The organism is Streptosporangium sp. NPDC000509, from assembly GCF_042898365.1.
Lineage (GTDB): Bacteria > Actinomycetota > Actinomycetes > Streptosporangiales > Streptosporangiaceae > Streptosporangium.
Window position 1 is genome coordinate 1 of record NZ_JBIAYX010000015.1, and the last position, 229,931, is coordinate 229,931.

Annotated in this window: 197 protein-coding genes, 1 tRNA gene and 2 pseudogenes (1 of these 200 running past the window's edge); 97 read left to right on the forward strand and 103 right to left on the reverse strand. The window is 69.7% G+C overall.

The features are described 5' to 3' along the window. Positions 1-88: 88 nt before the first annotated feature. The 3 genes from ACFY3D_RS26165 to ACFY3D_RS26175 form a co-directional block, all read right to left on the reverse strand. Positions 89-3,730: a CARDB domain-containing protein gene (locus ACFY3D_RS26165; protein WP_389983703.1), complete on the reverse strand. Its 3,642-nt coding sequence runs from the start codon at positions 3,728-3,730 to the stop codon at positions 89-91. Between the two features lie 321 nt (positions 3,731-4,051). Continuing rightward, positions 4,052-4,432 carry a DUF3224 domain-containing protein gene (locus tag ACFY3D_RS26170; RefSeq protein ID WP_389983706.1) on the reverse strand — a complete coding sequence of 127 codons (381 nt, stop codon included), beginning with the start codon at positions 4,430-4,432 and terminating at the stop codon, positions 4,052-4,054. Positions 4,433-4,522: 90 nt separating this feature from the next. Further along, positions 4,523-6,253 (reverse strand): ABC transporter family substrate-binding protein, encoded by a 1,731-nt coding sequence (locus ACFY3D_RS26175; protein WP_389983709.1) that lies wholly within the window; start codon positions 6,251-6,253, stop codon positions 4,523-4,525. Positions 6,254-6,567: 314 nt separating this feature from the next. Here ACFY3D_RS26175 and ACFY3D_RS26180 point away from each other — a divergent pair, with 314 nt between their 5' ends. The 6 genes from ACFY3D_RS26180 (at position 6,568) to ACFY3D_RS26205 (ending at position 13,136) form a co-directional block, all read left to right on the forward strand. Continuing rightward, complete coding sequence (locus ACFY3D_RS26180; protein ID WP_389983712.1) at positions 6,568-7,878, forward strand: MFS transporter; 1,311 nt, start codon at positions 6,568-6,570, stop codon at positions 7,876-7,878. A 67-nt stretch (positions 7,879-7,945) separates the two neighbouring features. Continuing rightward, positions 7,946-8,683, forward strand: coding sequence for a peptidyl-tRNA hydrolase (locus ACFY3D_RS26185; protein ID WP_389983715.1), 738 nt, complete (start codon positions 7,946-7,948; stop codon positions 8,681-8,683). 394 nt (positions 8,684-9,077) lie between these two features. Next, positions 9,078-10,007 carry a hypothetical protein gene (locus ACFY3D_RS26190; RefSeq protein WP_389983718.1) on the forward strand — a complete coding sequence of 310 codons (930 nt, stop codon included), beginning with the start codon at positions 9,078-9,080 and terminating at the stop codon, positions 10,005-10,007. Positions 10,008-10,062: 55 nt separating this feature from the next. Beyond that, complete coding sequence (locus tag ACFY3D_RS26195) at positions 10,063-10,656, forward strand: Maf family protein (protein WP_389983721.1); 594 nt, start codon at positions 10,063-10,065, stop codon at positions 10,654-10,656. An 88-nt stretch (positions 10,657-10,744) separates the two neighbouring features. Further along, entirely contained in the window at positions 10,745-11,545 is an 801-nt protein-coding gene (locus ACFY3D_RS26200; RefSeq protein ID WP_389983724.1) for an EI24 domain-containing protein, read from the forward strand. 322 nt (positions 11,546-11,867) lie between these two features. Continuing rightward, entirely contained in the window at positions 11,868-13,136 is a 1,269-nt protein-coding gene (locus tag ACFY3D_RS26205) for a DUF4192 domain-containing protein (RefSeq protein ID WP_389983727.1), read from the forward strand. Here ACFY3D_RS26205 and ACFY3D_RS26210 read toward each other — a convergent pair. Then, positions 13,130-14,149 carry a glycosyltransferase gene (locus tag ACFY3D_RS26210; protein WP_350945881.1) on the reverse strand — a complete coding sequence of 340 codons (1,020 nt, stop codon included), beginning with the start codon at positions 14,147-14,149 and terminating at the stop codon, positions 13,130-13,132. The genes ACFY3D_RS26205 and ACFY3D_RS26210 overlap by 7 nt on opposite strands. Before the next feature lie 496 nt (positions 14,150-14,645). On the opposite strand from ACFY3D_RS26210, the gene ACFY3D_RS26215 reads away from it, so the two are divergent. The 6 genes from ACFY3D_RS26215 (at position 14,646) to ACFY3D_RS26240 (ending at position 21,452) form a co-directional block, all read left to right on the forward strand. Continuing rightward, entirely contained in the window at positions 14,646-15,758 is a 1,113-nt protein-coding gene (locus tag ACFY3D_RS26215) for an endonuclease/exonuclease/phosphatase family protein (RefSeq protein ID WP_389983730.1), read from the forward strand. A gap of 18 nt (positions 15,759-15,776) precedes the next feature. Further along, on the forward strand, positions 15,777-16,862 hold the full coding sequence (locus ACFY3D_RS26220) for a glycosyltransferase family A protein (RefSeq protein ID WP_362905267.1): 1,086 nt from the start codon (positions 15,777-15,779) through the stop codon (positions 16,860-16,862). A 47-nt stretch (positions 16,863-16,909) separates the two neighbouring features. Further along, positions 16,910-17,944 (forward strand): lysylphosphatidylglycerol synthase domain-containing protein, encoded by a 1,035-nt coding sequence (locus tag ACFY3D_RS26225; RefSeq protein WP_389983733.1) that lies wholly within the window; start codon positions 16,910-16,912, stop codon positions 17,942-17,944. Between the two features lie 99 nt (positions 17,945-18,043). Next, on the forward strand, positions 18,044-19,075 hold the full coding sequence (locus ACFY3D_RS26230) for a glycosyltransferase (protein ID WP_362905263.1): 1,032 nt from the start codon (positions 18,044-18,046) through the stop codon (positions 19,073-19,075). A 3-nt stretch (positions 19,076-19,078) separates the two neighbouring features. Next, the gene (locus ACFY3D_RS26235; protein WP_362905261.1) at positions 19,079-20,113 is read left to right on the forward strand and encodes a glycosyltransferase family 2 protein; all 1,035 of its coding nucleotides are present in this window, start codon (positions 19,079-19,081) and stop codon (positions 20,111-20,113) included. 190 nt (positions 20,114-20,303) lie between these two features. Beyond that, positions 20,304-21,452: an endonuclease/exonuclease/phosphatase family protein gene (locus tag ACFY3D_RS26240; protein WP_350945887.1), complete on the forward strand. Its 1,149-nt coding sequence runs from the start codon at positions 20,304-20,306 to the stop codon at positions 21,450-21,452. A 54-nt stretch (positions 21,453-21,506) separates the two neighbouring features. On the opposite strand, the gene ACFY3D_RS26245 is transcribed toward ACFY3D_RS26240, so the two are convergent. From ACFY3D_RS26245 to ACFY3D_RS26270, 6 genes are all read right to left on the reverse strand, one after another. Beyond that, positions 21,507-22,388: a BTAD domain-containing putative transcriptional regulator gene (locus tag ACFY3D_RS26245; protein ID WP_389983737.1), complete on the reverse strand. Its 882-nt coding sequence runs from the start codon at positions 22,386-22,388 to the stop codon at positions 21,507-21,509. Positions 22,389-22,450: 62 nt separating this feature from the next. Next, positions 22,451-23,365: a UbiA prenyltransferase family protein gene (locus tag ACFY3D_RS26250; protein ID WP_389983740.1), complete on the reverse strand. Its 915-nt coding sequence runs from the start codon at positions 23,363-23,365 to the stop codon at positions 22,451-22,453. Positions 23,366-23,431: 66 nt separating this feature from the next. Further along, entirely contained in the window at positions 23,432-24,472 is a 1,041-nt protein-coding gene (locus ACFY3D_RS26255; RefSeq protein ID WP_362905253.1) for an NAD-dependent epimerase/dehydratase family protein, read from the reverse strand. Beyond that, entirely contained in the window at positions 24,454-25,845 is a 1,392-nt protein-coding gene (locus ACFY3D_RS26260; protein WP_350945891.1) for an aspartate aminotransferase family protein, read from the reverse strand. Before ACFY3D_RS26260 ends, ACFY3D_RS26255 begins: the two co-directional genes overlap by 19 nt. A 556-nt stretch (positions 25,846-26,401) precedes the next feature. Next, the gene (locus ACFY3D_RS26265) at positions 26,402-28,513 is read right to left on the reverse strand and encodes a BTAD domain-containing putative transcriptional regulator (RefSeq protein ID WP_389983743.1); all 2,112 of its coding nucleotides are present in this window, start codon (positions 28,511-28,513) and stop codon (positions 26,402-26,404) included. Between the two features lie 630 nt (positions 28,514-29,143). Then, the gene (locus ACFY3D_RS26270; RefSeq protein WP_350945893.1) at positions 29,144-29,482 is read right to left on the reverse strand and encodes a hypothetical protein; all 339 of its coding nucleotides are present in this window, start codon (positions 29,480-29,482) and stop codon (positions 29,144-29,146) included. 145 nt (positions 29,483-29,627) lie between these two features. On the opposite strand from ACFY3D_RS26270, the gene ACFY3D_RS26275 reads away from it, so the two are divergent. Further along, the gene (locus ACFY3D_RS26275) at positions 29,628-30,263 is read left to right on the forward strand and encodes a DUF1707 and DUF4870 domain-containing protein (RefSeq protein ID WP_389983746.1); all 636 of its coding nucleotides are present in this window, start codon (positions 29,628-29,630) and stop codon (positions 30,261-30,263) included. A gap of 112 nt (positions 30,264-30,375) precedes the next feature. Here ACFY3D_RS26275 and ACFY3D_RS26280 read toward each other — a convergent pair whose 3' ends face one another. Both ACFY3D_RS26280 and ACFY3D_RS26285 read right to left on the reverse strand, forming a co-directional pair. Next, complete coding sequence (locus ACFY3D_RS26280; protein ID WP_389983749.1) at positions 30,376-31,902, reverse strand: ATP-dependent DNA ligase; 1,527 nt, start codon at positions 31,900-31,902, stop codon at positions 30,376-30,378. Between the two features lie 288 nt (positions 31,903-32,190). After that, positions 32,191-32,565, reverse strand: coding sequence for an FKBP-type peptidyl-prolyl cis-trans isomerase (locus tag ACFY3D_RS26285; protein ID WP_350925951.1), 375 nt, complete (start codon positions 32,563-32,565; stop codon positions 32,191-32,193). Between the two features lie 590 nt (positions 32,566-33,155). Here ACFY3D_RS26285 and ACFY3D_RS26290 point away from each other — a divergent pair. The 5 genes and pseudogenes from ACFY3D_RS26290 (at position 33,156) to ACFY3D_RS26310 (ending at position 37,726) form a co-directional block, all read left to right on the forward strand. Then, positions 33,156-34,454, forward strand: a complete 1,299-nt coding sequence (locus tag ACFY3D_RS26290; RefSeq protein WP_389983752.1) for an extracellular solute-binding protein — start codon at positions 33,156-33,158, stop codon at positions 34,452-34,454. A gap of 180 nt (positions 34,455-34,634) precedes the next feature. Next, the gene (locus ACFY3D_RS26295) at positions 34,635-35,600 is read left to right on the forward strand and encodes a carbohydrate ABC transporter permease (protein WP_389983755.1); all 966 of its coding nucleotides are present in this window, start codon (positions 34,635-34,637) and stop codon (positions 35,598-35,600) included. Continuing rightward, a complete protein-coding gene (locus tag ACFY3D_RS26300; protein ID WP_389983758.1) occupies positions 35,597-36,454 on the forward strand; it encodes a carbohydrate ABC transporter permease in 858 nt (285 codons plus the stop codon). Before ACFY3D_RS26295 ends, ACFY3D_RS26300 begins: the two co-directional genes overlap by 4 nt. Further along, positions 36,451-36,690, forward strand: a pseudogene (locus tag ACFY3D_RS26305) (family 1 glycosylhydrolase); the annotation flags it as partial. The gene ACFY3D_RS26300 and the pseudogene ACFY3D_RS26305, both read left to right, overlap by 4 nt. A gap of 40 nt (positions 36,691-36,730) precedes the next feature. Next, the gene (locus ACFY3D_RS26310) at positions 36,731-37,726 is read left to right on the forward strand and encodes a LacI family DNA-binding transcriptional regulator (RefSeq protein ID WP_389983761.1); all 996 of its coding nucleotides are present in this window, start codon (positions 36,731-36,733) and stop codon (positions 37,724-37,726) included. Positions 37,727-37,844: 118 nt separating this feature from the next. On the opposite strand, the gene ACFY3D_RS26315 is transcribed toward ACFY3D_RS26310, so the two are convergent. Together ACFY3D_RS26315 and ACFY3D_RS26320 are read right to left on the reverse strand one after the other, a co-directional pair. Next, positions 37,845-38,840 carry a LacI family DNA-binding transcriptional regulator gene (locus tag ACFY3D_RS26315; RefSeq protein WP_389983764.1) on the reverse strand — a complete coding sequence of 332 codons (996 nt, stop codon included), beginning with the start codon at positions 38,838-38,840 and terminating at the stop codon, positions 37,845-37,847. Continuing rightward, on the reverse strand, positions 38,837-40,216 hold the full coding sequence (locus ACFY3D_RS26320) for a GH1 family beta-glucosidase (protein WP_389983767.1): 1,380 nt from the start codon (positions 40,214-40,216) through the stop codon (positions 38,837-38,839). Before ACFY3D_RS26320 ends, ACFY3D_RS26315 begins: the two co-directional genes overlap by 4 nt. A 195-nt stretch (positions 40,217-40,411) precedes the next feature. On the opposite strand from ACFY3D_RS26320, the gene ACFY3D_RS26325 reads away from it, so the two are divergent. The 3 genes from ACFY3D_RS26325 (at position 40,412) to ACFY3D_RS26335 (ending at position 43,820) form a co-directional block, all read left to right on the forward strand. Then, positions 40,412-41,770, forward strand: a complete 1,359-nt coding sequence (locus ACFY3D_RS26325) for an ABC transporter substrate-binding protein (RefSeq protein ID WP_362905234.1) — start codon at positions 40,412-40,414, stop codon at positions 41,768-41,770. 69 nt (positions 41,771-41,839) lie between these two features. Continuing rightward, on the forward strand, positions 41,840-42,814 hold the full coding sequence (locus ACFY3D_RS26330) for a sugar ABC transporter permease (RefSeq protein ID WP_362905232.1): 975 nt from the start codon (positions 41,840-41,842) through the stop codon (positions 42,812-42,814). 55 nt (positions 42,815-42,869) lie between these two features. Beyond that, complete coding sequence (locus ACFY3D_RS26335) at positions 42,870-43,820, forward strand: carbohydrate ABC transporter permease (RefSeq protein WP_350945904.1); 951 nt, start codon at positions 42,870-42,872, stop codon at positions 43,818-43,820. Between the two features lie 88 nt (positions 43,821-43,908). Here the strand turns inward: ACFY3D_RS26335 and ACFY3D_RS26340 are convergent, their stop codons facing one another. Next, on the reverse strand, positions 43,909-44,781 hold the full coding sequence (locus ACFY3D_RS26340; protein WP_389983771.1) for a general stress protein: 873 nt from the start codon (positions 44,779-44,781) through the stop codon (positions 43,909-43,911). A gap of 127 nt (positions 44,782-44,908) precedes the next feature. Continuing rightward, a complete protein-coding gene (locus ACFY3D_RS26345) occupies positions 44,909-46,348 on the reverse strand; it encodes a GuaB1 family IMP dehydrogenase-related protein (protein WP_389983774.1) in 1,440 nt (479 codons plus the stop codon). A gap of 134 nt (positions 46,349-46,482) precedes the next feature. Between ACFY3D_RS26345 and ACFY3D_RS26350 the strand changes: the two genes are divergently transcribed. Further along, complete coding sequence (locus ACFY3D_RS26350) at positions 46,483-46,950, forward strand: GyrI-like domain-containing protein (RefSeq protein ID WP_350945907.1); 468 nt, start codon at positions 46,483-46,485, stop codon at positions 46,948-46,950. Between the two features lie 64 nt (positions 46,951-47,014). Here the strand turns inward: ACFY3D_RS26350 and ACFY3D_RS26355 are convergent, their stop codons facing one another. Beyond that, complete coding sequence (locus tag ACFY3D_RS26355; RefSeq protein WP_389983779.1) at positions 47,015-47,668, reverse strand: nitroreductase family protein; 654 nt, start codon at positions 47,666-47,668, stop codon at positions 47,015-47,017. Next, on the reverse strand, positions 47,668-48,801 hold the full coding sequence (locus ACFY3D_RS26360) for a CaiB/BaiF CoA transferase family protein (protein WP_389983782.1): 1,134 nt from the start codon (positions 48,799-48,801) through the stop codon (positions 47,668-47,670). The genes ACFY3D_RS26355 and ACFY3D_RS26360 overlap by 1 nt, the downstream gene beginning before the upstream one ends. A gap of 200 nt (positions 48,802-49,001) precedes the next feature. Here ACFY3D_RS26360 and ACFY3D_RS26365 point away from each other — a divergent pair, with 200 nt between their 5' ends. The 4 genes from ACFY3D_RS26365 (at position 49,002) to ACFY3D_RS26380 (ending at position 54,411) form a co-directional block, all read left to right on the forward strand. Further along, positions 49,002-50,684 carry a serine/threonine-protein kinase gene (locus ACFY3D_RS26365; protein WP_389983785.1) on the forward strand — a complete coding sequence of 561 codons (1,683 nt, stop codon included), beginning with the start codon at positions 49,002-49,004 and terminating at the stop codon, positions 50,682-50,684. 1 nt (position 50,685) lies between these two features. Next, positions 50,686-51,666: an NAD(P)-dependent oxidoreductase gene (locus tag ACFY3D_RS26370; RefSeq protein WP_389984245.1), complete on the forward strand. Its 981-nt coding sequence runs from the start codon at positions 50,686-50,688 to the stop codon at positions 51,664-51,666. Positions 51,667-51,784: 118 nt separating this feature from the next. Then, positions 51,785-53,134 (forward strand): FAD-binding oxidoreductase, encoded by a 1,350-nt coding sequence (locus tag ACFY3D_RS26375; protein WP_389984248.1) that lies wholly within the window; start codon positions 51,785-51,787, stop codon positions 53,132-53,134. Between the two features lie 17 nt (positions 53,135-53,151). Then, entirely contained in the window at positions 53,152-54,411 is a 1,260-nt protein-coding gene (locus tag ACFY3D_RS26380; RefSeq protein ID WP_389983787.1) for a class I SAM-dependent methyltransferase, read from the forward strand. A 103-nt stretch (positions 54,412-54,514) separates the two neighbouring features. On the opposite strand, the gene ACFY3D_RS26385 is transcribed toward ACFY3D_RS26380, so the two are convergent. Beyond that, the gene (locus ACFY3D_RS26385; protein WP_389983790.1) at positions 54,515-56,047 is read right to left on the reverse strand and encodes a long-chain fatty acid--CoA ligase; all 1,533 of its coding nucleotides are present in this window, start codon (positions 56,045-56,047) and stop codon (positions 54,515-54,517) included. 170 nt (positions 56,048-56,217) lie between these two features. On the opposite strand from ACFY3D_RS26385, the gene ACFY3D_RS26390 reads away from it, so the two are divergent. Next, positions 56,218-57,771 carry a GMC family oxidoreductase gene (locus ACFY3D_RS26390; RefSeq protein ID WP_389984251.1) on the forward strand — a complete coding sequence of 518 codons (1,554 nt, stop codon included), beginning with the start codon at positions 56,218-56,220 and terminating at the stop codon, positions 57,769-57,771. 356 nt (positions 57,772-58,127) lie between these two features. Then, complete coding sequence (locus ACFY3D_RS26395) at positions 58,128-59,303, forward strand: cytochrome P450 (protein WP_350946107.1); 1,176 nt, start codon at positions 58,128-58,130, stop codon at positions 59,301-59,303. Positions 59,304-59,352: 49 nt separating this feature from the next. Here ACFY3D_RS26395 and ACFY3D_RS26400 read toward each other — a convergent pair whose 3' ends face one another. Beyond that, on the reverse strand, positions 59,353-61,980 hold the full coding sequence (locus ACFY3D_RS26400; protein WP_389983794.1) for a hypothetical protein: 2,628 nt from the start codon (positions 61,978-61,980) through the stop codon (positions 59,353-59,355). A gap of 553 nt (positions 61,981-62,533) precedes the next feature. Here ACFY3D_RS26400 and leuS point away from each other — a divergent pair. Then, positions 62,534-65,002 (forward strand): leucine--tRNA ligase, encoded by a 2,469-nt coding sequence (leuS, locus tag ACFY3D_RS26405; RefSeq protein ID WP_389984254.1) that lies wholly within the window; start codon positions 62,534-62,536, stop codon positions 65,000-65,002. A gap of 478 nt (positions 65,003-65,480) precedes the next feature. Here leuS and lexA read toward each other — a convergent pair whose 3' ends face one another. Then, the gene (gene lexA / locus ACFY3D_RS26410; RefSeq protein WP_350945914.1) at positions 65,481-66,191 is read right to left on the reverse strand and encodes a transcriptional repressor LexA; all 711 of its coding nucleotides are present in this window, start codon (positions 66,189-66,191) and stop codon (positions 65,481-65,483) included. 890 nt (positions 66,192-67,081) lie between these two features. Between lexA and ACFY3D_RS26415 the strand changes: the two genes are divergently transcribed. The 4 genes from ACFY3D_RS26415 (at position 67,082) to ACFY3D_RS26430 (ending at position 72,032) form a co-directional block, all read left to right on the forward strand. Next, positions 67,082-67,354 (forward strand): LysM peptidoglycan-binding domain-containing protein, encoded by a 273-nt coding sequence (locus ACFY3D_RS26415; protein WP_350945915.1) that lies wholly within the window; start codon positions 67,082-67,084, stop codon positions 67,352-67,354. A 486-nt stretch (positions 67,355-67,840) separates the two neighbouring features. Then, positions 67,841-68,302: a transcriptional regulator NrdR gene (gene nrdR, locus ACFY3D_RS26420; RefSeq protein WP_350945916.1), complete on the forward strand. Its 462-nt coding sequence runs from the start codon at positions 67,841-67,843 to the stop codon at positions 68,300-68,302. Positions 68,303-68,386: 84 nt separating this feature from the next. Next, positions 68,387-71,209 (forward strand): vitamin B12-dependent ribonucleotide reductase, encoded by a 2,823-nt coding sequence (locus tag ACFY3D_RS26425; protein WP_389983797.1) that lies wholly within the window; start codon positions 68,387-68,389, stop codon positions 71,207-71,209. A 241-nt stretch (positions 71,210-71,450) separates the two neighbouring features. Further along, entirely contained in the window at positions 71,451-72,032 is a 582-nt protein-coding gene (locus ACFY3D_RS26430; protein WP_389984257.1) for a cadmium resistance transporter, read from the forward strand. A 126-nt stretch (positions 72,033-72,158) separates the two neighbouring features. Here the strand turns inward: ACFY3D_RS26430 and ACFY3D_RS26435 are convergent, their stop codons facing one another. From ACFY3D_RS26435 to ACFY3D_RS26470, 8 genes are all read right to left on the reverse strand, one after another. Next, on the reverse strand, positions 72,159-73,073 hold the full coding sequence (locus ACFY3D_RS26435; RefSeq protein WP_389983800.1) for an amidohydrolase family protein: 915 nt from the start codon (positions 73,071-73,073) through the stop codon (positions 72,159-72,161). Positions 73,074-73,140: 67 nt separating this feature from the next. Then, positions 73,141-74,415 carry a VWA domain-containing protein gene (locus ACFY3D_RS26440; RefSeq protein ID WP_389983803.1) on the reverse strand — a complete coding sequence of 425 codons (1,275 nt, stop codon included), beginning with the start codon at positions 74,413-74,415 and terminating at the stop codon, positions 73,141-73,143. After that, positions 74,408-75,445, reverse strand: coding sequence for an AAA family ATPase (locus ACFY3D_RS26445; RefSeq protein WP_389983806.1), 1,038 nt, complete (start codon positions 75,443-75,445; stop codon positions 74,408-74,410). The genes ACFY3D_RS26440 and ACFY3D_RS26445 overlap by 8 nt, the downstream gene beginning before the upstream one ends. Positions 75,446-75,465: 20 nt before the next feature. Continuing rightward, a complete protein-coding gene (locus ACFY3D_RS26450) occupies positions 75,466-75,768 on the reverse strand; it encodes an EthD family reductase (RefSeq protein WP_350945921.1) in 303 nt (100 codons plus the stop codon). Positions 75,769-75,808: 40 nt separating this feature from the next. Continuing rightward, the gene (locus tag ACFY3D_RS26455; protein WP_350945922.1) at positions 75,809-76,846 is read right to left on the reverse strand and encodes a molybdopterin cofactor-binding domain-containing protein; all 1,038 of its coding nucleotides are present in this window, start codon (positions 76,844-76,846) and stop codon (positions 75,809-75,811) included. 3 nt (positions 76,847-76,849) lie between these two features. Continuing rightward, entirely contained in the window at positions 76,850-78,235 is a 1,386-nt protein-coding gene (locus ACFY3D_RS26460) for a xanthine dehydrogenase family protein molybdopterin-binding subunit (protein ID WP_389983811.1), read from the reverse strand. Further along, a complete protein-coding gene (locus ACFY3D_RS26465; protein WP_389983814.1) occupies positions 78,232-78,768 on the reverse strand; it encodes a (2Fe-2S)-binding protein in 537 nt (178 codons plus the stop codon). Before ACFY3D_RS26465 ends, ACFY3D_RS26460 begins: the two co-directional genes overlap by 4 nt. 72 nt (positions 78,769-78,840) lie before the next feature. Continuing rightward, a complete protein-coding gene (locus ACFY3D_RS26470) occupies positions 78,841-79,644 on the reverse strand; it encodes an FAD binding domain-containing protein (RefSeq protein ID WP_389983817.1) in 804 nt (267 codons plus the stop codon). Between the two features lie 127 nt (positions 79,645-79,771). Here ACFY3D_RS26470 and ACFY3D_RS26475 point away from each other — a divergent pair, with 127 nt between their 5' ends. Next, positions 79,772-80,449, forward strand: a complete 678-nt coding sequence (locus ACFY3D_RS26475; RefSeq protein ID WP_362902411.1) for a GntR family transcriptional regulator — start codon at positions 79,772-79,774, stop codon at positions 80,447-80,449. A gap of 145 nt (positions 80,450-80,594) precedes the next feature. On the opposite strand, the gene ACFY3D_RS26480 is transcribed toward ACFY3D_RS26475, so the two are convergent. The 3 genes from ACFY3D_RS26480 to sigJ all read right to left on the reverse strand — a co-directional run bounded on the left by ACFY3D_RS26480 (position 80,595) and on the right by sigJ (position 82,409). Beyond that, positions 80,595-80,750: a hypothetical protein gene (locus ACFY3D_RS26480; RefSeq protein WP_362518772.1), complete on the reverse strand. Its 156-nt coding sequence runs from the start codon at positions 80,748-80,750 to the stop codon at positions 80,595-80,597. 304 nt (positions 80,751-81,054) lie between these two features. Continuing rightward, complete coding sequence (locus tag ACFY3D_RS26485) at positions 81,055-81,519, reverse strand: carboxymuconolactone decarboxylase family protein (RefSeq protein ID WP_389983820.1); 465 nt, start codon at positions 81,517-81,519, stop codon at positions 81,055-81,057. Continuing rightward, entirely contained in the window at positions 81,516-82,409 is an 894-nt protein-coding gene (sigJ, locus tag ACFY3D_RS26490; RefSeq protein WP_362902408.1) for an RNA polymerase sigma factor SigJ, read from the reverse strand. Before sigJ ends, ACFY3D_RS26485 begins: the two co-directional genes overlap by 4 nt. Before the next feature lie 74 nt (positions 82,410-82,483). Between sigJ and ACFY3D_RS26495 the strand changes: the two genes are divergently transcribed. The 3 genes from ACFY3D_RS26495 (at position 82,484) to sthA (ending at position 88,188) form a co-directional block, all read left to right on the forward strand. Beyond that, a complete protein-coding gene (locus ACFY3D_RS26495; RefSeq protein ID WP_389983823.1) occupies positions 82,484-86,026 on the forward strand; it encodes a protein kinase in 3,543 nt (1,180 codons plus the stop codon). 221 nt (positions 86,027-86,247) lie between these two features. Beyond that, on the forward strand, positions 86,248-86,493 hold the full coding sequence (locus ACFY3D_RS26500; protein ID WP_362518789.1) for a hypothetical protein: 246 nt from the start codon (positions 86,248-86,250) through the stop codon (positions 86,491-86,493). A 291-nt stretch (positions 86,494-86,784) separates the two neighbouring features. Further along, on the forward strand, positions 86,785-88,188 hold the full coding sequence (gene sthA, locus ACFY3D_RS26505) for a Si-specific NAD(P)(+) transhydrogenase (RefSeq protein WP_350945932.1): 1,404 nt from the start codon (positions 86,785-86,787) through the stop codon (positions 88,186-88,188). Positions 88,189-88,335: 147 nt separating this feature from the next. Here the strand turns inward: sthA and ACFY3D_RS26510 are convergent, their stop codons facing one another. Then, entirely contained in the window at positions 88,336-89,049 is a 714-nt protein-coding gene (locus ACFY3D_RS26510; RefSeq protein WP_389983826.1) for an NADPH-dependent F420 reductase, read from the reverse strand. Between the two features lie 41 nt (positions 89,050-89,090). Between ACFY3D_RS26510 and ACFY3D_RS26515 the strand changes: the two genes are divergently transcribed. Then, positions 89,091-89,438: a helix-turn-helix domain-containing protein gene (locus tag ACFY3D_RS26515; protein WP_350945934.1), complete on the forward strand. Its 348-nt coding sequence runs from the start codon at positions 89,091-89,093 to the stop codon at positions 89,436-89,438. Positions 89,439-89,559: 121 nt separating this feature from the next. On the opposite strand, the gene ACFY3D_RS26520 is transcribed toward ACFY3D_RS26515, so the two are convergent. After that, entirely contained in the window at positions 89,560-90,333 is a 774-nt protein-coding gene (locus tag ACFY3D_RS26520; RefSeq protein ID WP_389776790.1) for a DoxX family membrane protein, read from the reverse strand. 99 nt (positions 90,334-90,432) lie between these two features. Beyond that, positions 90,433-91,989: an MFS transporter gene (locus ACFY3D_RS26525; protein ID WP_389983829.1), complete on the reverse strand. Its 1,557-nt coding sequence runs from the start codon at positions 91,987-91,989 to the stop codon at positions 90,433-90,435. Between the two features lie 261 nt (positions 91,990-92,250). Between ACFY3D_RS26525 and ACFY3D_RS26530 the strand changes: the two genes are divergently transcribed. The 7 genes from ACFY3D_RS26530 (at position 92,251) to ACFY3D_RS26560 (ending at position 104,272) form a co-directional block, all read left to right on the forward strand. Further along, entirely contained in the window at positions 92,251-94,107 is a 1,857-nt protein-coding gene (locus ACFY3D_RS26530) for a hypothetical protein (RefSeq protein WP_389983831.1), read from the forward strand. Between the two features lie 503 nt (positions 94,108-94,610). Beyond that, positions 94,611-96,977: an AAA family ATPase gene (locus tag ACFY3D_RS26535; protein ID WP_389983834.1), complete on the forward strand. Its 2,367-nt coding sequence runs from the start codon at positions 94,611-94,613 to the stop codon at positions 96,975-96,977. Between the two features lie 116 nt (positions 96,978-97,093). After that, positions 97,094-98,077 (forward strand): ABC transporter permease, encoded by a 984-nt coding sequence (locus ACFY3D_RS26540; protein WP_389983837.1) that lies wholly within the window; start codon positions 97,094-97,096, stop codon positions 98,075-98,077. 7 nt (positions 98,078-98,084) lie between these two features. After that, a complete protein-coding gene (locus tag ACFY3D_RS26545; RefSeq protein ID WP_350945940.1) occupies positions 98,085-98,999 on the forward strand; it encodes an ABC transporter permease in 915 nt (304 codons plus the stop codon). Then, entirely contained in the window at positions 98,996-101,233 is a 2,238-nt protein-coding gene (locus tag ACFY3D_RS26550; protein ID WP_389983841.1) for a dipeptide ABC transporter ATP-binding protein, read from the forward strand. The genes ACFY3D_RS26545 and ACFY3D_RS26550 overlap by 4 nt, the downstream gene beginning before the upstream one ends. A 28-nt stretch (positions 101,234-101,261) precedes the next feature. Then, a complete protein-coding gene (locus ACFY3D_RS26555; protein WP_389983844.1) occupies positions 101,262-102,965 on the forward strand; it encodes an ABC transporter family substrate-binding protein in 1,704 nt (567 codons plus the stop codon). Positions 102,966-103,132: 167 nt separating this feature from the next. After that, entirely contained in the window at positions 103,133-104,272 is a 1,140-nt protein-coding gene (locus tag ACFY3D_RS26560) for a winged helix DNA-binding domain-containing protein (RefSeq protein ID WP_389983847.1), read from the forward strand. Positions 104,273-104,375: 103 nt separating this feature from the next. Here the strand turns inward: ACFY3D_RS26560 and ACFY3D_RS26565 are convergent, their stop codons facing one another. The 5 genes from ACFY3D_RS26565 to ACFY3D_RS26585 all read right to left on the reverse strand — a co-directional run bounded on the left by ACFY3D_RS26565 (position 104,376) and on the right by ACFY3D_RS26585 (position 108,774). Next, entirely contained in the window at positions 104,376-105,371 is a 996-nt protein-coding gene (locus ACFY3D_RS26565; protein ID WP_389983850.1) for a biotin-dependent carboxyltransferase family protein, read from the reverse strand. After that, positions 105,368-105,994, reverse strand: a complete 627-nt coding sequence (locus ACFY3D_RS26570) for an allophanate hydrolase subunit 1 (protein ID WP_389983853.1) — start codon at positions 105,992-105,994, stop codon at positions 105,368-105,370. Before ACFY3D_RS26570 ends, ACFY3D_RS26565 begins: the two co-directional genes overlap by 4 nt. Then, a complete protein-coding gene (locus ACFY3D_RS26575) occupies positions 105,991-106,746 on the reverse strand; it encodes a LamB/YcsF family protein (RefSeq protein ID WP_389983856.1) in 756 nt (251 codons plus the stop codon). Before ACFY3D_RS26575 ends, ACFY3D_RS26570 begins: the two co-directional genes overlap by 4 nt. A gap of 7 nt (positions 106,747-106,753) precedes the next feature. Further along, on the reverse strand, positions 106,754-108,265 hold the full coding sequence (locus ACFY3D_RS26580; RefSeq protein ID WP_362902455.1) for a hypothetical protein: 1,512 nt from the start codon (positions 108,263-108,265) through the stop codon (positions 106,754-106,756). A gap of 206 nt (positions 108,266-108,471) precedes the next feature. Next, positions 108,472-108,774 (reverse strand): hypothetical protein, encoded by a 303-nt coding sequence (locus ACFY3D_RS26585; protein WP_389983859.1) that lies wholly within the window; start codon positions 108,772-108,774, stop codon positions 108,472-108,474. 545 nt (positions 108,775-109,319) lie between these two features. Between ACFY3D_RS26585 and ACFY3D_RS26590 the strand changes: the two genes are divergently transcribed. The 3 genes from ACFY3D_RS26590 (at position 109,320) to ACFY3D_RS26600 (ending at position 114,398) form a co-directional block, all read left to right on the forward strand. Next, positions 109,320-111,413 carry a SpoIIE family protein phosphatase gene (locus ACFY3D_RS26590; protein ID WP_362902381.1) on the forward strand — a complete coding sequence of 698 codons (2,094 nt, stop codon included), beginning with the start codon at positions 109,320-109,322 and terminating at the stop codon, positions 111,411-111,413. Between the two features lie 310 nt (positions 111,414-111,723). Continuing rightward, complete coding sequence (locus ACFY3D_RS26595) at positions 111,724-113,322, forward strand: RNA polymerase sigma factor (protein ID WP_389983862.1); 1,599 nt, start codon at positions 111,724-111,726, stop codon at positions 113,320-113,322. 155 nt (positions 113,323-113,477) lie between these two features. After that, positions 113,478-114,398, forward strand: a complete 921-nt coding sequence (locus ACFY3D_RS26600; RefSeq protein WP_389983865.1) for a hypothetical protein — start codon at positions 113,478-113,480, stop codon at positions 114,396-114,398. 136 nt (positions 114,399-114,534) lie between these two features. Here ACFY3D_RS26600 and ACFY3D_RS26605 read toward each other — a convergent pair whose 3' ends face one another. After that, positions 114,535-115,275, reverse strand: coding sequence for a YaaA family protein (locus ACFY3D_RS26605; RefSeq protein WP_389983868.1), 741 nt, complete (start codon positions 115,273-115,275; stop codon positions 114,535-114,537). Positions 115,276-115,321: 46 nt separating this feature from the next. Between ACFY3D_RS26605 and ACFY3D_RS26610 the strand changes: the two genes are divergently transcribed. After that, positions 115,322-116,032 carry a GNAT family N-acetyltransferase gene (locus ACFY3D_RS26610; protein WP_389983871.1) on the forward strand — a complete coding sequence of 237 codons (711 nt, stop codon included), beginning with the start codon at positions 115,322-115,324 and terminating at the stop codon, positions 116,030-116,032. Positions 116,033-116,049: 17 nt separating this feature from the next. Here the strand turns inward: ACFY3D_RS26610 and ACFY3D_RS26615 are convergent, their stop codons facing one another. Further along, complete coding sequence (locus tag ACFY3D_RS26615; RefSeq protein ID WP_350945954.1) at positions 116,050-116,280, reverse strand: hypothetical protein; 231 nt, start codon at positions 116,278-116,280, stop codon at positions 116,050-116,052. Between the two features lie 240 nt (positions 116,281-116,520). Between ACFY3D_RS26615 and ACFY3D_RS26620 the strand changes: the two genes are divergently transcribed. Beyond that, the gene (locus tag ACFY3D_RS26620; RefSeq protein ID WP_350945955.1) at positions 116,521-118,593 is read left to right on the forward strand and encodes a DNA topoisomerase IV subunit B; all 2,073 of its coding nucleotides are present in this window, start codon (positions 116,521-116,523) and stop codon (positions 118,591-118,593) included. A gap of 268 nt (positions 118,594-118,861) precedes the next feature. On the opposite strand, the gene ACFY3D_RS26625 is transcribed toward ACFY3D_RS26620, so the two are convergent. Then, complete coding sequence (locus ACFY3D_RS26625) at positions 118,862-119,356, reverse strand: beta-class carbonic anhydrase (protein ID WP_389983875.1); 495 nt, start codon at positions 119,354-119,356, stop codon at positions 118,862-118,864. A gap of 167 nt (positions 119,357-119,523) precedes the next feature. Between ACFY3D_RS26625 and ACFY3D_RS26630 the strand changes: the two genes are divergently transcribed. Further along, a complete protein-coding gene (locus ACFY3D_RS26630; protein ID WP_389983878.1) occupies positions 119,524-119,841 on the forward strand; it encodes a hypothetical protein in 318 nt (105 codons plus the stop codon). A 164-nt stretch (positions 119,842-120,005) separates the two neighbouring features. Continuing rightward, positions 120,006-120,371: a VOC family protein gene (locus ACFY3D_RS26635; protein ID WP_362902367.1), complete on the forward strand. Its 366-nt coding sequence runs from the start codon at positions 120,006-120,008 to the stop codon at positions 120,369-120,371. Between the two features lie 188 nt (positions 120,372-120,559). Here the strand turns inward: ACFY3D_RS26635 and ACFY3D_RS26640 are convergent, their stop codons facing one another. Together ACFY3D_RS26640 and ACFY3D_RS26645 are read right to left on the reverse strand one after the other, a co-directional pair. Further along, on the reverse strand, positions 120,560-123,052 hold the full coding sequence (locus ACFY3D_RS26640; protein WP_389983881.1) for a DNA topoisomerase (ATP-hydrolyzing) subunit A: 2,493 nt from the start codon (positions 123,050-123,052) through the stop codon (positions 120,560-120,562). A 215-nt stretch (positions 123,053-123,267) separates the two neighbouring features. After that, positions 123,268-123,915 (reverse strand): GNAT family N-acetyltransferase, encoded by a 648-nt coding sequence (locus ACFY3D_RS26645; RefSeq protein WP_389983884.1) that lies wholly within the window; start codon positions 123,913-123,915, stop codon positions 123,268-123,270. 135 nt (positions 123,916-124,050) lie between these two features. Between ACFY3D_RS26645 and ACFY3D_RS26650 the strand changes: the two genes are divergently transcribed. Further along, the gene (locus ACFY3D_RS26650) at positions 124,051-126,120 is read left to right on the forward strand and encodes a RecQ family ATP-dependent DNA helicase (protein ID WP_389984260.1); all 2,070 of its coding nucleotides are present in this window, start codon (positions 124,051-124,053) and stop codon (positions 126,118-126,120) included. Between the two features lie 40 nt (positions 126,121-126,160). On the opposite strand, the gene ACFY3D_RS26655 is transcribed toward ACFY3D_RS26650, so the two are convergent. Together ACFY3D_RS26655 and ACFY3D_RS26660 are read right to left on the reverse strand one after the other, a co-directional pair. After that, positions 126,161-126,991, reverse strand: a complete 831-nt coding sequence (locus tag ACFY3D_RS26655) for a formate/nitrite transporter family protein (protein WP_389983887.1) — start codon at positions 126,989-126,991, stop codon at positions 126,161-126,163. 269 nt (positions 126,992-127,260) lie between these two features. After that, positions 127,261-128,154: a sugar kinase gene (locus tag ACFY3D_RS26660; RefSeq protein ID WP_350945962.1), complete on the reverse strand. Its 894-nt coding sequence runs from the start codon at positions 128,152-128,154 to the stop codon at positions 127,261-127,263. Positions 128,155-128,365: 211 nt separating this feature from the next. Here ACFY3D_RS26660 and ACFY3D_RS26665 point away from each other — a divergent pair, with 211 nt between their 5' ends. Beyond that, the gene (locus tag ACFY3D_RS26665; protein WP_389983890.1) at positions 128,366-130,984 is read left to right on the forward strand and encodes a GNAT family N-acetyltransferase; all 2,619 of its coding nucleotides are present in this window, start codon (positions 128,366-128,368) and stop codon (positions 130,982-130,984) included. 87 nt (positions 130,985-131,071) lie between these two features. Here ACFY3D_RS26665 and ACFY3D_RS26670 read toward each other — a convergent pair whose 3' ends face one another. Then, the gene (locus ACFY3D_RS26670; RefSeq protein WP_389983893.1) at positions 131,072-131,590 is read right to left on the reverse strand and encodes a hypothetical protein; all 519 of its coding nucleotides are present in this window, start codon (positions 131,588-131,590) and stop codon (positions 131,072-131,074) included. A 513-nt stretch (positions 131,591-132,103) separates the two neighbouring features. Between ACFY3D_RS26670 and ACFY3D_RS26675 the strand changes: the two genes are divergently transcribed. From ACFY3D_RS26675 to ACFY3D_RS26685, 3 genes are read left to right on the forward strand one after another with little or no spacing between them, the layout of a single operon-like run. Further along, on the forward strand, positions 132,104-132,694 hold the full coding sequence (locus ACFY3D_RS26675) for a DUF5998 family protein (protein ID WP_350945965.1): 591 nt from the start codon (positions 132,104-132,106) through the stop codon (positions 132,692-132,694). Continuing rightward, a complete protein-coding gene (locus ACFY3D_RS26680) occupies positions 132,691-133,806 on the forward strand; it encodes an alkaline phosphatase family protein (RefSeq protein ID WP_389983896.1) in 1,116 nt (371 codons plus the stop codon). The genes ACFY3D_RS26675 and ACFY3D_RS26680 overlap by 4 nt, the downstream gene beginning before the upstream one ends. A 48-nt stretch (positions 133,807-133,854) precedes the next feature. Continuing rightward, entirely contained in the window at positions 133,855-134,700 is an 846-nt protein-coding gene (locus tag ACFY3D_RS26685) for a sulfurtransferase (RefSeq protein WP_389983898.1), read from the forward strand. A gap of 3 nt (positions 134,701-134,703) precedes the next feature. On the opposite strand, the gene ACFY3D_RS26690 is transcribed toward ACFY3D_RS26685, so the two are convergent. The 4 genes from ACFY3D_RS26690 to ACFY3D_RS26705 form a co-directional block, all read right to left on the reverse strand. After that, positions 134,704-137,280, reverse strand: coding sequence for a CHAT domain-containing protein (locus ACFY3D_RS26690; protein WP_389983901.1), 2,577 nt, complete (start codon positions 137,278-137,280; stop codon positions 134,704-134,706). Continuing rightward, the gene (locus ACFY3D_RS26695) at positions 137,281-137,745 is read right to left on the reverse strand and encodes a hypothetical protein (protein ID WP_389983904.1); all 465 of its coding nucleotides are present in this window, start codon (positions 137,743-137,745) and stop codon (positions 137,281-137,283) included. It abuts the gene before it with no gap. Then, complete coding sequence (locus tag ACFY3D_RS26700; protein WP_350945974.1) at positions 137,742-138,308, reverse strand: sigma-70 family RNA polymerase sigma factor; 567 nt, start codon at positions 138,306-138,308, stop codon at positions 137,742-137,744. Before ACFY3D_RS26700 ends, ACFY3D_RS26695 begins: the two co-directional genes overlap by 4 nt. 61 nt (positions 138,309-138,369) lie before the next feature. Further along, positions 138,370-139,437, reverse strand: coding sequence for a S8 family serine peptidase (locus ACFY3D_RS26705; protein ID WP_389983908.1), 1,068 nt, complete (start codon positions 139,435-139,437; stop codon positions 138,370-138,372). 205 nt (positions 139,438-139,642) lie between these two features. Between ACFY3D_RS26705 and ACFY3D_RS26710 the strand changes: the two genes are divergently transcribed. Further along, positions 139,643-140,137, forward strand: coding sequence for a DUF3145 domain-containing protein (locus ACFY3D_RS26710; protein ID WP_344918407.1), 495 nt, complete (start codon positions 139,643-139,645; stop codon positions 140,135-140,137). Between the two features lie 162 nt (positions 140,138-140,299). Here ACFY3D_RS26710 and ACFY3D_RS26715 read toward each other — a convergent pair whose 3' ends face one another. The 9 genes from ACFY3D_RS26715 to ACFY3D_RS26755 form a co-directional block, all read right to left on the reverse strand. Next, entirely contained in the window at positions 140,300-141,748 is a 1,449-nt protein-coding gene (locus ACFY3D_RS26715) for an acyl-CoA carboxylase subunit beta (RefSeq protein WP_389983911.1), read from the reverse strand. A 12-nt stretch (positions 141,749-141,760) separates the two neighbouring features. Further along, a complete protein-coding gene (gene fabF / locus ACFY3D_RS26720) occupies positions 141,761-142,993 on the reverse strand; it encodes a beta-ketoacyl-ACP synthase II (protein WP_362902334.1) in 1,233 nt (410 codons plus the stop codon). Between the two features lie 56 nt (positions 142,994-143,049). Then, entirely contained in the window at positions 143,050-143,289 is a 240-nt protein-coding gene (locus tag ACFY3D_RS26725; RefSeq protein ID WP_389983914.1) for an acyl carrier protein, read from the reverse strand. A gap of 63 nt (positions 143,290-143,352) precedes the next feature. Next, positions 143,353-144,309, reverse strand: a complete 957-nt coding sequence (locus ACFY3D_RS26730; RefSeq protein ID WP_362516550.1) for a beta-ketoacyl-ACP synthase III — start codon at positions 144,307-144,309, stop codon at positions 143,353-143,355. Between the two features lie 7 nt (positions 144,310-144,316). Then, positions 144,317-145,228 (reverse strand): ACP S-malonyltransferase, encoded by a 912-nt coding sequence (locus ACFY3D_RS26735; protein WP_362902330.1) that lies wholly within the window; start codon positions 145,226-145,228, stop codon positions 144,317-144,319. Positions 145,229-145,345: 117 nt separating this feature from the next. Continuing rightward, positions 145,346-146,455: a helix-turn-helix domain-containing protein gene (locus ACFY3D_RS26740; RefSeq protein ID WP_350946112.1), complete on the reverse strand. Its 1,110-nt coding sequence runs from the start codon at positions 146,453-146,455 to the stop codon at positions 145,346-145,348. 356 nt (positions 146,456-146,811) lie between these two features. After that, positions 146,812-147,279 carry a DUF350 domain-containing protein gene (locus ACFY3D_RS26745; protein ID WP_389983917.1) on the reverse strand — a complete coding sequence of 156 codons (468 nt, stop codon included), beginning with the start codon at positions 147,277-147,279 and terminating at the stop codon, positions 146,812-146,814. Between the two features lie 37 nt (positions 147,280-147,316). Next, complete coding sequence (locus ACFY3D_RS26750; protein WP_350945982.1) at positions 147,317-148,477, reverse strand: glutathionylspermidine synthase family protein; 1,161 nt, start codon at positions 148,475-148,477, stop codon at positions 147,317-147,319. A 55-nt stretch (positions 148,478-148,532) separates the two neighbouring features. Beyond that, complete coding sequence (locus tag ACFY3D_RS26755; protein ID WP_350945983.1) at positions 148,533-148,961, reverse strand: hypothetical protein; 429 nt, start codon at positions 148,959-148,961, stop codon at positions 148,533-148,535. 159 nt (positions 148,962-149,120) lie between these two features. Here ACFY3D_RS26755 and ACFY3D_RS26760 point away from each other — a divergent pair, with 159 nt between their 5' ends. Further along, entirely contained in the window at positions 149,121-150,980 is a 1,860-nt protein-coding gene (locus tag ACFY3D_RS26760; RefSeq protein ID WP_389983921.1) for a serine/threonine-protein kinase, read from the forward strand. Positions 150,981-151,172: 192 nt separating this feature from the next. Here the strand turns inward: ACFY3D_RS26760 and ACFY3D_RS26765 are convergent, their stop codons facing one another. Both ACFY3D_RS26765 and aceE read right to left on the reverse strand, forming a co-directional pair. Then, on the reverse strand, positions 151,173-152,741 hold the full coding sequence (locus ACFY3D_RS26765; RefSeq protein WP_389983924.1) for an alpha/beta hydrolase: 1,569 nt from the start codon (positions 152,739-152,741) through the stop codon (positions 151,173-151,175). Positions 152,742-152,834: 93 nt separating this feature from the next. Next, positions 152,835-155,582 carry a pyruvate dehydrogenase (acetyl-transferring), homodimeric type gene (gene aceE / locus ACFY3D_RS26770; RefSeq protein ID WP_362902320.1) on the reverse strand — a complete coding sequence of 916 codons (2,748 nt, stop codon included), beginning with the start codon at positions 155,580-155,582 and terminating at the stop codon, positions 152,835-152,837. A gap of 848 nt (positions 155,583-156,430) precedes the next feature. Between aceE and ACFY3D_RS26775 the strand changes: the two genes are divergently transcribed. The 13 genes from ACFY3D_RS26775 (at position 156,431) to ACFY3D_RS26835 (ending at position 166,549) form a co-directional block, all read left to right on the forward strand. Then, positions 156,431-156,838, forward strand: a complete 408-nt coding sequence (locus tag ACFY3D_RS26775; RefSeq protein ID WP_389983927.1) for a secondary thiamine-phosphate synthase enzyme YjbQ — start codon at positions 156,431-156,433, stop codon at positions 156,836-156,838. A 123-nt stretch (positions 156,839-156,961) separates the two neighbouring features. Further along, complete coding sequence (locus tag ACFY3D_RS26780; RefSeq protein WP_329084203.1) at positions 156,962-157,390, forward strand: DUF3052 domain-containing protein; 429 nt, start codon at positions 156,962-156,964, stop codon at positions 157,388-157,390. Positions 157,391-157,473: 83 nt separating this feature from the next. After that, positions 157,474-157,932, forward strand: coding sequence for a peroxiredoxin (locus tag ACFY3D_RS26785; RefSeq protein WP_389983930.1), 459 nt, complete (start codon positions 157,474-157,476; stop codon positions 157,930-157,932). A 30-nt stretch (positions 157,933-157,962) separates the two neighbouring features. Then, positions 157,963-158,313 (forward strand): hypothetical protein, encoded by a 351-nt coding sequence (locus ACFY3D_RS26790; RefSeq protein WP_389983933.1) that lies wholly within the window; start codon positions 157,963-157,965, stop codon positions 158,311-158,313. 170 nt (positions 158,314-158,483) lie between these two features. Next, a complete protein-coding gene (locus ACFY3D_RS26795; RefSeq protein ID WP_389983936.1) occupies positions 158,484-159,551 on the forward strand; it encodes an ROK family protein in 1,068 nt (355 codons plus the stop codon). Positions 159,552-159,583: 32 nt separating this feature from the next. Further along, positions 159,584-159,658: transfer RNA gene (locus tag ACFY3D_RS26800), tRNA-Val, on the forward strand. Positions 159,659-160,103: 445 nt separating this feature from the next. Then, entirely contained in the window at positions 160,104-160,550 is a 447-nt protein-coding gene (locus tag ACFY3D_RS26805) for a hypothetical protein (RefSeq protein WP_389983939.1), read from the forward strand. A gap of 56 nt (positions 160,551-160,606) precedes the next feature. Further along, a complete protein-coding gene (locus ACFY3D_RS26810; RefSeq protein ID WP_389983942.1) occupies positions 160,607-162,676 on the forward strand; it encodes a hypothetical protein in 2,070 nt (689 codons plus the stop codon). Positions 162,677-162,888: 212 nt separating this feature from the next. Then, positions 162,889-163,530: a hypothetical protein gene (locus ACFY3D_RS26815; protein WP_389983945.1), complete on the forward strand. Its 642-nt coding sequence runs from the start codon at positions 162,889-162,891 to the stop codon at positions 163,528-163,530. A gap of 279 nt (positions 163,531-163,809) precedes the next feature. Further along, on the forward strand, positions 163,810-164,046 hold the full coding sequence (locus ACFY3D_RS26820) for a hypothetical protein (RefSeq protein WP_389983948.1): 237 nt from the start codon (positions 163,810-163,812) through the stop codon (positions 164,044-164,046). Beyond that, a complete protein-coding gene (locus tag ACFY3D_RS26825) occupies positions 164,037-165,161 on the forward strand; it encodes an ISAs1 family transposase (RefSeq protein WP_389983951.1) in 1,125 nt (374 codons plus the stop codon). The genes ACFY3D_RS26820 and ACFY3D_RS26825 overlap by 10 nt, the downstream gene beginning before the upstream one ends. A 174-nt stretch (positions 165,162-165,335) precedes the next feature. Continuing rightward, positions 165,336-165,962, forward strand: a complete 627-nt coding sequence (locus tag ACFY3D_RS26830; RefSeq protein ID WP_389983954.1) for a ClpP family protease — start codon at positions 165,336-165,338, stop codon at positions 165,960-165,962. Beyond that, entirely contained in the window at positions 165,959-166,549 is a 591-nt protein-coding gene (locus ACFY3D_RS26835; RefSeq protein ID WP_389983958.1) for a ClpP family protease, read from the forward strand. Before ACFY3D_RS26830 ends, ACFY3D_RS26835 begins: the two co-directional genes overlap by 4 nt. A gap of 129 nt (positions 166,550-166,678) precedes the next feature. Here ACFY3D_RS26835 and ACFY3D_RS26840 read toward each other — a convergent pair. Then, positions 166,679-166,933: pseudogene (locus tag ACFY3D_RS26840) on the reverse strand (helix-turn-helix domain-containing protein); the annotation flags it as partial. Between the two features lie 187 nt (positions 166,934-167,120). On the opposite strand from ACFY3D_RS26840, the gene ACFY3D_RS26845 reads away from it, so the two are divergent. Then, a complete protein-coding gene (locus ACFY3D_RS26845; protein WP_389983961.1) occupies positions 167,121-167,459 on the forward strand; it encodes a helix-turn-helix domain-containing protein in 339 nt (112 codons plus the stop codon). Between the two features lie 172 nt (positions 167,460-167,631). On the opposite strand, the gene ACFY3D_RS26850 is transcribed toward ACFY3D_RS26845, so the two are convergent. From ACFY3D_RS26850 to ACFY3D_RS26860, 3 genes are all read right to left on the reverse strand, one after another. Further along, on the reverse strand, positions 167,632-168,567 hold the full coding sequence (locus ACFY3D_RS26850; RefSeq protein ID WP_389983963.1) for a leucine-rich repeat domain-containing protein: 936 nt from the start codon (positions 168,565-168,567) through the stop codon (positions 167,632-167,634). Positions 168,568-168,906: 339 nt separating this feature from the next. Continuing rightward, a complete protein-coding gene (locus tag ACFY3D_RS26855) occupies positions 168,907-170,019 on the reverse strand; it encodes an ABC transporter substrate-binding protein (protein ID WP_389983965.1) in 1,113 nt (370 codons plus the stop codon). 309 nt (positions 170,020-170,328) lie between these two features. Further along, positions 170,329-171,576, reverse strand: coding sequence for a cellulose binding domain-containing protein (locus tag ACFY3D_RS26860; protein WP_389983967.1), 1,248 nt, complete (start codon positions 171,574-171,576; stop codon positions 170,329-170,331). Between the two features lie 804 nt (positions 171,577-172,380). Between ACFY3D_RS26860 and ACFY3D_RS26865 the strand changes: the two genes are divergently transcribed. The 3 genes from ACFY3D_RS26865 (at position 172,381) to ACFY3D_RS26875 (ending at position 174,284) form a co-directional block, all read left to right on the forward strand. Next, complete coding sequence (locus tag ACFY3D_RS26865) at positions 172,381-172,830, forward strand: SRPBCC domain-containing protein (RefSeq protein WP_389983970.1); 450 nt, start codon at positions 172,381-172,383, stop codon at positions 172,828-172,830. Then, positions 172,827-173,165 carry a metalloregulator ArsR/SmtB family transcription factor gene (locus ACFY3D_RS26870; protein ID WP_350946000.1) on the forward strand — a complete coding sequence of 113 codons (339 nt, stop codon included), beginning with the start codon at positions 172,827-172,829 and terminating at the stop codon, positions 173,163-173,165. The genes ACFY3D_RS26865 and ACFY3D_RS26870 overlap by 4 nt, the downstream gene beginning before the upstream one ends. Before the next feature lie 309 nt (positions 173,166-173,474). Further along, on the forward strand, positions 173,475-174,284 hold the full coding sequence (locus tag ACFY3D_RS26875; RefSeq protein ID WP_389983973.1) for an SDR family NAD(P)-dependent oxidoreductase: 810 nt from the start codon (positions 173,475-173,477) through the stop codon (positions 174,282-174,284). 497 nt (positions 174,285-174,781) lie between these two features. On the opposite strand, the gene ACFY3D_RS26880 is transcribed toward ACFY3D_RS26875, so the two are convergent. From ACFY3D_RS26880 to ACFY3D_RS26890, 3 genes are all read right to left on the reverse strand, one after another. Continuing rightward, entirely contained in the window at positions 174,782-175,276 is a 495-nt protein-coding gene (locus ACFY3D_RS26880) for a hypothetical protein (RefSeq protein WP_389983976.1), read from the reverse strand. Beyond that, positions 175,273-175,563: a sigma factor gene (locus ACFY3D_RS26885; RefSeq protein WP_389983979.1), complete on the reverse strand. Its 291-nt coding sequence runs from the start codon at positions 175,561-175,563 to the stop codon at positions 175,273-175,275. Before ACFY3D_RS26885 ends, ACFY3D_RS26880 begins: the two co-directional genes overlap by 4 nt. Before the next feature lie 303 nt (positions 175,564-175,866). Beyond that, positions 175,867-175,998 carry a hypothetical protein gene (locus ACFY3D_RS26890; RefSeq protein WP_350946004.1) on the reverse strand — a complete coding sequence of 44 codons (132 nt, stop codon included), beginning with the start codon at positions 175,996-175,998 and terminating at the stop codon, positions 175,867-175,869. Between the two features lie 437 nt (positions 175,999-176,435). Between ACFY3D_RS26890 and ACFY3D_RS26895 the strand changes: the two genes are divergently transcribed. Further along, positions 176,436-177,176, forward strand: coding sequence for an NPP1 family protein (locus ACFY3D_RS26895; RefSeq protein WP_389983982.1), 741 nt, complete (start codon positions 176,436-176,438; stop codon positions 177,174-177,176). 62 nt (positions 177,177-177,238) lie between these two features. Here the strand turns inward: ACFY3D_RS26895 and ACFY3D_RS26900 are convergent, their stop codons facing one another. Further along, positions 177,239-177,829 (reverse strand): TetR family transcriptional regulator, encoded by a 591-nt coding sequence (locus ACFY3D_RS26900; protein WP_389983985.1) that lies wholly within the window; start codon positions 177,827-177,829, stop codon positions 177,239-177,241. 3 nt (positions 177,830-177,832) lie between these two features. Then, the gene (locus ACFY3D_RS26905; RefSeq protein ID WP_389983988.1) at positions 177,833-178,756 is read right to left on the reverse strand and encodes an MBL fold metallo-hydrolase; all 924 of its coding nucleotides are present in this window, start codon (positions 178,754-178,756) and stop codon (positions 177,833-177,835) included. A gap of 54 nt (positions 178,757-178,810) precedes the next feature. Here ACFY3D_RS26905 and ACFY3D_RS26910 point away from each other — a divergent pair, with 54 nt between their 5' ends. Both ACFY3D_RS26910 and ACFY3D_RS26915 read left to right on the forward strand, forming a co-directional pair. Beyond that, positions 178,811-179,251 carry a helix-turn-helix transcriptional regulator gene (locus ACFY3D_RS26910; protein WP_350946006.1) on the forward strand — a complete coding sequence of 147 codons (441 nt, stop codon included), beginning with the start codon at positions 178,811-178,813 and terminating at the stop codon, positions 179,249-179,251. Between the two features lie 10 nt (positions 179,252-179,261). After that, a complete protein-coding gene (locus ACFY3D_RS26915) occupies positions 179,262-179,672 on the forward strand; it encodes a VOC family protein (RefSeq protein ID WP_389983991.1) in 411 nt (136 codons plus the stop codon). A 52-nt stretch (positions 179,673-179,724) separates the two neighbouring features. Here ACFY3D_RS26915 and ACFY3D_RS26920 read toward each other — a convergent pair whose 3' ends face one another. Next, the gene (locus tag ACFY3D_RS26920; protein WP_389983994.1) at positions 179,725-180,594 is read right to left on the reverse strand and encodes a dihydrodipicolinate synthase family protein; all 870 of its coding nucleotides are present in this window, start codon (positions 180,592-180,594) and stop codon (positions 179,725-179,727) included. A 70-nt stretch (positions 180,595-180,664) separates the two neighbouring features. On the opposite strand from ACFY3D_RS26920, the gene ACFY3D_RS26925 reads away from it, so the two are divergent. Then, entirely contained in the window at positions 180,665-181,753 is a 1,089-nt protein-coding gene (locus ACFY3D_RS26925) for a LysR family transcriptional regulator (RefSeq protein ID WP_389983997.1), read from the forward strand. A gap of 157 nt (positions 181,754-181,910) precedes the next feature. Here the strand turns inward: ACFY3D_RS26925 and ACFY3D_RS26930 are convergent, their stop codons facing one another. From ACFY3D_RS26930 to ACFY3D_RS26955, 6 genes are all read right to left on the reverse strand, one after another. Further along, positions 181,911-183,329: a M20/M25/M40 family metallo-hydrolase gene (locus tag ACFY3D_RS26930; protein WP_389984000.1), complete on the reverse strand. Its 1,419-nt coding sequence runs from the start codon at positions 183,327-183,329 to the stop codon at positions 181,911-181,913. A gap of 63 nt (positions 183,330-183,392) precedes the next feature. Beyond that, positions 183,393-184,091: a TolB family protein gene (locus tag ACFY3D_RS26935; protein WP_389984003.1), complete on the reverse strand. Its 699-nt coding sequence runs from the start codon at positions 184,089-184,091 to the stop codon at positions 183,393-183,395. A 74-nt stretch (positions 184,092-184,165) separates the two neighbouring features. Further along, positions 184,166-184,816 (reverse strand): LysE family translocator, encoded by a 651-nt coding sequence (locus ACFY3D_RS26940; protein ID WP_389984006.1) that lies wholly within the window; start codon positions 184,814-184,816, stop codon positions 184,166-184,168. A gap of 164 nt (positions 184,817-184,980) precedes the next feature. Continuing rightward, complete coding sequence (locus ACFY3D_RS26945; protein ID WP_389984009.1) at positions 184,981-185,187, reverse strand: DUF397 domain-containing protein; 207 nt, start codon at positions 185,185-185,187, stop codon at positions 184,981-184,983. Between the two features lie 63 nt (positions 185,188-185,250). Continuing rightward, the gene (locus tag ACFY3D_RS26950; RefSeq protein WP_389984012.1) at positions 185,251-185,451 is read right to left on the reverse strand and encodes a DUF397 domain-containing protein; all 201 of its coding nucleotides are present in this window, start codon (positions 185,449-185,451) and stop codon (positions 185,251-185,253) included. Then, the gene (locus ACFY3D_RS26955) at positions 185,442-186,269 is read right to left on the reverse strand and encodes a helix-turn-helix domain-containing protein (RefSeq protein ID WP_389984014.1); all 828 of its coding nucleotides are present in this window, start codon (positions 186,267-186,269) and stop codon (positions 185,442-185,444) included. Before ACFY3D_RS26955 ends, ACFY3D_RS26950 begins: the two co-directional genes overlap by 10 nt. Positions 186,270-186,760: 491 nt before the next feature. Between ACFY3D_RS26955 and ACFY3D_RS26960 the strand changes: the two genes are divergently transcribed. Further along, positions 186,761-187,237, forward strand: a complete 477-nt coding sequence (locus ACFY3D_RS26960) for a hypothetical protein (protein ID WP_389984017.1) — start codon at positions 186,761-186,763, stop codon at positions 187,235-187,237. Between the two features lie 10 nt (positions 187,238-187,247). Here the strand turns inward: ACFY3D_RS26960 and ACFY3D_RS26965 are convergent, their stop codons facing one another. Together ACFY3D_RS26965 and ACFY3D_RS26970 are read right to left on the reverse strand one after the other, a co-directional pair. Beyond that, the gene (locus tag ACFY3D_RS26965; RefSeq protein WP_389984020.1) at positions 187,248-189,206 is read right to left on the reverse strand and encodes a hypothetical protein; all 1,959 of its coding nucleotides are present in this window, start codon (positions 189,204-189,206) and stop codon (positions 187,248-187,250) included. 70 nt (positions 189,207-189,276) lie between these two features. Further along, on the reverse strand, positions 189,277-189,585 hold the full coding sequence (locus ACFY3D_RS26970; protein WP_389984023.1) for a hypothetical protein: 309 nt from the start codon (positions 189,583-189,585) through the stop codon (positions 189,277-189,279). Positions 189,586-189,793: 208 nt separating this feature from the next. Between ACFY3D_RS26970 and ACFY3D_RS26975 the strand changes: the two genes are divergently transcribed. The 3 genes from ACFY3D_RS26975 (at position 189,794) to ACFY3D_RS26985 (ending at position 192,691) form a co-directional block, all read left to right on the forward strand. Continuing rightward, positions 189,794-190,090, forward strand: a complete 297-nt coding sequence (locus tag ACFY3D_RS26975; RefSeq protein ID WP_389984026.1) for a hypothetical protein — start codon at positions 189,794-189,796, stop codon at positions 190,088-190,090. Between the two features lie 124 nt (positions 190,091-190,214). Further along, positions 190,215-192,290 carry a phosphocholine-specific phospholipase C gene (locus ACFY3D_RS26980; protein ID WP_389984029.1) on the forward strand — a complete coding sequence of 692 codons (2,076 nt, stop codon included), beginning with the start codon at positions 190,215-190,217 and terminating at the stop codon, positions 192,288-192,290. Positions 192,291-192,346: 56 nt separating this feature from the next. Beyond that, positions 192,347-192,691 carry an MmcQ/YjbR family DNA-binding protein gene (locus ACFY3D_RS26985; protein WP_350946020.1) on the forward strand — a complete coding sequence of 115 codons (345 nt, stop codon included), beginning with the start codon at positions 192,347-192,349 and terminating at the stop codon, positions 192,689-192,691. Positions 192,692-192,953: 262 nt separating this feature from the next. Here the strand turns inward: ACFY3D_RS26985 and ACFY3D_RS26990 are convergent, their stop codons facing one another. From ACFY3D_RS26990 to ACFY3D_RS27000, 3 genes are all read right to left on the reverse strand, one after another. Beyond that, complete coding sequence (locus ACFY3D_RS26990) at positions 192,954-193,343, reverse strand: hypothetical protein (RefSeq protein WP_389984032.1); 390 nt, start codon at positions 193,341-193,343, stop codon at positions 192,954-192,956. 519 nt (positions 193,344-193,862) lie between these two features. Then, complete coding sequence (locus ACFY3D_RS26995; RefSeq protein ID WP_389984035.1) at positions 193,863-195,113, reverse strand: amidohydrolase family protein; 1,251 nt, start codon at positions 195,111-195,113, stop codon at positions 193,863-193,865. Between the two features lie 166 nt (positions 195,114-195,279). After that, entirely contained in the window at positions 195,280-195,858 is a 579-nt protein-coding gene (locus ACFY3D_RS27000; protein WP_389984038.1) for a TetR/AcrR family transcriptional regulator, read from the reverse strand. A 173-nt stretch (positions 195,859-196,031) separates the two neighbouring features. On the opposite strand from ACFY3D_RS27000, the gene ACFY3D_RS27005 reads away from it, so the two are divergent. The 7 genes from ACFY3D_RS27005 (at position 196,032) to ACFY3D_RS27035 (ending at position 200,259) form a co-directional block, all read left to right on the forward strand. Continuing rightward, positions 196,032-196,931, forward strand: coding sequence for an alpha/beta hydrolase family protein (locus ACFY3D_RS27005; RefSeq protein WP_389984041.1), 900 nt, complete (start codon positions 196,032-196,034; stop codon positions 196,929-196,931). A 253-nt stretch (positions 196,932-197,184) separates the two neighbouring features. Next, positions 197,185-197,673: an NUDIX hydrolase gene (locus tag ACFY3D_RS27010; protein WP_389984044.1), complete on the forward strand. Its 489-nt coding sequence runs from the start codon at positions 197,185-197,187 to the stop codon at positions 197,671-197,673. Between the two features lie 343 nt (positions 197,674-198,016). Further along, complete coding sequence (locus ACFY3D_RS27015; protein WP_389984047.1) at positions 198,017-198,283, forward strand: hypothetical protein; 267 nt, start codon at positions 198,017-198,019, stop codon at positions 198,281-198,283. 352 nt (positions 198,284-198,635) lie between these two features. After that, positions 198,636-199,319, forward strand: a complete 684-nt coding sequence (locus ACFY3D_RS27020) for a maleylpyruvate isomerase family mycothiol-dependent enzyme (RefSeq protein ID WP_389984050.1) — start codon at positions 198,636-198,638, stop codon at positions 199,317-199,319. Positions 199,320-199,371: 52 nt separating this feature from the next. Then, a complete protein-coding gene (locus ACFY3D_RS27025; protein WP_389984053.1) occupies positions 199,372-199,494 on the forward strand; it encodes a hypothetical protein in 123 nt (40 codons plus the stop codon). A 224-nt stretch (positions 199,495-199,718) separates the two neighbouring features. After that, positions 199,719-199,949, forward strand: a complete 231-nt coding sequence (locus ACFY3D_RS27030) for a hypothetical protein (protein WP_389984055.1) — start codon at positions 199,719-199,721, stop codon at positions 199,947-199,949. Further along, entirely contained in the window at positions 199,939-200,259 is a 321-nt protein-coding gene (locus ACFY3D_RS27035) for a type II toxin-antitoxin system PemK/MazF family toxin (protein WP_350946029.1), read from the forward strand. Before ACFY3D_RS27030 ends, ACFY3D_RS27035 begins: the two co-directional genes overlap by 11 nt. 138 nt (positions 200,260-200,397) lie before the next feature. On the opposite strand, the gene ACFY3D_RS27040 is transcribed toward ACFY3D_RS27035, so the two are convergent. Continuing rightward, positions 200,398-201,888 (reverse strand): pyridoxal phosphate-dependent decarboxylase family protein, encoded by a 1,491-nt coding sequence (locus tag ACFY3D_RS27040; protein ID WP_389984059.1) that lies wholly within the window; start codon positions 201,886-201,888, stop codon positions 200,398-200,400. 343 nt (positions 201,889-202,231) lie between these two features. On the opposite strand from ACFY3D_RS27040, the gene ACFY3D_RS27045 reads away from it, so the two are divergent. Further along, positions 202,232-203,485, forward strand: a complete 1,254-nt coding sequence (locus ACFY3D_RS27045; protein WP_389984062.1) for a hypothetical protein — start codon at positions 202,232-202,234, stop codon at positions 203,483-203,485. Between the two features lie 190 nt (positions 203,486-203,675). Here the strand turns inward: ACFY3D_RS27045 and ACFY3D_RS27050 are convergent, their stop codons facing one another. The 4 genes from ACFY3D_RS27050 to ACFY3D_RS27065 are packed head-to-tail and all read right to left on the reverse strand — an operon-like array spanning position 203,676 to position 207,840. Further along, positions 203,676-204,677, reverse strand: a complete 1,002-nt coding sequence (locus tag ACFY3D_RS27050; protein WP_350946032.1) for a LacI family DNA-binding transcriptional regulator — start codon at positions 204,675-204,677, stop codon at positions 203,676-203,678. 42 nt (positions 204,678-204,719) lie between these two features. Then, complete coding sequence (locus ACFY3D_RS27055) at positions 204,720-205,586, reverse strand: carbohydrate ABC transporter permease (protein WP_389984065.1); 867 nt, start codon at positions 205,584-205,586, stop codon at positions 204,720-204,722. Then, complete coding sequence (locus ACFY3D_RS27060; protein ID WP_389984068.1) at positions 205,586-206,488, reverse strand: carbohydrate ABC transporter permease; 903 nt, start codon at positions 206,486-206,488, stop codon at positions 205,586-205,588. The genes ACFY3D_RS27055 and ACFY3D_RS27060 overlap by 1 nt, the downstream gene beginning before the upstream one ends. Beyond that, positions 206,485-207,840 carry an ABC transporter substrate-binding protein gene (locus tag ACFY3D_RS27065; RefSeq protein ID WP_389984071.1) on the reverse strand — a complete coding sequence of 452 codons (1,356 nt, stop codon included), beginning with the start codon at positions 207,838-207,840 and terminating at the stop codon, positions 206,485-206,487. Before ACFY3D_RS27065 ends, ACFY3D_RS27060 begins: the two co-directional genes overlap by 4 nt. Positions 207,841-208,110: 270 nt before the next feature. Here ACFY3D_RS27065 and ACFY3D_RS27070 point away from each other — a divergent pair, with 270 nt between their 5' ends. Both ACFY3D_RS27070 and ACFY3D_RS27075 read left to right on the forward strand, forming a co-directional pair. Further along, positions 208,111-210,267 carry a beta-galactosidase gene (locus tag ACFY3D_RS27070; RefSeq protein WP_389984074.1) on the forward strand — a complete coding sequence of 719 codons (2,157 nt, stop codon included), beginning with the start codon at positions 208,111-208,113 and terminating at the stop codon, positions 210,265-210,267. Positions 210,268-210,353: 86 nt separating this feature from the next. Next, positions 210,354-211,880 carry an arabinogalactan endo-beta-1,4-galactanase gene (locus ACFY3D_RS27075; RefSeq protein ID WP_389984077.1) on the forward strand — a complete coding sequence of 509 codons (1,527 nt, stop codon included), beginning with the start codon at positions 210,354-210,356 and terminating at the stop codon, positions 211,878-211,880. A gap of 127 nt (positions 211,881-212,007) precedes the next feature. Here ACFY3D_RS27075 and ACFY3D_RS27080 read toward each other — a convergent pair whose 3' ends face one another. The 12 genes from ACFY3D_RS27080 to ACFY3D_RS27135 all read right to left on the reverse strand — a co-directional run bounded on the left by ACFY3D_RS27080 (position 212,008) and on the right by ACFY3D_RS27135 (position 225,605). Further along, positions 212,008-213,354 (reverse strand): amidohydrolase family protein, encoded by a 1,347-nt coding sequence (locus ACFY3D_RS27080; RefSeq protein WP_389984080.1) that lies wholly within the window; start codon positions 213,352-213,354, stop codon positions 212,008-212,010. Continuing rightward, complete coding sequence (locus ACFY3D_RS27085) at positions 213,351-214,973, reverse strand: amidohydrolase (RefSeq protein ID WP_389984083.1); 1,623 nt, start codon at positions 214,971-214,973, stop codon at positions 213,351-213,353. Before ACFY3D_RS27085 ends, ACFY3D_RS27080 begins: the two co-directional genes overlap by 4 nt. Further along, positions 214,970-216,460 (reverse strand): LVIVD repeat-containing protein, encoded by a 1,491-nt coding sequence (locus ACFY3D_RS27090; protein ID WP_389984086.1) that lies wholly within the window; start codon positions 216,458-216,460, stop codon positions 214,970-214,972. Before ACFY3D_RS27090 ends, ACFY3D_RS27085 begins: the two co-directional genes overlap by 4 nt. A gap of 12 nt (positions 216,461-216,472) precedes the next feature. After that, on the reverse strand, positions 216,473-217,189 hold the full coding sequence (locus ACFY3D_RS27095; protein ID WP_389777034.1) for an ABC transporter ATP-binding protein: 717 nt from the start codon (positions 217,187-217,189) through the stop codon (positions 216,473-216,475). Continuing rightward, positions 217,186-217,959 (reverse strand): ABC transporter ATP-binding protein, encoded by a 774-nt coding sequence (locus ACFY3D_RS27100; RefSeq protein ID WP_362902211.1) that lies wholly within the window; start codon positions 217,957-217,959, stop codon positions 217,186-217,188. Before ACFY3D_RS27100 ends, ACFY3D_RS27095 begins: the two co-directional genes overlap by 4 nt. Further along, positions 217,956-218,963 carry a branched-chain amino acid ABC transporter permease gene (locus tag ACFY3D_RS27105; RefSeq protein ID WP_362902209.1) on the reverse strand — a complete coding sequence of 336 codons (1,008 nt, stop codon included), beginning with the start codon at positions 218,961-218,963 and terminating at the stop codon, positions 217,956-217,958. Before ACFY3D_RS27105 ends, ACFY3D_RS27100 begins: the two co-directional genes overlap by 4 nt. Further along, positions 218,960-219,856: a branched-chain amino acid ABC transporter permease gene (locus ACFY3D_RS27110; RefSeq protein WP_389984089.1), complete on the reverse strand. Its 897-nt coding sequence runs from the start codon at positions 219,854-219,856 to the stop codon at positions 218,960-218,962. Before ACFY3D_RS27110 ends, ACFY3D_RS27105 begins: the two co-directional genes overlap by 4 nt. A 78-nt stretch (positions 219,857-219,934) precedes the next feature. Further along, positions 219,935-221,131, reverse strand: a complete 1,197-nt coding sequence (locus tag ACFY3D_RS27115; RefSeq protein WP_389984093.1) for an ABC transporter substrate-binding protein — start codon at positions 221,129-221,131, stop codon at positions 219,935-219,937. A 477-nt stretch (positions 221,132-221,608) separates the two neighbouring features. After that, entirely contained in the window at positions 221,609-222,487 is an 879-nt protein-coding gene (locus ACFY3D_RS27120) for an NAD(P)-dependent oxidoreductase (protein WP_389984096.1), read from the reverse strand. Between the two features lie 14 nt (positions 222,488-222,501). Beyond that, complete coding sequence (locus ACFY3D_RS27125; protein ID WP_350946047.1) at positions 222,502-223,794, reverse strand: Xaa-Pro peptidase family protein; 1,293 nt, start codon at positions 223,792-223,794, stop codon at positions 222,502-222,504. Between the two features lie 13 nt (positions 223,795-223,807). Beyond that, positions 223,808-224,785: a transketolase family protein gene (locus ACFY3D_RS27130; RefSeq protein WP_389984099.1), complete on the reverse strand. Its 978-nt coding sequence runs from the start codon at positions 224,783-224,785 to the stop codon at positions 223,808-223,810. 19 nt (positions 224,786-224,804) lie between these two features. Next, positions 224,805-225,605 carry a transketolase gene (locus ACFY3D_RS27135; RefSeq protein ID WP_389984102.1) on the reverse strand — a complete coding sequence of 267 codons (801 nt, stop codon included), beginning with the start codon at positions 225,603-225,605 and terminating at the stop codon, positions 224,805-224,807. A gap of 202 nt (positions 225,606-225,807) precedes the next feature. Here ACFY3D_RS27135 and ACFY3D_RS27140 point away from each other — a divergent pair, with 202 nt between their 5' ends. Beyond that, positions 225,808-226,515 (forward strand): GntR family transcriptional regulator, encoded by a 708-nt coding sequence (locus tag ACFY3D_RS27140; protein ID WP_350946050.1) that lies wholly within the window; start codon positions 225,808-225,810, stop codon positions 226,513-226,515. A gap of 153 nt (positions 226,516-226,668) precedes the next feature. Here the strand turns inward: ACFY3D_RS27140 and ACFY3D_RS27145 are convergent, their stop codons facing one another. Together ACFY3D_RS27145 and ACFY3D_RS27150 are read right to left on the reverse strand one after the other, a co-directional pair. Beyond that, positions 226,669-227,535, reverse strand: a complete 867-nt coding sequence (locus tag ACFY3D_RS27145) for an NAD(+)/NADH kinase (RefSeq protein ID WP_350946051.1) — start codon at positions 227,533-227,535, stop codon at positions 226,669-226,671. Between the two features lie 217 nt (positions 227,536-227,752). Further along, positions 227,753-228,226 (reverse strand): hypothetical protein, encoded by a 474-nt coding sequence (locus tag ACFY3D_RS27150; protein WP_389984106.1) that lies wholly within the window; start codon positions 228,224-228,226, stop codon positions 227,753-227,755. 296 nt (positions 228,227-228,522) lie between these two features. Between ACFY3D_RS27150 and ACFY3D_RS27155 the strand changes: the two genes are divergently transcribed. Next, positions 228,523-229,317, forward strand: a complete 795-nt coding sequence (locus ACFY3D_RS27155) for a sulfotransferase family protein (protein ID WP_389984109.1) — start codon at positions 228,523-228,525, stop codon at positions 229,315-229,317. Further along, a protein-coding gene (locus ACFY3D_RS27160; protein ID WP_389984112.1) for a glycosyltransferase family 4 protein crosses the window boundary here: on the forward strand, positions 229,314-229,931 show its 5' portion. The gene runs 576 nt beyond the window's last position; only the first 618 of its 1,194 coding nucleotides appear in the window; its start codon is at positions 229,314-229,316; the stop codon falls past the right edge of the window. Before ACFY3D_RS27155 ends, ACFY3D_RS27160 begins: the two co-directional genes overlap by 4 nt.

Consider the following 229,931-nt stretch of genomic DNA (forward strand, 5'->3'; position numbering starts at 1 on the left):
GGACTCGAAGTCCGGTTGAGGAGAGTGCTCACTCACCAGCGGCTACCAGGCACCGAGTCTGCCAGCGAGGCCAACCCGGTAGGTCCCATTAGTTGCCGGTGATCACGAAGGTCGTCCCCGGCTGTCGCACGATGTCGCCGGTGGCCGAGTTGGTTATGGTCACGTTCGTCAGCGTCGCGTTACCGCGAGCGCCGCTCATGGCGAGGATGCCGGCCCCGTTGTTGGACCTGTCGATCCTCACATTGGTGATCGCGACGTTCGGCATGTTGCCACCGCCCGTCTTGAACTGGATGCCGTCGTAGGTCGAGTCGCGGATCTCGGTGTCGCGGATGGTGACACCGGTGATGTCACCGCCCTGCGGGAACAACGTGATCGCTCCGAACTCCTGGTCCTCGTTCCAGAAGGCGCCACCCGTGCGGTAGAGCCCGTTGTTGGCGATCAACGTGGTCCCCGAGAAGGGCAGGGGGCTGTGGTCGGTCGCCAGCATGATGCCCGGGTAGTTCATGGTGTCGTAGATCAGGTTGTTCTCGATCGAGTTGTTGTAACCGCCGTAGACCGCGATGCCGTTCGCCCGCCAGGGCAGCTGGATGGTGTTGTTGACGAAGTGGTTGTCGTGCGTGTTGTCGACGACCCGGTCCTTCACCGCCTGGTTGGCCCAGATCGCGAGGGCGTCGTCGCCGGTGTTGCGGAACGAGGAGTTGAACACCCGCGAGTTCCGTGTGCCGTTGGTGAAGTTGATGCCGTCGGCGTAGGTGTTGCGGATGCGCATGCCGCTGAACAGCAGGTTGTCGCCCGGCCCCCACAGGGCGGGGATGTTGTCGTAGTCGCGGCCGACCCAGGCGCCCACGTTGGCGTGCTCGATCCACACGTTTGTGATCTTGGTGTTCTCGCCGAACCGGCCGTTCAGGCCCACCCCGCCCTCGTCGTTGCCGTCTCCGCCGCGAATGCGGCCGGATCCGAAGATGGCGATGTCGGAGATCTGGGTGTTGCTGTCGATGTCGAAGCCGAAGTTGCCCTCGTGCGGGTGGTTGATGCCGCCCACCACGTCCTGCGGCTCGGTCAGGGTGTACAGCTGGGAGTGCCACATGCCCGCGCCGCGGATCGTGACGTTCTTGATGCCCACCTGGTTCCACTGCCCACGGTTCAGCGGGTCGTCGGTGAGGATCTTCTGCTCCTGCCGCCACTGTCCCGCCGGGATCCACACGCAGCCGATGACGCCGTTCTGGTCGTCGGTCACCGCCCGCTGGATGGCGGCCGTGTCGTCGAGCCCGTCGTTGGGCACCGCGCCGTAGTCGGTGATCGAGGTGCATTCGGCCGGTCGGCTCGTCGGAGGCGCCACCTGCTCCAGGTCGATCAGGTCGATGACGTAGAACGCGGCCGTGTCGGTCGCGTCACGCTGCAACCGGAATTTGGTGCCGGCCGGGTAGGTCTGCGAGAGCAGCGCGTGCGACTCGTCGAACAACCGCCGGGCGTCGGCCTGGGGGGTGTTCGACAGTGACTCGGGGCCGTCGGTGTTCCCGTACAGCCAGCTGTGGCGTGAGGAGAGGGTGAGCTTCCTGGAGAAGGTGCCGTTGACGTAGAGGCTGATGGTCGCCTCGATGCCGCCGCCGCCCGGCGCGTCGGGGATGGAGTTGCGGACCACGATCGAGTTGGAGGGGTTGGTGGAGGTGAACTCGACGAACTGACCCGTGCTGTTCAGCCGTACCGACTTGCGGCCCGAGGACTCGGTGGCGAAGTTGGTGTGCCCGAAGGTGCGCAGCGGGTCGGTCTCCAGCAGGGTGCCCTGGTAGTCGGCGGATTCGGCCTCGTACTCGACCCATGGGACGGCCGCACCGCGCCCGACCACGATCGACAGCGAGAACGTGTTGTTGTTCTCGTTGGTCTCGGCGACGGCGTTGGTCGCGTCGGCGGTCGCGGTGACGGTGGCGCCGCCGCCGGTGGCGGTCCAGCTTCCGTTCACGGCCACGTTGACCGTCGCGCCCGCGGCGATCGACGCGGTGTTGGTGTTGAGCGTGGTGCCTCCCACCGTCACCCGGGTGACCGTGGTCGCGCCCGTCGCGGTGGTTCCCCGGTTCTTCACCGCCACGGTGAACGTGACCGGCGCTCCGACGGCCGGGTTCGGCGGGTTGGAGGTGACGCCGAGAACCTGCAGGTCGGGCCCGGGAGCCTGCGAGACCACCAGCGGCGACGACGCGGTGAGGGTGTTGTTGTCCTCGTTCTGCTCGAAGACCGAGTTGTCCGGATCCACCCTGGCGTTGACCGTGTAACTCCCCTCGCCGCGGGTGCCGATGTTGTGGGTCACCGTGGCGGTGCCGTTGACGGGGAGGGCGGGGACGGCGACGGTCGCGACCGGAGTGCCGTTGAGGTTGAGGTTCACGCTGTCGGCGGGGGAGGGCGCGGTGCCCGCGTTCCTGACCGTGGCCGACAGGGTGATCGCGCTGGTCTCGTTCGGGGACGCCGGGGTCCACGAGAGGTTCGTGACCGTGAGGTCGGGGTTCGGCGCGGGGACGCCGAAGATCTGGAACTCGGCGACCTGTCCGCCGGGCGCGCCGCTGTTGGCGGTGAACCTCAGCTGGACGTCGGCGACGGTGGCGTTGAGGGGGATCGTCACCGAGTTGCCGGAGGCCGGGTTGAAGGTGTGGTTCTGCGCGGAGACCAGGCTGGTGTAGCCCGTGGCGTTCTGCTCGCGGCCCAGGATCTGGATGTTCTGCGTGCGGGTCCCCCACGCGGAGTCGGGGTTGAGCTTCAGCACCACCGAGCTGACGTTCGCGTTGGCGCCGAGCTTGGCGGTGAGCGTGTTCGGGAACGCGCCGGAGTCGGCCTCCCAGTAGGTGGCGAGGTTGTTGTCGTTCGCGTTCGCGGCGACGAACGAGTGCACGTGGCCGGACTCGGCCATCTCCTTGCCGATCGCCAGGTTGGATCCCGGGGGGCCGGTGCCCTCGCGGGTCACGGAGTTGCTGTTGGCCGACTGGTTGCCCGCCGCGTCCTTGGCCCGCACGAAGTACGTCACGGTCGCCGACGCCGGCTGGTTGTCGGTGTAGGTCAGTACGTTGCCGACACTGCCCCGCAGTTGGTTGTCGGCGTAGATGTCGTATCCGGTGACGCCCACGTTGTCGGTGGAGGCGTTCCAGGTCAGCCTGATCTGGCCGGTGGCCGGCTGGGTGAAGGCGAGGTTGCCGGGGGCCGTCGGGCGCTGGGTGTCGCCGCCGCCGGCGGTGCCGTAGATCTCGAATTCGGAGATCTGCGCTGCGGGCCAGCCGGTGTTCGCGGTGATGGCGACGCGCCAGTACCGGTGGGTCGCGGCACCGAAGTCGATCGTGACCGTGTTGCCGGTCGCCGGGTTGAACGTGTGGTTCGCCGAGGCCACGACCGTGCTGAAGGTGTTGCCGTCGGCGCCGCCCTGGATCGAGAGCGTCTGGGTACGGGTCTGCCAGGCGGCCGCGGGGGGCACCTTCAGCACGATCCGGTCGACGCTCGTGGCGGTGCCGAGGTCGATTCGCGCCCACTGCGGGAAGCTGTTGTTGGGACTCTCCCAGTAGGTGTCCGGGTTTCCGTCGTTGACGGCGGACACCGGGTAGCCGCCCGTGGAGCCGCTCGCCAGGGTCGCCTTGCCCGGCGACAGATTGGGTCCGGCCGCGGCGGAGGCCGGGACGACCGACCCCACGACGAGGAGTAAGCCGGTGACGACCATGGTCGCCACCCGTCGTAACGGTCTGTACAGCATTCTCATTCGCCTTCTTCTTCTCTCGTCGGGCACGGCGGGGCCGAGGCGTGAAGGTGGGACCTTCACCGCACACGTAATGGGGGGCAGGTGCACGACGCGGTGCATCCCTGGAGAGTTGCGATGAGTAGCAAGAAAACGAACAGAGCTTTGCAATATTCTTGCGCGGTGTTGGCCAAAGGTTACATACGTGCTACGGGCGCGTCAACGGCGGGGAAGCGGCTTTCTCGATTGGCTCGACGCGAGCTGTGACATGCCACCAAAACCGGCAAACCGGTGGTGAACGCCGGTCGCGCGCCGGGTGCGAAGCCGGCGCGCGAGAGGGCGTTCTCAGCCCAGCTCGTAGTCGAGGTGGAAGGAGTGGGCGCCGCCGTCGTTGACGATCTGGCCGCCGCCCCGGATGCCCAGCAGCTCGCCGGTGCCGGAGTCGGGAAGGATCGTCCAGCTCAGCCCCGCCTCCCCGGCCGTGTGGTGGAGCACGAAGGTGCCCTCACGGCCGTGCGCGGTGCCGGTGAAGCGTTCGAAGCCCGCGTAGGCCGCCGATGTCTCGACCCGGGGGATCGCGGTGATGATGTCGGCGGTGCTGGTGCCGACCAGGTCGCCGTCGAAGGTCTTGGTGAGGTGCACGCGGGTGAGCGTCGCCCCCTCGGCCTCGTCGTAGGTCTGCGGCTCCCAGCTGTCGATGGTGAAGGTTCCTGTGGCGCGAGGCATGTGTGCTCCCATGTGGGGTTCCGGATCTCGCGCCAATCCTGGCGACCGTACCTGACGTCTGATGTCAGGTACGGCTCCGCGTGGCATCCGCTATGAGAACTGCCATTTGTCCATGTTCCAGGTGATGGTCGACTGCGCGGGGTTGGGGACGACGTTCTGGAGCGTCTCGTCCCAGGCGCTGAGTCCCGGATGCTGGAAGAGCGGGATGGTGGCCAGGTCGCTCCAGAGCCTCTTCTCGATCTCACCGATGATCGGGTTCTGGGCCTCCAGGTCCACCGTCGAGTTCAGCTTCGCGATGAGGCGGTCCACCTGCTCGCTGGAGTAGCAGCCGTTGTTGCTCCCCTTGTTCTGGGCGTCGCACTTTCCCGGTGAGGTGAAGTTGGAGGCCCAGCCGCTGACCAGGGTGGAGCCCGACCAGGCGAACAGGGCCACGTCGTAGCCGTTGTTCGGCAGCACGTTGTCGAGGAAGTCCTCGGAACCCTTGTCGACGACCTTGAAACCGGCCTTGTCGCAGGCCTCGATGATGAGCTGGACCGCCGCGGTACGGCGCGGGTTCGGAGTCTGGTAACCGATGCTCACCTCAAGGCCCGTCTTGCCGGCCTTGCGTAGCAGCGCCCTGGCGCCCGCGATGTCCTGTCGCTCGTACAGGCCCGCGCTGCCGCTGGCCGCGACCACCGCCGCGCTGTTGGCCTGGAAGGGGGCCACGGTGCGGACCTCGAGGGGCTTGGCGGCGGGCGCGACGGGGCCGATCAGGGTGTTGACGATGAGCTGCCTGGGCACGCACCTGGCGAACGCCTCACGCAGCCTCCTGTCCCTGAACGGGCTGGAGTCGAAGTTGAAGTCCAGATGCTCGTAGGTGTACTTCTCGAAGACGCCGACCTTCACGCCCCGCAGCGACTGTAGTTGCCTGAGCACATCGGGCCCCGGCTGGGGCTCGACGATCTGGACCTCGCGGTTCTGCAGCGCCTGGGCCTGCTCGTCGAGGGTGATGAAGCGCTCGACGATCGTCGGGGTCGCGGCGGGGGTGCCCCACCACCTGTCGTTGGCGACGAGGGTGAGCCGCTGCCCGGCGTCCAGTCTGGAGAGCTTGTACGGCCCCGAGGACGGGATCAGCTCGGCGTCGGGCAGCCTGCCCTCGGAGACCCAGCCGTCGTTGAAGAACCTGATGCCCTTCTCCAGCTTCTGCGAGTCGGCCCCTCTGACCGCCGCGATGAACTCCTCCTCCGACAGGCCGTCCTGCTTGGCGACCACGTGGGCGGGCATCATCTCGGTCGCGCCGGGTCCTCCGGCCACCCAGTCCGCGAACGGCTTGTCGTAGACCAGGGTGAACTCCCTGCCGCCCTTCTCGCAGTCGGGGATCCGAGTGTCCCGAAGGCCGGTGGTGTCGGCGGAGGCGAAGCCCTTGACCTTGCCGGACCGGAAGGCCCACCACAGCATGACGTCGTCGCAGTCGATCGGGGTGCCGTCCGACCAGACCGCCTTGTCGTTGATGGTGTACTTGACGCTCAGCGGGTCGTCGGAGATCTTCTCGTACGTCCCGAAGTCCTTGTCGGGGGTGATCGCGCCCTTCTCGCCGTAGAACCAGAAGCCCGTCAGCACCCGCTGCAGCGGGGCGGCGTTGCGCGTGGCGTTCTCCCCGGTGGTGTTGTTGTTGTAGGAGTGGAACTCCTGCTCGTAGGCGTAGGTGATGGTCTCTCTCGGTGGCCCCGACTCCGAGGCCGTGGGATCGTCCGCCGTGCCGTCGTCAGCGCAGGCGCCCAGCAGAAGTGAGCCGGCCGCGAGCAGCGCGAGAAACCCTCCCGGCCTTCGTGCGTGGAACACGGCACCACCCCTTCGATCGCCCGGTCCCCGGCAAGGCCCCCGTGCCGGTCGAGCATCGTCACCTCTCGCGACCGGGCGAGACCCGGACGGGCATCGTGCCCGCTCCGCGACCATGCCGGGTGCGAAACCCTCAGGTCAGGAGAATAGGAAAAACGTAACCTTTGAGCGAATTCACCCAAAATGTGAGATGGAGATCTTGTGGGTTCGCGTCACCGGTGTATCCGTGAACGGGAAGGCTCTCTGGCCTGATTCTTGCGATTATTGGCACTCGGGCCACTCGTTGGGCGAGGTGCCGCCCCACGATTATGAAGCCCATGACAACGACACTTCGGGCGCCCAACCGCGGACTCCACCGCGCCTGGATCGTGGCGGGAGTCGCGTTCGTGGCCATCCTCGGCGCGGCGGGGTTCCGGGCTACGCCCGGGGTGCTGATCACACCGCTGCAGGAGGAGTTCGGCTGGTCCCGGGGCACGATCTCGCTGGCCGTCTCGGTCAACCTCATGCTCTACGGGCTGACCGCACCCTTCGCCGCCGCACTCATGGACCGCTTCGGCATGCGCAGGGTGGTGACGTACGCCCTGCTGCTGGTCGCCGCGGGCAGCGGGTTCACCATCCTGATGAACGCCCCCTGGCAACTCATCCTCTGCTGGGGCATCCTGGTCGGGCTCGGCACCGGCTCGATGGCCCTGGTCTTCGCCGCCACCCTCACCGAACGCTGGTTCGTTCGCCACCGCGGCCTCGTCACCGGCGTGCTGACAGCGGGCGGGGCCACCGGGCAACTCGTCTTCCTGCCCGTCCTCGCCCATCTGGCGGCGGACAGGGGGTGGCGGTCGGCGGCCGTCACGGTCGCCGTCGCCGCCCTCGCCGTGGTCCCCCTGGTCTGGTTCCTGCTGCGCGACCGGCCGGAGGAGGTGGGCACCACCGCCCTGGGCGCCGATCCCGCCGCACCCCCCGCCGTTCGGCCGGCACGGGTGGGAGGCGCCGCCTCACACGCACTCGGCGTGCTGTGGAGCGCGGCGCGTACGCGGCCCTTCTGGCTGCTCGCCGGAGGCTTCGCGATCTGCGGAATGAGCACCAACGGCCTGGTGGGCACCCACTTCATCCCCGCCGCCCACGACCACGGCATGGCCGAACCGGTGGCAGCGGGACTGCTCGCCCTGGTCGGGATCTTCGACGTGGTCGGGACCGTCGCGTCCGGCTGGCTGAGCGACAGGGTCGACTCGCGCATCCTCCTCGGCGCCTACTACGGGCTGCGCGGCCTGTCGCTGATGGCCCTGCCCAGCCTGTTCGGAGCCACCGCCGAGCCGAGCATGCTCGTCTTCATCATCTTCTACGGCCTCGACTGGGTGGCCACGGTCCCGCCCACGGTCGCCCTGTGCCGCCAGATCTACGGTCCGGAGGGGTCCGTGGTGTTCGGCTGGGTCTTCGCCTCCCACCAGGTCGGTGCCGCGATCGCGGCGGTCGCCGCGGGGGTCACCCGTGACCACTTCGGCGCCTACGACCTCGCCTGGTACGCCGCGGGCCTCCTCTGCCTCGCCGCCGCCGTCATGTCGATCGCCATCACCAGGAAGTCGTCCCTCGGCGGGGAGTCCACCGCGGGGAAGCAGGCATCCTTGAAGGCGTGAGAGAACGAGGCGGGCGAACCGCGGGAGACGGAACCGGATCGGACGCGCGGTGGCCGGGGAAGATCGCATGACCGACGCCGGGGACGACGTGACAAAGGCGACGGGCGGGATGGCCGGCAGGAACGGCGGGGACGGCGGAGACGCTGATCGGGACAGGAGGGTCCTCCCGCTCGTGGTGCGCATCGAACGCTCCGCGCCGCCCGAGCGGACCGACGCCCTGGAGGCGGCGGCACTGGCCGTGCTGGCGCTGCTCGACGACCCGCGCGCCCTCGACGGCGGCGAGTGGGCCGAGGCGGTACGCGTCTGGGACGGCAGCCGGTTCAGGAAGGTCGTCCGGCGGGCGCGCGGGGCGGAGTGGCGCAGGGTGCTCGACCTGCCCGGTGTCACCGTCACCTCGGGCACCGCCGAGGTCCGCGTCCACCCGCCGGTCCCACTGGACGGCTGGCCCAAGGACCTCTCCAGGCTCCAGGTCTCCGGTACCGAACTCACCGACTCCTCCGAGCCCGGACCACCGGGAGACGTGGTGCTCTGGCTCAACCCGGGGCTGACGATGTCGGCGGGCAAGGCCATGGCCCAGGCGGGACACGCCGCCCAGCTCGCCTGGCAGGCGAGCACGGACGACGCCAGGAGGGCCTGGCGGGAAAAAGGGCTGGCGGTCTCCGTGCGCACCGCCGATCCCGCCGCGTGGGCCGGGCTGGTCGCCTCGGGCCTGCCGGTGGTGAGAGACGCCGGATTCACCGAGATCGAGCCCGGCTCCCGTACGGTCGTCGCGGACGCCCCTTGGCTGCGCGAGGGCGGCCGGTGACTCCTTCGGGGAGTTCGATTCCCGGACGGCGGGTCGCCCGCGGCCGGTGAGGGGCCTGGGGCCGGCGCGCACGATCGGCAGGTCGGTGTGCGGCTCCCACCTCGCGGGAGGAGACCTCGGAGGTGAGCGCGGCCTCGCACTCCACGAACATTCCGAATTCGTCGCGGAGCGTTTCACACGGGGACGAGAAAGGTACTCGTTCCCGAAGTGTGATGGGGATCCCGCACGGGAAAACCGGATTTGTCGTACGCTCCCGATCGTGCTCGATGGGTTGGGTGGGACTCAGGGGACCCGGGAGACGGGTCCCGCGCCGACATACGTGACCGCCGAGGCGGCCACGTCGGAGATGCCGAAAATCGTGGCTGAGAGTCCCCCGAAGCTACCGGATTCCCCGGTGAAACGGTCCCGCATCGGCGACCTGCCGATGCGCGTGATCTACCGAATCCTGGCCGTGGGCGTCGCGGTGATCGTGGCCGCGGTCGCGACGGTGGTCGGCTTCGTCTCCTCGGGCTCCTCAGATCAACCGGGCGAGGGAAAGACGGGGCAGATCGCCGCGCCATCTGCCGCGCCACCCTCGCCCGGTTCAGTCTCGGCGGAGCCGTCCACCTCGGTGTCGGAGCAGGCGTCCACGCAGGCCTCCGCCGCGTCGGCTTCCCCCTCGGACACCACCTCCGCCACCCCATCCGCGTCGGCGTCCCCCTCGGGAGGCCCGAGTCCTTCCGAGACGGCCGCCCCCGCCTCGGTGTCCGACGGCTTCGAGCCGGCGCCCGACCGCAGCGCCGTCATCGCGGCCCTCACCGACCCCCGAGTGCCCGACCTTCCGCGCGACAAGCGGCTCGCCCGCCTCTCGGGCAAGGCGGCCAAGGGCAAGCGCCGCGTCCAGGACGAAAGATCGGGCGTGTCGCTGGTCCGCCTGGGCAAGCCCTGGAAGGTCTTCGGCGCGTCGCCGTTCGCCACCAAGCAGGTGCTGCCGAAGGCGAAGGGGGCCGGTCACCGGGCGATGGTCGTGAGCTGCCCGGTGCCGATCCTGGTGCAACGGGAGTCCAAGGACACCGCGCTGCTGGCCGCCCGGTGGACGCTCAACCACCACCCCAAGGGCGGCAAGATCACCTGGACCGCCTCGCAACCGATCAAGAACGGCTGGCTGCTCGCCTACCGGGTGAAGTACAAGCTGAAGGGCAAGGCGCGCTTCTCCATGGCCGCCGTCGCCGTGACCGAGATCTCCGGTGCCAAGCCCGCGATGCTTTTCGCCACGATTCCCGACACCCAGCGCAAGTACTGGCGCGCCATCAACACCGCGGTCTCCTCCCTTCGAGTGAAATAGCGCCACCCGGGTCCGTGGCGAGAGGACGGGGAGAGCCGCGCTAGGCTCGGTCGCCGTGACCCAGATCGTCCTCGCCTCCGCCTCTCCCGCCCGCCTCGCCCTGCTCCGCAGCGCCGGACTCGATCCCAAAGTGATCGTCAGCGGCGTGGACGAGGACGCCATCACCGCCGACAGCCCGAGCGAGCTCTGCCTCACGCTGGCCCGCGCGAAGGCGGCCGTGGTCGCCGGCGGTCTGAGCAGCGGGCTGGTCATCGGCTGCGACTCGATCCTCGAACTCGACGGCCGTGCCTACGGCAAGCCGTCCTCGCCCGAGGAGGCCGTGGCCCGCTGGCGCGACATGCGCGGCCGTGAGGGACGACTGCTCACCGGCCACTGCGTCATCAACGTCGCGGACGGGCGCGAGGCGGCGGAGGTGGGCGCGACGGTGGTGCGCTTCGGCACCGCCGGAGACGACGAGATCGCCGCCTATGTCGCCACCGGCGAGCCTCTCCACGTCGCGGGCGCCTTCACCCTGGACGGCCGCGGCGGCTGGTTCGTCGACGGCATCGACGGCGACCACGGCAACGTCCTGGGCATCTCCCTGCCCCTGCTCCGCCGCCTCCTGGGTACCCTCGGGGTCTCCGTTCCCGGCCTCTGGCAGCGTCCCTGACGCCGCGGCTTCTTTTCCCGGGATCTCTGCCGTTCGCGGTATTGCCGGCTGTCCTCCCAAGGGCAGCCGATCCCGATAATCTTCCGCCATGGGTCATTTCCGCTCCTTTCTGGACGGCATCGGGTTCTTCTTCCAGGGACTGCGCTGGGTCGCGCGAAACCCGCGCTGGTGGCTGTTCGGGTTGATCCCGGCGCTGATCGCGTTCGCCCTCTACGCGACCGGCCTCTACTTTCTCGGCACGAACGCGCTGGACCTCGCCGCGTGGGGCACGCCGTTCGCCGACGGATGGGGCGAGGCGGCGCGGACCGCACTGCGAGGGCTGGTCGGTCTGGCGATCTTCGTCGCCGGGTTGATCCTGTCGGTGGTGACCTTCACGGCGATCACCCTGATCCTGGGCGACCCCTTCTACGAGAAGCTCTCCGAGAAGGTGGAGGAGACCTACGGGGAGGTGCCGACCGGCCACGACCTTCCGCTGTGGAAGTCGATCCCCCGATCCATCAGGGACAGCGTGATCACCCTCGGATGGCTGTTGCTGTTCACGATCCCGCTCTTCTTCCTCGGGTTCGTGCCGGTGATCGGGCAGACGGTGGTGCCGGTTCTGGGCGCCCTGGTCTCCGGGTTCTTCCTCACGGTCGAGCTGACCACCCTGGCCCTCGAGCGCAGAGGACTGGTGCGCAAGAGCAGATTCGGCCTGCTCAGGGGGAACAAGGCCCACGCGCTCGGCTTCGGGGTCCTGCTCTTCCTGCTCTTCCTCGTCCCGTTCGTCGCGGTGGTCGCGATGCCCGCCGCGGTGGCCGGTGCGGCCATCATGGTCCGCACCCGTCTGGCACCGGCCGTCCTCCCTGAGGGAAGGACGGCCGGGGGCCCACGCGTCGACAGGGGTGTCTGAGAGGGCTGCCCCAGGAAGGGGGCACCGGGCCTTCGGCGCGTCCCCTTCAGGTGCCTGAGGATGCTCCCATGGTTCGTCAAGCGGCAGAAGTCAGATCTTCCTGTGCCGGCCGGGGAGATAGGAGCGCGTAGATCTCTCGGGCGATGTAGCGCTTCAGGCAGCGGATGATCTCTTTCTTGTCCTTGCCTTCTTTGGTGCGGCGTTGTAGGTGGTCGCGGGTGCGTGGGTCGGTGGCCGTCCGGCTGTGGACGGCCGCGGGCTCTGTCCACAGAACTCCGTTCGGGGCGCGAACGGCGGCACGGTTCCGGCGAGGCTTCCCGGCATGACATCAGACCACCCGGCCTCGCCCGAGTCCTCCTTCCCCCGGTTCCCGACCTCGTCGAACGACTCCTCGGCTTCGTTCGAAGCGCTCTCTCCCTCGTCTGCGCTCTCGTCCGAGCCCTCCTTGTCCTCCTTTCCCCAGTCCCCGCCCTCCCCGCTCGCCTCGGCGCCCCGGCTCCTGCTCGGTTCCACCGAAGACGTGCTGGGGGCCGTTCCCTACCTGCTGGGGTTCCACCCCACCGACAGCCTGGTCGTCATCGGACTCACGGGCAGTCCGCCCAGGATCAGGCTGCACCTCACCGTCCGCTGGGATCTGCCCCTGGGCTCCGGCGGTCTCGGCCAGATCGTCCCGCTCTTCGGAAAGGAGGGTGTCGCCCAGGTCATCCTGGTGGGCTACGGTCCCGGCCCGCTGGTGACCCCGGCCGTCGACGAGGCCGTGGCGCTGTTCCGCCGGAGCGATCTCGTCGTCGTCGACGCGCTCCGGGTGGAAGGCGGTCGCTACTGGTCGTACGAGTGCTCGCGGACCGACTGCTGCCCGGCCGACGGCGTGCCGTACGAGCGGCGGGCCGACGCGGTCGCGGCCGAGGCGGTCCTGCACGGGCTGGTCGCCCTGCCGGACAGGCAGACCCTGGAGCGCTCGCTCGACCCGGTCACCGGGCCCGCGCGGCAGGCGATGAGCGAGGCGACGGACCGTCTCACGGCAGAGCTTCGCGACAGGCTCGCCAGATGCCGCGACGCCGACGGGTTCGCGGCGGAGTTCGTCGCGGACGGCATGGCCAGGGTTCGCGAGGCGATCGTCACCTACGCCTCGGGAGGGCGGCTCGGCGAGGAGCAGGCGGCCAGGCTGGGGATCGACCTGGCGGTGATCAGGATCCGTGACGAGGCATGGGCGCTGGTCGGTGAGGAGAGTCACGAGGCGCACCTCAGGCTCTGGCACGACCTCACCCGGAGGCTCGAGCCGCGGTTCGTGCCTCCGGCGGCCTCGTTGCTCGGCCTGGTCGCCTGGCAGCGGGGAGACTCCGCGCTGGCGGGCATCGCCCTCACCCGGGCGCACGAGGCCAACCCCGGTTACTCGATGGCCCACCTGCTCGCGCACGCGATCCACCATCTTGTCCCACCGCACGCGCTCAACGGCCGGATGCCCAGCCCCGAGGAGCTCGACCGGGAGATGGGCACTCCCCGGATGGCCTGGTTGCTTCCGATGGCCGCGCTACTGGAGAAACCCGGCGGCCCCGCATCCGAGGGGGCCGCTACGGGGGCGCGTCACTGATGCTTCAGCTCACCGGTCTGGGGGACCCAGGGAACACTCGGCCGTCCCCCCACGAGACGCTGAAGCACACCGACCCCCGCTCCCGCCGCTCCCACGAAAGTGACCAGAAGATGGACGGCGCCGAAGTAGAGGCCGAAGAGGAGACCTCGGCGGGCGAACACCCGCCGGTAGGTGCTGCCGTCGAGGACCACGGCGGCGGCGACGAGGAGCGGCGACACGAGGGCGCCGACGGGACCGACCAGCAGTGGCAGCGAGATCGCCGGTACGGCGGCGACCAGCAGGACACCGCCGAACGCGCGCGGTACGGAGTCACCGGGCGTCTCGCCCCGGGTCCATTCCCGGGCGCTCACCCGTGCGCGCCGGAACACCTTCTTCAGGATCACCCGCAGCGTGGAGTCGTGGTCGGCCCGGCCGCGGACGGCGTCGGTGATGCGCACCCCGTAGTTCTTCCGCATCAGCCGGGAGCGGTAGTCCGCGGACACCGTGTCGCTCAGATGGGGGTTGAAGGGGCCGATCTCCTTGAACACCTCGGTCGGCACGGCGAGCACGGCGGCGTGCAGCTCAAGGGTCGGGCGGTCGGTCGGCATCCACCAGTGATACATCTGCAGCGCGCGATACTGCGCGGCGAGGCTGCTGGCCGCGAGCGGCTCGGGGTGGAGGATGCCGCCCAGGGCACCCAGCCCGGGCTCGGATCCGAGGATGTCCACCGCGTTCTCGACGCTGTCCGGGTCGAGTGCTATGTCGCCGTCCTGGAAGAGCAGGATCTCGCCGTGGGCGTGCTCCGCGCCAAGGTTGCGCGCGGTCGACGCCCCGCTGTTGACCTCGGTGCGCAGCACGGTGACGCCCATCGACCTGGCCACCTCCGCCGCGTCCTCGGTGCCGCAGTCGTCCACCACGATGACCTCGATGGGCGAGTAGGTCTGCTCCTTTATCGCACGTAGGCACAGGCGTAGCACGTGGGATCGGTTGAAGCTGGGGATGATGACCGAGACTAGCGGGCGTTCTCGATTCATGGGTCGCTCCATTGGCTGAAGGCCGCTCTTTCCGAACCGCGGGGTGTTGGCCGATGATCAGGGCGGGCTGCCCCGGTGGGTTCTCGGTCGACCGGCCGTGGCTCGTCGCCAGGCCCCGGACCGCCTTGCTTTCGGCTTGCTTCCGTTCCACGCTAGCCGCGACGGCTTGTCTCATTCTTGTCGTCCGGTTCGCCGCGTCGTACGGTTCCCTTTCCGCGGGGCCTGTGCCGTGGCCCGCGTGGTCCGCGGCGAGGTTGATTCTGCGGGCGCGGACGACAAGGAAGCGACAAGAACCGGTCAGTACGTTGAGGTACCGCTGGAAGTGATCGCGGATCTTCAATGGCTGTCGCCGGCCTGACCTACGTGCCGAGGTGGTGTGCTGATGGGCGACCGGGACATCTTGACCGAGGATCAGCCCACGGAGGTCCCCCCGGAGAAGCCGGTCGGCCGGTGGGCTCGCCTCGGTCGGTTCATCCGGCCGCGGCGACGGTGGTGCTTGGGCACCCGGCTGGTGGTGACCGCCACCACGGGATGGCTGCTGTTCGTGGTCGTGCATCTGCTGGTGAGCGGCCGCACCTCGCTGTGGGCCCCGCTCGACCTGATGCCGCCGTTCATGTTCGTGGCGGTGCCGGTTCTGGTGCTGGTGGTGGCGCCGCTGGCGCGCCCGGTCCGCTGGCGGGTCATCTCGGTGCTGGTGTTCACCCTGGTGCTCGGCGCGGGACGGAGCGGGATCAACGTGGCGACCCTCTGGTACACCCCACCGCCCGCACCGCCCGGGGCGATCACCGTGGTCACCTGGAACACCGAGTTCTGGGACCAGGATTGGCGCACCTCCGACGGAAACCGCTATTCACCCGACTTCTACGACTACCTGCGCGAGATGGACGCGGACGTCTACCTGCTCTCGGAGTATCTGTACGTCGACACCTCGGCGGGGGACATGATGACGTCGAAGTGGACCGCCGACATGGCACTCCGCATCGACAAACTGCCGGAGCTGCGGCGCGAGTTCCCCGGATACCAGGTCGCGACGTCCGGGGAGCTGATCACGCTCTCCCGGCTCCCCATCGTCGGGGAGCGCGGGCTCGACATCACCCGGTGGCTGCCCGACGACCAGAAGGCGGTGCCGGAGGTGATGCGGGACTGGCCGACCTCCTACACGGTCGAGACGCTGCGCACCGACATCCAGGTGAACGGCACGGTCGTCTCCTTCTACAACACGCAGATCAACCAGCCTCCGCTCGAGTGGCGGCTGTACGACGGCGAGGCCCGTGACTCAAACCAGTACGCCCACAGCCGGCGGGAGGCGAGCTATCGGGCGCTTCGCGCGGACATCGAGGCCAACGACCATCCGGTGATGCTCGGCGGCGATCTGAACACCACCCCGGCGATGGGGATGCTCCGGCTGCTACCGGAGAAGCTGGTCGATCACACCCGGGCACTGCCGTCCCTCTACCCGGTCACCTACCTCGCGGGAGTCGGCGAACTCTGGCGGATCGACTGGGTGCTCACCACGCCGGACCTCCTCGTGCACCGCTACGAGATGCCCGGATCGGCCGGACTGTCCGACCACCGCCCTCAACAAACGGTTCTATCGGTTGGCCACTGAGCCGCAGAAGGAGTTCAGATGACGGAACCGGCGACGGCGCGGCCCGAGGACGTCGCGGTCATCGTGCCGAACTACAACAAGAAGAAGACCCTCCGAGCCTGCCTGGAGGCGGTTTACGCGCAGACCCACCCCCCGGCCGAGGTGATCGTGGTCGACGATCGCAGCACGGACGGCTCGTTGGAGATCGCGCGGGAGTTCCCGTGCACGATCATCGAACTGCCGAGCAACCGGGGGCCTTCGGCGGCGCGCAACGCCGGGGTGGACGCCAGCGGCTCGCCCCTGCTCTTCTTCGTGGACTCCGACACGGCGCTGGCTCCGGACGCCGTACAGAACGCGGTGCGCGCCTATCGGGACACGCCCGACTGCGGCATGGTCCAGGGGATCTACGACAAGGAGCCGCTCTTCGACGACGGCCCGGTGGAGCGCTACCGCGTCTTCTCCGAGCACTTCGACCGCCAGCGGGCGGTGTCCACGTTCCTGTCCAACTCGCTGATCCCGCGCACGGTCTTCCGCGAGGCGGGCGGGCTGGACGAGCGGTTGCGCGACGGTGAGGACTTCGAGTTCGGCAACCGGGTGCCGTCCAAGTACCGGCTGGTGGTGACCGCGACCGTGGTCACCAGGGCGGACGATGTCGACCGGTTCTGGGAGTGCATGTGGGAGCGGTTCGTCAGAGCCAGCACCCTGCCGGTGATCATGTTGAGGGCGCGGCGGCTGTACGACGACGACACGATCGGATTCCGGCTGGACATGATCGGGCCGGAACCGCGCACCCGCCGCCTGCCGCCCCGGATCTCCTCCGTCTCGGCGGCGCTGAGCCTGTTCACGCTGCCGTTCGTCTTCCTCGCGCCATGGCTGCTCCTGGTGCTCGCGCTGCTGCTGGCGGCGTTCGTGACGGTGAACCGTGACTTCCTTCGATACTCCTACCGCTACCGCGGCGCGGGCTTCGCGCTGCTCATGGCCTCGATGCAGTTCTGCTATCACACGGCGTTCTTCCTCGGAGCCGGCGCGGGGCTGCCACGGCTCGTCTTCGAGTTGCTCCGCCGCCAGGGGCACCCGGCCAAGACCGGCCTGACCACGGTCTCCTCGGCCGGTGCGCCCGAGTGAGCGTGATCCGGTCGTGGCGCCCGTCGTGGCGTCCGCCTCGCGCACTCGTGCGCGCCCTGACGGCGGTGTTCGCCCTGGTCCTGGTGGGTGCGGTGGCGACGGCACTGGCCGGGCAGGACTGGAGCGTGGTCTCGGTCATGCTCGCCGGGAGCGACGGCGGGCGGATCGGCCTCCTGCTCGCCGGTGCGTTGCTGATCAGCATGGTCGGACTGGGATTCGGCTATCTGGCGTGGCGGGCGGTGCTGTTCGAGCTTGGCCCGCCGGTGAGCGAACCACGGGTGGCGCGCGTCTTCTTCGTGACATTCCTCAGCAAGTACGTGCCGGGGAAGGTGCCGGGCCTGATCGCCGCGACCAAGGTGGCCACGGCCAACGGCGTCGGTTTCGGGCGGTTGATGAGCACGGCGGCGCTGAGCATGAGCCTCGTCCTGCTGACCGGGCTCACGATCGGGCTGCTCGCGGGCGTGCACATGCTCGGCACCCAGGTGGTATGGCTGGTGGTGGCGGCGACGGTGCTGGTCGTGGTCGTGCTGGTACGACCGCAACTGGTCAACCACGGCGCGCACCTGCTGCTGCGGTTGCTGCGCCGGCCGGACCCGACCAGGTCGGCGTCGGCACGTGGGATACGGCTGGCCGTCGTCTCGCAGGCGGTGTCGTGGACGGTCACCGGCCTGCACCTGTGGCTGCTCGCGGTCGCGATGGGGGCCGACCCCGTGCGGTCCCTGGGACTGTGCGTGGGCGCGTTCACCCTGGCCACGACGGTCGGAATGCTGACGGTCGTGCTGCCCGACGGGATCGGTGTCCGCGAGGCGGTGCTGACCGCCGCCCTGACGGTGGTGCTGCCCGCGCCGGCCGCCGCGGTGGTGGCGGTGGCGAGCCGGCTGGTCTCCACGGTCGGCGAGGTGGCCTTGGGAGCGGCGGCGCTGGCGGTGGCCGAGGTCGCCATCAGGCGCGCTCCGGCCGCTCCGGCCGCTTCGGCCGCTTCGGCCTCGGCAGCGGAACCGGAACCGGAGCGGGTGACAGAGCCGGCGACAGAGTCGGCGGCGGAGGCCGAAGCGGCAGCGGCACCGGCGGGAGACAAGTAGCCATGTCAAGCATCGGAAGACACGAATGCGCGCGAGCGTCCGCCGGGCGGGTCCCCTCCCGGCCGACGGACGCCCGCCGACCCGAAGGGGGCATCGACCATGGATGAGCAGCGACCGCTGGTCTCGGTCATCGTGCCGAACTACAACTACGCCCGCACACTGGACCTGTGCCTGAGCGCGCTGGAGCGGCAGGACTACCCGCACATCGAAGTGATCGTCGTCGACGACCGCAGCACCGACGACTCGGTGGAGACGGCCCGCCGGCACGGGGTGCGGGTGGTGGTCACCGACACCAACATCGGGGCGCCGGCGGCGCGCAACCTCGGCGTCCTGCACGCACGCGGGGAGGTGCTGTTCTTCCTCGACTCGGATGTGGCGCTCACCCCGGACACGGTCGGGAACGCGGTGGCGCTGCTCACGTCCGATCCCACACTGGGGGTGGTGTGCGGCACGTACGAGCCCGAGCCGTTGATCCCCGACAGCCGCGTGGAGCGGTACCGCAGCCTTCAACTGCACTACTGGATCTCCGGTGACGCGGGCGACATCACCACGATCTATTCGGCGATCTTCGCGATGTGGGCGAGGGTCTTCCACGAGGTGGGTCCGCTCAACCCGGCGTTGCGCCACAGTGAGAACGCCGACTACGGCCACCGGATCACCCAGCGCTACCGCATCGTGCTGGACACCACGATCAGGGGCGCGCACGACCACGACGACCGGCTGAGCGTGGTGCTGTCGAAGTTCTTCCACCGCGCACGTCTGCACATCCCGCTGTACCTGCGCCGGCCGGACTTCAACGGCGGCCCGACCAACAGCAGCCGCGGCTGGGGTTCGCTCGCCGCCCTGTTCGCGGTGGTCACCGTGGTGCTGCCGGTGCTGTTCGGCCCGCTCTGGGCGCTCGTGCCGATCGTGCTGCTGATCGGCTCCATCGCGTCCGACCTGGGGATGTACCGTTTCGTCTGGCGCTACGCCGGTGCGGCGTTCACCGTTTACTTCACCGCGATCCACTTCCTGGTGAACGTCACCGTCGCGGTGGCGGTGTTCGTCGGCGTCGCGCAGTGCCTGCTGTCCAGCCGGTTCCGGCGCACCTACGACATGCCGAACCCGTCCGCGCCGGCGATGGGGGCGTGAGCGATGACCCGCCCGCTGGTATCGGTGGTGGTGCCCAACTACAACTACGCGGCCTCACTGGAGCTCTGCCTGCGCGCCATGAGGGAGCAGACCTACCGGCCCATCGAGCTGATCATGGTGGACGACGGCAGCACCGACGACTCCGTCGCGGTCGCGGAACGGCTCGGTGTCCGGGTCGTCCACACCGGGCGCAACATGGGGGTGGCCGGCGCGCGTAACCTCGGCGCCGCCCACACCCGTGGCGAGATCCTGGTGTTCGTCGACTCCGACGTGGCCGCCTACCCCGATGCCGTCGAGGTGGCGGTGGGCATGCTCGCGGAGAATCCGCGGCTCGGGGCGGTGTGCAGCATCCACGACCCGGAGCCGCTGATCCGCGACAGCCTCGTCGAGGAGTATCGGGCGCTGCAGTACTACTACTGGACGGCGAGCTCCGAGGGGCCCATCTCGTTTCTCTTCCCGGCGCTGGTCGCGATGCGCCGCAGTGTGTTCGACGAGGTCGGGCCGTTCAACACCCGGTTGCGCGAGACCGAGGAGGTCGATTACGGCCACCGTCTCACCCAGCGGTACGACATGGTGCTCACCACGGCGATGCGGTCCCGGCACGACCACGACGACCGGCTGTTCACGTTGCTGCGCAAGCTGTTCCGGCGGGGGCGCGCCCGGGTGCCGCTGTACGCGCGGCGCAAGCGCTTCGCTCGCGGGTTCGAGACCTCGAACCGGGCCGGTGGAAGTCTCGCCGCCCTGGCGGCGGTGGTCACACTGCCGGCGGTGGCGCTCGGTCCGGCCGGTGCCGTGTTGCCGGTCCTCGCCCTCGCCGTGTCGATCCTGGCGGACCTCGGCATGTACCGGTTCGTGCTGCGGAGGCGCGGCCCGCTGTTCCTGCTCTACTACGGTACGGTGCATTTCGTGGTGAACGTGACCATCGCCGCCGGGGTGGTGGCCGGAGTCGCGCAGTGGTTCTGCTCCGCCAGGTTCCGCCGGCTCTACGATTCCGAGCTGCTCGTGCGGCCATCGGCGACCGGGGAGGCGACGACATGACGGCTCGCCCGTTCCCGCCCATGACGTTCATGACATCCGCGACGTCCTCGCCGTTCATGGTGTCCGCGACGCTCGCGGCGCCCGTGGTGCTCGCGACGCCCGCGATGTCCGCGGCACCCATGACGACCGCGACGACCGCGCCACGCGCACGTTCCGGACCCGGTCACCGTCGATGACCGATACGCGGGTCGTGACAGCGACCGCCGGGTCCCGGCCCGCGTGGCGGTCGCGCTGGAGGACCTGGCCGCTGCTGTCCGCGCCGGTCGCCTGGCTGGTGTTCGTGGTGCTCCATCGCGTGCTGTCCGGCCGGGTGTGGTGGTGGCAGGTTCCCGAGCTCGTGCCGCCGCTCGCCTTCGCGGTCGTCCCGGTCCTGCTGCTCGCGGTGGCCCTGCCGGCGCGCCGGGCACGGGGGTGGATCGCGGCGGTGACGCTCGCCTCCCTGGTGCTCGGCGGAGGCGGGAGCGGGCTCAACCTCGCGGCCCTGTGGCACCGGCCTCCACCCGCGCCGCCGGACGCGATCACGGTGTTCTCCTGGAACACGTTCTATTGGGACCAGCGGCCGGAGAACGGGGCGGCGATGCCGCCGCCCACCGGCACTCCGCCACGTGACATCGCCGACTTCTACCGGTATCTGCACGACCAGAAGGCGGACGTGTATCTCCTACAGGAGTACGTCTACTTCGGCCAGGACTCGAAGGCGATCCGGGTGGACGACCTGGACAGGCTGCGCCGGGAGTTCCCCGGCTATCACATCGCCGCGGCGAGCGAGCTGGTCACGGTCTCCCGGTTCCCGATCGTCCTGCGGTCGGGGATCGACCTGCGCCCGTGGCTGTCGGAGGAACGCGACAAGGCCATACCTCCCGACCCGGGTCTGCCGGATTTCTCCACGGTGAAGACACTGCGCACGGATGTACGAGTCGGCGGGGACGGCGGAAAGACCGTCTCGCTCTACAACACGCACATCAACTCTCCCGTCCACGCGTTCCCCCGGGGCCCGGATCCCCGCCGCCTCAACCGGACCCAGCACGAGCGGCGGCAGGCCAACCTCCGCGCGCTCGCGGCCGACGTCGAGCGGAATCCGCACCCGATCCTGCTGGCCGGGGACTTCAACGCCTCACCGGCGATGGGCATCCTGCGCCTGCTGCCGGACCGGCTCGTCGACGCCACCCCGGTGCTCGGATCGCTCTACCCCACCTCCTGGGACGACCGCCGGCCGCTGTGGCGGATCGACTGGGCGTTCACCACACCGGACGTCACCGTGCACCGGTACGAGCTGATGCGGTCGAACGGTCTTTCCGACCACAGCGGGCAGCGCCTGGTCGTCTCGACGAGCGGTTGACCCGGGAGGAATCGCCCGGAAACGGGGATGCTCAGAAGGACCGGGGAAGAACGGTCAGGGCCTCCGGGACAGCACCCGGTCGGGCAGATGGGCCGTGGGACGGGTCCAGCTCAGCGATTCGGCGCGCGGTGGTTTCCCGAGGGGCGCCCAGCCGAAACCGCCGTGGTCGGCACCGGCCAGGACCACCTCCCCGGCCGCCCAGACCGGCTGATCGTGATCGCCTCGCAGGATCTCCTGGTGCAACGCGCGCAGCTCAGGCCCCGGCTCGATGCCCAGGTGGTCGGCCAGATACCCGCGCAGGAGCGCGTACTGGGCCACCGCCTCCGCGGTGCGTCCCAGGGCGCACAGTGCGCGCATCAGCATGCTCGCGAGCGGTTCCACGAGCGGGTAGCGGGGAACGAGGGGGGTGAGCTCGGTCACGACCGTGTCAGGCCGTCCCAGCCGCAGGTGCGCCTGCGCCCAGGTGACGACGGCGCCGACGAACTGCTGCTCGATGCTGTAGCGCATCCGGGAGGCCCAGTCTCCCGAGATGCCGGTCAGCGGCGAGCCGCGCCACAGCTCCATCGCCTCGGCGAGCAGTGCGACCCGGACGGAGTCGTCGTGCGCATGGGTCTGCGCCTGCTTCGCGAGCCGGTGGAACCGGTGGGCGTCCACCCGCTCCGGGGCGGCCTCCAGCACGTAACCGCCGCCGCGGCGCTCGATGGAGATCGCGGATCCCGTCAGCGCCTGCCGCAGGCGTGCGATGTGGGCGTACAGCGAATCCGTCGCCCGGTCCGGCGGAAGATTCCAGACCCGGTCGATCAGCGTCGGAAGTGACACGGGATGATTGACGTCGACCGCGAGGGCGGCCAGCACCGCACGTCGTTGCGGTGGTCCCAGGGGAACACGCCGGCCGTCGACGGTCACCTCGACCGGACCCAGTATGCGGACTTCCATTCTTTCCTTCCGTGTCGCTTTCACCGCGCCGCTTTCACGACGCCGCTTTCACAACGTCGTTCTCACAACGGGACGAGATGGTGGGCGAGCAGGAGCGTCACACCCAGGGTGGCGGCCCACAGCACCGAGTTGGCGACCATGACCCGGTCCCGAAGCAGGATCCGGACCGGGTCGCCACCGTCGTCGTCTATCAGCTGGATCTGCAGGTAGCGGAAGAGGGCGAAGAGCGCGAAGGGGGTGGACAGCAGCATCGCCGTCTGGCCGTACTGCGGGCCGAACGGGCCTTCGTCGCGCAGGTAGATGAGGCCGGACAGCAGGGCGAGCACCGAGGCGATCTGCAACAGCCAGTTGGTCAGCTCCATCGAGTAGCCGCGGAGTGCCGGGCGGTGCGCGGCGCCGCTCTTCAGTTCCTGACGCCGCTTGCCGATGAGGAGCAGCAGGGAGATCGAGAACACCGTGACCAGTAACCAGGCGGCGGCCCGCCCTCCGGTCACCTCGTATCCCTGGATGACCCGGAGGACGAAACAGACGGCTATCGTGCCCACGTCGACCAGCGGTACGTGTTTGAGAAAGCCGCTGTACGCGATGTTGATCACGAGGTAGGCGAGGATCGGCCAGTAAGGGCCCGGGGTGAGCCCGACGATGGCGCCGAGCAGCCCGAGCAGGATGGCGCAGTAGACGTACGCGAGCCTGATCCCCACGCGGCCGGCCGCGACCGGACGGTGACGCTTGACGGGGTGGTGCGCGTCACGGTGCCGGTCGGCGATGTCGTTGCCGACGTAGACGGCGGCGGAGGCGAGGATGAACGCGACCGTGGCCAGGACGATCTCACCCAACGCGGTGAGGCTCCACAGGGAGGTGTCGACGAGCGCGATCGGCACGAGGAGGATCGCCTTGGCCGCGTGCGACGGCCGTATCAGCCTGAAGAGGTCCGTGACCAGGTGTGGACGGGTCTTCGCTGCCTCTTCCGGTGCCACCTCCCGGGGCTGTGGGAGCTCTGGGATGTCTGCCGATTCGACGACGTACATGCTTTCCCCGTCACTTCAGAAGAACACTTTCGCCAGGGACAGCGCGCCCTGCCGCCACGCGTCGCGGCTGGTCTGGCCGGCGCCCCGAGGCGAGCCGGCGCCGCGATTCTCCCGCCACCAGGCGTATGTGCGGAGAATCGCGTCCCGGTTGGACAGCCGGGGGCGGAAGCCGAGCCGCTCCCCGGCCTTGTCGATGCTGACGTAGGAGTCGGCGAGCAGTTTGTGCACCAGCCGTCCGTACACCGGCGACAGCCGGGTCCTTTCCAGTAGCCGGAGCCCGGTCAGGGCCGGCCGGACGGGCAGCGACACGACGCGTTTTCCGTGACCGGCCGTGTCGAGTACCGCCTGGAAGTCCTCTCGCAGCGTGCCGAACTCCGCTGCCGCGAGATTGTAGGTGTCGTTCGCGATGTCGGCCGGCACCGTCAGGACGTCGGCCACGGCATCCACCAGGTCCTCTATGGCGAGCATCTGGATGCGTACGTCCCCGCGGCCGAGGACCGGGAAGTTCCGGCCCTCCTCGGCCCATTCGAAGAGCATCGCGAAGAGGCCCATCCGGCCGGGACCGAGGAAGGTCTTGGGGCGCAGGATCGGCACGCACATTCCGCCGGCCCGGTACTTGTCGGCGAGTTCCTCCGCCTCGGTCTTGGCCCTGGTGTAGGGGTCGACGGGCTCGCGCGGATGCTCCTCGGGGGTGGGCACCAGTTTCGGGAGCCCGTACACGGCGGTGGAGGAGATGTGGACCGTTCTTTCCACCCCGGCCCGGCGCGCGGCCTCCAGCACGCTGTGGGTGCCGCCGACGATCAGGCTGTGGATCTGCTCCGCCGGATAGCTCGGCAGCGCGCCGGCGCAGTGCACGACCGCGTCCGCTCCGGCCATCGCCTCGGTCATCAGCGAGACGTCCCGTACGTCGCCGACCCGGTGGCCGTATCCGGGGTCCGGTTCCGAGGGCGGGCGCAGGTCCACGCCGATCACCTCGTGGCCCGCGAGTACGAGCCGCCGGACCAGGTTGCCGCCGAGCATTCCGGCGCTGCCGGTCACTACGACCCGATAGGCCACCGTGACCCCACCTTCTCTCGCACGAACCTGGCGAGCAGTCGAGGCAGGCCCTTGGCCAGGGTCTTGTCGAGGCTCTCCAGGAAGTACTCGAGGTCGTCGGGCTCGATGGCGAGGGTCGGCGCGACGACGAGCGGGTTCTCGACGTTCGGGCTGTAGTACGACACGATGTCGTGCTCGCGGTAGAGTTCCGCGATCACCGAGAGGGTGATCAGCTTGGTGCGGAAATTCGGATCGCCGGAGAAGCCCGGTGCCAGCTTGCCGGCGAGGTCGAGCACCTTGGGGCCGCCGGTCAGGAACACCCCCCACAGCGCCCCGGTACCGGTCACCTGGCCGACCACCTCCGGATAGCGCTTCTGGATGTTCTCCAGTCCGGGGCCCAGGACGCGCTCGATCTGCCTGGCCCGCGCGGGATAGTCCTCCTCGACGATCACGTTGATCGCCTCGATCGCGGTGGCGGTCTCCTCGCCGAACCCGTAGTAGGTGGTGCTGTGCAGGATGACGTCGGAGAGCCGGTCGTAGGCCTTGCGGAAGATGGGCTCTCGGGCGGTGTACCCGGCGATCGACGCCTTCCCGCCGCCGAGCGATTTCGAGTAGGCGAGGATGTCCGGCAGCAGGCCCGGATATCGCATGAAGTAGAAGAGGCTGCCGGTCTTACCCCATCCGGTGTACACCTCGTCGAAGATGAGGATGATGTCGTGCTCGTCGCAGAGCCGTCGCAGTCCGTGCAGGTCGGCCTCCGACCAGGAACGCATGCTCGAAGCGCTGAAGGGCTCGACCATGATCGCGTAGACGTCGCATTTCCCGTCGGGGGTGCGCGCGGCGTCGACCGCCGCCCGTACGGACGCGAGGTCGCCGTAGGGGTGGATGACGATGCCGGGAAGCCCGGGGAACCGGAACGAGTTCTCCGAGGATCCGGTCAGACTCCCCGCGCCGAGGGTCTTGCCGTGGAAGCTGATGTCGGACCGCAGGATGGTGTTACGCCGCCCGCCGTGATACTTGTACGCCATCTTGATGGCGCCCTCGTTCGCCTCGGCGCCCGAGTTCGGAAAGTAGGAGATGTTCAGGTCGCCCGGCAGCAGCGTGGCCACGTTGTGGCTCAGGGCGGCCACGTAGGGCGAGAAGAACGCCTTGTGGACCTCCATGCGCCCCCGCTCGGCGAACCGGCGGCGGGCGGCCAGGATGCGCGGGTGGTTGTGGCCGTGGTTGAGTACGCCGACCCCTCCGGTGACGTCGAGGATCCGGCGGCCGTCACGGGTCCAGATCCAGGCGCCCTCGGCTCGTTCGGCGAGTTCGCGACCGAAACCGAAGGAGGTCATGAGGTTGACCTGGCTGCGGCTGACGTACTTCCCGTAGAGGTTCTGGACCTGCTTCACGGTAAGGTTTTCACACTCATCGATGCCGATTAACTCCGACACGTCCGCCCTTTCCTGGCGTTTTTCTGAAACTTTCAGCTTCTGGCGTCACGGATGAGTTCGGTTCGAGGATGGCGATCGTCGCGAGGCGGGTGTCCGTCGAGTGCCCGCGGTGGTGCCACCGCTGTCATCGATCAACCCCCGGAGCTTCCTGTGCAAGATGCCGGCCTTCTCTCTAGAGATGTGAGAAGACGAGAGAGATGTCGCTAATAGTGATGAATGTTGCTATACCTCGCACCACACAAGTTTGTGTAGGTCGACGCTTCGCTCGATGAGGCATGGGAGCGAAAAAGCGGCGCGGTATGTGATCCCGGGGATTCGCCTTCCGAGTCCCGTGACCATTACGAAGATGTGGCGATGATTTCGGACATGCCGGATCCGATATTTACGGTGAGAGGGATATAGAATGATTTCACGCGCGGTGAATCCGCGGCCACCGAGGACGCATGGAGAATGGTTTCCGGCGCGTCAGATTATGTGATTACGGCGGCTGGAGACGAGGATTGTTTCCGCCGCGTCAGATCCCTCGCCGGTTTCGATCGCTCATTTCCCATCGCCACGGCGGCCGGCGCGAAGCGGCGCCGTGGACGGTCGACAGGCCGGTGACGTCCCCCGCCGCCCCCGCCGCCCCGGGCGCCTGTCGCGCGGTGGAGATCAGGTCGGCCATCTTGGCGTTGAGCCATCGGGGATCGATGGTGCAGTCGTCGGGCGACATGCTGAAGCGGCCGAGTGCCAGGTGACCGAACTTGGCGTCTTTCCTGGCCCGTCGGTGGCGCACGTCACCGAGGGTGCAGGCGATGACGAGGGAGCTGTGAAGCGCCCGCCTCACGGCCTGCACCTGCTCCTCCTCGGTCTCCTCCTGCCGGGTGCGCTCGCGGGCGAACAGGCAGAGCAGGTCGTGCATGCGATACCGGCCGGCGTCGCGCACCTCGAGGAGCTGGGCGTCCGCGAGATGATCCAGGAGGTCCGCGGTCTGTTCCTCCGAGCGATCGGCCAGCGCCGCGGCGACCGCGACGCTGATGTCGGATCCACCGAGCAGGCCCAGCAGCCGGAACAGGCGGGAGTGCTCGGCCTCCAGGGCGCGGTAACTCACCATGAAACAGGCCCGGACCGCCCGGTCGTCGGCCTGTAGTTCGGAGAGGCGATGATCCTCGACCGCGAGGCGGTCGGCGAGCCCTCGCAGTGACAGGTCCGGCCGCGCCACCAGCCGGGCGGCGGCGATCCTGATCGCCAACGGCAGGCCGCCGCAGAGCCGCACGATCACGCGCGCCGCCCGTGGGTCGGCCGCGACGCGCTCGCCGCCGATCAGGCGGCTCAGCAGGGTGGTCATCTCGTCCTTGGCCATGACGCCGAGGCGGAGATGCGCGACGGTGTCCAGAGAGGTCAGCATCCTCCGAGCGGTGATCAGCACGCGGCAGGTGGGGCTGGCGGGCAGCAACGGCCGTACCTGCTCCGCGTCGCGAGCGTTGTCGAACAGGAACAGCAGGTGTCTGCCGTCGGTCAGCGAGCGGAATCGGGCGGACGCCTCGTCCACGTCGGTCGGGACGGCCACGTCGTCGCCACCGAGGGAGCGCAGGAGGCGAGCGAGGACCTCGGCCGGATGCAGTGGTTTGACGTCGGGGGTGGAACCGTGCAGGTTCACGTAGAGCTGCCCGTCGGGGAACCGCTCCGCGATCTGGTGGGCGACGTGTACGGCGAACGCCGACTTGCCGATCCCCGCCGCTCCGGCGACCGCGGAGACGACGATACGGCCAGGGGCCGCCGAGGTGAGCGCCGTCCGTAACCAGGAGACCTCGGAGGCACGCCCGGTGAAGGCGGCCGAGGCGATCGGGAGCTCCGCCGGGGCGAAAACCCGGCGGACGGCGACCGACGGCGACGGCGCCGCCAGCGCGGAGTCGTCGGCGAGGATCTGCCGATGCATACGGACCAGTTCGGGGCCGGGATCGACACCCAGTTCCGCGGCGAGCATCTCCCGCGCGTGCTGGTACACCACGAGCGCGTCGGCTCGGCGGCCGGAACGGTACAGGGCGAGCATGAGCTGCGCGCGGAGTCGTTCGTTCAGCGGATCCCTGCGAGTCAGCGCCTCCAGATCGGGAAGCACCTCGCCATGCTGGCCCAGCGCGAGGCGGGCCTCCAGCGAGGCGTCCACGACGATCGTTCTCAGCCGTTCCAGCCGTGCCGCCTCGCCTCGCAACGGTTCGGGCAGGGAAAGCCCTTCCAGAACCGCCTCGGCGCGCCACAGACCCAAGGCCCGGGTGTACCGTTCGAGCGCGACGTCATTTCGCCCTTTGGATAACATCAGACGCCCTTGGGCGGCGAGTTCCTCGAACAATCTCACGTCTATTTCATCGGGGGCGACCCGGAGCACGTACCCGTTGGAGCCCGCCTCGATCCGGGAAGGCGAACCAAGCACCCGGCGCAGCGCGGAGATATAGGTGTAGAGGTTCGACTCGGCGTTGGCGGGAGCCTGTTCCCCCCACAACCAGTCGAGCATTCGATGGGTGGGGATCGCCTTGCCGGCATTGAGGAGCAAGGCGGCGAGCAACACCCGCTGTTTGCGTCTCCCGAGGGTGATCGGTTGCCCGTTGGCCGCCCGCACTTCGATCGGCCCGAGAATCTTGAAATCCATCGGCATCACTCTTCAGCGGATACCATGCGCCAACATGAACCGTACAAATGCGTATAAATCCGTTTTTACATAGCGATTCATGATCGTGGGCTCTAACCTTCGGAGGGTACTCACCTGAAGGGAAGAAAAAGATTACGCGGCAGGCGCGCCCGAACGCTCACGCTCCGGTGCGACGCTCCTCGCCGTGTGTGTGATCATCCCTGACCGGCCGCCCTGACCAGGGCGTCGCGCATCGTCAGAGGGTGTGCCACGGCGCGGGTCCCGGACGCGCCGACCGGTGCCGACGGCGCCGGCAGCGCCATCGGCGTCGGCGGACCAGGGCGGCCGCTCGATGGGGGCGTTCCTCGCGAGCGCCGGGAGCCCTTCGGCTCGGCGGGCGGCAGCCCGTGCGCCCGAGGGCGTTTCCTCGCGAGTGCCGGTGGCCCCGGGCCGGCCGGTCATCCGGCCGACGTGATCCTCGGCCGCGTCGGCGGACCGCAGCCGGTCATCCCGCCGGCCTCTGTCCGTACCGCGGTAAGAGTGAGGCGGCCCCTGGCGACGAGAGGGCCGCCGGTCTCTCGTGCCCCCGTGTCGGCGGATGCCCGCGGGGCTCCCCGGTTTCGGCGATGAGGGGAGCCCGGCTCTCTTCGCTCAGCCCTCGGCGCGTTTCTGACGCTCGTTGTAGGCCCTCATCCGGGGTGGGTAACCGGTCAGCTGGACGTCGTAGACGGGCAGGGCCAGGTCGCGGGCCACTTTGCGGATCACCGCGGGGGAGCCGACCCGGCGCCGGGTCCACTCACCGTCGTCGGCGACGGCCACCGCCGTGGTGTTCGTCGCGAATGTCTCGGGCTCGACGTAGAACTCGACGCTCTTGCGCGACTTCGCGAAGGCGATGAGCGCCTCGATGTCGGCGTCGGTCGTGGCGCGGTCGAACTTTGCGATCTTCGGCCCGCGTAGCCGCCTCAACCCGTAGCGATCTCGCCATCTCATATTTCCTTGTATACCTCTCCTGCTCGTTCCGTGGCGGAAGGCCAGGGATGGGTCTCAGGGGCTTATGGGGGTTCATCCTGATATACCGGGCCGACAATCTGGACGAACATTGAGATCGAAGCGGCGAAGAAAGGGTATCGGTCTCATGGCAGGCACAGCGACACCAGCAGGCCCGGGGTACGGGGGAGTGCCGGCAGGTCCTCGACCCGGTCACGCGGGGCTTCGGGTCAGCAACCAGGATCGCGAGCGGGTGGTCGAGCACGTCCAGGCCGCCTACGCGGAGGGAAGACTCGACAAGGTCGAGTTCGACGACAGGCTGGAGCGGGCGATGACGGCCCGCGTCCACGGCGACCTCGTCCCGATCATGAACGAGCTGTACGGCACGCGTCCGGCCCGTCTCGCCTCCTACCCGCCCGCCGCGGGTCAGGTCGCGTACGGTCATCACGCACGCCCCTTCGGCCGGGGGGAGAGCGGAGCGGAGCGTCTGGGGGCGGTGGCGTCGCACCTGCTCCCGCTGGCGGGCCTTCCCGTCATCGGTCCGGCCGTCATGATGCTCACCGCGGGCAGGACATCGCCCTACATCCGGGCGCACTCGGTGGAGGCACTGAACTTCCAGCTGACGATGCTCGCGGCCACCATCGTGCTGGCGATCACTTTCATCGGCTTCGTCCTGACGCCCCTGCTCTGGATCGGCGGCGTGGTGCTGTCCGTGGTCGGCGCCGTGGCCGCGGCGGGCGACGGCGACTTCCGATACCCCTTCACCCTGCGTCTCGTGAAATGACGCCTCCGGCGTCCTGAGGCCGCAGGACCTACGGGACGGCGGCCGCGCGAGGGACGTGGCACCCGCGCGGCGGTACGCCGGACCACGGACGTGACACGAGCGCGAAGACATGTCAGAGCATGAGGGCGCGGACCATGTCGACGGTGTCGGCCTGGTCCGCCGTCTTGTCGGTGCGGTAGCGGATGACCCTGGCGAAGCGCAGCGCCATGCCGCCGGGATAGCGGCTCGACTGCTGCACGCCGTCGAAGGCGATCTCGACGACCGTCTCGGGACGGACGGTGACCGTCCAGCCGTCGGTGGGTCCCTCGGCGATGCCGAGGAAGCGGTCGGTCTGCCAGGCGAGCAGCTCGTCGGTCAGGCCCTTGAAGGTCTTGCCGAGCATGACGAAGCCGCCGGTCACCGGGTCGCGGGCGCCCAGGTGCAGGTTGGAGAGCCTGCCCTCGCGGCGGCCGTGGCCCCATTCCGCGGCCAGGACGACGAGATCGAGCGTGTGCCGGGGCTTCACCTTGATCCAGCCGGCGCCGCGCCGCCCGGCCGCGTAGGGCGTCAGGAGCGACTTGACCACCACGCCCTCGTGGCCGCTCCTGATCGCGTCCTTGAAGAACGCCTCGCCGTCCGCGACGTCGCGGGTGACCAGGCGGGGGGTCACCAGCTCCGCGGGCACGGCGGCGGTCAGGGCCGCGTGGCGTGCCTCACCCGGCAGGTCGAGCAGATCGGCGCCGTCGACCCGCAGCGCGTCGAAGAAGAAGACGCTCAGCGGGGTCCTCTCGCGCACGCGCGACACGTCGGTGCGGCTGGACACGCGGCCCGAGGTGACCTGGAAGGGCTCGGGGCGGCCGTCGGCCCGCAGCGCGATCACCTCGCCGTCGAGGACGAGGTCGCGGGAGGGCAGGGCGCTCACCGCCTCGACCAGCTCGGGCACCTGCGCGGTGATGTCCTCAAGGGCGCGGGTGAAGACGGTGATCCGCTCATCCGAGCGGTGCGCCTGGACCCTGACGCCGTCGAGCTTCCACTCGATGGCCACCGGCTCGCCGAGCTTGCCGAACGCGGCCGCGATGGAGGTGGCGCTCTGGGCGAGCATCGGCGACACCGGGCGGCCGACCTCAAGGTGGAAGGCGCGCAGTGCCTCGACCCCACCGCCCAGGGCGGCGGCGCCGACGGCGGGAAGCCAGCCGCGCAACGTCAGCGCCCGCCTGACCTCGGTGGCCGGCACCCCGGCCGCCTTCGCCACGGCCTCGACCATCACTCCTTCAAGCGCGCCCTGACGCAGCTCGCCCCGCAGCAGCCGTGACAGGAAGACCTGCTCCTGGCGGGTGAGGGCGCCGAACAGCTCGGAGACCAGCGTCCTGCGCGCGCTCTGCGAGCCGGGGCCCGACAGGGCCTTGATCTCATCGAGGAGGTCGTGGACCCCGCGCAGGGTGGCGGTGGCGGCGAGCCGGGGCTCCGGCGGGTCCTGCAGGCTCGTCCAGCCCACTCCGACGTTGCGCTGAGGCAGCTCTCCCGAGAGGTAGGCGATCGCGATCTCGGCCTCGTCCGGCTCGACCCTGCCGAGCAGCTCCGCGAGGTGGGCGGTCTTCGCCAGCCGGGCGGAGCTGGCGGTCACGGCCGCCGAGGTGCGCGCGAGGTCGATCAACAACACAATGGCCAGCTTAAGAGCTACGAGCGGCATTTCGGTGAGGCGAGGCGCTGCTTTTCTGAGTCATCGCGCCTCGCGGGGAGGTCGGACCTTCCCTCGAACCTCGCGAACGTGAGGTGGCCGCCAGACCGGGGCACACAGAGGACGACATCGGACGCAGGGCACGGTGCCGGATATGAAGGACGGTGCAGGACGATCGGGACGGCAGTGGGGGCGGGGAGGTGACAGGACACGCGGGGCGGGCCACCCGTCGCCGGTGTGGCCCGCCCGCATGCGTCGTTTCGTCCCGAGTCAGCTCACGCCGAGCAGGTCCACGACGAAGATGAGCGTCTCGCCCGGCTTGATGCGGTTGCCCGCGCCGGCGTTGCCGTAGCCGAGGTGCGGCGGGATGGTGAGACGGCGGCGGCCGCCGACCTTCATACCCGCGACGCCCTGGTCCCAGCCCGCGATGACCCGGCCCCCGCCCAGCGGGAACTGGAAGGTGTCTCCGCGGTTCCACGACGCGTCGAACTCCTCGCCCGTCGAGAAGGCAACGCCGACGTAGTGCACGGTGACCTGGTGTCCCGGCTTGGCCTCCGGGCCGTCCCCTACGACGATGTCGACGATCTCCAGCTCCGAGGGCGGGGCGCCTTCCGGAAAGTCGATCTCCGGCTTCTCCAGTGCCACGTGGTTCTCCTTGATTGGATGCGCGCCGGTCGATTTCCGACCGGCCGGACGACTCTACGGCTTCCGGCGTCACCACGAGAGACGTGGGGGCCGGGGTGGCTTCCGCGTCGCCTTTCCGAAGTCGTTCTTCCGGGGAGGGGAGGGACGGGTGGCCTCTCGTACGAGGGCGGTCGAGTACCCGTACGAGAGGTCGCCCGGGATCGGCTCGCGAGGGCGGCGACCAGCGGCGCCACGGGTGCGGGCGGCGCGTGGACCACGGGGAGAATCGCGAGGGAGCGCTCTCTGCAATAGAGAGTGGCCCGCTCGGCGGGGAGTGTCAAGAGGTCGGTGTGGTCCTGTGGAACACGCTGGAAACGCGACCTTAATGTGACCTTTCCTCGTGGGAGCGCTCCATTTCCTATAAAATTTAACTTCAAAATCTCTCTGGGCTGCGGAAACATCCATGAGAGCGAGAGGGCACTTTCCGTGAAAAGCCGACCGCCAAGCGCGGAGTGAGGTCGGCGGTGCCGTTGACACGCCATCCCCTTGGCGTCAATCTGCTCAGAGAGCGCTCTCTTCATGATCATTTATGAGAACCCTGGGAGGGTTCCATGCGTAAGTCACGCCAGCGGTTCCTCGCCCCGATGGCCGCCGTTTCCGCTCTGGTCCTGGGCCTCACCGCCTGCGGTGGTGGCACCGAGACCGCCGGGAGCGGCGGGACGGCCTCCCGGCCGGCCGAGAAGATCAAGCTGACCGTCGGGCTGTTCAGCGACTTCCACTACGCACCGCTGTACGAGGAGTTCAAGAAGACCCACCCCAACGTGGAGATCGTGGAGCGCCGCGCGCAGTTCAACGACCACCACACCAACCTCATCACCCAGCTGACCACCGGCGCGGGCGCCGCGGACGTGGTCGCCGTCGAGGGCGGTTACATCGGCGCCTTCACCCCCGTGCCGGACAAGTTCCACAACCTCAAGGAATACGGCCTGGACAGGCGCGAGAGCGAATACCTCGACTGGAAGTGGAAGCTGGGCGTCTCCAACGACGGCTCCGCCCTCCTGGGCCTCGGTACCGACGTCGGCGGCCTGGCCATGTGCTACCGCCCGGACCTGTTCAAGAAGGCAGGCCTGCCCGTCGACCGCGACGAGGTCTCGGCGCTCTGGCCGACCTGGGACGCCTACATCGAGACGGGCAAGAGGTTCGTCGCGGGCAAGGTGGAGGGAGCCAAGTTCACCGACGGTCCCGGCGAGCACTTCCGCGCCATGGTCGAGCAGGCCCCCATCGGCTTCTACGACGCCGAGTACAACATCGTCGCCGCCACCAACCCCGACGTGCGCAAGGCGTACGACACGGGCGTGAAGATGATCGACGAAGGTCTCTCGGCCAACCTCGCCGCGTTCTCGCCGCCGTGGAACACCGGCATCGCCAAGGGCAGCTTCGCCACCATGGTCTGCCCGGCCTGGAAGACCGGAACGATCAAGGACCAGAAGCCCGGCGAGGGCACCTGGGACATCGCGGCGGTCCCCGGTGGCGGCGGCAACCAGGGCGGCACCCATCTGATGCTGCCCAAGCAGGGCAAGCATCCCAAGGAGGCCGCGGCGTTGATCGACCTGCTGACCAGCAAGGAGAGCCAGATCAAGCTCTTCAAGGAGGCGAGCGCGCTGCCCTCGCTACCCGCCCTGTACGACGACCCCGCGGTGAAGGACTTCGTCAACCCGTACTTCGGCAACGCGCCGATCGGCAAGATCTTCACCGACGCGGCCAAGTCGCTCAAGCCGCAGCCCGTGGGTCCCAAGGCCGGTGACGTCCTGCAGGCGATCGGCGACGGTCTCCAGCGGGTCGACCAGGGCAAGCAGAACGCCGAGGAGGCCTGGGCGCAGGCGCTCAAGGACGTCGGCAGGATCAAGTAGTCGCCCTCCCGGCCGGCCGGTCTCGTACCGGTCGGCCACCTGCTCGTGCCCCTGTCCCGTGGCGGGCACGCGTCCCGTGCCGCGGAACCGCACGCCTCCCGCCGTGCGCCGTGACGGGCCGGCCCGCCGTGACGGGCCGCACGCCTCCCTCCGCCCCAAGAACCGCAGAAAGGAGCTGCCATGGCCACCCGCGCGCCCGATCGCCTGGCGGCGGTCCCGCCGAACAGGCAGGCGGGACCTCGCCTCCGCCGCCAACTGGTTCACCAACTCGACGTCAAGGGCTCGCCGTACGCTTACGTGGCCCCCTTCTTCCTGCTCTTCTCCGCGTTCGGGTTGTTTCCCCTCGCGTACACCGCCTGGGTGAGCCTGCACGAGTGGACGCTGCTCCAGGACGAGCAGACCTTCGTCGGCCTGGAGAACTTCAGAACGCTGCTCGCCGACGACTACTTCTGGAACGCCACTTTCAACACCCTGTCCATCGGGGTGCTGTCCACCGTGCCGCAGCTGCTGCTCGCCATCTGGCTTGCCCACCTGCTCAACCGGCCGCTGCGGGCGCAGACCTTCTTCCGCATCACGCTGCTGCTGCCCAACGTGACCAGTGTGGTCGCGGTGGTGGTCATCTTCAGTCAGTTGTTCGGCCGGGACTTCGGCATGATCAACTGGGTGTTCTCCCTGGTCGGCGTGGAGGGCGTCGCCTGGAACGAGGGGGTGCTCAGCTCCCACTTCGCCATCTCCACCATGATCATGTGGCGGTGGACGGGCTACAACGCCCTCATCCTCCTGGCGGCGATGCAGGCGGTGCCGCGCGAGTTGTACGAGGCGGCCACCATCGACGGCGCGAGCGGGATGACCCAGCTCCGCAAGATCACCATCCCGGTGATCAAGCCAACGATCATCTTCGTCGTCATCACCTCGACGATCGGCGCGATGCAGATCCTCGCCGAGCCGCTGCTGTTCGGCTCCTACCTCGTCACCGGAGGGGTGGACCGGCAGTATCAGACGCTCTCCCTGTTCATCTACGAGAACTTCACCAAGCTCGACTTCGGTTACGCCTCGGCCATCTCCTGGATGATGTTCGTCTTCATCGTGGTGGTCGTCGGCGTCAACTACCTGCTCACCCGTCGTGGGAAGGGAGGACTGACATGAGCGCCCACACCGCCGTCCCCGCGGTCCGCCGTCGTTCCGGTGGCGCCGCCCGCAGGCTCACCTACCTCACGCTCGCCGCGGTGGCGTTCTTCTCCATGATGCCGCTCTACTACAGCGTCGTGGTCGCCTCCCGCGACAACGCGGCCCTGGCCGACGTGCCGCCGCCGCTCATCCCCGGCGGCAACTTCTTCGCCAACGTCGCCCGCGTCTTCGACACGGTCCCCTTCGCCCTGGCGATGCTCAACTCCGTCGTCGTCTCCGGCGCCGTCGCGTTCGCGGTGATGCTCTTCTCCACCCTGGCCGGGTTCGCCTTCGCCAAGCTGCGCTTCCGCGGGCGCAACGCCCTGCTTCTGCTCACCGTGGCGACGATGATGGTGCCGACCCAGCTCGGCATCATCCCGCTGTACATGCTGATGGTGAAGCTGGAGTGGACCGGCACCATGTACGCGCTGATCGTGCCCGCGCTCGTCAACGCGTTCGGGGTGTTCTTCATGACCCAGTACCTCTCCAGGGCGCTGCCGACCGAGCTGCTTGAGGCGGGCCGGGTCGACGGCTGCAGCACCTGGGGCCTGTTCTGGCACGTCGTGCTCCCGGCCGCCCGCCCGGCGGCGGCGGTGCTGGGCATGCTCACCTTCATGTCGGTCTGGAACGACTACTTCTGGCCGCTGGTCGTCCTGACCCCGGAGGATCCGACGGTCCAGGTCGCCCTGTCCACACTGGCCAGTGGATACGTCAACGACTACGTGCTCGGCCTGGCGGGCACCACGCTCGGCACGCTGCCACTGGTCATCGTGTTCGCCCTGCTCGGCAAACAGATCATCGGAGGAATCATGCAGGGGGCGGTGAAGGGATGACCGTCGTCGGCACTCGGGGCCCCTGCTTCCGTCATGCCGACGACAACGGCCACCCGCGCGTCGTGCACACCGCGATCGCCGAAGGGGCGGAGGCGCGTGGTTATCTGGTCTGGTCGCTGCTGGATAATTTCGAGTGGGCCGAAGGGGACCGGCGTAGGTTCGGGATCGTGCGTGCGGACTTCGCCACCCGGCGGCGCCTGCTCAAGGATGGCGCGCCGTTGTACCGCGATGTCATCGTACGTAACGGACTGCAATCGACGGTAGGGGAAGAACACGATGAGACGTCCCACTCTGGAGGCGGTCGCCGCCCGTGCCGGGGTCTCCCGGTCGACCGTCTCCCGGGTGGTGAACGGCCAGACCACGGTCACCGCCGACATCCGGGACCTGGTCATGCGCGCGGTGAACGAGCTCGGCTACGTCCCCAACGGGGCGGCGAGAAACCTGGTGACCCAGCGGACCAACTCGGTCGCGCTGGTCGTCTCGGAGTCGCCGAACCGCGTGTTCTCCGACGACCCGATGTTCTCCACCGTCATACGCTCGGCCAGCCTGGAGCTGGAGGCCGTCAACAAGCAGGTGGTGCTGCTGCTGGCCGGGTCGCCGGAGAGCCATGCCCGGGTGGAGCACTACATCGCCGGCGGCCACGTCGACGGCGTCATGCTCGTGTCCAGCCACGGCGCCGACCCGCTGCCGGTCGCGCTCACCCGGCTGCGCGTCCCGGTCGTCTCCTACGGCAGACCCGCCGTGCAGGTCGAGATACCGTACGTCGACAACGACAACGTCGAGGGCGCCGCCACCGCCGTGCGGCACCTGCTGGAGCGAGGCAGGCGGCGCATCGCCACCATCGCGGGGCCGCTGGACATGATAGGCGGGCAGGACCGGCTGACCGGCTACCGCGAGGTGCTGCGCGACTCCGACCGCCGCTCGATCATCGCGGTCGGCGACTTCACCCGGGAGTCGGGGGCGGTCGCGATGCGGCAGCTGCTCGCCGACGACCCGGAGATCGACGCGGTCTTCGCCGCGAACGACCTGATGGCGATCGGCGCGATGCACGCGCTCCGCCAGGCGGGCCGGAGGATTCCCGACGAGGTCGCCATCGTGGGCTACGACGACATCGAGGCCGCCCGCTACACCGACCCGCCGCTGACGACCATCCACACGCCGCACGCCGAGCAGGCCGCGGCGATGGTCCGCCTGCTGCTCTCCCTTCTTGAGGGAGGCCCCGCCGAGTCGATGATCGTGTCCACGGATCTGGTCGTCCGGGCGTCCTCGTAGTCCCGGTTCGGAGCCCGGGCCGGGGGCCGGAGCCCTGGCACCCGACCGGGGCTCCGGGCCCGTGCTCTTCGTCGGGTCTTGAGTTTCGCCCGCTCCCGTGGCCGGAGGGCGACCGGTCTCAGGACGCGGTGGACTCCCGGACGACCAGCTCGGTGGGGAGTGTCACCTGCGCCTTCTCCTCCAGGTCGAGGACCATGCGGGCGAGCCTCCGTCCCATCTCGACGGTCGGCTGCCTGACCGTGGTCAGCGGAGGCTCGGCGTAGGAGACGGCGGGGATGTCGTCGAAGCCGACCAGCGCGACGTCGTCGGGGACCCGTCGGCCCGCCTGGCGCAGGGCCGTCAGCGCGCCCAGCGCCATCAGGTCGTTCGCCACGAAGACCGCGTCGATCTCCGGGTCGTCGGCGAGCAGCTGCCGCATCGCGATCGTCCCCGACTCCCGGGTGAAGTCGCCGACCGCGACGATGGAGCGGCGGTCGGAGTCGCGCAGCACGGCGCGGTAGCCGTCGAGCCGGTCGATTCCGGCGATCATGTCCTGCGGCCCGGCGATGGTGGCGATGCGCCGCCTGCCCCGTTCCATCAGGTGCCGCACCGCGCGCTCGGCGCCGCCGGCGTTGTCCACGTCCACGTACGGCAGGCTGCTGGGCACGGTCGGCCTGCCGCTGCACACCACCGGCACCCCGCGCCTGGCGAGGATGGCCGGCAGCGGGTCGGTGCCGTGCATCGACGCGATGACCACGCCGTCCACGTGGCCGTTGGTGGCGTAGCGCTCGGCCCGCTGGTAGCCGCCCGTCGCGCCGATGAGCATCAGCACGAGCTGCTTGTCAGCCTCCTCGATCTCCAGGCTGACCCCGCGGATGATCCCGGCGAAGGTCGGGTCGTCGGAGAAGACCCGGGTCGCAGGCTCGGGGAAGACGAGCGCTATGGAGTCGGCCCGCTGGGTGACCAGGCTCCGCGCCGCCTGGTTGGGCACGTAGCCCAGCTCCTCCACGGCGCGGTTGACCGCGTCGCGGATCTGGGGTGCCACGCGCGTGGAGCCGTTGACCACGCGCGAGGCCGTCGCCCGGGACACACCCGCCCGGGCGGCCACCTTCTCCAGGGTCGGACGGGTCCTCACAGTCCGTTCCGGCGTACGACCTGGCTGTACCACAGGGCGCTGTCCTTGGGGATGCGGCGTTGCGTCGCGTAGTCGACGTGCACGACGCCGAACCGCTTGTCATACCCCTCGGCCCACTCGAAGTTGTCCAGCAGCGACCACACGAGATATCCGCGCAGGTCGGCGCCGCCCTCGATCGCCGCGTGCGCCGCGCGCAGGTGGCCGTCGAGGTAGGACAGGCGGCCGACGTCGTGCACCTCGCCGTCCTCGACGACGTCGTCGAAGGCGGCACCGTTCTCGGTGATGATCAGAGGGGTGCCCGGATAGTCGCGCGAGAGCCGCAGGAGCAGGTCGGTGAGGCCGAACGGCTGCACCGGCCATCCCATCGCGGTCTGCGGCGCGTCGGCTCCGCCGAAGGCGATGCCCTCGCTGCCCGGATAGACCAGGTTGGCGGGCTCGCCGGCGCGGACGGTCACGGTCTGCGGGTGGTAGTAGTTCACGCCCAGCAGGTCGATCGGCTGACCGATGATCTCCAGGTCGCCGTCCTGGACGAAGGACCAGTCGGTGAAGCGGCGGGCACGCTCGACGACGTCGGCGGGATACTCCCCGCGCAGCACCGGGTCCAGGAAGATCCGGTTCTGCAGGCCGTCGACGAGTTCGACCGCGGGGGCGTCGTCGCCGATCACGGGGGAGAGGTTGAGCGTGATGCCGACCGTGGTGGCGCCCGAGGCGCGCAGCGCCTGGACGGCCAGGCCGTGGCCGAGCAGCAGGTGGTGGACGGCGGCGAAGCCCAGCGCGGGCTCGGCGAGGCCGGGGGCGTGGAGGCCCGACGCGTAGCCGAGGAAGGACGAGCACCAGGGCTCGTTCAGGGTGGTCCACGTCTCGATCCGGTCACCCAGCCTGCCGTGCGCGATCGCGGCGTAGTCGGCGAAGTGCGCGGCGGTCTCCCTGCTGGTCCAGCCGCCGCGGTCCTCCAGGGTCTGCGGCAGGTCCCAGTGGTAGAGCGTCACGATGGGGGTGATGCCCTTTTCGAGGAGCTCGTCGACGAGGCGGTCGTAGAAGTCCAGGCCGCGCGGGTTGGCGGGCCCCGACCCGTCGGGCTGCACGCGGGGCCAGGAGATGGAGAACCGGTAGGAGTGCAGGCCGAGGTCGCGCATGAGCGCGACGTCCTCGGGATAGCGGTGGTAGTGGTCGCACGCGACGTCACCGGTGTGGCCCGCGTGAACCTTGCCGGGGGTGCGGGAGAACGTGTCCCAGATGGAGGGGCCCCTGCCGTCATCCCGGGTGGCGCCCTCGATCTGATAGGCCGCGGTGGCGGCACCCCAGACGAAGCCCTCGGGGAATCTCAGCACGCCGGAGTCCTGAAGGTCGTAGGACTTTTCGGCGGACATGGTCATGTCCTCACCGCCCCATTCTGTTCGGCTGTTACGTGAGAGCGCTCTCTGGAGCATCACGGTACCGCACAGATCGTGTCAAGAATTCTGAGATGGTAACCGTAATATCACGGTTCTTGACTTTGCGTTGTGGGCAGACAACTCTTCCAGAGAGCGCTCTCACACTCCCCGGCAATTGTGTATTTGGAGGATGGTTCCATGTCGCTCCTCTCTCGGCCCCGGCGCACCGCCCTTGCGGCGGGCAGCATAGGGCTGGCGTTGGTCGTCACCGCCTGCGGATCCGCGGACCCCACGCCATCGGCGGGTGGCGACGACGCCGGCGCGTCCCCCGAATGTGCCGCCTTCAGCCAGTACGGCAAACACGAGGGCAAGACCGTCAGCATCTACTCGCCGATCCGCGACGCGGAGGCCGACCACTTCGAGAAGGCGTGGAAGCCGTTCGCCGACTGCGTCGGAATGAAGATCACCTATGAGGGCACCGGCGAGTTCGAGGCGCAGATCCAGGTCCGCGCGGACGGCGGCAACCCCCCCGACATCGCCTTCTTCCCCCAGCCGGGCCTTCTTGAGCGTTTCGCCAAGGCGGGAAAGCTCAAGCCCGCCTCCGAGGAGATCAAGAAGCTCACCGCCGAGGGTTGGTCGGAGGACTGGGCCAAGTACGCCACCGTCGACGGCGTCTTCTACGGCGCCCCGCTCGGCGCGAGCGTGAAGTCCTTCGTCTGGTACTCGCCGAAGATGTTCACCGAGAAGGGCTGGGCCGTCCCCAAGACCTGGGACGAGCTCATGACGCTCACCAACACGATCGCCGACTCCGGCGTGAAGCCGTGGTGCGCGGGCATCGAGTCCGGTGACGCGACCGGCTGGCCGGCGACCGACTGGATCGAGGACCTCATGCTCAGGGAGGCCGGTCCCGAGGGATACGACGACTGGGTGAGCCACAAGACCCCGTTCAACGACCCCAAGGTCACCGCGGCGGTCGACAAGGTCGGCGCGATCCTCAAGAACGAGAAGTTCGTCAACGGCGGCTACGGCCCGGTCAAGTCGATCGCCAGCACCGCCTTCCAGGAGGGCGGCGTCCCGATCACCGAGGGCAAGTGCGCCCTGCACCGCCAGGCGTCCTTCTACGCCAACTTCTGGCCCGAGGGGACCAAGGTCGCCGAGGACGGCGACGTGTTCGCCTTCTACCTGCCGGGCAACGACCCGGCCAAGAAACCGGTGCTCGGCGCGGGCGAGTTCGTGGCGGCCTTCACCGACCGCCCCGAGGTCCAGGCCGTCCAGGCGTATCTCGCCTCCGCGGAGTTCCCCACCGCCCGCATGAAGCTGGCGACCTACGTCACCGCGCGCAAGGGCGTCGACCCGGCCAACGCCCAGAACCCGATCGACAAGCTCTCCATGGAGATGCTCCAGGACCCGAGCACGATCTTCCGCTTCGACGGCTCGGACCTGATGCCTGCCGCGGTCGGCGCGGGCACGTTCTGGAAGGGCATGACCGACTGGATCAACGGCAAGGACACCAAGACGGTCCTCGACTACATCGAAGCCTCCTGGCCCAAGTCCTGATATATCCCGATGAGTCCGGTTCTGCGTGATGCGCGGGACCGGACCGTCGTCCTCCCGGGAGATTCTCCGATGGACTTCGACTTCGCCGCCGAACTGCCCAAACTCCTCCAACTGCTGATCGGCGTCGCCGCGTTCCTCGTGGTGGTGGCGGTGATCCTGGTGCTCCTCGACCGCGCCCCGATGCGGCGGCGCGCGTGGACCCACGCCACGATCCTGCTTCTGCCCGCCATCCTGCTCCTCGCCATCGGCCTGGTCGTACCGGCCGTGCGCACCACCCTGCTGTCGTTCATGAGCGGCGACGGCAAGGAGTGGGTCGGCATGTCCAACTACGCCTGGATGTTCACCCAGCCGGAGGCGGTGATCGTCCTCCGCAACACCCTCATCTGGGTGCTGCTCGTCCCGCTGCTGGTGACCTCGGTCGGGCTGGTCTACGCCGTCCTGGTCGACCGCACCCGTTTCGAGTCGCTCGCCAAGTCACTCGTCTTCCTGCCGATGGCGATCTCCTTCGTCGGGGCGGGCATCATCTGGCGCTTCGTCTATGCCTACCGCTCCGAGGAGCAGGACCAGATCGGCCTGCTCAACCAGATCACGGTCGCGTTCGGCGGCGAACCACAGCAGTGGCTCCAGGAGGCACCGCTCAACACGCTGTTTCTCATCGTGGTCATGGTCTGGATCCAGGCGGGTTTCGCCACCGTGGTGCTCTCCGCCGCGATCAAGGGAATCCCCGCCGAGATCGTCGAGGCCGCCCGGCTGGACGGGGCGAGCCCGCTGCAGATGTTCTTCCGGGTGACGCTGCCGTCCATCCGCTCGGCCGTGATCGTGGTGCTGGTCACGCAGTCGATCGGCACGCTCAAGCTGTTCGACATCGTCCGCACCATGACCGGCGGCCAGTTCGACACCAGCGTCATCGCCAACGAGATGTACAACCAGGCGTTCCGGTACGGCGAGACGGGCAAGGGCGCGGCCCTCGCGGTCTTCCTGTTCGTCCTGGTGACCCCGATCGTGATCTACCAGATCCGCCAGCGCAGAGAGGCCGTCAGGTGACCGGGCGAGCAGGCAGGCCCCGCGTCGCGAGTACGCGGACGGCGAAGGAGTGCACATGGCCACGTTGACCCAGACCATGGTGCGGCCCGAGGCGACGACGGCACCGCAGCGCGTACGGCGGAGGCTGAGCGGCCGCGTCGCCGGCGCCGCGGCGATCGTCATCGCGGTCCTGTGGACCACCCCGACCTTCGGCCTGCTGCTGTCCTCGCTGCGCCCGGAGGACCAGATCAAGACCACCGGCTGGTGGACGTTCTTCTCCGACCCGCAGATCACCCTGGAGAACTACCAGCAGGTCCTGTTCGGAACCTCCTCGTCCTCCGGCCAGATGATGAGCTTCCTGATCAACTCGATCGTCATCACGATCCCGTCGGTGCTCTTCCCGCTCGCCCTCGCCACCTTCGCGGCGTACGCGCTCGCCTGGCTGCCGTTCCGCGGACGAGAGTGGATCTACATCGGCATCTTCGCGCTGCAGATCGTGCCGCTGCAGATGGCACTCGTGCCACTGCTCTCGTTCTTCTCCGAGGGCGTGTCCGTCTTCGGCCTCCAGTTGATGCCCGCCTGGGAGCTGGAGGGCCCCGCCCGGTTCATTCAGGTCTGGTTCGCCCACACCTGCTTCGCGCTACCGCTGGGCGTCTTCCTGCTGCACAACTTCATGTCCGAGCTTCCCGGCGAGTTGATGGAGGCGGCGAGGGTCGACGGGGCGAGCCACGGGAAGATCCTGCGCACGATCGTCCTCCCGCTGGTCGGGCCCGCGCTCGCCACCTTCGCGATCTTCCAGTTCCTCTGGGTCTGGAACGACCTGCTGGTGGCCCTGATCTTCGCCGGGGGCACCCCGGAGAGCGCTCCGATGACGGTACGGCTGGCGCAGATGGCCGGTACCAAGGGCAACGAGTGGCAGCGCCTGACCTCGGGAGCGTTCGTCTCGCTGATCATCCCGCTGATCGTCTTCCTGTCGATGCAGCGTTACTTCGTCCGCGGCCTGCTCGCGGGCGGCGTCAAGGGCTGAGCACCCTCTTCCGCGTCCACCTGCCGGCGGGCGCCCCGGATCGGGGCGCCCGCCGGATGTTCTGCCGGGACTCTCTCACCAGGCGCACTCAGGAGTCGGGCCGCTCGGAACCGGCCGACCGGGCGGCGGGGCGGTCGGGAGAGGTCGGCTGCGCGGGGATCCGGTGCTCGGCGGTGCCGGGCCGCGCCGGCTCGGCACCCTCCTCGGCGTGCGACGGCGCGGGGGACGTGGGAGCCGGATCGTCCGCGGGCGCGGGGTGGTCCGCGGTGGCCGGTCGCGCGGCGCGCCCGGGGATGACCGGCTGCGGGGGCAGGTCGGAGGTGACCGGACGGCCGGAGAGGTCGGGGGCGGACGGCTGCGGGGGGATGTCGGTGGCGAGCGACTGTGCGGGGGTGGCGTGGGTGGGGGAGGTGGCCCCGGTGGCGGCCGGGTCGTACATGCCGGCGGACGGGGGAACCTCCACGACCATGGTGTCGGCGGGGCCGGGGGTCGACTCCAGGACGGCCCGCGCGTGGTCCAGGTGGGAGGCCGCGACCAGCACGTCGTAGCGGCCGGCGACGATCGCGCTGCGCGAGGCGAAGTCCCGTTTGCCGCCGGTGAAGAGGTGGTTGATGAACCCGAACGCGGCTCCCATCACGGCACCCCACAGGGCCGCCCAGAGCACGAGGACGAAGAACGACATCGTGGTCGAGGTGAACAGGCCGAGGAACATTCCCACCACGGCGCCGAAGGCCGCGCCGCTCCCGGCTCCGGTGAGCGCGGCCCGCCCGTTGGTCATCCTGCCGGTGACGGTCTCCTCGAGTTTCAGGTCGCTGCCGACGATCGCCACGTTCTCGACGGGGAAGCCCGCGTCGGAGAGCCCGTCCACGGTTCGCTGTGCCGCGAGGTAGTTGTCGTAGCCTGCCAGGACCCTCCGGTCCACGACGACCTGCGTGTCCAGGCCGGTGGGCGTTCCATTCATGTCCGCTCGCCTTTCGGTGGTGGAAGATGGCTTGACGAGCCGACTACCCCGTGGCGGTAGGAGGATGCGTGTCCTTTCCCGGGAACTCGCCGCCTACGGCGAGATCCCGGGAGAACGGTGGGACGGATCACCAACTCTGGTGGAGCGGCATTCCCTCGGTGTAGCCGGACGAGCTCTGGACGCCGATCACCGCGCGCTCGTGGAACTCCTCCAGGGTGGAGGCCCCCGCGTAGGTGCACGAGGAGCGCAGACCGGCCACGATGGCGTCGATCTGGTCCTCGACGCTGGGCATGGCCGGGTCGAGATACATCCTGGAGGTCGAGATGCCCTCCTCGAACAGGGCCTTGCGCGCCCGGTCGAAGGGGGAGTCCTCCGCCGTGCGCAGTCTCACCGCGCGGGCCGAGGCCATGCCGAAGTTCTCCTTGTACTTGCGCCCGTCGGCGGAGGTACGGGTGTCGCCCGGCGATTCGTAGGTGCCCGCGAACCACGAGCCGATCATCACGTTGGACGCCCCCGCGGCCAGGGCGAGGGCGACGTCGCGGGGATGGCGGACGCCGCCGTCGGCCCACACGTGGCGGCCCAGCCCGCGGGCCTCGGCGGAGCACTCCAGCACGGCGGAGAACTGCGGGCGGCCCACGCCGGTCATCATCCGGGTGGTGCACATCGCCCCGGGGCCGACGCCGACCTTCACGATGTCCGCCCCCGCCTCGACGAGGTCCCGCACGCCCGCGGCGGTGACGACGTTGCCCGCCGCGACGGGCACGTCGGGGCCGAGCGCGCGGACCGCCTTCAAGGCGCCGATCATCTTCTCCTGGTGGCCGTGGGCGGTGTCCACGACCAGGCAGTCCACCCCGGCGTCGAGGATCTCCTTGGCCTTGGCGGCCACGTCTCCGTTGACTCCGACGGCCGCCGCGACGCGGAGCCTGCCCGAGTCGTCGACGGCGGGCCGGTACAGGGTGGCGCGCAGCGCGCCCGTCCTGGTCAGGATGCCGACCAGCCGGCCGTCCGCGTCCACGACGGGGGCGAGCCGGTGACGGCCCTCGTGGAGACGGTCGAAGGCCTCGCGCGGGTCGAGCCCGGCGGGCAGCGTGAGCAGGTGGTCGGACATCACCTGGGAGAGCTGGGTGTACATGTCCACGCCCGAGCAGTCGCTCTCGGTGACCACGCCGGCCGGGCGGTTCTCCCAGTCGACGATGATGATCGCGCCGTGGGCCCGCTTGGGTAGCAGGTTGAGCGCCTCTCCGACGGTGTCGTGCGGGGTGAGCGTGAGCGGTGTGTCGTGGACGAGGTCGCGTTTCTTGACCCAGTCGACGACGTCGGCGACCACGTCGATCGGGATGTCCTGCGGGATCACGGTGATCCCGCCCCGCCGCGCGACGGTCTCCGCCATCCGCCGTCCCGCCACCGCCGTCATGTTGGCGACCACGACGGGGATGGTGGTTCCGGTGCCGTCCCGGCTGGAGAGGTCGACGGCGAGCCGCGAGCCGACGGAGGAGAGCGACGGAACCATGAAGACGTCGCTGTAGGTCAGGTCGTAGGCCGGTGCCATCTCATTGAGGAATCTCACGTTGCTCCACCTTATGCCGTGAATTGCCGGATATGAGCGTTCCCCTTTTCCTGGCCTTCGAAGAGGACTGGCAGCTCGGAGCGGGGACTAGGATCCGGTTTGCGTGAATAAGTGGATGGCCATGAGGAGGCATTGTGATCGTGGTTGATCGGCCCGAGATGCTCGTCGTAGGTCATGCCGTACGGACGTCGAACGCCGACGAGACGGAGCCCGGCCGGGGGAGGCTCGGCGCGCTCTGGGCGCGGGCGGGGTCCCCGGGGGCCTTCGCCCATGTGCCGGGACGGGTCGACGAGAACATCTACGCGGTGCTCACCGACTACGAGAGTGACCACCACGGTGCCTACACCCAGATCGTCGGGGTCGCCGTGCGCAGTGCCGCGGCGCTGCCCGAGGGGATGGTGGCGGTACGGGTGCCGGGAGTGCCGTCGCTGAAGGTCGAGGTCCGCGGGCCGATGCCGGGTGTCCTGCTGGAGGGGTGGCAGCAGCTGTGGAAGCACACCGAGTCGGGTGGCACCCCGCCGAGGGCCTTCACCACCGACCTGGAGGTGCACCACCCTCAGGGAGCCGACATCTACGCGGCGGTCCTGTCCCCGATGCGCTGAGTGTGGTCGGCTCCGGTCGGCTCGCGGTGACGCGTCCGACCGGGCGGCCCGGTGCCCTCGGTGTTCAGCCTTCCTGCCCCCACAGAGGCTCGGGGATCTCGAAGCCCACGTCCTGGCCCCACCGGTTGCGGTAGCTCACCTCGTGCGCGGGGCGTCGGGGCGCGACGCCCCAGCGTCCGGTGGGGTAGCCGAAGGTGACCGTGCAGGCCAGGGCCCAGCCCTTGCCCTCGGGCACGCCGAGCACCCGCAGCGTCTCCTCGGCGTGGAAGATGCCGAGCACGCTGGTCAGCGCGCTGCCCACTCCGTGGGCGCGGGCGGCGAGCTGCGCGCTCCACACCGAGGGGAAGATCGAGCCGCCGGACGGGTCGTTGCGGACGAACGCGAACAGCAGCAGCGGATAGCCCTCGAAGTGGTCGGCCAGGTACTGGGCCGACTTCAGGACGCTGAGCGTCCGGGTGTCGCCCTCGGCCTCGGCCTTCTCGCGCATCGGCCGGTAGTGGCCCTCGAAGAGCTGTCCGAGCGCGTCCCTGTAGAGGGGGCCGAGCCGTTCCTTCACCGCGAGGTCGTCGACGAGCAGAAAGCGCCAGCTCTGCACGTTGCCGCCGCTGGGCGCGCGGACCGCGGCGTCCAGGATGCTTCGCTGGACCTCCTCGGGGATCGGGTCCGGCCTGACCCTGCGCATCGCCCTGGTGGTGTAGAGGGCCTCGAAGACGTCCATCAGGCCAGCACCCCCGCTTCGCGCAGCCGTGCCGCGGTCTCGTCGGTCAGGCCCCAGGAGGAGAGGTCGTCCATCCGGGTGGAGGGGGAGAGGTCCTGCTCGGGCGCGCCGAGCAGGCGTGGCGTGGGCACGGGCTGTCTGATCCCGCCGATGTCGACGAACGTGCCCCTCGCCTTGTGGTGTGGGTGATCCGCGGCCTCGCCCATTTCCAGCACCGGGGAGACGCAGGCGTCCGTACCGTAGAAAACCGCCTCCCACTCGGCGCGGGTCCTGGATCGGAACGCCTCGGCGAGCCGCTCGCGGAGCGCGGGCCACCGTGACCTGTCGTCTCGGTCGGGCAGGTCCTCCAGGCCCATCAAGGTGATCATCTCCGTCCAGAACTGCGGCTCCAGCGCGCCGACGGCCATGTATCCGCCGTCGGCGGTCTCGTAGGTGTCGTACATCGGAGCGCCGGTGTCCAGCAGGTTCGTGCCGCGCGGGCCCCAGCCGCCGGTCTGCACGCCGTGGTAGAACATCGCGAACAGCGTCGCCGCGCCGTCCACCATGGCGGCGTCGATCACCTGTCCCTCGCCGGTCCGCTCCCGCTCGATCAGCGCCAGCAGCACGCCGTACGCGAGCATGAGGCCGCCTCCGGCGAAGTCGCCGAGGATGTTGATCGGCGGGGTGGGGCGCTCGCCCGCGCGGCCCAGCATCGACAGCGCGCCGGAGACGGCGATGTAGTCGATGTCGTGCCCCGCGGTCGGGGCGAGCGGACCGTCCTGGCCCCAGCCGGTCATCCGCCCGTAGATGAGGCGCGGGTTGACCGCGTGCAGGTCGGCCGGGCCGATGCCGAGGCGCTCGGCGACCCCCGGCCGGAAGACGTCGACGACCACGTCGGCCCGGCGGGCCAGTTCCTTGAACGCGGCGACCCCCTCGGGGGACTTGAGATCCAGGCCGACCGTCCGCTTGCCCCGGTCCATCACGTCGGCGCGTGGCCTGTCCCCGGCCTTGGCGACGACGCTCACGCGATCGACGCGCAGCACCTCGGCCCCGTGGTCGGCCAGCATCATCCCGGCGAACGGTCCGGGGGCCAGTCCCGCCAGTTCGAGCACGCGGACTCCGGCCAGCGGGCCCTTCCTGGTCACGCGCTCCATCGACATTCTCCTCGGGTGTCGCCGGTTCTCTTCTGGTACGGCGTCGGCAAGCAATCACTTGGTCGTGACCACTGCCGACTCCCGCCACAGTAGAACAACATTCGACTTTCGATGGCAAGACACATCGCCAGGAGCCACATGAGGCCCGCGCGTGTATGGGAAACTTGCGCCCTCTCCGAATGGTACCTAGGGGTCTTACGATGACATATCCGCACAGTGAACGGGTGGTCGCTGGGCGCTATCGGTTGCTGCGAGAGCTCGGCCGGGGCGGGATGGGCGTGGTGTGGGAAGGCTACGACACCCTTCTCGACCGCTCGGTCGCCGTCAAGGAGGTGCTCCTACCGCCCAACCTCTCCCCGGCCGAGCACCAGGTCCAGCTGACCCGCACCTCCCGCGAGGCCAGGACCGCGGCGAGGCTCAACCACCGGGGCATCGTGGCGATCTACGACGTGGCGGAGCAGGACGGCCGCCCCTGGATCGTGATGGAGCTGGTCAGGGCGCGCGGGCTGGACGAGGTCGGCCCGCTGCCGGTGCGCCAGATCGCCGACATCGGCCGCCAGGTCCTGTCGGCCCTGCGCGCGGCCCACGAGGCCGGGATCCTGCACCGCGACGTCAAGCCGAGCAACATCCTGCTGGACGCCGAGGGGCGCGCGGTGCTCTCCGACTTCGGCATCGCCACCGTCGAGGGCGACACGTCGCTCACCCAGACGGGCATGGTGACGGGCTCGCCCAGCTTCCTGCCGCCCGAGCGCGCCACCGGCGTCGACGCCGGCCCCTGGTCGGACCTGTGGGCACTCGGCGCCACCCTTTACGCCGCCCTGGTCGGCCGGGGACCCTTCGAACGCCGCGACGCCATCTCCACCCTCAGTGCGCTCCTCACCGAGGAGCCCGACTTCGGTCCGGTACCCCCGGAGATGCGAGCGGTGCTCATCGGCATGCTCCAGCGGGAGCCCGCCCACCGGCTGACCGTGCGGCAGGCCGACGCGATGCTGGCGGAGGTGATCGACAACCCGTCGGCCGCGGCCCGCCGCACCGGGGAGACCGCCGTCCGCCCCGCACCGACAGGCCGGGGGCACCGCACGGAGGGTCGGGGACACCGTACGGAGGAGAGCTTCGGCCACACCGGCAGGACCGCCCAGAACAGGCACGAGACCGGGATCTCGGCCGCCTCCGGTCGTCGCGGGGGAGGGCGGCTCCCGCTGATCCTGGGTGCCGTCGTGGTCCTGGCCGCGGGTGGCGCCGCGGCGGCCGTGGCGATGTCGGGATCCGGCCAGCAGCCGGTGGCGCGTTCCGTGCCCACGGTCGCCCAGACCGAGCCGACGCCGGTGGAGCAGAGCACGTCGCCGACGCCCACCCCGACACCGACTCCCACCCAGACTCCGACCCCGACCAGAACGACGACGCCCGCCGGCGGGCTGAAGGTGTGGCGGGCACGTCCCCCGGAGAACTGGTCGATCAGCTACCCGGCCGGATGGAGCGGCGACTGGGCGGCCGAGACGGGATACACCCAGTGGCTGCGTCGCGACGGGGCCGCCCACATGTCGGTGGAGCCGCTGGAGGGAGACGCCGACGGACTGGAGGCACTCCAGGAGGTCGTGAGGGAGAACGCGGCCCAGTGGAGTGAGATCCACTCCGAGGACACGCTCAGCATCCCCCTCGCCTACGGGTCCGGGCTCCAGTGGGAGTTCACCTGGAGTATGAAGGACGGCGGGGGAGCACCCTGGGCCAAGTCCGGGGTGACCTATCACGAGGTGCGGCGGTTCATCGCGGTGGGCAACTCGGTGCTGGTGCTCAGCTGGACCACCCACGAGGCCGACTGGGACACCCAGCGTGCCCTCATGACCCGCGTGTTCAACAGCTTCCACCCCCGCGGGGGTGAGTGACATGCCCTGGAAGGTGCTCGCGCTGCCGCCGCTGCCCGAGGACGCGGTGCGCAACCTGCTCGGCTCGCTCGGCGACCGGGTCGCCGTCTCGGTTCCCGCGACCCGAGACAGAAAGTCGCTGCTCGCCGCACTCGGCGACGCCGAGATCGTGGTCGGCGACTGGAGCGGCGGGCTCACCCTGGACGCCGAGGCCGTCCGGGCCGCGCCGGACCTGGCGTTCGTGCAACAGCCCTCCGTGGGGGTGGACGGCCACGATCTCGCCGCGCTCGCCGCGGCGGGCGTGCCGCTGGCCAACACCGCGGGGGTGAGCGCGATCGGGGTGGCCGAGTGGTGCCTCGCCGCCGCCCTCGCGCTGTCGCGGCGGCTGCTCGACGCCGACGCGACGGTCCGCGCGGGGCGCTGGCCGCAGCTGGACCTCGGCCCCGCCGAGCTGTACGGATCACGCGTCGGCATCGTCGGGTTCGGCCCGATCGGCGAGGCCGCCGCCCGGATGTTCGCCGCCCACGGATGCGAGGTCTCCTACTGGACCCGTACGCCGCGCGAGGTGCCCTACACCTACCGGGAGCTCGGTGATCTCGTCGCGAGCTCCCAGGTGCTCGTTCTGGTCGTCCCGCTGACGCAGGAGACCAGGGGGATGATCGACCCCTCCCTGATGCCCGCGGGCTCGCTGCTGGTGAACGCGGCGAGGGGACAGGTGGTCGACTCGGCGGCGCTGCTGGAGGCCCTGGAGTCCGGGCACCTGGGTGGCGCCGCGCTCGACGTGTTCGACACCGAGCCGCTGCCGCAGGACGACCCGCTGCGCACCGCTCCCCGGGTCCTGCTCTCGCCGCACGTGGCCGGGGTGACCCCTCAGTCGACCGGCCGCCTGATCCGCTGCGTGCTGGACAACCTGGAGGCCGCGATCGAGGGCCGCCCTGTGACGAATGTGGTCAACGGGGTTGATGCGGTGGTCGGTCGAAGATCATTGGAAGAGCGGTCGTAGAGTTTTCTCGTGTTTAACGCGTCCCACCTGGTTCCGGAGACATCCGAGATATAGCGTGCCTAGGGGCGATCTTTCTGATGAGGTCATGGGGGTGATTACCGTGCGACAGACGACAGGGATGCCGGCGCACCGGCAGGCGGTGGAACAGATCAGGGCGTCCTACGCCGCCATCCCGCAGGACGCGGCGCCCCGGCTCTCCAAGGCCACCACGAACCTGTTCCGGTTCAGGGACGGCGCCCGCTCGGCGAAGCTGTCGGCCAAGGACCTGGACCAGGTGATCGAGGTCGACCCGGTGGCGATGACCGCCGAGGTCCAGGGGATGACCACCTACGAGAACCTGGTGGACGCCACGCTCGCCCACGGGTTCATGCCGCACGTCGTGCCACAGTTGAAGACGATCACACTGGGCGGGGCGGTGACGGGGCTCGGCATCGAGTCCACCAGCTTCAGGGACGGGCTGCCGCACGAGTCGGTGGAGGAGCTGGAGATCCTCACCGGTGACGGACGGATCGTCGTGGCCCGTGACGACAACGAGCACCGCGACCTGTTCCGCGCGTTTCCCAACTCCTACGGCACGCTCGGCTACGCCCTGCGGATCCGGATCAAACTCAAGCGCGTCCAGCCCTACGTCAGGCTGACCCACATCCCGTTCGGCGACGCCGACAAGTGCATGCTCGCGATGCGGGAGATCTGCGAGCGCGGCGAGTACGAGGGCGAGCGCGTCGACTTCGTGGACGGCACGTTCTTCGGGCCCGGCGAGCTCTACATCACGGTGGGCCGCTTCGCCGACCGTGCCCCCTACCTCTCCGACTACACCGGGATGCGCATCTACTACCGGTCGATCCAGACCAGGACCCGTGACTGGCTCACCGTGCGCGACTACCTGTGGCGCTGGGACACCGACTGGTTCTGGTGCTCACGTGCCTTCGGCGTGCAGACCGCGCTGGTGCGGTCCCTGATGCCGCGCAAGTGGATGCGTTCGGACGTCTACCGCAGGCTCGTCGGTCTCGACCGCAAGTACGGGGTGATCGCCAGGGTCGACCGCTGGCGCGACCTGCCGGTACAGGAGTCGGTCATCCAGGACATCGAGGTGCCCGTCGAACGCGGTGCCGAGTTCCTGGATTTCTTCCACACCAAGGTCGGGATGGCGCCGGTCTGGATGTGCCCGCTGAGGTCCACGGGCGAGTGGCCGCTCTACCCGCTGGAGCCGGGACGGCTTTACGTCAACTTCGGCTTCTGGGGAACGGTGCCGCTCCCCAGGGGGCAGTTCGACGGTTATCACAACCGTCTGATCGAGAACCGGGTCCACGAGCTGGAGGGGCATAAATCGCTGTACTCCACTTCGTTTTACCCAGAAGATGAATTCTGGCGGTTTTATAACGGAACCGCCTACTGGCCGGTCAAGCGGGCATACGACGGGGGTGGCCGGTTGCTCGACCTCTACGACAAGTGTGTTCGGGGGCGTTAGTAGGAGAGGTTGTTTCTGTGTCGCTCGCAGAGATCTTCGAGAAGGTCATGGGGCCCGAGGCGGACGTGCGCTTCGTCGCCTACGACGGAAGTAAGGCCGGAGCGGACGGTGCCGACATCAGCGTCGAGGTGAAAACCCCGGCCGCCGTCGCCTACCTGGCGCAGGCACCCGGAGAGCTGGGTCTGGCGAGGGCGTACGTGTCAGGACATCTCGACGTCCACGGTGACATGTACACCCTGCTGTCCCGCATGTGGTCGCTCACCGTCAACGACATCCCGGTCGGGCAGAAACTCTCGGCCATTCGGGCCATCGGGGTCCGCCCGCTGCTGACGCGAATGCCGCCGCCTCCGCAGGAGGTGCGGCGCAGCATGCTCGCCCGGATGGGCAGCAGGCACGCCAAGCAGCGCGACGCCGAAGCCATCCACCACCACTACGACGTCTCCAACAAGTTCTACTCGTGGGTGCTCGGCCCTTCCATGGCCTACACCTGCGCGGTCTTCCCCGAGCAGGACTCCACGCTGGAGGAGGCGCAGCTCGCCAAGTTCGAGCTCGTCGCCCGCAAACTGGCACTCAAGCCCGGCATGAGGCTGCTGGACGTCGGCTGCGGCTGGGGCGGCATGGTCATCCACGCCGCCCGCGAGTACGGCGTGAAGGCGCTGGGTGTCACGCTCTCGCGTCAGCAGGCCGAGTGGGCGCAGAAGGCCATCGCCGAGGCCGGTCTCGGCGAGCTCGCCGAGGTCCGCCACATGGACTACCGCGACGTGTCGGAGACCGGCTTCGACGCCGTCAGCTCGATCGGCCTGACCGAGCACATCGGCAAGGACCAGTTGCCCTTCTACTTCCGTTTTCTTTACGACAAGCTCGTCCCCGGCGGACGGCTGCTCAACCACTGCATCACCCGCCCGACGGGCACGGAGAAGACGCTCAACGCCGGCGGGTTCATCAACCGCTACGTCTTCCCCGACGGAGAGCTGGAGTCGGTCGGCTACCTGGCCCGCCAGATCGAGGACACCGGCTTCGAGATCCGCCACGAGGAGAACCTGCGCGAACACTACGCGCAGACCCTCCGCTTCTGGTGCGCCAACCTCGACGACCACTGGGACGAGGCGGTCCAGGAGGTCGGCGAGGGCACGGCACGGGTCTGGCGCCTCTACATGGCGGCCTGCGTGGTCGGCTTCGAACGCAACAAGATCCAGCTTCACCAGGTTCTCGGGGTGAAGCTCCACGACGACGGCAGGGCCGGCGTCCCGCTCCGCCCCTCGACCGACTGGCCCTGATCTCCGGGACACCCGCTCACGCGCGGGTTCCGGGAGGCACGTCGCGTGCCTCCCGGAACCGGCGGCGCCGCCGTGCTCTCACCGGCCGTGGACCTCTCGTCTTTCAGCGGAGCTCGCGCTTGAGGATCTTCCCGGTCGCGGTCATCGGCAGGGTGTCACGGAACTCGATGATCCGCGGATACTTGTACGCGGCCATGTTCTGCCTGCTCCAGGCGACGAGCTCGTCCTCGGTGATCGTCGCGCCGGGGGTGCGGATGACGTACGCCTTGACCTCCTCGCCGTGCGAGTCGTGGGCGATCCCGACCACCGCCGCGAGGGAGACCTCGGGATGGGTGATCAGGACCTCCTCCAGTTCGCGCGGGTAGACGTTGAAGCCACCCCGAATGATCATGTCCTTCACCCGGTCGATGATGGCGTAGTAGCCGTCGGCGTCGCGGGTGGCGATGTCGCCGGTGCGGAACCAGCCGTCCCGCATGACCTCGGCGGTCGCCTCGGGCCGGTTGTAGTAGCCCTTCATGACGTTGTGGCCGCGGATCGCGATCTCGCCGGGCCCCTCACCCTCGATCGTCTTCCAGTCGGCGTCGATCAGCTTCATCTCCACCCCCCAGATCGGGGTGCCGATCGAGCCGGGCTTGCTGGGCCTGCCCGGCTGGTTGAAGCTGGCCACCGGGGAGGTCTCCGACAGGCCGTAGCCCTCCAGGATCCCGATCCCGAAGGTCCTCTCGAAGTCCTTGAGCACCTCGACGGGGGAGGAGGCGCCACCGGCGGCCGCGACCTTGAGCGAGGTGGGCACCTCGTCGCCGTCCGCGTGGATCTTCGACAGCATGGCCCAGTACATGGTCGGCACACCCGCGAACAGCGTGACGTTCTCGGCGCGCATCAGCTCCAGGGCCGGGCCCGGCTCGAAGCGCGGCAGGAGCACGATGGTCGCCTGGCGCCGGAACCCGGCGTTCATGACGACGGTCTGCCCGAAGGAGTGGAACAGCGGCAGCACCGCGAGATAGGCGTCGCCGCCCTCGCTCCTGGGGAACATCTCATCGGCGACCATGGCGTTGAGCAGCATGTTCTGGTGGCTGAGCTCGGCGCCCTTGGGCTGGCCCGTCGTGCCGCTGGTGTACAGGATCACCGCGGTGTCGTCGGGTGAGGTCTGTACGGTCTCGAACTCGCCGGACACGCCGTCCAGCGCCGCCCACAACGTCTCCCCGTACTCGGACTCGGTGGCGAACGCGGTGGCGGGCAGGATGAGGAGGTGTTCCGCCGAGGACTCCTCGAAGCCCGCCCTCCCGCGCTCGCCCAGCGGCAACTCGGGGGTGCCCTCGAAGCAGAACAGCGCCTTGGCCTGTGAGTCCTCCAGGTGGTAGGCGATCTCTCTGGACTGCAGCAGCACGTTGAGCGGCACGACCGTCGCGCCGGCCTTGAGGATCCCGTAGTAGACGAAGGGGAAGTAGGGCAGGTTGGGGCAGGCCAGCGCCACCTTGTCGCCCTTACCGATCCCCCGGGAGACCAGTAGGTTGGCAACCTGGTTCGCGATGGTGTCGACCAGGGAGTACGGCAGCCGCAGGTCACCGAAGACCAGTGCGGTGCGGTCGGGGGCCTCCCGGGCGCTGTCCTCCAGGGCGATCGACAGGTTGAGCATCGTGCGTCCTCCTCCGAGCGGGCTCTGACTTGCTCATACTGGCAGCCGGAGATACCGACCGGTAGGTAGCGCGGCTACGAATTGACTGGCAAAGCGTGGGGGAGTAAGCAGATGAGAGCGCGCTCACGGGGAGACGGGCCGGTCGTCTGTGTGATGAGAGGTCATTGAGCGTGGAGTACGACTACGTCATCGTGGGTGCGGGGTCGGCCGGATGCGTGCTGGCCAACCGTCTTTCCGCCGACTCTCGCGTGAGGGTCGCCCTCATCGAGGCGGGTGGTTCCGACCGGAGACTCGAGGTCCGGATGCCCGCCGGTTTCGCCAAGCTCTTCAAGACCGAGTGCGACTGGGACTTCACCACCGTCGGGCAGCCCGAGCTGTCCGGCAGGGAACTCTACTGGCCGCGCGGCCGGATGCTCGGCGGGTCCTCCTCGATGAACGCCCAGATGTGGGTGCGCGGGCACCGCGCCGACTACGACGGATGGAACGTGCCAGGCTGGTCTTATGAGGAGGTCCTTCCGTACTTCCGCAGGGCCGAGCGCCGCACGGGCTCCAACCACGGAGATGTGTACGGCACGAAGGGCCCGATCCACATCTCGGAGCTGCGCTCCCCGAACCCCGCCACCGCGCTCTTCCTGCGGGCCTGCGAGGAGTTGGGCATCGCCCGCCTGGACGAGCTCAACGGCCCCTCCAACGAGGGCTGCTCGCCGACACCCGTCACCCAGCACAGGGGCCGCCGCTGGAGCTCCGTCGACGCCTACCTCGCCCCCGCGGCCGGGCGACCCAACCTCACCGTGCTGACCTCCTCGCGGGTACGCCGGGTGCTCGTCGAAGACGGGCGGGCGACCGGGGTGGAGTACGGCGACGCAGCGGTGGCCCGGGCGCGGGGAGAGGTCATCCTGTCGGCCGGGGCGATCGGCTCACCGCACCTGCTCATGCTGTCGGGCATCGGCCCGGTGGACGAGTTGCTGGCCGCGGGCGTCGGGCCGGTCCACGAACTGCCCGAGGTCGGCGCCAACCTCCAGGACCATCTCGCCTCGGGCGTCTTCCTGCACTGTCTCAAGCCGATCACCCTCGCCGGTGCCGAGTCGATCGGCAACCTGCTCCGCTTCCTGGCCGGGGGCCGGGGCATGCTCACCTCCAACGTCGGCGAGGCCGTGGCGTTCATCCGCACCTCGGACGAGGAGCCCGCCCCCGACATCGAGCTGATCTTCGCTCCCGGGTCGTTCATCGGCCACGGCCTCACCCCGCCGCCCGGTCACGGCCTGACCATCGCCTCGATCCTGCTCCGGCCGGAGAGTCGAGGCCGCCTCTCGCTGGACGGCGAGGACATCGTGATCGACCCCGGCTACCTGACGGCGCAGGCCGACGTCCGCCGTCAGGTGGCCGGGCTGCGCAAGGCCGGGGAGTTGTTCGCCACCGAGGCGCTCCGGCCACTCGCGGGGCCACCGATGGACCCGTACTGGGGTCCGAGGACCGAGGAGGGGCTCGTCCGCTGGATCCGCGAACGCAGCGAGACCCTCTACCATCCGGTCGGCACCTGCCGGATGGGTGAGGATCCCGGATCGGTGGTGGATCCCGCCCTGAGGGTGCGGGGGATCGCCGGTCTGAGGGTGGCCGACGCCTCGATCATGCCGGTCATTCCCCGGGGACACACCCACGCGCCCACCGTAATGATCGCCGAAAGAGCCGCCGACCTCGTCGCCGAGGACTCGCCGAGGCGTTGAGGCGCGAGATGCCGGGGCGTCGAGGTGCCCGGGTGCCCGGGTGCCCGGGTGCCGGGGGGCGGGGCGTTGTGACGTCGGTCACCGGGAAGTCTCCCGCGTACCGGTCGCGCGGGAGGACCGGCTTGGCCGGGCTCCGGCCTTCCTTTCGCGGGGTCGCAGGGGGGAGCATGTTCTTCAGGACGGGCGCTTCCCACATCGGGAGTGCTCCGGGAAAGGCGACGACCTCGTTCTGCGCTGGTTGAGGTGAGGGTCCTGTGGCAGGATCCAAGAAGCAGAACGCGGTTCTAGTGGAGGCTGGCGTGACGGTTTCACTCGCGGACATCGACCTGTCGGACATCTCCTTCTGGGAGCGGCCGATGGCGGAGCGGGAGGCCGCTTTCGCGGTGCTTCGCGCGCAGCCGGGCCCCGTCCTCTTCGCCGAGCCCGAGATCCCCTTCGCCCCGCCGGGTCCCGGCTACTACGCCCTCGTGCGGCACGCGGACATCATCGAGGCGAGCCGCCACCCCGACGTCTTCTCCTCCGGCCGGGGGGCGACGTCCATCCAGGACCTCGGCCCCGACTTCGGCGAGTACTTCGGCTCGATGATCAATATGGACGATCCCCGGCACGCGAGACTGCGCAGGATCGTCTCCCGGGCGTTCACGCCAAAGATGATCAAGCAGTTCGAGGTCGACGTCGAGGCCGCCGCCGTGCGGATCGTGGACGATCTGATCGCGAAGGGCCCCGGCTGCGACTTCGTGACCGAGGTGGCGGCGAAACTGCCCTTGAAGATCATCTGCGACATGATGGGCATCGGACCCGAGCACTACCAGGCGGTCTTCGACGCCACGAGCATCATCCTGTCGGGCGGAGACCCCGAGTTCATCGCCGACGTCAGTCGCGCCGCCGAACTGCTCCTCGGCGCGGGGCAAGGGCTCCAGGACCTCGTCGTCTCCCTGGCCGCCGAGGGCGGAGACAACCTCACCACCGCACTGACCAGCGCCAACATCGACGGCGAGAAGCTGACGATGCAGGAGCTCGGCTCGTTCTTCATCCTGCTGGTGGTGGCGGGCAACGAGACCACCCGCAACGCCATCTCGCACGGTCTGCACCTGTTCAGCGAGAACCCCGACCAGCGAGCACTGCTGCTCGAAGACTTCGAAGGACGCCTGCCCGGTGCCGTCGAGGAGATCGTCCGCCTCGCCTCGCCCGTCGCCTGGATGCGCCGCAGCCTCACCCGCGACCACGAGATGAACGGCCACCTCTACCGCGAAGGCGAGAAGGTCCTGCTGTACTACTGGGCCGCCAACCGCGACGAGAGCGTCTTCACCGATCCGCACCGCTTCGACATCCAGCGCACCGAGGGCCCGCACATCGGCTTCGGCGGGCCAGGGCCGCACTTCTGCCTCGGCGCCCACCTGGCCCGCCGCGAGATCACCGTGATGTTCCGCGAGCTGTTCACCCGCCTGCCCGACATCCGTTCCGAGGGGGAGCCCGACCGTCTGCGCTCCAGCTTCATCAACGGCATCAAGCGGATGAGGTGCACCTTCTAGCCTTACGTGACCTTCCGGTGCTCCTCGCCCCTCAGAACGGGAGCGGTGCTCACCGCTCCAGCGCGCGGATCGACTTGAAGACGGTGTTGATGTCGGGGAGCAACTCCTTCTTGCTGTCCGGCACCGACATGTAGACGATCGCGGGCAGGTCGGCGCCGGTGCTCACGGCGGCCACGACCATGGTCGTCTTCGAGTCGCCCGAGGTGATCTCATACGCGGCGAGCTGGCCGGGCAGGCCGTTCACCGACAGGGTCTGCTGGGCGGTCTTGCGGGCGGTGTTGCCCTCGGGGAAGAACTTGTTGCGCCCGCTGGAGGCGACCGCGTTGATCACCGGTGCGAGGTTCTCCGGCGAGGTGTACTTCGCCTTCAAACGCGGGGAGAGCGGACCCGACATCAGCTGGGCGAACTGGGTCTTGCCCGTGGAGTCCGGGCCCGCGGGGAGGTACTGGCGGGTCGTGAAGCCGTAGCTGGCGGGCATGCCGGGACGCTGGTCCTGCCGCCAGGGGGCACCGAGCTGTGCCAGGGTGATCCCCGCCTGCTGGTCGGTGAGCGTACCGACCACCGGTGAGGCGTCGCCGGTGAAGCGCGGCAGACGGCCGATGGCGGCGGGCTTGGTCGACTTCTGGGTCGCCGCGGGCTTGGGATCGGCGGGGATCTCCTCGTCGGCCGAGGCGAGCGGCCCGGCCAGGAAGGCCCAGAGCACCGCGCCGAGCAGCGCGATGACCACGGATCCGGCGAGCGCGAAGATCCAGACCGGTCGGCCCCGCTCCCCGTCCTCCTCGTCCTCGATGGCCTGATAGTTGTCGCCGAAGACCGTGTTCCACAACTCCTGCTGGCGCTCCGGCGGAGGTGTCTTCGGGCCGCTGATCTGACCCGCGGTGACGAACGGCTTGTTCGGGTCGGACGGGTCACGACTCAGATGATGGCCGGGCTGGCCAGGCTGGTTCGCCTGACCAGGCTGAGGCTGGCCTGGCTGGGACTGCCCCTGCTGGGGTCCGCCCTGTCGCGGGTCGGCTCCGGGGTGAACAGGGGGTGCTCCCAGAGCCGAGGACGCGTTGGGGGCCGCCGCGTTCGCCGCGGCCAGGGCCCACATGGCGGGGTTGTCGGGCACGCCGTAACCGCGCCGGGCGTTTTCGCCGCCGGAGTCGCCGCCGTTCTGGGGGCCGTTCGGGTGGCCGCCATCGGGTGAGCTGCCGCCGAAGGGGGTGGCGCCGGCTTGGGAACCCTGAGCGGTGCCGGGGAGGGCGCCGCCGGAGCGAGCGGCCGGAGCGTCACCGTTCGCCCAGGCGGGGGAGAACGTCGAGGTGGGGGCCTCGGCGAATCCCGCGTTTCCCGGGGAGGCCGGGGGCCAGGTGTCACCGCCCGCCGGAGAGGTGGGCGGCCAAGCGGCGTTCTCCGCCTGCGCCGGCGGCCACGCGTTGTTCTCCGCCGAGGGGCGACCGGAGGGCTGCCCCGGTGCGGTGGCCTGCCACGTCTCACCCGCCGCGCCGGAACCCTGCCGCTGGGCGTTCCCCTGCGGGCTGGTCGCCTGTGCCCAGCTGTCGGCCTGCGGGTTTTGGGTGCGGTCGCTGTGGGGTGGGGTGGGGGGCCAGGTGTCGTCGGGAGTGGCTGCTTGGGGCCGGCCGCCGGGGGAGTCCGTCTGGGGGGCCTGGCGCTGGTCGCCGTTGTGGGACTGGGGGGAGGTGGGCTGCGGCCATCCGTTGCCGTTGCCGGGTGGGGTCTGGTGCCGGTTGTCGGTGCCCCGCGGACCCGATGCCTGCGCCCAGCCGTCGGCCTGTGAACCGGATCCTTGCGCCCAGCCGTCTGCTTGAGAACCGGACCCCTGTGCCCAGCCGTCGTTGTTCTGGGGAGCCGAGGCCTGTGCCCAGCCGCCTGCCTGCGGGCTGGTCGCCTGTGCCCAGCTGTCGGCCTGCGGGTTTTGGGTGCGGTCGCTGTGGGGCGGGGTGGGGGGCCAGGTGTCGTCGGGAGTGGCTGCTTGGGGCCGGCCGCCGGGGGAGTCCGTCTGGGGGGCCTGGCGCTGGTCGCCGTTGTGGGACTGGGGGGAGGTGGGCTGCGGCCATCCGTTGCCGTTGCCGGGTGGGGTCTGGTGCCGGTTGTCGATGCCCCGCGGACCCGACGCCTGCGCCCAGCCGCCGGCCTGTGCGGCGGATCCTTGCGCCCAGCCGTCGTTGTTCTGCGGGGCCGACGCCTGTGCCCAGCCGTCGGCCTGTGAACCGGATGCCTGTGCCCAGCCGTCTGCTTGAGAACCGGACCCCTGTGCCCAGCCGTCGTTGTTCTGCGGGGCCGAGGCTTGCGCCCAGCCGTCGTTGCGCGGACTGAAGGCATCAGGCCAGCTGCTGACCTGAGGGTTGGTCGCCTGTGCCCAGCCGTCGTTGTTCTGCGGGGCCGAGGCTTGCGCCCAGCCGTCGGCCTGGGGGCTCTGCGGGCGGCCGTCGCTCTGGGGCGGGGTGCTCTGGGACCGGCCGCCGCCGGGGAGGTCGGCCTGGGATGTGGAGGCGCGCTGTCCTTCGCCGGGTGAGGTCTGCCAGGAGGGGCCGTTGCCGCTCTGCTGCTCGTCCTGCGGGAGGGGCAGCCGGGGTCCGGTGCCAAGCGAATCGTTCGACCACGAGGGCGACGGCTCGGCAGCCTCCGGCCATGCCGAAGGCAGGTGGGACTGGCTGGACTGCTCCGAGGCCATGCTTTCCTTACCTCCCGCGCGGGTGCCCGAATTAGGCGTATTGGGCATGGTCTCACGTGAGACGGGGGGGCTCGCAGGGAAACTGGAGAACGCCCCCCTGAACTGGAGTCCGGTGGGGTCGGTCGGCGGATCCTGCATGGGCAGGCCGACCTCCATCGGATCCGGGCCCTGCCCCGACTCTGCTGAATGTGCCACGGTTAGAAGAGTAAACGCGAGAGACATACGAGGTCACAACAGGCGTATAGCCATCGGGTCTCGTTGCCCCCGGGAGAACGGGAGCCTCCATTCTGCTGACCTGGCCGGATCCTGTCTCCTGTTTGCCGTGATCGGCCCTGTTCTCGTCGGCCACGAATACGCCTTGCGGGCTGCGATAGTCTTGCCCTATGCGTGCCGCGACCCTGCTTATCGGGCCGCATCGGCCTTCCCGTCCCTGAGCGCCCTGCCGATGCGGCTGCCCTCCGCGTGAGCGGGGGGTTTTTGCATTGGGCCGGACGGGTCGGACCATCCACGCAGGCATACCCCGAGGAAGATCGACGTGAGCGAGCGAGCCGACATGCAGAGCGACGAGCAGCACTATGACCCGCAGGCCCTGCAGGTCAAGTGGCAGCGCAGGTGGGAGGAACTGGATCCCTTCCGGGCCTCCGACGACCCCGCCGACCCGCGCGAGCGGCGCTACATGCTCGACATGTTCTCCTATCCCTCGGGCGACCTGCACATGGGGCACGCCGAGGTGTTCGCCCTGGGCGACGTCATCTCCCGCTACTGGGTCCAGCGCGGCTACAACGTGCTGCACCCCGTCGGCTGGGACTCCTTCGGCCTGCCCGCCGAGAACGCCGCGATCAAGCACAACGCGCACCCGGCGGAGTGGACCTACGCCAACATCGAGACCCAGGCCAACTCCTACCGGCGCTACGCGATCTCCTTCGACTGGTCCCGCCGTCTGCACACCAGCGACACCTCGTACTACAAATGGACCCAGTGGCTCTTCAACCGCTTCTTCGAGCGTGGCCTGGCCTACCGCAAGGGCGGCCTGGTCAACTGGTGCCCGAACGACCAGACCGTGCTCGCCAACGAGCAGGTCAAGGACGGCAGGTGCGAGCGCTGTGGCGCCGAGATCGTCCGTCGCGAGCTGACCCAGTGGTATTTCAAGATCACTGATTACGCCGACCGGCTGCTGGACGACATGTCCCTGCTGGAAGGCGGCTGGTCCGAGCGCGTGCTGACGATGCAGCGCAACTGGATCGGCCGCTCCGAGGGTGCCGACGTCGACTTCGTGATCGAGGGCCGGGACGAGCCGGTCACCGTCTACACCACCCGTCCCGACACCCTGTACGGCGCCACCTTCTTCGTGGTCGCCCCGGACGCGCCGCTGGCCGAGGAGATCGTCACCGACGACCGGCGCGAGGCGTTCGAGGCATACCGGGTCGAGGTGTCCAAGCTGTCCGACATCGACCGGCTGTCCACCGAGAAGGAGAAGACCGGCGTCTTCCTGGGCCGGTACGCGATCAACCCGGTCAACGGTGAGCGTATGCCGGTCTGGGCGGCCGACTACGTGCTGTCCGACTACGGCCACGGCGCCATCATGGCCGTGCCCGCCCACGACCAGCGCGACCTGGACTTCGCCCGTACCTTCGACCTGCCGGTACGGGTGGTCGTGCACACCGGTCTGGCCGATCCCGGCGAGACCGGTGTCGCCACCACCGGTGACGGCGCGATGGTCAACTCCGGCCCGCTGGACGGCCTGGCCAAGGCCGAGGCGATCCGGAAGATCATCGAGGTGCTGAGCGAGCGGGGCACCGGTCACTTCACGGTCAACTTCCGGCTGCGCGACTGGCTGCTGTCCCGCCAGCGCTTCTGGGGCTGCCCGATCCCGATCATCCACTGCGCCGACTGCGGCGAGGTCCCCGTCCCCGACGACCAGCTGCCCGTCACCCTGCCCGACATGCGTGGCGAGGCCCTGGCGCCCAAGGGCATCTCCCCGCTCGCCTCGGCCGAAGACTGGGTCAACGTCTCCTGCCCCAAGTGCGGCGGCCCGGCGAAGCGCGACACCGACACGATGGACACCTTCGTCGACTCCTCGTGGTACTTCCTGCGCTACGTCGACCCGGCCTACGACGAGGGGCCGTTCGACGTCGAGCGCGTGCGCAGGTGGGGTCCGATCGACCAGTACATCGGCGGCGTCGAGCACGCCGTGCTGCACCTGCTGTACGCCAGGTTCTTCACCAAGGTCCTGCACGACATGGGAATGGTCGACTTCGTCGAGCCCTTCACCCGTCTGCTGAACCAGGGGCAGGTCATCAACCAGGGCAAGGCGATGTCCAAGTCGCTGGGCAACGGCGTCGACCTGGGCCAGCAGATCGACGCCTACGGTGTCGACGCGGTCAGGCTGACCGTCGTCTTCGCCGGACCGCCCGAGGACGACATCGACTGGTCCGACGTCTCCCCGGCGGCCTCGCAGAAGTTCCTCGCCCGCGCGTTCCGCGTGATGGCGGAGGCCGGCGCGGCCTCCGCGCCCGGCGTCGACGTCACCGCGGGAGACCTGAACCTGCGCAAGGTCGTCCACCACACCATCGACGAGGTCACCAAGCTGGTCGAGTCCCACCGCTTCAACGTCGCGGTGGCCCGCATGATGGAGCTGACGAGCGCGGCACGCAAGGCCATCGACTCCGGCCCCGGCGCCGCCGACCCGGCGGTCAGGGAGGCCGCCGAGACCCTCGCGGTCATGCTGTCCCTGGTCGCGCCGTACGCGGCGGAGGAGGGCTGGGAGCGGCTGGGACACGCCGCCTCGGTCGCCACCGCGGGCTGGCCGGTGGCCGACCCGGCGCTGCTGGTCCAGGAGTCGGTCACCTGCGTCGTCCAGGTCGCGGGCAAGGTGCGCGACCGGCTGGAGGTCTCCCCGGAGATCTCCGAGGCGGACCTGGAGTCGCTGGCCCTGCGGTCGGAGAAGGTTCAGCCCTTCCTGTCCGGCACGCCGCGCAAGGTGATCGTCCGCGCGCCCAAGCTGGTCAACATCGTGCCGTAGTCGTCCCGCGTGCCCTCGCCGCGGACGACGGACCGCTGAATGACCGTCGTGGCCGCGGCCGTCTCGCGGGGTCGTTACGGACTCGGGGTGCCCTTGCGAGGGCATCCCGGGTGTCGCGCGTCAACTCGGCCGGCGTGTCCCCGTGACCACTTCGGGGGAGAACCCGTGCCGCTTCAAGCGGCGGGCCTCCATCTCGGCCTCGCCGGGTGGGTTTCCGTGCCCGCCGGCGAGAGATCTTCCCGGGGATGTCCCATCACCTGAGAACGCCGGATGGGGCCCGACATCTGATGTCGGGCCCCATCCGGCGTGTCGTTCTATGGCGTGTCGCACAGAAAGCCGGAGGCGCGTGATGCCGAGCTCGCGTGGCCACGGTGTGGCTCGGTCCGGACCCGCGTGCCGGGTGACGCTCTCAGGCGGCGACGCCTCCACGGGCCGGAGCCCGTGGAGAGCGGTGAGGAGCCTGCGTGGGACGCTCGCGTCAGAGCTTGCGGAGGACCGCGACGACCTTGCCGAGCACGGTGGCCTCGTCGCCGGGGATCGGGTCGTAGTTGGGGTTGTGCGGGACCAGCCAGACGTGGCCGTCTCTGCGCTTGAAGGTCTTGACCGTGGCCTCGCCGTCGATCATCGCGGCGACCACGTCGCCGTTGTCGGCGACCGGCTGCTGGCGCACGACCACCCAGTCACCGTTGGCGATGGCGGCCTCGATCATCGAGTCGCCGGTCACCTGGAGGAGGAAGAGCGTGCCCTCACCGACAAGCTGCCTGGGCAGGGCGAAGACGTCTTCGATGCTCTCCTCGGCGAGGATGGGGCCACCGGCGGCGATCTGACCGACGAGGGGCACATAGGCGGCGGTCGGACGGCTGACCGGAGTCTCGTCCTCACCGGAGTCGGGATCAACCCACAGCACGGGCTCGCCGGGAAGGCGGACCTCCAAGGCGCGGGGGCGGTGCGGATCACGCCGCAGGTAGCCCTTGCGCTGCAAAGCCGTCAACTGGTGCGACACGCTGGAGGTGCTGGTGAGCTGCACCGCTTCGCCGATCTCCCGCATGGACGGCGGATAGCCGCGCTGCTGCACGGAATCGCGGATCACCTCAAGGATCTTCCGCTGCCTGGGGGTGAGGCCAAGGGAGTCACGCCTTCGCACCGCCAGGTCGCTGGCGGCCGAACCGTTCTCGTTGTGCTGGCTCATACGAACTCCTCGCCTCCCGGTCTGTATTTAACACGTCGCACACAGCGACCATACCTCGGCCGAAGATCATACTCAAACAATTGTTCGAATGTCCTCGAAATCGGCGACGCCGTGGTGTACAACATCGTACGGGAGTTCGATCGACATCGTGTTCGATTCACCGATCTTTCTTCGACATGTGTTCGGCCAGGTCGAGGGGATGGGGGGCCACCGTGAAACCGACCGCGACGACACCACGATCCAGGATCGCGCCGAGGTCCCGGGCGGCGCAGCGATCAGCGGGAGCGCCGCGCCTGCGGCTCGTGCCGCCCCCGAGACCGGAGCCGGAGCCCGGTCCCGCGCCGGAGTCCGGGCGGAGGTCCGAGGCGAAGCAGGGGTGGGAGGCCGTGTGGGACTCGGTGCCGGTGTCAGGACCGGTGCCGAGGGCGCGCCTCGGCCGCGAGCCGGGGCGAAGGTCCGGCGGGGAGCCCGAGCGGGTCTTCGAGCGTGAGCCCGGGCGAGGATCCGGCCGTGAGGCTGCGCGAAGGTCCGGCCGCGAGATGAGACGGGAATCCGCTCGGGAGTCCGGGCGGAAGCGTGGGCGAGAGTCGGGGCGGGCCTCGCGTGAGTCCGAGCGAAAGCCCGGCGGGGCGTCCGGGCGTGAGCCCGGGCGGAGTCCTGGCCGCGAGGCGAGGCGGTCGCTCGGGCGTGGGCGGGGGTGGAGCCCCGGCCGTGAGCGGGGACAGTGGTCCGGGCGTGACCCGGAACGGGGAGCCGGACGCGGGGCCGGGCCGAGGAGGGCGCCGCGATCGGCGACGGCATCCTCGGCGGGCACCCGCCGGCCGGGTGTCGGCCGGAAGGGAGCGGTTCGGCGGCCCCTTCGACTCACCCGGCGTGGAAGGATCGTCGTGGTGGCGGTGCTCGCACTGTTCAGCCTGGCGGTGCTCTGGATCGGCGGACGCATCGACATGGTCGCGGCGGACGAGCGGGCGGGCCTTGAGGGGCTGCCGCGGATCACGGTGCACGCGGACGACACGCTGTGGGAGATCGCGGACGCGTTGACGAAGGAGGCGGACACCGGCTCGGCGGTCCGTCGCATCATGGACCTCAACGGGCTGTCCGGCTCGGAGGTCCGGCCGGGGACCCGGCTCTATCTCCCGGAGGGCCTCGTCTCCGTGAGGTGAGGCCGGTCCGGGCTCCGGCGATCGGGCCGGGGCTCGTGGGACCGCCGCGGCGCCCGGCCGGGCTCCGGCGGGGCGGCCGGCGAGAGGGGCGGGCCTCCGTTCCGCAGGGGTGAGGCGGGTCGGCGGCGCGGGTGGGGCGAGGGGGGTGAGAGGGGATACGAGGGGCTCGTCCGACGGGTCGCCTGGGGCGACTGTGAGACGAGAGGCGTCCGGGGCGAGAGGGGTCTCGCATGGGTGGCGACACGCCGGGATGTGCGGGCTGATCAGCGACTTCGTGCCGCAAGGTCGTTTCAACTTGCGTTCATGGTCGAGCACTTCTACGGTTGGACCACAACATCTAGTGGCTGCATCGCAACACTTCACCACAGCTTGTGTTTCCATTACCGCATCTCGACTCTTCGAGATGTGTGCGCGGGCGTCTGGCCGTGCGTGTCGTGGGTAGGTGAGGTGGGTCGGCCGCTTCGGTAGGTCAAGGAGGCGACACGCGTGCATTGTCCGTTCTGTCGCCATCTGGACACGCGAGTCATCGACAGCCGGGCCACCGAGGACGGCGGGGCGATCCGCCGCAGGCGCACGTGCTCGGAATGCGGGCGCAGGTTCACCACGCAGGAGACCGTTCTGCTCATGGTGAGCAAGCGCAGCGGTGTGACGGAGCCGTTTTTCAGGGACAAGGTGATCGCCGGGGTCCGGCGGGCGTGCCAGGGGCGGTCCGTCAGTGAGGATTCCCTGGCGCAGCTGGGCCAGCGGGTCGAGGAGAGCATCCGGGCCACCGGATGCGCCGAGATCGCGGCCCACGAGGTCGGGCTGGCCATCCTGGGCCCGCTCCGCGAACTGGACGAGGTGGCGTACCTACGGTTCGCCTCCGTCTATCGCGGTTTCGAGACGCTGGCCGACTTCGAGGCGGAGATCGAGCGGCTCCGGGCGGAGCGCTCCACCAAGCAGGACTGATACAGACCCCGGGCGCCGGGGGTGATGCGGCGCGTTGGTGTGGTCCGATTCGAGGGTTCCACGGAGCCCCAGGAGGGGGAAGTCATGACGGAGACCGCCGGTGCGGTGACACGTGGAGGCAAGAGGCCACGTAAGGGTCTGAAGATGAAGCGCATCTTCACCACGCCAGGCGTGCATCCCTATGACGAGCTGGTCTGGGAGCGCCGTGACGTCGTCATGACCAACTGGCGCGACGGCTCGATCAACTTCGAGCAGCGCGGTGTCGAGTTCCCCCGGTCGTGGTCGGTCAACGCCGCCAACATCGTGACCACCAAGTACTTCCGCGGCGCGGTCGGCACCCCGCAGCGGGAGTGGAGCCTCAAGCAGCTGATCGACCGGGTGGTGGGCGTCTACACGCGTACGGCGGTCGAGCACGGTTACTTCGCCACCGACGAGGACGCCGAGATCTTCGACCACGAGCTCAAGCACGCCCTGGTCAACCAGGTCTTCAGCTTCAACTCGCCCGTCTGGTTCAACGTCGGCACCGCGTCGCCGCAGCAGGTCAGCGCGTGCTTCATCCTGGCCGTCGACGACCAGATGGAGTCGATCCTCGACTGGTACAAGGAAGAGGGTGTGATCTTCAAGGGGGGTTCCGGCTCCGGCGTCAACCTCTCCAGGATCCGTTCCTCCAAGGAACTGCTCTCCAGCGGGGGCACCGCCAGTGGCCCGGTCTCCTTCATGCGCGGCGCGGACGCCTCCGCGGGCACCATCAAGTCCGGGGGCGCCACCCGCCGCGCCGCCAAGATGGTCGTCCTCGACGTCGACCACCCCGACATCGAGGAGTTCGTCGAGACCAAGGCGCGCGAGGAGGACAAGATCCGCGCCCTCCGTGACGCCGGGTTCGACATGGACCTGGGCGGCAAGGACATCGTCTCCGTCCAGTACCAGAACGCCAACAACTCGGTGCGCGTCTCCGACGAGTTCATGCGCGCGGTGGAGAACGGTGAGGAGTTCGGCCTGCGTGCCCGCCTCACCGGCGAGGTCATCGAGAAGATCGACGCCAGAGAGCTGTTCCGCAAGATGGGCAAGGCCGCCTGGGAGTGCGCCGACCCCGGGGTCCAGTACGACGACACGATCAACGACTGGCACACCAGCCCGGAGACGGGTCGCATCACCGCCAGCAACCCCTGCTCGGAATACCTGCACCTGGACAACTCCTCGTGCAACCTGGCGAGCATCAACCTGCTGAAGTTCCTGAAGGACGACGACACCTTCGACATCGCGAACTTCGTGAAGATCACCGAGCTGGTCATCACCGCGATGGACGTCTCCATCACCTTCGCCGACTTCCCGACCGAGAAGATCGACCAGACCACCCGCGCCTACCGCCAGCTGGGCATCGGCTACGCCAACCTCGGCGCACTCCTCATGGCCACCGGCCACGCCTACGACTCCGACGGCGGCCGGGCGGTCGCCGGGGCCATCACCTCGCTGATGACCGGCGTCTCCTACCGCCGCAGCGCCGAACTCGCCGCGGTCGTGGGCCCCTACGACGGCTACGCCCGCAACGCCGACGCGCACAAGCGGGTCATGCGCAAGCACAACGACGCGAACGAGGCCCTGCGCACGGTCGACGAGATCGACGGTGCCATCCACCGCGAGGCCTCCAGCCAGTGGAGCGAGTGCCTCAGGCTCGGTGAGAAGAACGGTTACCGCAACGCCCAGGCATCGCTCCTCGCCCCGACCGGGACCATCGGCCTGATGATGGACTGCGACACCACCGGCATCGAGCCCGACCTCGCCCTGGTCAAGTTCAAGAAGCTCGTCGGCGGCGGCTCCATGCAGATCGTCAACCAGACGATTCCCCGCGCGCTGCGGCGGCTCGGCTACCAGGAGGAGCAGGTCGAGGCGATCGTCGAGTTCATCGCCGAGCACGGTCATGTCGTCGACGCCCCCGGCCTGCGGCGCGAGCACTACGAGGTGTTCGACTGCGCGATGGGCGAGCGTGCGATCGCACCCATGGGCCACGTGCGCATGATGGCCGCGGCCCAGCCGTTCCTGTCCGGAGCCATCTCCAAGACGGTCAACCTTCCCGAGTCCGCGACGGTCGAGGACATCGAGCAGGTCTACATGGAGGGCTGGAAGCTCGGCCTGAAGGCCCTGGCGGTCTACCGCGACAACTGCAAGGTCGGCCAGCCCCTCTCGGCCTCGGGCAAGAAGACCGAGGAGAAGGAGGAGCCCGCCGAGCCGGCGATCCAGGTCGTGGAGATCAGCCGCCCGACCCGCCGCCGGATGCCCAACCAGCGCCCCAGCACCACCACCCGCTTCACCGTGGGAGGCGCCAAGGGCTACATGACCGCCTCGTCCTATCCCGACGACGGCCTCGGTGAGGTCTTCCTGAAGATGTCCAAGCAGGGGTCGACCCTCGCGGGCGTCATGGACGCGTTCTCGGTGGCCATCTCCATCGGCCTGCAGTACGGGGTGCCGCTGGAGACGTATGTCGGCAAGTTCGTCAACATGCGCTTCGACCCGGCCGGTATGACCGACGACCCGGACGTCCGTATCGCCGCCTCGGTGATGGACTACATCTTCCGCCGTCTGGCCCTGGACCACCTGCCCTACGACGACCGCGCCGCCCTCGGGATCTTCTCCGCCTCCGAGCGCGCCGCGCAGCAGCGCGGTGAGGACCCGGCCCCGATCCACAGCGACGAGGTCATCGCCGAGCTCGCCACCTCGGCTCCCATCGAGGAGCCGCAGTCCCGCCCCGAGGCGGCACCCGCGGAGACCCCGCGCCGCACCGGCTCCCTGGAATCCCACCAGGGCCGCACCGCCGACGCGCCTCTCTGTATGACCTGCGGCACCAAGATGCGTCCCGCCGGCAGCTGCTACGTCTGCGAGGGCTGCGGCTCCACCAGCGGTTGCAGCTGATTCAGAGCCGATTCAGAGCAGAAAGGCAGCGCTGGGTACGAAAGCCGAACCCGCGTAACGCCCACCGGAAAAGGGGGGCCGGAGTCGACTCCGGCCCCCCTTCTCTGTTCTCGGACGCTCTGGGACTGTGCAGTGAGAACACCGTGATCGCCCGTCGTTTTCCCGGCCGGTAGGGTCGCCGGGGACACCTTTGGGTCGAAGGGAACGTCTCATCGTGGATGCGGGCATCATCGGGCAGGCGATGGGGTTGTTCGCTGTAACCAACATCGACGACATTTTGATCTTGGCGTTGTTCTTCGCCCAGGGCGCCGGACGTCGCGGAGCCGCCGCGCGGGTGGTGGCCGGTCAGTATCTCGGCTTCCTGGGCATCTTGGCCGTGGCGGCGGCCGCGGCTTTCGGTGCCACCTTCCTCCCCGAGCCGGTCCTGCCCTACCTGGGCCTGCTCCCGCTGGTCTTGGGCGTCAAGGCGGGTCGGCAGGCGTGGAAGGCCCACCGCGATGGGCACGACGGAGCCGGGGAGACGGCGGAGGAGCATGCCGGTGGGCCGAAGGTCCTGGAGGTGGCCGCGGTCACCTTCGCGAACGGCGGCGACAACATCGGCGTGTACGTCCCCGTCTTCGCCACCGCGGGCATCGGCTCGATGGCCGTCCACGTCACCGTCTTTCTGACCTTGGTGGCCGTGTGGTGCCTTGCCGGACGGTTCTTCGCCACTCGACCGATCGTCGCCAGGGCACTGAGCCGGTGGGGACACATTCTGCTGCCGGTCGTGCTGGTCGGGATCGGCCTGCTCATCCTGATCGAGGGCGGTGCCTTCGGCCTGTAGAGCTTCGTCACGAAGCGGCGTACTCCGACAACACGGACCAGGGGCGGCCGGTAGCGCGTACGTCTGAGTCGGGTGCTCACCGCCGACGGCCGGGTGATGACATCGGCCTTCACTCCCGGCTGCCTCTCACAGGCGGTAGACCCGGCGGGCGGTGGCGGCGAACACGTTCTGGACGGTCTGGGGGGACCGGCGGGCGAGGACCTCCTGCCAGGTGGAGACCAGGGTGGGAAGGTCGGTCCAGATCTTCTCGATCGGGAAGTTGCTGCCCCACATGCAGCGGTGGGAACCGAAGGCCTCCAGGCAGGTGTCCGCGACCATCTCGATCAGCGAGCGGTCCACGCGGTGCACGAACGTGCCCTGACCGGTGAGCTTCACCACGACGTTGGGGCGCTCGGCCAGCAGCCTCAGGCCGCGTTTCCACTCCGCCACCCGGGACGCCCCGGACTCTTCGAGCATCCCCGCGTGGACCAGCACGAACGTGACGTCGGGGAAGTCGTCCACGAAACTCGCGGCGTCGGCCATCTGGTCGGTGAACACCTGGAGCTCGAACAGCCAGCCGAGATCGGCGAGCGAGGCGATGTTGCGCCGGAAGACGGGATCCTTCATGCGGTCGGGGGCGGAGGCGAAACGGAACTCGGGCCGCTCGTGCCAGTGCAGTTGCAGACGGGTTCCCCTCATGAGAGGGGTGAGCGCGGCCTGGCGGCGCATCACGTCGGCCGCGCCCTCGTCGAAGAGGTCCGCCGAGCCGATCACGGCCATCGGCCAGCCGGTCTCCGCGTGGGTGTCGCGCAACCAGCGCACCTCGTCCAGGCAGCGGTCGAGAGACCAGTTGGCCTGGACGTAGACCGAGGAGGTGATACCGCAGCCGGTGGCCTCCTCGACGTACTCCGACACCGGGTAGTCGCGGCGGATCGGCTCGTAGGGGCCGAAGATGCGCGGGATCATCTCCCCCTGGAGCCAGGGCAGGTCGGCGGCGCGCCAGATGTGGTGGTGCGCGTCGACGATCCCGGCGAGAACCGGACTGGCGGTGGTGTCGTTCATCGAATACCTCCGGCGTGGGGACCTCCGGCTTCGGCCCCGGGGAGGGGACGCGGGACCGTGAGGCATGTCATGGACGGGTTCCCGTGGGTCGTGGGATGGGCCACCGCCTGGCCGCCGCGCCCCGAGGGCCGGACAGGACCGCGGGGAGGCGGCGGACCTCCGCGAGGGCGGTGGGCAGGTCGCGCACGCCGCCGAGGTGGTCCAGATGGGGGAGCTGGGCGGCCATGGCGCGCGTGACCGGGATGTAGTCGGGGGAGCACGCCAGCGGTGACCACCAGACGAGCCGGTGGCCCAGGCGGGACAGGCGGGCGGTCGCGCGGACCATGGGGACGTGGTCGCCGCGTTCGAGCCCGTCGGAGAGCACGATCACGAGCGCGCCCCTCGCGAGCGCCACGAACCGGGGGACTCCCAGGAACTCGTGCAGCGCCGCCCCGATCGCGGTGCCGCCGTCGGCGTCGGTGACCAGCTCGGACACCGCGCGCAGCGCCCGGCCGGGGTGGGGGTGTGACAGCACGGAGGTGATCCGGGTGAGCCGGGTGCCGAAGGTGAAGACCTCGGTACGGGCCGGCGCCGCGCGCAGGGCCGTGTGCGCCAGACGGAGCAGGTCGGGGGTGTGTCGCCGCAGCGAGCCCGAGACGTCGACCAGGATGAGCAGGCGGCGCGGGCGCGGGGGGCGGGCACGCAGGCGCAGTTCGATGATCTCCCCGTCGTGGCGGCGCGCCCGCCGCCAGGTGTGCCGCATGTCCAGCCGGTCGCCGGAACGCGCCGGGCGCCGCCGCCTGGACGGGGTCGGGGGCAGTGCGGCGGGCCAGGCTGCCTCCAGTGCGCGGACGACCGAGCGCCACCGGTCGTCGGCCGCGTCGAAGTCCCGCCTGCCGTACGTGCTGAGCGTGCTGGCCTCGACGCCGTCACCGGGCAGCACCTCTCGCGGGGCGGGGTCGTCCTCGCCCGGCCCCTGAGGGGAAGGGGCCTCGCTCTCCCCCGCCGGGGGCGGCGGTACGGCGTCAGGAGGGCCGCCCTGCCGGAACCACGCGGTGAAGACCCGGTCGAAGGCGGCGAGCTCGCCGATGTCGTGCAGCAGGGTGATCCGGGCGTACCAGTACAGGGCGGTCAGGTCACGCGGTGGTGACGCGCCGACAATCCGCAGCAGATCGGCCTGTTTCGGCAGCGCGGTGGTCACGCCGGCGGCGCGCAGCGAGGACAGGAATCCCCACAGATGACGCGCGGCGAGGGCGCCGGGCTCGGAATCGTCGTACGGCTCCCTCGCCGGGACGGCGGCTGTGGGGGGAACGGCTTCGAAGCCGGGGGACGGGCTTCCCGCGACGGCGGCGGGATCAGACATCGCCGAACAGCTCCTCCGCGTGCCCGGCGAGCAGCCGGGTGTCCTCCTCGTCCTTGATGAGCAGGCCGAGGGCACGGCGCAGCGCCACGGGCCACGGGCTGCCGCCCTCGGCGAGGGTCACCGCCCCCCTGGCCCACTCCACGGACTCGGCGATACCGGGCCGTTTGAGCAGAGGCAGCCCGCGCACCCGCTGGACGGCGCGTACCAGCCCTTCGGCCGCCGTCTCCTCCAGGCCGGGTACGGCCGCGCGCAGGATCGCCCGCTCGCGGCCGGCCTCGGGGAAGGCGATCCAGTGGTAGAGGCATCGCCGTTTAAGGGCGTCGTGCAGCTCGCGGGTCCGGTTGGAGGTGAGCACCACGATCGGGGGCGTGCGCGCCCGGATGGTTCCCAGCTCGGGGACGGTGATCTGGAAGTCGCCCAGGAACTCCAGCAGGAACGCCTCGAACTCACTGTCGGCGCGGTCGATCTCGTCGATGAGCAGGACCGCGCCGCGATCCGACTCCAGGGCGCGCAGCAGTGGCCGTCGCAACAGGAACTCGTCGCGGTAGAGGTCGCCGACCTCCTGGCCGCGACTCTCCGCCACCCGGACATGCAGGAGTTGCTTGGGATAGTCCCATTCGTACAGCGCCTGTCCGGCGTCCAGCCCCTCGAAGCACTGAAGCCGGATGAGCTCCCGGCCGACGACGCGCGAGAGCACCGCGGCGACCTCGGTCTTCCCGACTCCCGGTTCTCCCTCGAGCAGCAGCGGCCGGTCCAGCCGTAGCGCCAGGTGGAGGGCGGTGCGAAGACCCTCGTCGGCGAAGTACCCCTCCCGTTCGAGCGCGGCGGCGAGCGCGTGCTCGTCCGGCGGGCAGGCCGCTGCCGCCCCTCCGTCCGCTGCCGCCCCTTTGTCCGTCGCCCCTCCGCCGAGCGCCGCCCCTCCGCCGGCCGCCGGGGAGGACCCGGCCGCCGAGGAGGACTTGTCGGCGGGGAAGGCCCCGTCGGCCACCGGGAAGGACCCATCGGGCGCGGAGGGGAACCCGCCGGACACCGGGGACGCCCCGCCGGGCGTCACAGCTGGGCGTGCTCGGTCGTGAGCAGGTGGACCCGCTGGGTGGTGTGCGCGGCGGCGTCGGCCGCGGCGGCCTTGCCGTGCTCGGAGCCGAACGCGGCGGCGCGGGCGTCCTCGTCGTCGAAGTAGAGCTCGTTCACCGAGTCGAACGGCGCGTCATCGCCGTTGCTGACGCTCACCGTGTACTTGCGCAGCCCGGGAAGCTTCTTGGCGAACTCGACGTGGTCCTCCACGACCCACTTCGCGAACTCCTCGTGGGACAGGTGCTCCGCGCGCTTGAGCAGCGAGACGACTTTCAGCATGGTTATCGGTTCCTTCGGATCGGATGGGTGTTCCGGGTGTTCAGGTGCCCTCGTGCGAGGGCACCTCGTGCGGGGCGTCTCGCGCGAGGGCGTCCAGCCCGCGCAGGACGCGTTCGGGGGTGAAGGGCATCGCCGTGATACGCACGCCACAGGCGTCGTAGATGGCGTTGGCGATGGCGGGGATCGGCGCGTTGGCGGTCATCTCGCCGATGCCCTTGGCGCCGTAGGGGCCGTTGCCGGCGGGTCGTTCCAGGAACAGGCTGTGCTGTACGGGGATGTCGGCCGGGCCCGGCATGAGGTAGTCGGCGAAGTCGCGGGGCCCGTGGTCGCGCCGCGGGTAGTAGGGCTCGGTGGTCTCGAACAGGGCGTGCGACACGCCCATCCAGGCACCGCCCTCGACCTGCTGGGTCGCCATGGCCGGGTTGAGCGCGCGGCCGATCTCGTAGGCGTTGTACAACTCCAGCACCTCGACCACCCCGGTCTCGTCGTCCACCTCGACGACGGCGACCGTGCACGCGTGCGCCTGGCACGAGTCGGGGTCCATCTCTCCCGTCTCGGGCACCGGCACGCTCGGCTCCTTGAGGAAGATGCCGCGCCCGGAGATCGTACGGCCGTGCTTGAAGTGCGCGGCCATGGCCAGCTCGGTGATGTGGATGCTCGGCTCGTCGGAGCCCTTGAGCTTGATGACGCCGGTGCCGTCGGTCTCCAGGTCCCCGGCGTCGACCTCCAGTTCCTCGGCGGCGACCTCCAGCATCACGCCGCGCGCCTCGGCCGCCGCCATGATGACGGCGTTGCCGACGCGGTGGGTGCCCCGGCTGGCGAAGGTGCCCATGCAGTGCGGGCCCGTGTCGGTGTCGGCGGTGTTGACCAGGACGTTCTCGATCGGCAGGCCGAGCGTCTCGGCCGCGCACTGCGCGGCGATCGTCTTGATGCCCTGGCCGAGGTCCACCGAGGAGAGCGTGATCACGAAGGTGCCCGTGGTCGTGGAGTGGATCAGCGCCTGTGAGGGGTCGCCGCCGAGGTTCATGCCGGTCGGGTAGTTCACCGACGCGTATCCGCGTCCGCGCAGCCTGGCCATGGCCTACAGCCCCTCTCGTGTCGTCGAGGACATCCGGCGGTACGCCTCGGGCAGTTCGTGCCCGGACATCTCCGCGGCCTTCTGGATCACTTCGACCAGCGCCGTGCCCTCGGCGACCTTGCGGTGGGCCTTGAGGTCGCCGTCGCGGTAGGCGTTGAGCAGGCGCAGCCGCAGCGGGTCCATCGAGAGGGCTCTCGCGATCCGGTCCATCTGCGACTCCAGCGCGAAGTCGCCGATGGTCACGCCGAACCCGCGCATCGCGCTGGAGGGCGTGCGGTTGGTGAACACACAGTGGCAGTCGGCCCACACGTTCGGGATCGAGTACGGTCCCGGCAGGTGGGCCGCGGCCTTGGTGGTGCCGTACGGGGTGTGCCGCGCGTAGGCGCCCGAGTCGACGTACAGCGTGACCTTGCGGCCGATGATCCGGCCGTCGCCCATCACGGCGTCCTTGATGTAGATGCGCTCGGCGGCGCGCGGCGAGGAGACCTGCATCTCCTCGTACCTGCCGTAGACGAACTTGACCGGGCGGCCGGTCGTCATGGCGGCCACGCACGCGACCGGCTCGACGACGACGTCGACCTTGCCGCCGAAACCTCCGCCGACCGTCCCGCCGACGATGCGCAGCTTGTTGAACGGGGTCTGGAGGATGAGCGCGGTGTTGTCGAGGGTGAAGAAGCACGCCTGGGTGTCGGAGTGGATGCGCAACCGGCCGTCGGCCTGCGGGACCACCACGCAGCCGGTGGTCTCGGTGGGAGCCTGCTCGATCGGCGCGGACTCGTAGCGCCACTCGAAGACGTGGTCGGCCTGCGCGAACGCCTTCTCCACGTCGCCGAACCGGATCCGCCGGCAGTGGTGTCCCTCGTACGTGAAGAAGTTGCGGCCGTGGTACTCGTTGACCAGTGGCGCCCCCTCCGCCAGGGCCTCCTCGACGTCGAAGACCGCGGGCAGGTCCTCGTAGTCGACCCTGATCCTGGCCACCCCCTCCAGGGCCGCGGCCTCGGACTCGGCGACCACCGCGCAGATCGGCTCGCCCAGGTAGCGGACCTTGTCCACGGCGAGGATCGGCTCGTCGTCCGGCCCGACGCCGATCAGCTTCAGCGGGGTGTAGAGGTTGTTCGGGATGTCGGCGTGGGTGAGGATCCGGGTGACGCCGGGCACCTCGAGGGCGGCGGTCAGGTCGACGCCCCTGATCCTGGCGTGGTGGCGGGCCGAACGGTGCATCTTCAGATGCAGCATCCCCGGCGGGGCGACGTCCTCGAAGAACTCGGTCCTGCCGGTGACGTGCCCCAGCGCGTCGGAGCGCTGGACGACCGAGCCGATGACGGTGAAGTCGTCCTCGCGCTCGGCGGCGAACGAGTCCTTGTCGATGGGGGCGAGCCGGTAGGTCATCGCGACACCGTCTCTTCCCGCGACACCGTCTCCTCCGAGGTGGGCACCGGCTCGGGGGAATCTCCGCGCCTGCGTCTGGCCGCGTCCAGAATGGCGATCATGATGGGCTGGTAGCCGGTGCACCGGCAGACGTTGCCCGAGATCGCCTCTGCCACGTCCTCCTGGCTCGGATTCGGATCGCGGTCCAGCAGGGCCTCGGCGACCATGATCATGCCTGCCGTGCAGAAGCCGCACTGGGTGGCGAAGTTGTCGACGAAGGCGCTCTGCACCTCGTCGAGGTCTCCACCCGCGGCCACTCCCTCAAGGGTGCGGACCGAGGCCCCCGAGACCGTTTCCACGGCGATCAGGCACGCCGTCACGGGCCGATCGTCGACGAGCACGGTGCAGGTGCCGCAGCTTCCCTGCGCGCAGCCCCGCTTGGCCGCGGTGAGTCCCAGCGAGTCGCGCAGGACCGCCAGGAGTGTGGTGCCCGGTTTGGCGATGAACTCCCGGGGCTCGCCGTTGACGACGAGCGAGACGATCTGTGACGACATTGTCCGGCCCTTTCTGGGGGTGGGCGGGCTTTTTCAGGAGGTGAGGGGCATCTGATGGACGCGGTGGGACCGTTAGCCGGTGAAGGCCCGGCGCAGGTGCACGGGCAGGACACGCGCCCGGTACCAGGCGCTGGCGTAGGCGTCGTCGAAGGGGGCCGTGTCGGAGCGGGCGGCCTCTCCGGCCTCGGTCAGGACCTCGGGGCTCAGCGGGCGGCCCAGCAGCAGCCGCTCGGCCGAGACCGCGCGTACCGGGCGCGGGGCGACACCGCCGAGGGCGATCACGGTCGAGGTCACCACGCCGTCCTCGGTCCGCGTCACGGACGCGACGGTCACTATGGAGGCCGAGTTCAGCCTGCGGCGCATGGCCTTGTGGTAGTACCAGGTTCCCGGTTCCGGCAGTGCGGTCACCACCGCCGTGACGAACTCGCCGTGGCCGACTCCCGAGGCGAGCACGTCGGCCACCGGGGCCTCGCGCCGCCCGCCGGGACCCGCGATCTCGCACACCGCGCCGAGGGCGAGCAGGCAGACGGCGAGATCGCCGTACGGCTGCTCGACGAACAGGTTGCCGCCCACGGTCGCCAGGTTGCGGATCGTGGGGGAGGCGATGCTGCGCATCGCCGGGCGCAGGAAACCGAGGCCGGGATGCTCCTCGACGGAGGACAGGGGGGCCGCCGCGCCGATCCTGGCCTGGCCGTCGCGGACCTCGATCCCCGAGAGTCCGGCCCGGCGCAGGCTGATCAGCTCGCCTCCGGGCGCGGCTCCGCCGGTGACCAGTGGCATCACCACGGTGCCGCCGCCCATGATCTGGCCGCCCCTCGCCGAGTGGACCGCCACGGCCTCCGCGGACTCGGGCACGTGGACTGCCTGGATCATCATGTCCGGCCCCCTGCGTTACGAATGGGTTAATTATCGATAATTGATTATCGGCACCGTAAGCTGGGTGTCACCCCGGAGTCAAGAGGAGATCGATGAGCGAGAATCGATGCTCGGTAGGATGCGCTCCATGACCGAGGAGCCCTCCAAGCTGCCGAGGCTGACGTTGTCGCGGCAGATCCGCGACTCACTGGTCAGCCGGATCATCTCCGGCCGGCTCGGACCCGGTGAGCGCCTGGTGGAGACGCGTCTCGCGGCGACGTACGGCACGAGCCAGGCCCCCGTCCGCGAGGCGCTGCGCGAGCTGGAGGTCATGCGGCTGGTGGAGACCCAGCCACGAAGGGGCACCTTCGTGCGCCCCTTCGTCCACGAGACGCTCAGGGAGAGCTACGTCGTGCGGGCCGCGCTGGAGGAGACGGCTATCCGCCTGGCCCTGCTCGCCGGGACCGTCCCGCTGGAGGCGCTCGCATCGGACGTGGAGGCGATGCGCGTCGCCGCCGCGGAAGGCGACGGCGAGGCGTCCACGCGAGCGAGCGTGTCCTTCCACCGGCGCATCGTCGAGGCCGCCCGCAACGAGCTGCTCAGGCTCTCCTGGGAAGGGCTGCAGATCGAGGCGCGCACCTCGGTCACGATGCTCGCGACCGGCGTGAACCTCGACGAGATCGCCCGCGACCACGCCGAACTGCTCGCGGTGATCGAGCGCGGCGACCTGGAGACGGCCTGCAAGCACGCCCGCGACCACCAGTGGCACTACGCCGACCTCCCGCACGACGCCCACGGCCGGGTCCGCGACACCGCCGCCGGTTGAGTCACCGCGCGGGTGGACACGCGGGGAAAGCCCTCGTCCGGCGCGAAGGTACCGACCGGTCCGAACGGGGGAAACGAAGAAAGACCCGCCGTGGCGGGTCTTTCGCGAGGAGGCCGGACGCGGGGTCGTCCGACGGTGACGGGGGTCAGGCGGCGGACGTGGGACCGCTCGTCCGTGGAAAACGCAGGACGTTGCGGCCCGTGTAGGCGCTGAGGTCGACGACCTTGGCATCACCGGTCGCGCCACGGCGTGTCACGGAACGAATGTCCCTGATCTTCAGCCGCGCGACATATGGTGGCACGACCACAAGTCTCTTCATTGAGCCCCCCGGCGTGATGGTTCCGTTATGAGAAGTATCTACAGATCGCCGCATAAGGCTGCCGTAAAGACCAGGTCAACAGGGGTGCCCTGAGGGAGGTCGCGGATCCAGGCCCGGGGTGCGGGCGGGGCGGCACCGGATGATCCGAGTGGGCCGCCGCATGATCCGCCCCCTTCCCCGGCTCGCCGTGCTCCGCGTCCTGTGACACCGATCCGCCGGACGCTCGCGCGTCCGGCTCGCACGGGCAACCGTGCGAGCCAAACCTAGTGCGCCCCACCCCTCCCGATCAACCGTTTTGGCTACGCAGGGTCCCTGGAACCACACGTGTGGTGACGACGATCCGGTTCCACGCGTTGATCGTCGAGATCGTCACGACCAGCGCGGCCAGCACCTCGGGCTCGTAGTGCCTGGCGGCCTCCTCCCACACCGCGTCCGGCACCCTCTCACCGTGGACGGCGAGCAGGGTGGCCTCCTCGGCCAGGGCGAGGGCCGCCCGCTCGGCGTCACTGAAGAAGGGCGCCTCCCGCCAGGCCACCACGGAGAACAGCCGCTCGTCACTCTCCCCGGCCGCCTTCGCGTCATGGGCGTGCATGTCGACGCAGAAGGCGCAGCCGTTGATCTGGCTGACCCGTATCTTGACCAGTTCCCTCGTGGTGTGGGGCAGCCCGCTGGCGGCCAGGTATTTCTCCAGCCCCTGCATGGCCCGGTAGGCCTCGGGGGCGAGTTCGCCGATGTTCATCCGCTGCTTCATCGGACACTCCTTAGTTTCTCCGGGTTTCTCACGATGTCGATCCCGGTGATCCGGCCCTCGGAGACGGTCAGCCCGTAGACGGAGAGCCCGTCTCCCGACGTTCGCAACAGCCCGGCCCGGCCGTTGACCGTGGTCACGGCCAGCCGGTCGGCGCGGCCGATCCTCCTGGCGATGCCGAGCAGGAAGCGGGCGACCCGCTCGGAGCCGTGGACAGGACGCCTCGCCGCCCCCACCACCCCGCCGCCGTCGCTGCGCAGCACCACGTCGGGATCGAGCAGCGCCATCAGCGCGTCGATGTCGCCGTCGCCGTCCCCGCCTCGGATGACCCGCGCGAACGCCTCGACCACCCTGCGGTGCTCGGCCTCGTCGACCTCGAAGCGGGGCGCCCGCGCCGCGACGTGCCCGCGGGCACGGGCGGCGAGCTGCCGGCACGCGGCGGCCGAGCGTCCGACCGCGCGCGCGACCTCCCCGAACGGCAGCCCGAACACGTCGTGCAGGACGAAGGCGGTGCGTTCGGCGGGGCTGAGCGACTCCAGCACCACCAGCATCGCCATGCTCATCGACTCGTCCAGGGTCACCCTGTCGGCGGGGTCGCCCTCGCCGACCACCGGCTCCGGCAGCCACGGCCCGACATACTCCTCGCGCCGTACGCGCGCCGAACGCAGTACGTCCAGCGCGAGTCTCGATACTGTGACCACCAGCCAGCCCGTCACGTCGCCGATCTCCGAACGCTCCGCCCTGCCCAGCCGGAACCAGGCGTCCTGGACCACGTCCTCGGCCTCGTCGACGCTGCCGAGCAGGCCGTAGGCCACGCCGACCAGCCGTGGCCGGATGGCATCGAACTCTGCCGCGAGAGCTTCGTCACCGTTCACGTAAGGAGGACGAGACATGTCCCGAGTCTGTGACATCGCCCGAACCTCACCGTCCTCCGGGGCGTCCAATCCACCGGAGAACGGAGCGTGAGTTGAGTACGGCACTTATCGATGGTGATCCACAGCGGCTGGGCCGCTACTGGCTGGCCGGGCGGCTGGGCGCGGGCGGCCAGGGCGTGGTCTACGAGGCGTACGACGCCGAGGGCACGCGCGTCGCGGTGAAGGTCCTGCACGGTGACGCGGGGACCGACCCCGAGCTGCGCGACCGGTTCGGCCGCGAGGCCGCCGCCGCCCGCCGGGTGGCCTCCTTCTGCACGGCGGGTGTGCTGGACGCCGATCTCGACGGGCCCAGGCCGTACATCGTCAGCGAGTACGTGGAGGGGCCCAGCCTGCGCAGGGCCGTCGCCGAGGGGCGCCGCTTCACCGGGGGTGACCTGCACCGTCTCGCGGCCGCGATCGCCACCGCGCTCACCGCCGTCCACGAGGCGGGGGTCGTCCACCGCGACCTGAAGCCCGACAACGTGCTGCTCGGCCCGGACGGCCCGCGGGTGATCGACTTCGGTGTCGCCCGCACCGAGGACATGTCGCTGACCGCGACCGGCATGGTGGCGGGCACCCCGACCTACATGGCCCCCGAGATCTTCATGGGCCTGCGCGCGACCGCGGCCGTCGACGTCTTCGCGTGGGGCGGGATCATGGTCTTCGCCGCGACGGGCGCCGACCCGTTCCGGGCGGAGAGCCTGGGCGGGGTCATGCACCGCGTGCTGTCGGTGCAGCCCCAGCTGGACATGCTTCCCGAGCACCTGCGGCCGTTGGTCGCTGCCTCGCTCGCCAAAGACCCCGAGTCCAGGCCGACCGCGAGGGATCTGCTGCTCGCCCTGGTCAGCGGCGGCAGGGCCTTCGACACCCCGAGGCTGCTCGCGGTGGGCAGCGACGCCGGGTCCCAGGTCCGCGCGACCTCGACGGACCCCGCGCTCGGCACCCTCGCCGAGGACGCCTACGCCGCGCTCGGCCCCGCCGAGCGGGAGCTCGCCCCCGAGATCTTCCTGCGGCTGGTCACCGTGACCGACGACGACCAACTCGTCGTACGCCGTGCGCAGTGGGGCGAGCTCCTCGACGGGCGAGGGGAGGAGGAGGCCGCCGCCGTACGGCGCCTGATGGAGGTCTTCGCGTACCTGCTGGCCCACGACGACCGGGAGGTGTGGCTGTCGCGGCCCGCGCTGCCGCGGGCCTGGCCCAGGCTGCGCGGGTGGGTCCAGGCCAACCTGGACGGCCTGGCCGTGCACCGGGGCATCCTCACCGCCGCGCGGCGCTGGCAGGTCCAGGGGCGCAGGGACGGAGACCTGTTCCAGGGCGGCAGCCTGGAGAACGCGATGCGCTGGGCGGCCACCGGGCGCCGCAACATCACGCTCAGCCCGGTCGAGCGTGACTTCCTGGAGGCCGGTGCCGCTCTCACCCGGCGCCGGGCGCGCAGGGGCAGGGTGCTCTCCGGCACGCTGGCCGTGCTGCTCGTCGTCGCGCTGGCCGCCGGGGCGTTCGCCGTGTGGCAGGGCAGGGTGGCCGACGCGCGCAGCGCCGTCATCGCCTCCCAGCGCGACCAGGCGACGGCCGCCAGGCTCGCCGCGACGGCGGAGACGCTCCGCAGCTCGGAGCCGGTCACGGCGATGCTGCTCAGCGTGGCCGCCTGGCGGCTGGCGCCGGTGACCGAGGCGAGGGCGAGCCTGACCGGTTCGCTGGCCCAGCGGGAGTCCGCGGCCTTCCACGACCCGGCCACGGGGATACAGACCCTGAGGGCGCTGAGCGCCGACGGGCGCACGCTCGTCAGCGTGAGCGACGGCGAGGTGCGTGTCTGGGACGTGCGGACCGGTAGGCACATCGGGGGCTTCACCGGGATCGGCGGCGACCTGCGCGGGATCGCGTTGAGCCCGCGAGGCGGCCGGCTCGCCGTGATCAGCGGCCTGAGGCTGAGGATCTGGGACATGCGGACCGGCAGGCCGACGGGCGCCGCCATGGAGGTCCAGGGCAGGAACGCGGGCGGCGACACCACCGCGTCCTTCGGGCAGTCGGAGGACTGGCTCACGGTCGGGCAGGGGGAGGGGGTCATCGTCTGGAACGTCGTGACCGGCCAGAGGCACTCCCCGGTCGTGGGAGCCATCGGCAGCGACATCTCGGCGGACGGGCGCGGGTTCGCGTCCTGGGACCTCAACGGTGATGTGGCGGCCTTCGCACTGGACGATCTGCGCAAGGTTCCACTGGGGAGCCGCTGCAACGCCTGCGAGCGGAAGAGTGTGGCCTACAGCCCCGACGGCGCGACCATCGCCGTCGCCAGGGGCCGGATCGTCGAGCTACGCGACGCGTCCACCGGGGTGAAGCTGGACAGGCTCTTCGAGGAGGGGGCGACCGGCGAAATCGTCTTCAGTCCCGACGGGCGCTTCCTGGCCACGGCGGTCGACACGGCCCTGCGGCTCTGGCGGGTCGAGGACGGCAGGCTGCTGCTCACCCAGCGGATCGACGCCTTCGACCCCGTCGTGGCCTTCGACCCGGACGGGCGCACCCTGCGCTACCTCGCGGAGGACTCGGTGACGAGCCTCGACGTCTCCGCGCTGACCAGGCCCGTCACGCTGAAGGGCCCGGGGACCCGCTGGGCGGCATTCAGCCCAGGCGGGCGGTTCCTCGCCTCCAGGGCGGACGGGGCGAGCGAGGTCGTGATCCGGGACGTCCGCCGTCGCGCACGCGTGGGCTCGCTGAAGATCGGGCCCAGCGGCGCGGACAGGTACTTCGCGATGCTCTTCAGCGCCGACGGTGGGCGGCTGGTGGTCAACAACGGTGGGGAGAGCTCCCGGCTGACCGTCTGGGACACCTCCACCTTCAAGCGGATCACCGCCGTCACCCCCGCCCGCGACGGCCAGGTGCCCGCCGTGGCGATCAGCGCCGACGGCACCGCCGTGGCCTCGTACACTCTTTACTACGACTCCGGGGTGGAGCCGGAAGGGGAGATCCACGTCTGGGACGTGCCCAGCGGCCGGCTCCGCTGGTCGCGGCCCCAGGGCATCGCCGACGGGTTGGTGTTCACCCCGGACGGCAGGGCGCTCGCGGTCGTGGGCGGTGAGCACCGGTTGCTGGACGCGGGCACCGGCGAGCCGTTCGGAGACACCTACGGCTCGCCCACCGCGAGCATCCCGGCGATCGCGCTCGCCTTCGACCGGAAGGGTGACCGCTTCGCCGTCGCCGACCAGGTGGGGCGGATCTCGGTGCTGGAGACCCGGGGCAGGAAGCGGGTGGGCGCCGTGATCCGGGGCGGAGCGGGAACAGGGGCCAACCTGACATACTCCCCCCGCGGTGACCTCATCGCCGCAGCCGTGACCGCACGGTCGGTGGGGATATGGGACGTCGAGACCGGGCGCCGCCTCGGCCAGCCGATCGTCGCCCAGACCGGCGACCTGCGGGCGCTGGCGTTCAGTCCCGACGGTGCCCGGCTGATCGCCGTCGACGAGGCCGGCACCCTGAGCGAGTATCCGGTCGCGCCCGAGGCGGTGGCGCGGGCGGTCTGCGAGCGTGCGGGCCGCACCCTGTCGCGCGAGGAGTGGCGCACCTACCTGGGGGATCTGGCCTACCGGGACGTCTGCCCCGCCTGAAGCCTGAAGAGGGTCTCCTCAGGGCGCGTCGCGGACCGTACGAGATCGGTAGGAAGCCGGTCGTGGGCCCGGGGCGGTCGGTGCGAAGGTTTCGGCCATGCCTGTCATGCCTGTGGTGTCCACCTCGCCCGCGAGGGCGGTCGCGACGGCACGGGTTGTCTGACCTGCGGATACCTGGGTAGGACCCTCACCGGAAAAGCCACGAGTTTTCGGGGGGAAACATGGCGACCTGTGAAATGTGCGGAAACGACTATGACATGAGCTTCGAGGTGCACGCCCAGGGCACGGTGCACGTCTTCGACAGCTTCGAGTGCGCGATCCAGCGGATGGCGCCGATCTGCGAGCACTGCGGGGTCCGCATCGTCGGGCACGGTGTCGAGGCCGACCGGCGCTGGTTCTGCTGCGCCCACTGCGCGCGCAAGGAGGGGGCGGACAGGATCGTCGACAGGGTCGGCGCGCAGGTGTGAGTCGCGAGAGGTCGGCGGCGCGTCACGCCCCCGGCCGACGCGGCGACGATGTGTGACGGCGCGTGGCGCCACGCGGTGCCGGTGCCGTCGCGGCCCGGGTTCGACGCGCGGTGACGGCGGGCGGCGCCGCGCCGCGGTCCCGGTCCGGCGCGCGGTGACGGCGCGTACCGCTCCGCGGACGCTGGGGATATTACGGCCGTGGGGCGGTGTGAGGCGGTATTAACGAGACTGCCACGATCTGGTATTCCGTGAGTCTGGCTGAGACCGTCTCCTGCCTGCACACTGGGGCCTATGAGGGATTTTGATGTCCTTGTTCTTGGTTCCGGACCGGGTGGCCAGAAAGCCGCGATCGCCGCGGCGAAACTCGAACGGCGTGTCGCGCTCGTCGAGCGGCGCAACATGCTCGGCGGGGTGTGCATCAACACCGGCACCATCCCCTCCAAGACGCTGCGCGAGGCCGTACTGCACCTGACCGGTCTCAACCAGCGGGGTATGTACGGCCAGAGCTACCGGGTGAAGGACGAGATCACCGCGGCGGACCTGGGAATCCGCACCCAGCACGTGATCGGCCGGGAGATCGACGTGATCCGCAGCCAGCTGTCGCGCAACCACGTGACGACGCTCAACGGGCACGGCCACTTCGTGGATCCGCACACGGTCGGCGTCGTCGACGAGCACGGCCACGAGACCAAGGTCACCGCCGACAAGATCGTCATCGCCACGGGCACCAGGCCCGCCCGGCCCGACACCGTGGAGTTCGACGGCCACACCATCATCGACTCGGACGGCATCCTGCAACTGCAGGACATCCCGGACTCGATGGTGGTCGTGGGAGCCGGGGTGATCGGCATCGAGTACGCCTCCATGTTCGCCGCCCTGGGCACCAAGGTGACCGTGGTCGAGCGCCGCGACCGGATGCTCGACTTCTGCGACCTGGAGATCGTCGAGGCACTCAAGTACCACCTGCGCGACCTGGCGGTGACCTTCCGCTTCGGCGAGACCGTCGCCGCCGTCGAGCGCCGCTCCCGGGGCGCGCTGACCGTGCTGGAGAGCGGCAAGCGGATCCCCGCCGAGACGGTGATGTACTCGGCCGGACGCCACGGCATGACCGACGAGCTCGCCCTGGAGGCCGCGGAACTGGCCGCCGACGCCCGGGGACGCATCCAGGTCGACGAGCACTACCGCACCGTCGTGCCGCACATCTACGCGGTCGGCGACGTCATCGGGTTTCCCTCGCTCGCGGCCACCTCCATGGAGCAGGGCCGCATCGCCGCCCACCACGCCTGCGGCGAGCCGCTGGGCGGCATCCACCACCTGCAGCCGATCGGCATCTACACCATCCCCGAGATCAGCTTCATCGGCCCCACCGAGGACGAGCTGACCGCCTCCCACGTCCCCTTCGAGGTCGGCATCGCCCGTTACCGCGAGCTGGCCAGGGGCCAGATCATCGGCGACACGTACGGCATGCTGAAGCTCCTGGTCTCCCCGGAGACCCGTGCCCTGCTCGGGGTGCACGTCTTCGGCACCGGTGCCACCGAGCTCATCCACATCGGCCAGGCCGTCATGGGCTGCGGTGGCACCATCGACTACCTGGTCGACGCCGTCTTCAACTACCCCACCCTCGCCGAGTCCTACAAGGTCGCCGCACTGGACGCCATGAACAAACTCCGCCGCGTGGCCCGCTTCGAACTCTGACCGCGGGACATCGCGGCCGGTACGGGAGGGTCGCGATGTCCCGCGGTTTCTCCACAGTGCCGTTCTCGCGGGCCGGGAACCACGGTCCGCGAACGGCGGCCTCGCCGCGGTCACCCGGGTCACGACCTGTGGATCCGCCCTGAGAGGTCAGCCCCGATCGCCGAAGGCGTACCTCAGCGGTGGCAGCACCGCACGGGCGTCCGCGCCGCCGACCCACAGACCGATCATGAACGCCGCGGTCGCCTCGAGCAGGCCCGCGCGTTCCAGGCCGCCGCCGTCGACGGGCTCGCACCCGAGATCGGTGACGAGGGAGCGTACGGCGGCCAGCGCGGCGGGGTCGTCGCCGCAGAGGGGCACCGCCAGCGGGACGCCGTCGAAGGTGGGCGGCGTCATCCGCCACACGTCCTCATGGCAGAGGTTGAACGCCTTGACGACGTGTGCGCCGGTGCTCTCCGCGACGCGCCGCGCCATCGAGGGGCCGCCCTCGGTGGCGAGGGTGAAGCGTCCCTGGACGACCGGATTGACGCAGTCGGCGAGCACCCGGCCGTCCAGCGTCCCCCGGCCGCCTCCCGCGGCCTCCAGGACCTCGGTCACGGCGTGGTCGCGGACGGCGAGCAGTGTCACCTCGCCGAAGACCGCCGCCTCCTCCCAGGTGCCCGCCCGCGCGGCGGGCCCGAGCCTGGCCGCCAGGGCGGCGACCTTGACCGGGTTTCGGCCGCTCACCGTCAGTTCGTGGCCCGCGCGGGCCCAGTGCGTTCCGAGCGCGTCCGCCATGCGGCCCGCGCCGAGGATGCCGATGCGCATCCGTCCTCCCTTGCTCGACTGCTGCTGTGGGACGAAAGTAGAGAATTCATCGAGCACCGTTCGGTGCGTGACGTCTCGGAGAGACTGGAGGACCCGGCGTGTTCCTCGCCGACTGCCGCGCCCGGCTCGCGTTCGACCTGATCGGCAACACCTGGAACGCCGTCGTCGTCTGGGCGCTGCGCGCCGGTCCCCGGCGTCCCGGCGAGCTGCGCGAGGAGATCGGCGGGATCAGTGCGAAGGTGCTCACCGAGACCCTGCGCAGGCTGGAGTACAACGGCCTCGTCTCCCGCCGGGCCTACGCCGAGGCGCCGCCCAGGGTCGAGTACGGGCTCACCGACCTGGGCCGGACGCTGGTGCCGCTGATCGGGGCGTTCGGCGAGTGGGCCTTCGACCACGGCGACGAGGTCCTCGACGCCCAGGACCGTGCCGAGGGGCTCACCGGGTGAGGTCGTGGCGGTCCGCGCGGGGGCCGGCCGGGGGGCCGGGCATGACCGCGGGGAGCGCCCGCGGCCGATCGGGGACCTCCGGCCTCGGCGGCCCGGCCGGATGACCGAGCGCCGGGGTTGTTCAGCTCCCCGAGGAGGGGCGCTCCTTCTTCCCGGCCACGAGGGTGTCGGAGGTCTTGCCGGGCGCGGGGGGCCCGACCGGTGTGGGCGCGGTCGCGGGGGTCGCCGGGGGTGTGGACGTCGCGGCGCCGGACGGAGGCTTGCGGGTGCGCGTACGAGGACGGGGGGCGGCGGGGAACTCCGCGGTGTCCGTGGTGCTCTCCGAGGCGGATCCCTCCGGCTCGGAGGTAGGCGGGGACGCCTCGTCGGGCTTCTTCCCCGAGGTGGGACGGGCGAGGGCGGGCGCCGCGTGGGTCTCGGGCTCGCGCAGCGAGGCGATGACGTCGTGGGCCTCGTTCTCGGCGGCGAAGTCCTCGGCGGCCTCGGCCTCACGGCGCTTGATCACCACCATGTGGTCGACCGAGAGGCGGCCCGCGCCGCCGACCGCGAGCAGGATGGAGGCCGCGCCAAGGGCCACGATCAGCTTGGCGTCGCCACCGGTGAGCGGCAGGCCCACCTCGCCGCTGGCCAGGATGAACACGGCGAGAGCCTCGGCGAACAGCAGCAGCCCGCAGGCGGACACGGCGAGCCCCGCGACCAGCAGCGCGCCGCCGATGAGTTCCGTGAGCATGGTGGTCGCGGCCCACACGTAGGGCCCGGAGGCGCCCAGGCTCGTGAACTGCTCGGCGGTGGCGTTCAGGCCCGCTTCGAGCTTGTGCCAGCCGTTGGCGAAGAAGATCCCGCCCACGCCAAGTCTGGCGGCCAGGGAAGCAAGATCATGAAGGGTTTGTCGCACGGTTCCTCATTCTGGTTAGATTCCCCGTTCCTGCCCATGCTTGACCGATAGATGACCGAGCGGAGACCGTCCAAACCCTCGGCGAACCTTCGCGACCCGTCACGAACCTCCACGAGGGGCGTCCCTCTCTTCGCCGACGGGGCGGCGGGGCACCAGGAGTGTCACGGCCAGAGCGGTGGCGGCGAGCAGGAACACGCTCACCGCCACCGTCGTGTGCAGACCGGAGACGAACGCGACGCGGGCCGCGTCGAGCAGGGCGTCTCCCACGCCGCCGCCGATCTCCCGCGCCACGTGCGCGGCGGAGGCGAGTGACTGGCGGGCCTGCTCCATCATCGCGGGCGCGACACCGTGGACCGGGGGCAGCGAGGGGGCGTACACGGCCGTGGTGATCGTGCCGAGCACCGCGACGCCGAGCCCGGCGCCCAGCTCGTAGGCGGTCTCCTCGATCGCGGCGGCGCCGCCCGCGTGGGACTCGGGGGCGGAGGACATGATCGTGTCGGAGGCGGCGAGCAGGGTGACCTGGATGCCGAAGCCGATGCCGATGAAACAGAGCGTGAGGGCCACCGGATGTCCCTCGGTGTGCCAGGTCAGGGTGGGCGCGAGGGAGAGGGCGGTCAACGCCAGCCCGCCGCCCATCGTGGCGCGCAGCCCGAACCAGCGCAGCAGCCGCGCCCCGGCCAGACCGCCCGCGATCGCGGCGATCATGAGGGGGAGCATCCGTACGGCCGCCTGGAGCGGGCTGTGCCCCAGGACCAGCTGGAGATACTGGGCGAGCATGAGCTGCAGCCCGACCAGGGCGAAGACCGTGAGCAGTACGCCGCCCACTCCCGCGCAGAAGGCCCGTCTCCGGAACAGGCTCAGGTCCAGCAACGGGACGGCGAGTGAGCGCTGTCTGCGGACGAACCACACCAGCAGCCAGACCCCGCCCAGGAACGCCACCACACCGCCCGGATGCCCGGCCCCCGCCTCCTTCAGGCCGAAGGCCACCCCGAGGATGCCCAGCACCGACAGCGCCGCGCTGAGCGCGTCCCACGGCCGACCGGTGCGCCTGCGGGACTCGGGCAGGATCCTGGCCGCGGCGGGCATCAGGACCAGCAGGATGGGGACGTTGATCAGGAAGACGGCGCCCCACCAGAAGTGTTCGACGAGCACCCCACCGATGATCGGGCCGACCGCGGCCCCGGCCGCGGCCACCGCGCTCCACACCCCCAGCGCGATCGCCCGCTCGTGCCGGTCGGTGAAGACCTGCCGGATGATGGAGAGCGTGGCGGGCATGATCATCGCTCCGCCGAGACCGAGCAGTGCGCGTGCGGAGATCAGCGCGAGCGGGGTCGGCGCGAACGCCGCCGCGGCCGAGGCGACGCCGAAGACCAGGTATCCGGCGAGCACCAGGCGCTTGCGCCCGTAGCGGTCACCGAGCGTGCCGAAGGTGAGCAGCAGCGGCGCGACCATCAGCGAGTAGACGTCGATGATCCACAACAGCTCCACGGAGGACGGCTCAAGGGCGGACGTCAGCGCCGGTACCGCGATGTGCAGCACCGTGGCGTCCACCGTGATCAGCAGCAGACTGAAGCAGAGGATGGCGAGGACCGACCACCGGCCGGCCCTGGATGCCCGTGGGTCGCCGTCCGCGCGTCTGGCCATGACGGTGGTCATGAGCCGCTCAGGATCTGTCGGCCTGGACGAACATGCGTCGCAGCTTAGGCGAAGCCGGGCAGTGCCCGGGGCTGCATTGGGTGATTGATTCACAGGGGAATGTCCGTTTTATGCCCCGAGTGGGGCGGTGTTCGGCGGTTCTCGGGCCACTGCGAGCGACCTCTCTAGAGAGATACAGGCATATACCGACATCTAGGCAAAAGGTGATCTCGCACCGACCATGGCGATCGTGGGGAGCCAGCGCGAGGCCCGTGAGCCGCCGTGGTGAGCGGGTCCGGCGGGGATGACCCCGCCTCGATCCCGCCACCGCGGGACCCCGCCGACCCCCGGCAGTGGTGCGCGGTGGCCGCCGCGTGGCTGGCCCGTGACCGGCCCGAGGCCGCGCTGGAGGCCGCACGCAAGGCGCTGGACCTCGACCCCCGGTCCGAGTCCGGCGCCGACTGGGGATACCGCCTCGCGAGCCTCGCGTTCGAGCGGCTCGGCCGCGACGCGGAGGCCGTGGCCGCGGCCGAGGAGGCCGTACGCCTCGCACCGGGTTCCTGGGCCGCGCGAATGCGGCTGGGGGCCGCGCTGCGCAGGGTGCCGGGACGCTGGCGCGAGTCGCGGGCGCAGGCGGCGAGGGCCGTGCGCTACGCGCCGGAGGAGCCGGACCCGCACGTTCTCGCCGGTGACCTCGCGCTGCTGCGGGGTGAGTACGCCGCCGCGGAGGCCGCCTACCGCGAGGCGCTGCGCCTGCTGCCCGGCCATCCGGGCGCGAGGGTGAACCTCGGCCTGGCCCGGCTGCGCTGGGAGCGCCCGCGCGCCCACCACGACCCCGCCTGGCCGGTCGATCCCCGCGAGACCGGCCGGGCCAGACGTGCCCTGGCGACATGGTCGCGGCAGATCCGGATCCTGCTCGCCGTCGCCCTCGTCGCGGTCTGCGCGACCGAGTTCGGGTTCGGCCTGGCCTCCGTGGCGAGGATCGGCGGCGGCCTGGTGTTGCTCGCCGTCCTGGCGATCACCCTCAGGCGGGCGCACCGGGTCAGGCTCTGGTCGTACGTGCCGGGCATGCTCGCCCGCGACCTGTGGCTCAGCACGTCGGTCTCGATCACCCTGGTCGCCGTGGCCGCGTACGTCGCGGTCGTCGCCATCCTCCCCGCGGAGATCCCACCACCCCCCTCCGGCCCGGCGCCGGGTGCGCTCTGGGCGAGTCTCGCCGGACTGGTGCTCCTCAACGGGATGGTGCTGCTCGTCCTGCGCGTCCTCGTCGAGGCGTGGCGCGGGCGGCCGGTCAGCGCGCTGGCCGAGTTCGCCGCCGCGGGTGACGATCGCACGGCCAGGCGCGACGTGAACGTGACGCTCTGGCTCGTCGCGGTCAGGGTCTGGTCGGTACCGGCGGCGGTCACGGTGGCGGTGATCGTTCTGGACGAGCGGAGCTGGGCACTGGCCGCCCTCGCCGTACCGCTCGTGCTCGGCCGGCTGCGAGTCCGGGTGGGTCTGCCCCTCGGACTCGCCCGCGCGTCGGCCTCCGACCGCGCGCTGGTGGCGGTCCTGGCGCTGTCCGCCTCGGCGTCGATCCTGCTCGGCGTGGCCGGAGCGGCACCGGCTCTCGGGCTCGACCCGCCGGGAGAGTGGGCCTGGTGGGCGGGAATCGCGCTGCTCGCCGTACCGGTGGCGGTATTCGCGACGAGATCGGTGCGGGCGTGGTGGCACGGCGCGCCGGGGCCGTGGCGGGCCTCGCTGGTCATGTGCGACGGCTGCGGGAGCCGCCTCCCCGGCGACGCGGGAGCGCCGGTGGGTCTCAGCGGGGAGGTGCGCGCGGCCTTCACCTACGCGCGGGGGGTGGTGCTCGCGTACGCCGATCCCAGCGGTCCGCGCGCGCTCGCCGTCGGCGCGGTCAGCTCGGTCGGCCCGAGCGGCGAGCTGCGCCTGATCGCCGCATCCGACGCCTGGGAGGCCGCCGAACGCGACCCCAGGGTGGCGGTCTTCGTCGCCGACCCGCTCGACCGCCGGTTCTGGGCCGAGGTGCGGGGCGTCGCCGTCGGCGACACCGAGGCCGACCTGCTGAGAATCACCCCCAAGGAGGTCGTGGTCGGCGAGTATCCCGGCCGCCACCAGGGCCGCGCCCGCCGCGGCTGAGGGGTCCTCCCCGGAGCGCGGGACCGTCCTGCGATGCGCGACGCGGCACGTGCCGGGATCCGGTTCTCCCCGGAGCGCGGGACGCCCTCGCCCGGAACGCGACCCGCCCGGGGAGCCATGCCGGGACCGGGGCGTCCAAGGGCCGCGTGACCCGCGGGGCGCGGAGCCGTGGACCGTCTTGCCGGGCGGTGACATTTCCCTGCCCGCGACGCCCGCGACCCGGCATGGCTCCCCGGGCGGGCGAACGGCGGGGGCGGCCGGGACCGGGCCGTACCGCCTCGGGGGAACACGGGCGAGGGTCGCCGCGCGCGGGGCGCGGGGGCGGCACAGGGAGAGGCGTGGCCGGAGGGACCGCGCGGAAAGAGCTTGCTACCTCGAACGTTGGTTTCATCCGCTCTCATCCGGATATCTGATCCTGCCCACACGACGGCGTGGCGCGACCCTCAGGCACGCGCAAACGCCCCCTTGTTGCGGTATAACCAGGGGCGGACCGGGGAGGCGTGATGCGGGAATCCAGCAGGGCCCGTCCGGCGGGGCGCGCGGCGGCACGGGATCTGTTCGAGCAGGTTCGGCTGGGCTACTTTCGGCTCTCGCCGCCCCTGCGCAGGCTGATCTACGTCGCGGTGCTGGTCGGAGCGGTCGCGCTGGCGTTCGGACTCGGCTGGTCGGTCCTCAACACGTTCTTCTCCACCCTGGTGTTGCTCGGCTTCGCGGCGCTGACCCTGAGCTTCCCCCGCGCCGCCGCGACCCTGCTCGTGGTGCTCGGCTGGCTGGGGGGAGTCCTGATCTTCCGGGCTGTCCTCTTCGGCCTGCACTCGCCGGTCCCGTCGGCGCTGATGCTCCTCGGACTCCTGGTCGCGGGGGCCGCCCATCTCATCCGCTGGGTCCCACCGTGGATGACCACGGTCATGGCACTGGTGCCCGCGGGACTGACGGCCGTCCTGCTCGACGTGGTCATCACGGGGTTCGTGCCCGCCGTCGCCGTCTGGGCCGCGTACGCCGTGGCGGCCGGGGTGCTGGTCCACCGGTTCCTGCAGGCCCGCCGGGTGCGGGCCGCGCTGGAGGCGGGGGAGCGGCGCCCGAGCGGGCTCCGGGTCCGCGAGGGCGGCCACCCCGCCCCCGCCCAGAGCGCCGGCGAGCGCGACGATCCCCCGCCCATCTCGGTGGAGGAGGCGCTCGGCGAGCTGGACGCCATGATCGGCCTCGCCCCGGTGAAGGAGCAGGTCCGCTCGATCGCCGCCTCGATCGAGGCGGCCAGGCTGCGCAGGGAGGCCGGATACTCCACCGAGCCGCCGATGCGGCACTTCGTGTTCGTCGGCCCTCCCGGCACCGGCAAGACCAGCGTGGCCAGGACCGTCGCGAAGATCTTCTACTCCTTCGGCCTGCTGGAGACCCCCTACGTGGTGGAGGCCCAGCGGGCCGACCTGGTGGGGGAGTTTCTCGGCGCCACCGCGATCAAGACGAACGAGCTGGTCGACCGGGCGCTCGGCGGGGTGCTGTTCGTCGACGAGGCGTACAGCCTGATCAACTCCGGTGACGGCCAGCCCGACAGGTTCGGCACCGAGGCCGTGCAGACGCTGCTCAAGCGGGCCGAGGACGACCGCGACCGGCTGATCGTCATCCTGGCCGGATACGAGAAGGAGATGGGCACCTTCCTGTCGTCCAACCCCGGCCTGTCCAGCCGGTTCTCCAGCAGGGTCCGCTTTCCCAGCTACGCTCCCGACGAGCTGCTCCGGATCACCGAGCTGCTGCAGCGGCGCAGGGGCGACCGGATGGCGCCCGAGGCCGCGTCCGCCCTGCTCGCCCGCTTCGAGGACATCCACCGGCGCGCGATCGTCGACGACCTGGGCAACGCCCGGTTCGTCCGCAGCCTCGTGGAGGCCGTCGCGCAGGCCAGGGACGTGCGCGTGGTGGGAGCGGGCGGCGCGCCCACCACCGAGGACCTGGTCACCACGATCGAGGCCGACGTCGTCAAGGCCTTCGACGAGCTCACCGCCCGCTACCGGGGCTACCAGGCCGCCCCCTCCCTTGAGGAGGCGCTCGCCGACCTCGACCGCATGGCGGGGCTGGAGCCGGTCAAGCGGCAGGTGCACGCGATCGCCGCGCAGCTCAGGGTGGCCAAGATGCGCGAGGAGCGCGGGCTGCCGACCCCGCCGCAGATGCGGCACTTCGTCTTCGCCGGACCGCCGGGAACCGGTAAGACCAGCGTGGCCCGCATCCTGGGCCGCATCTTCGCCGCCCTCGGCCTGCTCACCCAGCCCGACGTGGTGGAGGCGCAGCGGGCCGACCTGGTCGGCCAGCACCTCGGCGCCACCGCGATCAAGACGAACGAGCTGGTCGACCGGGCGCTCGGCGGGGTGCTGTTCGTCGACGAGGCGTACAGCCTGGTCAACTCCGGCTACAGCGGGGGCGACGCCTTCGGCACCGAGGCCGTGCAGACGCTGCTCAAGCGGGCCGAGGACGACCGCGACCGGCTGGTGATCATCCTGGCCGGATACGAGCGGGAGATGAACGCCTTCCTGGCCTCCAACCCGGGTCTGGGCAGCAGGTTCAACCAGCGGGTGCAGTTTCCCTCGTACTCGCCGGGGGAGCTCACCGAGATCGCGGTGCTGCTCGCCGACGAGTCGGGAGACCGGTTCGACGACGACGCCCGCCGCGACCTGGCCGAGGTCTTCACCTGGGTCTGCGACGAGGGCCTGATCGACGGGCTCGGCAACGGCAGGTTCGCGCGCTCGCTCTTCGAGCGCGCCGCGATGCGCAGGGACGTCCGCCTCGCCGCCCTCGGCGGAGCCACCGCGAGCGCCGCCGACCTGACCACCATCACCGGTGCCGACCTGCGCGCGGCCGTCGACGAGCTCGCGGGGAAGTGACCTCGGCTCCGCCATCTCCCATCGAGATCCCTCCGACTCGGTACGCTGTGCAGTCCGTCGGTCGCCGAGTGTAGCAAGATGGTCACCGACAGCGGCGGGGCTCCGGAGGAGGAAAGATGGCGGGATTCCTTACCCGCAGGCTGCTCAACTATCTGGTGCTGATCGTCGTGGCCACCAGCCTGGCCTACATGCTCGCCGCCTCCGCGCTCAACCCGCGATCCAACTACGAGGGCCGCAATCCTCCGCTCCCGTCGGCCGTCGTCGACGCGCACCTCACCGACCTCAACCTGAACGACCGCACCCCGCTGTTCGAGCGCTACCTGACCTGGGCGGGAGGCGTCGTGCGCGGAGACTTCGGCAGGACGGTGGGCGGAGGGTCGGTCAACGACGACCTCGGGCGCCGCGTCGGCGTCACCCTGCGCCTGATCACGATCGGACTCGTTCTCGGCAGCGTCGGAGGTGTGCTCATCGGAGCCTACGCCGCGGTCAGGCAGTACGGCCTCTTCGACCGATCGGCGACCGTCCTGGCCTTCGTCGTGCTCGCGATCCCCACGGTGGTGCTGGCCAACATGCTGATCATCGCCGCCATCCGGCTCAACGAGGCGGCCGGCACCCAGATCGTCCTCGTCAGCGGAGAGGCGACCCCCGGCCTTGAGGGAGGGCTCGCCGCCGCCGTGTTCGACAGGATCAGGCACCTGGTCCTGCCCACGCTGTCGCTCTCGCTCGGACTGGTCGCCGTCTACAGCCGTTACCAGCGCAACATGATGCTCGACGTGCTCGGCGCCGACTTCGTCCGTACGGCCATGGCCAAGGGGCTGAGCCGCCGGGCCGCGCTGACCCGGCACGCGCTGCGCACCGCGCTCATCCCGGCGGTCACCTACTTCGCCTTCACCTTCGGGGCGCTGCTGGTCGGCACCACCTTCACCGAGAAGATCTTCGGCTGGCACGGCCTGGGGGAGCAGCTGGTCGACTCGATCTCCACCAACGACGTCAACACCGTCGCGGCGATCAGCTGCTTCGCCGCGCTGGCCGTGTTGCTGGCCGCGCTCGCCTCCGACATGCTCCACGCCGTCCTCGACCCCCGTGTCCGGGTGGGGTGAGCCGGAGATGGCCATCGCCGACGAGGAGCTCGCCGAGCAGCAGTCGTCCGTCGACAGGATCAAGGCACCCTCGCGGCTGCGGGTGGTCGCGGGCCGCCTCCTGCGCTCGGGGCGGGGCAGGATCGGCCTCGCCCTGCTCGTGCTGATCTTCCTGCTCGCCTTCGCCGGGCCGCACCTCACCCGCTGGACGTACGTTTCGAAGGACTACACGGCCTTTCTCGCGCCTCCCTCCGCCGAGCACTGGTGGGGGACCCTGCAGACCGGCGCCGACGTGTACGCGGTCACGTTGCGCGGCCTGCGCAGGTCCCTGATCGTGGGCCTGCTCGCCGCGGTGGTCGGCACCGCGCTCGCGGCCGTGGTGGGCGCCTTCGCCGGATACTTCGGAGGCTGGACCGACCGGGCGCTGACCTGGCTGACCGACCTGCTGCTCGTGCTCCCGGCCTTCCTCATCCTGGCGATCATGTCCCCGCTCTTCGCCGGGAGGCAGTGGCCGGTGTTCGTGCTGGTGCTGGCGCTCTTCCTCTGGATGGTCACCTCGAAGATCGTCCGGAGCATGACCATCTCTCTCAGGGAGCGGGAGTTCATCCACGCGGCCAGGTTCATGGGCGTGCCCCCGACGAGGATCGTCTTCCGGCACGTGATCCCCAACATGTCCTCGCTGCTGGTCGTCGACGCCACGCTCAACGTCAGCGCCGCGATCCTCACCGAGACGTCCCTGTCCTACTTCGGTTTCGGCATCCAGCCGCCCGACGTCTCGCTGGGCAGCCTCATCGCCGACGGCGCGCGGACGGCCCTGTACGCCCCCTGGACGTTCTGGTTCTGCGCGGGTCTGCTGATCGTCACCGTGCTCGCGGTGAACCTGGTCGGCGACGCCCTGCGCGACGCCTTCGACCCCACGTCCCACGGGGCGGGTGACCGATGACGGGCGAGCGATTCTCGGGCACGACGTCCAGGGCCGGCGAGCGCGAGCCGGTGCCCGACCCGATCGCCCCCGTGCTCGAGGTGCGTGACCTCGACGTCACCTTCGGCTCGGGGCCCGGGGCGGTCCGCGCGGTCAGGGGCATGGGTTACGCGGTCCGTCCCGGCGAGGTGCTCGGTGTCGTCGGGGAGTCCGGCTCCGGCAAGTCGGTCACCTCGCTCGCCGTGATGGGCCTGCTCCCGGCGCACGCCCGCGTCACCGGCTCGGTCCGGCTGCTCGGGCAGGAGATCCTGGGCGCCCCGGAGAGGACGCTCACCGCGTTCCGCGGCAAGACCGTCTCCATGGTCTTCCAGGATCCGCTCTCCGCGCTCACCCCCGTGTACCGGGTCGGCGACCAGGTCGCCGAGGCGATCCGCGTCCACCAGCGGGTGGGCGCCGCCCAGGCGGCCAGGCGTGCGGTCGAACTGCTCGACCTGGTCGGCATCCCCGACGCCGCGCGGCGGGCCAGGGCGTTCCCGCACGAGTTCTCCGGTGGCATGCGCCAGCGCGCGGTGATCGCGATGGCGATCGCGAACGACCCCGACGTGATCCTCTGCGACGAGCCCACCACCGCGCTCGACGTGACCATCCAGGCGCAGGTGCTGGAGGTGCTGAAGACGGCGCAGCGTGAGACCGGCGCGGCGATCGTCGTCATCACCCACGACCTGGGGGTGGTGGCGGGGTTCGCCGACCGGGTCCTCGTCATGTACGCCGGGCGCCCCGTCGAGGTCGGCTCGGTGGACGAGGTCTACTACCGCAGTCGCATGCCGTACACCATGGGCCTGCTCGGCTCGGTCCCGCGCCTCGACCGCGGCAGGGGACGCCCGCTGGTGCCCATCGAGGGCGGCCCGCCGTCACCGGCGGCGCTGCCGCCGGGCTGCCCCTTCGAGCCGCGCTGCCCGATCGCCGTCCCGGCGTGCTCCGAGACCGAGCCGGAGCCGGAGCCCGTGGACTCGCCGGGCCACCTCGCGGCGTGCGTGCGCTCCGGCGAGATCGAGGCGGCGGGATGGTCACCGGACCAGGTCTACGGTGTGCGCGGACCGGCCACGGGCACCGCCACACGTGCCGCCGCCGCTCCCGCCCGGCGCCCCGCGAGCCCTGTGAGCCCTACCGACTCCACCGACTCCACCGACTCCATCGACTCCACCGGCCTCGCCGCTCCCGGCGTCGAGGAGCCGCCGCGCCCGCGCGAGGAGCGCGCCGTGGTCCTGCGGGTCGAGGGCCTGGTCAAGCACTACCCCCTGGTCGCCGGGACGCTCCTGCGGCGGAGGGTCGGCACGGTCCGCGCGGTGGACGGCGTCGGCTTCGACGTCCGCGAGGGCGAGACGCTCGGCCTGGTCGGCGAGTCGGGCTGCGGTAAGACCACCACCCTGATGGAGATCCTCGAACTGGCCGCACCGCAGCGCGGCAGGATCACGGTGCTGGGCCACGACACCTCAAGGATGAGCGCCCGCGACCGGATGGCCGTGCGGCGCGACATGCAGGTCGTCTTCCAGGATCCGCTCGCCTCGCTGGATCCGAGGATGACCGTCTACGACATTCTCGCCGAACCGCTGCGCGCGCACGGCGAACGGGACCCGGGGCCGAGGATCGGCGAGTTGCTCGACCTCGTCGGCCTGGAACCCGGCCACGCCGCCCGCTACCCGCAGGACTTCTCCGGGGGCCAGCGTCAGCGCATCGGCATCGCCCGTGCCCTCGCCCCGCGGCCCCGGCTGGTCGTGCTGGACGAGCCGGTCTCGGCGCTCGACGTGTCCATCCAGGCGGGGGTGCTCAACCTGCTGGAGGGGCTGAGGAGCCGCCTGGGCCTGTCGTACCTCATCGTCGCGCACGATCTGGCCGTGGTCCGGCACATCGCCGACCGGGTCGCGGTCATGTATCTGGGGAGGATCGCGGAGATCGGCCGGGTCGGCGCCGTCTACGACACCCCGCTGCATCCCTACACGCGGGCTCTGCTGTCGGCGGTCCCGCTTCCCGACCCGTTGCTGGAACGCTCCAGGAAGCGCGTCCTGCTGGAGGGGGACCTGCCGAGTCCCGCCGATCCTCCCTCCGGGTGCCGTTTCCGGACCCGCTGCCCCCTGTTCAAAACCCTCGGCGAGACCGACCGGCGACGCTGCGTGGACGAGGAGCCCTTGATACGGCAGGTCGGGGATGACCACGGCGTCTCATGCCACTTCGCCGAGAGGGCCGACGCCGGATGACCCAGCCGTATGCACCGGGAGGAACACCGTGATACCAATCCGGCGCGTGGGCGCGCTCGCCGCCGCGCTGGCCGTGGCCTTGGCCGTCGCACCGGGTCTCGCCGGGTGCGGGGGAGGGGGGAGGCCGGGCGGGCCGGTCTCCGTGATCAAGGCCTACGACGTCAACCCGGTGCCTCGCGAGCGGGTCGCGGACGGGGGCGTGCTCCGGTGGGGGATCAACGAGTATCCGTCCAACTGGAACCTCAATCACATCGACGGCAACCTGGCGACGGTCAAGAGGGTCATGGACGCCCTCATGCCCGCCCCCTTCCGCTCCGACGCCAAGGGGACGATCTCCCCGAACACCGACTACCTGTCCGAGGGCAGGGTCACCGCGCACGAGCCGGAGCAGGTCGTCACGCTGACCCTCAATCCGCGTGCCAGGTGGTCCGACGGCACCCCTATCACCTGGGAGGACTACCGCGCCCAGTGGCAGGCTTTGAGCGGCCGCGACGCCGGCTACCGGGTGGCGAGCACCACCGGTTACCGGAACATCGAGAAGGTCGACAGGGGCAGGGACGACCACCAGGTCGTGGTGACCTTCGCCAAACCCTTCGGCGACTGGCAGTCGCTGTTCGCGCCGCTGTATCCCCGGAGCACGAACGCCACCCCCGAGGCGTTCAACACCGCATGGCTGAACCGCGTCCCGGTGACCGCGGGCCCGTTCGAATTCGTGTCGTTCGACCCGACCGCCAAGACCGTCACGATCGCGCGGGACGAGCGCTGGTGGGGTGATCGGGCCAAGCTCGACCGGATCATCTACCGATCCCTGGAGAGCGACGCGCTGGTCGGGGCCTTCAGCAACGGCGAGCTCGACACCTTCGACGTCGGCCCGTCCGCGCCCGACTACGCGCGGGCCAGGAGCACCCCGGACGCGATCGTGCGGCAGGCGGCGGGCCCCGACTTCCGGCACATCACGATGAACGGCGAGAGCGCCCTGCTGTCCGACCAGAAGGTCCGCAGGGCCGTCGCGATGGGCATCGACCGTCAGGTCATCGCCCGGTCGGACCTCCAGGGCCTCGACTGGCCGATCGTGCTGCTCAACAACCACTTCTTCATGAACACCCAGGAGGGATACCAGGACAACGCCGGTGAGATCGGCACGTACGACCCGGGCAGGGCGGGGAGGGAGCTGGACGCCGCGGGCTGGAAACTGGAGGGCCGGACCCGCAGGAAGGCGGGGAGGGAGCTGAACCTGCGGTTCGTCCTGCCGTCGGGCCTGCAGCTCGCCAAATCCGAGGCCGAGCTCGTCCAGGACATGCTCGGCCGTATCGGGGTCGGGGTCACCCTCCAGTCGGTACCGACGGACGACTACTTCACCAAATACATAATTCCTGGCAATTACGACATCACCGCGTTCGCGTATGTGGGCACGCCCTTTCCCGTCTCCAGCTCCTACGGCCAGTACGCCGACGCCGTCAGGCTCCCCGACGGCACCAGGCAGTGGAACGCCAACCTCGGCCGCATCGGATCCCGGCGGATCGACGCCGCCATGAACAAGGCGACCGCCGACCTCGACCACGCGAGGGCCGTCGCCGACACCAACACCGCGGACAAGCTCATCTGGCAGGCGGTCAACGTGGTGACGCTCTACCAGCGACCGCAGATCGTCGCGGTCAAGAGCGATCTCGCCAACTTCGGAGCCCGAGGCTTCTATGACCTGAAATATCAGGACATCGGCTTCGTTCGTTGACGCTCGTTCCACCCCGAAGGCCGGTCGACGCCCGTCTCGCCCCGCAGGACGGAGACGCCCGGGTACGGCGATCGGACGACGGAGTCACGAAGGCCGGAGCGTCGGCGCCCGTTCCCGTGACCACGGGCGGGTCGCGTTCTGTCGGGGAGGACGTGTAGAAGTCGGTCATGGCTATCTCGGTGACCTGGCCCCAGGTGCTCGCCTGGCGGCTGAAGCGGCAGTTCGTCGATCCGGCGGACGGACCCGACGCGGTGTCCGTCGTGCGCAGGCTCACCGGGGTGCAGGCGCAGGTGGCCTCCTCGGCCGAGCTGGCGGTGGCCGTGCGCAGCGCGCGGCCCGATCGCGGTGAGATCGACCGCGCCCTGTGGCGAGATCGCACCCTGGTCAAGACCTGGACGGCGCGCGGCACCCTCCACCTCGTCCCCGGCGACGAGCTCGCCTCCTACGCCGCGGTCCTCGGCTCGTTCCGCAACTGGGACAAAGGCTCCTGGCAGCGCGGTCACGGCGTCACCGCCGCCGAGGTCGCCGCCATCCTCGACGCCGTCCCCAAGGCGCTCGCGGGGCGCGCCCTCACCCGCGAGGAGCTGGTCGACGGCGTGATCGAGGTCACCGGCGACGCACATCTGAGGGAGGCTCTCACCTCCGGCTGGGGCGCCCTGCTCAAGCCGCTGAGCTTCCTCGGCGAGCTCTGCCACGGTCCGCCGCGCGGGGGCCGGGTGACCTTCGCCCGCCCTCGCGACCAGGTGCCCGGCTGGCCCGACGTGCTCCCCTCCGCGGAGGAGGCCGGGGTGCGCCTGCTCCGTTCCTTCCTCGGTGCCCACGGCCCCGGCGCCCCCGAGACGTTCGACGGCTGGCTCTACCGGGGAGCCGCCCGCAAGGCGACGCTGCGCGGCTGGTTCCGCGACCTCACGCCCGAGCTGGCCGAGATCGAGGTGGAGGGCCGGCCGATGGTCGTGCTCGCCGAGCACCTCGACGATCTGGCCACGACCCGGCCCGCGACAGGGGTTCACCTCCTGCCCGGCTTCGACCAGTACATCTTGGGAGCGCCCCGCGACCTGGAGCCCCTCCTGCCCGCCGAGGCGAAGTCGAAGGTGAGCCGGGCCGCCGGCTGGATCTCCCCGGTCGTCGTCCACCAGGGCCGGGTGGCCGGGGTCTGGGAGGCGAAGGACGGGAAGATCACCGTCGACCTCCTGGAGGAGGTCCCCGCCGCCGCCCTCGCCGCCGAGATCGAACGGGTCTCCGCTCTCCTTCGCCGACCACGGGGAGGTGGACGAACTCCTCCGGGCGAGGTCGGGCTCATCGTCTGACCGCCCCGGGGTGAGCCCTACAGGGGTTTCGCGAACTCCCAGCCCCGCTCCGGTGACCCGTACGCTCGCCGCGGCCTGTGACGGCCGGACCGCCGTGGGCGGGTCAGTCGCGGCGGAATCGTACCCGGTCGCCAGGGCGGAGCTGGGCGGCCCGGGCGAGGCTCGCCGAGGTCAGGACGGCGATGACCGGGTAGCCGCCGGTCGGCGGGTGGTCGGCGAGGAACACGATCGGCTGGCCGCCGGGCGGCACCTGGACGGCCCCCGCCACCATGCCCTCACTCGGCAGTTCCCCGCTCCTGGCTCGTTCCAGGTGGGCGCCGCGCATTCGCACGCCCACCCGGTTGCTGTCCTGGCTGACCTCGTACGGCCCCGCGCACAGGGTGGCGAGGGCTCCGGGGACGAACCAGTCGTCGCGAGGACCGGGAAGAACCCGCAGGACGCCCCTCCCGAGCTCCGGCGAGGGCGCCGCGTCCACGGTGATCGGCGGCAGGTCTCCGGTCGGCCCCACGGGCAGTACCGTCCCGGTGCGCAGCGGGGGAGGCCCCAGCCCGGACAGGGAGTCGGCGGACCGGCTTCCCATCGTGATGGGAACGTCGACGCCGCCCCGGACGGCGACGTAGGTGCGCAGACCGGCCCCGGGCGTCCCCAGGCGCAGTTCGCCCCCCGCGGGAACCCAGAAGGGCGCGCACATCGCCTGCGGCACCGTCACTCGCCGGAGCCTCCCTTGTGGAGAGGCCTCGCCGGCGGAGATCCCGCTCGTGGGCGTCCCCGCGGGGGAGGATCGGCTCGTGGACGCCGGAGCCCCGCCCGGAGAGACCGGGCCCGTCCCGCCGGGCACCGTCTCGTACGGTCGCACGAGGTCCAGGGGGCAGGCGGCGCCGGTGACGGCGGTCCAGGCCCCGGTGGTGAAGCGAAGCCGGGCCCCGCCGAAGGTCAGCTCGATCCCGGCGGCGTTCTGCGGGTTGCCGACCAGGCGGTTGGCCAGTCGCAGGCTCGGCTCGTCGGCCGCACCCGAGCGGGGCACCCCGAGGTGGGCGTACCCCGGCCGGCCGAGGTCCTGCACGGTGGCGTAAGGGCCGGGCGCGATCACCTCGATCATGGCTCGCCGACCGCGAGGAAGCGCACCCGCGTCCCCGGCGTGAGCAGGGCGGGCGGGTCGGCGGCCACGTCCCACACCGCGGTCGCCGAGCGGCCGAGCAGCCGCCAGCCACCGGGTGAGGCCGAGGGATAGACCGCCGAGTAGGGGCCGGCGACGGCCACCGCCCCGGCGGGCACCGAGGTCCGCGGGGTGTCCAGCCGGGGGACGTGCAGAGCCGGGTCCAGCCCCGTGAGGTAGGCGAAACCGGGGGCGAAGCCCAGCCAGCCCACCACCAGCTCCCGCCCGGTGTGCCGCTCGACCACCTCCTGCGGGGAGAGGCCGCTCAGCGCGGCGACCTCGTGGAGGTCGGCGCCGTCGTACACGACGGGGAGGGTCACCTCCTGCGTGCCCGCGGCCACCGCGGCGTCCGCGGCGGTCACCGTGGCGAGCAGGCGGAGGAGCTCGTCCCGCAGACGAGCGGGATCGGCCCCCGGCGCGGTGACGAGGACCGTGACGGGGCCGGGCACGATCTCGACCACCCCTCGGGGCCGGTCGGCCCGCAGCAGCGCGTCCAGCCGGTGGGAGATCTCCAGCGAGCCGGTCTCCACCAGCAGCGCGTGCTCCCCGGCCCGCCGGACGCTCACGCGAAGGACCTCAGCGTCACTCCCGCCTCCACCAGGCCGTCGCGCACGGCACGGGCCATCAGCACGGCGCCGGGGGTGTCGCCGTGCACGCAGATCGAGCGCGCCTCGACGGGCACTCGCGAGCCGTCCACCGCCTCGACCACCCGCTCGGTCGCCATCCGCACGGCCCGGTCCGCGACCGTGCCCGGGTCGTGCAGCACCGCGCCGGGGGAGCGGCGGGAGACCAGCGCTCCCGTGCCGGTGTACGCGCGGTCGGCGAAGGCCTCGACGACGGTGGTGACCCCCTCCCCGGCGGCGATCTCGTGAACCACGGAGCCGGGCAGGGTGAGCAGGGGCAGATCCCGGTCGTAGTCGGCGACCGCCGCCACGACGGCCCCGGCCTGCTCGGGATCGCGGCAGATCCGGTTGTACAGCGCGCCGTGCGGTTTGACGTAGGAGACCCGGCCGCCCATCGCCCTCGCGATGCCGTCCACCGCTCCCAGCTGGTAGAGCACCTCGGCGCAGAGCTCCTCGGGATCGACGTCCATCTCGCGGCGGCCGAACCCGGCCAGGTCCCGGTAGGAGACCTGGGCGCCGATCGTCACTCCGCGGTCGACCGCCGCCGCGCACGTGCGCCGGATGTTCAACGGATCGCCCGCGTGAAACCCGCAGGCGATGTTGGCGCTGGTCACGACGTCGAGGAGGGCGTCGTCGTCGCCCAGCCTCCAGATCCCGAAGCTCTCACCCAGATCGGCGTTGAGATCGATCACCATGGCTCACCTACACCGGAGGTTCGTCGGGAATGTCCGCGATGTCATCGAGGGCGATGGCCAGTTCCTCGGGGTCGTCCCCGATGCGCTCGGCGATCTCGATCAGCACGTGCAGCACGTCGTGCCGGTCGTGACCCAGGTCGAGCAGCCGCTGCGCCGCCTCCCAGAGCTGCGGAGGATCGCCCTCCCAGAGCCTGGCGGCGATCTCCTCGTGCCAGGCGAGGTGCTCGTCGTAGTCGCGCCGGTCGAGCTCCCCCGCGTGGTCGATCCCCAGCAGGATCCGCCGGTCGGTGTCGTCGGCGGGGTTGAGCAGGCTGAGCTTGATCTCACCGTGCGTACCCTGCAGGAAGGGGAACGCGAACACCCGCCTGGCCAGCGCCGACAGGTCGCCGTCCGGCAGCAGTCGGTCGAGCAGGTCGCGGTCGAGCCCGAAGGTCGTCGGGTCGCGGTAGGACTCCGCGAACTTGCCCGTCGCCTCCCAGATCGCGTCGAGCGTGGCCCGCAGCCCCTCGTCGGGCAGTCCGGTCCTGCCCGCGGCGAACCGCGCCCACGCGCCCAGCACGTGCGGCACCGCCTCCTGCTCGGCGGTGCTGAGCATCACCTTGCGCGGCAGCCAGTCGAGGAGGAACGTCTCGCACTTGGTCGGGCTCACCCGGAGCGGGCGGCCGAAATCCTGGTCGCAGCCGTAGTCGATGATGTGGTCGGCGCACCGGGAGGCCGCCGAGGGGTCGGACAGGTGCTCGGCCGCGTCCGAGGAGAGGAACTCGGCCGCCAGCATCGCCCGGCGGTCACGGCTGTAGGGGGCCTCGCTGTGCAGCGGGGCCGGCCGCTTCCTGCCTGGCGGCAGAGCCTTGATCCGGGACCTGGCGAAGGCGTGGTAGGCGCTGTAGCTGTCGCTGACCGGCACGGTCGTCCTGCGCTGGCCGTACTCGGCGGTGGCCTTCATGGCCGATTCGAGCAGCGCCCTGGCCTGCTGAGGTTCGATCTCCCCGAACCTGAGCATCGGGTTGCCCTCGGCCTCGGCCCTGGCCTGCTCCAGCAGCTTGTCGACGTGCGAGGAGACCCAGGCGTCACGGGCGATGCCGCGCATGTTGTAGTCGACGATCACCACCAGCGCGTGCCGCTCCTCGACGCTGTCGGCGCCCCGGTAGCCGAAGGTGCACACCACGGTGTCCTGGTCGCCGTACGCGTCGCGGGAGACGAAGCAGCCGGTCGTCTTGACCACGCCCAGCCGGTCGGCCCAGCGCGGCCTGGCCACGTCGCGCTCCATGAGCGCCAGCGCGGCGCCCTCGGCCTTGGCGGCCTGGCGGGCCGTGCCGAGGTAGGCGAGCGCGATCAGCAGGGTGAGCGCGGCGGGCGAGCCCGCCTTGGCCGCGTAGTCGACCAGGCCCTCGCCGAGGACCTGCTCGGCGTCCCCTCGGCGCAGCCGGCGCCCCCACCAGGCTCCGATCATGTCGGAGACCATGAGCTCGGCGTCCAGCGGGCTGCGTACGGCCAGTAGCTCGCGAGCGGCGAGCAACATCTCGGCGAAGACCGCCTCGGGGGACTGGCTCTCCCTGAGGTCTCGACGATGTCGCCGGCTCAAGCAGCCTCCCCCGTCGGGCGATTCAGCCCATCACGGGCGCCGCCGCCGCGTCGATCGGCCCGCTCGCTTCCCTCGCTCACGTCCCAACCTTCTCGCATTCCCGGGCCAAACGGTGCGTAGAAGACGGCCGGGTGCTCCCGATGTTACCGGGGACCGCGGGATGGCGGCGCGGAGTTGACAAGGGCGAGCAGATGCTCGCGGGCGACGCGCTCGACGATCTCGGCCGTCGGCTCGATGCCGAGATGCTCGGCGCAGGCGCGGACCTCGGCCACGCACCTGTCGACGGTGTCGAGGGAGATCGTCGGGAACTCGGCGGCCAGGTGAGAGGTGACCGGCTCGTGGAGGGCCGCCTCGGGCACAGAGGACGCCGAGGACGCCGAGGGCGCCGAGGGCGCGGCGAGGGTCGTCGCGGAAGGCCCGCCGAGGCGGGTGGCAAGAATGGGCATGGAAGTCGCATTCCTCCGGAGTTTCCCGGGGGCATCCCCCGGATGTGTCGGCGAGGACGTGCGTTTTCATTTCACAACTTATCTCGGGACTGTCAACCCTTGGCGCCGTGATATGGGAAGCTGACCCCGTGTCTTGACTGAATCCTGCAACAGCCGAGTAAGTGAGTGTTACCGAACAGGGAGCCGAATTGACGGCGAGTCAGTAGCCTGATCTCGCCTGCAAGCCCTACGGAGATGAGGTGGGCAGTTGCCGGGACGGTCCGGCCCGATCCTGCTATGGTCCTGGCCGCAAACGTTCGGAGACGCGGTGCCGCCCGGTCGGCGCCCGTGTGGAAGCCCCCTCGCATCGGCGCGAGGGTTCCGGTCGTCGGAGCGGCGGCGTTCCCAGGGTGCGCTGACCGCATCCTGGGCGGGGCTTCCGTCCACACCTGCCCATCGCCGATGATGTACTCCAGGATCCGGTCCCCCGGAGCCGCGCTACGCCAATTCGCAAGTTTGGAGATGTGCCTCGTGGGAGACCCTGGCACGCGACGGAGGTGCCGACCATGAGCGCCGAAACCTCCGTGCCCCGTCCCCGGGAGTCGGGTGTGGACATCTCAGACTCCGGCCTGCTGCAGGGCCTGCTGTCGCAGTCGCCGTTCGCCTTCGCGTTCTTCGACCCCGACGGCCGTTTCGAGCGCGTCGACGAGGTCTTCGCCGACGTGGTCGGCCTGCCCGCCGAGCGCCTGGTCGGCCGCCTCCCCGGTGATCTGCTCTCCGCCGACCTGACCGCCCTGATCCAGGGCTCGGTCCGCGGCATCGTGGCGGGGGCCGAGGTCGAGGGCGACCAGCGGATCCGGGTGCGCACCGCCGACGGCGCGACCCACCACTGGTCGCTGACCTTCTCCCCGATCCACGACGACAAGGGCACGCTCCAGGCGATCTGCCTGGTCGGCGTCGACATCACCGACAGCAGGCAGGTCGAGGAGAAGCTCAGGCGCAGCGAGGAGCGCTATCGCTCGCTGGTCGAGGCCCAGTCCCAGCTCGTGTGGATCACCGCGCCCACCGGCGTCGTGGAGGAGGACGCGCCGCAGTGGCGGGCCATCACCGGTCAGAGGATCGATGAATACCTCGCCCACGGCTGGCTGGAGGCCGTCCACCCCGACGACCGCCCGCACACCGAGGAGGCGTGGCGTGAGGCGTTGCGCGGCCGGACCATGTTCGAGTGGAGTTACCGGGTCCGCACCCGGGCCAGCGGCTACCGGCACTTCGAGGTGCGCGCCGTCCCGATCATTCGGCACAATCGGGTCGTCGAGTGGGTGGGCGCCAACACCGACGTCACCCCGCAGCGCGAGGCCGAGGAGATGCGCGGCCGCCTGACCGACCAGCTCGGCGCCGCGGCTCTGCGGACCGCGCGCCTGCAGGGCGCCACGGCGATACTCGCCGAGGCGCTCACCGTCGAGCAGGTGGTCCAGGTGATCATCGACGTGGGGCGTACGGCCCTGGCGGCCGATCGCTCGGCCGTGGCGCTGCTCGACGTCGACCGGGCCGCGCTGAAGCTGGTCAACAGCGGAGGCATCCCCGACGTCCCCGGCGCGCCCGGCGAGGAGATCCCGCTTTCGCACTCCAGCGTGATGACCATGGCGGTCAACAGCCGGCGCCCGGTCTTCGCCGAGTCGCCGGAGAGCCTGAGGGCCCAGCTGGTCGACGCGGGTGGCGACAGCGAGGAGATCACCGGGTTCATCGACCACAGCGACGAGCGGGCCTGGGTGGGCCTGCCGCTGCTGGCCGCGGGGCGGGCGCTCGGCGCGCTGAGGTTCTCCTTCACCCGCCCGCAGAAGATCTCCCAGGAGGACGGGGTGTTCCTGGAGGCGCTCGCGGGTCAGTGCGCCCTCGCCGTCGAGCGGGCCACCCTGTTCGAGCGCGAGCACCGCACGGCGGAGACGCTCCAGCGCAGCCTGCTGCCCGATCGTCTGCCGGTGGTCCGGGGCCTGGTCCTCGCCCAGCGGTTCCGCTCGGGGAGCCGCCACGTGCAGGTCGGCGGCGACTGGTACGACGCGTTCGTCCTCCAGGACGGCCGGGTCGCGGCGGTGGTCGGCGACGTCATGGGCAAGGGCGTCAAGGCCGCGGCGGGAATGGGGCGCATCCGCAACGCCATGCGGGCCCTGGCGCTGACCAACCCGCCGCCCGCCGCGGTGCTCACAGGGCTCGACAGGGTCTTCGAGGCCACCGAGGAGGAGGAGCAGGTCACGACTCTCGCCTACATGGTCGTCGAGCCGGGCACCGGGGAGGGCACGCTCGCGCTCGCCGGTCACCCGCCTCCGCTGCTGGTCTCCCCGCAGGGCGTGCCGCTGCTGTGCGACGGCGAGCCAGGCACACCGCTGGGCTGGCCCACGAGCCGCCGGCAGTTCAGGTTCTGTGTCCCGCCGGGCCACACCGCTGTCCTGTATTCGGACGGTCTGGTGGAGAATCGCAAGCGTGGCCTCGATGCCGGGCTTGCCGATCTTTGTTCTGTCGTGAACGAAGCGCCCGCCGAAGTGGTGGGAAGCCCGCACATGTTGCTAGATTTTCTTGTCGATCGCATGCTGTCCGGATATGAGCAGGATGACGACGTCACAGTGCTCGCGATCCACGTTCCCCTCGCCACGAAGAGTGACTGAATGAAACAGTCATAACGGTTGCTTTCGGGTATCGGTGCCTCGCTTCCGTACGCACTACTCTCTTGGTCGGCCTAGGGTGGAGGGCAACCGCCAGGAGGCGGCCGTATGGATCACGGTGTCATGCCACAATGCTGGACAGGTGCGTCGCGGTTAGCGCGGCCTCGCTAATCACAACTAGAGGCATAACTGCCCCTGGTTGGGCATCTGGGTCCATTCTCGTCACGCTTTCCTTCGAGAGGTGTTCGTGTCGCCTGCAAGTTCGACTCGCTCGAAGCCATCCGAGCTGAACGAGCCCGTCATTCAGCAGCTGATGGAGCGGGGGCGCTCGCAGGGGTTCCTCGAGTCCGAGGATGTCCGCAAGGCCGTCGAGGAAGCGGACATTCCGATGGCGCAGGTCGCTGGAATCCTGCGAAGCCTTAGCAAAGAGGGCATCACAGTACGGCTGACCGCCGAGGACTCCGCGGCTCCCAAGAAGCCCCGCACTCCCGCCAAACGCCGCACCGCCCCGGCCACGCCCGCCGCCGTCAAGAAGACCAAGACCGCGGCGGCGGCCAAGGAGCAGCCGGAGACCGTCACCGCGGTCGTCAGCGGCTCCGAGCCCGCCGCGGCCGCGGCCAAGAAGCCGGCGGCCCCGGTGAAGGCGGCTTCGGCCAAGACGGCTCCGGCCAAGAAGGTCGCCCCGGCCGCCAAGAAGCCGGTTCCCGCCCCGCCGCCGAAGAAGGCCGGTCCCGCAGCCGCGGTCCCGGCTCCCGCGTCCGCGCCGAAGCCGGTCACCGGTGACGACGACGAGGTCATCGACCTCGAGGACGTCGAGATCGAGGACTTCGACCTGGAGGCCGTGGCCGAGGTCGAGGTCGAGGTCGAAGTCGAGGTGGAAGCCGAGGCCGAGACCGAGGAGGAGCCCAAGGTCGAGGTCGTCGAGGTGAACGAGGACGAGGTCCTCATCCTCACCGACGACGACGATGACGCCCCGGTGCCTCAGGTCGCCGCCGCCGGTGCCACCGCCGACCCGGTCAAGGACTACCTCAAGCAGATCGGTAAGGTCCCCCTGCTCAACGCCGAGCAGGAGGTCGAGCTCGCCAAGCGCATCGAGGCCGGTCTGTTCGCCGAGGAGCAGCTCGGCAGCGACGGCGAGAAGCTCCCGGTCGACGTCCGCGCCGAGCTGGAGTGGATCGCCGAGGACGGCCGCCGGGCCAAGAACCACCTGCTGGAGGCGAACCTCCGCCTCGTGGTCTCGCTGGCCAAGCGCTACACGGGACGCGGAATGCTCTTCCTGGACCTGATCCAGGAGGGCAACCTGGGCCTGATCCGCGCGGTCGAGAAGTTCGACTACACCAAGGGCTACAAGTTCTCCACCTACGCCACGTGGTGGATCCGGCAGGCGATCACCCGCGCCATGGCCGACCAGGCGCGGACCATCCGCATCCCGGTCCACATGGTCGAAGTGATCAACAAGCTGGCCCGTGTCCAGCGGCAGATGCTCCAGGACCTCGGGCGCGAGCCCACCCCGGAGGAGCTGGCCCGCGAGCTCGACATGACCCCCGAGAAGGTCGTCGAGGTCCAGAAGTACGGTCGCGAGCCGATCTCCCTGCACACCCCGCTGGGTGAGGAGGGAGACAGCGAGTTCGGTGACCTCATCGAGGACTCCGAGGCCATCGTTCCTGCGGACGCGGTCAGTTTCACGCTTCTGCAGGAGCAGCTCCACTCCGTTCTGGACACGCTGTCCGAGCGCGAGGCGGGCGTGGTCTCGATGCGCTTCGGCCTGACCGACGGTCAGCCGAAGACGCTGGACGAGATCGGCAAGGTCTACGGGGTGACGCGCGAGCGCATCCGGCAGATCGAGTCCAAGACGATGTCCAAGCTCCGCCACCCGTCCCGGTCCCAGGTCCTGCGCGACTACCTCGACTGAGACTTCCTGACAGGGGGGCCGTGCCATATGGTGCGGCCCCTCCTGTCGTTAACGAGGGCGTAACAGATCGGTAGCACGTCATGTGAAGCAGCCTCCTAGGCTGCCGCCTCATGGGTGTGGCCGAAGTCGACAGAGTTCGCGCACGAGGACTGCGGTTGATCGTCGATCGTCCGTGGGCGGACGCGATGCTCGATGAGGCGGTCGTCGCGGTGCGCCGGAAGATCTTCGAAGCCGGTACGATCGCGATCGGCGCGGCCCGCGGCGATCCGGAGGGCCGTGCGCTGAGGATCGAGGCGCTGGCCAAGGCGGCCGTCGGTCACAGCCGTGCCATAGAGGCGTTGGCGGCCCGTGACCGGGCCAACCCCGACCTCTGGCTCTGGCTCGGGCGCACCCGCATCGAGGAAGCCTGGACGATCAAGCCGGATGTCAAGGCGCGGGCCGTGCAGGCGCAGCGCACACAGGCGTTCCAGGGAGCGATGGAGTCGGCCAGGATGCCGCTTTTCGCCGCCGTCTCGCTCGCGCCGTCCGATCCGGTGCCCTGGGAATCGATCATGTGGCTCTATCTCGGTCTCGACCGGCCGCGTCAGGAGAAGGACGCGGTCTGGTACGAGGCCGTTCGGCGTTATCCGACGCTGTTCCCGGCCCACGTGGCCCGGCTCATGACGTTGTCCCCCGCCTGGGGCGGCAGTGCCCAGGAGATGCTGGAGTTCGCCAGGCAGGCCGTCTCGCGGGCACCCGACGGGGATCCGATGGCGTCCCTGGTGCCGCTGGCCCACTTCGAGCAGGTGGCCGCGGGGCGGTCGCCGATGTCGCGCGGCGGCTGGTTCTCCGACGGGGCGCTGCGGGAGGTCGTCTCGCATTCGGGGCGCTGGCTGGGAAATGACAGCCACCCCCGATCGATCGAGGCGCACAACCTGTTCGGGGCCGCCTTCTATCTGGCAGACCTTCGGCGGCCCGCGCGCGGGCACCTGATGCGGACGAAAGGCAGGGGGAGCACACTGCCCTGGTCCTATCTCGGAGATCCCGCCCAGCAGTTTCAGCGGGCCTGCGGGCGGCTGCACCTCGTCGCGGCGTGAACCCGGGGCCCCTCCCGCGCGGGGCTCCCGCCCGTCCACCGGCTCGATCACCGGCTGGTCGTCCCGGTGCCCTCCCGCGCGGGGCTCCCGCCCGCCACGTCCTCGTCACGGCTCGGGGAAAGGAGCCCACGGCGCGTCATGTCACGATGTCGAGTGTCCACGAACGGTTCCCCGTGGGCGGGGCGTGGAGGACGACGGAGTGGCCGAGGTGATCCAGAACCTTGACGAGCTCCTCGGGACTCTCCGGATCGGCTCCGCTTTCCAGCAGGGAGCGGGCGATCAGGCCGCGGGTGGCCTTGGCCATGTGGCTGACCACCTTCCCGTCCCTGAGCACCCGTACCGCCACCGCCCGGCCGCCTGGCCGCCACGCGGCCGCGTACGTGCTGGAGCGCAGGTCCACGACGAGGCCGGGTTCGGTGTCGAGCAGGGGGGCGACCGATCGGCGCCAGAAGGCGCCCAGGCCGCCGAGCGGCGGCAGCCGCACCCCCATCGACAGCCGGTAGGGCGGCACGCGGTCGCCGACCCGCAGCAGACCCCAGAGGCCGGAGAAGATCAGCAGGCTCTCCGAGGCCCGCGCCGCCGCCTGAGGGGAGAGCGAGGCCAGGCCGAGGTTGTCGTAGAGGACGCCGGTGTACAGGTCGGCCGCGGCCAGTGCCGGCGCGGTCCGCAGAAGCAGGTTTCCGCCGACCTCACCGGCCTGTCCCGGCGACAGGCCGAGCACATCCCGCGCGGCCGGTCCCCGGCACAGCGCGATGAGCGCTTCCAGGACGAGTTCCCTGGGCGGGCCGAGGGCGGGAAAACTCAACCGGGACAGGTCGAGGGCGGGGCCGTCGCCCCGCGCGGCCTTTCCCTCGGATGGAGGCAGCAGAATCAGCACAGTCGCCGAGCGTAGTGGGGCGATCGGGGAGTTAGGATCCTTCAGCATGATCGATGAGGCCTTTGACCGGCTGGTCGACCAGGCATGGCCGGCGCTCCAACGGGTGGAGGCCGGGTGCTGGACGCTGCGCGCCGCGAACGGGGTGACCAAGCGGGCCAACTCCGTGCTGCCGCTGGGCGAGCCCGGGGACCTGGAGGCGGCCATCGAGGGGGCCGAGAAGTTCTATGCCGACCGAGGGCTGCCCTGCGTCTTCTCCGTGGGAGGCGGGGCCACGCCGGGTCTGGACGCGTCGCTGGAGGCGCGCGGCTACGGGGTGGTGGATCCCACACTGGTCATGACGGCGCGCCTTGGGCCGGGGGGAGAGGCCGAAGAGGAGGTCGAGCTCGCTGAGATGCCCTCACAGGCGTGGTTGGACGCCTGGTGGAGCGTGGACGGGAGGTTCGGTGGCGACGGTCTGCCGACGGCCGCGCGAATCCTCACCGGCGTGCCCGCGGTGTACGCCTCGCTCGGCGGAGATGCCGTCGGGCGGGGTGTGGTCCAGGGGGAGTGGTTCGGGATCTACTCCATGGCTGTGATGCCGCACGCGCGGCGCAGGGGCCATGGACGGAAGGTGTTGCGTGCCCTGCTCTCGCATGCGCGGGCGCAGGGCACACAGCGGGCATATTTAGTCGTCGTGGAGTCGAACACCGCTGCCAGGACGCTCTACGAGCGGCAGGGCTTCACGGTGGCGGGCCGATATCACTATCGGGTCCGATGATGGCTCCATTCGTCTGGTTATCGTTCGTCGTTGCCTGCCGTTGCCGGGGTGTCGCTGAGACGAGCGGACTCGTCCTGGATGATGGCGCCCTTGTCTCTCAGCACGGCCACGTGCTGACGCCCGTGGTGGGCGCAGAACAGCAGCTCCCCGCCCACGGGCAGGGTCGCGCGGATGTAAGCCTGGGCGCCGCACCGGTCACAGCGGTCAGCAGCTGTGAGCTGCTTGGCGGGGGCGAGGGTTCCAGTCACGTATCGCCTTTCAGGTCATCCCCTGAGGTGGAGGATCTGGCGTCAGTCACTTGAGAGAACATCTAACCCGATACGAACGTTCCCAACCGACCCCCTGCTACGCCCAGAGCGGAAAGTGTCCGAAAGTAACGATGATCACACCGGATGTAACGTACGAACCCACCGGATGGCAAGCTTGTACCCGTCGCGGTGGGAAGAACGGTAAGCTGCGCACACGTGTTCGACAGAGTGGGAGTGGGCGTGACCGCAGTTAGCGCGGAGACGGGCTATACGGCCCGCCACCTGTCGGTGCTGGAGGGTCTCGAAGCCGTCCGCAAGCGTCCAGGCATGTATATCGGGTCGACCGACAGCCGCGGTCTCATGCACTGCCTCTGGGAGATCGTGGACAACGGGGTCGACGAGGCCCTGGCCGGTTACTGCGATCGCATCGAGGTCGAGCTTCACCCCGACGGCTCCATCGAGGTCCGCGACAACGGCCGGGGCATCCCGGTCGACATCGAGCCCAAGAGCGGCCTGGCGGGCGTGGAGCTCGTCTACACCAAGCTCCACGCGGGCGGGAAGTTCGGCGGCGGCTCCTACGGCGCCTCGGGCGGTCTGCACGGCGTCGGCGCCTCCGTCGTCAACGCCCTGTCCTCGCGGCTGGACGTGGAGGTCGACCGCGAGGGCCGGATCCACGAGATCAGCTTCCGCAGGGGCGTCCCGGGCGTCTTCGACGGCGACGGACCCAAGGCCAAGTTCAAGAAGAAGTCCGGGCTGCGCGACGGCGGCAGCGTGGCGAAGAAGGTCACCGGCACCCGCGTGCGCTTCTGGGTCGACCACCAGATCTTCCTCCCCGAGGCCGAGGTCTCCCTCGACGAGATCCACGTCCGCCTCCGCCAGACCGCGTTCCTGGTCCCCGGCCTGACCCTGGCCGTGCGCGACAGCCGCGGAGAGGAGGTCGCCGAGGAGGAGTTCCACTTCGACGGCGGCATCTCGGAGTTCACCGAGTTCCTCGCCCGCGACGAGGCCGTCTGCGACGTGCTGCGCCTGCAGGGCGCCGGTCACTTCCGCGAGACCGTCCCGGTCCTCGACGACCTGGGGCACATGACCCCGACCGAGGTCCAGCGTGAGCTCACCGTCGACGTGGCGGTGCGCTGGGGCAAGGGCTACGACAGCACCGTCCGTTCCTTCGTCAACGTGATCGCCACCCCCAAGGGCGGCACCCACGTCAACGGCTTCGAGCGCGCTCTCGTCCGCACCCTGAACGAGCAGCTGCGCGAGACCCGCCTGCTCAAGAACGGCGACGCCCCCGTGACCCGCGAGGACATCATGGAGGGGCTCACCGCCGTGGTGACCGTCCGGGTGCCCGAGCCGCAGTTCGAGGGGCAGACCAAGGAGGTCCTGGGCACCTCGGCGGCCTCCAGGATCGTCGCCCACGTCGTCTCACGAGAGCTCAAGGAACTGCTCGCCAACCCGCCGCGCAACGCCAAGGCGCAGCTCCGCGCGGTCCTGGAGAAGATCGTCGCGGCGGCCAAGGCCCGCATCGCCGCTCGGGAGCACCGCGACAACCAGCGCCGCAAGACCGCCCTGGAGAACTCGGCGCTCCCCGCCAAGCTGGTCGACTGCCGCAGTGACGAGGTCGACCGCAGCGAGCTGTTCATCGTCGAGGGCGACTCGGCGCTGGGTACCGCCCGCGCGGCCAGAAACTCGGAGTTCCAGGCGCTGCTGCCGATCCGGGGCAAGATCTTGAACGTGCAGAAGGCGTCCGTCGCCGACATGCTCAAGAACGCCGAGTGCGCAGCGATCATCCAGGTCATCGGCGCGGGTTCCGGCCGATCCTTCGACATCGAGGCCGCCCGCTACGGCAAGGTCATCCTGATGGCCGACGCCGACGTCGACGGGGCGCACATCCGCTGCCTCCTGCTGACGCTGTTCCACCGCTACATGAAGCCGATGGTCGAGGCCGGGCGCGTCTTCGCCGCCGTGCCGCCGTTGCATCGCATCGAGGTCATCAACCCCACGCGCGGTCACGGCAAGTACGTCTACTGCTACTCCGACGCCGAGTTGCACCGGGTGCTGCGCGACCTGGAGCGCCGGGGCAAGCGCTGGAAGGACCCGGTCCAGCGCTACAAGGGCCTGGGTGAGATGGACGCCGACCAGCTGGCCGAGACGACGATGGAGCCCCGCCACCGCACCCTGCGCCGGGTCCGCATCGAGGACATCGAGGAGGCCGAGCGCATCTTCGCCCTCCTGATGGGCAGCGACGTGGCACCGCGCCGGGAGTTCATCGTGAGCAGCGCGGCCGAGATCGACCGCGACCACATCGACGCGTGATCATCGCCGAGGGGTGATTCCCGGGGTGAATGTCCGGGCGGGGGCCCGGATCCACACCGGTCGGGTGATCGGTCCCCCGCCGGCAGGACGCGCCAGCGGTGGGCCGATCGTGCCCCGGAGCTTCGAGCGGCCGCGGACGGGGCGAAATCGCGAAACCGGCATCAGGTCCCGGCCGGTTCCCGTGCCGGGGCCTGATGTCGACGCGTCGATCCGGGTCGGCGACGGCTTCCCGCGCCGGGGCCGGATCAGGAGGGCCTGACCCCGGCCCTCAGATGTCGACCGGCATCAGCTTGCCGGTGCGCACGTCGTAGACGGCTCCGCCGACCGGCATCCCCACGGGCAGGAACGGGCTCGTCCTGATCCGTACGAGATCATGGCGGAGCGCCGCGTCCTGGTCGGGGACGGTGTGGAAGTCCAGGCTGCGGGTGTCGACGCCGCGCCGGGCGGCGATCGCGTGCACCTCGTCGTCGGTGACCTTGGTCATGCCGCAGTCGGTGTGCGGCATGACCAGCACCCGCTCCACCCCCAGCAGGTTGACCGCCAGGACGAGCGTGCGCAGGACGTCGTCGGTCACCCTCGCCCCGGCGTTGCGGAGGATCTTGGCGTCCCCCGGCCTCAGGCCGAAGAGCCCCAGCGGATCGATCCGCGAGTCCATGCAGGTGACCACGGCGAGACCGCGGGCGGCCCTACCGGTCAGCTCGGTGTCGGTGAAGGCGGCGGAGAACTTCTCGTTGGCGGTCAGCAGGTCGTCAAAAGCACTCACGTACGCACCCCTCGGTCGGCGCAATCAACGCACTAATGATGCTTCATGCCCGTTTCCTGAGCGTTGCCGGGGCCGCACCGGGTGAGGACTTCACCAAGATCCCACCACTGTCGCTCACACTCGGTCATGATGTCGTCACCCGAAGTCCGGATGTGTGGGGAGGGTGCATGAGCAGGATCGAATCCCTGGCCGACTATCTTCGTGACCAGGGCAGGCGAAAGCTGGACCGGGTCGAGGCGAGGGACGGGGGGCGCAACGCGCGCTCGGCGTTGTCCCTGCTCGACGCGGCGGTTTACACCCGATCACTGAAGGACGACGACCCGTTCGTGGCCGTCCTCGTGGAGGCGGGGTGTTTCGGCCCGGAGGGGACCGGTGAGTTCGAGCCGACGGATCGGGTGGCCAAGGTCGTCCGCTTCTGGGAATCGGGTGAACCCTGGCAGTTGCTGATGGCGATCCGGTTCGCGCTCCAGGGAGCGCTCATCTGAGGTGCCGGGTTTCGGTCCGCCTGTGGAGGAAAGACAGAGCGGGCCCGAGGTGCGGGACGCCGGGCCGGTGTCCCGCACTTCAGGCCAGGTCGGCACGAAACGCACTTGAAGCCTCCGATGAGACCGCCATAGGGTCTTCACCGGTGTCAAGATCGGGAGGAATCATGGGAATCGCGCAGCTGAGGTCGATCGTTCTCGACTGTCCAGATCCCAGGCGGCTGGCCGACTTCTACAGTGCCCTTCTGGGCTGGAAGGTCACCGGAGTCGAGGACGACTGGGTGGTGGTCACCGGGGACGGGCCGGGACGGCTCTGCTTCCAGCGGGTCCCCGACTATCGGCCACCGGAGTGGCCCACCGCCGAACGGCCCCAGCAGTTTCACATCGATGTGACGGTCGAGGACTTCGACGAGGCGGAAAAGGGGGTGCTGGCGCTCGGCGCGTCCAAACACCCCTACCAGCCGGGCGAGGACGAGGGTTTCCGGGTCTTTCTCGACCCCGCCGGGCACCCGTTCTGCCTGTGCGTCGACTGACCGTCCTGAGCGATCTCAGGGCCTCCGCGCCGATCGTGTCTCCTGTGGAAGGCCCCCCGCGCCACTGCTCTCGCGTGACGCGCGGGGCTTTTCGCGGGGGAGACCTCGCCGGCCGCCTCGTGGGATCACGCGGAATCCCCGGAGCCCTCCGCCAGGCGGGGGCTCCGGGGCCTTTTCGCGGGCGGGGGTCACTCCTGCGGGGGAGTCGCCCGGGAGCCCTCCTCGCCGCCTTCGGAGCCGAGAGCGCCGCCCACGGCCGACACGGTGTGGGTGAGCCGTACGCCGGAGCCGTCACGGCGGCCCAGCTCCTCGGGGAGCGGCACGGGCTTGCCGACGGCCGAGACCGCGCGGGCCGGGCCGGGACCGGCCCAGGCGAGCAGCAGGATGTCTTCGCCCTTGAGGAAGCGCTGGACGCGGACCCCGCCGGTGCCCCTGCCCTTCGGCGGGTATTCGGCGAAGTCGGAGATCTTGGCGCCGCCGATCTGGGTGCCCGGAAGCGCCGTGGAGGAACCGGCGATCGTCACGACCTGTGACTCGCGGGCGGGATCGACCGCGCCGAACCAGATCACCACGGCGTCGCCGTCCAGCCGTACACCGGCCATGCCGCCCGCGGGGCGGCCCTGCGGGCGGACGACGGAGGCGGAGTAGCGCAACAGCTGGGCCTCGGAGGTGATGAAGACGAGATCGTGGTTCTCGCTCTCCAGCTCCACCGCGCCCACCACGGTGTCACCCTCCTTGAGGGTGATCACCTCGAAGTCGTCGCGATTGGCCGGGTAGTCGGGGACGACCCGCTTGACCACCCCCTGCGCCGTGCCCAGCGCCAGGCCGGGCCCCTCGGGATCGAGCGAGCCGATGCCGACGACCGTCTCGCCCGGATTGAAGGTGACGTACTCCGCGACCGGGTGGCCGCCCGACAGCGACGGCGGGTTGTTCGAACGGGGCAGTGTGGGCAGGTCGACCACCTGGACCCGGATCATCCGCCCCTGGTTGGTGACCACGCCCACCTCGCCTCTGACCGTGCTCCGCACGACGGAGACCAGCACGTCGTGGGCCGAGCGGTCGCCGTCACCGGCCAGCGGCGAGGCGTCGGACGTGCGGGCCAGCAGGCCGGTGGAGGAGAACAGCACCAGGCAGGGGTCGTCGGCCACCTCCAGGGGGACCGAGACGTTTCTCGCGATCCCCGAGGACTCCAGCAGCACCGTGCGGCGCGGGGTGCCGAAGGTCTTGGAGACCTGGGCGAGCTCGTCGGAGACGACCTTGCGGAGCCTGTCGTCGGAGGACAGGATCGCGGTCAGCTCGGCGATCTCGTCGCGCAGGGTCTGGCTCTCACGGTCGAGCTCCAGCTTGTCGTAGCGGGTCAGGCGGCGCAGCGGGGTGTCGAGGATGTAGTTGGCCTGGATCTCCGACAGCTCGAAGATCTCCGTCAGGCGCTCGCGGGCCTGGGCGGAGTTGTCGGAGGAGCGGATGACCTGGATGACCTCGTCGATGTTGAGCAGGGCGACGATGAGGCCCTCGACGAGGTGCAGGCGCTCCTCGCGCTTGCGCCGGCGGTGCAGCGAGCGCCGGCGGACCACGTCGATGCGGTGGTCGACGTAGACCTGGAGCAGCTCGCGCAGGCCCAGCGTGCGCGGCTCGCCGTCGACGAGGGCGACGTTGTTGATGCCGAAGGTCTCCTCCATCGGCGTGAGCCGGTAGAGCTCCTCCAGCACGGCCTCGGGAATGAAGCCGTTCTTGATCTCGATGACCAGGCTGAGGCCCTTGTGCCGGTCGCTGAGGTCCTTGAGGTCGGAGATGCCCTGGAGCTTCTTGGCGGTGACCAGCTCCCTGATCTTGGTGACCACCCGCTCGGGACCGACGTTGAAGGGCAACTCGGTGACGACGATGCCCTTGCGGCGGGGGCTGACCTGCTCGATGGCGCACTTGGCGCGCATCCGGAAGGTGCCCCTGCCCTTGGCGTACGCGTCGCGGATGCCGTCGAGACCGATGATCGTGCCGCCGGTGGGCAGGTCGGGGCCGGGGACGAACCGCATCAGGTCGTCGAGCGTCGCGTCCGGCTTCTTGATCAGGTGGCGGGCGGCGGCGACGACCTCCACGAGGTTGTGCGGAGCCATGTTGGTGGCCATGCCGACCGCGATGCCGGTGGCACCGTTGACCAGCAGGTTGGGGAAGGCCGACGGCATGACCGTGGGCTCGGTCTCCTGGCCGTCGTAGTTGGGCTTGAAATCGACCGTGTCCTCGTCGATCGACTGGACCACGGCCATCGCCGCCGAGGCGAGCCGGGCCTCGGTGTAGCGCATCGCGGCGGGCAGGTCGTCGGGGGAGCCGAAGTTGCCGTGCCCGTCGATGAGGGGCAGGCGCATCGAGAACGGCTGGGCCATGCGGACCAGCGCGTCGTAGATGGCGGTGTCGCCGTGCGGGTGCAGCTTGCCCATCACGTCGCCGACGACGCGCGAGGACTTGACGTGGCCCCGGTCGGGCCGCAGGCCCATCTCGCTCATCGAGTAGAGGATGCGGCGCTGGACCGGCTTGAGGCCGTCTCTGGCGTCCGGCAGCGCACGCTGGTAGATGACCGAGTATGCGTATTCGAGGAAGCTGGTGCGCATCTCGGTGGAAACGTCGATGTCGACGATCCGCTCCTCGAAGCCCTCGTCTGTCGGGGGTGTGGTCGTCCGTCGAGCCATCTGATTTCCTGCGCGCGCGCCCCGGCCGTCAGGCGGGGGGAGGCGCATCCTCCTTCTGTCTTCGTGGTCCAACCGTTGGCGCCGGCTCCCCGGGGAGCCTTGACCGGGATGTCCGGCGGGAGACCGGTGACGGGGGCGACCGGGTATCGTACCGGGACTCGATACGATACCCAGCCCATCCGACACTTCCGGGCCTTGCGGCCTGCCCGCGGGTGTCAGAGCCGTTCCGGCCGGTCCGCCCGTAGGTGCTGGGGCCGTCCCGGCGGGTTGCCGAGGGCGGCGGGAAGAACGCGGGTCCGAGGACCGGCTCCCGGCCAGGGACCGGGGGTCTCGCCCTCGTGTTCGTCGCCGGGCACGTTCATCCTGGTGTCGTAGACCCTGAAACCGCGCGCCCGATAGTTCGCGAGAGCCACCGGGCTGTCAAGTGAGCAGGTGTGCAGCCACACCCGCCGGGTCGGCTCCCGCTCCGGCTGCCGGTCGGCCAGGTCCCAGGCCCTGGCCGTGCCGACCTCCAGCAGGTGACCGCCGATGCCCTGGCCGATCGCCCACGCCAGGAGGCCGAAGGAGGTGATCTCGACCGCCGCGTCGTCCTGGGGGGCGAGTTCGACGAAGCCCGCGGGGGTGCCGCGATGGTAGGCCACCCAGGTCTCCACGCCCCCGGCGAGCCAGTCGGCCCACTCGTCCCAGGTCCACGGAAGCTTGTTGGTCCAGTGCCAGTCTCCGCCGACGGCCGTGGTGAGGAACCGGCTGAACTCGGGCGAGGGCAGCTCGGCGCGGACGATGTCGACCTCGACCGACGGAGGTTTGGCGGGCAGCAGGTCCGAGCGGGAGGTCTGTTCGAGATACCAGGTGGTGACGTCCATAGTGGATGCATCAAATCACGGCGCGGAGCCCCTCAGGTCCCCAGCTCCCGACCTCGCGCGACGGCACGCGTGTGCCGTACCGGGGGAAAACAGTCGGCGAGACCTGGTACGAATGACCGGGTGAGCGAAGAGCTGATGCTGCGCGAAGAGGCCGAGGAGCGGCTGCGGGCGCTCGCCGGGGAGCACGCCCGGCTGCGCGAGGACCAGTGGGCGGCGATCAAGGCGCTGGTGATGGAGCGGCGCCGGGTGCTCGTGGTGCAGCGCACCGGCTGGGGCAAGTCGGCGGTCTACTTCATCGCCACCGCGCTCCTGCGCGAGCTGGGCGAGGGGCCGACCGTCATCGTCTCACCGCTGCTGGCCCTGATGCGCAACCAGATCGCCGCCGCCGAGCGTGCCGGGATCACCGCGGTCACGGTCAACTCCGCCAACCCCGAGGAGTGGGAGCAGGTCTACAACCAGGTCGCCGAGGGGGCGGTCGACGTGTTGCTCGTCAGCCCCGAGCGGCTCAACAACCCCGACTTCCGCGACCACGTGCTGCCCGAGCTGGCCGAGAGCGCGGGCCTGATCGTGGTCGACGAGGCCCACTGCATCTCCGACTGGGGTCACGACTTCCGTCCCGACTACCGGCGGTTGCGCACGCTGTTCGAGGAGCTCACCGAGGGCGTGCCGATCCTCGCGACCACCGCCACGGCCAACGCCAGGGTCACCCGCGACGTCGCGGAGCAGATGGGCGAGGAGACGCTTGTGCTGCGCGGCGCGCTGGAGCGCGACAGCCTCCACCTGGGGGTCGTGCGCCTGCGCGGCGCCGAGCAGCGTCTGGCCTGGCTCGCCCAGACGCTGCACGAGCTCCCGGGCTCCGGCATCGTCTACACGCTCACCGTGGCCGCCGCCCAGGAGATCGCCGCCTACCTGCGTGAACAGGGCCATGAGGTGATCGCCTATTCGGGGCAGACCGAGCAGGCCGAGCGGCTCGCCGCCGAGCAGGCGCTGCTGGACAACAAGATCAAGGCGCTGGTCGCGACCTCCGCGCTCGGTATGGGCTACGACAAGCCCGACCTCGGCTTCGTCGTGCACGTCGGCGCACCGCAGTCCCCGGTGGCCTACTACCAGCAGGTCGGCCGTGCGGGCCGAGGGGTCGAGCGTGCCGAGGTGATCCTGCTGCCCGGCGCGGAGGACCGCGACATCTGGGCGTATTTCGCCTCGCTGGCCTTCCCTCCCGAGCCCGTGGTGCGCGCCGTGCTGGCCGCGCTCGAGGAGGGCGGCGTGATGTCCACGGCCGCCCTGGAGAACCGGGTGGACCTCAGCAGGAGCCGCCTGGAGACGATGCTGAAGGTCCTCGACGTCGACGGCGCGGTGCGCCGGGTCAAGGGCGGCTGGGAGTCCACCGGCGAGCCCTGGGCGTACGACGCCCCCCGCTACGCCAGGGTCGCCGCCGAGCGGGAGGCCGAGCAGCGGGCCATGCTCGACTACCTCGACACCACCGGCTGCCGTGAGGAGTTCCTGCGCCGCCGTCTCGACGACGACACCGCCTCAGCCTGCGGACGCTGCGACAACTGCACCGGCGGCCACCGCTCGCCAGAGGTGGACGAGCGGGCCGTACGGTCGGCCGCCGACCGGCTCCAGCGGCCCGGAGTGGACATCGAGGCCCGCAGGCAGTGGCCGACCGGGCTGGCCGACCTCAAGGGCAGGATCAAGCCGGAGCTGGGTGCCGAGCCGGGCAGGGGGCTGGGCAGGCTCACCGACATCGGCTGGGGCAACCGCCTGCGCGGTCTCCTCGCCGACGGCGCCCCCGACGGGCCGATCCCCGACGACGTCTTCGCCGCCGTGATCAAGGTGCTCTCGTCCTGGGAGTGGGCACAGCGACCGGTCGGCGTCGTCGCGGTGCCCTCGGGAAGCCGTCCCCAGCTCGTCCGCAGCCTGGCCGAGCGGCTCGCCCAGGTGGGGCGCCTGTCCTACCTGGGCGACCTCGGTTATCGGTCGGGCTCGCCCGGACGGCAGTTCAACAGCGCGCAGCGCGTCCAGGCGATCCGGGGCACCCTCGCCATGCCCGCCGCCCTGGGCGCGGCCGTCGCCGGGGCCGGAGGCCCGATCCTGCTCGTCGACGACCTGGTCGACACCGGATGGACGATGACGCTGGGAGCCGCGATGCTCCGTCACGCCGGAGCCCCCGCCGTGCTGCCCCTCGCCCTCGCGGTCACCAGCTAGGACGAGTGAGTCCGGTCCGGTGGACGGCCGTGTCACGCTGTCAGCCGTGGTGGCCGCGTTCCTCGGCGAGGCGGTGCGGCACCCGCGCCAGCCGCAGGAAGGTCACCAGCCCGACACCGCCGACGAGGTTGCCCATGACGGCCCAGCCCAACGCCGCCAGCCAGTCCAGGTAACCGAACGGAGCCTGGCCGGTGATCAGGGCGGTGAACATCAGGATCGAGTCCAGCACGCTGTGGAACAGCTGACCGCCGGCCAGCAGAGCGCCGAACAACACGGCGGGCACCAACCGGACCCCGAGATCGTCGGTGGCGTGCTGCATCCGGGTCATCAACGTGATCACCATGCCGGCCAGCACCGCGAGAGAGAACGAACGCAGGTTCGCCCCCAGATCCGCGAAGTGGGTGCCGGCCTCCACGGCGGTCGGATGCAGCCCGGGAAAGGCCTGCATGATCAACCAGGCGATTCCCCACCCGCCGGCCAGGTTGACCACCAGTGACACCGCCCACAACCTGGCCAGTGCCCCCACAGATCCATGGCGGGCCGCGACCGCGGCCACCGGTACCAGGAAGTTTTCGGTGAACAACTCGCTACGGGCCAGCAACAGCGCGACGAAACCGATGCTGAACGCCAGCCCGGCCAGAATCGCCGACCCGGTCGCCTCCTTGACCAGCAGGTACGCCAGCACCCCGGTACCGACGTCGATCCCGCCCAGCAGGCCGGTCACCACCAGTGTCGGCCACGGCCGAGCCAGCCGCGCGGAACCCTCGTTGACCAGACGGTCGAAGGCGTCCTCAAGCTCGGGCTCCGGCTCCACCGGAGGCTGCGTCAGCCTGTCGTCATGGCGTTGACCGGACTCCGAAGGCTCGCTCATCGAGACGGCATGCCCCGTGCGCCAGTCGCCACTCCGACCTCGGAGAACAATGGAACAGCCGATAACGGCGGGTGGTCGTGAGCCCGGTCAGGGACCCTTCGAATCCGACGTTCCGATCCGTGATGGTGAGCGCCTGCCGCGTCGTCGCGCTTTGGCGGCGATGTCCGATCGGTGCGGCTGACGGTCGCCTCGGGGTGGGCCGGGGCACGTGCGGAACGCGGGACCGGGGCCGCCGCACGTCCGAGATCGGTGAACCCGCGCGGGACGGGTCAGAGGCGAGGGCGGGCGCCGAGGTGCGAGATGGCCCGGGAGGCGAGGTGGCAGCCGGAGGCGAGGGCCTCGGCCGGGGGCTTGCCGCCCAGCCATGCCGGGAGGAAGCCCGCGGTGAAGGCGTCACCGGCGCCGGTGCCGTCGACCACGCGCTCGATGGCCTCGGCGGGGACCTGGATCGGTTCGGGGCGGTTGTTGGCGTACCAGAGCGCGCCCTCGTCGCGGAGCTTGACGACGACCTGCGGGAACCAGGCGGTGAGGACCTTGGCGGCCGCAGAGGGGTCGTCGCGGCCGGTCAGGACCTTCGCCTGGTCGGCGTTGGCGAACAGCAGCTTGGCGCTCTGCGTCCACTCCAGGAAGGGCTCGGCGCCGGTGCGCTCCAGGGGAGCGGAGGAGGAGCAGTCGACCGAGACGGACATCCCCGCACGGCGGGCCATCTCCAGGGCGGCCCTGCCCGCGTCGCGGGAGCCCTCGTTGATCAGGGTGTAGCCGGACAGGTGCAGGTGCCCGCCCTGGGAGAACAGGTCGCGGGGCAGATCCTCGGGCGACAGCGCCGCGTTCGCGCCGGGGTCGGACAGCATGGTGCGCTCGCCCTTGTGGGTGACGAGCACCACGCAGGTGCCGGTCGGGCGCTCGGGATCCATGACGAGACGGGCGTCGACGCCGTACCCCATCAGCTCCATGTCGCGGTTACGGCCCGTGATGTCGGCGCCGCGCCGCCCGATGAAGGCGACCTCGGTGCCCTCGACGGCGAGCCAGGAGGCGATGTTGGCACCCGAACCACCGCCGTGCATGGTGACGATCGCCGGTGTGTCACTGGCCCGGGCCAGCGGGTAGCGAGCCCGCGCGACCGCGTCGGTCATGAGATCGCCCACCACGACCACCCGCGTCATGATGTCACCACCTTGCTGCCTTCGATGCCGACCTGCCTCTAGACATGCTTCAAGCCATACCTCTGGCTGTGCCTGTAACCGCGAAAAACTTAACAGCTTCCGGCCAGCGTATGGGGCCTTGACCGGACACCGCACCACAGTCGATGCACAAGCGTTGCGCGAATTCGCCCGAGTGGTCTGTTATGTGAGATTCACGTCTACTCTCGGGACTGTGGAGGCTGCTCAGTATCCCGCTCACTGGGAGGCGGACGTCGTTCTGTCGGACGGTGGAACCGCCCACGTACGCCCGATTCGGCCCGCCGACGCCGACCGGTTGCGTTCCTTCTACGGTCGGTTGTCCGACGAGTCGATCTACTTCCGCTTCTTCGGCCCCCGGCCGCGGCTGTCGGAGCGGGAGATCATCTGGTTCACCAACGTCGACTACGACAGCCGGGTGGCGTTGATCGCCACGATCGGCACCGAGATGGTGGCGGTCATCCGCTACGACCGGATCGAGCCCGGTGAGGCGGAGGTCGCCTTCCTCGTCGAGGACGCCCACCAGGGCCGAGGAGTCGCCTCCGTGCTCCTGGAACACCTGGCCGCCACCGCGAGGGAGAAGGGGATCGCCCGCTTCGTCGCCGACGTGCTGCCCGCCAACCAGAAGATGATGGCGGTGCTCAAGCAGGTCGGCTACACCGCGCAGAGCCGCTTCGCCGACGGCGTGGTGAGGATGACCCTCGACCTCACCCCGACCGAGACCGCCCAGGAGGTGACCGCCTCCCGCGAGCACCGTGCCGAGTCCCGTTCCATCGAGCGGTTGCTCTCACCCGGTTCGGTGGCGGTCGTGGGAGCGGGCCGGGAACCGGGCGGCGTCGGCCAGACCGTGTTGCGCAACCTGCTCGGCGCCGACTTCACCGGCCCGGTCTACCCCGTGCACCGCGAGGCGCGGGCCGTCGCGGGGGTGCGGGCCTATCCGAGCGTGACGGCCATCGACGGCGAGGTGGACCTCGCCGTGCTCGCGGTGCCCGCCGACGGGGTGATCGACGTGGTCAAGGAGTGCGCGGAGAAGGGCGTACGCGGGCTGATCGTGGTCTCCTCCGGATTCGGGGAGACCGGTCGGGAAGGCCGGGCGAGGCAGGACGAGCTGGCGCGCATCGCCCGCGCGTACGGCCTGCGGGTCGTGGGTCCCAACTGCCTCGGCATCGCCAACACCGACCCCGCGATACGGCTGAACGCCACGCTCGCCGCCACCCTCCCCGGCCTCGGGCGGGTCGGGTTCTTCAGCCAGTCGGGCGCCCTGGGCACCGCGCTGCTGCAGCGGGTGGCCCAGCGCGGCATGGGCATCTCCTCGTTCGTCTCGGCGGGCAACCGCGCCGACGTGTCGGGCAACGACCTGCTGCAGTACTGGGAGGAGGACCCGCGGACCGACGTGATCCTGCTCTACCTGGAGTCGCTGGGAAATCCTCGCAAGTTCGCCCGCCTCGCGCGGCGCATCTCGCGCCGCAAGCCGATCGTGGTCGTCAAAAGCGGTGGTACCACCCAGAACGTGCCCACCGGCCACGCGGCACCCGTGCTCGGCCTGCCGGACACCGCGCTCAGCGCGCTGTTCGAGCAGGCGGGGGTGATCAGGGTCGACGACCTGATCCAGCAGTTCGACGTGGCGCAGCTGCTCGCCTACCAGCCGCTGCCCGCCGGGCCCAGGGTGGGACTGGTCGGCAACTCCGACGCGATGGCGCTCCTCGCGGCCGACGCCTGCGTGCGGGTGGGCCTGGAGCCCCGCCCGCCGGTCAACCTCGGCGCGCGGGCCTGCGCGGAGGAGTTCGGCACGGCGCTCACCTCGGTGATCCCGGACGTGGACGCCGTGGTCGCGATCTACATGCCGCCCATCCCCGGCGACGGGGCGGAGGTCGCCGCCGAGTTGCTGCGCGCCTCCCGCGACTGCGGCAAACCGGTGCTCGCCACCTTCGAGGGCAGGATCGGCATGCTCGACGAGCTGCGGGTCGGCACCGCACCCGGCAGGGGCTCCATCCCCTCGTACGCCGCACCGGAGGAGGCGGTCCGCGCGCTCGCCCACGTCGTGCGGCACGCGCGCTGGCTGGAGCAGCCCGCGGGACTGCCCGAGGAGATCGAGGGCATCGACTCCGGCGCCGCGCGGGACCTCGTGCTCGCGACGCTCGCGGACGCCCGTGCCGAGATCGACGCGTCGGAACTGCTCGCCTGCTACGGGGTGGAGGTCTGGCCGTCGCAGACGGTGGGGTCGCCGCGGGAGGCGGTCAAGGTGGCGTCGAAGCTCGGCTGGCCGGTCGTGCTGAAGGCCGCGGGGCCCGAGGCGGCCAAGCGTGCCGGGACCGTACGCCTCGGACTGTCCGGTCCCGACGGGGTGCGTGACGCCTACGCCGACCTGAAGCGCCAGCTCGAACCCGGTGCCGTGCTCGCGGTGCAGCGCATGGCCCCGCAGCCCGCGGTGCCGACCGTGGTCGGCGTGATGGACGACCCCGCCTTCGGCGCGGTGGTCTCCTTCGGGCTCGGCGAGATCACCGCGCGGCTGCTGCGCGACGAGGCCTACCGTCTGGCCCCGCTGACCAGGGAGGACGCCGCGGCGCTGGTGAGGTCGCCGCGCGCCGCGCCCCTTCTTCTGGGCGAGTACGGCTACCCGCCGGTCGCCGTCGAGGCACTGGAGGACCTGCTGGTCCGGCTCGGGCGGCTGGCGGACGATCTTCCCGAGGTGGCGCGGCTCACCCTGGACCCGGTGCTGGTGGGAGAGTCGGAGGTGATCGTGCTGGGTGCCCGTGCCGTGCTCCGCAGCCACGAGGGCCCGCGCCCGGACGGCGGTCCCCGGCGCCTCGGCTAGCGCATCTGCCGCTTCGTTGCCGCTCGGCGGTCACATCCGATCCGGCGCGAGGGCCGGGGCACTCCGGGGCACGTACGGAACGCGGGGCTAACCCGTCCGCCGGGTCGCGGGGATGATCTGGACCGTGCTGGCGACGGTGGCGGGCGCGGGACCGGTCTCCATGACGTTGCCCGTGCCGGGATCGACCATGTCCATGCCGTCCTGGGCGGCATCGGCGGCATGGGCGGCTCTGCCGGACGCGGTGAGCGTTCCCGAGGCGTTCCGCGACACGGCCACGCCGACCGTGATCCGGGGGAGCTGGAATCCGGGTGCCACCAGGTCGCGCGTGTCGCAGTCCACGATTCCCGCCGTGATCCGGCATCTCCAGCCCGCACCCGAGGCGCGCACCGGGGTCAGGCCCGTGGGGAAGTAGTAGGTGACCCTGGTCGGCTGGGTGATCCCGGCGGAGTCGGGTCTCGCGGTGACGTCGATGGAGAAGGTGCCGCTGTCACCCGCCTCGAACGGGCCGTCGTGGACCGTGGTGAGGATCAGGTCGCCGGGGAAGCCCGCCCCGGAGAGGGACGGGCCGACGGTGGTCGCCGCCGCGGTCGTCATGACGGCCGTCACGACGGTCACCGGGACGGCCGCGACGAGGCGCGAGAGGCCGCTACGCCATGCCGGTCGGGTCAAACCCCGCGAGGCCGGCCGGCACGGCCGGGTCCGGCTCGGCGGGTCGGGCGGCGCCGGGACGGACCGTCCTGCTGAGTCCTGACCTTCTCCGGCCATGTTCTCTCGCCCCCTGTTCCGGTAGGGATTCACCGTTTCCCATTCCGGAGTGATGAAAAAATCCCAGATATATGAACAAAGTGGGAAATGTGCAGAATCGCCCGTTGTTGCTGCTCAGGACGCCGCGCACCCCCGCCCGCTACCGCTCCCGGTAACCCGGAAAGGGTCGCGTCAAACCAGGCGGAGGGGAAAGTCGCGGCCGGCGACGGAGACCCGGCGGCTCCGGGATCACCCCCCGATGACGCTTTCACGGCCGGAAAAAGGTGAGGGCGAATCGCATCACGATTTGCACCGCGGGCCGAAGCTCACGTACTCCCGGTGAAAGCGCCGCCCCGGACAGGGCAGGATGGACCCATGAGGGAAACCCGACTCTCGTCCGCCGGCCTGCGCGACGCCATCGACCGCAGTGGCTACTATCCCGACCTGGTCGCCGACGCGGTCGAGTCCGCGCTCGGCAAGGAGCAGGTGGGCGCCTACGTCGTGCACCACGAGGCCACCTTCGACCCGGCCATGGAGGTGCGCAGGCACGTCACCGTGCTGGTGCTCTCGCCCACCCGGCTGCTCGTCTGCCACACCGACGAGCATCCCGCGGTGGAGGGGGTCTCGGCCTCCCACGCCTCCACGACCACCGAGGCCGTGCGCCTCAGCCGAATCCAGTCGGTCGCGGTCACCCGGGTCGTCCCCGACCCCGCCTCCTACGTGCCGGGGGTGCCGCCCACGGAGGTCACCCTCACCATCGGCTGGGGAGCCATCTCCCACGTCGATCTGGAACCGGCCACCTGCGGCGACGAGAACTGCGAGTCCGACCACGGATACACCGGCGCCATCACGGCCGACGATCTCTCCCTGCGGGTGAGCGAGGCGGCGGACGGGCCGGAGGCCGTCTCCCACGTGCTGGCCTTCGCCAAGGCACTGTCGGAGGCCACCGCTCGCACCGCCTCGTGAACCCCCTGGTCCCCGCGTACGGGACGGCCTCGCTCGCGGACCTGTCCGCCTCGCTGCTCGCCGCGGTCGGGGTGGGCGGCGACAACCCGCTGGACCTCGCCCCCGCCGAGCGGGTCCTGCTGTTCCTCGTCGACGGGATGGGTGCCGAGCTGCTCCGCGCCCATCCCGGCGTCGCGCCGTTCCTGTCGTCCATGTCCGGCGGGGTGCTCACCGCGGGCTTCCCCGCCACCACCGTGACCAGCCTGAGCACCCTCGGCACCGGCCTGCCGCCGGGCGGGCACGGCATGCTCGGCTACCAGCTCGCCGTTCCCGGCGCTGGTTACCTGCTCAACTGCCTGCGCTGGACCGCCCCCGGCCCTCTCGTCGAGCCCGGCGCATGGCAGCCGGCCCCCACCGTCTACGAGCGCGCGGCGGCGGCCGGCGTCCGGGTCAGCTATGTCGGGCCTGCCAGGTTCGAGACCACCGGTCTCAACAGGGCCGTCTATCGGGGCGTGCGCTTCGTCGGGGCCGACGAGGTCGACGACCGGATCGCCGGGGTCCGCCACGCGCTGGCCGAGCCCCGGGCCCACGTCTCGGTCTACTACGGCGATCTCGACTCCACCGGCCACGTCGCCGGCTGGGGCTCCCCGGCCTGGCTCGACCAGCTCGCCCGGGTCGACCGGATGGCCGAGCGGCTGGCGGAAACGCTCCCGCCGGGCTCGGCGATGTACGTCACCGCCGACCACGGCATGATCAACGTCGCCGATCGCGTCGACGTCGACACCCTTCCCGCGCTGCGCGAGGGCGTCGCCATGCTCGGCGGGGAGAGCAGGGCCCGCCATCTCTACACCGACCCCGGCGCCTCGGCGGCGGTCCTCGACACCTGGCGCGAGGTCCTCGCGGGAAAGGCATGGGTGGCCTCCCGGCAGGAGGCGGTCGAGTCCGGCTGGTTCGGGCCCGACGTCCGCCGCGAATGGCTGCCCAGGATCGGTGACGTCCTCGCCGTTCCCTACACCGACTGCGCCATCGTCGCCTCGGTCGCGGAGCCGCACGAGGCGAAATTCCTCGGCTGTCACGGCTCACTGACCCCCGCCGAGCAGTACGTTCCCCTTCTGGAGACGAGCACCCGCTGAATCCGCCCCGCGGCTGAATTCGGGGTCCGCACGCTGGAGGCATTTTCGATGAATCCGTTGATCACCACCGCCGAGCTGGCGGACCTGGCCGAGGTGAGCGTCCTCGACGTGCGCTGGAAGCTCGCCGTCTCGCCCACCGGGCCGGCCGGGATCGACTCCTACCGCGAGGGGCACATCCCCGGCGCCGTCTTCTGCGACCTGGAGACCGACCTGACGGCCCATGCCGGGCAGGAGGGCCCGGTATGGGGTGGAGGCCGTCATCCGCTGCCCTCCGCCGAGGCCTTCCAGGAGGCGATGCGCCGGCTCGGCGTGTCCGGCTCCCGGACCGTCGTCGTCTACGACGGAGCCGACTCCACCGCGGCCGCCGCCCGCGCCTGGTGGCTCCTGCGCTACTTCGGCCACCCCGACGTGCGGGTCCTCGACGGCGGCCTGCGCGCCTGGATCTCCGAGGGCCTGCCGGTCTCCACCGAGGAGAGCGGTCCCGAAACCGGCGACTTCGAGGCGCGGCCGGGCGGGATGCCGCTGCTCGACGCCACGAAGGCCGGCGAACTCGCCGCCGACGGGGTGCTGCTCGACGCCCGTGCCGCCGAGCGCTACCGGGGCGAGGTCGAGCCGATCGACCCGGTCGCCGGGCACATCCCGGGCGCGGTCAGCGCCCCCACCGGTGAGAACGTCGACGCCTCCGGCCGTTTCCACCTGCCGGAATTCCTGCGCGAACGCTTCAACACCCTGGGCGCGGTCCCCGGGGTCGCGGTCGGCGCCTACTGCGGGTCCGGCGTGACGGCGGCGCACGAGGTGCTGGCCCTGGAGGTGGCCGGCGTCCCGGCCGCGCTCTACGTCGGGTCGTGGTCGGACTGGGTGACCGACCCCTCCCGGCCGGTCGCCACCGGCTGACCGTCACGGCCCCTTTTCGCCGATCGCCTCGGGCGGCCGATCCTTCCCGGTAGGCCAAGGCGGCTCATCCCCGCGGCCGAAGCAGACGAAGCCCGCCACACCGCTCTTCCCTCCCGCGACGGCCAGCGCCCGCGCGGGCGGGTCGCCGGCGGCGAGCGCCTCGTGGAAGGCGGTCATCAGCGCGAGCGTCTCCTCGTCGCGCACCGGCACCAGGCTCGCCACCACGCACCGCGTCCCCAGTGACAGGAACGTACCCGCGAGCCCCAGGGGCGCCCCGTCCGCGGGGGCGTGCGCCATTCCCGCTTCACACGCCGACAGCACCACCAGAGCGGGCGGGGTGCGCAGCCGCAGCAGGTCGTACGCCATCAGCGGGCCGTCGTCGAGGTCGATGCTCGACAGCAGCGGGCTGCGCGGGGAGAACATCCCGTGCGCTGCCAGGTGGGCCACGTCGGCCCGCTCCAGCGCCGCCATCACCTCCGCCCGTCGCGCCGCCACCCGCTCCGTGCCTCGATGGCACTCGCCGACCATGCGGGCCTCGGCCTCCGCGTACCGCAGTCCCGGTCCGGCCACCGCCATCGGCACCGCCTCCTCCCTCCCGTCCCGTACGGACGGCACACGCCGCCCTGCCAGCCAGGCGGCGGCGCTGGCCGCCACGGTCACCGGTCGATCGGCGTTCATCGGCAGCAGCGGCCAGGGCAGGGTGTGCAGCGTCCCCGTCGGCACGACCACCAGTGGCCGGTCGGCCAGCCGATCACGCAGCGGGCCGAAGAGGAGCCGCTCCAGCTCCGTGGCCTCCGCGCCGGGCTCGGGGGCCCTCCCGTCGAGCAGGTGTGTCCTGCGCAGCCCGTACCGGAGGCGGACGGTGGCCTCGGCGACGGCGGGAAACGGGCCGAGGCGGCGCAGCGTCATCCGGTCCCGGGTGACCACGACGGCGGCCAGGTCGCCCTCGTGGCGGACGAACTCCACCAGGACCGACTCCCCGAGCGCGGCCCGCAGCGCGGCCGGTCGGGGCGCGAGCGGCCGGCCGGCGCCCCCGGTGACCGCCCGCCACCGTTCGGCCCAGGCCAGGACCGCGTGGCCCCGCCCGGTCCGCATGGCGAGGGCGAGCCCGAAGCGGGCCAGCGGCTCACCCGCCCTGGCGGCGTGCGCGCGTACCACCGGATCCTCGAACGTCCTCGTCTCGGCGCCCACCTCCGCCAGACCGGCCAGCACCGCGGCGAACGCTCCCCGCCGGTCTCCCGCCAGGGCACGTAGCAGCGCCGTCGCGTGCAGGGCGACCATCCCGCGGCCCGGGCGGGAGAGCAGGGCGAGCTGATGCTCGGCGGAGGGCCGGTCGCCCAGTCCGAGGGAGACCTCGGCGACGGTGAGCCTGAGCGCCTCCGAGGTGTCTCGGTGCCCGGCGGCGTCGAGGGCGTCGGCACACGAGAGCATCGTCGCCGCCAGTTCCGCCGTGGGCGACTCCAGCGCGAGCCGGGCCCGCAGGAGGATCTCCTCGGCGACCGGCACCAGGATCGTCCGCCCCTGCGCGGTCAGCTCGCGGGCGGCCAGGTCCGCGCTCTCCCTCGCACGATGCGGATCACCGGTGCGCAACTCGACCCTGGCGAGCAGCAGGAGGGCCTCGGCCAGCGCCGTCCCGGCGCCCGCCGCGGCCAGCTCTGGAACCGCCGCCTCCAGCAGGACCCGTGCCTCGCCGGGCAGATGGGCGGAGATCAGGGCCTCGGCCAGGTCGCAGCGCACCGTCGCCAGCCGCTCCGGGTAGCCGACCAGGACGCTCTCCGCGCGCCGGTAGGCGCCGAACGCGGCGGGCAGGTCGCCGCGCCGTGCGGCCAGGAACGGCAGGTTGCCCTCGGCGAGCGCGAGAACGTGTTCCAGGCCCGCGCCCCTCGCCAGCTCCGCGCACCGGCTCAGGTCGGCCTCCGCCGCACCCAGCTCTCCGAGGAACACCCGGGCGAGCCCGCGGTTCAGCATCGCCCCGGCCAGGAACCTGACATCGCCGCCGAGGACCCGCACGGCCCGGTCGCAGTGGTCGACGGCCTCGCGGTAGCGGCCGAGCCGCGCCAGGGCCACGGCCCGGTGCACGTCGAGCTTGCCCACCTCCGCCGGGGTGAGCCCGGGCTCGGCGTCGGAGGCGAGGGCGAGCGCCTGCTCCGGATGACCCAGCTCGGTACGGACGTGGACCAGTGACAGCCGCGCCTGGGCCGCCCGGTGCGGCAGCCCCGCCGAGAGCGCGATCCGCACCGCCCGGCGCAGGTGCTCCTCGGCGAACGGCAGGTCGCCCAGCTCGCGCGCCGCCACCGCCGCCGCCCTGTGCGCCACCGCCTCCGTCTCGCAGTGCCCGCACCCCGCGAGGCGCTCCGCGGGCCCGCCGCCCTCCGGCCCCTCGTCCTGTGACGCGCCGATCTCCGGCTCTCCGCTCCTCGTCGCGCCGCCCTCCGCCGCGTCGCCGGCCGGGGCATCCGCCCGGCAGGACGCGGCAAGCGAGGCGAGCACGCTGCGGGCGAGAGCGAGGGCGCGGGCCGGGTCGCTGCCCGAGAGGTCGAGCGCGTGCTCGGCGTCGGTGAGCGCTTCCTGGAAGGTCACCTACGGGCGGATCCGGGTCCAGGTGGTGACCACGGGGGAGCACTCGGGCCGGTGGCACACCACGCTGAACCAGCCCGGCGGCAGGCCGGTGACGGCGAACTGGCCCGTCGGGGACAGCACACGCGACTCCGTGAGGTGCAGGGTACGGATCTCGACCAGCGTGCCCGCCTCGGGGCAGGGGGAGATCTGGCCCGCGAGGTCGACCAGGCCGTCCAGGGAGGTGACCTCCAACTCCACCGTGAGTTCGGCCGCGGTGAACCTCAGCAGCCGTGTTTCCTCGGTGGACCGGACGCCTCGCGGCACGGGCGTGACCACGGAACGGGCCTGGACGGCGCCGGGCAGCCGCAGGCCGAAGGCCGCGTGGGCCGCGGCCGTCACCCGCGCGGGCACCGGGTCACTTCCCGACGCCAGGCGCAGCGCGGCTATCAGGGACTCGTCGTCGATCGCCGCCGGATGTCGCGTCACGATGTCGCCTCCCGGGCGATGAGCATGGTGCGGAGTCGGTTCAGGCAGCGGCCCCTGGTGGGGCCGTAGCTGCCGCTGGGCATGCCCAGACGCCCGGCCAGCTGGTGGACGCCCGCGTCGGGGGCCGTCGCCATCAGCCGGAACAGCGACCGGCACGGCTCGTGCATCTCGTCGACGGCCTGCCACAGACGGCGGCCCTCGTCGGCGCTCAGCACGGCGAGCGCCGGATCGGCGTGGGCGGCGCCCGCCGGGGCGGACCACGCGTGTTCGCCGTCGGAGAGGTCGGCGACCAGCCGCTCGCCCCGGTGCCGGCGGCTCAGGAGGGACGCCTCACGCTTGGCCGTGGTGAACAGCCAGGAGCCGATCCTGTCGGGGTCGCGGATGGTGTGCAGGCTCTCCAGCAGCCGCAGCCAGGTGCCCTGCACCGCGTCGGCGGCGTCCGCCGGGCTGAGGTCGTAGGCGCGCACGGCCGACCACAGCAGGCCCGTGAAACGGGTGACCAGCGCGTCCCAGGCCGCCTGGTCGTCCACCGGCACGGCGTCGATCGCGCGCTGGTCGCTCACCGGCACCTCCGGAATCGCGGAGAACACTTTACGTGTCCAAGTGAATGCTCTGGGTGAGACTTTAGCCAGGCGTGGGCACCGCGACTCCCAAATCGGGGATCCGCCTGGTCTTCGCCGGGTCGAGGACGTGCTTCACGGCCTCCTGCGCGGACCGGTCCGCGCACGCGGCGGCGATCGCCCCGCTCACCAGGGCGGTGGCGAAGGAGGTCCCGCTCCAGCGCGCGTAGCCGTTGAACGCCCCGTGTTCGAGGAAGGTGCTGGACAGCCACTCACCGCGGGCACACGCGTCCACCCACGCTCCGTACGCCGAGAACGGGGCCCTCGCCCCGCCGTCCGGATCCAGTGCCCCGACGGCGATCACCCCGGGTGACGCGGCGGGCCAGAAAGGGCGGTCGGAGGCGGTGTTGCCCGCGCAGGCCACCGTGACCGTACCGGTGAGTGCTTCCAGGGCGGCCTCCACGAGCGGGGAGGGGCGGTCGTCGAAGGTGTGCCCGCCGAAGGACAGGTTGAGCACCTGCGGCGGGTCGGCCCGCAGCCGCTCCAGAAGGTGCAGCAGCCCGGCCTCGTCCCCGACGCCGTGGCCGTCCAGCACCCGGATCGGCCGCAGCCGCGCCGACGGGGCCGACCGCAGGATCAGCCCGGCGATGAACGTGCCGTGCCCCGCCTGGAGGTCCAGTTCGCCGTCGCCGTCGGAGTCGGGCACCTCGTCGGCCTCCCGGCCCCGCTCCAGGAACCACGGGCTCCCCTGCCACCACGGGTGCTCGGCCAGGCCGGTGTCGGCGAGCACCACCGTCACGGCGCCCGCCGCGCGCCCGGTAGGGGCGGGTTCGGGCGCCGGGAGGGCGGCGCTGGGGAAGGGACGGGAGGCGGGGCCCCCGAAGTAGAGCGGCTGGCCCGTCAGGATGTGGTTGGGAGAGGCGCGCACGCCCCGCGCCCGTACCGACGCCACCAGGTCGCAGACGTCCACGCCCGGAGACAGGCGCACCCGGTGGATTCCCCCGATCTCGGTGACGGCGTCGGCCCAGCGGGCGGTGGCCGCGAGGCCCGCGGTGTCGGTCAGCAGTTGACCTTTTCTGATCAGGGCGGGCGAACCGGGGATGGGTTCGACCCGTTCTATGCCGGTATTCATCTGGTCCTCCGGGGGGCGATCACCAGGTGATGGGGTTTCTTCATTCCCGAGGATGCCCTGGCCAAGTGCCCACGGCACAACATCTCGGTATGACCCCCCTCTGGTGCGACGTCACGACCGACGGTAGTCTCTCCTTCAGTCACTTGTGATCATCCTGGTATGAGGCCGTTGGGGAAGGCGCACCTCGTACGAAACGGGAGGTCCGGTGTCTGCTCGTGGCGTGCTTTACGTCCACTCAGCTCAGCCTGCGCTGTGCCCTCATATTGAATGGGCGGTCGCAGGTGTCCTTGGCGTGCCCGTAGACCTGACCTGGACTCCGCAGCCCGCCGCGCCCGGTCACGTGCGCGCGCAGGCCGAGTGGGAGGCCCGTGTCGGTACCGCGGCGGCCATCACCTCGTCGCTGATGGGCTGGCAGCGGATCCGCTTCGAGATCACCGAGGACGCCTCACCGGGTGCCGACGGGACCCGGCACGCCTACACACCCTCCCTCGGCGCCTTCACGGCCGTGGTCGGGGCCAACGGCGACATCCTGATCCCGGAGGACCGGCTGCGCTCCGCCATGCTGATGGCCCGTCAGGGCCGCGTGGTGCTGGAGGAGGAGCTCGATCGCCTGCTGGGCAAGCAGTGGGACGCCGAGCTCGAGTCGTTCCGCTACGCGGGTGAGGGCGCTCCGGTCCGCTGGCTGCACGCCGCCGTCTGAGCGGGCACGCCCCCACGGGGGCAGTTCGCTCTCGCGCGGCGGACGACCGTCCCGGACACGGGTTTGGAACGTGCCCTGCGCCTCCTCCCTGCGCGGGGAAGGGCGCAGGGAAGACGGGCGAGCCCCCACCGGCGGGACCGGCGGGGGCTCGTCGAACGACCGTCAGAGGGGGATGTTGCCGTGGGCGCCCCTGGCGGGGGTCGCCTGGGCCAGGACCCTGGCGATGGCGCCCCTGGTCTCCTCGGGCTTGATCACCTCGTCGATCACGCCGAGCTCGATGGCCCGGTCCAGGCCGCCCGCGAGGATCTCGTGCTCCTCGGCGAGCCTGGCCTCCAGGGCGGCGCGCTCCTCCTCGGGGGCGGCGGCGAGCTCGCGGCGTTTGAGGACGCGGACCGCGGCGATCGCGCCCATGACCGCGATCTGGGTCGTCGGCCAGCCGAACACCTTGGTCGCGCCCAGCGAGCGGGAGTTCATCGCGATGTAGGCGCCGCCGTAGGCCTTCCTGGTCACCAGGGTGATCCGCGGCACGGATGCCTCGGCGAAGGCGTGCAGGAGCTTGGCGCCACGGCGGACCACGCCGTCGTGCTCCTGCCCGACGCCGGGCAGATAGCCCGGAACGTCCACCAGGACGATCAGCGGCACCCCGAAGGCATCACACATCCGGACGAACCGGGCCGCCTTCTCCGCGGAGGCGGAGTCGAGGCAGCCGCCCAGGCGCATCGGGTTGTTGGCCACCACGCCCACGGTCCGGCCCCCGAGGCGGCCCAGGGTGGTGACGATGTTGGGTGCCCACTTGGCGTGCAGCTCCACGCCGGGCTCATCCAGCAGGCCCGTGACGAGCGGCTTCACGTCGTAGGCGCGGCGCACGTTGTCGGGCAGCAGGCCGGAGAAGTCGATCTCCTCGATCCCGGTGCGCACCCGGCCCTGGTGGCCGAGCAGCACCGCCAGGCGGCGGGCTCGCAGGTAGGCGTCGGTCTCGGTCTTGGTGACCACGTGGACGACACCGCTGCGCTTGCTGTGCGGCTCGGGGCCGCCCAGGGCGGCCATGTCGATCTGCTCGCCGGTGACGCTGCGGACCACGTCGGGACCGGTGACGAAGATGCGGCCCTCGTCGGCCAGGATCACGATGTCGGTCAGAGCCGGGCCGTACGCGGCGCCGCCCGCCGCGGGACCGACGACCACGGACAGCTGCGGGACCACGCCGGAGGCGCGGGTCATCGCGGCGAAGACGCGGCCGACCGCGTGCAGCGACTCCACGCCCTCGGCGAGGCGGGCGCCGCCGGAATGCCAGACGCCGATGACGGGAACCCGCTCGCGGACCGCGACGTCGTAGGCGTGCACGATGTGCTCGCACCCCTCGCTGCCCATCGCGCCGCCCTGGACGCGGGCGTCACTGACGAACACGACGACCGGCACACCCTCCACGCGGCCCGTCGCGGCGAGCACGCCGCTGCGGTCGACCGGTGAGATCAGCCGGATCGAGCCCTCGTCGAGCAGAGCGGAGAGACGCACCTGAGGGTCACGGGGATCGAGAGGCTCCAGTGTCGTGTCCTCGCTGCTCCCGCCGTCCTTGCTGTCCTCGCTCACCAGCCCTTTGTCGAGCACAGTCATCACGAGCCCCTGTCAGACGCTGGTGAAGGCCACGGCGACGTCGTGCCCGCCGAACCCGAAGGAGTTGTTGATCGCGGCGATCTGACCGTCCGGCAGGGCGCGCGGCTCTCCGCGCACGATGTCGACCTCGATGCCGTCGTCGAGGTCGTCCACGTTGATGGTTCCGGGCGCGCGCCGCTCGTGCAGCGCGAGGACGGTGAAAACGGACTCGATACCGCCGGCGCCGCCGAGCAGGTGACCGGTCATCGACTTGGTGCCGCTGACCAGCGGGTGACCGCCGATGACCTCCTTGATGGCCATCGTCTCCACCACGTCACCCGCGGGGGTGGAGGTGGCGTGCGCGTTCACGTGCTTGATGTCGGCGCCGGTGAGACCGGCGTCCTCCAGGACGCGGCGCATGGCCAGCATGACCCCGGCGCCGGTCGGCTCCGGCTGCGCGATGTGGTGGGCGTCGGCCGAGTAGCCGACCCCGGCGGCCACGGCGTAGATCGTGGCGCCGCGGGCGAGGGCGTGCTCCTCGGACTCCAGGACGAGGATGCCGGCGCCCTCGCCGAGGACGAAGCCGTCACGGCCCTTGTCCCACGGCCTGGAGGCGCGCTGCGGCTCGTCGTTGCGGGTGGACATGGCGCGCATGGCCGCGAAGGACCCGATGTTCAGCGGGTGGATGGCCGCCTCGGTGCCGCCGGCCACGACCACGTCGGCCCGGCCGGAGCGGATCATCTCGATGGCGTACCCGATCGACTCGGCGCCGGTGGCGCAGGCGCTCACCGTGGCGTGGACGCCGGCGCGCGCGCCGACCTCGATGCCGATCCAGCCCGCCGAGCCGTTCGGCATCAGCATGGGAACGGTGAACGGCGAGAGCCGCGTCCAGCCCCTCTCCTTGAAGGTGTCGTAGGCGGCGAGGATCGTGGTGATGCCCCCGATGCCGCTGCCCACGACGACGCCGAGCCGCTCGGGGTCGACCTTGTCGATCGCGGCGTGCGCCCACGCCTCGCGGGCCGCGACGAGTGCGAACTGCTCGGCACGGTCCAGCCGCCTCGACTCCGGCCGGGGCAGAACCTCGGTCGGGTCGACGGCGGAGAAGGCGGCGAACTTCACCGGGACGGAGTCCACCCAGTCGGCGGTGATACCGCTCACGCCCGACTGACCGGCGAGGAGCGCCGACCAGGTCGAGGCGACGTCTCCACCGAGGGGCGTGGTCGCGCCGAGCCCGGTGACGACGACACGTACCTGGTCTGTACTCACTGCTGCGCTCCTTGTGAATCGCTGGTCAATCTGGGCTGGGGATAAGCGGGAACGTCTCAGTTCTGGATGAAGTTGATGACGTCCTTGACGGTCTTGAGGTGCTTGAGCTGGTCGTCCGGGATCTCGACGCCGAACTCGTCCTGAGCGGCGACGGCGATCTCGACCATGGACAGCGAGTCGATGTCGAGGTCGTCGACGAAGCTCTTCTCCGGGGTGACCTCGGTGGCCGGGATCCCGGTGATCTCGTTGATGATCTTGCCGATGCCGGCGAGGATCTCCTGCTCGCTCACAGCCATGTCGCGTGTTCTCCTTGGAATCGTGGTTCTTCTGGTTTCCCGTGCGGCGGGGCCGCGCGGAAGCTAGGGGATCTCGATGATCTGGCCCGCGTAGGTCAGGCCCGCGCCGAAGCCGAGCAGCAGGGCGAGCCCGCCCGCCTGGACCTCGCCGCGCTCGATCATCCGGGACAGGGCGAGCGGGATCGAGGCGGCGGAGGTGTTGCCTGCCAGGACGATGTCCTTGGCGATGACGGCGTTGTCCGCGCCGAGCTTGCGGGCGATCGCCTCGATGATGCGGAGGTTGGCCTGATGGGGTACGAAGGCCGCGAGGTCGGCCGGATCCACCCCGGAACGCTCGCAGATCTCCTTGGCGACGGGGTGAAGCGCGGTGGTCGCCCAGCGGAACACCGTCTGGCCCTCCTGGTGCAGGAAGGAGTCGCGGTCCTTGATGATGATCGCGTCGAACTTGTCGCCGGCGCTGCCCCACACCACGGGGCCGATGCCCGGGGTGTCGGAGGGGCCGACGACCGCGGCGCCCGCGCCGTCGGCGAAGATCACCGCGGTGGCCCGGTCGGTCCAGTCGATCCACTGGGAGAGCTTCTCGGTGCCGACGACGAGCACGTGGGTCGCCGATCCCGCGCGGATCGCGTCGTTGGCGACCGCGAGCGCGTAACAGAAGCCCGAGCAGGCGGTGTTGACGTCAAAGGCGCCGGGGGCGTCGATGCCCAGCCGGGTGGCCACCCGGCCTGCGGCGTTGGGGATCTGCGTCTCCAGCGTGCAGGTGGCGACGATCACCAGGTCGATGTCGGAGGCCGCCAGGCCGCTCGCGGCGAGGGCCTTGCCGCCCGCCTGCACGGCCAGGTCGATCTCGGACTCGTTGTCCGGGGCGATCCGGCGCTCCTTGATGCCGACGCGGCTCTGGATCCAGGCGTCGTTGGTCTCCATGGTCGCCGACAGGTCGTCGTTGGTCACCACGTTGGAAGGCTGGTAGTGGCCGAAGGCGAGGATCTTCGCGCCGGGCGCGCCCTGTGAGGTCTTCATTCCTCGGTCACCGCTCCTTGTTCGACTCAAGGGCGGCTCGCGCGGCCTCCAGGTCGTCGGGGGTCTTCAGGGCGACGGTCGTCACCCCGTGCAGAGCACGCTTGGCCAGGCCGGTGAGCGTGCCGCCGGGGACGAGCTCGATCATCGTGGTGACGCCGAGCTCTGTCATCGTGGCCATGCAGGCGTCCCAGCGCACCGGGTTGGCGACCTGGGTGACCAGGCGCTCCATGAACTCGGCGCCGCTCGTGACCGCCGACCCGTCGCTGTTGGACAGCAGCGTGACGGCGGGATCGGCCGGTGTGACGTCCGCGGCGGCTTCGCGCAGACGGCCGACCGCGGAGGCCATGTGGACGGTGTGGAACGCGCCGGCGACCGAGAGCTCCCTCACCCTCGCCCGCGCGGGCGGCTCGGCCTTGAAGGCCGCCAGCTGCTCCAGCGTGCCGCCGACCACGATCTGCCCGGCGCCGTTGATGTTGGCGGGGGTGAGTCCCTTGTCGGCGATGGCGGCGAGGACCTCCTCCTCGACGCCGCCGAGGACGGCGGACATGCCGGTCTCGGTGATCGTCGCGGCCTTCGCCATGGCCTGGCCGCGCTCGCGGACGAGGCCGACGGCCTGCTCGGGGGTGATCACCCCGGCCAGCGCGGCGGCGGTGAACTCGCCCACGCTGTGCCCGGCGACGATGTCGGGGGAGGCCCCCAGCACCTCGGCGACGGCGAGCCCGGCGGCTACGAGGAGTGGTTGCGCGACGGCCGTGTCACGGATCTCGTCCGCGTCCGCGGTGGTCCCGTAGGCGATCAAATCGAGGCCGGCCAGCTCCGACCAAGCGGTCAGCCGATCGGCCACGCCCGGTAGTTCGAGCCATGGACCGAGAAAGCCTGGAGTCTGGGCACCCTGGCCCGGAGCGACGATGACGAGCACAAAATCCAGCCTGCCCTGTAGAAGTTCAATACATGGATGGAGATCCAGACGAACTTTGTCCCCACTTCTTTGTAGGGAACCTACAGCGGGAGTTTCGCGGAGATTAAGTAAAGGATTCTAGGTTACCGGCGTTTCCGACAGGCGCCCGAGAATCAGTCCCACCTGGAGGGTGAAGGCGGATCGGCCCTCGGTCGGCTGATAGCCGGTCAGTTCCGTGATCTTACGCAGACGGTAGCGCACCGTGTTCGGATGGACGAAAAGCAGGCGGGCCGTCGCTTCCAGGGATGTGCCCTGTTCCAGGTAGGTCGCGAGGGTGTCGAGGAGCGGTGTGCCGATCAACGGCAGATAGACGTTCTCGATCAGCTGTGCCCTGGCGTCGCCGTCGCCGTCGATGGCCCGTTCGGCCAGCAGGTCCTCGGCGTGAACCGGCCTGGGCGCGTCCGGCCATCCCGCGGCGGCTCGCAGCCCGGCCATCGCTGCCCGCGCCGAACTCGCGGCCGAGTGCAGGTCGGCGACCTCGGGCCCGATCACGATCGGACCGGCGCCGAAACGCGGCACCACGTGCCTGGCCGCCGCGGCGACGCTGTCCGCCCCGCCCACGATCACGATCAACCGGTCGCCCTGCACCCCGGCCAGCATGTCCAGGCCCGACCTGCGGCCCCTGTCGCGCAGCGCGTCGATGACCGCCTGCGGGTCGTCGTCGGGGGTCTGCCCGGCCAGCACCACGACGGGGGCGGAGGTCCAGCCGAGCGCGGCGGCCCACGAGTGCAGGCCGTCGTCGACCTCGCCCCTGACCAGGGCGTCCACGATCAGCGCCTCCAGCCGTGCGTCCCAGGCACCCCGGGCCTCGGCCTCGCGCGCGTACACCTGCGCGGCGGCGAAGGCGACGTCGCGGGTGTAGCGGAGCATCGCCTGCTGGAGCTGGTGCTCCCCGCCGGGCGCCGCCAGCTCCCCGGTCTGCGCCTCGACCACCTCGACCACGACCCGCACGATGTCGACGGTCTGCTGCAGCGAGATGGACCGCTTCAGCTCCCTGGGCGCGGTGCCGAAGAACTCGATGCTGGGCGTCGGGCGGCCCTCACCGGCGTGCTGGAACCACTCCACGAACGCGGCGATCCCGGCCTGGGCGACCAGCCCGACCCAGGACCTGTCCTCCGCCGACAGGGCGCGAAACCACATCAGCCGGTCGTCCATGCGGGACATGGCGGCCGTGCCCAGTGTGCCCATGGCCCGCTCCAGCCGGCGCGTGGTGTCCTCCCGGATCCGGTCGGAGTCGGGATCCCTCCCGTCCTCCCCGGTCACGACGTCGCTGTGCCTGAACGTTCGCTCGTTCCGCTCCCTCACGCCACTAAGAGTGCCAGGTCGCGGGAGATGCGCCAGCCGCGGCTCCGGACAGCGTACGCTCGCCGATCTTGTACGTCCCGCACGACCAGGGCGCGAGCGTACGCCACGATCCCGTTCCGCGCGCCCGTGGTCACCCTCTCGGAGCCGGGCGTCGTCATCGTCTCCCGTTCCGCGCGCCCGTGTCCCGTACGCCCACCGGGATGTGAACGTACGGAGGGTGGGGCGGGTCGGACGAGGGCTCAGACGACCGCGACGGCGGTGATCAGGCCGATGGCGAGGTGGGTGACCGCGAGCAGCCGGGCGCCCGGCTGAAGCTCCGGCTCGGTGACCAGCTCGCGCACCGAGATGCCCGCCACCTTGTCGAACGCGAGCATCGCCACGGTCTGTACGGCGATGCCGACCAGGCCGAAGACCAGCGTCGCGAGCAGGCCCTCCTGCAGGGCGCCGCCCGAGGACCAGATGGAGGCCGCCACGATCAGCCCGACGGCCGCCAGCCCCGAGCCGGTGAGCAGGGTGGCGTTGGGGTTGCGCCCCTCCTTGATGAGCTTGCCGAGCCTGCCGGGGGTGACCATGTCGATCACGTAGAAACCGACGATGAGCAGGATCACGCCGAGCGCGGCGTACGAGACGATCGCGAGCGCGCCGCGCCCGAGGACCTCGGCGAGCGAGAGCGCCTCGGCACCGGGCACGACGGGGGCGATTGGCACGGGGGTGGGACTCATGTGTGGTTTCTCTTTCCGGGACTCAGAGTTCGATGCGGTGCGGGACGAATGACGACGTGTCGTCGGTGATGAACCCCGAGGTCTCGCGGATGCCGGCACCCGCCGCCTCGTCGTGGACGACCCAGGCGCCGAGGACGGGACGCCAGCCCTCGAAGACGGGCAGCGCCTGGAACTCCTGGTAGACGTAGCCCTCGGCGCCGTAGCCGCCGAGGGTCTCGACGTGCTCGCCGGGGGTGACGATCCGCATGTTGGCGCCCTCGCGGCCGAGCAGCGGCTTGACGATGTAGGAGGACATGTCGCGGGGGCCGTCGAGGTAGGCGGGCAGCAGGTTCGGGTGTCCCGGGTACAGCTCCCAGAGCACCGCGAGCAGCGCCTTGTTGGACAGCAGCATCTTCCACAGCGGTTCGATCCAGGTCGTCGAGACCTGCTGGCGCACCGCCCGCGTCCCGAACGGGTCGGCGACCGCCCACTCCCACGGGTACAGCTTGCAGAGCGAGCGGATCACCCTGCGCTCCATGTCGACGAAGCGGAGGTTGAGGTCGTCCCAGCCGATGTCCTCCATCGCGACCGCGACGGTCTTGAGCCCGGCCTGGTCGGCGGTCTCCTGCAGATAGGCGAGGGTCATCACCTCCTCGCCCGAGGTGTCCATGTTGGTCCAGGCGAAGTGCGTGGGCCCGGTGGGCAGGCCGGTCGAGATCTGCTGCCACCTGGCGATCAGCCGCTCGTGGATGGAGTTCCACTGGTCGTCGTCCGGGTAGCGGTCGCGCAGCCAGAACCACTGCACCACCGAACTCTCCAGGAGGCTGGTGGGGGTGTCGGCGTTGTACTCCAGCAGCTTGGCGGGGCCGGTCCCGTCGTAGCGCAGGTCGAAGCGGCCGAACAGGTGCGGGTCGTTACGCTCCCAGGAGGCGGCGATCTCGGGGGCCACCCACGGTGGGATCGCGAACTCGGCGTAGCGGCCCTTGGCGATGACGTGCTCCACGGCGTTCAGGCACATCCGGTGCAGTTCCTCGACCTGGTTCTCCAGGTCGAGGACCTCATCCATGGAGAAGACGTACTGGACGGTCTCGTCCCAGTACGGACGGTCAAGGCCCTCGGGATGGGCCGAGCGGTGGTAGGCCAGGCCATGGCCCTCGATGACGCTCTCCCAGTCGTCGCGAGGGAGGGAGGTCTCGCGTCTCATCTCCTGCTCACCTGTCGCTCACCTGTGGTTCGTCGGCTTGCTCATCGGCGCCGGATCAGCTCCCGCCACCCGATCCGCTTCGGCCGCCGAAACCACCCCGCTGGATCACCGTGCCCTTGCGGCTGGTGATCTGGACGTCCGAGGGACGCACGGTGGTGCCCTGCCGGATGTGGGAGCCGGACCTGACGCCTCCGTAGTACCAGCCGTAGGCGCCCCGCGATCCGTGGTAGCGCCTGTCGTCGTCGCAGAGGTCCTCGTCCACGATCGCGTAGCTGCCGTCCGGCTGGCGGTTGTTGAGGTCGACGCACTCGGCGCCCACCTCCTCGTAGTCCGACGTGGAGCAGGAGGAGACGAGGAGCATCGAGACGACACCGATTCCGGTGATGGCGATCGCTCTGGAGGCCTTGAAGCCCGAGGGCTTGGAAGGCGTCTTGCCATGGGGACCTGGCGGTGTGGCCCGTGGGTGTTGTGGTCGTGCGGCCATCGAGCTCCAATGAGATGCGTCGCCACAGGGTATCGATGCGCTTTTGTCTGTTCAACCGATCTCTGGTTCTTTCGGGGGAATCGCCGACCTCCGCGCGGGGGCGAGGTGAGCCGCACCGGCCCTGACGAGACAGCCGATCATCGCCCGTCCAGGTGTGTAATGTTCTGGCAAAGCGCGGTGGACGAGGGGTGCGCGGTGCCGGAGATCAGACCGTTGCGGCCGGGGGATCCGCCGCGACTGGGCAGGTACGAGCTCAAGGGCAGGCTGGGGGAGGGCGGGCAGGGGGTCGTCTATCTCGGCGAGTCCGAGGACGGTGAGCGGGTGGCCGTCAAGCTGTTGCACGTGCGCTTCACCGAGGAGGCCCACGCGCGCTCCCGTTTCGCCCGAGAGCTGGCGGCGGCCGGCCGGGTGGCCGCCTTCTGCACCGCCCGGGTGCTCGCCGCCGACCTCGACGGTGAGACGCCCTACATCGCGAGCGAGCTGATCGAGGGGCCCTCGCTGCGCCAGGTGGTCGAACGCGAGGGACCGCTGACCGGGGAGGCTCTCGAACGCCTCGCGATCGGCACCGCCACCGCGCTGACCGCGATCCACCACGCGGGCATCGCCCACCGCGACTTCAAGCCCGACAACGTCATGCTCGCCACCGACGGCCCCAGGGTCGTCGACTTCGGCATCGCGAAGATCATCGATGAGAGCGGGACGATCACCACCCGCGCGGTCGGCACCCCCGCCTACATGGCCCCCGAGCAGATCGCCGGTGAGCGGGTGGGTTTTCCCGCCGACGTGTTCGCCTGGGGCTCGACCATCGTCTTCACCGCCACCGGGAAGGCTCCCTTCGGGAGCGACACGATCGTGGCGACGCTCAACCGGGTGATCAACCACGAGGCCGACCTGAACGGCCTGCCCGACGGGCTGCGCGACGTCGTCGCGGCCTGCCTGAACAAGGATCAGCGGCTCAGGCCCACCTCGGACGTGCTGCTGAAGCGCCTGCTCGGCCACCCGGTGGACGAGGCGGAGACCTCGGAGGCCTCGGAGGAGGAGCTGGCCGAGGGCGCGCAGGCCGCCACCGGGGACCTGACCCGGCCCGAAGAGCCCGCCGCGCCCACGCGGCGCCGCCCGGCGGTCCTCGGCGCGATCGCCGTCGGGGTCGCCGTCCTCGGCGTGGCAGGTGCCCTGCTGGGCCTCCCGTTCGGGAGCACGCCGCCCGGCCAGGCCGAACCCTCCCGCCCACCGGCGGCCGGCCCTGCGACGGCGACCCCGCGGGTCTCCACCGGCTCGCCCCTGCTCGACCGGATCAGGGAGACCGGCAGGCTCCGCGTGGGGTTCAGGGAGGGCCTGCCGGGCATCTCGCTGGGCAGGCCGCCCCGGGGATTCGAGGCCGACGTGGCCGCCCACATCGCGAAAGAGCTGAAGGTGCCCGACGACGGGCTCAGGTTCGTGTCGGTGGTGGGGTACGACGGTCGTGAGGAGGCGGTGGAGAAGGGCAGGGCCGATCTCGTGATCGCCAACTTCTCGATCGACAACGCCGATCGCCGCCGCGTCGCCTTCGCGGGCCCGTACTACCTCGCCCACCGCGACGCGCTGGTGCGTACCGGCGCGAGGATCGACGGTCTCAAGGACCTGCGCGGCAGGAGGATCTGCCTGTCACCTGGCCAGACCACGGGCACGATGATCCGCGACAGGGGCGTCGACTTCGTCGCGGTACGGGCGGAGGACCCCGCGCAGTGCGCGTCCCAGGTGGCCGACGGCCGCGCCGACGCCATGGTCGGGGACGACCTGCTGATCGCCGGCTTCGGTGCCCGCCTGCGCGACGTCAAGGTCGAGATCGCCGGGATCAGGCTCACCTCGGAGAGGTACGGCGTCGCGCTCAGACGCGGAGACCCGGTGGCCTGCCGGAAGATCAACGAAGTGATCGCGTCGATGTACGAGGACGGGACGATGAAGCGCCTGCTCGAAAAGCACCTGGGCCGGGTCGGTTTCCGCTTCGAGACCGCCCGGCCCCGTCCGGAGACCTGCTGAACCGTCCGCCTTCGACCGCCGTCCTCTCCCCGAGCCCCGCCGAGCCGTTCGCCTCCGCCCGCGCTCCTCGCCGCCGTCCTGTCTCCCGTGAGGGGCGAGCGACGTCTCCCGTGAGAGCGGGCGACGTCTCCCGCCAGGGCGGGCGACGCGCGGCAAGGCGGGACCGCGCGGCCCGCCCGCGGGCCCGCCGCGTCACGAACCGTCGCAGACGGCCCCCCTGGCAGGGACCTTCCCGTCGATGAGGTAGGCGTCGGTCAGCTTCTTGACGCAGGTGTCACCGGACAGGTAGGCGCCGTGCCCCTCGCCCCTGTAGGTCACCAGCACCCCCGTCCGAAGCTCCCCCGTCAGCTTCGGAGCCCACTCGTACGGCGTGGCGGGGTCGCCGGTGCCGCCGATGACCAGGATCGGCGCCGAGCCCGTGGCGTTGATCCGCCTCGCCTCGTCGTTGCCGGGAACCGGCCACATCGAGCAGATCAGGCCCATCCCCGCGCCGCCGAACAGCGGGGAGACCTTCATCGTCTCGTCCTCCAGCGCGTTCAGCTGCTCGGGGGTGGGGCGTTCTGCGGTGTCCACGCAGCTGATCGCGGGGAAGCTGCTCATGAGCGTCGTGTAGCTCCCGTCGGGCTGACGGCCGTTGTAGCTGTCGGCCAGGGCCAGCAGGATCCGACCGTCACCCTTCATAGCCTGGCCCAGCGCCTGGTCCAGCAGCGGCCAGGTCAGCTTCGAGTACAGCGCGGCGGCGATGCCGACGCCCGCCAGCCCCTGGGTCAGGAGACGCTTACCGACCTTGAGCGGTTTGTCGTTCAGCTCGTCCATGAGCTTCGTCACGTTCTTGTTCGCGATGGTCGCGTCGCTGCCGATCTCACACTCGCGGGGCTGCTTCACACAGTCCTTCAGGAAGGCGTCATAGGCGTGCTGGAACCCCTTCGTCTGGACCATCGTGCGCGTCGCCATGGAGACGCTCGGATCCAGCGGGGCGTCCAGCACGAACCGTCCCACGTTCTGCGGGAATTTCGTCGCGTAGACCGCGCCGAGCTGCGTCCCGTACGAGATGCCGAAGTAGTCCAGTTGCTTCTCGCCCAGGGCCGCGCGGAGACGGTCCATGTCCGCGGCGGCGTTCACCGTGCCGATGTAGGGCAGCAGCCTGCCCGAGGTCTGCTGACAGGCCGTCACGAACTCCTTGGTGATCTCCCGGCTCCTGGCGCGCTCCTCCTCGTTGGCGGGCAGGGTGTCCATCGAGGTGAACCTGTCCATCACCGCGCTGTCGCCGCACCGGACACCTGAGCTTTCGCCGACGCCGCGCGGGTCGAAGCTGACCAGGTCGAAGCGGCTGTTCAGGGTGGTGAACGCCTTGGCGGCCTGGGCCATGGTCTCGACACCCGAGGCGCCGGGGCCGCCGAAGTTGAAGACCAGCGAGCCGATCCGCCTGCCGGGGTCGGTGGCCTTGATACGAATGACGGCCATCTCGATGGAGTCGCCGTCCGGGTTGGCGTAGTCGAGCGGGACCCTGAGTTTCCCGCACTGCTGCGCGGAGTTGGGCTGGGGGGTCTCACCGCCGGGCCGCCTGACCCCGGTGCACGGACCCCAGGCGATCGCCTCCGCGGGGGTGGAGGTGGTGGTCGGGTCGGTCGTGCCCGAGACGACCTCGCCTCCGACCAGTCCGCCCGGGAGGGAACCGTCCCCGCCGGGTCCGCCACCGCAGGCGGAGAGAACGGTTGACAGGGCCGTGACCGTCGCGGCCGCCCTAAGGATTATTGCCATGAAACGCTCTCCCCTGGAATCGTTCGCCGGGGGGAGCGTTCAACACTAACCGGGCGGGCCCTCCATGGAAAAGGAGAACCCGCCCGGGAACGATCAAACTCCCATGGACTGGGTGTCGTTGCTCTCGGCGCCCGCGGCCTCGGTCACGCCGTTCTTCAGGTGATACATGGAGATGGCGTCGCCCAGCACCTCCTGGTCGAGCTCACCCCTGTTGACCAGCTGGGTGAGCACGGCCAGGGTGATCGAGGCCGCGTCCACGTGGAAGTGGCGGCGCAGCGCCGACCGGGTGTCCGACAGGCCGAAGCCGTCGGTGCCGAGCGAGCTCCAGTCGCCGGGAACCCACTGGGCGATCTGGTCCTGGACCGCCCGCATGTAGTCGCTCACGCCCACGAACGGCCCCTGCGCCGACGACAGCGCCTGCGTGACGTACGGCACGCGCTTGTCGGAGTCGGGGTTGAGCAGGTTGTGCTCCTCGGCGGCGAGCGCGTCGCGGCGCAGCTCCGCCCAGGAGGTGGCCGACCAGACCTCGGCCGCCACGCCCCAGTCCTCGGCCAGCATCCGCTGGGCCTCCATCGCCCACGGCCCGGCCACGCCGGACGCGAGGATGTTGGCCTTCGGCCCGGACACGGCCGGAGCCGGGGCGAACCTGTACAGACCCTTGAGCAGGCCCGCCACGTCCAGGTCCGAGGGCTCGGCGGGCTGGGGGTAGGGCTCGTTGTAGACGGTGAGGTAGTAGAAGACGTTCTCCGGCTCCTCGCCGTACATCCTCCGCAGGCCGTCCTTGACGATGTGGGCCACCTCGAACCCCCACGAGGGGTCGTACGAGACCGCGGCCGGGTTCGTCGAGGCGATCAGCGGGGTGTGGCCGTCCTCGTGCTGCAGGCCCTCGCCGTTCAGCGTGGTGCGGCCGGCGGTGGCGCCGAGCAGGAAGCCCCGGCCCATCTGGTCGGCGAGCTGCCACATCTGGTCGGCGGTGCGCTGCCAGCCGAACATCGAGTAGAAGATGTAGATCGGGATCATGTGCTCGCCGTGCGTGGCGTACGACGAGCCGACCGCGATCGTGGAGGCCATCGAGCCCGACTCGCTGATGCCCTCGTGCAGGATCTGACCCTCGGTCGACTCCTTGTACGACAGCAGCAGCTCGCGGTCGACGGCCTCGTACATCTGGCCGTGCGGTGAGTAGATCTTCGCCGTCGGGAAGATCGCGTCAAGACCGAAGGTGCGCGCCTCGTCCGGGATGATCGGCACGAACCTGTTGCCGATCTCCTTGTCGCGCATCAGGTCCTTGAGCAGGCGGACGAACGCCATGGTGGTGGCGACGTTCTGCTTGCCGGAGCCCTTCTTCAGCTGCGCGTACGCGGCGTCGCCGGGAAGCGTGACCGGCTTGGCGCGCATCACGCGCTTGGGCAGGAAACCGCCCAGGGCCGCGCGGCGCTCCTTCATGTACTGGATCTCCGGGTCGTTCTCGCCCGGGTGGAAGTAGGGCGGGAGGTCGCCCTCGAGAGCGGAGTCGGGGATCGGCAGGTAGAGACGGTCGCGGAACTCCTTCAGGTCGCTCTTGGACATCTTCTTCATCTGGTGCGTCGCGTTGCGCGCCTCGAAGTCCTTGCCGAGAGTCCAGCCCTTGATGGTCTGGGCGAGGATGACCGTCGGCTGGCCGACGTGCTCACGAGCCGCCTTGTAGGCCGCGTACACCTTGCGGTAGTCGTGGCCGCCGCGCGACAGCTTGCGGATGTCCTCGTCCGACAGGTGCTCGACCATCTTGCGCAGGCGCGGGTCGTCGCCGAAGAAGTTTTCCCTGATGTATCCGCCGGTCTCGACGGAGTATGTCTGGAACTGGCCGTCGGGGACGGTGTTCATCTTGTTGACCAGCACACCGTCGACGTCCGCCGCGAGCAGCGGGTCCCAGTCGCGACCCCAGACGACCTTGATGACGTTCCAGCCGGCGCCCCTGAAGTAGGACTCCAGCTCCTGGATGATCTTTCCGTTGCCGCGTACCGGGCCGTCGAGGCGCTGCAGGTTGCAGTTGATGACGAAGGTGAGGTTGTCGAGCTCCTCACGGGCCGCCACGCCGATCGCGCCGAGCGACTCGGGCTCGTCCATCTCGCCGTCGCCGAGGTAACACCAGACGTGACTCCGGCTGGTGTCCTTGATCTTCCGGTTCAGCAGGTAGCGGTTGAACCGGGCCTGGTAGATCGCCCCGATCGGGCCGAGACCCATGGAGACCGTGGGGAACTCCCAGAAGTCGGGCATCAGGCGGGGGTGAGGATAGGAGGGCAGACCCCTGAACCCGTGCGAGAGCTCCTGGCGGAAGGCGTCGAGCTGTGCCTCGTTGAGGCGGCCCTCCAGGAAGGCACGGGCGTAGATGCCCGGCGCGGCGTGGCCCTGGAAGAAGACCTGGTCTCCGGACTCGCCGTGGTCCTTGCCGCGGAAGAAATGGTTGAAGCCCACCTCGTAGAGCGACGCGGCGGAGGCGTAGGTGGCGATGTGCCCGCCGACGTTGGTGCGGGCGTTGGCCCGGGTCACCATCACGGCCGCGTTCCAGCGCGTGTAGGCGCGGATCCGGCGCTCGACGTACTCGTCGCCGGGGAACCAGGGCTCGCGCTCCGGCGGGATGGTGTTGATGTAGTCGGTGCTGCGCAGGCCGGGCACCCCGACCTGGTGTTCACGGGCGCGCTCCAAGAGCCGGAGCATCAGATAGCGGGCCCGAGTGCGACCTTCCGTCTTGATGACGTTGTCGAGCGACTCGAGCCACTCCTGGGTCTCGCTGGGGTCGACATCAGGAAGCTGGCTGGGTAGGCCGTCGCTGATGATCGAGAAACGCTGGCGTCCGGAAGCCACTGGGTCTCGCCTTCCGAGGATGGACTTTTGTCTGGAGTAGGTCGTCTTCCATCCTGGTCGCTTACCCCGGAAAGTGCATCTCTACTTCCCGGTAACCAGGAGATCCCTGCTGGCAGTGATACGAAAGTGGCCTAGACCACCGATGGTAGGACGAATTGCCACCAAAGGTTACATCGGGGTTGCCCCTTTTTTACAGGTTCCCTCCCTGGGAATCTGGGACCCGCTGTCTGGCCTGCCTTCGTACCCCTCGCCGGAGCCTTCCGAGCTCCTCCGCGGGAGCCCTTCGACGGTCTTCAGGGGATCGTCGAAGATCCCCCGAGGGTCTTGGAGAGACCCCGGAAGGGGAGGGGTCCTCCTCGCTGCCGCGCGATGTGCCCGGGCGTCGTGATCGGGACCCTCACCGTATACAACGCATGATCCCTCCTGAAGGTGCCCTAACGGACGCCTCGCGTATCGTCTTTCGCTCTTTTTCCCACCATCTTTCGCATCGCCTCCTCCACGGAGCCCTGTCATGCGCCTCTCTCGCGGGGGAGACAGGCCGCGGCCGTGAGGCTCCGTGCCGAAGTGGTAACGATTCGCGCGCCAACCGTGAGCGGTGCCGCGGCCGCCGTCGCTGTCCGGAAACGCCGCATCCGGCAGGCGTATCCCGAGCCTCCGCTCTCGTCCTGGCCCCCGCCCTGCCCGGCTCCTCCCGGTAGGGAACGGTCCATACGGGGACATTCCAGAAATCGGACACACCGCCCCCGTCCCCGTACCGACGAAGATCGGGCGGCGGCGAGGGCCGCACCTGGTCTTCCGGAGCGGGTGCGGTCGTCATCGCAGCTCACGATGGATCGTAGGATCGGTATGTGAGATCTCAGACGATCGAGGTGATAACGGGTTCCCGAGAGCGGGTGCACGACATCACCTCCGAGTGCGAGAGCTTCGTCCGGTCATGTGGGGGCGACGGCCTGTTACACGTCTTCGTGCCCCACGCGACCGCGGGGGTCGCGCTGCTGGAGCTGGGCTCGGGCAGCGACGACGATCTGCTCGCGGCTCTGGAGAATCTGCTTCCGGCCGACGACAGATGGAGGCATGCGCACGGATCACGGGGGCATGGACGGTCGCATGTCATGCCTGCCCTCATTCCGCCGTACGCCACCGTCCCGGTTCTCGCCGGACGGCTCGCACTGGGAACCTGGCAGTCCATCGCCATCGTGGATCTCAACATCGACAATCTGGAACGCCAGGTCCGTTTGTCATTTTTGTCGGACTAATTCATACGTAGCCCAGTCGTTGCCGTGGCGACCGTTGACGACTGAGGGTCACAGCGTGTGGACTGTGCCGAAGCACTCTGAGCACCGTGTGATTGCGGGGCCATTCAAGCAGGAGGGACAAACGTGAGCGCGACCGCGGGTCAGGCGCAGGGCGAACGCGGCCTGGCCGAACGACTCGGCCTCAAGCCGGGTCAGGTGGTGCAGGAGGTCGGATGGGATGAGGACACCGACGACGATCTGCGCGACTCCATCGAGGAGCTGACCGGTAACGAGCTGGTCGATGAAGACTTCGAGGACGTCGTCGACGTCGTGCTGCTGTGGTGGCGTGACGGCGACGGTGATCTGTTCGACGCCCTGAGCAGCGTGGTGACCAACCTCACCGACGGTGGCCAGATCTGGCTGCTCACTCCCAAAGCCGGCCGGGACGGGCACGTGGAGCCGAGCGACATCGGGGAAGACGCCACCACTGCGGGTCTCTCGCAGACCAGCAGCATCAGTGCCGCCCCCGACTGGTCGGGGACGCGTCTGGCGACGCCCAAGGCGCGCCGCTAAGGGTCCGCCCTGCCGTACGGCTCGCGCGGGCCGTACGGCAGGATGATGACGCCTGCCGTCAGCCGAGGAAAGGAACCCCGATCATGGCGATCGAGGTGGGTGACCAGGCTCCCGACTTCGAGTTGAGGGACCAGCACGGCACCCCGGTCAAGCTTTCCGGACACCTGGGCAAAAAGATCGTGCTGATCTTCTACCCTCTGGCGTTCAGCGGCGTCTGCGGCAACGAGCTCGACGCCATCCGCGACGAGCTCATCGCCGACATGCCCGAGGACGTTAAAATTCTCACCGTCTCGGTTGACTCGACCTTCGCCCACCGCGCGTGGGCGGATCAGAAGGGCTACACCTTCTCGCTGCTCTCCGACTTTTGGCCACATGGGCAGGTCGCGCGGGCGTACGGTGTATTCGACAACGAGAAGGGCTGCGCGGAGCGCGGGACCTTCATCATCGACGGCGAGGGCGTGGTTCGCTGGCGCGTCGTGAACCCGATCTCACGGGCCCGCGACATCGTCGAGTACCGCAAGGCGCTCGCCGACCTTCCCTAAGCGGTGATCCGGCGGACGCCCGCTCACGAGGTGCCCCGCCGGTCCGACCTCTCGGAGGCGATCATGCCCTGCTTCTCCTGCGGGGCCAGGCAGACCGACCCGATCCGTGGCTCCAGCCCGTGGACGCGCGGAGTGCGCCACGAGACGCAGGTGCTGATCTGCCCGGACTGCCGGCGCACCCACGAAGTCGACCTCGACACATGCCTCTCGTGCGGCTCCGTCGCGCTCATCTGCCGGTTGGGCGAGGTGGAGTGCCGATCCTGCGGCGCGGTACGCCTCGCGCGGGGCGACGACCGGCCGACCGCCTCCCACGCCTGCGCGCCCGGCCTGGCCGACGAGGTGGAGGCCGCCCTGGCCAGGGTCCTGCGCCGGGTCCACTGAGAACGCCCTGGCCGTTCCAGGGGCCATGGGGCCGGGTGTTTCCCGGCCATATCGGGAGGTTCCTCCGAGCGACGCGCTCGGCCGTATGGGGGAGATCCCGCCATTCCGGCGCGCCCGGCGTGCGCTAAGGTCGGGCTCGGTCCCGCCCCTTCGACCCGCTGGATGGGTGCATGAGCTCCTTCGTTGTTGCCCTTGACGTCGGTGGAACGTCGATGAAGGGCGGCCTCGTCACCCGTTCCGGCGAGATCATCCGCACCGACCGCCGTGCCACCCCGCGCGACAGGGGTCCGGCGGCGGTCATCGCGACGATCCGGTCCTTCATCGACGATCTCGCCGCCGCGGAGGGCGGCACCCCCGAGGGGGTCGGACTCGCCGTACCGGGCCTGGTCACCGCCGAGGCGGCCCTGTACTCCGCCAACATCGGCTGGCGCGACGTCCCGGCCGGGGACCTCGTCCCGCTGGACGTCCCCGTCATGCTCGGGCACGACGTCCGCACGGGCGGTCTGGCCGAGAGCGTCCTCGGAGCCGGCCGTGAGCTCTCCGACTTCCTGTTCCTGCCCATCGGCACCGGCATCGCGGGCGCCACGATCCTGCGGGGCGAGCCGTACGGCGGAAGCGGTGGCTGGGCCGGCGAGATCGGCCACACCCCGGTCCACCCCGAGGGGGAACCGTGCGCCTGCGGCCAGATCGGCTGCCTGGAGACCTACGCCTCCGCCTCCGCAGTGGCCCGCCGCTACTCCACCCGCGCCGCCGCATCCCCGCCTTCCGCCCCCGCTTCCTCCTCTTTCGCTCCGGAGCCCTCCTCCACCCCTGCCTCGCCCCTTCCTCCCTCCTCTCCGCCGTCCACCTCATCCGCCACCGTCGTCCCACCCGCCTCGGTCAGCGCCGAGCGGGTCGCCGCCCTGACCGCCTCCGGTGATCCTCTCGCCGTGGAGATCTGGGACGACGCGGTCGAGGCACTCTCTCTCGCCCTGGCCACCTACACGCTTCTTCTCGACCCCTCCGCCATCGTCCTCGGCGGAGGCCTGGCGGAAGCGGGCCCCCTCCTGTCCGACCCCCTGGCCGAACGGCTCGGCAAACGCCTCGCCTTCCGCGACGCCCCGCCCCTGCGTCATGCCGCCCTGGGCATGTCCGCCGGCATGCTCGGCGCGGCCCTCCTCGGCTGGCGCGCCGCCGGCTTCACCGACGCGGGAACCACGTGGTCTCTCGATGTGCTGAAGTCCCCCCACGTGGCGTAAAGTGTTGTCCCGTCTGTCCGACGGGATTTCCCGGGCGCTTAGCTCAGCGGTAGAGCGCTCGCCTTACAAGCGAGATGTCACTGGTTCGAACCCAGTAGTGCCCACCAGCCAAAACGCCCCGTTCCTGATCTTCAGGACGGGACGTGAGTGACTAACTTCCGAAGATATCGTCCATGGCCTCCGCGCCCTGCATGAGCACCGGCCGGATCTGCTTCCGATAGACCGTCTCCGTGACCACCGTGTTCCGGTGACCGACGAGCCGGGAGATGTCCTCGATTGGGACGCCCGAGTCTGAGAGCAGCGAGACGAAGCTGTGCCGCATCTCGCAGGTGCCCACACGTTTCGGCTCTCGTCGAAGGCGCCACATGTGACCAGAGAAGCGCACGCAACTCCTCAGTACGGGCACCGATCAGCAGCGAGAGCACCACGTACGCCCGCATGCGGAGGGCGGCCTGCTCCGCCAGGGCGACGATGAAACCAGCCTGCGCGAGCGTAAGCGTCTTACTCGGCTCGCAACGAGAGCGTCTCCGCCGGGTACACCAACTACTTCCTGTGGCTGGAACACCCAACCTTGCCAAGGTCCTCAAGTGCAGGGCCGAGCAGGGGTGCAAGATCCGCTTTCTCATTGGGGACTCGGACAGCGAGGTCACCCGCCGTCGTGAGGAGGTGGAGAACGTCCCGCTGACCGGCTCCACCCGCATCCGGATCACCCTCTCGGAGATCGAGCAGGTTCGGGACGTACCCGGCATCGAGGCGAGGTTCGGAGACGAACACATCGCGATGAGCGTCTTCCGCTTCGATTCGGAGATGCTCGTGACCCCGCACCTGGCCAAGCTCGTCGGCCACGACTCGCCGATGATGCACCTGCACCGCTATCAGGACGACGGCCTGTTCGACCGATTCGGCTACCACGCCTCCGGGCTGTGGAGCAACGGCCGGGACGTCTGGGCGGACGACCCGCGGGAGCGCACAGAGAACACGAATTCTCCAACTCGGTAACCCTCTATGTGAATCAAGCGATCAAAGGGAGAGCATGTTCGTACGAGAGGAACAATGTGCGTGTCGAGGACCTGTCTGACGCCGAGCGTCGGGTGTGGGAGGCATTCCCACATGGGGAAGAGGTCGATTTTACAACCGGGAAACCGGATGAGGACAATCCGGCGGTGGGTGCGGTTTGGGGGACGGAACGGACGATTCGCGCTCGGGTGATCGCCACGCTGTTGATGAGCGAGGAGGTGCCACAGTCGCACCGAATCCCGGCTCTCCGAATCAAGGGAGCCCGAATCACCGAACGGATGAATCTAGCCTATTCCACCATCTGCCACTCGGCGCGCTTCCTCTCCTGCTTCTTTGAGCAGGAGCCGGGCCTTTATTGGGCGCGATGCCAGCAGATGAGTTTCAAAGGCTCTCACCTGCCGGGCCTGTCTGCCTCCAACGTGCACATGGACGGGCACTTGCGACTGGACGGTTGCGTAGCCACCGGCCTGCTGGAACTTCGCGGAGCCCAGCTTGCGGGAAGCCTCACGATGAACCGTGCGCGGATCTCCGCCCCCGACATGGCGATCGACTGTGATCGGCTCCAGACCGGCCGAGGCCTGTCCGCGAAAGGTCTCCAGGCTACGGGCCAGGTCCGGCTGTCCAGCGCGCGGGTAATCGGCGCGATGATTCTGGATGGGGCCCGCCTTACCGATGCAAGGGGGTTGCCGCTAGACATGGACGGGCTGGTCGCCGATGGGAGCGTCCTGTGCCGGGGAATGGCCGTCGCTGGGATGGTGAGCCTGCGCAACGCCCGCGTGACTGGACCGTTCAGCTTCACCGGAACCACAATTGACTATCCCGGCAAGATGGCTTTTCGCGGTTCCCGGATTACCGCCGAGGGTGGCCTGTACCTGAGTGACGGGTTCACCGCGACCGGCACGGTGCGGCTGGCCGACTCGCGGATCGACCGGGAGCTTAGCCTGAAAGATGCCCATCTGGCCTATTCGGGTGGTCGCGCGCTCCAGGCCGCGGAGCTGCAGGTCGAGGGAAGTATCGACGCGCGCGGGCTCATCGCCGAAGGGCGGGTGAACCTCACCCAAGCCCGCATCGCGGGATCACTGAACCTGGCCGGTGCGAGCCTGTCCGTCACGAATCCCGACGCGTCCACTAAAACCGCCCTCGACGCCGACGGGGTGAACATCGGCGGCAGGCTGTCATGCACCGAAGGTTTCCGCGCCGGCGGTGCGCTTCGTCTCGCTGACGCGAGGATCGGTACGTTCGCTGATTTCAATGGCGCCCGCCTCAGCAATTCCGATGGGCGGGCACTCGACCTTTCTAGGACGAGCGTCGGCGGTGGGCTGGAATGCGGGCGCGGCTTCACCGCCGAAGGTGAGCTCACCTTGGTCGGAGCCCGTCTCGGTCGGCATCTGGACCTCACCGACGCGACCCTGTCCGCGCCCGGCGCTCAGGCATTGGTCGCCCGGCAACTGGAGGCCCGCGAGCTGTACCTGCGCCCGAAGCAGACGCTCGAAGGTGTTGTCGATCTGCGACACGCCCGAATCGGCGTCATCTACGACGACCCCGCCACCTGGTCGCCACGCCACCAGAACGGCCTCGTCTACGACGCCCTGGAACCGATGTTGTCCGTCACCCAACGCTTGACATGGCTGAAGGACGACCTCGACGGATACGTGCCGCAGCCGTATGAACAGCTCGCCACCACCTATCGGCGACTGGGTCACGACGTCGACGCCCGTACCGTCCTGCTGGTCAAGCAGCAGCGGCAGCGGCGACAGCACCCCAGGCTCCCGTGGCACGCCCGCGCCTGGGGATGGCTGCAGGACGTCACAGTCGGGTATGGTTACCGCCCCATCCGCGCCGCCCTGTGGTTCCTGATACTGCTCATTGCCGGCGCCGTCGTTTTCACTCTGAACAACCCGCCTCGTGCTGAACCTGGCAAGGGCCCTGCGTTCAACGCCTTTGTCTACGTTTTGGATCTCCTGTTCCCGCTGATCGACTTCGGGCAGGAAAAGGCATACCAACCCACTGGCGGTGGTCAGTGGGTCGCCTACGGCCTCGTCATCGCGGGCTGGGTGCTGGCCACCACCATCGCCACCGGCATCACCCGCGCTCTCTCACGTCAGTGACCCTAAGACGACCCGCCTGGTATCAGGACGACGGGCTGTTCGACCGGTTCGGCTACCACGCCTCAGAGCTGTGGAGCAACGGCCGGGATGTCTGGGCGGACGAGCCGCGAGAGAGCGCGAATTCTAGGTGACGAATTAGACGGCAGTCACCCTGAGTAGAATTCCAGGTTTCCGGAGCTCTGTGCTTGTCGGGGTCCATGGATAGGATTCGAGTGGATCATGAGATGCCTTGGTCGATCCTGGTTGGAGTTGTAGTGACTCTGCAAGAGCAGTTCCCGAGAAGTTCGATCGGCGCACCGGGGCTGCCTCTGATCGGCTCGCTGACGGTCCTGGGCCTCTTGCTCCTGTACGCGGGGAGTTTTCCTGGTACCGGCCCTCTGTGGATACTGCCCGTTCTTCTTGCGTTTTTCGTGCTTGGCGTGGTCTGGTTCGTACGCCTCGCTGTGGAACTTTTCGCTCCGGAGCGGAGATCGGGAGTCAGGCGAAACTTGCTGCGCTGGGTGGCGCCACTGATCATCGTGATCCCGCTGTTGGCGCTCGGTAGCCAGGGAGAGCCGGAGAGAGCCAGGTTCGCGTTGTCCGAGGGGAGTTTCGAGAAGGTCGCACGGTCGGTGTTGGCGGGAGGCGCAGACTGGGAGATGGGGCCTGGAAGGCTAGGGCTGTTCGATGTCTCCTGGGCCGAACGGCATGGGAACACCGTGCGCTTCGCACTGGCCGGTGGGTGGGACGGCATCTATGAGCGTGGCGTCATATGGAGCCCGCAGGGGGAGCCCCGGTTACCCGAGGAGGAAGAATCCGAAGCCGACGTCGAGCACTACCGGGGTTCCTGGTATCTGTGGAACGAGAACTTCTGAGTCGATGAGTGACTAACTGGGTGACAACGACCCCGGACGGGGGCGGACGACGGTGGACGGTCGTGGACCGTACGCCTAGGTCAGGGCCGTATCCGTCCTGGTCGCCCCCGGCCGGATCGCCTTACAAGCGAGATGTCACTGGTTCGAACCCAGTAGTGCCCACCAATGGATCAGTCCTGCTCGTTGAGGTGTCCCAGGGCCCCGGCGTTCTTGAGTTCTGATGCGGTATGACGCAGTTGAGGGTTTCGGCAGGTGGCATGCGAAAGAGCGCGACTTCTGATGATCTTTCAGGTCTCCCAACCCAAGATCGCAGCAGGAGTCGCGCTCGTGTCCCCGTCTTCCCTGACCGGCCCCTGCTGCGTCCCGTGTCTTGACCGGCTTGCCGACCTGGCGTTGTGGGAAGCGGAACTGGCCGCCGACCCGGTCGTGCTGGAATCGGCGTTGTTGGGCCGGTTGGCGACAGTGCCCGATCAGCGCTCGGCCTGCGGCATCCGCTGGTGGTCATCTTGGCGTTGACCGCGTGCGCGACGCTCGTGGTCGGCAGCGACAGCATCGCGGCGATCCGGCAGTGGGCCGCCCGGACCTCCCAGCAGGTGCTGCAGCGGCTGGGCGCCTATCGTGACCCGTTCACCGGCCTGTTCACCGTGCCCAGCGAACGGACCTTCCGCCGCGTCCTGGCCGACCTGGACGCCGCCGCGCTGGACGCGGCGATCAGCGGCTATGTCGCCGACGTGACACGGCAGGACGTCCCCGCGCCACGGCTGCCCGACACTCCCGGCCCCGCCGAGCGGGAACAGCGCCGCGCGGCACAGTGGCAGCTCACCCACCCCATCCCGGACGGGCTGCTGCCCGCCGCCCTGGACGGCAAGGTCAGCCGCCCTGCCCGGACCGAGCAGGGCGGGCGCGTCTTCCTGGTCGGCGCGATCAGCCACGAGCACGGCGTGATCCTGGGCCAATGCCAGGTCGCCGACAAACAGGGCGAGGGGCCCGCCGCCCGCACGCTGCTGCCGCAGTTGGAGGTCACCGGGATGGTGTTGACTCCGGAGGCGCTGCACACCACCACGACCACCGCCCGCCTGATCACCGAGCAGTTGGAAGCCCACTACATCCTCCTCGTGAAGGGCAACCAACCGCTGGCCCGCGCCGCCGCGCACGCCCTGCTGTCCGGGCCAGACGCCGACTGGAGCGACACCACCGCCATCGACGACGATCACGGGCACGGTCGCACCGAACGCCGCACCCTCCGCACCACCGCGGCCGATGACAGCCTCTTTCCCGGCGCCCGGCAAGCCTTCCGGCTCGGCCGCGACGTCAGTGACCTGGACGGCACCTGGACCAGTAAAGAGATCGTGTTCGGCATCACCAGCCTGCCCGCCGAAGCGGCCGGGCCCGCTCATCTCAACCATTACGAACGCGCGCACCGGGGTGTGGAAAATCGGTTGAACTGGGTCAGAGACGTGATGTTCAAAGAGGGCCATTCCCAGGTGAGGACGGGTAGCGCGCCCAGAGCCATGGCAAGCTTCCGGAATCTGGCGATTAGCACCATCCGTCTGGCCGGCCGGGTCAACATCTCCCGCGCCTGCCGCGACCTCCTCGATCACAACGACGCCTTCGTCGTCTACAACATCTGATCAACCTGAAGAAACTGGACATAGCGAATCAGCGCCGGGGCCCTGCGCTCGCCCCAGTCGATTCCCGGCCGCAATGTTACGAACGGCCGGAAACTGAGTTCTCTCTGCTCAGAGCAGATCTGCCCCAGGCAGATCGTGTCGACGCCGAGCCGGATCGCTCCACATGATGGACGCATGAGCGAAGAATCGAAACTTCCGCTGTTCAACGCGCGGGTGAGGCATCAGCTTTACGAGCGGCGTGTTCTCGTTCTCGACGGCCCTCTCGATGACGACAATGGGACGTTGCTCGCCACGCAATTGATGGCACTCGCCACGCAGGATGCGTCGACCGACATCGCATTGTGGATTCATTCCCCGGGCGGCTCGGTTCCATCGATGCTTGCGATCCGTGACATCATTCGGCTCATTCCCTGTGACGTATCGACCCTCGTGCTGGGTATCGCCTACAGCGCCGGGCAATTCTTGCTGTCATCGGGTACCCGAGGGAAGCGCCGCGCTCTGCCGCACGCACGTGTCCTGATGCATCAAGGCTCGGCCGGAATCGGCGGCACCGCAGTCGACATCGAACTGCAGGCCGGCGACCTTCGGCATACTCGCGACACGGTGCTCGGTCTTATCGCCGAGGACACGGGTCAGCCCGTAGAGCGCATATTCGAGGATTCTCTGCATGATCGCTGGTACACAACGCAAGAGGCACTGGACTACGGCTTCATAGACGTAATCGTCCAGAGCTTCGACGAAATCGCGCCACACAGTCGCCCACGGCCCGGATTCGGCGTCACCGAAGGAGTCGGTCAGTGACCACGTATACGATCCCTAACGTCATCGCCCGGGATTCTCGTGGCGAGCGAATCATGGATGTCTACTCGCACCTGCTCACCGAGCGAATCGTCTACCTGGGAACCGCAATTGATGCGGGCGTTGCGAACGCGCTCGTCGCACAGCTTATTTTTCTGGAGTCAGACAACCCCGATGCCGTCATACAGTTCTATATCAACTGCGAAGGCGGGGATCCGAGCGCAATGCTCGCGATATACGACACCATGCGCTATATCCGTCCGCGGGTTGAGACAACCTGCGTCGGACAGGCCATCGCGGTGGGTGCCGTCCTTCTTGCCGCGGGCGCCGAAGGAAAACGTGCCGCTCTCCCGCACGCACGAGTGATCCTGCACCAACCAGCTGCTCAGGGGCGCGGCACGATCCCCGATCTCATCTTGCAAGCCGATGAGGTGGTACGTGTCCGAGCAGACATCGAGCGCATCCTGTCACGGCACACGGGCCAGACTATCGAGACCTTACGCGCCGACACCGCTCACGATCGCGTGTTCACCGCGACCGCGGCCTTGGAGTACGGGCTCCTCGATCAGATCATCGAGGAGCATGCATAGGCTCGTGGATGATCCCGGCGAGCCACGCTACGCGGCCAGAGCATACGTCGCCGAGCAGGTAGCACCTCTCGACGTGCTGTTCTGAGCAGACCGCAAGCTCTCGGCAACGGCAAGGGTCAGCTCGACCAGGGTGACATCTAGCGCGCCGGCGACCGCAGCGATCATTTCGCTCGATGGCTCTTTGACGCCTCGTTCCATCTCGGAGAGATACTGCGGCGAGACGCCGGCGCGACGCGCCGTCTCGCTCAACTTCTCGCCCCGCTCGTGACGAAGACCTCTGAGACGCTCACCGAGCACGTGCCGCCACAGCGGCTCGCGAGCCTGAGACGGCTTAGGATCGGTCCGATCGATCGCCGGACGTAGCGGCGGGATAGAGGAGGCCATGCCTCACCATAGGTAGACGACGCGTTCGAGTTCTGCCGGCTTCGCGCAGAGCAGAACCGTCTCCGCCTCCTCCGGCCCGGTGTCAACGACGCCTTGAATCTTTGACCCCCTCGCGTCGCCTGGGTTCTAGTGCTTGTCGCAACACACCTGATCATTAGGGGCGTGTTGGCGGCGAGGAGAGGGAGCAATGAGTGATCAGGCGGTGACATGGGAGGAACTGCGCGCTGAGCTCGTCCAGCCCGGTGATGAGCAGGAGGTTGCCCGACTCCGCGATGGGCTCGTGGCTCGTCAGCGCGCCTGCCAACTCGCTGAAGCCAGACGCAAGCTTGGCCTGCGGCAGGAGGATGTCGCTCAGGCGATGGGCGTGTCACAGGCCCGCATCTCGCAGATCGAAAGTGGAGTGATCAGCGAAGTTGCCACCCTGGCCGCTTACGTAACGGCGCTCGGAGGTCAGCTCAAGATCGTGGCCGACTTTGGCGACTCAGCCATGGTGCTCGACACGCCTCGCGGTCGTCGTACCGGGTGATCGTGTCCACGATGGACGTCGTGGTTCTCGTGTTCTTCGCTCCGTGTGGACTTTCGCGTTACTGCCGCATCGTCTGGCCGCAGGTCGTACTTGAGTGACCGACTGGGTGACAACGATGTGGGACGGGGTTGGCCGGTCGGAGTTGGGTCGCTTCAATGTCTCAAATCCGCTGTTATGTGCGGGTCAGCCGGTAGCCGTCCCGGTGGAACTCGTGGAGGGCGGCGAGGTTCTCCACCGATTCGGGCGAGAGCAGCTGATTACCGCTCAGGTCGAGGACGGTGAGGGCGGTGAGGTCGCCCAGCCACTCGGGTAGGGCGGTCAACTCGTTGTTGCTCAGATAGAGCGTGTTCAGGCGAGTGAGGCCGCCCAGCCAGTCAGGGAGCGCGGTCAGCCGGTTGCTGTCCAGGAGGAGTTCTCGGAGGACGGTGAGGTTGCGGAGCGACTCAGGCAGCGCGGTCAGCTGGTTGTGGCTCAGGTTGAGCCAGACGAGGGCGGTGAGGTCGCCCAGCCACTCGGGCAGGACGGTCAGCCCGTTGCTGCTCAGATAGAGCTCGTTCAGGCGGGTGAGGTTGCCCAGCCACTCGGGAAGCGTGCCCAGGCGGAGATCGCTCAGGTCGAGGCAGGTGAGGTTGGTGAGATCGCCCAGGGTCTCGGGCAGAGCGGTCAGCTCGTTGCAGCGCAGCTCCAGGTAGGTGAGGTTGGTGAGGCCGCCCAGCCATTCGGGCAGAGTGGTCAGTTCGTTGCAACCCAGGTCGAGCCAGGTGAGGGTAGTGAGGTTGCTCAGCCAGTCGGGCAGGACGGTCAGCTCGATACCGCCCAGCTGGAGTGTGGTGAGGTTGGTGAGGCCGCCCAGCCATTCGGGGAGGGCGGTCAGTTCGTTGCAGTTCAGGTCGAGGTCGGTCAGATGAGTGAGGTCGCCCAGCCATTCGGGTAGCGAGGTCAGCCCGTTGCCGCTCAGATTGAGCTTGCTCAGGTGAGTGAGGTCGCCGAGCGACTCGGGAACCGTCTCCAGGTGGAGATCGCTCAGGTCGAGTCTGGGCCATCCGAACCGTAGGCAGTTGCCGATCCGCTCGGCGGCTACCGACTGGCCGTCTTCGGGCCTGACCATGTCTCTCCTCGTCGTTGCCGATGTCTTCGAGCTCGGCTCTGTCGTGCCAGATGCGAGAGCCGGTGACGAGGCTAGGGACCGGTACTGGGAAACGGCTTGTAGATCACTTCAACACGTTGAGGAGAAGGCCGGATCAGGCTGGGCCCTGGCCTTGAGTGGATATCGCGGCGGTGGATGACGGCAACCCTGCCCGTGCCGACTTGTTAACGCGTTGTCGCTCAGGGGGCGGAGCGATTGGCTGTGACCAGCGCGGTCGCACCAGACCTTGCTGCTGACGGGCAGAAGACAGGTGGAAGGCCTCAAGTTCGGACGGATCTGGGCTGTCGGACCTCCGCGCTCTCAGCCGGTGTGGAGGATCCGAAAGCGATCGGGTTCCGCCGGATCTCGATCAACGACTTGGACCGGCGGCCAGGCCCACTGCCAGACGCCGATGCCCGGCGTGCGGGAGAACCGGATCTGCCCGCGGGTGCCTTCGACCGCAACGCGCGGCCAGGATCCGGCGGTACGAGCCTGGTCCGCGCCGTGAGAACGCAGTACCTGGGCGAGGACGGTGACCGTGTCGTAGCCCTCGAAAGCCACGAAAGACGGCGCTTCGCCCAGTCGCCGGCGGAGGGCCGTCTCGATTCGTGCGCCCAGTGGGCCGAGACGCTCGGGCAGGTAGCGCAGGAAGGGGATCTCGGCGCCGTCGTCGCCCAGCGACGCCGCCCATTCGGCGAACTCCGGTTGCCCGGCGGGAGCACCGATCATGATCCCGGCGAGACGCCGGTCGTGGCGGACGGCCTTGACGATCGACACCGCCGGTTCCGGGTGGCCGACCAGGAGAAGGAGGGCTGTCGCGCGACTGTCGAGGAGTTCGTCGCACACGGCCGCAGGGGTGAGCGTGCGCAGGTCGAGTTCGATGACGGCTCCACCGCGGGAAGCGAGGTGGTCCCGCAGAATACGGGTGCCGGATGCCCAGTAGACACTCGACTCGGCCGCTACGGCGATCCGACTGTGGCCCGCGCCGAGGAGGAAGTCCGTATAGATCCGCCAGCCGTGGGACTGTGCCGGAGCGAGGCGTGCGACCCATTCCGTCGGCTGTTCGGTGAGTGCGTCGAGAACCGCCGACGAGCAGAGGAACGGCAGGCCGAGGGCGTCGGCCCTGGCGGCGGCGGCGCGAGCGACGACGCTGTGATATTCCCCCGCCAAGGCGGCCACGCCCAGGCGAGCCAATTCGTCCACGGCCGCGGCGGCCTTCCGCGGATCAGCCGCGGTGTCTCGGACCACCAGTTCGAGGGGTCTTCCGGTGACCCCTCCGGCCTCGTTGACCTCGTGAACGGCCAATTCGAGCCCGGCGAGCAGGTGTTGGCCCGCCTCCACCCAACCAGGCCGGGTGAGCGGAACGAGAGCACCGATCTGGACGGCTGGTCCTTCAGTTCGTTCCGCTCCGGGTGGCGATGGTGGCGTACTCATGCGTCGGCATCCCCTGTGCGATGATTTGGCGCAGTTTGCGTGGATCGCAGAGTATTGCCCGCCGGTAGCGACGCTTCCGGTCGCTCCCGCCGGTCGTTCGTCAGATCACCACGCCCCCGAGGCCGCGATCATCTATCACCTTGATCCACTTTTGCACCAGACTCTAGTCGCGGTATGCGGTGGCGAGGTCCTTTCTCCGCGACCATCGTGACGCGGGCGGGGCTCCTGTCATGGAGAGATGGATCGACGACGCCGGGGGGAAGGGACGGTGGCATCTGGCCGTGATGCTCACAGCGCGCCGAACGGGTGTCAGGGGCGGCTGCTGCAGGCGAGGGAGGGGGACGACGGCGTGCCGCCGGCCAGGAAGCCGAAGGTGGTCGTGCCGGAGGCCGGGATCGAGCCGTTGTAGGAGGCGTTCGTCACCGTTATCGCGGAGCCGTTGGCGGCCAGGGTGCCGTTCCATACCTGGCTGACCGACTGACCGTTGCCCAGGGTCCATCTGACGGTCCAACCGCTGATCGCCGAGCCGCCCGCCGTCACCGTGACCTCGCCCTGGTAGCCGCCCGGCCACGAGTTCGTGGTGCGGTAGCTCGCGGTGCAGGCGCCGGGGGAGGGGGAGGGCGACGGAGTGGCCGAAGGTGAGGGTGACGGGGTGACCGAAGGCGAAGGGGTGACCGAGGGCGACGGCGAGGGTGACGAGCCGCCCGGCGGCACGTACGGGCACTTGCTGCGGTACATCGAGATGCCGGTGGAGTCCATCAACGGACACAGGAACTGGGTGTACCGGGTGTCGTTGTCAACGAAGATCTTCAGCCACGGGATCAGCGTCCGCATCTCGGTCGTGTTCGCCCTCGTCGCGAACAGGTGGTCCACGCCGGTTATCTCCACCCAGGCGCTCTGTGCCGAGGCCGGGAGAGTGCTGTACAACCCGTTGAGGTAGGACTGCGTGACCACCGTGTCCCTCTGCCCGGAGATGAACATCAAGGGCACCCGGTTGTCGGCCAGGCTCAGGTTTCCCGTGGGGGAGCCGGGTGCGAGCCCGACCACGGCCTTCAGCGAGGGCCGCCGGAGCGCCGCGGTGAGGGCGCCGGCGCCACCCGCGGAGTGGCCGACGACCGACAACCGGCTGGGGTCGACGCGGTCACGCACCGAACTCCGCTGGGTGAGGTAGTCCAGCGCGGCGAGCAACTGGGTCGCTCGGGCGTCGGCGCCGTCGGTACGGCTGTTGGTCTCGATTCCGATGACGACGAAGCCGAAGGACGCGAGCCAGGGACCCATCCAGGCCTCTTCGTCGGCGAACCGGGCGGAGTAGCCGGGCACGATCGCGACCGCGCCGAAAGTCCCCTGGCCGGTGTCCGTCGGATAGTAGATCACCCCACCGCCGAAGCCGTTCCCGGCCGGCAGACTGACCTGCGCGGTGGCGAAGGTGCCCCTGGTGGCGGCCACGCCGGCCAGGGTGGGATCGGGACCTCGCTGATAGGGGTTGTCGGCGGCCGATGCCGGCCGAGTCACGACGATCATCGCGAGCAGCCCGAGGACGACGACCGCCGCGGCCATCGCACGCTTCCGCCACCCGCTCTGTGGCCCGGGCTCCGATCGGACACTCTGGGCGGCACAAGGCTCCGGAGTCTCACTCACACGTCGTCGCACTGTGGTGTTCCTTCTCTTCGGGATCAGTACGTGACGGCCATCGCCGAGTGGCCTTCGGCGCGGCGGCTCCGCACCGTATCGGTCGCCTCCTCGTCCCGGCGCCGAAGCGCGTACGACAGGGGCGTCGTGATCGGCGGCCTCTTCATCGCCGACCGGCAGCGGAGACCGCTCCGGGGACTCAGTGTGGAAACATCTGTGAAACGTGTCAAGATCCGTGTAAAGCCGTCGATGACCCGCTTTGGGGGTACACGCGCCTTATGGTGTGTCGGCACGGGACGCCGGCGAATGAAAGCACTTGAAACTTTCATCGCAATCATGGAGCCGGTCGGGTGCGGACCGCTGGCCGCCGAAGGCGCGCACGGCGACCCGGAGTTCCACGGACCGGTGGACCGGCACCGTCACTCCACCCTCGCCAGGGCTGAGGGGAGAATCCCGAGCGGATCATGAACCGGCCTTCGGTGAGGCCTTGGATGACCGGCGTAGCGTGTGCAGGCGCGATGGGAGTTCTGAAACCAGGTCGGCCAGGTGTGCGCCCCCTCCGGGACAGGCTGTGAGAGCGCTGTCCCGGAGGGGGGCGGTCAGAGTCTCCGGTAGTGGACGGCGACTGGAATCGGCGTCGACCTCGGAGGCATCATGCAACATAAGGTTGCGGGTTGGCGGTGCGGTCGCTAGAGTCATGCGCAACCGATGGTTGCCTATTGGAGGTTCGTTGTGGAGTTCGGAAAGCTGGAGCGCGAGATCCGTATCGACGCGGCACCGGAGATCGTCTTCGATGTGGTGAGCCGTCCCGAGCACATCAAGATGTGGTGGTCCGAAGACGCGTCGTTCGAGCCTGAGCTGGGCGCGGTCGGCGAACTGGTGTGGGACGAGCGCGCCGTGGTCGAACCGATCACGGTGGTCACCGTGGATCCGCCCCGTACGTTCGCGTTCCACTGGATCGCTCCCGGTGGTCGGTTGCCCGACGCGGACAACTCTCTCCTGGTCACCTTCGAGCTCGAACCCTCCGGCGACGGCACGATTCTGCGCGTGACCGAGAGCGGTTGGCGGGAGAAGGGCTGGGAGGCCGCCGTGCTTGAGGCGGCCTTCCACGACCACGAGCGCGGCTGGGACTTGTTCCTGCCCAGGCTGCGGGACTACGCCCCTTCCGTGGTGGCGCGATGACCGTCGCCGTCGACGACGAACTCTGGTCGGCGATCGGCGATCCGATCAGGCGCCGCCTGATCGACCTGCTGCTCGCGGAAGGAGTCGGTACGCCGACCAGCCTGAGCGATCGTCTCCCGATCTCACGCCAGGCGGTCACCAAGCACCTGGCCGTCCTCGATCGCGCGGGACTCGTGCACGCGACACCGATGGGCCGCGAGCGGCGCTACGAAGTCGACGAGGCCCAGCTCGCCCGCGCCGTCCGGCAGTTGAACGAGGTCGGCAGGACCTGGGATACGCGACTGAACCGCATCAAGCGCATCGCGGAACAGATCCAGCGTCAGAAAAACGACTGACCGACAGGCCGCTGGGCGAGATCTCCGGCGACCTCCTCGATGCGGTCGAGCTTGGCCCGGCCTGAGTGGACGGCTGTCGTCCTCGCCGCAGGTCTTCGCGGCCGATGTGGGCCTCGAGGTGAGCTCCCATGCCGGTGGCATGGCGATCGGCGCCTTCACCGCCTCGTCTGCGGCGATCTCCATGTCGGACGCCTGGGCCACAGGCTTCCTGAAGCCTGCGGTAACCGCGGCCGCGACAGAACGCGCGGCGGTGTGACCATCGAGCCGGCGTAATCGTTCGAAAGAATCGATCATCCCTGGGGGACGCATATGAATGCATTGCTGCTCGAAGGCAAGAACGCTGTGATCTATGGAGGCGGGGGCGCCATCGGCGGCGCGGTCGCCCGGGTGTTCGCCAGGGAAGGCGCGAGGGTCTTCATCGCCGGGCGGACGCGGGCGAAGCTCGACGCCGTGGCGCGTGACATCGCCGTCACGGGCGGAAAAGTCGAGACCGCGCAAGTCGACGTTCTCGATCAACAGGCGGTCGAAAAGCACGCCGACGCGGTCGCGGAGACGGCCGGTGGCATCGACATCGCCCTCAACGCCGTGAGCGTCATGCACGACCAGGGGACTTCGCTGGCGGACCTCTCGCTGGAGGAGTTCATGCGGCCGATCGACGGTTTTCTGCGGACACTGTTCATCACCAGCAAGGCTGTGGCACGGCACATGGGCCGCGAGCGCCCCGGCGTCATCCTGACCTTGTCCGAGCCGGGTTCCAAAATGGCGGTGGGCGGCATCTTGGGGCACAGCGTGAGCGCGGCCGGCAAGGAGGCGTTCTCGCGGGTCCTAGCCGCGGAGCTGGCACCCGGCAACGTCCGGGTGATCGGCATCCGTCCCCACGCGGTCGCCGACGCACCGGCGGCGGGTTCCTACACCAAGGACCTCTTCGAGCAAACCGCGGCGGCGGCCGGACAGTCGGTCCAGGAATTGCTCGAAGGCGGGATGGTGCAGGGGACGCTTCTGAAGAGGTTGCCCACACTCTCTGAAATCGCGGAGACGGCCGCGTTCCTGGCCTCAGACCGAGGCGGAGCCATGACCGGAACAATCGTCAATCTGTCCGTCGGCGCGCTTGTCGACTGAGACTGCTATGCCGGAAAAGGCCGAGCTGCGGCCTGAACTCGCAGTTGTGAGAGTCAGGCGTGCGGACGTGCGTCCCCCCGCAGGTCGGCTGCAGGAGGTGGGGCCTCGCCTGACAGTGAGGATGGAGGTGAACGCCTCCCGGTGAGGTCTGACTCGTCGCCTGACGAACCATAGGAGCATCCCCAGAGCCGAGCCTGTCACGGTGGTCGGCCGAGCGGAGACTTCCCGTTCTCCGCTTCCCTGTCAGGGCGGCAAATCGTGTGACAGCAGCTGCGATGTACGTCCGGCCGCCGGTTGGTAGGCCGACGCGTTGACGATCTCCCGTAGGGAGCCTTCGACCGGACGACCGCCCGGCTTGCCCCGCCGAGAGCGGCGGGGCAAGGACTTCTCCCGCGATATCGGACAGGCGGCGCGCTTCCTTGTCGTCGACGGCCCCGTGCTCCACGACAAGTCACCACGCCATCAATATCCTCATCCAGGGATTTTTCGCACAAGCTCTATTTGCTGCTCACGACTCCAGGAAAGAGCATGTGCGGAGACACATCCGGGTAGCGAGCTGTTTGTCGGGCCCGGCCGGTATTGATGTCGATCGCATAGCTGCTGCGCGATCCTCCGTTGTGCAGGTAAAAAAGGGTGACCTCGGCTCTGTTCCGCCAGAGGGAGGTGTCGAGGACGCCGCCGGCCTTCGGCAGGCCGCGGATGGTCACCTTCCGGATGGTCCGCCCGGTCTTGGCGTCGAGGAGGGTGAGCGAGTGCCTCTCCATGCCTCGCTTCCCGAACTCGAAGGCGGCCACCGTCCGGCCGTCCGGGGAGAGCTCACTGAACATGATGAACACGCCGTCGAAGCGCACCGGTGCGCCTCCACCGGTGACGGGCATCAGCCACAGGTCGGTCTTGCGGTAACGGACCAGTTGGGCGACGCCGTCCTTGATGCCGATCGCCTCGTACTCGCCGGGTATCGACACCGTTTTGCCGGTGCGCATGTCGATCAACAGCCCGGGTTCCTTGAAGAGGCACCGCGTTCAGGTGGATCGGCGCTCGGTAACTCAAGATGCGGCCGACGCCGCCAGGAGATGTACTGGTTGACCAGCGCCTTGCGCGTATACGCCTCGGGACTACCGCTCCTGGACAGCTTGGGCCAGTGCCCCACGATCTTGATCAGGACGCTCTGCAACAGGTCCTCGGCGAGATGGGCGTCTCCCGTCAGCAGGTACGCGGTCCGCATCAGCGTCTGCTGGCGGGCGAGCACGAACTCGCGGAAGCCGTCATAACGATCCACTGTGATCTCCTCTCGCCCGTTCCCAACGCGACTCATCGGGCGAAAGGTTGCAGTCTTTTCTCTACGCCTTTCTCTATGACGAAAGCGACCCGCCACGGCGGATCGTGGCACAGGCACTGTTCACAGCCCGATGTGTTTCTCCGGTAAGGCGTGGCGAGATCGGGACGGACCTGTGTGCGGGCGGGGGAGCCGAGCTCTGGGGTGGTCGACCGGGTGACGACCCCCACGCCTTCGGTGATGTGTGCAGCCTGTCGTACGACCTGAGGTGGGGGCCGACCCGTGAGAGCGGCCCCCGTCCCATGGTTACGGCAGGGCGCAGATGACCGCGTCGCGCCAGTCGTAGTTCATCCAGTCGTAGTCCGGACGGTGACCGCCGGTGACGCCGGCGAGCTCGTTCTCGTCGAGCTCACGGGCGGTGGCTGTGAAGTCGTTCATCTTCAACACTCCTTTTGGATGGCGAACCTTGTGAGGGAATGCTCCCAAGGCGGGCTTGCCTTCCACTTGGGGATGACTTTGCTGATCTTCGTTCCCCGCTCCGCGGCAGGCCCGCCTACCGACCGCCGCCTGTGGTTCACCTTTCGGACCTCGCCGATACGTATCGGCGCCATTTGGTCCGTAGACCTTGATCAAGCGTCGGTTCCATGGTGCCGTGAAAGTGCGAGGCGTGCTCATGTCGGCGCGGAGAACACCGCCGGCGCCCCAGCACGCCGAAGCGCCGTCAGGTCATGAAGTCAGTTCTTCGAGAAGGCGGAAGAATGCGAAAGCTGTCGTCATTCACGTCCACCGCGAGGGCATCGAAGTCAGCGACCACGTCAGAGAGGAGCACATCCTCCCCCACGTTCTTCACGCGCAGGCGTTCGCGGCTCGGGATCGTGTTCGGCGTCGCCGCGCTGGGGGTCGTGATCCCCGCGTCGGCGGCCCATGCCGCTCCGCCCGGCAATCTGCCTCAGTCGGCAGGAGGGTACGAGTCCTCGTTCTCGCCGGCCTACGACTACGACGGCGACGGCTGCTACGCCACTCCCGCCATCGGACCGGACGGAACCCTCGCCGGGGGGCTGAACCCGACCGGCGCGGTGAACGGCAACTGCCGTGACCAGTCGGACCTGGACAACTCGCAGACCTACGCCCGTTCCAAGTGCAACAGCGGGTGGTGCGCCATCGTGTACGCCAGCTACTTCGAGAAGGACCAGGCGCTGCCCGGCATCAGCCTCGGCGGCCACCGGCACGACTGGGAACACGTCATCTCCTGGGTCAACCAGGCGTCCAACCAGGTGGAGTATCTCTCGACCACGCAACACAGCAGCGTGGTGACCTATCCGCGCTCGCAGGTGCGCTTCGACGGGTCGCATCCCAAGGTCGTCTACCACAAGGACGGGTTGTCCACGCACTTCTTCCGGCTCGCCAACGGCAATGACGAGCCGCCGGAGAACCACTACCACGACTGGCGCTACCCCCCGCTCGTGGACTGGAACGGCTGGCCCAGCACCTCGCTGCGCGACAGGCTGATGAACGCGGACTTCGGGGCCGCGACGATCAAGATCAATGACGGCAGGTTCGGGGACCTCCTCTCGCGGGCCAAGCCGAGCGGCATCCCCTTCGACCCCTGGGCCTGACGAGTCCGTCTGTCGAGACGGCCGCCTGATCGTCGGACACCTGATCTCTCGATGTGGCGGGATCAGGTGTCCTTCCGGGGAGTCTCCTGGGCGACGATGGCGGTGAGCCGGACGGCGGCTTGCCGGAGGGGGGTGGTGTCACGTCGCACTCGGGAGAGCAGGAGAGCCCCTTCGATGGAGGAGAGGACGAACGCCGCCAGCTCTTCGGCCGTGTCGTCGGGGATCTCTCGTTCGCGGAGGTGAGTCGCGATGAGGGTGATCCAGTGCTGGTAGCCGTGGGCGCAGGCGGCTTGGACCTGGTCGCTGTCGGCCGCGACCTCCAGGGCGACGGTGGCGAGCGGGCAGCCGTCGCGGAAGCCCGACCGCTGCAGGAAGTCGCCGAGCAGGTCGGTGATCTCGGAGATGGCCGTGGCGGGATCGTCGGCCTGGCGGAGGGCGTCGTCGATGGCCCGGCCCCACTCCTGCGCGGCCCGGGTGACCGTTTCGGCGGCGAGTTGCTCCTTTCCCCCGGGGAAGTGGAAGTACAGCGTCCCCTTGGGAGCCTCCGCCTCGGCCAGGATCTGGTTGACGCCGGTGGCGTGGTAGCCCTGTCGCTGGAACAGGGTCTGGGCGGTGTCGAGGATTTGTCGCCTGGTCTGGCCTCGCGGTGCCATGGTCTACTCCGTGACCGGTTCGGGAGTGAGGTCGCCGCGATCCGGTGGAGCGGGCGAGGTGCCGCCTGCGGGGCTGCTCGACGGCTCGGGGGAGAACGCGGACCGGGCACGGTCGAGTTCGGTCTCGTCGTGTGCGCAGAAGATGTCCACCGCACCGGTGCGCGCGAGTTCGTTGAGCCGGTGAAGGTTGTCGAGGCGTGTGGCGCGATCGTCCTGCATCAAGGTCTGGAACAAGTCGGTGGCCGGTGGGCAGGAGGGAGTGGAAGCCATCTGGGCGTGGTTGAAGTAGGCGTCGCCGGCGTGCAGCAGCCACCGCGCCGTGCCATGGGCGCTGTGGCCGGTGTCGACGGCGACGCCGGCGTGCCCGCGCGTGTGCCCGGCCAGCGGCACGAGCAGGATCGAAGGTGGCAGCCCCGGCAGGTCACGTACCGCTGAGAAGCCGAACCAGTCGTCGCCGCCCGCGGCGTGCGTCACCCAGCCGGGGCCGTGTGCCCAGTGTGAGGGGTGGTAGCGAGACCGTTCCAGGGTGGTGAGCGGACGCCGGGCGGCCTCCAGCTCCGTCGCGTACAGGTGGACCTTGGCGTTGGGGAAGTCGCCGAGCCCTCCCGCGTGATCGAAATCCAGGTGGGTGAGCACGATGTGCCGGACGTCGCCCGGCTCGTAGCCGAGCCGGGCGACCTGGTGCACGGCTGTCTCCTCGGCGGACAGCAGGGGGCGTACCAGCCGCCGAAACACCGTGTTCAGTCTCCCGGGGTCCCGTACGTCGCCCATGCCCAGCCCGGTGTCGACCAGGACGAGCCCGTCGTCGGTCTCGATCAGCAGGCAGTGGCACACGTTCCGCGCGTAGGTGAGCAGGCTGCCGGTCCCGCTGACCAGGCGTCCGCCGATGGGACGCATGGTCCCGCAGTTCAGGTGATGAATCCGCATGAGCGAACTCTACAGACTGGTCTAGTAATTTTCTACCTCGGATACCCTCGTCCCATGGACCAGTCACACCTTGCCAACCTCGCGCACCTGCGCAGGGCGCGGGATCTGATCGACCGGGAGTACGCACGTCCGCTTGACGTCCCGACGATGGCCCGCCACGCGCTGATGTCGCCGGGACACTTCTCCCGGGCGTTTCGGGCGGCCTACGGTGAGACGCCGTACAGCTACCTCATGACCCGGCGGGTCGAGCGGGCGATGGCGCTGCTGAGAGGGGGCATGAGCGTGACCGACGCGTGCATGGCGGTCGGCTGTACCTCCCTCGGCTCGTTCAGCTCGCGCTTCACCGAGCTCGTGAAGATGACGCCGAGCGCGTACCGGGCCCAGGAGCACCGTGCGGTGCGGGCGATGCCCGCCTGCGTGGCCAAGGTGCAGACCCGGCCGACGAGGAACCAACAGGTCAGGATCGGAGAAGTGGTTCGCGCCACCGCCATCTAGCGTTGACCACATGACCATCTCTCTCCAGTACTGCCACGTCACCGTCAACGACCTGGACGGATCGCTCGCCTTCTACCGCGACGCGCTCGGTCTTGAGGTGCGCAACGACGTCGCCTCGGGCGGGTTCCGCTGGGTCACCCTCGGCAGCGCCTCCCAGCCCGACCTTGAGATCGTGCTCTCCGAGCCGCACGCCGGCCGGTCCCAGGCCGACGGCGACGCCCTGCAGGAGCTGCTGATCAAAGGGGTCCTGCCCATGACCGTGTTCCGCACCGACGATGTCGACGCGACCTTCGAGAAGGTGCGCGACTTCGGCGCCGAGGTGCTGCAGGAGCCCATCGACCAGCCCTGGGGCCCGCGCGACTGCGCCTTCCGCGACCCCTCCGGCAACATGGTGCGCATCTCGCAGGCGCCCAAGGCGTAACCACCGCGAGAAACACGCGAACGACGGCTTTCCCGACGGCGCCGGTTCCGATTCACGGACGGAGCGGCTGCCAGGACGCCAGCGCCGCCGCCACCGTGTCCGGGGAGGCGGCCAGCAGCGGCAGCCGTACGGCGGGAGTGGGGATGTCGCCCCGCGCGTGCAGCACGGCTTTGATCACCGTGGGGTTCGGCTCCGCGAACAGCCGGAGCGAGAGCGGCGCCAGACGGTGTCCGAGGGCGCGCGCCTCGGACACGTCACCGGCCCGCCACGCGGTGACGAGCCGCGCGAAGTCGGCGGTGGCGACCAGCGCCGAGGCCAGAATTCCGCCGTGCGCGCCGAGTGCCAGCAGCGGCGAGATGTGCGGATCGTCGCCGCCGAGGATCCCGAACCCGGGAGGCGGGTCGGCCAGCAGTTCGATGCTGTCGTCGGTGATCGCACCCGGGGAGGACTTCAACCCGGCGACACCGGGGATCGCGGCGAGCCTCCGCAGCGTCCCGGCCGACAGGTGCTGGCCCGTGCGACGTGGCACGTCGTAGACGATGAGCGGTACCGGGCTCAGCTCGGCGAGGTGCGCGAAATGCGCGAGAACGCCCTCCTCTCCGGGGCGTACGAACGGGGGAACCACCGTGAGCGCGGCGACGACCTCCGGGTGGTCGCCCAGCCGCCGCAACGCCTCGGCCGTGGCGGCGCCCACCATGAGCGGCGCCGACCGCTCCCGGCAGACCCGGGCCGTCACCTCGACCACGGCGCGCTTCTCCGCGTCCGTGAGCGCGCCGGATTCCCCCGTGGTGCCGAGCGCGACCAGACCCGTCGCGCCGTCGTCGAGCAGCCGCCGCGCGAGCAGCTCCAGTGCGCCGAGGGCCACCTCGCCGGAGGTCTCGAACGGAGTGATCAATGGGACGTAGAGACCGTTGAGCGTCATGGGGCCATCGTCGCGCGATCAAATATGAAGAACCAGTTCCGATTCATAAAGGCATGCGTAAGCTGATCTTATGCTTGACGTTCGCAGACTGCGGCTGCTCCGCGACCTGGCCAGACTCGGCACCATCGCCGCGGTGGCCCAGGTTCACACCTATACGCCGTCGGCCGTCTCCCAGCAGCTCGCGGCGCTGCAACGGGAGGCGGGGGTGGCACTGCTGGAACGGACCGGTCGCAGGGTCACCCTCACCCCGGCGGGCGTCGCGCTGGTCGAGCACACCGAGACCGTGCTCGCCGAACTGGAGGCGGCCGCGGCCACCCTCGCCGCCGCCCGGTCCGGCCTGATCGGGACCATGCGCATCGGAGCCTTCCCCACCGCCGTGCACACCCTGCTACCGGCGGCCCTCGTCGCGCTGGGCCGCGACCATCCGGGGCTCGCCCTCATGGTCACCGAACTCGACCCGGCCGCCGCCCCCGACGCGCTGCGAGAACGGCACCTCGACGTGGCGCTGCTGCACGACTACGACCTGGCACCCGTCGAGCCCGACCCGACGCTCGACTCGACACCCCTGCTGGAGGAGACGGTCTTCCTCGCGGTTCCCTGTGGCGCGGCGCTCGATACGACGTCGCGGCCGGATGAGACGATCCTCCCCGGGCTTCCCGGCGCAGCGGAGACCACGGCACCCGCCGATCCGGCCGGCGCCGGGACATCCGCGTGTTCGGTCGGCGCGACGGCAGGCGCGTGTTCAGCCGATACGGAGGGCGCCGTGGCGGCCGCGGATCCGGTCGACGACTTCCGTGACGCCGACTGGATCGTGGCCTCACCGGGCACCCTCTGCCATACCGTGGCCGTACGCGCCTGTCAGGCGGCGGGATTCGCGCCGAGGGTACGCCACCACGTGGACGATTTCACCGCCGTGCTCACCCTGGTCGCCGCCGGCCAGGGGGTCGCCCTGGTGCCACAACTCGGCGCCGGCCGCCTTCCGGACGGCGTGCGGCTCCTGCCGCTGCGGGCACGACGCAGGACCCGGATCGCCTACCGCCGAGGAGCCGCCGAGCACCCCGCGGTCGCCGCGTGCGTCCGCGCCATCCGCGCCGCGACCGAGGACCACCTGGGAAAGGCCCGGATCGGCGGGCGGACGGAAGCGCCGGGAGTCGCTTGAACGGCTGTCCGGCGCGGGTGGGACAGTCGTCTTCCGGCTGCCGTCACAGCCTCACCGGGGGACCGCCCGGGCGACGACGGCACCGGACGGGTACGGGCGGCCGAGCAGCCTGACCCGGACCCGCGGCCTCCCCGGCGCAGGTCGTCGCGATCGGCGGTCAGTCGCGGGCGTGCGCGTCGAGGATGTGGGCGACGGCCTCGGTCACCTGCTCGGCGAACGCGAGGTTCAGCCACTCGTCGGGCACGTGCATGTTCGAGTCGGCCCCCAGCGCGCCGGTGACGACGAACTGCGCGTTCGGATAGCGCCGGCCGAGCATCTCCATGAACGGGATCCCGCCGCCGATGCCGAAGGCGCGGCACGGCTCGTCGAACACCCGGTCACCGACCTCCTCCAGCACCGCGGCGAGCCAGGGCGCGGCAGCCGGAGCCTGCCAGCCGTTCAGCACGAGGAAGTCGCTCACCTCGACCTGCGCGCCGTACGGCACGTCGGTCGTCAGGATCCTCACCAGCGCGGCTCGCGCGGCCTCGGCGTCGACCGTCGGCGGGGTCCGGAAGCTCAGCCGCAGAGACGTCGAGGCGCGCAGCACGGCCCCCGCCACGGCCGGGTCCGGGAGCCCGGCCGCGCCGATCACCGACAGCGTCGGCCGCCAGGTGTTGTTGAGGATGAGTTCGACGTCGTCGTCCGAGACCGCGCGCATTCCGTCGACGAGAGGGTATCGGCGTGCGGCGGCTCCCGGCTCCAGCGCGGCGAGCGCCTCGGCCCTGGCCCGCGACTCCTCGGGGATCGGCACGTTCATCTCGGGGACGGTGATCTCGCCCGTCACGGAGTCCTCCACCCGGTCGAGCAGCCGGCGCATGACGCGGAAGGAACTCGGCACGATACCGCTGGCGACCCCGGAGTGCACGGACGTCTCCAGGACCCGCACCGTGACGGTCGCCTGCACCGCGCCTCGCAGGCTCTCGGTCAGCCACAACCGCTCGTAGTCGCCACCGCCGCCGTCCAGGCAGATCACCAGGGACACCTCACCGAGGCGGTCGGCCAGATGCTCCAGATACCGGGGCAGGTCCGGGCTGCCGGACTCCTCGCCGGTCTCCAGCAGCAGGACCGCCCGGGCGTGTTCGCCGCCCGCGGTCTGGATCGCGGTCAACGCGGTCACCGCCGCGTAGCCCGAGTATCCGTCGTCGACCGCGCCACGGCCGTAGAGCCGTCCGTCGCGCACCACCGCTCGCCACGGTCCCAGGCCGTCGGACCAGTCGCCGAGCGGGGGCTGCTTGTCGAGGTGGCCGTAGAGCAGCACGGTGCCGCGTGCCGTGCTGCCGGCGGTCGCGGGAACGTCCACGAGAAGCAGCGGGGCGCGGCCGTCGAGCTGGACGACCTCGCACCGGGCACCCGGCAGACCGCGCGACGCGATCCAGTCCCGTACGTGGTCGGCGGCGGTTCGCAGATGGCCATTCCGCTCCCAGTCGGCGTCGAAGGCGGGCGACAACGCGGGTATCTCCACCAGGCCGGAAAGGCTGGGCAGCACGTCTTCGTTCCAGCCCTTGGTGACCGCTTCGCGAACTCTTCCGTAATCCATGGCCGAAGCATGTCACTCGGGGTCGCCGTGGCAGGACGCCGACCACGGTCCGTCAGTGGCCCGTCAGTGGCCCTTCACCACGAACCGGCCGGTGAGCGGGCCCAGCTCCACGACGTACGTCCCCGCACCGCTCCGGCGCGCCTCGAACGAGAGCCGCACCGCCTTGTCGGTGCGGACCTGGACGGTCTGCCGCCGCTCGACCTCACCGTTGACCCGCAGGACGGCGTCGTACCCGCCCGACTTCTCTCCCACGTTCCTCACCCACGCGGTGATCCGCACCGGGTGGCCGGGACGGGTGGTGGACGGGCCGACGTCGAGACCGGTCAAGGCGAAGCGGGGCTCGGGGCCCGGGGTCCGGTCGTGGACGAAGACGTCGGACCTCCGGTTGGTGTCGTCACCGACGAGGTTGGCGGAGGTGCTCTCGAAGGCGACGTACCGCCCGTCCCCGCTGATCGACGGTATGCCCGCCGAGCCGTCACCCTCGACGTCCTTGGGGCCGGCGGAGATCCGCCTGGTGGTGCCCGCCTTGACGTCGCGCACGTACACGTCCGTCCGCCCGTTGGTGTCACCGTCGGCGAGGTTGGTGGCATAGGTGTAGAACGCCACGGTCTGCCCGTCGGCACTCAGTGACGGGGCGAAGGACCAGTCGTCGGCCATGCTCCCGTCGGACGCCGCCGACGCGAGCCTCCTCGTGCCGGTCTGCCGGTCGTGGACGTAGATCTGGTACCCCTCAAGCCCGCCACTCGCGGTGAAGACCACCATTTGAACGGGTATTCGCCGCGGATGGTACAGCCGTCTTCGGGCGGTTTCGGTCGGTGAGGGAACAGCCGTCGGCGTCAGCGGGTCGCGGCGGCCACGCGCAGGCCGAGGACGATGAGAACGGTGCCGTTGACGGCCTCCAGGCGGCGACGGATCACGGGCCTGCGGAACCACGCGCCCGCGCGTCCCACCACCGCGGCCAGGGCGAGGTACAGCACGATCTCGACGGCCACCTGTAGGAGCGCGAGGAGTGCGGTGGTGGAGAACAGCGGCTGGTCGGCCGGTACGAACTGGGGGTAGAAAGCGATCATGAAGGCCGCGATCTTCGGATTGGCGAGCATCACGAGGGCGCCCTCACCGAAGGCCCTCCACCAGCTCTGCCTCAGGCTGGGCGAGGTGTCCTCTGTCGTCTCCCGCACCGGTCCGGCCTTCCCGATCCGCCACGCGGTGCGCCATGCCTTCAGCCCGAGATAGAGCAGGAAACCCGCGCCGATCACACGGAGAACGACGAAGGCCACCTCGGAAGCGGCCACCAGGGCGGCGAGGCCGGCCGCGGCGAACAACGCCCAGGCGTACAGACCGGCCTCCAGTCCCAGCACCGTCGGCACCGCCCCCCGGAAACCGTGCAGCGCGGCACGACGCAGGATCAGCGCCATCGCGGGACCAGGTGACGCCGAGATCAGCACGACGGCGACGACGAAGGCGGGCAGGGAGGCGACGAGGTCCATGAGTCGAGCATGCTCGCGTCCGCCTCTTCGGCTCAACTCTTTTCCGGGCGGGGCCCGGATCTCGGTGCCGAGGGTTCGGCAAGCACGACATGAGGCCCGGCAACGCGGTCGCGCTGCCGGGCTCCGGCCGGGACGGATGGCCGTCGCGCCGAAGGGATGAAAGCTCAGGTCAGAGAGTCGAACTCGCCGGTCTTGACGCCGCCGACGAACGTTTTCCATTGGGTGGGGGTGAAGAGCAACTTGGGGCCGTCGGGGTTCTTGCTGTCGCGAACGGCGATCACTCTGGGCAGGTTGTCAGCCACCTCAACACACTGGCCGCCGTTGTCTGAGGAGCGCGATGATTTTCGCCATACTGCGTTACTTAGGTCCATTCCCGCTTCACTTCCTCGATCTTCTTGAGGGGTGCGTGCCGATGGTCCTTGACTGTGGCGGAGCTAGTGGTCGAAGTCGCCGCTCTTGATACGGCGGACGAAGGTGTCCCACGCGGTGGGGGTGAAGAGCAGTTTGGGGCCGTCGGAGTTCTTGCTGTCGCGAACGGCGATCACTCCGGGCAGGTTGACGGCCACCTCAACACACTGGCCGCCATTTCCGCCGGAGCGCGATGACTTCCGCCACACTGCGTCACTTAGGTCCATTCCTGCCTCACTTCCTCGATCATTTTGAGAGACACGCTCTCAGGATAGGCCCAGAGGCGGATCTTCTCATAGCGCTTCCAAATTGCCGTCACGGAATCACGATCAGTCGTGACATGTCCTGCGTCTGACGAGTCCAGGTGGACGGCATCTGGCTTCTCGTGGGGAAGCTCAGCGATCATGAATGCACCCATAAGTCCGGTAAGGCATTCCGGGCTGACGACCTGGATAGAGATGGTTGGCCTCTGGGTGAGCTCCAGCAGATGGCCGAGCTGTTCGTGCATCACCTTGGCTCCGCCGACCTTACGGTGTAGCACACCTACGTCGATAAGGATGAGGAGCGAGAAAGGAATGTCTCGATCGAGAATTTTCTGTCGCTCTATACGATTTTTGACTCGTTCCTCAATCTCCTGTGAGGTCGTCTGAGGCTCCTGGCTGAAGATATGCCGGGCATAAGACTCCGTCTGGAGAAGACCCGGGATGAGGAGGGGGTCCCAGGATCGCAGAACGAGCGCAGTGGGCTCGATCTCCTCGACCCAGCTCTGGAACCAGACCGGGCCGCCAGGTTGGGCCAGGATGCGCTGGCGGAGCCGGGTGAAGGCGTTGCCATCAGCCGTTTTGAAGAGCCGATCCAGCCTTTCGGCGTCGGACTTTGAAGGTGTGCGGCTGGCGCTCTCCAGTCTACTGACCTGGGTTTGCGTACACCCCAGTCGGGAGGCCACGGAGGACTGCGAGAGCTGAGCTTCCTCCCGCAGTCGGCGCATCTCGGCACCGAACTGCACGCGGGGAGATCCAGGATCGAGAGATGGCGCCGCATCCATTGTATTTCCTCCCGAATTAGAAAAAATGGACTTAATGGTCAGCTGGCGGATTGACTCCAATCCAGGTAGACCAACGGCTGTCATCATCCGCTCTAGCCTGGATTGCCGATCCGGTAGTCGGTCGGCTACCGATAAGGCATTCTAGGCACAGTAATCCTCTTCGTGAAAGCGTTGACAAGAAAGTGGTAAAACGCTTTCTCGGTCGGAGGTGAATCGGGTCGGAGATGAATGAGATAGTCCTCTTTTGGTCTCCTGCCGCGAGCGTCGGAAAGCATTCGAAAGGTGAAGGCATGACGACGAGCGAGCAGTCGACCGCGTGGCTCACTGCTCTGGACCGTGAGGGTATTCCTCTGTCCTGGTTGATGACGGCGTTCGGCGTGACCTGGCAACTCCCCATGGTTGACGAACGAGTATGGGAAGGGTGTGGCGAAGGTGGGCCGAGTGGGTAAAGATTGGTACGTCCCGGCGTCCACTCTCCCCGGAGGTCCTGAATGTGCTCCACCCGGCTACTCGCCATCGGTCTGGCGCTGACGGTGGCGGCCTCGGGGTGTGCTTCCAGTCCTTCCCTGAAGGATGCGGCAGCGGAGCTACAGAAAGACACTCAACGCCTGGAGGTCGACGATGTATTCAAGAATCCACTAAAAAAGCTACGCATACTACAACGTCCCGATAAGGACATACCCTGCGACAAGGGTAAATTCATGCGAGTTTTGCGAGCTACAGCTGACTATGAGCGTAAAACCTCCGACGTGGATAGCCACCTTGACTTAGCTCAAGGGTTGATGGAAAACACACTTTCTCGGATTCTTGGATACGAGCTGGAATATGATCTCAGTCAGGCGGATGTCGAGGAAGGGCGATTTATTTACGGCACGAAGAAGGGGGCGGAGATAAAGGTGAGTGTATTCGTGAGTCCAGATGCCCCTACGTGGAGGTTGCGGGCAGTGACCGCCTGTCTGTCGCCCTAAGGAATCCAGCTCAGTCCCAGATTCCTATCTCTCCCTTAGGGCGCTCGTTGGCCTGGTTACTTGAAGCGTCCTCGACTTTTTCGTCGAATTTTTTGTTGCTGTCCATCCAGCGTTCGTAGGGAGTCAGCTTCTCTTGTAGTACTTTCTCCCATTTTTGGTCGCCTCCAGCTTCTCGCTTAGCCTCGGCTGCGAATTCGTCATATGCCTTGAGGTTCCCTGTGCTCTTATTGACGATTTCAGCAGGTGGGTCACTAGCTGGATAGTCGGCATCGTGAAGGAGGCGAGCCATGTCGTATTTCAGCCGTAGAACAAAGTCCGCCCGAGCGCCGGTAGCTTCTTCTACCCGTGTTCCGACTCTGTCAGTCACGCCATCGAGGACGGCGCCGGCGCCATATGTTTTAGCTAGTTCCCATCCCGCTGTGACGACATCACCCGCGATGGGAATCCCGTCGATTCCGAAGGAAACGGTGTTCTTGAGGATGTCGCTGACCAGGTCGTCGAAGGCGTCCATCTCTCCGCGAACATCCAGAGTCGCCTTGAACTCCAGACCGGCCAGGTCACCAAACATCTTTGAGGTTTGCTCGAAGTGACTCCCCTCTGCTTGCGCGTCCAGACGAGCCGCTGCCGTCAGCGCATCGTGACGGAACCGGGCCGCCGTCGCGTCGAAGTCGTCGGTGAGTCGTTTGTCTCCGACGAAGGTCTTCAGGAAGCGGAAGGTGTCGCCCGGGCTGAGGTAGAACCCTGGGGTCACGGGAGGAAGGTGAACCCAGTTCTCCGGGACTCCCATTCCGGAGTCGCGGTAGACGGCCTTGTCGAAGCGGGCACCCGAGGCCAGTTCGTGGATGTAGGACTTCGCGATCACGCTCATGGAGTCCCAGGCGCCCCTGGGCAGGTCGCTGCCGAAGGAACCGGCGACCGTTATCGCGTCCAAGGCGAAGGCGGCGGCCTCCGGGCTGTGCTGACCGGCTTTCTCGGTCGTGGCCTCGGTGCCCGCTTCCATCGCCCGGCCGAAGGCGTCGGCCACCTCGTCTCCGGTGCCCGCGCTCTTGGCGCGGTCGAGGAACAGTTTCATCTTGTCGACCTGGCTGAGCTTGACGTCGGCCCCGCCCATCTTGGCGAAGGCGTCCCGTACGGCGAGACCGTCTCCGTCGAGCACCTCCAGGCCCATGGCGACCAGGTCGGAGGGCAGGCCGTACGCCTTCGTCTCGGCGGGCCCGCCGGCGCGCCAGTCCTGCCGGGGCTTCTTCGCGAACTCGTCCAGGACGAGCGCGCGGGCCGCCGCGCTGCGGACGGAGGATGGGGCATTGGCGCCGCTGAGCAGCGCGAGCCGGTTCCAGGCGGCGGCCTTGCTGTCGGTCGGTTTCACCAGGCCTTCTCTGACCTTGGAGAAGGCGGGGACGAGGGCGGGGGCGTTCAGGGCGGCGCCGAGGGCCTTGCTGAAGGCGGCGAGGTCTTGCTTGGCGGTCTTGCTGCCGGTGACCGCGATGAGATTGGGCAGGCTGTCGCGTATCTTGGGGGAGAGCAGGGCGAAGAAGGCGGCGGCGGCCTGGGGGTTTTCTGCGAGTTTGGCGACGTCGTCGATGTGCTCGTGGATGAGCTTGGCCTGCGACTCGCCATGGAAGTTCGCCAGGATGTCCTCGCCGTACATCCTGGCCAGCCCTTGGGCGAGCTCGAAGTCCTTCAGCTCGTCGGGGAGCCGGATGAGCCCCTGGCCGCCCGCCGTCATCGAGGCTGCGCCACCCGTGCCACCCGCGCCGCCCAGCTCAGGGGCGCCGTTGCCCAGGGTTTTGATCAGGTCGATCCGGCCGTGGAGCATGGAGACCTGCCTCCCGGCCCAGTCGGCGATGTCGGCGATCTCCCGCAACGCGGGGGTACTGATCCCGTACCGGCCGAGTTTTTGCTCGAACTCCCTGGTGAACGTGGTCAGCCGGTCGGCTTCGCCGCGCAGGGAGGTGGCGAGCTGCCCCATCTGGTCGGGGTCGATGCCGCAGAACTCGGCGGTCGGTGCCATGGAACGTTCCCCCTCGTGGTCGTGACGGTCACGTACGTCCGGCCATCTCCCTGCGCATGGCGTCCGCCTCGGCCTCGGTCACCAGCGGGGGAGAGCGGCGCAGCTCCTCCTCGACCGCGTCCACCACGCGCTGGGCGAGCCGCCCGAGGGATCGGCGCCGCTCTTCCAGCTCATTGGTCCAGGTGGTGGCCGTCGGCCCCGTCCACACCTGTCCCGACCGCATCGCCGAGGAGGCGCGCTGGTATGCCTGCCGCACCTCGTGAGCCCTGTCTTCGGCCTCGATGAGCAGTTGTCTCAGCCGTTCGTATCGAGGACTGGGCACCATCCGCTCGGCCACGCCACCCCCGCCCTTTTCGTGACCCCGTGATGAAGAAAAATTCGCATACCAGAGTAGGTATTGATCGTCTAAGTCGGCAAGTCCCGTACCCGGTCGGCATCGCGCTTTCACCGATAGGGCCGAGGCCGCGTGAGCGGACGGAACTGATATTTCGGTCATTCCTCTCACGCTGCAACGACTACTCCACCAAACACCATCGGAGTTACGGATGACGCTGTTCGAAAAGCACATCGACGCGATAGAAATCGCCGTCAAGGCCGCGTACTGGATGTGTTTCTTCGCCGGTTTCGTGCTGCTCCTCGCCGGTCACGTGACCATGCTCATGGCGATCGCGATCGGCGTCATGTGGCTGTCTCGCGTCACTCTGCGCCATATCCGGGCGATTCGGACGCGCTGGGACGAGCAGGCCGCCGAGGAGTCGGAGATACGCCGTGAGCAGCGGCACCTGAACCGCGAGCGAGAGTTGCGTCTCCAGATCCGGCGGCTACAGCAGCCGGACCGTTGATCTCCTGCTGTCGTTCCGACGGTCGCGCTCTCCGTTCACATCGCGTTCCCGCCGCCGCACCGGTCGCATCCCGAGGGTGGGTTAGGTTGAGGCTTGCCTGAAATGCCGTTAAAGGGATGTGTCAATGTCGGCACCGTCCGCACTTCCCCCCTCTCTCGTGCGCCTGCTGGCGCGGCCCGCCCCTCCCGGAGGGCTCTCCGACCTCAAGCACGTCGTCTTCGTCATGCAGGAGAACCGGTCGTTCGACCACTACTTCGGCCGGATGCGCGGGGTGCGCGGCTACGGGGACCGCAACGCGGTGTTCACCCGGGCGCTCCGCCCGATCTTCGAGCAGGACGGGATCCTGCCCTTTTCGCTACGGGAGGCGGCCGAGCGCGCGGGAGCCGATCCGATGCTGCTCGACACCCACGACCACACCTGGCTCGGTACGCAGAACGCCTGGGCGATGGGCTGGAACGACGCCTGGGTGCCCAACAAGGGGCCGTCCACCATGGCGTACTACGACCGCGGGGATCTTCCGTTCCACTACGAGCTGGCGGACGCGTTCACGATCTGCGACGCCTACCACTGCTCGGTGCTGAGTTCCACGACGCCGAACCGCAACTACCACGTCTCCGGCCACACGGGTTACGAGCCGGGCACCGAGCAGCGGGCCGTCGACAACGGCGCCTGTGAGGAGGACGGGCACCAGGGTTACACCTGGACCACGGTGCCCGAACTGCTGACCCAGGCCGGGTATTCCTGGCAGGTCTACCAGGAGCGGGACAACTACCAGTGCAACAACTTTGAGTTCTTCGCCACGTTCAAGGCGGTCATGGCGAAACTCGGGCAGAGCAGCATGCACTCGTTCTACGAGAAGGTGCGCGCGTCCGAGGATCCCGCGCGGATGCTCGCCGAGCTTGAGGAGAAGGTGGCACACCTGGATCCGGCCGACCGGGCGCTCTACGACCGGGCGTTGCGGCGCACCCGGACGGGCGGGCTGGGGGACTGGTTCGCCGCCGACGTGGCGGCGGGACGCCTTCCGGCGGTCTCGTACGTCGTGACCTCGCTCGCCGACTCCGAACACCCCGAGGGCTCCTCGGCGGTGGAGAGCGGGAAGGTCGTCTACCGGATTCTCGACGCGCTGGCATCGAGTCCGGAGGTGTGGGCGAGCACCGCGGTCTTCGTCACCTACGACGAGAACGACGGCTTCTTCGACCACGTTCCCCCGCCCGTCCCGCCGGATGGAACCCCGGGGGAGTTCGTCGGAGGACGGCCCATCGGGCTGGGCATGCGCGTCCCGATGATCGTCGTATCACCGTGGAGCGTGGGTGGCCATGTCTGTTCGCAGACGTTCGACCACAGCTCGACGGTCCGGTTCCTGGAGACCTGGCTCGGTATCGAGGCCCCCGATATCGGTGCCTGGCGGCGGACCGTCGCCGGAGACCTCACCTCCGCCTTCGACTTCGCCCGTCCGGAGGCGTGGCCCACGCCGGTGACGCCGGAAATCAATGTCCCGGAGGGTGCCGCGTCCGCCCAGGGGGCTCTGACCGATCAGGACATCTCGGCCGTTCGGGATATCTCGGCCGACCGGGACGCTCCGGTCGCCCAGGAGGTCGCGGCCGGCCGCTGGTATCCCGACGCCCCCGCCGAGCAGCGCATGCCGTGTGCGGAACCGGGCGTCAGGCCCGCCCGTGCGCTGCCGTACCGGCCCGACGCCTCGGCACGCACCGGCGGTCGCGCCGTCGAGATCACGATGAGCAACACCGGTACGGAGAGCGCGCACCTGGCGCTGTACGGCTACATGGGGGAGCTCGTCCGGCCCATGCACTTCGACGTGCTCGGTCAGGCCCGCGAGGTGGTCTACTTCCCCTGTCCCACGTACGCGCTCGTTCTCACCGGTCCGAACGGTTTCCGCAGGGAGTTTCGGGGTGGGACCGACGACAGGGTGGAGATGTCCAGCGTGATCGACGCGGCCACCCGGACGATCGAGATCACCGTTGTCAACACCGGTAACAGACCCGCCGACGTGACGATCCTGCCCCTCGCCTACGGGGGGACGGCGCGGACGCTGCGGGTCGCGTCCCAGGGCACCGCGCGGGTGCCGTGGCGGGCCGCGACCGGGTGGTACGACCTGTGGATCACCGTCGCCGGGGACACCGGCTTCGCCCGACGCCTGATGGGACACATCGAGAACGGCGAACCGAGTGTCACGGGCTGACGGCCGCCGGGGACGGCAGGGGAGAAATGTCGGTGTGCTCTGGTAGACCGTGGGCCATGGGTGTGAGCGTGGATGAATTCCTGGAGATGGTGAAGCGGCTGCCGGAGACCGAGCAGGGCGACGGCGGTGAGTGGGTCTCGCTGAAGGTGCGGGGCAAGGGCTTCGGCTACCTGTGGGAGAAGACGGAGACCGTGGGGCTCAAGTCGACGATCGCCGAGCAGCTCGCGCTGGTGGCGGAGCGGCCGGAGGTGTTCGAGATCCAGTTCACCGCGGGCCAGTTCGGCTGGGTCGTGGTCCACCTCGCGAAGATCGACGCGGATGAGCTGTTCGAGCTGGTCACCGAGGCGTGGTGCCTGACGGCTCCCAAGAAGCTCGTCGACGCCCACGAGGCCGCACACTAGCCCCGGTTGGCCCGGTTTTCCGCATGTGCCGCATCGTTGCTAGTTGAACGCCATATTTGATCCGGTTTGCTGGGTAATCGTGCTGGTTCGAGGGTGGCACATGCGGAACGCGAGGCCGACAGGAGGTTGGCTCACGGGAAGGTGAGCGTGCGGCTCGTGGTCACGGTGACGCTTCTTTGGTCTCCTGACCGCCGGTGGCCGTCTCCGTCGTCCGGTCGCTGCCGGGCCGGCCGACCGTCGTCGGGCGTCCGCAGGTCGTCCGTCAGTTGTTGATTCCACGGCCGGTGCCGCTACCGCCGATGCTGTCGCTGATACCGCCGCCGATACCGACGCCCTCGCCGATGCCGACACGCTCGCGTCCGCGTTCGCTTCCTCCGTGCTCACGCCCGTAGTCCTGCTTGTGCCCGCGTCTGTTCTCATGTCGGTGCTTGTGCCGGTAGTTCCGTCCGTACTTGTGCCGGTGCTCGCGCCGGGCGCGGCATCTTTCGGGGTTCTTGTGCTCGCGGCAGGGCTTCAGGGTGGAGGTGGCGGTGGTCGGGGTGGTCACGGCCACGGTGCCCGCGACGGCGGACGAGGTCGGCATCAGCACGGGGACGACGAGGGCGGAGGCCGTCATGGCTCCGGCCGCCAGGGCATTCCTGATCATGGTCATGGCAGATCACTCCACATCGAATCGATGTCGAATCGGTCGAGCCCGGGGCGGTGCCCGGGCCGGCGGAGCGCCGCGCCGCGTCGAGGGCGACGCCGACACGATGCGTAACCTGCCTTCACGGTAAGTGGTTGGGGATGTGGGAGTCTGCTAGCGGATCCCAAAGGCTTGGGGCGGCCGGATTACCTGGCGGTAGCGGAAAGGAACGGAGACGGGGGGATCGGTGACGCTCGGCTATCGGTCTCGGCGGAAGGCTCGCGTCCCGGCAGGCTGTCATTCGCGGCGGAACCGCCAGGGTTCGGTAGATCGTCCTCGTCCGAGCCCCTGTTTTCGTGGGAGAACCCCCCCGTCGGCCGGGGCCGCCATGGCGTTCGGGCACCGGTTTCCCGTATCCGTCATCGAAGACCGTCGGCTTCGAGAGGGAATTCACCAGGGGAAACGCCGAGTCCGAAAGAGCGTCCGGGGAAGGTCGGGTTCGAAGGAGCGTCCGCCGTGGGGAACGCCAGGTCCGAGGGAACGCCGTCAGCGGGGAACGCCGGGTCCGAAAGAGGTGTGCAGGGTGGAGGAGGCGACGACCCGGCCCGCGACGACGACGTGGCGGGGCGGGGCGTGCCTGGCGAGGACCTCGCGGAGGGTTCGTCCTTCGAGGACGACGAGATCGGCGGGGGCGCCGACCTCCAGACGGTGGACGGGCAGGCCGACGACCCGCGCGGCGTCACCGGTCACCATGTCGTACAACCGCTCCAGGGCGTCGTCGGTGCGCGCGTCGAGCAGGTGGGCGGCGAGGAAGGCCACCTCCAGGAGGTTGTGCCGCCCGAACGGGTAGTAGGCGTCCTCGATGTCGTCCTGGCCGAGGGCGACCGGGACACCGGCGTCGGCGAGCCGGAAGACCGGCAGGTGGAGCGGCCCGGTGTGCGGATCGCTCACGAACCCGAGCCCCGCGGCGCGGCACAGCCCGGCCAGGCGGCGCAGGTACGGCTCGGGGTAGAGCGCCATCGCCCTGGCGTGCTGGGCGCTGCCGCGTCCGGCCATGTCCCGCGCCAGCAGTTCTCGCGCCAGCATCTCGGTCGTGCGCAGTCCCGGGTCCCCCGCGTCGTCGACGAGCATGGCGACGCGCAGGCCGTGCCGCTGGGCGAGGTCGACCATGCGCCGCACGTGCTCGGCGGCGTCGGCGTCGGTCCACTCGATCCAGGGGATGCCGCCCACCACGTCGGCGCCGAGCCGTACGGCCTCGACGACGAGTTCCTCGGTTCCGGGTTCGCGGAGCAGGCCGTCCTGCGGGAACGCCACCACCCGCACGTCGACCACGCCGCGAAACTCCTCGCGCAGCGCCAGCAGCGCCTCCAGGCCGGTGAGTCCCGCCTTCGGATCGATGTCGGCGAAGGCCTGCACCGCCCGGACGCCGTGTCGTACGGACTCCAGGAGCACCGGCCTCGCGCGTTCGAGGACGGATCGTACGGTCTGGCCGGTCTTGACGGCGGCGGCCGTCTCGATGGCGCCCATCGCGGCCCCCATCGCGCCCGCGGTGTACTCCGAGAGCGCGGCGGACCCGGCCCGGTCGAGGGTGTGGGCTTTGCACAGGTGCAGGTGCGCGTCCACGAACGGCTCGGTGACCAGGGCGCCGTCCGCGTCGAGGGTCACGCCGGTCGCCGGGGGCAGGTCGGGATCGTCCTGGGCGACGTGGCTGATGAGCCCGCCCGTGGCGGCCAGCGACCACCTGCCGGGACGGCCGCGCAGGGTGGCGTTGTGGATGAGCAGGTCTGGAGCGTCCATGGCAGCACGGTAGAAGCACACCGGCAGGAGCGTGACGGCCAGATCTGCCAAGCCGGTGCCTTGCGAGTGTGGTGGTTCGAAAGGGACGGGGGCGACGTGCTTATCGAGAGACGTGCTTATCGAGAGATGGCAGGTCGTCCATGGCGGACTCCCGCGGAAAGCGGGCTCAGCGGAGCCGTAGTCCCGCGATGACGAGCCCGACCATGAGGCGCGCGTCATAGCGGGGATTGTCGGCGCCGATGCAGAGATTGCCGATGCCGTGCATCAGGACGAGGGCGTCCATGTCGGGGGCGATCTCGCCCGCCGTGGCGGCGGCGTCGAGCAGGTCGGCGCAGACGGGGACGAGGCGGTCGAGGAAGTAGGCGTGCAGCGTCTGGAAGGCGGCGTCGTTGGACCGCAGCGCCTCGGCCAGACCGTGCTTGGTGACCAGGAAGTCGACGAAGAGGTTGATCCAGCTCGCGAGAGCGGCGTGCGGTGTGGCGCTCTTCGCCAGCAGTGCGGGACCGGCCTCGGCGCACGCCTCCACCTGGTGACGGTAGACCGCGACGATGAGGTCGGCCCGTGTCGGGAAGTGACGGTAGATCGTGCCGACGCCGACGCCTGCCTTGGCGGCGATGTCCCGCACGGGCACGTCGACGCCGGAGGAGACGAACATCGCGGCGGCGGCTTCCAGCAGGGTCTTCTCGTTGCGCCGGGCATCGGCCCGTTTGCGTGGGGCCCCCGGTTCGCCACTCGTGCCGGTCATCGTTACCTCCGTTGCTCCTCTTGCAAACCGGAACCGTGTTCCGTATATTCAAATCGGAACCGGGTTCCGCATTGTCAGGATGTCAGCCCGGCAGGCCGATGCCAAGTCACGGTCATCGCCGAACCACAGCCGCTGACACGTCGCGGCCGTCACCACGTCGAGAAGGAACAACCATGCACGCACTGCCAGAGCCCACGCCGGTCGTCTCGGTGCACCCAGTCACGCTGCCGGCCCCGGATCGAGGAGAGGATCTGCGGGTACGGATCTCCGCCCCCACGACCGGCCGCGAGCTGCCCGTCATCGTCTTCTCCCACGGTTTCGGCCAGTCGGCGACCGGCTATGATCCGCTGGCCGGCTTCTGGGCCTCCCACGGCTTCGTCGTCGTCCAGCCCACCCACCTCGACTCGCGGACGCTGAACCTCCCGCCCGACGACCCGCGCACACCGTTGATCTGGAGGATTCGGGTCGACGACCTGAAGCTCGCCCTCGATCGGCTCGACCTCCTGGAGTCGTCCGTCCCCGGCCTCGCCGGACGCCTCGACGGCACGCGCGTCGCCGTGGCCGGGCACTCCTGGGGCGCCCAGACGGCGAGCACGCTGCTGGGAGCGCGAGTCCTCGACGCCGACGGCGTCCCCGGAGAGGACATGTCCGACCCGCGGATCAAGGCGGGCGTACTGCTGGCCGTGACAGGTACCGGCGGAGCCGACCTTTCCCCGTTCGCGGCCGAGCACTTCCCCTTCATGAGCCCGAGTTTCGCGGACATGACCACCCCGGCACTCGTCGTCGCGGGCGACCGGGACGACTCCCCGCTGTCGGTCCGGGGGCCGGACTGGTTCACCGACGCCTACCATCTGAGTCCGGGCGGCAAGAGCCTGCTCACCCTGGCCGGGGCGGAGCACTCGCTCGGCGGTGTCGCGGGTTACGAAGCCAAGGAGACGACGGACGAGAGCCCCGAGCGGGTCGCCCTGATCCAGCGGCTCACGTGGGCCTATCTTCGCGACGCCCTCGGCCTCAAGGACTCCACCTGGCCGGCACCTGTGGAGAACGCCCTGGGCAGTCTCGACTCCAAGTAGGGGCAGGCGGACTTCACCCGTGCCGGAAACCCGGTCGCGTCGGGCAGCGTCCGTCGGCCGATTCCACCGGCCGGGCCTGGGCGGGCGGTGTTCGGTCTGTTCCGGCGGCGCGGGATTCGGCCGTGTCCTGTCGGGGTGAAAGCCGTACATTCCAGAGTCGGGCTGCCGGCGTGGATGCCACCGCCGGGCGCACCTTGGACGCGTCGAGGTGTCGGGCGGGGAGTTCTTGCCCGTAGGTGTTCATCATGGGTGCATGCATCAAGTCTTGGCCCAGGACACGAAAGGGAACGCGCTGATGGCGTTCCTGCCGGCCGCACGGGTCGCCGACGTGCCGGACGACGCGCCGATGCCCGCGGCTTTGGTCGCGGTCTGGTGCGACCGGCACCTGCTGCTGGTCTTCGACCGCTTCCGCGGGGAATGGGAACTACCCGGCGGCAGGATCGATCCCGGCGAGACACCTCTCCAGGCCGCCGTGCGGGAACTCCATGAGGAGAGCGGCCTGCACCTGCCCGCCCTCACCCTCGCCGGGTACGCACGCTTCCGGCTCGTCGGCCCACCGCGCGACGAATACGCCGCGATCTACACCGCCCATGTCCCCGTCCTCCACCACGCCTTCACTCCCAACGGGGAGATCAGCGCCATCCGCTGGTGGGACACCGCCGACACTCCGCCCAGTGGCACCCAGATCATCGACGCGACCCTGGCGCGACACACCCGCCTTCAACGGCACTTGAACGACTGACTCACCTCGGCATTTCTGCCTCATACGCGAGAGGGGATCGACGGATTATCGGGATTGGTTATCGCGTCGACGGCTGGATGATCGAGTACGCAGGAAAAAGCGAGATGGGCCGGAAAATGCCGATGACCGGATCCATGACACCACCCTCGGCTGTTTCGAGCGTGGCTGTCGCGGATAATTCCTCGCGATCACACCTTGTCAGGAAATTACACGATTCGTGTCAATCTCTAGCGCTCTGGCGGGGAAGTCACAACCATATTACCTGTAGTCGTCATAAACCATTCCATGTCTTACCTTTCAGATATGTTCAACCGACCGGTAGAGGTCCGGTAGAAGGGGTGATATGGGAAAGAAAAAGAAGAACTCCCTGGCTCACGACGCCATCGACGCCGTGGCCACGGTCGCCGGTTCAACGGTCGCGGTGAAAGTCACGCTCCTCGGCACCGCCGTTGGACAACCTGTGGCCGGAGCGCTCGGGGGTGCCTACGCGGGCAAGAAGGTCCGGGACGAGATCAACAGCCTGAAAACCCCGGCAGGTCGCGAGAAGTGGGGCGAACGTCTGGACAACCTCGGCGAGAACACCCGAAACAATCCATGCCCCGGAGCCTGACGGTCGGCACGCACGTGATCTCGACACAGGCACACAAGATCCACCCCTGTTGCCGAGTAGCGGGAAACAGACCCTCGACGGCCGGAGACCTCAACCCGTGAATCCGAGGTCTCCGGCCTCCCGCTCCCGCCCAAGACGGCGTGGCGCCAGAGGGTGAGTGCGCTGCCGAGAGTTCTGCCGGACGAGACCGGAGGCCGCGTACCATTGCCCGTCCGGCCGTTCCCGTACGAGATCACCCGTGGAAAAACCGCTCGTCGGCGACGATTTCGCCCCGTGGTGAAAGTCCTACGCGTAACCGTTCTTACCGACCGCCGCGAGGACTGCCATGACCCACGACAGGACATCGTCCGACATGACCGCTCTGGAACCGAGGCTGCGTCTTCGCCGTCTTCGCCGTCTTCGCCGCGCCTCCAGCATCTGGCCACTGGTCCACGCCGAGCGAGCGGCCCTCGCGGCCGACCTGGCGGATCTGACCGACGAGCAGTGGGCGACACCGTCGCTGTGCTCCGGACTGACCGTGCGTGAGGTGCTGGCGCACCTCACCTCGGCGGCTACCCTCACTCCGTCGCGGTGGATGGTGGGCGTGATCCGCTGCCGGTTCGATTTCAACAGGCAGAACGCCATGCGGCTCGCCGAACAGTTGGGTGCGACCGCGACCGAGACACACGACAGGTTTCGTCGTGTCGTCGCGAGCACGACCAAGCCGCCCGTCCCGGTCGTGGCGATGCTGGGTGAGACGATCCTGCACGCGGAGGACATCCGGCGGCCACTGGGCATTCGCCGTGACTACCCGATCGGGACCATCACCCGGCTGGCCGAGTACTACCAGGGCACCGACTTCGTCGTCGTCGCCAAGGGACGGATCGCCGGCCTGCGGCTCGTCGCCGACGACAGCCCCTTCGCGACCGGCTCCGGTCCGCTCGTCTCCGGCACCACCCTGGCACTCACGATGGCGATGACCGGGCGCATGACGTACTGCGACGAACTCGACGGCGACGGCGTCGCGATCCTGCGAGGACGCGGTGAGATGACATGACCGGGAACCTGCCGTCCGGACCCTCTCACCGCCCGGCAGGCGGAGCCGGATCATGTTCGTGTCGATCGCACGCCACGCCCTCATCCACCGCTCCACTCCTGTACGGGCTCAGTGGCCGAGGCGGTCCAGGTTCTCCAGCACCTCGACCGCGCTGGGGGAGAACGCGCAGATGTAGGAACGTCGGACCGTACCGAGGCAGGCACCCCGGCGCAACGTCGCGAAACGAGCCGGCGCCCCTCATCGCGCGCGCTCCGCCGCACACCACTGAAAATGGTGCTCTCCCTCCGCGAGAGCGGCAACGGTTGAGCTCTTGCGGTATATATTCGACCACTCTAGGTATTCGAACGCTCACAGAATTCAATCGAAGGCCTGCGGGACGTCGCGTCGTACAGTGAAGATATGGCCATGCTGACTGTCGACCTCGATGCCAGAGCGGAGAAGGCTTTGAACGAGCTGACCGCCGATGGCCGTTCCGTGACCGAAGCGGTTCGTGAAGCCCTCGTCGTTGCCCAACGACTCCATCGAATGGAGGAAGCCCGGATCGCGGCCGAGAGGCTGGCCAAAGATCCCGCTGACAGGGCCGAAGCCGAAGCGATCATGAAGGACACGGAGCACCTGCGTGCGTGGTGACGTGTACCGGCTGCGCGCTCCTCGTGACGCGATGGCCCATGAACAGCGAGGCGAGCGCTTCGCCGTGATCCTCCAGTCGGATTTCCTCTCCCACCTCTCCACCGTCCTCATCGCACCGACCTCGGCCAGCGCACCCCCCGCACCCTTCCGTCCCGAAGTCGAACTGCTCGGCAAGCAGAGCCGGGTCATGGTCGAGCAGACCATGGCTGTCACCCCGCACCGTCTGGGCGACTTCGCGGGTCGCCTGGACCCCGCCGAAATCGAAGAGGTCGATGAGGCCCTCCACACGGTCCTCGGGCTGCTCCGATAGCGAAAGCGCCGGATGGGCGCCTTCTTGCCGTGATCCCACTTCCGATGGAGTACGAGAACGGGACCACGGCAGAAGGCGGACGCCCCGCGGACTGGACGAATCAGAACCGTTCGATCACTGCTCCGAGGCCGGTCGAGCTCACGCTCGGTTCGCGACCTCCTGGAGGAGCTTCGCGATTCGGTCGACGTCGGATTCGGTGGTGCGCCAGTTGCTGAACGCGGCGCGTAGCGCGGGCACCCCCTCGTGGACGGTCGGCGTGAGGAACGCCTCGCCCGAGTCGATGATCGCGTCGGCCACCTCGGCGATCCTCGCCGGAGTGGGGGAGGAGGCGAGGGTGAAGCAGACCACGTTGAGCCGTACGGGGGCGAGCAGGCGGTAGGCGGGCATCGCGGCGATCCGCTCGCCGAGTGCGGCGGCGAGGGCGATGTCGTGCCGGACGATCTCCGCGTGCCCCTCGCGCCCGTACGCGGCGAGGGTGAACCAGGCGGCGAGCGCGCGCAGGCGCCGCGAGTTCTCCGGTGTGAGGTGCACGAGGTCGGGGACGTCGCCCACCGGGGTGAGATAGGCGGCGGAGTTCTGGAAGACGCGGATCTGCAGGTCGCGGCGGCGGGTGAACTGGACCGCGCTGTCGTAGGGCACGTTCAGCCACTTGTGCAGGTCCACGCAGACCGAGTCGGCCTCGCCGAGGCCCGCGACGAGGTGGGCGTGCTCGGCCGAGAGCGCGGCGAAGGCCCCGAACGCGGCGTCCACGTGCAGCCAGAACGGGTGGTGCTCGCGCAGGGCCGCGATGGCGCGCAGGTCGTCGAAGTCGACGGTGTTCACCGTGCCGGAGTTGGCGACCACGATCGCCGGAGCGCCGTCCATCCGGTCGAGTTCCTCGGCGAGCCGGGCCACGTCCACCGCCTCCCGGCCGGGCAGGAGGCCGACCCGCCGGAGCGCCGACCGTCCCAGGCCGAGCATGGACAGCGACTTGACGGTGCTGGAGTGCGGGCTTCCCGACAGCACGGTCACCGGCCCGAGCGCCGCGACGCCCTCCTCGGCCACCGAGACGCCGCGCCGCTCGCCCAGCCACTCCCTCGCGATCGCGAGGCCGGTGAAGTTGGACAGGGTCGCGCCGCTGACGAACGCCCCCTCGTGCTCGGGGGGCAGGCCGAAGAGGTCGCGCAGCCACCCGACCGTCTCCCGTTCGAGGTCGGGGGCGAGCGAGTCCAGGCCCGAGGTGGGATTCTGGTCGAGGGTGCCGGTCAGCCAGTCGCCCGCGAGCGCGGCGGGCGTCACGCCGCCCGTGACGAAACCCAGGTAGCGGGGGCCCGCACCGGCCGCGAAGCCGGGCTCCCACCGCCGCGCGAACTCCTCCAACGCCCCTCGTAGGCCGATCCCCGCCTCGGGCAGCGACGCGGGCACGGGCCTGGCCGGTGTCCGCGCCGCCGCCCGGTCGCCGAGCCCGGCGAGGAGGCGTGCGGCGTAGGCGCGGGTGGCCTCAAGCAGTTCGGGGAGGTGGTCACGGTCGGTGTCGAGCGACCCGCGCTCACGACCGGTCCCCGTCGTCTGCGGCGTCTCGGGCGGGCGGCCGCCGGTGGGCGACGGCCCAGGAGCGTGAGAGGTGACCGTTTTGTCGCTGGCGTCCATGCCTTGACGCTACGACGCCGGTCGGACGTCTGACCAACGGCCCCCGGGGTACGGACTCGGTCTTCGGTGATCATGCGAACTCACCCCCGTGCGGGGCCGGTACGCGACCGACCGGCCGGGAGGATATCGGCAGGCGGGAGGCTACGAGGCCGTTGCTCGGCCGCCCGGCCGGTCATGAAAGGGTGGCCGGTCGGACGGGAGCCGCTGTCTTTACTGGCTGTCGGCGCAACTGTGTTCACTTCTGTCACGTTCGTGAGCGCCTGTTTCGCGAACAAGCCACCGAACATTCTGGAATGATCGCTGAATATCCTGTCGGACATTCGAGACTGACGGACAGTGACTGATGCCCCCCATCGATCAAATCACCGCCTTCGCATCGGACCAGCCGATCCTGACGGTCATCATCGGCGTGTTCGCCCTCGTCCTGCTGGTCGCGGCGTATTTCGCGCTCCGCGCCGTCCAGCGCGTGGCGGTCCGCTTCTACCATCGTCACATCGCACCCCGTCCGGCCGAGGACATCCTCACCATCGTCGCCGCGAGCATCGCGACGGGTGTCTCCGCGCAGGGCATGTGGCGTTTCTCCGGTGACGTGCTCGGCTTCGACGGCCCTCTGCGGCTGCTGCTCTTCGCCTTCATCGAGGTCGCCGTCATCACCAGCGCCGTCCGGGCGCGCCGCAACATGCGGGAGAACTTCTCCGCGGGCATCGACGGCGTCGCCGTGTGGGCGCTCACCGGCCTCACGGCCGTGCTGTCGAGCATGGACGCCCGCAGCGTCGCCGAGGCCGTCTTCCGGCTCGCCGCGCCCCTGGTGGCGGCGTGGCTGTGGGAGCGCGGCATGGCGATCGAACGCCACCGCATCACGGGGCGTTCCCGCATCAACTGGCGGATCACCCCGGAGCGGGCGCTGGTCCGCGTCGGGCTGGCCGAGGTGAGCGACCGTACGGCGAGCGAGGTGGACGCCCACCGCAGGCTGACCCGGGTCGCGCTGGCTGCCAAGCGTGCCCGCGCGCTCCGCGCCTCGGGTGCGTCCGACAGGAAGATGCGCGTGGCCCTCACCAAGCTGGACCGTGCCATGGACCGGGCGGTGGAGCACAGCGGCCTGGCGGTCGACTCCGCCAGGCAGGAGGCCCTGCTCTCCCAGATCGGCGCCCTCTACAACACCTCCGCCCTGATCGACCTGACCCCGCCCGTGCCGTGGGCCCCCGCGCCCGAGGAGCCGCCCGCGCGTCCCGCGGTGGCCGCGGGCCCGTCCTCGCGGCTCGGGGACGACGATGACGACGACGAGCTCCAGGTGCTGGACGCCCCGCCGCCGGTGGTCGACACGGCGCAGCGCGCGGCCCTGATGCGTGCCGCGCGGGAATACTGGGACAAGCAGATCGAGCGGAAGTTCGTGCCCCGCGCGTCCGACATCGCCCATGAGACCGGGGTCTCCCTGGTCACCGCCCGCGAGTACCGCGCCCTGTGGAAGCTGGAGCCCAAGGCTCACGCGCTGCTGGAGGCCGCCTTCCACGAGCACGGGATCATCGACACCGGCACTTTCCCGGCGATCGAGACCGAGCAGGTTCTCACCGTGAACGGGTCCTCGCCCGGTCGTTGACCCCGTCGTTGATTCTGTTCGATCCCGCTCGACCCCGTTCGACTACGCCGTTCGCCCGGTCGGCCTGAGAATCAGGCCGACCGGGCGAAGCGGTCAGGTGGCCCTGTGTACGGTGGCCGATCGATCGGTCTGACGGGCTCGGGTACGGTGGCCGATCGGTCAGGTGGACTCGCGTACGGTGACCGGCAGGTCAGGCGGACTCGCGCACGACGAGGGTCGTGGGCAGTATGACCGGCTCCAGGTGCTCCGCGCCGTCGATGAGGGCGAGCAGCAGGCGGACGGTCTCCTCCGCGACCCGTTCCAGGGGCTGGCGGACGGTGGTGAGCGGCGGGTGGGTGGTGAGCGCCACCGCCGAGTCGTCGAAGCCGCCCACCGCGACGTCCTCGGGCACCCTCCGCCCCGCGGCGCGCAGGGCCGAGAGCGCGCCCGCGGCCATCAGGTCGGAGGCGACGAACACCGCGTCGATGTCGGGGGAGCGCTCCAACAGTCTGGCCATCGCGCTCTCCCCGCCCAGCTGGGTGTAGTCGCCGTGCTCGATGAGCCTCCTGCCGGCCTTCCTGCCGAGGATGTCGGCGAAGCCCTCCAGCCGCAGCGCGCCGCCGGGGGTGTCGAGCGGGCCGGTGATGGTGGCGATCCGCCGGTGGCCGCGCTCCACCAGGTAGCGCGTCATCTGCCGGGCGCCCTCGCGGTCGTCGGCGGCGGCGTACGGGATCACGTTCTCCCTGCCGATGACCGCCCCCTGGGCGACGGCGGCCACCGGGATGTCCAGCAGGGCGTCCACCAGCTTGTCACCGGCGTGGGTGGAGACCAGGAAGACCCCGTCGGCGTGGCCGCCGCGCAGGTAGCGGATCACCCGGTCGCGGTCGCCGTCGTTCCCGGCGATCATCATCACGAGCGACACGTCCCGCTCGGCGAGCCGCCGGGTGGCGGTGCGCAGCAGCACGCTGAAGGTGGGGTCCTCGAACAACCTCTCCTGCGGCTCCGACAGGACCATCACCACCGAGCCGGTCCGCTGGGTGACCAGGCTGCGGGCGGCCCGGTTGAGCACGTAGCCCGTCTCGGCGATGGCCCGCTTGACGGCGGCGTGCGCGGCGGGGCTGACGTACCGGTCGTCGTTGAGGACCCGGGACACCGTTCCCCGGGACACCCCCGCCACCGCCGCGACGTCGTGAATGGTCGGACGCTTCGCCATGCTCCCCATTTTCCCCTCGCCCGGCGGCCGATCGGCCGGGCCTCAGCTTTTCACGGCCCCGCCGGCCAGGTCGGTCCTCCAGTAGCGCTGCATCGTGAGGAAGAGCGCGATCAACGGGATGATCGAGAGCAGTGTGCCGGTGAGGATCAGGTTGTAGAGCGAGGGCTGGTTGGCCCCCGCGGCGAGCAGGGTGTAGAGCCCGACGGTGAGCGGAAACCTCTGGTCGTCGCCCAGCATGATGAACGGCAGCAGGAAGTTGTTCCAGATCGCGACGAACTGGAACAGGAAGATGGTCACCATGCCGGGCAGCATGAGGGGCAGGGCTATCCGGCCCAGCAGCAGCCGGTGCCCGGCGCCGTCGATGCGCCCGGCCTCCAGCAGCGCGTCGGGGACGGCGGCGGTGGCGTAGACGCGGGCGAGATAGATGCCATACGGGCTCAGGATCTGCGGGAGCAGGACCGACCAGTAGGTGTCGGCGAGCCCGATCCGGGAGAACAGCAGATACTGCGGGATGGCGAGCACCACGGCGGGTACCAGGACGCCGCCGAGCAGCAGGTTGAAGATCAGGTTGCGGCCAGGGAAGCGATATTTGGCCAGGGTGTAGCCCGAGACGGCGGAGACGGCCGTGGACAGCAGGGCGCCGCCGCCCGCGTACAGCAGCGTGTTGAGCATCCACAGCCAGAACACGCCGTCGCGGTAGGCGGCGAGGTCGGCGAGGTTGGACAGCAGGCCGGTGCCGGGGGCGAAGGTCGAGGTGGAGAACAGCTCCGCCTTCGACTTGCCGGCCGCCACCAGCACCCAGCTGACCGGCAGCAGGCAGTAGAGCGCGCCCAGCAGCAGGATCGCGGTCGGTGCGATCCCGGCCGGGCGGCGTCGGCGGCCCGCCCCGGTGAGGGGTGTGATGGCCATCAGCCCTCCCCGAAGGCGCGGTCGCGGACGACGCGCAGGAAACCGAACGACAGGACGAGGGAGATCGCCGCGATGACGATCGAGGTGGCGGCGGCCGAGTAGAGGTCGCCGGTGACGAAGGCGTCGCGGTAGACCTTCATGAGCGGGCTCCAGGTCGAGCTGATCGTGTTGGTGAGCGGCCGCAGGGTGGTCGGCTCGGTGAACACCTGGATCGTGGCGATGATGGAGAAGACCGTGGTCAGGATGATCGCGGGCAGCAGGATCGGGACCTTGACCCGCAGCGCTGTCTGGATCTCGCTCGCCCCGTCGATCCTGGCGGCCTCGTAGTAGGTCCTGGGTACGGCGCGCAGCGCGGTGTAGAGGACCAGCGTGTTGAAGCCGACGCCGCCCCAGACCGCCACGTTCGCCATGGACAGCACCACCGTGCCCGCGCCGAGCAGATCGATGTCGAGCACCTGGCGGATCGGGCTGAGGCTGGGCAGGTAGAGGAAGCCCCACAGCAGGGTCGCGGCCACGCCCGGCACCGCGTACGGCAGGAAGAGGGAGATCCTGGAGAAGCGGGCGAGCCGCACGTGCGCCGAGTCCAGCAGCAGCGCGAACAGCAGGGCGAGCCCGAGCATGACGACGAGCACCAGCAGGCCGTAGCCCAGGACGCGGAGCCAGCCGGCCCACAGTTCGCCGTCGGCGAGTGTCGCCGCGTAGTTGTCGAGGCCGGCGAAGACCTCGCGGCGGGAGCCCTTGCCCAGACCCAGTCCCGAGACCTTCGTGCGCCGCAGGCTGAGGTAGGCCGTGTAGGCGATGGGGAGGGCCATGAAGAGTGTGAACAGCGCCATGGCCGGTGCGAGGAGGAGGTAGGGGACGGCGCTCGCGGTGCGAACGCCGCCGCCGGGGCGTCGTGTCATCGGGCGAGCTGGAATCCGGACTTCTGCATGTCCGCGACCGTCGCGTCCTGCATCGTCACGAGGGCGTCGGAGAACGCCGACCTGTCCTGCAGGGCCTTGTCGAAGGCGTCCTTGAAGGCGTTGTAGGTCACGTTGACGTTCGGGCCGAAGGTGAAGCCGCGGGCGCCGCTCGCGATCGTGGCGGTCCGCTGCCAGAAGTCGGGCTGGTTGGAGAAGTATTCGGGGGCCTCACCGAGCATGGTGCCACCCTTGGTGGCCGCGGGGTAGAGCGCGCCCTCGGAGACGAGCAGGCCGAGCGCCTCGGGGTCGGTGTTGAGCCAGGTCGCGAACTTCGCGGCGGCGGCCAGGTGGGGGGACTTGGCGGAGACCGCGGTGGAGGAGCCGCCCCAGAAGCCGCTCGCGTTCTCGCCGGCGTTCCACTGCGGCAGCGGGGCGATCGCCCACTTGCCCTTCGCCTTGGGGGCGTTGCCGGACAGCACGCCGGGGGCCCAGACCGCCGAGGGCCAGGTGAGCAGCCTGCCGTCGTTCAGCGCCTTGTTCCACTCGGGGGTGAAGTACGGCTGGTCGTCGATGGCGCCCTCGGAGACGAGGCCGCCCCAGTAGTCGGCGACCTTCCTGGTGGCCTCGTCGTCGACGGCGACCTTCCAGGACTCGCCGCTGATCGACCACCACTGGGCGCCCGCCTGCTGGGCGAGGCCGACGAAGGAGCCGGGGTCCTTGCTGGAGAAGGTCCCCAGGAAGACCTTGGGGTCCTTCTTCCGCACGGTGCGGGCGGCCTCGGCGTACTCGTCCCAGGTCTTCGGCACCTCGATGCCGTACTTGTCGAACAGGTCCTGGCGGTAGTAGAGCATCATCGGGCCGCTGTCCTGGGGGAGCGCGTAGACGGCGTCGGTGCCGAGCGTGACCAGGCCCCAGACGCCCTCGCCGAACTCACCCTTCGCGGCGCCGACCTCGCCCGAGAGGTCGGCCACCGCGTCGGCGGCGACGAAGGAGGGCAGCATCTGGTACTCGGCCTGGACGAGGTCGGGAGGGTTTCCCGCCTTGGCGGCGGTGAGGAACTTGGCGGCCGCGTCGTCGCCGCCGGCCTGCTTGCTGACGGTGACCTGGATGTCGGGGTTGGCCTGGTTCCAGACCGTCACGATCTTGTCCATGTTGGGGACCCAGGTCCAGTAGGTGAGTTTCACCGGCCCGGCGGGGGCCGAACTCCGCGCGTCCGGGGCGGCCGCCTCCTGGGGGGTGCCCGAGCACCCGGCGGCCAGGGCGGCGGCGAGGAGCGCGGTCGCCACCGCTACGAGCCGGTTCATCTGCATGTGTTCCTCCGTGGGGGCGTGGGGGTCCGTGTGGGGGTTCATGTCAGGTTCATGACGGGTCTACGACAGAGGCGTCGGCCGCTGAGAGGCCACGAGGTGGGGCCGTCGGCGAAGTCGGCAAGAGAGGCCGAGAGGAGGCCGCTGGCACCTCTCTGGGAACGTTCACAGACTGAAATCATCTGGGAGGTGCTGTCAATGCCCGTTACGTTCTTGTTAATCCGCTGATGTGCCGGGGATCTCGGCGCTGGTCTTCCGGGGGCATCGGTCGTACATTACTGTGCACGTTCACAGAAACCGTTTAAGGGGGAGTCGTTGCCCGGATATCCAGCACTGCCCGAGGGCATCGCGTACGGCGGGGACTACAACCCCGAGCAGTGGCCGGAGGAGGTCTGGCGCGAGGACGTCCGGCTGATGCGCGAGGCCGGGGTGAACCTGGTCAGTCTCGGGGTGTTCAACTGGAGCATGCTGGAGCCCGCCGAAGGGGTCTACGACTTCGACAGGCTGGACAGGATCGTCGAGCTGCTGCACTCCTGGGGCATCATGATCAATCTCGCGACGCCGACGTCGTCCCCGCCCACCTGGTTCAGGACGGCCCACCCCGGCGCCCGCCTGGTCGACCGCGAGGGCCACGTCATCGCCGGCGGTACCCGGCACAGCTTCTGCCCGAGTTCCCCCGAGTACGCCACCGCCTCCCAGCGGCTCGCCGAGCGGCTCGCCGAGCGCTACGCCGGGCACCCGGCGATCGCCATGTGGCACGTCCACAACGAGTACGGCTGGGCCAACGCCCGCTGCTACTGCGAGACCTCGGCCGAGGCCTTCCGTGACTGGCTGCGCGAGCGGCACGGCGACGTGGCGGCGCTCAACGCGGCCTGGGGGACCACGTTCTGGGGGCTGACCTACGGCTCGTTCGAAGAGGTGGAGCCGCCGAGGCTCGCACTGCCCGGCCAGCTGACGGCCCTGCAACTCGACTACGCGCGCTTCTCCGTCGAGGCGCACATCGCCAACTTCCGCCGCGAACGCGACACCATCCGCCGCTTCGGTGACCAGCCGGTCACCACCAACTTCATGATCGCCAATTGCGTGGCGATGGACTACTGGCGGTGGGCGGACGAGGTGGACGTCGTCTCCAACGACCACTACCTCGAAGCGGCGCGGGCCGAGAACCACATCGAGCTGGCCATGGCCGCCGACCTCACCCGCTCGGTGGCGGGCGGGCGGGCGTGGATGCTCATGGAGCACTCGACCGGCGCCGTCAACTGGCAGCCGCGCAACCTCGCCAAGCGGCCGGGGGAGATGCGGCGCAACAGCCTCGCCCACGTCGCCCGGGGATCGGACTCGGTGCTCTTCTTCCAGTGGCGCGCCTCCCGGCACGGCGCGGAGAAGTTCCACTCGGCGATGCTGCCGCACGCCGGGACGGACTCCAGCCTCTGGCGCGACGTGGTCGCCCTCGGCGCCGACCTGCGCGGGCTGGCCGGCGTGCGCGGCTCCCGCGTCGAGGCCGAGGTCGCGCTCGTGTGGGACTGGGAGTCGTTCTGGGCGCTGGAGCTGGAGTGGCGCCCCTCGGTCGACCTGCGCTTTCGCGAGCGGATGGATGCCTACTACGAGGCGCTCTGGCGCGAGCACGTCACCGTCGACTTCGCCCACCCGGGTGCCGACCTCTCGGCGTACCGGATGGTCGTCGTCCCCAGCTCCTACCTGCTCACGGAGGCGGCCGGCAAGAACCTGCGCCGCTACGTGGAGGCGGGCGGGCACCTGGTCGTCTCCTACTTCTCCGGAATCGTCGACGAGAACGACGCCGTCCACCCCGGCGCCCATCCCGGCGCGCTGCGCGACGTGCTCGGCCTGTCGGTGGAGGAGTTCCACCCGCTGCCGGAGAACGGCACGGTGCCCGTCGGCGACGACGGCCTGACCGGCCGGATCTGGTCCGAGCGGATCCGCCTCGCCGGGGCGCGCACCGTGCACGCCTTCACCGGCGGGCCGGACGCGGGCCACCCCGCGGTGACCCGCCACGAGCTGGGCGCGGGCACCGCCTGGTACGTCGCCACCGCCCTCGACCCGTCCCCCGACCGCGCCCCCGGCGTTCCCGAAGGGTTCCGCGCCCCCGGCCACGCCCCCGGCGTTCCCGAAGGTCGCCGTGACTCCGGTGACCGCGGTGACCTCGGTGACCTCGGTGACCTCGGTGACCTCGGCGGCCCGGCGGGCGGCACGGGAACGGGCACCGAGCGGGATCTGCGCGCTCTCCTACGCGCGGTCCTCGACCAGGCGGGCGTGTCCCGCCCGCGCGGCCTGCCCGACACCCTGGAGCTCGTACGCCGGGGCCGCTACCTCTTCCTCATCAACCACGGTGAGGAGCCGGTCACCGTCCCGGAGGTGAGCGGGACCGGGATGCTCGACGGCGCCGCGTACACCGGGTCGGCGACCGTGCCCGCCGGCGGCGTCACGGTCGTCGAACCGGCCGGAGACGCGTGATCGTCCCCGGGGTCGCGCCCGCCACCTGAGCGCGGCACCCGGGGTCTCGGGGATCGTCCACATCACTCCTGACCAAGTGAGGACCCTTGAAGAAGATCCTGATGGCACTGCTGGTGTGTGCCGCCGCCGTCCTGGTGCCGTTACCGGCCCGAGCCGCCCCCACGGTCGCCAACGGCGGCTTCGAGACCGGGGGCGGCGTCGCCGCGCCGGTCTCGTGGAGCACCGCGGGCAACGCCTCCGCCGACTTCACCGAGGCCGGCGGTCGCACGGGCTCCTACCGCCTGTCGCACTGGTCCACCGCCGCGTACACCGTGGAGACCAACCAGACGCTGACCGGCCTGGCCTCTGGCGCTTACACGCTCCGCGTCTGGGTGAGGTCGGGGGCGATGAGCCAGAGCTGGATCGCGCTGCGGAACTGCGGCTCCGCCGAGAGGCGGACCCACGCGCCGGTCAGCTCCTCGGAGTGGATCCAGATCGTCGTCACCCAGAACGTGACGGGCGGCCAGTGCACGATCTCCCTCGGCTCCACGGCGGCGGCGGGCGGCTGGGCCAACTTCGACGACGTCACCTTCGCGGCGGGGTCGGCGACGCTGGCGGTGAAGGGCGCCGACACCTCAAGCCTGCCCAAGTCGGAGGCGTACGGGGGCAGGTACCACGACGCCGGGGGCGTGCGGGGCGACGCCCTCGCGATCCTGGCGGCGGCCGGAGCCAACTACGTCCGGCTGAAGGTGTGGGTGAACCCGGCCGACGGCTACAACAACAAGGCGCGGGTGCTGGCCATGGCGCAGCGGGTCAAGGCGAGGGGGATGCGCCTGCTCGTCGACTTCCACTACTCCGACACCTGGGCCGACCCCGGCAAGCAGTACAAGCCGGCCGCGTGGAACGGATACACGTTCGCGCAGCTCAAGACGGCCGTCTACAACCACACCTACGACGTGTTGAACGCGCTGAAGGCGCAGGGCACTACCGCGGACATGGTCCAGGTCGGAAACGAGATCAACGACGGCATGCTCTGGGAGGACGGTCGCAGCTCCAACTTCGGCAACCTCGCCCAGCTGCTCAACTCGGGCTACAGCGCGGTCAAGGCCGTCTCGTCCTCGACCCGGGTGGTGCTGCATCTGGCCGAGGGCGGTGACAACGGGTTGTTTCGCTGGTGGTTCGACAGCGCCGCGGCGCACGGCGTGAACTACGACGTGATCGGCGTCTCCTACTACCCCTACTGGCACGGCACGCTCGGCGCCTTCCAGGCGAACATCAACGACATCGCGTCCCGGTACGGCAGGCCCGTCCTGCTCGCCGAGACCGCCTACCCCTTCACCACGGGCAACGACGACGGCCTCGCCAACATCATCACCGCGGCGACCCCGTACCCCGGATACCCGGCCTCGTCGGCGGGCCAGTCGGCGATGCTGCGCGACGTGATGAGCATCGTGCAGGCCGTGCCGGGCGGGCGCGGGCTCGGCGCGGTGTACTGGGAGCCCACCTGGACCGCGGTGACCGGGAACGGCTGGGACCCGGCCGACCCGTCCTCGGGCAACGGCTGGGAGAACCAGGCGTTGTTCGACTTCGCCGACAGGGCGCTGCCCGCCCTCGCCCAGTTCGCCCACCAGTGATCCTCACGGCGGCACGCCCGGAACATGCCGGGCGTGCCGCCGTGAGACGTCGTCGCGGGGCAGAGGCGCGGCCACGCCCCCACGGCTCGAGCTTCCGGTTTGAGTCCGGCTCGGGTAAGGGCCGCGATTACTCTCCCGCGGCTCGAGCTTCCGTTTTGAGTCCGGCTCGGGTCAGGATGTCCTCGTGGGCGGCGATCGCCTCGGCGCGGAGGCGGGGCAGGTCGACGCCGACCAGGACGCCGCCGCGCTTGCGGATCACACCGGCGACGAGCACCGTGTCGACGTCGGCCCGGTCTGCCGAGGAGACCACGGTGGCCGCCGGGTCCCGCAGGGGGAGGGTACGGATCGAGTCGGCTCGGACGAGGAGGACGTCAGCCGCCTTGCCCGGGGTGAGGGTGCCGGTTCGGTCGCCCAGGCCGCAGGCCCGGGCACCGTCGAGGGTGGCCAGCCGCAGGACGTCGCGGTGGGTGAGCGTCGGGGTGAAGGGATCCTCCGGGTTCTCGGGCAACGCCTCGGCGCGGCCGAGGGCGAGTGCCATCCGCAGCTGGGTGAACATGTCGCCGGGCGAGGTGGTGACGGTGTCGATGCTGAGCGTGGGGGCCACGCCGTGCGCGAGCATCGCGGTGATCCGCGGCAGGCCGTGGCCCATCACCAGTTCGACGTACGGCGCGATCGAGACCGTGCCCCCGGAGTCGGCGATCATCGCGATTTCGTCGTCGGCGCTGGTCGTGCAGTGGATGAACGTGGTGTTCTCGCCGAGCAGGCCGAGCCGATGCAGGGAGCGGATCGGATGGCCGGTCGCGCCGCCTGAGCGCATCGCGGTGTGCACCGAGACGCGGACGCCGAGTTCACGCGAGAGTTTCCAGTCGTTCACGGCGACCTCGTCGACGACGTTACCGGGCTGACGGAGTGCGAGTGCCATCGTGAGCAGGCCGTCGTCGGAGGGGAAGTGCTCGGCCCTGATCCGGCGGGCGTCGGCCGGGTGGTTGAGCTCGCTGCGGTACCACCACTGGCCGCCGGCCGGCATGCCGTGTGCGTACATCGCCCGGATACCGGCCTGCCGAAGGCCCTCGATCGCTCCGTCCGCGTGGTCCGGGGTCTCGCTCGGCGACCAGTCGACCATGGTCGTGATGCCGGCGTCGAGCGCGTCGAGGGCACCGACGTAGTTGCCCAGCCGCATCAGCTCGGGGGTGTAGGCCGGGGCCACGCTGTTGAAGATGGTCCCCATGAACTCCCCGAGCGTGCAGCTCGGCAGCAGGCCGCGGACCAGCGACTGGTAGGTGTGGCGGTGGGTGTCGACGAAGCCGGGAAGCACGATGGTGCCGGTCGCGTCGAGGATCTCCGCGTCCGCGGCGGACAGGTCGGGACCGATCCCGGCGATCCGCCCGTCGACCACGAGGACGTCGCCGTCGACGTCGCCCAGCGCCGGGTCCATGGTCACCACGCGGCCACCGCGGATCAGCAGTCGGTTCATCGGCCCTCCTCCAGGACTGCGGCCAGTTCGCCGCTCGCGTGCACGGGCCGGCCGCCGAGCAGGGTCAGCTCCGATTCCAATGTAAGGATCTTGTTCAGGTCGACGGTGAAGTAGTCGTCGGAGAGCACCGCGAGGTCGGCGCGGAAGCCCGGTTCCAGCGCGCCGATCTCGTGCTCGGCGAAGCAGTTCCAGGCACTGCCGCGCGTGTAGAGACGCAGTGCCTCGTCGCGGTCGAGCAGGTTCTCGTCGGCGACGATCCGGTCGCCACCGATGGTGCGGCCGGTCAGGTAGAAGTGCAGCGAGGTGAACGGGTCGTAGGAGGCGCCGCGCATCGCGTCGGTGCCGGCGCTGACCGGAACCCCGGCGTCGAGCAGGGCGCGCAGCGGTGGCGCGTCGCGTACCCGTTCGGCGCCGAACGCGCCCGCCATCTGGTCGCCGAGGAAACGCAGCAGGCTCTGGGTGAGGACGCCGAGTCCGAGTGCGCGGATGCGTCCCACCTGCGCCGAATTGATCATCTCGCCGTGCACGATGCCCCATCGCAGCGGCGCGAGCGGATGGCGGGCGTTCACCTCCTCGCAGGCCGCGATGACGGTCTCGATCACCTCGGGCCGGTGCGCGTGCATCTGTACCGGCCAGCCACCGGCCGCCAGGTCGGTGAAGACGCGGATCAGTTCGGCCCGGTCGGCGTCGGTCACGTCGACCCGGGTGTGCACCCGGTCGTGCAGGCCGTAGAGCACGACCTCGCCGAAGCCGAGCAGCCGGAGCGTTCCGCTGCCGTGCCGGGGGCGACCGTAGCGCAGGTATCCGGCGATCTCCTCGGCCTCGCGCCCACGCGCCGACGCGTGCACGGTCAGGAACGTCCGTACGGTCAGGTCGCCGCGCCGGTCCACCTCGTACACGGCCTCGTAGACGTCCGGACCGGTGTTCACGCCGCCGCCGTCGATCAGCGCGGTCACCGCGAAACGGTTGAGGTCGCGGGAGAGCCGGGCGGTCGAGGCGATCTGGGCTTCCAGTGTCTCCTTGGGCAGCCGGGCGTAGAGCCATTTGCAGCCCTCCATGCCCAGTACCCGGCCGGTCGGCCGGCCGTGGCCGTCCCACTCGAACAGGTGCGCTCCGGCCGCGCGGGCGGTCTCGGCGGTGAGACCGGTGGCGCGCATTCCGGCGGTGTTGACCTGGGCCCAGTCGTACATCATCTGCACGAAGACGGGGCGATCCGGCGCGACCTCGTCCAGTTCGGCGAGATCCGGTCCGCGTCCCTCCGGAAACTGGCGTTCGTGCCAGCCGCCGATCACCAGCACCCACTCGTCCGGCGTCCGGGTACCGGCCGTCTCGGCGATGGTCCGCAGACCGGCGGCGAGGCTGGGGCAGCGTTCCCAGCGCAGCTCCGAGTTCCAGGTGAGCCCGGCCCGCACGAAGTGGATGTGGTTGTCGACCAGGCCGGGGATCACGCAGCGGCCTCCCAGGTCCACGACCCGGGTGCCGGAGTCGGCATACCGGCGGATCTCGTCGGTGCTCCCGGCCGCGAGTACCCGCCCGGCGCGTACGGCGAGGCCACTCACCCGCCGCCCGCCCGCGCTGGTGGTGATGTCGCCGTCGACCAGGATGAGATCGGCCGTCATCGGGCGATCCTCGGCTCGCCCAGCAGCGGGCTGGTCAGCAGGTACATGCCCGAGTTCGTGAAGGCCCAGACCAGGCGGCGGTCCCACTCCACGAAGATGCTCTCGGTCGGCACGAGATAGGAGCGCGGGTCGCCCAGCTCGTCGGTCATCTTCGGCACGAAGTACCCTGCCAGGGCCGGTCGGCGGACGTCGGTGAGGTCGAACATCTGAACACCCGCGTTGCCGAAGGAGTACAGCGTGAGGTTGGGGTCGGCCGTCCCGGGGTGGGCGTTGGAGCCGAAGCGTTTGGGACCGAACTTGCCCCGCCGGAACACGAAGTCCTGGTAAGGCGCTCCGGCCGGCGGAACCGGCCGGGGGAACGTCGCCACGATGTGCGGATTCGCCGGGTCTTTGACGTCGATCACATAGATGTCCTTGTACGGCTCGTACCCGTCCTCGTTCATCGGGCCGCCGTTGACGAACACGACGCCGTGGCTGGTCACCCGGCTCGTGTCCACCACGTCGCCTTCGATGCCGGCCCAGCTGTGCGGCAGGTCGAGATGGCCGCTGACCAGTGGGCGGCGCGGGTCCGCGAGGTCGAGCACGTACAGCCCGAGGCCACCCATGACCGCGTAGCCGTACCGGCCGCCCTGCTCCAGGGGCACCGGCACCGACATGGGCACCCGCGCGCCGATCCACGAGGTCCGGTTGCCGTGTCTGCTCCACGACTCGTAGGCGTCGGTCTCACCCGCCCGCTGGCCGGGCACCCACCAGGTGGACAGGAGCTTCGGGTGCGCCGGATCCTCCATGTCGTACACGAGCTGCGCGGGCGTGTACGGGTAGGTGGCGAACTCCTGGTTGACGAACGTGTCGTCGGGGGCGGCGGCGATGAACATGTAACGGCCGCCGTCGTAGGCGGGTGTGTCCACCCCGCCGGAACCCTGGTGGATCCCGGTGGCCGGGTCGACCGGGCCGGTCGGCACCTCGGCGAGCAGCTTCCAGTCGGTCGGGCTGGTCAGCTCGTAGACCCGAAAGCCGCGGAATCCGGGCGCCGCCATCAGCCGAGGCAGCACGGCGGGGTCGGCGTACTTGTTGGAGTCGGGCCCGTAGGTGCGCGGCACCTCGAAGCACTGCACCAGAATCCAGGCGTCCCGCTGCTTGTTGTAGGCGATGGCCGCCGCCCCGAACTCGCCCTCCTCGGGGCCGTACCGCTTTTCGAGCACCAGTTCACGGGCCGTCGGGTCGGTGATGTCGTAGACGTTGAGAGCCTGTCGGTAGTAGTGGAACATGTAGCGTCGGCCGCCCATGTCGACGACGTTCTGCCAGGTGTGGGTCAGCCTGACGACCGTGGGCCAGCGGGCCTCGACGGTCATGTTGGAGGTGTACTCGCGGTCCTCCAGGTAATCCAGGCTCTGCGGCAGGGGCCGCGGTCCGCTCACGTACGGTGTGCTCTGCGGATGGACGAAGAGCCGGCGCTCTTCGTCCCACCCATAGTCCTTCGTGGTCAACGTTCATCCCCTCTACTGTGGACCGGCCACGCTCATCAGCGCGCGGACGCGTTCGCGGTCGCCGTGGAAGCCGGCGGGGTCGGTGTGCCAGGCGATCTCACCCTTGACCATCACCGCGACGTTGTCGGCGAGTTCGAGTGCCAATCGCACGTTCTGTTCGACGAGCAGGACGGTGATGCCGTCCTCGCGCAACGCGCGGACGACGTCGGCGACCTGCCGCACCACCATCGGAGAGAGTCCGTCCGACGGCTCGTCGAGCAACAGCAGGCGCGGGTTGGTCAGCAGTGCCCGGCCGATCGCGAGCATCTGCTGCTCGCCGCCGGAGAGTTGGTCGCCGCGGTTGCCCCGCCGTTCCCGCAGCCGCGGCAGCAGTTCGTAGAGCCGATCCAGCGTCCAGGGCCCCGGCCGGTTGCGGCGTACGGCGATGCGCAGGTTCTCCTCGACCGTCAGCGGGCTGAACACCCGCCGTCCCTGGGGCACCAGCGCGATGCCGGTCGAGGCGATCCTGTCGGTCCGCTCGCGGGTCAGCTCCCGCCCGGCGAACACGACACTGCCCGAGTACGCCCGTACGAGCCCGATCACCGACATGACCAGGGTCGACTTGCCGACCCCGTTCCTGCCGAGCACCGCGAGCACGGTGCCTTCGTCGATGGTCACGTCGACGCCCTGCAGCACCACGCTCCCGTCGTATCCGGCGCGCAGACCGCGCACTTCCAGCAGCGGGCTCACGGGATCTCCTTCAGGTCGTCGTCGGTCGCCGACCAGGACAGATACGCCTCCTGGACGGCAGGGTCGGCCGACACCTCGGCCGGTGTGCCGGTGGCCAGGAGCTTGCCGTGGTGCAGTACGGAGATGTCGGTCGCCAGGCTGAACACAACGTCGAGGTCGTGCTCGACCACGATCACCGTCAGGTCGTCGGGAAGTGTCTTGACCAGCTGGACGAAGGCGTCCGACTCGGTCGCCGACATGCCGGCCGTGGGCTCGTCGAGCAGCAGCAGGCGGGGCTTGGAGGCGAGCGCCAGGGCCAGCTCCAGCTGACGGCGCTCGCCGTGGGACAACGATGACACGAGGTCACCGCTCCGCTCGGCCAGGCCCACCGCGGTGAGACATTCCCGGGTGGCGGCGGCCCGGTCCGCGTATCGGGCGGAGCCGCGCCACCACACGGTGCCGATGCCCTGCACCCGCTGGGCGGCGAGCGCGACGTTCTCGGCGACTGTGAGCGACATGAAGACGCTGGAGTGCTGATAGGTCTGGGCGATCCCCATCCGGACCCGGCGTGGTTGGGAGTAGCGGGTGATGTCGTCGTCGAAGTAGCGGATCCGGCCGTCGGTCGGACGGACCTCGCCGGAGAGCAGCTTGAACATCGTGGACTTCCCGGCGCCGTTGGGTCCGATCAGCGCGTGCCGGGCCCCGGCGCGGACCGTCAGCGTCACGCCGTCGACCGCGCGCAGCGCGCCGTACGCCCGGGTCAGGCCATCCAGCCGTAGTGCGGCGGTCATACCCGCTCCTTCCGTAGCGGCTCGGCGGTCACGGCCGCGGGCGGGCGACGGCGCAGCGGGTTGCGGATCCCGGCGAAGCCGTCCGGCAGCGTGTAGACCACCACCACGAGCACCACGCCGAGTACGAGGGGGCCGAGGCCCTGCATGGAGATCGGCAGCATGTTCTGCGCGACGATGATCAATGCGGAGCCGGCCACCGCCCCCCAGAGGCTCTGCGACCCGCCGACGATCAGCGCGAGCAGTGCCAGCGCCGAGGTGTGGAAGCTCATGTCGGACGGGGAGATGAACAATGTCTGGGTCACCCACAACGATCCGGCCACGCCGGCGAACGCGCCGCTGACGGTGAACGCGGCGTATTTGTAGAGGGCGGTGCTGTAGCCGAGCGCGCGCATCCGCGGTTCGTTGTCGCGCACGCCGCGTAGCGCCCGGCCGAACGGCGAGCGGATCAGCAGCGCGATGAGGGCCGCCATGAGGAGCACGGCTCCGGCGATGTACCAGTAGACGACGGCGATGTGCCGCAGCGTGACGCCGGGCAGCAGCGTCAGCGCCGGAATGTTCGCGAGGCCGTCGGAGCCGCCGGTGAGGCTGACCCGCGCGATGGCCACCAGGGCGAGCAACTCGCCGATGGCCAGCGTCAGCATCAGCACGTACGTGCCCCTTACCCGGACAAGCAGCCAGCCGGTGGCGGCGGCGACCAGCGCCCCGGCCGCCGCCGAGATCACCAGCAGTGTGGGTGCGCTGGTGGTCAGGTGGCCGGCCAGCAGGGCGGTCACGTAGCCGCCGACGCCGAAGAAGCCGGCCTGTCCGATGGTCGGCACTCCGGCGATGCCCATGAGCAGGACGATGCTCATCACCATGAGGGAGAAGGCCAGGATCTGGGTGAGGGTGGACACCGCGTAGGGGCCGAGCAGGAACGGTGGCGCGGCGGCGGCCAGCACGAGCAGTGGCGGGACGAGCAGCGGCGGGACGAGCGCGCCCGTGGCCGGACGTTCGAGGATGTTCATGTGGTCGCCTCCGCTCGGCCAAGGAGGCCGTGCGGCCGCACGACCAGGACCAGCGCCATCGCGCCGAATATGAGAAACGGGGCGACCTCGGGCGCGAGGGCCGTGCCGAGGGTCTGCACCTGACCGATCAGCAGGCCGCCGATGAGCGCGCCGCGGGCCGATCCCATGCCGCCGATGACCACCACGACCAAGGCGATCAACAGGACGTGGCTGTCGAGCCCGGGCGCGGCGCCGAGCATCGGGCCGCCGAGGACACCGGCCACCACGGCGAGTGCGGAGCCGACGGCCAGCACGCCGTAAAGGATCTTCCGGGTGTCGATGCCGAGCGTGCTGACGATGTCGGCGTCGGCGACGATTGCCCGCACGACGGCACCCATCATCGTGCGCTCCAGGATCACCTCGGCCAGCAGGGCGATGAGCAGCCCGAAGCCGATCAGCACCAGCCGGTAGACGGGGTAGGGGTTGCCGAGGATTGTGACGCTGCCGTCCAGGCCGGCGGGTGCCGGCACCGAGCGCACATCCGCGCCGAAGATCCACAACAACAGGCTGGACCCGGCCAGCGAGATGCCGAGTGTGAGCAGTGCCTCCGCCATGTGGCCGCGGCGGGTCAGCAGCCGGGTCATCGTGGTGAGCCCGACCCCGGCCAGTGCGCCGACGGCCAGCGCGATGCTGAGCGCCAGCACCCACGACAGCCACGCGCCGCTCGGTGCCACGACCACGGCGGCGACATAGGCGCCGGCGAGGAAAAGCGTGCCGTGCGCCAGGTTCAACAGGTTGAGCATGCCGAACACGAGCGACAGACCGACGGCCAGCGTGTAGAGCAGTAGGCCGTACGCCAGCCCGTTGATCACCGTGATGAGGTTGGCGTCGAACCATTGCGTCGCTACGGACACGTTCCTCCCTTCATTGGATGCTTCATCGATACCTGTGGCGGGCGGCGCGTCCTGTCGGGGCACGCCGCCCGCGGGTTTTCAGGACTTCTTGCCGTCGCTGGAGTAGACGCCCAGGACCTCGATCACCTCGTCGCTCATGACGCCGTCGGTCTCGGTGGCCCGCCGCAGGTAGATGGTCTGGCTGGGTGCCTGGAAGGTGTCGAAGCGCCAGGTCCCGCGCGGCGTTTCGACGTCACCCACCTTGCCCAGCGCCACGTTGACGGCGTCTCCAGTGATCGCGCCGTCGCCGATCGACGCGAGCGCCTTGTCCAGCACCGCGGCCGACGCGTACTGGGCCTCGGAGTAGACGGACGGCTGCGCGTTGAACTTGGCCATGTACGCGTCGACGAACTCCTTGTTGACCGGGGTGTCGATGCTCGGGCTGTAGATCGAGTTCGTCAGCACGTCGGCGGCGGCCGAGCCCTGCGCGGCGAGGTTGCCCTCGGTCAGCGCCTGGTTACCGTAGAGCGTCGCCTGGTCTTTGAGACCGAACTGGCCGTACTGGGTCACGAACTTGGTGGCCTCGGCGCCGGCGTAGAACGCGTACACCGTGCCGGCCTTGCTCTTCTTGATCTCCGACAGGTACGGCTGGTAGTCCTGGGTGGTGCCGAACGGTGTGAACGTGGTGCCGACGACCTCGACTCCGCTGGCCTCCAGGCCCGCCTTGACGTCGTCGATGATGTCGCGGCCCTGCTTGTAGTCCGCGCCGATCAGGTAGGCCGGCTTGTCCTTCGCCTGGGCCACGAGGTGGTCCACGATGGATGTGTTCATCATCGGATTGGTCCAGCCGACCCGCCACCAGAACGGGTTGTCGGCGACCTGGCCGGTGGAGACGACCGGGATCTTCGCGTCGGAGAAGACCGTGGCCACGCCGACGGCCGTGGCGCTGTTGACGATGCCGGTGACGACGCTCACCTGCTCCTGCTGCACGAGCCGCCGGGCGGCGGCCGTGCCGGTCTGCGGCGTGCTGCCCTCGTCGACCGTGACCAGGTCGATCTTGCGGCCACCCAGTTCGCCGTTGTTCTTGTCGAGGTAGATCTGCATCGCTCGATCGAGGTCGGTGCCGATCGAGGCGTAGATGCCGGACTTCGGCACCATGAACCCGATCTTGATCGAGTCGCTCGTGCCGGTTGGCTCGGCACTCTCGCCGCCCGCGACGGTGCTGCCGCCGCAACCGGTCAGGGCGAGTGCGAACGCGAGCGCGGCGATCCCCGATACGGCCCCTTTGCGTGTCATGTCGTTAGCTCCCTGTGCTGTGGCACGGCCGGTTCCCTCCTACGGTCGGAGCCGGTGGCCACGCCCGTAACGATGCCTGACTTTGGTGCCTATTTATCTTCGGATAAATACCGGTTTGGGTAATTATGTCGCTTCGAAGTGCCCTAGTGGCCATGTGGCTTAGCCAATTTAAACGGACGATCCGCCCATGGTGTCAAGGTCGCGAACGGCTCGTTACCAAGCCGTAGCTACCGGTCGACGGTCACGTATTCAGGTTCGAATAACGCCTCGACACCGGCCAGGGCGCCACCCGCCGGGGGCGCCGCGCCGACCGCCGCGAGCAGGTCCTCGACCGTTCCCGCCGGCGATTTCGGCGATGACCTCGGCCGTCGCCGGGCCGGTCACCGGGACGTGATCGGCCGACCCGGCCTGCCTCGCTCGCCCGCGACGAACATTCCGGTTGACACGTCCACCGGAATCACGCCGCTCATACAGCGCTCATGTGGAGTCGTGTCGCAGACCGGCGTTGGCCGCCTGCACGTCGTACATGGACAGGAAGTCGTCGTCGCGGTGGCCCTGCCCGATCGCGGCCTGGATGATCTGGTGCACCAGGCTCGCCACCGGCATCGGCACCTCGTGGGTCCGGGCGGCGCCGAGGCCGAGATCGAAGTCCTTGCGCAGCAGCGCGGTCGTGAAGGTCGGACGCCAGTCCCGTTCCAGCAGGTCGGGGGTGCGGTGACGGACCCACTCGGAGCCGAGCACGGTGCCGCCGAGGAACTCCAGGAACGCGGCCCTGTCCACACCGCCCTTCTCGGCCAGCGTCACCACCTCGACCAGGGATTCGACCATCATCCCCAGGTAGAGGTTGTGGCAGACCTTGACCAGCCGGCTCACCTCTCCCGGACCGGCGTAGACCGCGCTCTGGCCGATCGTCTCCAGCAACGGCCGGACCAGGTCGAAGCTCTCCCGGTCGCCCGACGCCACCAGGCGCGCGTCCCCGGCGGCGACCACATGCGGGTTTCCGCTCACCGGGGAGGCCACGAAACGCACGCCGCGCGCGGCCGACTCGGCGCGCGCCTCGGCCGACGCCTCCGCAGAGACGGTCGAGCAGTCGACCACCGTGCCCGGCAGGGCTGTTCCCTCGTAGAGGCGGCGCAACACCTCGCGCAGGTCGTCCGAGGTCGAGACCATGATGAACACGACGTCACAGCCGCCCAGGTCGGACACCTCGTCGGCGACCGTCGCGCCGCGCGGCACCAGCGCCTCCGCCTTGGCCCGCGTACGGTTCCAGACCCGCACCGGGAGGCGGGCGTCCAGCAGGCGGCCGGCCATCGCCGCGCCCATCCGTCCAGCGCCGATCCAGCCGATCTCTGTCATCTTCTCTTCTCCGCTCACAGTAGGTCGGCGCCCCGCGTATACCGGATGCCCGTCACGTACAGCTGGTCGGCCGGGAAACGGGTGAGCAGCTGACAGCCGTCCGCGGTCACCACGACCTCCTCCTCGATGCGCGCGGCGGCGCTGCCGTCCGGCGTCGGCCAGTAGGTCTCGATCGCGAAGACCATGCCCTCCTGCAACGTCACCGGATGCTCGAAGGAGTGGTATCGGCTCATCAGCGGCCGCTCCCAGTTGGACAGGCCGAGCCCGTGGCAGTACTGCAGTCCGAACGCCTCCTCCTCGTTGGCGTACCCGAACTCCTGAGCGGCCGGGAAGTGCCGGACCACGTCGGCCGAGGTCGCGCCGGGACGGATCTCGGCGATCGCGTTGTCCATGAACTCCCGGGCCCGCCGGTACGCCTCCACCTGGGCCAGGCCGGCCCCTCCGACGTTGAACGTCCGGTAGTAGCAGGTCCGGTAGCCGTTGAAGGAGTGGATGATGTCGAAGTATGCGGTGTCGCCGGGCCGGATCAGGCGGTCGGAGAACACGTGCGGATGCGGGCTGCAGCGGCCGCCGGAGATGGAGTTGACCGCCTCGACCTCTTCCGAGCCGTGCTCGTAGAGATAACGGTTGACCAGCGCCACGCAGTCGTTCTCGCGGATGCCCGGCCGCAGGGTGCGGAACAGCTCCTCGTAGGCCCCGTCCACCAGGCCGGCCGAATGGTCCAGCAGGGCGATCTCGTCGGGGGTTTTGACCGCGCGGACGTCCTGCATGAACGAGTGTCCGTCGACGACGGTGAGACCGGCGCCCTCCAGGGCGCGCAGCACCGGCAACTCGACCACGTCGACACCGATCGGCTCACCTGCCAGGCCGTGGTCGCGGAGCAGTTGGGCGATCCTGGCCGCGTTGCCCCGCTCGACACCCACCTCCTCGGGAATCGAGCCACGCCAGCTGGACAGGCCCGCCTGCCAGCTCTCCTTGCCGAACCAGGGCGCGAACCGCTGGTGCGTGCGTGCGGCCGAACCGATGTCCCACAAGATCGGCTCCTGGTCCCGCATCACGAGCGCGCACCGGAAAAGCTTGTCGCGCGCCCAGTTCCCGATGTGGGTGCCGGTCGTGTAGCGGATGTTGTTCATGTCGAACAGAACAAGCGCGCCCAGGTCGGAGTGGGCGAACGCGTTCTGCACCTTGGCGAAGCGCTCCCTGCGGAGCCGGTCGAAGTTGACTCGTTCCTCCCAGTCGACACCCATGGTCGCGCCGAGTGAGGCGATCGAGCCGGTCTCCGCCGGTGGAGCATAGAAATTGGTCACAGGGCCTCCCGTATCAGACTGGTGAGTACTCGCCGACGGCGGCGGGACTTGTCGGGGCGACCGGCGCGGGGCCGCCCGGTTTGAGCACACCCCACACCGCGTCGACGATCGACTGGGTGGTGAGGTCGTAGGTCTGGAAAAGGTGATGGGCGGTCAGAGCGCCCTCGGCGAAGGTGTCCCGCAGGCCGACCCGGCGCAGCCTGGCGCCCGACCCGGCCTCGGCCAAGGCCTCGGCGACCGCCGATCCCAGGCCGCCGACGATCGTGTGGTTCTCCGCGGTCACGACCGCGCGCACCCCGGCCGCGGCGTCCACCACCGTGGCGGCGTCCAGTGGCTTGACCACGGGGGCGTGCACGAGGCCGCAGTCGATCCCGGTGGCGGCGAGTATGTCGGTGGCGACAATGGCGGCGGGAAGCATCATGCCGTTGGCGACGATCACCGCGTCGCCCCCCGTCCGCAGCCGCTGGGCGCGGTGCATCGAGAACTCGTACCCCTCCTCGAAGATCACCGGGATCTCACCGCGCTTGAGGCGCAGGTAGACCGGGCCCGGATGGTCGAGGATCGCGGGCACGACCTGTTGGATCTCCGTGGCGTCGGCGGCGTCGATCACCGTCAGATTGGGCAGCGCACGCATCAGCGCCACGTCCTCGATGGCCTGGTGGCTCGGGCCACCGGGGCTGGAGATGCCCGGCATGAAGCCGACGATGCGCACCGGCAGGTTCGGGTACGCGACGGCGTTGACGATCTGGTCGAACGGGCGCCGGGTGGCGAAGACGCCGAAGGTGTGCACGAACGGCACGTGACCGGCCCGGGCCAGCGCCCCGGCGATGCCGATCATGTTGGCCTCGGCCATGCCGACGTTGATGAAACGTTCCGGCAGCTCGTCGCGGAACAGGTCTATCTCGCACTGACGGGTCAGGTCTCCGGACAGGCAGACGATCCGCTCGTCGACGCGGGCCAGATCCAGCAGTGTCCTGCCGTACGGTTTCAAGACTGTGGGGTACGGCGGTCTACGCAAGGCGGGCCTCCAGTTCGGCGACGGCCTGCTCGGCCAACTTCGGGGGGAGCTTGACGAAGTGTCCGTCGATGGTGCTGGGCAGACAGTCCAGGCCGGTGGTCGTGGCGGTCCTGGCGGTGACGACCGCGGGGCGGTCGGACCGGACGGCCTTCTCGAGCGCGGACTCCAGCGCCTGGATGTCGTGGCCGTCCACGTCCTGGACGTGCCACCCGAACGCGCGCCACTTGTCGGCGACGGGCTCGATCGTGGTGATCTCCGCGACCGGGCCGTCCACCTGGGAGTTGTTCGCGTCGACGAGCGCGATGATGCCGCCGAGCCCGTGGTGGGCGGCGAACATCGCCGCCTCCCAGACCTGGCCCTCCTCCAACTCGCCGTCACTGACGAGCACCACGGTCCTGGCGTCGGTGCGGCCCAGCAGCCGGTCGGAGAGCGCGAAGCCGACCGCGGCGGACAGGCCCTGACCCAGCGATCCGCAGGTGAGGTCGATCGAGGGGGAGCGTTCCGTGCCGATCGCTTCCAAACGCGAGCCGTCGTGACCGTAGGTCGCGAGCGCGGCCGGATCGAGCAGACCGCACTCGGCCGCCGCCGCGAACGCTCCGATCACATAGTGGCCCGGTGAGATCACGATGCGGTCCACCTCGGGTCGGTACACCCTGCCGTAGACGGTCGCCAGGATCTCGGCCGACGACAGCGCCTGTCCCAGATAGCCAAGCCCATGCGTCGCCACCATCCGCACGGCGTGAAGCCGGATGCGGTCGGCCAACGCGGCGAGTGACTCGGTTTTTTGGTCCATGTCTGCTCTCTAGTGGTAAAGTGGCTATGCCGCTTTAGTACAACCACAGAGCTTATGCCGTGTCAAGCCCTCTTCCTGGCGGTTCCGTGGCGGGCGTACGCTCTCCCTCGTCTTGGTCAAACTGGAGGAATCCATGGCGCTGGCGGACCACGAAAACGGTTCACGCCCACGCAAGGTTGTGGAGTTCGGGGCCGTCCGAACCGTGTCGACCAGCCGGCTCGCAGACGACGTCGCCGAGCAGATTCGACAGCTCATCATCACCCAGGACATCGCCGAAGGTGCGCGCCTGCCGTCGGAACGCCACCTCGCGGAGATGTTCGGCGCCAGTCGGCCGATCGTCAGCCAGGCCTTGCGCACGTTGTCGCTCATGGGGCTTGTCGAGATCAAGCAGGGCTCGGGGGCGTACGTGATGCGTCGCCCGGAGTCGGGCCTGGCCGCCTCCGTCAACCTGATGCTCGACCTCGACAGGCAGTCTCTGTCACGCCTGGTCGACCTGAGGCTCTGGCTGGAGACGCTGGGCGCGACCGAAGGGCTGCGAAACCCCGAAACCGACCTCGCCGAGGTGAGGTCGGCGCTGCAACGCCTCAAGGAGAGCATGGCCCATGGCACGTCGGCGTGGATCGCCGCCGACACGGTCTTCCACGCGGCGGTCGTCCGGACCTCCGGCAACCCGTTCCTGACCTCGATCTACGAGGCGGTCCACACCGCGATCATCTCTTACGAGTACGACGACTGGGTCAACAGGGACCTGATCCCCGACTGGCTGTTACCGGACAGCGCCGACGCTCAGATGGCCATTCACAAGCCCATCCTGGACGGGATGACCGCCGGTGACGACACCGCCACCCGCGCCGCGATCCGTCACCACCACGAGGTGATGCTCCAGCACATCGAGCGCAGCCGCCGTTAGCGTCGCGAGAAAACATCGCGGGCCGCATGCCTTGAGGGGCTCGTGCCGGGGAGGACGGCGGAGGGTGATCCAGCCCTCGGGCCGGCACGGGTGAGGTCCGTGTGACAGGACGGTCGCCACCTGAGGTGTCGGCTCCGCCACGACGAGATCCGGCTACTGATCGACCTCGGCGCTGCCGTTGACGCGGAGCTTGCGGCGGGCGCGGTCGTAGAAGCTCTTGGGGCCGAGCCTGACCACCCAGGCGGCGGCGCGGATCGCGGTGATACCGAGCGCGTCCCCGGGTGTCAGGTGCGCGGCCACCGCGCCGTCCACCTCCACGGCGAGTCGTCCGCTCGTCGGCAGCAGGTCGAGCACCACCCGCTCGTCGGCCGACAGCACGAGGGCCCGGTTGAACGACGAGTGCGCGGCGGCGGGAACCACCAGGAACCCCTCGACCGTCGGCGACACGATGGGACCGCCCGCGGAGAAGCTGTAGGCGGTCGACCCGGTGGGGGTGGCCACGATCACCGCGTCGGCCGCGTAGCGCACGAAGGGATGGCCCTCCACGGTGATCGACACCGCCGACAGCCCGTCACCCGGTATCCGCACCAGGGCGATGTCGTTGAACGCGGTCATCGTCGTGCCGTCGGGCAGGGTCGCCCGCACCGCCATGCGCGGCTCGACGCTGTAGTCGTGGTTGTCGATGGCCGACAGCGCGGGAGGCAGCTCGTCGACGTCGATCTCCGCGAGGAAGCCCAGCTTGCCGAGGTTGACGCCCAGGACGGGGAGCTTGCGCTCCGAGGCGAGCCGCATGGTGCGCAGCATCGTGCCGTCGCCGCCGAGGCTGACGAGCAGGTCGGCGCGGTCGACCAGGGTGGGGGCGTCGACCGCGACGGCGCTGCAGTCGATGCGCCCGACCTCGTCGGGCAGCCCGAGCACCGTGACGTCGCGGGCGCGGGCCCACTCCACGATCGTGTCGATGGCCACCTTCGAATCGCGCTGCGGGTGCAGAACCAGTCCCACGGTCTTGACCATCCCCATGCCTCACACTGTACGGGGAGCCGCCATCGGATCCGTACGCCGAATCCCGCGGTCCGCGAGATCGGGGTACGGCGGCGAGGAGCGGGCGAGCCCTTGGGCGGCAGGCCCCGCGGTGAGTGCGGGCACAGGTGCGAGCGCCGGGCACAGGTAAGGGTCCGGCGGCGAGGAACGGGCTTCCAGGCGTAGGGGCTTTCGGGCGTGGCGGAGGTGGAGAGCCTCAGCCCTGGCGCCTTTTCTTCATCCGCGCCTCGTGGAGGTGGCGGCGCCCGCCGGCGAGCCGCTCCCTGATCCGCCTTTCCACGCCGGTGAAGGCGGCGTGGTAGCCGTCCTCGTACTCCTCCACGATCTGGAAGGTCCACCTGTCGGGGATGACGTCCAGGCCGATCAGCTCGCGGGTCACCATGTCGGCCATCTCGGGGTGGCCCGCGGCGCGCAGCAGTTCCACGGCCTCGTCGAGTTGCAGGTCGGCGTGGCCGGTCAGCTGGTGGAAGGAGTAGAGGTGCCCGCGAGCCCTCTCGGTCGTCTCCAAGGCCTCGGAGAGCTTGCCCAGGGCCTCGGCGGTCACGTCGTCGACCTCGATATCGGCCCCGGTGTCGGCACTGCTGTCGGCCTCGGTTGCGGCATCGACGCGGGACGAGGCGTCGGGCGAGGTTCGGGAGGAGGCCGTCTCCGGCCGTACGTCGTGGGTCACCCGATCTCCTCCTCGCGGGGCGGCGGCGGTGCTCGGGGCGGTGTGCCGGAGCTCGGTCGCTGTCGGCTGCATGCCCTTTGAGCTGTGGGAACGTGTCCCTACCCCGGGTGGAGAGCGTGAATCACCGGCTTTGGGCCGTGCGCAAAGAGGTGGTCTTGAGGCAACACACAGTTAAATGCCAGGAAAGGTGGCTACCCTCCGTGGGCATGGACTGGCAGCGCAAGGCAAACAACGCACTTGTCAGGCTCACCGGATTCCAGCTTAACCGAGTAGGAAAAGTTGGTCCACCGGTAGCGGTGAGGACACCCGCGGCGGCGGAGGAATCGTTCAGGCCGCCCTCGGACCCGAAGATCGACCGGCTGCTGATCGCCCCGATCTTCATCCTCTCGCCGGTGCGGTCCGGTTCCACGCTCCTGAGGGTCCTGCTCAACGCCCACTCCATGCTGCACGCCCCGCACGAGCTGCACGTCCGAAGGCTGCGGGTGGAGTTCGGCACCTCGCTGGCGGAGAAGGCGATGGGGGCACTCGGGCACGACCGGGCCGACCTGGAACACCTGCTGTGGGACCGCGTGCTGCACCGCGAGCTGGTCAAGAGCGGCAAGACGTTCGTCGTGGACAAGACTCCGGCCAACGCCTTCGCGTACCGGCGCATCGCCGCGTGCTGGCCGGACGCCCGGTTCGTCTTCCTGCTGCGCCACCCGGCGTCCATCGCGAGTTCGTGGTACGAGGCCGGCGCGGGCAAGAGGACGCCCGAGGAGGCGGCGCTCGACGCCCTTCGCTACATGAAGGCCGTGCAGCGGGCCCGGGGGGCGCTCAGCGGGTGCACCGTGCGCTACGAGGACCTGACCGCCGACCCCGAGACCGAGGGGCGCCGCCTCTGCGACTTTCTCGGCGTTCCCTGGGAGCCGGAGATGCTGACGTACGGGGAGCAGTCCGTGCTGGAGAAGGGGCTGGGCGACTGGAAGGACAAGATCCGCTCCGGGAGCGTGCAGCCCGCGCGCGAGCTGCCGACGACGGAGGAGATCCCCGAGCCGCTCAGGCCGATGTGCGAGAGCTGGGGATACCTGCCGCGCGCCGCGGAGCCCGCGTGACGGCCCCGGGGGCGCCCGGATCTCCCGGTGCGATGAAGATCCGCTACATGCTCCTGCACGCGTACGGCATGGGTGGAACGATCCGCACGGTGATCAACCAGGCGAACGCGATGGCCGCGGCCGGACACGAGGTCGAGATCGTCAGCGTGGTGCGCCGCAGGGAGAGCCCGCAGTTCCCGATCGACGAGCGCGTCCGTCTCCTGGCGCTGTCGGACCAGCGGGAGGCCAGGCCGGTCGACTCGGTGGGACGCAAGGCCTGGCGGCGGATCCGCGGCAAGATCGTGCCCGCGGGGGAGTTCGCGGCCTCCTACTTCACCGAGCGCGTGGAGCGGGCCGTCATCGAGTACGTCTCCGCGCTCCGGGACGGCATCCTGGTCACCACCCGTCCCGCGCTGAACCTCATCTCCGCCCGGCGTACTCCCGTGAGCGTCGTCAGGGTCGCCCAGGAACACATGAACCTGGCCACCCACCCCGCGGCGGTCCGGTCGGCGATCGCCCGCCACTACGGCGGCCTGGACGCGGTGGCCGTGCTCACCGGGACCGACAGGAAGGAATACCAGGAGCTTCTGCCCGACACCCCCGTCGTGCGGATACCCAACGCGGTCGGCCCGGTG

What these genes read in the sequence shown, in the direction of transcription:
- ACFY3D_RS26830 (WP_389983954.1), top strand. Translation starts at nt 165,336, where the DNA reads ATGAGCGAAGAATCGAAACTTCCGCTGTTCAACGCGCGGGTGAGGCAT.
- ACFY3D_RS27100 (WP_362902211.1), bottom strand. Translation starts at nt 217,959, where the DNA reads ATGACCGCCGCACTACGGCTGGATGGCCTGACCCGGGCGTACGGCGCG.
- ACFY3D_RS26870 (WP_350946000.1), top strand. Translation starts at nt 172,827, where the DNA reads ATGACCGTCGCCGTCGACGACGAACTCTGGTCGGCGATCGGCGATCCG.
- ACFY3D_RS27055 (WP_389984065.1), bottom strand. Translation starts at nt 205,586, where the DNA reads ATGGCCATCACACCCCTCACCGGGGCGGGCCGCCGACGCCGCCCGGCC.
- ACFY3D_RS26180 (WP_389983712.1), top strand. Translation starts at nt 6,568, where the DNA reads ATGACAACGACACTTCGGGCGCCCAACCGCGGACTCCACCGCGCCTGG.
- ACFY3D_RS26435 (WP_389983800.1), bottom strand. Translation starts at nt 73,073, where the DNA reads ATGAACGACACCACCGCCAGTCCGGTTCTCGCCGGGATCGTCGACGCG.
- ACFY3D_RS26525 (WP_389983829.1), bottom strand. Translation starts at nt 91,989, where the DNA reads ATGACCACCGTCATGGCCAGACGCGCGGACGGCGACCCACGGGCATCC.
- ACFY3D_RS26325 (WP_362905234.1), top strand. Translation starts at nt 40,412, where the DNA reads ATGTCGCTCCTCTCTCGGCCCCGGCGCACCGCCCTTGCGGCGGGCAGC.
- ACFY3D_RS26295 (WP_389983755.1), top strand. Translation starts at nt 34,635, where the DNA reads ATGGCCACCCGCGCGCCCGATCGCCTGGCGGCGGTCCCGCCGAACAGG.
- ACFY3D_RS26985 (WP_350946020.1), top strand. Translation starts at nt 192,347, where the DNA reads ATGGGTGTGAGCGTGGATGAATTCCTGGAGATGGTGAAGCGGCTGCCG.
- ACFY3D_RS27145 (WP_350946051.1), bottom strand. Translation starts at nt 227,535, where the DNA reads ATGGGGATGGTCAAGACCGTGGGACTGGTTCTGCACCCGCAGCGCGAT.
- ACFY3D_RS26730 (WP_362516550.1), bottom strand. Translation starts at nt 144,309, where the DNA reads ATGAAGACCTCACAGGGCGCGCCCGGCGCGAAGATCCTCGCCTTCGGC.
- ACFY3D_RS26755 (WP_350945983.1), bottom strand. Translation starts at nt 148,961, where the DNA reads ATGGCCGCACGACCACAACACCCACGGGCCACACCGCCAGGTCCCCAT.
- ACFY3D_RS26500 (WP_362518789.1), top strand. Translation starts at nt 86,248, where the DNA reads ATGGCGACCTGTGAAATGTGCGGAAACGACTATGACATGAGCTTCGAG.
- ACFY3D_RS26340 (WP_389983771.1), bottom strand. Translation starts at nt 44,781, where the DNA reads ATGAATGGAACGCCCACCGGCCTGGACACGCAGGTCGTCGTGGACCGG.
- ACFY3D_RS26220 (WP_362905267.1), top strand. Translation starts at nt 15,777, where the DNA reads ATGACGGAACCGGCGACGGCGCGGCCCGAGGACGTCGCGGTCATCGTG.
- ACFY3D_RS26980 (WP_389984029.1), top strand. Translation starts at nt 190,215, where the DNA reads ATGTCGGCACCGTCCGCACTTCCCCCCTCTCTCGTGCGCCTGCTGGCG.
- ACFY3D_RS26360 (WP_389983782.1), bottom strand. Translation starts at nt 48,801, where the DNA reads ATGGAGCGCGTGACCAGGAAGGGCCCGCTGGCCGGAGTCCGCGTGCTC.
- ACFY3D_RS26440 (WP_389983803.1), bottom strand. Translation starts at nt 74,415, where the DNA reads ATGTCTGATCCCGCCGCCGTCGCGGGAAGCCCGTCCCCCGGCTTCGAA.
- ACFY3D_RS26855 (WP_389983965.1), bottom strand. Translation starts at nt 170,019, where the DNA reads ATGAGTACGCCACCATCGCCACCCGGAGCGGAACGAACTGAAGGACCA.
- ACFY3D_RS26200 (WP_389983724.1), top strand. Translation starts at nt 10,745, where the DNA reads ATGGGTCATTTCCGCTCCTTTCTGGACGGCATCGGGTTCTTCTTCCAG.
- ACFY3D_RS26935 (WP_389984003.1), bottom strand. Translation starts at nt 184,091, where the DNA reads ATGGTGGTCTTCACCGCGAGTGGCGGGCTTGAGGGGTACCAGATCTAC.
- ACFY3D_RS26275 (WP_389983746.1), top strand. Translation starts at nt 29,628, where the DNA reads ATGGCAGGCACAGCGACACCAGCAGGCCCGGGGTACGGGGGAGTGCCG.
- ACFY3D_RS26765 (WP_389983924.1), bottom strand. Translation starts at nt 152,741, where the DNA reads ATGGCAATAATCCTTAGGGCGGCCGCGACGGTCACGGCCCTGTCAACC.
- ACFY3D_RS26860 (WP_389983967.1), bottom strand. Translation starts at nt 171,576, where the DNA reads ATGGCCGCGGCGGTCGTCGTCCTCGGGCTGCTCGCGATGATCGTCGTG.
- ACFY3D_RS27085 (WP_389984083.1), bottom strand. Translation starts at nt 214,973, where the DNA reads ATGACGGCCGATCTCATCCTGGTCGACGGCGACATCACCACCAGCGCG.
- ACFY3D_RS27040 (WP_389984059.1), bottom strand. Translation starts at nt 201,888, where the DNA reads ATGGACGCCAGCGACAAAACGGTCACCTCTCACGCTCCTGGGCCGTCG.
- ACFY3D_RS26715 (WP_389983911.1), bottom strand. Translation starts at nt 141,748, where the DNA reads ATGACTGTGCTCGACAAAGGGCTGGTGAGCGAGGACAGCAAGGACGGC.
- ACFY3D_RS26210 (WP_350945881.1), bottom strand. Translation starts at nt 14,149, where the DNA reads ATGAATCGAGAACGCCCGCTAGTCTCGGTCATCATCCCCAGCTTCAAC.
- ACFY3D_RS26940 (WP_389984006.1), bottom strand. Translation starts at nt 184,816, where the DNA reads ATGGACCTCGTCGCCTCCCTGCCCGCCTTCGTCGTCGCCGTCGTGCTG.
- ACFY3D_RS26930 (WP_389984000.1), bottom strand. Translation starts at nt 183,329, where the DNA reads ATGGATTACGGAAGAGTTCGCGAAGCGGTCACCAAGGGCTGGAACGAA.
- ACFY3D_RS26485 (WP_389983820.1), bottom strand. Translation starts at nt 81,519, where the DNA reads ATGAAGCAGCGGATGAACATCGGCGAACTCGCCCCCGAGGCCTACCGG.
- ACFY3D_RS26675 (WP_350945965.1), top strand. Translation starts at nt 132,104, where the DNA reads ATGAGGGAAACCCGACTCTCGTCCGCCGGCCTGCGCGACGCCATCGAC.
- ACFY3D_RS26230 (WP_362905263.1), top strand. Translation starts at nt 18,044, where the DNA reads ATGGATGAGCAGCGACCGCTGGTCTCGGTCATCGTGCCGAACTACAAC.
- ACFY3D_RS26850 (WP_389983963.1), bottom strand. Translation starts at nt 168,567, where the DNA reads ATGGTCAGGCCCGAAGACGGCCAGTCGGTAGCCGCCGAGCGGATCGGC.
- ACFY3D_RS26900 (WP_389983985.1), bottom strand. Translation starts at nt 177,829, where the DNA reads ATGGCACCGCGAGGCCAGACCAGGCGACAAATCCTCGACACCGCCCAG.
- ACFY3D_RS26655 (WP_389983887.1), bottom strand. Translation starts at nt 126,991, where the DNA reads ATGAGCGAGCCTTCGGAGTCCGGTCAACGCCATGACGACAGGCTGACG.
- ACFY3D_RS26920 (WP_389983994.1), bottom strand. Translation starts at nt 180,594, where the DNA reads ATGACGCTCAACGGTCTCTACGTCCCATTGATCACTCCGTTCGAGACC.
- ACFY3D_RS26290 (WP_389983752.1), top strand. Translation starts at nt 33,156, where the DNA reads ATGCGTAAGTCACGCCAGCGGTTCCTCGCCCCGATGGCCGCCGTTTCC.
- ACFY3D_RS27050 (WP_350946032.1), bottom strand. Translation starts at nt 204,677, where the DNA reads ATGGCGAAGCGTCCGACCATTCACGACGTCGCGGCGGTGGCGGGGGTG.
- ACFY3D_RS26270 (WP_350945893.1), bottom strand. Translation starts at nt 29,482, where the DNA reads ATGAGATGGCGAGATCGCTACGGGTTGAGGCGGCTACGCGGGCCGAAG.
- ACFY3D_RS26785 (WP_389983930.1), top strand. Translation starts at nt 157,474, where the DNA reads ATGGCGATCGAGGTGGGTGACCAGGCTCCCGACTTCGAGTTGAGGGAC.
- leuS (WP_389984254.1), top strand. Translation starts at nt 62,534, where the DNA reads ATGCAGAGCGACGAGCAGCACTATGACCCGCAGGCCCTGCAGGTCAAG.
- ACFY3D_RS26595 (WP_389983862.1), top strand. Translation starts at nt 111,724, where the DNA reads ATGGAGCGGGGGCGCTCGCAGGGGTTCCTCGAGTCCGAGGATGTCCGC.
- ACFY3D_RS26610 (WP_389983871.1), top strand. Translation starts at nt 115,322, where the DNA reads ATGATCGATGAGGCCTTTGACCGGCTGGTCGACCAGGCATGGCCGGCG.
- ACFY3D_RS27135 (WP_389984102.1), bottom strand. Translation starts at nt 225,605, where the DNA reads ATGGACCAAAAAACCGAGTCACTCGCCGCGTTGGCCGACCGCATCCGG.
- ACFY3D_RS26470 (WP_389983817.1), bottom strand. Translation starts at nt 79,644, where the DNA reads ATGATGATCCAGGCAGTCCACGTGCCCGAGTCCGCGGAGGCCGTGGCG.
- ACFY3D_RS26795 (WP_389983936.1), top strand. Translation starts at nt 158,484, where the DNA reads ATGAGCTCCTTCGTTGTTGCCCTTGACGTCGGTGGAACGTCGATGAAG.
- ACFY3D_RS26460 (WP_389983811.1), bottom strand. Translation starts at nt 78,235, where the DNA reads ATGACCTACCGGCTCGCCCCCATCGACAAGGACTCGTTCGCCGCCGAG.
- ACFY3D_RS26310 (WP_389983761.1), top strand. Translation starts at nt 36,731, where the DNA reads ATGAGACGTCCCACTCTGGAGGCGGTCGCCGCCCGTGCCGGGGTCTCC.
- ACFY3D_RS27060 (WP_389984068.1), bottom strand. Translation starts at nt 206,488, where the DNA reads ATGACACGACGCCCCGGCGGCGGCGTTCGCACCGCGAGCGCCGTCCCC.
- ACFY3D_RS26545 (WP_350945940.1), top strand. Translation starts at nt 98,085, where the DNA reads ATGGCCATCGCCGACGAGGAGCTCGCCGAGCAGCAGTCGTCCGTCGAC.
- ACFY3D_RS26640 (WP_389983881.1), bottom strand. Translation starts at nt 123,052, where the DNA reads ATGGCTCGACGGACGACCACACCCCCGACAGACGAGGGCTTCGAGGAG.
- ACFY3D_RS26205 (WP_389983727.1), top strand. Translation starts at nt 11,868, where the DNA reads ATGACATCAGACCACCCGGCCTCGCCCGAGTCCTCCTTCCCCCGGTTC.
- ACFY3D_RS27020 (WP_389984050.1), top strand. Translation starts at nt 198,636, where the DNA reads ATGACCGCTCTGGAACCGAGGCTGCGTCTTCGCCGTCTTCGCCGTCTT.
- ACFY3D_RS27025 (WP_389984053.1), top strand. Translation starts at nt 199,372, where the DNA reads ATGTTCGTGTCGATCGCACGCCACGCCCTCATCCACCGCTCCACTCCT.
- sigJ (WP_362902408.1), bottom strand. Translation starts at nt 82,409, where the DNA reads ATGTCTCGTCCTCCTTACGTGAACGGTGACGAAGCTCTCGCGGCAGAG.
- ACFY3D_RS26975 (WP_389984026.1), top strand. Translation starts at nt 189,794, where the DNA reads ATGACGCTGTTCGAAAAGCACATCGACGCGATAGAAATCGCCGTCAAG.
- ACFY3D_RS26650 (WP_389984260.1), top strand. Translation starts at nt 124,051, where the DNA reads ATGCTGCGCGAAGAGGCCGAGGAGCGGCTGCGGGCGCTCGCCGGGGAG.
- ACFY3D_RS26660 (WP_350945962.1), bottom strand. Translation starts at nt 128,154, where the DNA reads ATGACGCGGGTGGTCGTGGTGGGCGATCTCATGACCGACGCGGTCGCG.
- ACFY3D_RS26705 (WP_389983908.1), bottom strand. Translation starts at nt 139,437, where the DNA reads ATGAATACCGGCATAGAACGGGTCGAACCCATCCCCGGTTCGCCCGCC.
- ACFY3D_RS26355 (WP_389983779.1), bottom strand. Translation starts at nt 47,668, where the DNA reads ATGGACGTCTTCGAGGCCCTCTACACCACCAGGGCGATGCGCAGGGTC.
- ACFY3D_RS26235 (WP_362905261.1), top strand. Translation starts at nt 19,079, where the DNA reads ATGACCCGCCCGCTGGTATCGGTGGTGGTGCCCAACTACAACTACGCG.
- ACFY3D_RS26905 (WP_389983988.1), bottom strand. Translation starts at nt 178,756, where the DNA reads ATGCGGATTCATCACCTGAACTGCGGGACCATGCGTCCCATCGGCGGA.
- ACFY3D_RS26950 (WP_389984012.1), bottom strand. Translation starts at nt 185,451, where the DNA reads ATGGACCTAAGTGACGCAGTGTGGCGGAAGTCATCGCGCTCCGGCGGA.
- ACFY3D_RS26995 (WP_389984035.1), bottom strand. Translation starts at nt 195,113, where the DNA reads ATGGACGCTCCAGACCTGCTCATCCACAACGCCACCCTGCGCGGCCGT.
- ACFY3D_RS26335 (WP_350945904.1), top strand. Translation starts at nt 42,870, where the DNA reads ATGGCCACGTTGACCCAGACCATGGTGCGGCCCGAGGCGACGACGGCA.
- ACFY3D_RS27065 (WP_389984071.1), bottom strand. Translation starts at nt 207,840, where the DNA reads ATGAACCCCCACACGGACCCCCACGCCCCCACGGAGGAACACATGCAG.
- ACFY3D_RS26685 (WP_389983898.1), top strand. Translation starts at nt 133,855, where the DNA reads ATGAATCCGTTGATCACCACCGCCGAGCTGGCGGACCTGGCCGAGGTG.
- ACFY3D_RS26890 (WP_350946004.1), bottom strand. Translation starts at nt 175,998, where the DNA reads ATGAACGACTTCACAGCCACCGCCCGTGAGCTCGACGAGAACGAGCTC.
- ACFY3D_RS26560 (WP_389983847.1), top strand. Translation starts at nt 103,133, where the DNA reads ATGGCTATCTCGGTGACCTGGCCCCAGGTGCTCGCCTGGCGGCTGAAG.
- sthA (WP_350945932.1), top strand. Translation starts at nt 86,785, where the DNA reads ATGAGGGATTTTGATGTCCTTGTTCTTGGTTCCGGACCGGGTGGCCAG.
- ACFY3D_RS26245 (WP_389983737.1), bottom strand. Translation starts at nt 22,388, where the DNA reads ATGGAAGTCCGCATACTGGGTCCGGTCGAGGTGACCGTCGACGGCCGG.
- ACFY3D_RS26540 (WP_389983837.1), top strand. Translation starts at nt 97,094, where the DNA reads ATGGCGGGATTCCTTACCCGCAGGCTGCTCAACTATCTGGTGCTGATC.
- ACFY3D_RS27005 (WP_389984041.1), top strand. Translation starts at nt 196,032, where the DNA reads ATGCACGCACTGCCAGAGCCCACGCCGGTCGTCTCGGTGCACCCAGTC.
- ACFY3D_RS26875 (WP_389983973.1), top strand. Translation starts at nt 173,475, where the DNA reads ATGAATGCATTGCTGCTCGAAGGCAAGAACGCTGTGATCTATGGAGGC.
- ACFY3D_RS26385 (WP_389983790.1), bottom strand. Translation starts at nt 56,047, where the DNA reads ATGCTCAACCTGTCGATCGCCCTGGAGGACAGCGCCCGGGAGGCCCCC.
- ACFY3D_RS26630 (WP_389983878.1), top strand. Translation starts at nt 119,524, where the DNA reads ATGAGCAGGATCGAATCCCTGGCCGACTATCTTCGTGACCAGGGCAGG.
- ACFY3D_RS27010 (WP_389984044.1), top strand. Translation starts at nt 197,185, where the DNA reads ATGCATCAAGTCTTGGCCCAGGACACGAAAGGGAACGCGCTGATGGCG.
- ACFY3D_RS26845 (WP_389983961.1), top strand. Translation starts at nt 167,121, where the DNA reads ATGAGTGATCAGGCGGTGACATGGGAGGAACTGCGCGCTGAGCTCGTC.
- ACFY3D_RS26425 (WP_389983797.1), top strand. Translation starts at nt 68,387, where the DNA reads ATGACGGAGACCGCCGGTGCGGTGACACGTGGAGGCAAGAGGCCACGT.
- ACFY3D_RS26300 (WP_389983758.1), top strand. Translation starts at nt 35,597, where the DNA reads ATGAGCGCCCACACCGCCGTCCCCGCGGTCCGCCGTCGTTCCGGTGGC.
- ACFY3D_RS26320 (WP_389983767.1), bottom strand. Translation starts at nt 40,216, where the DNA reads ATGACCATGTCCGCCGAAAAGTCCTACGACCTTCAGGACTCCGGCGTG.
- ACFY3D_RS27105 (WP_362902209.1), bottom strand. Translation starts at nt 218,963, where the DNA reads ATGAACATCCTCGAACGTCCGGCCACGGGCGCGCTCGTCCCGCCGCTG.
- ACFY3D_RS27030 (WP_389984055.1), top strand. Translation starts at nt 199,719, where the DNA reads ATGGCCATGCTGACTGTCGACCTCGATGCCAGAGCGGAGAAGGCTTTG.
- ACFY3D_RS26365 (WP_389983785.1), top strand. Translation starts at nt 49,002, where the DNA reads ATGACATATCCGCACAGTGAACGGGTGGTCGCTGGGCGCTATCGGTTG.
- ACFY3D_RS26645 (WP_389983884.1), bottom strand. Translation starts at nt 123,915, where the DNA reads ATGGACGTCACCACCTGGTATCTCGAACAGACCTCCCGCTCGGACCTG.
- ACFY3D_RS27120 (WP_389984096.1), bottom strand. Translation starts at nt 222,487, where the DNA reads ATGACAGAGATCGGCTGGATCGGCGCTGGACGGATGGGCGCGGCGATG.
- ACFY3D_RS26565 (WP_389983850.1), bottom strand. Translation starts at nt 105,371, where the DNA reads ATGATCGAGGTGATCGCGCCCGGCCCTTACGCCACCGTGCAGGACCTC.
- ACFY3D_RS26915 (WP_389983991.1), top strand. Translation starts at nt 179,262, where the DNA reads ATGACCATCTCTCTCCAGTACTGCCACGTCACCGTCAACGACCTGGAC.
- ACFY3D_RS27000 (WP_389984038.1), bottom strand. Translation starts at nt 195,858, where the DNA reads ATGACCGGCACGAGTGGCGAACCGGGGGCCCCACGCAAACGGGCCGAT.
- ACFY3D_RS26475 (WP_362902411.1), top strand. Translation starts at nt 79,772, where the DNA reads ATGACCGAGGAGCCCTCCAAGCTGCCGAGGCTGACGTTGTCGCGGCAG.
- ACFY3D_RS26945 (WP_389984009.1), bottom strand. Translation starts at nt 185,187, where the DNA reads ATGGACCTAAGTAACGCAGTATGGCGAAAATCATCGCGCTCCTCAGAC.
- ACFY3D_RS26955 (WP_389984014.1), bottom strand. Translation starts at nt 186,269, where the DNA reads ATGGATGCGGCGCCATCTCTCGATCCTGGATCTCCCCGCGTGCAGTTC.
- ACFY3D_RS26960 (WP_389984017.1), top strand. Translation starts at nt 186,761, where the DNA reads ATGTGCTCCACCCGGCTACTCGCCATCGGTCTGGCGCTGACGGTGGCG.
- ACFY3D_RS27115 (WP_389984093.1), bottom strand. Translation starts at nt 221,131, where the DNA reads ATGACACGCAAAGGGGCCGTATCGGGGATCGCCGCGCTCGCGTTCGCA.
- ACFY3D_RS27045 (WP_389984062.1), top strand. Translation starts at nt 202,232, where the DNA reads ATGCCCCCCATCGATCAAATCACCGCCTTCGCATCGGACCAGCCGATC.
- ACFY3D_RS26910 (WP_350946006.1), top strand. Translation starts at nt 178,811, where the DNA reads ATGGACCAGTCACACCTTGCCAACCTCGCGCACCTGCGCAGGGCGCGG.
- ACFY3D_RS26185 (WP_389983715.1), top strand. Translation starts at nt 7,946, where the DNA reads ATGACCGACGCCGGGGACGACGTGACAAAGGCGACGGGCGGGATGGCC.
- ACFY3D_RS26455 (WP_350945922.1), bottom strand. Translation starts at nt 76,846, where the DNA reads ATGGCCAGGCTGCGCGGACGCGGATACGCGTCGGTGAACTACCCGACC.
- ACFY3D_RS26550 (WP_389983841.1), top strand. Translation starts at nt 98,996, where the DNA reads ATGACGGGCGAGCGATTCTCGGGCACGACGTCCAGGGCCGGCGAGCGC.
- ACFY3D_RS27015 (WP_389984047.1), top strand. Translation starts at nt 198,017, where the DNA reads ATGGGAAAGAAAAAGAAGAACTCCCTGGCTCACGACGCCATCGACGCC.
- ACFY3D_RS26740 (WP_350946112.1), bottom strand. Translation starts at nt 146,455, where the DNA reads ATGGGCACACTGGGCACGGCCGCCATGTCCCGCATGGACGACCGGCTG.
- ACFY3D_RS26750 (WP_350945982.1), bottom strand. Translation starts at nt 148,477, where the DNA reads ATGAGACGCGAGACCTCCCTCCCTCGCGACGACTGGGAGAGCGTCATC.
- ACFY3D_RS26585 (WP_389983859.1), bottom strand. Translation starts at nt 108,774, where the DNA reads ATGCCCATTCTTGCCACCCGCCTCGGCGGGCCTTCCGCGACGACCCTC.
- lexA (WP_350945914.1), bottom strand. Translation starts at nt 66,191, where the DNA reads ATGAGCCAGCACAACGAGAACGGTTCGGCCGCCAGCGACCTGGCGGTG.
- ACFY3D_RS26165 (WP_389983703.1), bottom strand. Translation starts at nt 3,730, where the DNA reads ATGAGAATGCTGTACAGACCGTTACGACGGGTGGCGACCATGGTCGTC.
- ACFY3D_RS26990 (WP_389984032.1), bottom strand. Translation starts at nt 193,343, where the DNA reads ATGACCATGATCAGGAATGCCCTGGCGGCCGGAGCCATGACGGCCTCC.
- ACFY3D_RS26590 (WP_362902381.1), top strand. Translation starts at nt 109,320, where the DNA reads ATGAGCGCCGAAACCTCCGTGCCCCGTCCCCGGGAGTCGGGTGTGGAC.
- ACFY3D_RS26760 (WP_389983921.1), top strand. Translation starts at nt 149,121, where the DNA reads ATGTTCTGGCAAAGCGCGGTGGACGAGGGGTGCGCGGTGCCGGAGATC.
- ACFY3D_RS26580 (WP_362902455.1), bottom strand. Translation starts at nt 108,265, where the DNA reads ATGTTGCTCGCCGCTCGCGAGCTACTGGCCGTACGCAGCCCGCTGGAC.
- ACFY3D_RS26395 (WP_350946107.1), top strand. Translation starts at nt 58,128, where the DNA reads ATGGCGGAGCGGGAGGCCGCTTTCGCGGTGCTTCGCGCGCAGCCGGGC.
- ACFY3D_RS26725 (WP_389983914.1), bottom strand. Translation starts at nt 143,289, where the DNA reads ATGGCTGTGAGCGAGCAGGAGATCCTCGCCGGCATCGGCAAGATCATC.
- ACFY3D_RS26450 (WP_350945921.1), bottom strand. Translation starts at nt 75,768, where the DNA reads ATGCTGAAAGTCGTCTCGCTGCTCAAGCGCGCGGAGCACCTGTCCCAC.
- ACFY3D_RS26330 (WP_362905232.1), top strand. Translation starts at nt 41,840, where the DNA reads ATGGACTTCGACTTCGCCGCCGAACTGCCCAAACTCCTCCAACTGCTG.
- ACFY3D_RS26265 (WP_389983743.1), bottom strand. Translation starts at nt 28,513, where the DNA reads ATGGATTTCAAGATTCTCGGGCCGATCGAAGTGCGGGCGGCCAACGGG.
- ACFY3D_RS26400 (WP_389983794.1), bottom strand. Translation starts at nt 61,980, where the DNA reads ATGGCCTCGGAGCAGTCCAGCCAGTCCCACCTGCCTTCGGCATGGCCG.
- ACFY3D_RS26635 (WP_362902367.1), top strand. Translation starts at nt 120,006, where the DNA reads ATGGGAATCGCGCAGCTGAGGTCGATCGTTCTCGACTGTCCAGATCCC.
- ACFY3D_RS26465 (WP_389983814.1), bottom strand. Translation starts at nt 78,768, where the DNA reads ATGTCGTCACAGATCGTCTCGCTCGTCGTCAACGGCGAGCCCCGGGAG.
- ACFY3D_RS26535 (WP_389983834.1), top strand. Translation starts at nt 94,611, where the DNA reads ATGCGGGAATCCAGCAGGGCCCGTCCGGCGGGGCGCGCGGCGGCACGG.
- ACFY3D_RS26965 (WP_389984020.1), bottom strand. Translation starts at nt 189,206, where the DNA reads ATGGGGCAGCTCGCCACCTCCCTGCGCGGCGAAGCCGACCGGCTGACC.
- ACFY3D_RS26820 (WP_389983948.1), top strand. Translation starts at nt 163,810, where the DNA reads ATGATCTTTCAGGTCTCCCAACCCAAGATCGCAGCAGGAGTCGCGCTC.
- ACFY3D_RS26170 (WP_389983706.1), bottom strand. Translation starts at nt 4,432, where the DNA reads ATGCCTCGCGCCACAGGAACCTTCACCATCGACAGCTGGGAGCCGCAG.
- ACFY3D_RS26575 (WP_389983856.1), bottom strand. Translation starts at nt 106,746, where the DNA reads ATGGTGATCGATCTCAACGCCGATCTGGGTGAGAGCTTCGGGATCTGG.
- ACFY3D_RS26430 (WP_389984257.1), top strand. Translation starts at nt 71,451, where the DNA reads ATGGGGTTGTTCGCTGTAACCAACATCGACGACATTTTGATCTTGGCG.
- ACFY3D_RS26370 (WP_389984245.1), top strand. Translation starts at nt 50,686, where the DNA reads ATGCCCTGGAAGGTGCTCGCGCTGCCGCCGCTGCCCGAGGACGCGGTG.
- ACFY3D_RS26375 (WP_389984248.1), top strand. Translation starts at nt 51,785, where the DNA reads ATGCCGGCGCACCGGCAGGCGGTGGAACAGATCAGGGCGTCCTACGCC.
- ACFY3D_RS26925 (WP_389983997.1), top strand. Translation starts at nt 180,665, where the DNA reads ATGCTTGACGTTCGCAGACTGCGGCTGCTCCGCGACCTGGCCAGACTC.
- ACFY3D_RS27080 (WP_389984080.1), bottom strand. Translation starts at nt 213,354, where the DNA reads ATGAACCGACTGCTGATCCGCGGTGGCCGCGTGGTGACCATGGACCCG.